The organism is Streptomyces sp. NEAU-174 (genome assembly GCF_052665095.1).
This window is the reverse complement of sequence record NZ_JBQTCE010000005.1, coordinates 172265-401461: the sequence shown is the minus strand read 5'-3', so window position 1 is coordinate 401461 and position 229197 is coordinate 172265. Positions and strand designations below refer to the sequence as shown.

Genomic DNA, 229197 nt, shown 5'->3' with positions numbered 1-229197 from the left:
CGCCGCGCGCGCCGCCTCGGCCACGACGGCGTGCCGGTCGGCCTCGGTCAGCTCGCCCAGCACATAGCTGACGGTCACCAGGTCGGTCCCGTCCGGCAGTGCGAGGCCGTCGCCGATGGCCCGGCGCTGCCAGTGGGCGGTGCGCAGCGACTCGGAGGGCGCCTGCCGGGCCAGTTCGCGGCCGAGGGCCAGAGCGGGCTCGGCCCAGTCCAGGACCGTGGTGGTGTGCCCGGCCCGCGGCCAGGTGGCGGCCACCGCCCAACTGGCCGCGCCCGTACCGCCGCCGATGTCGATGTGCGTGGCCGGGGCCCACTCGGGCGTACGGGCGCGGAAGGCGTCGAGGGCGGCGCGCACGGCCTCGAAGGTCGCGGGCATCCGGTACGCGGCGTACGCGGCGACGTCGGAGCGGTCGCGCAACACGGGCGCGTCGGTCGGGGTGCGCCCCCGGTAGTGGCCGATCAGCCGGTCGACCGCCTGGGCCGCCTGCCGGGGCGGCAGACCGTCGAGGAGCCCGGCGAGCGCGGTGTGGGGCGTCTCGTCGGTGGGTGCGGCGTCGGGGGCGTGCATTCGGCGAATTCTACCGGCGGGAGGGGGCCCCTTCGGCGCCTGGGCAGGGGGCCACCGCCTGGGCCCGGACCGGGGCCGGGGGCCTCCCGCGGGGTCCGCTGCTCACGGGGGCCCGCCGTCTGGGCTGGGGGCCTCTCGCGGGGTCCGCTGCCCTCGGGGGCTGCACTCGCCGTCTGGGCCGGGCCTCTCGCTGGGTCCGCTGTGCCCTAGGTCGGCCACGCCACCTCAGGCGGGAACCTCCCGCGCGGTCCGCATCCCCCCAGGGCCACCCCCCGCCCGGGCGGGGACGCGTGGTCCGGCCTCGCTCACCCCCCGCTGAGCGCCCGCGGCATGCGTACGGGTGTGGAGATCAGCCGTCCCGGCGCGTCCGTGATGATGCCGTCGCAACCCAGCCGCAGCATTCGGTCCCGCTCGGCCGGGGTGTCCACGGTGTGCGCCCACACTCGCGGTATCCCGGAGGCGACGGCCCGCCGTACGTCCTTGTCGCGCGCCCGGTAGTCGACGTCCAGCAGATCGACGACCCCGCGCCAGTCGTGCGGGGTGTCGGTGCGCATCTGCCGGGCGGACCGCCACAGCTGGGTGAGCAGCCCCTTGCGGTGGGCCTCGCGGGCCACCTCGGGGCGGTTGCTGTTGACGTAGACGGAGTGGACCAGCCCCCGGTCGCGGATCATCCTCGCCAGCCGCGGCAGGCTCTCCGGGTCCTTGGCCTCGACCATCAAGGTGATCCGGCCGCCGAACCGGTCCAGCACCTCGGCGACGGTCGGTGGCCGCTCGGGCCGCCAGGTGCCGCGCAGGGCGGGATCGGGGCGCAGCCGGACGTCCCGCCACTGGGCGGTGGTCAGGGCCCGTACGGGCCCGGTCCGGTCGGTGGTGCGGTCCAGCGTCGCGTCGTGCATCACCACGAGCGTGCCGTCCGCCAGCATGCGGCTGTCGAAGTCCAGGACCTGGACGTCATGTCTGCTGAAGGCGGCGGCCAGCCCGGACATGCTGTTCTCGGGCACTTCCAGGGCGCCACCGCGGTGCGCGGTGTAGACGACGGCGGGCTTACGGGACGACGGCGTCGTGAGCGCGGGCCGGAGGCCGAGGCGCGCCGACGCCGGTTCGGCGGCCGACGGGGGTATGAGGCGTCGTACGGACGGACGAGCGGTGGGATGGGCCGCGACGGCCGCCGGTATGGAGAGGCCGAGCACCAGGACGGCGGTCAGAAAATGCCTGCTGATCATATAGGGAACGCTAGGTGCGTGACATCCGTTATGTCCTGATATCGACACCCGGTCGGGGTGCTCTCACCCACCCCGGATGCGGACACCGGCCACTTCCGGAGCAGGATGGTGGCAGCATTGATCGGGTACCGGCGGCACCGTCGGCACCGGCGGTGAAGCGAGGCGGTAGATGGAACGCAAAGGCAGGTTCTCCCAGTGGCTGCGCCGGCCGAGGAGCGGAGCGGGCGGCGACCAGGGGACGGGAGCGGGCGCCGGAGGCGTCCGCGAGGACCTGCTCATGGCCGCCGCGGCGGCGGGATTCCCGCTCGCGCCGGCCGCGCACCCCTCCGGCTACGGCTGCTCCTGCGACCGCATCGGCTGCCCCACCCCGGCCCGGCACCCCGTCTCGTTCGCCTGGCAGACCCAGGCGACGACGGACCCGGACAAGGTCGCGCAGTGGCTGCGCGCCGATCCCCAGGCCAACTTCATCACCGCCACCGGAATCGTCCACGATGTGCTCGACGTGCCCGCGGACGCGGGGCGGCTGGCCCTGGAGCGGCTGGGGGCGGCCGAGGTCGAGGTCGGGCCCGTGGCCACGAGCAGTGGCGATCTCCAGCAGGGCCGGATGCTGTTCTTCACGGCCACGCGGGGTACGCCCGACGACGAGGACGAGTGGTGGCCGTGTGAGCTGGACTGTCATCCGGAGACGATGGATGAGCATCCGGGGCTGCGGTGGCATTGCCGGGGGAGCTATGTGCTGGTGCCGCCCGCGCGGTTGCCCGGGGACGGGCGTGTGGGGTGGGTGCTCGGGCCGGAGCGGGCGCTGCCGGATCCCTTGACGCTGCTTGAGGCGCTCACCGATGCGTGTGCCCGCTTCGCGGGCGAAGATCAGGATCAGGCTGCTGCTTGGCCCATGGGGCGGTAGGGCCCTGGGGTCTCGTTGTCGGGTGCGGCTCGGTGGGTGGGTTGTGCCCACCCGTTCCGCCAGGGGGCACCTCCCAGCGGTAGCTGGGGGAGGAACGATTGCCCACAACTGTCCTCATTCGCCCTTCGCGGCGGTTACGCCCTCCAGGCGGTTCAGGAAGACCACCTTCGGGTCTGCCGCGTCCTTCGCCGGGACCCGTACCGCCGACTCCGCGATCCTCGTCAGCGTCACCGCCCGTTTCGCCTCCCCCGTCATCAGCGCCTTGATCTGCGGATCCGGGTTGGGCCGGAACCCCTTCGCCATGGTCTGCTTCTGCCGGTGGTGCGAGGTGAAGAAGACGATCGCCCCGCCGTCCGAGGTGCGCAGCCCCACCGGGGCGTCCTGCGCGCCCTGCGCCGGGCTGTCGATGTACTCGGTCCAGAACTTCGGCGTGCGCAGGTACTTCTTCCGGGTGTCCCGCAGCCCCGACGTGGACTGGCCGTCGGCGAAGACCGAGCCCTTGCCCGTCATCAGGTAGTCGGCGTACTCCGCGCTCAGCTTGTCCGGCCGGGTGGCCAGCTTCGGGGCCGGCCCCGCGGCCCGGACCGGTTTGGCCCAGCCGTCCTTGTCGGTCGCGAAGTCCGGCACCTCGTCCTGGCTGAGGATCGACAGATACGCGGCCTTCCACGGCTCGTCCGCCCCGCCACGGGTGAAGACGAACAGCCAGCGGTTGTCGTCGCGGTTGCTGTCGGTGTCCGCGACGAAGAACTTTGGCCAGCCCACCTGCTTGGGGATGCGGTAGGTGACGTCGGACAGCTCAAGCGACGGGTACTTGGGGTTGCCCTGGGGCGAACTCGCGTGCTGGGCCTTGAGGTCGGCCGTGGTGATGGCCTCCAGCGGGCCCGTCTCCACCTGGCTCGCCAGCGCCGGATCCAGCTCCCGGTACGCCTTGTTGTACGTGTCGGTGAACTGCTTGAGCGCCTTGGGCGCCTCAGCCTTGTCCACCGACGGAATGTTCTCCCGCTCGCCGTGCACCGTCATGCACCCCGTGAGTGTCATCCCCAGCGTCAGTACCACCGCTGCGGTCGGAACTGCCAGCTGCCGACGGGGCGACCTGCGTGTCATGGGGCTCCGGCTCCCGATTCGTGGGGGCTGCTGTGGACGGCGACACCCTACCGGGGCGGAGGAACAGCGCGAGCGTGGGGACCAGGTAGAGCGCCCACATCCACACCTGGAGCCAGGTCGGGTCCGGCTGGAAGTTGAAGACGCCCTTGAGCACCGTGCCGTACCAGGAGTCCGGTGCGATGGTGGAGCTGATGTCGAAGGCCAGCGAGTGCAGCCCGGGCAGCCAGTCGGCCTCCTGGAGGTCGTGGAAGCCGTACGCGAGCACCCCCGCCGCCACCACGACCAGCATCGCACCGGTCCAGGTGAAGAACTTCGCCAGGTTGATCCGCAGCGCGCCCCGGTAGAACAGCCAGCCCAGCACCACCGCGGTGACCAGGCCCAGGACCACGCCGATCAGCGGGTCCGCCGTACCGTCGTTGCTCGCCCGCACCGCCGTCCACACGAACAGCGCGGTCTCCAGGCCCTCCCGGCCGACCGCGAGGAAGGCCGTGGCCACCAGCGCCCCGGTGCCCATCGCGAGCGCCGCGTCCAGCTTGCTGTGCAGCTCGGACTTCAGATGGCGGGCGGTGCGCCGCATCCAGAACACCATCCAGGTCACCAGGCCCACCGACAGGATCGACAGCGAGCCGCCCAGCGCCTCCTGCGCCTCGAAGGTCAGCTCCTGCGAGCCGAACTCCAGCGCCGCGCCGAAGGACATGCTCAGGATCACCGCGACGGCGATCCCGAGCCACACCGGGCGCAGCGCCTCCCGGCGCCCGGTCTTGACCAGATAGGCGACCAGGATGCAGACCACCAGACTGGCTTCGAGCCCTTCGCGCAGACCGATCAGGTAATTGCCGAACACGGGGTTCGCCTTCCTTGTCGAGGGTTCCTGGAGGAGGTCGAGGGGGCCTGGAGGAGTCCGTCAGGAGAGCAGCTCCTGGAGGAGTCCGTCACGAGAGCAGCTCCTGGCGGAGTCCGTCAGGAGAACAGCGCTCTGCCCCACCAGTCGTCCGCGTCCCGGACGCCCGGCGGGACGGCGAAGAGCGCCGAACCCACGTGCTGGATGTACTCGTTGAGCGCGTCGGTCCGCGCCAGCCGCCGCTGTACGGGCACGAATCCGTCCCGTACGTCGTGCTGGTAGGCGAGGAAGAACAGCCCCGCGTCCAGCCGCCCCAGACCGTCCGTGCCATCGGTGAAGGAGTAGCCGCGGCGCAGGATCCGGGCCCCGCCGTTGGAGTCCGGATGCGCCAGCCGGACATGGGCGTCCGGCAGCATCGCCTTCAGATTGGGCTCGTCGTGCTCGCGCTGTCTGCCCTGCGGCGCGCCCTCGCCCTTGTCCCGGCCGAAGACGTCCTCCTGCTCCTTGAGCGAGGTGCGGTCCCAGGTCTCGATGTGCATCCGGATGCGGCGCGCCACCAGGTACGAGCCGCCGGCCAGCCACGCCGGGCCCGCCTTCCCGCTCACCCACACATGCTTGTCCAGGGCGGCGGTGTCGGTGCCCGCGATGTTCCGGGTGCCGTCCTTGAAACCCATCATGTTGCGCGGGGTCTGCGCGTCCGGCGTGGTCGAGGACGTCTTGCCGAAGCCCAGCTGCGACCAGCGGATGGCCACCTTGCCCATGCCGATCCGGGCCAGGTTGCGGATGGCGTGCACGGCCACCTGCGGGTCGTCGGCGCACGCCTGCACACACAGATCGCCGTCGCTGCGCGCCGGATCGAGGTTGTCGCCGGGGAAGGCGGGCAGGTCGATCAGCGCCTCGGGGCGGCGGTCGGCGATGCCGAAGCGGTCCTTGCCCTTCTTGTCCTTGAACAGCGTGGGCCCGAAGCCGATGGTGAGGGTGAGCCGGGACGCCTTGAGCCCCAGCGCCTCACCGGTGTCGTCCGGCGGGGCCTCCGCCAGGTCGCTCACCGCGCCGCCGCCCACCGCGTGCCCCTGGGTCATCCGGGCCGCCGCCTTCGTCCACTCCTTCAGCAGCGCGATCAGCTCGGCGCGGTCGTCGGTGGTGACGTCGAACGCCGCGAAGTGCAGCCGGTCCTGCACCGGGGTGGCGATCCCCGCCTGGTGCGCCCCGTAGAAGGGCACCGCGGCGCCGCTGTCGGCGACCGTCCGGGTGTCGTCCGCGTCGCCGCTCAGCGCGGCCACGGTGCCCCCGGCGGCCGCGGCGCCGAGCGCGAGCCCGGCGCCGCCCCAGCCGATCAGCGCCCGGCGGGAGGGAGCGGTGTTGGCCTCGTCGGTCATGCCCGGCCCCCTCACTTGGTGACGACGACGGCGGCGGCGAGCCGGGAGAGCGGCTCGGCGAGCGCGTTGACCGCGTCGGACAGCTTCTTGCGCTCGGACTCCGAGACGGTGTCGTACGACACGAAGCCGTCGCCCTCGCGGTACTTGTCCAGCAGTTTCCCGACGGCCGCGAACTGCTTGTCCAGGTCCTTGGCCAACTGCGGGTCGTGTCCGGCGGCCACCGGCTTGAGCAGCTTGTACGAGGTCTCGGCGCCCTCGACGTTGGCCTTGAAGTCCACCAGGTCGGTGTGGCTGTAGCGCTCCTCCTCGCCGGTGACCTTGCCGGTCTGCACCTCGTCCAGCAGCTCCTTGGCGCCGTTGGCCATGCCGGTGGGGGTGATGTCGGCCGTGCCGACGCGCTTCTGCCAGTCCTTCAGGTCCTTGACGAGCTGGTCGGCGAGGTCATGGTCGGCCGCGGTGATCTTCTTGGTCTGCCACAGCGACTTCTCCAGCCGGTGCCAGCCGGTCCACTTCTGGCCCTTCTCCAGGCCGTCCTCGCGCACATCCACCTTGGGGTCGATATCGCCGAAGGACTCGGCCACCGGCTCGGTGCGCTCCCAGCCGATGCGCGAGGGGGCGTAGAGCTTCTTGGCGCCCTCGAGGTCGTCCTTCTTGACCGCGTCGGCGAACTTCTGGACCGCGGGCAGCGTGTCATCGGCCTGCTTCTGGGCGTACGTCCGGTACGCGGCCACCGCCTTGTCCAGCTTCGGATCGCGCTTGGCGGGCTTGCCCTCGCCGGTGGCGGACACCTTCTGGCGGATGCCGTGGCCCTTCATCCCGGGCTTGCAGGCGATCTCGTACGAACCGGTCTTGACCTCGGCGTTGATCGAGGCGCGGGTGCCGGGGCCGATGTTCTCGCGCTCGGTGACGATCCGGTCGCCCGGGGCGTAGACATAGACCTCGGTGACCTTGGAGCCCTTGTTCTCCACCGCGAACTTCACATGCCCGGCGGGGAAGGAGGTCTTGGAGACCTCGCACGCGCTGTCGGAGGCGGTGACCTGGATGGCGTCCGAGTCCTCGGCGTCGGACTTCTGGGCGCATCCGGCGACGGCGGTGATCGTCGTCAGTGCCGATATCGCGGCGACAACAGGGGTGCGAGCGGCTCGCATACAGGCTCCAGACGGAATCAGGACAGGCAGGACAGGACGGACGTTCGGCGGGCGGATAAGGCTGCCCTAACTTAACTGAGCCTTGCCTGTGTCGATCCTGTGTAAGGTCAAGGAGTGCTCTGTGAATGGCAAAGGTTTGGCCAAGGTGGCTGATTTGATGCGGTTCGCAGTCCGGGAAGAGTGACGCAGGCCTCTTAAGGGCGCGGCTCGTCGGATGCCGACTTCGACGTCGGCTTCGACGTCGGCATCGGTGTCGCCTTTGACGTCGCCTTTGACACTGTCGCCCGGTCGCGCAGCGGCAGCACGATCCGCTCCCCGGTGCGCGGATGGGGGATCACCTCCACCGGCTGCCGGTAGACCCGGGACAGCAGCGCGGCGTCGAAGACCTCCGACGGCGGCCCCTCCGCCGCGATCCGGCCCTCGTGCAGCACGGCGGCCCGGTCCGCGTACGCGGCGGCCAGCGACAGGTCGTGCAGGACGGCCACCACCGCGTCCCCCGCGGCGGCCCGCTCCCGGCACACCCTCAGCACCAGCTCCTGGTGGCGCAGATCGAGGGCCGCGGTCGGCTCGTCGAGCAGCAGCAGCGCGGTGCGCTGGGCGAGGACGCGGGCGAGCGCCACCCGGGCCCGCTCCCCGCCGGAGAGCGCGGAGAACGGCCGCGCGGCGAACTCGGCGACCTCGGTCCGGGCCATCGCGTCCGCCACGGCCGCCTCGTCCTCGTCCTCGGCGGCCGTGCCCGCCCAGGGCGCCCGGCCCATCCGTACGACATCCTCGACCGTGAACGGGAAGGAGAGGGTGGCGGTCTGGGGCAGCACGGCCCGGCGCAGCGCCAGCTCGCCCGGTGTCCACGCGGCCACCGGCCGCCCGTCGAGGCGGACCGTGCCGGACGCGGCGGGCAGATCGGCGGCGAGGGCCGCCAGCAGCGTGGACTTGCCCGCGCCGTTCGGGCCCACGAGCGCGAGCACCTCCCCGGCGCGGACCGTCAGCTCGGCCTCGGCCAGTACGGTACGGGCCCCCAGCCGCACCGCGAGCCCCTCGGCTTCCGCGACCACGGCGCCGAGGGGGACGGGGCCGGGGAGCCGCCGGGCGCGGGCGGCGAACAGCCGCCGTGCGCTCCTTACGGTGCTCATGCCCAGCCCCCCTGCCCGCGCCGGGTCCGGCGCAGCAGCCAGAAGAAGAACGGGCTGCCCACCAGCGCCGTCAGCACCCCGAGCGGCAACTCGGCGGGCTGGGCCGCCGTACGCGCCGCGAGGTCGGCCGCGAGCAGCACCAGCGCACCGGTGAGCGCGCTGCCGGGGACGAGGAAGCGGTGGCCCGGACCGGCCGCCATCCGCAGCAGATGCGGCACCAGCAGCCCGACGAAGGTGATGACCCCCGCGACGGCGACCGCGGCGGCCGTGAGCAGCGCGACGACCAGGATCAGCGCCCCGCGCAGCCGCTCGACGTCCACGCCGAGATGGCGCGCCGGTCGCTCGCCCAGCGCGAGCAGGTCCAGTTTGCGGGCGTACAGCGGCGCGACGGCCAGACCCGCGAGCGCGCACGGCAGCACGGCCAGCACCTTGGGCCAGGTGGCCTGGGCCAGCGAACCGAGCTGCCAGAAGGTGATCTCGGTGATCCGGGCGTTGTCGGCGTGGAAGACGGCGAGCCCGATGAGCGCGCCCGCGAAGGCGTTGACCGCGATCCCGGTGAGGATGAGCGTGACGACTTCCGTACGGCCGCCGGACCGTGACAGCGCGTAGACCACGAACGCGGTGAGCAGCCCGCCGAGGAAGGCGCACGCGGTCACCGTCCAGTTGCCGAAGACGTCCAGACCCAGGGCGATCGAGCCGACCGCGCCGACGGCGGCGCCCGAGGAGATCCCCACGACCCCCGGCTCGGCGAGCGGATTGCCGAACACCCCCTGCGTCAGCGCGCCCGCGCACCCCAGCGACGCCCCCACGAGAAGGGCGAGAACGACGCGCGGCAGCCGCACGTTCCACAGCACGCTCTCCCCGACCCGATCCAACTCGGCGCCACCCAGACCGATGCGGTGGAGGAGCGAGCCCAGCAGTGGCCGCAGCGGTATCTCATACGCACCGATGGACGCCGCGAGCAGGGCGAGCCCGACGAGGGCGACGGCGAGGACGGTCATGAGGAGCGTGGCCCGCCCACGCGGCGTCCACCGCGCGCCAGGGCCTTCGCTCGTGGATCCCGGGGCCTGGCCCCTGGCCTCCGGGGTCTCGCTCCCGGACTCCGGGGGTCCGGGGCGAAGCCCCGCCTTCAGCCCCTCCGGCGTTTGGCCTTCCAGCCCCTCCAGGGGGCACCTCCCAGCGGTAGCTGGGGGAGTTTGAGGAGCGGGGTCTGGGGCGGAGCCCCAGTTGTGGGAAGGGGCGGGGAGGGGGAAGCATCGATCTGCGGCTCCGCCGCGTGGCCCGCCGCAGGCGCCCCGATCCACCGGACACTCCCCAGACGCCACCGGCCGCTCCACCGTCATCGGCCCGTACCGTGAAGCTGCCGAACCAGGGACGCCAACACCCGATCGGTCCGCGGCCCATAGCTGAGCAGCACCCCGTCGTCCACCGTGACGACCCGCCGGTCCATACCGGCCGGCGTCTCGGCGACCCCCGGCACCTTCAGCAACCCGTCCACGCCCCCGACCGACTCAAGCCCCTTGGTCATCACGAGGATCGCGTCCGGCGCCGCCTTGGCGAGGGCCTCGCTGGTGATGGGGGTGAAGTCCTTCGCCAGCCCGGACTCCTCGCCCGCGTCCACCGCCCCAGCCGCCTCCAGCAGCGAACTCGCCCCGGAGTCCCGGCCGCCGAGGAGATAGACCGAGGCGCTGCCGCGGAGGTAGAGGAAGGCCACGCGCGGCCGGTGGTCGGCGGCGGGGACGCCCTCGCGCACGGGGATGTCCTTGCGCACGGCCTCGATACGGCGGTCGGTGCGCTCCCGCAGCTCCGCCCCGGCCGCGCGGACGCCGAGGGCGGTGGCCACCGCGTCGATACGGGTGCCGATGTCGGACAGCCGCTTCGGCGGGTCCAGGACCACCAGCGGAATCCCGGCGTCCCGTATCTGGCCGATGGCCTCGGCCGGGCCCGTGGTGGTCTCCGCGAGCACCACGCTGGGCTTCAGCGAGAGCACGCTCTCGGCGGAGACGTCATGGGCGCGGGTGACCACGGGCAGCTCGGCGGCCTGCGCGAAGGTGGCGGTGATGTCGCGGGCGACGACGTTCCGGCCCAGCCCCAGGGTGAAGACGATCTCGGAGAGCGAGCCGGTGAGGGGCACGATCCGGTCCGCGTCCCGCACGGTCACCCGGTGGCCGTCGGCGGACCGGACGGTGGCGGGGAGGCGGGGCGTCGGCGTGGCGCGCAGGGGCTCCACTCGGTCCGCGGCCGCCGCGGCCGTACGCCTCGAACCGGCGTCCTTACCGCTCTCACCGCCCCCGGCGCCTCCGCCGCAGCCGGTGACCGCGAGGACGGCGAGCACCGGGAGCAGAACGACAAGGGACCTGGCGCGGCGCGGCCCGGCGAGGCGCGGCCCGATGCGGCGCGGCCCGGCACGGCGCGCCCCAGTGCGGCGCGATCTGTGGGGCAACGCCCCAGCCACCGACTGCGGTTGATCCACTTTCAGCCCTTCCGCCTTGGTCGCGCTGTTCCGACCTGACGGCGCATAGCTTAGGTTAGCCTTGCCTTGCTTCACTAGAGGGGGAAGGGGCCTCTGATGCTGCCGTGGAGACCAGGAGCGCCATCGCGGCCGGTCCGTACGTCCGCCGTGCTCATCGCGACTGCCACCACCGTGCTCACGCTCTGCGCCACCCTGCTGACCGGCCCCGCCGCGCGGGCGGCGGACCGTACGGTCGCGGGCGGGCGCCTGGACTGGGGCATCAAGTCCTCGTTCCAGAGCTATGTCACCGGGCCCATCGCGAAGGGGAGTTGGAGCCTGCGGGACGGGGCGGCCACGGTCGGCAGCGACCAGTTCCGCTTCCACTCCGCCACCGGCTCCTACGACCCGGCCGACGGCGCCTTCGAGGCGGGTTTCTCCGGCGGGGTGCGCTTCCTCGGCCACCGGAAGCCGGACGGCTCGTACCAACTGGACCTCACCATTGGCCACCCCACCGTCCGGATCCCCGCCGGAGGCCGCGGCGGCACCCTTTACGCCGACATGACCGGCAAGGCCAAGGGCACCGGCAAGGTCACCAGCGCCCGGCAGGTGCCGCTGGCCACCCTCGACCTCGGCGGGGTGACCATGCGCGGCGGCGGATCGCCGGTGGTGCTCGACCACCTTCCGGCGAAGCTCACTCCGGAGGGGGCCAAGGCGTTCGCGGGGTACTGCATGGCGGGCACGGAGCTGGATCCGGTGAGCCTGTCCGTGGACGCGCCCGCGCGGAAGCCGAGCGCCGAGCCGACCCATGGCCCCGGCCCCGGCGACAGCGACAGCGACAGCGACAGCGCTGAGCGCGACAAGGACCTGCCGCGGGGCGCCTTCACCACGGCGGCCGTCGACTGGGGGGTCCGCCGCACCTTCCGCGAGTACGTCACCGGCCCGGTGGCCAAGGGGGAGTGGCGGCTGTCGGACGGGGCGCAGGACGGCGGCGCGCTCTTCCGCTTCCCCGGCGGCAAGGGGACGTACGACGAGCGGCGGAACACCCTCCGGGCCACCTTCCAGGGCCGTATCGGCTTCCGGGGCAAGGATCTCGACCTCGCGCTGAGCGGGGTGTCCGTAGGCCTCGCGGACGGGCGCGGCACGCTGGCGGCGGATGTGACCCGCGACGGCTCCACGGCCGAGGCCGTGCCCCTGGCCACCTTCGAGGCGCCCCGACTGCGCCCCGAGAAGGGCCTGATCGCCCTGACCGAGGTCCCGGCCACGCTCACCGCCCGGGGCGCCGAGGTGTTCGGCGGGCTCTACAGGGCGGGCACGGCCATGGACCCGGTCTCGCTCGCGGTCGCACTCGACGCGAAGGCATCCCTTCCGCCCCTGCCCGACCTGGGCGACGCCCCGACCGCAGCCCCGCAGCGGTCCGCCAAGGCGAGAACCCGGCACACCGCCTCGTCCGCGGCGGCCTCCTCGTCGTCGGACTCCTCCGCCGCGCCATGGGTGGCGGCCGGGGCAGGGGGCGTGCTGCTGATCGCCGCGGCCGTCCTCGTACCGCTGTGGCGCCGGCGCCGGGCGGCGGCCGCGCCACGGGACTGACTCACTCCGCCCAACTGCTGATTCGCCGCTCCTCATTCCTCCTCATTCCTCGTTTGGACTCCGACCGGGAGGCACCCGACCATGACCGTCCCGTCCACCACCTCCGCACCCCGCCCCCGCAGACCCGCCGCGCGCGGCGCCCTGGCGCTCGCCACGGCCGTCGCCGCCGTGGCCGCCCTCGGGGCCGCCGGCACCGTCCTGCCCGCCCACGCCGCGGCGGCGGCGCCCGGCCTTGAGCTCAAGGACGGCACCCTGGAGTGGGGTGTGAAGGAGGGGTTCCGGAAGTACGTCACCGGCCCGATAGCCCACGGCGCGATCGAGGTCGCGGACGGCGCCCGGCAGGCCCCCGACAACGGCCCGTTCACCTTCACCGACGGCACGGGCACGTACGACACCTCGACCCACGCCGTGGACACCACCTTCAAGGGCAAGGTGCGCTTCACCGGCCACGCCGGGGCGCTCGACCTCACCCTCGCCGACCTCAAAGTGCGCACGGCGGGCACCTCGGGCGAGATCACCGCCGATGTCACCTCGTCCGGCACCACCAGCGACGACGTCTCCCTCGTCACCCTCGATCTGTCCGGGGTGACACCGGGCACCGGCGAGGGCGGCCGGATGACCTTCGCGGACATCCCGACGAAGCTCACCGCCGAGGGCGCCAAGGCGTTCAACGACATGTACCAGGAGGGGCAGCAGCTGGACCCGGCGACGCTCGCGGTGACGCCGGGCACCGCGACCCCGCCGACGCCCACCGCCACGCCCACGCCCACGCGCTCGCCATCGGCCACTCCGACTCCGACCACCCCTACCCCTACCCGCACCACGGCCGGGCCCCCGGCCGGGCCCCCGGCCGGGCCCACGGACGCGCCCGGCGAGTCCTCCGGCACCGCGCCCGGGGTCGTGGACGGCAACCTCGACTGGGGCGTGAAGAAGTCCTTCCGGGACTACGTCACCGGCCCGATCGCCAAGGGGAAGATCACCCTCAGCGGCGGCGCGGCCGAGCACGGGGACGGCTATCGCTTCCCGCACGGCGAGGGCGCGTACGACGCGGGCGGGGGCTCGCTCGACGCGGCGTTCGACGGCGCGGTCCGCTTCACCGGCCACGAGGGCTCCCTGGACCTGAAGTTCAGCGATCTGAACGTCGAGGTCAAGGGCGCCAAGGGCGCGTTGGTGGCCGATGTGTCCTCGAAGGACCGGGAGACGGGCAAGGTCACCGAGAGCGACGACGTCACGGTGGCCGATCTCGCGACGGGCTCCGGCCTCCCCGAGCCCGAGGACGGGGTCATCACCCTCACCGATGTCCCGGCCGCGCTGACGGCCGACGGCGCCAAGGCGTTCGGCGGCTTCTACGCGGCGGGGGACGCCCTCGACCCGGTCACCGTGGCCGTCTCTCTCGACGAGGACGCTGACCTGCCCGGCGGCAGCGGTGGCAGCACCGGTGGCAGCACCGGCGGAGGCGGCGACACGGGCGGTGCGGACGGTACGGACACCGGAGGCTCCATCACCGGCGGCGGGGCCGTCACCGGCGGGTCCACCACGGGCGGCACCGGCTCCCTCGCCACCACCGGCGCGGACGTCCCCACAGGGGCGCTGCTGAGCGGGGCCGGGGCCATGGCCGTGGTCGGCACGGCGGCCGTCCTCGCCGCCGCCCGCCGGCGCGCCGACGCGTCGGCACCCGGCGGGTCCTGACCGACCCGCCGCACCGGTCGCCCGCGCTCACCGATCCCTCCTGCCCGGTGGGCGCGGGCTTTGGCACGAGCTTGGGCGCCGGCTTTGGCGCGGGCTTCCGCGGAGGCTCAGGCGCTGAGCCGGAACTCCTCGGCCAGCTCCCGGAAGATCCCCGCGTTCAGCGCGTAGGCGCGCTTGCACTCCTCCACGACGCGCTGCTTCTCCAGATCGTCCACCGGCAGCGCGTCCAGCAGCGCGCGGTACTCCCGCTTGAAGGCGGCGGGGTTGGCTATCGACTCGAAGACGTAGAACCGCACCCCGTCGCCCTTACGGTCGAAGCCCCAGGTCTTCTCCGCCGTGTCCCGGACGATCTGGCCGCCGGACAGATCGCCCATGTAGCGGGTGTAGTGGTGGGCCACATAGCCCGCCGGCCAGTCGCGGGCGCACTCCGCCACCCGCGCCGCGTACGCCGCCGTGGCGGGCAGCGCGGTGAGGCCGCCGTGCCAGTCCGGGCCGCCGAGGTGGGCCAGATCGCGCTCCAGCTCGGCCAGCCGGGCCAGCTCCGGCCGGAGGAACGGGCCCGCCACGGGGTCCGCCGCGAGCGCGTCGGCCGGGGACTCCAGGGCGCGGTAGACGAACCACAGCTGCTCGGAATAGCGGCGGTACGCCGCCACCCCCAGCCGCCCACCGAGCAGATCGCTCATGAACGACGAGCTCCCGACGTCCGAGTGCGCTTCCCGTGAGGCGTTGCGGATCAGGGCGGAGAACTCCACGGTGGACCTCCGGGGGCCGAGGTGGGTAGGTTAGGCTTACCTAAGTAGAGACCGGCGCCTACGTCAATGCTTTCCCGACAGCCTGTCGGTAAAACAGCCGCCGAAGAATCGGGCCCCGGCACAAGACGTCTTCGAACCGCTGCGACCGCTACGGCAGGGTGAGGATCTCCGCCCCGGTCTCGGTCACCACCAGTGTGTGCTCGAACTGCGCCGTCCGCTTGCGGTCCTTGGTGACCACGGTCCAGCCGTCCTCCCACATGTCGTACTCATGGGTGCCGAGCGTCAGCATCGGCTCGATGGTGAAGGTCATCCCCGGCTTGATCTCGGTGGTGTGGTGCGGGCTGTCGTAGTGCGGCACGATCAGGCCGGAGTGGAACGAGGTGTTGATCCCGTGGCCGGTGAAGTCGCGGACCACGCCGTAGCCGAAGCGCTTGGCGTACGACTCGATGACCCGCCCGATGATGTTGATCCGGCGGCCCGGCTTGACGGCCTTGATCGCGCGGTTGAGCGACTCACGGGTGCGCTCGACGAGCAGCCGCGACTCCTCGTCCACCTCGCCGCACAGATAGGTGGCGTTGTTGTCCCCGTGCACCCCGCCGATGTAGGCGGTGACGTCGAGGTTCACGATGTCGCCGTCCTTGAGGACGGTGGTGTCGGGGATGCCGTGGCAGATGACCTCGTTGACCGAGCTGCACAGCGACTTGGGGAACCCGCGGTAGCCCAGCGTCGAGGGGTACGCGCCGTGGTCGCACATGTACTCATGGGCCACCCGGTCCAGCTCGTCCGTGGTGACCCCCGGTGCGATCAGCTTGGCGGCCTCCTCCATCGCCCGCGCGGCGATCCGCCCGGCGATCCGCATGCGCTCGATCGTCTCGGCGTCCTGGACCTCGGGCCCGTCGTAACGAGTGGGGCCCTCCTTCCCGACGTACTCCGGACGCGGGATCGAGGCGGGGACGGTGCGGGTGGGGGAGAGCTTCCCCGGGACTAGAAGCGACTGGCCAGACATATCAGCGAGTGTATCGGCGGCGCATGGGGCAGCATGGCCGCAAGGGAGTACGAGCGGAAGGTCGGGGCCGGGATGGCGCTGTTCAGGAGAGGAACCGCCGGCAAGCCCGGCGAGTGGTACTACTGCATCAAGCACCAGAAGGTCGAGGAGGGCCCGGAGTGCCGCGCCGCCGATCGCCTCGGCCCGTACGCCTCCCCGGAGGAGGCCGCCCGGGCGATCGAGACCTCGCGCGAACGCAACGAGCAGTGGCGGAACGACCCGCGCTGGCGCGACGAGGAGCCTCCGGCGACGGGCTGAGCCGCCCTGGGGACGGGGGCGCCCCGGGGGTCGGGAGCGGGCGCCGTCGGCTTTCCCGGGATGCCGGGAGCCTTGCCGGGCGCCGTGAGCGGGCGCGGGCTTTCCCCGGGCGCGGAGGGCTCCCCCAGTGCGGGGCGCCGGGGGCAGCAGCCCGGCCCGGAGTGCCGGGTCGCCGGCCGTCTCGGTCCCTACGGTTCCCCGGAGGGGGCCGCTCGCGCGATGGGGACGGCGCGCGAGCGCGATGAGGAGTGGCGGGGGCGCCGGGAATCGGCGCGGCGCCCGGGGATCAGCCGGTGGCGGGGCGGAGTTCGCGCGCCTCGCGCGCTTGGCGGGCGTGTTCGTCCGTTCGGGCGTCGTAGGCCATCAGCCGGGGCAGTGTCAGGGCCAGCAGGCCGACCGAGGCCACACAGGCCAGGCCGCCGGACCACACCGAGGCCCGTACACCCACCCAGCCCGCCATCGACCCGGCCCGGACCTGGCCCAGTTGGGGGCCGGTCGCGTAGGAGAGCAGCTCGATACCGGCCAGTCGGCCGCGCAGCCGCTCCGGGATCGTCTGGTTCCACAGCGTGGCGCGGAACAGCCCGCTGACCATGTCCCCGCCGCCCGCCACCGCCAGGCACAGCAGCACCAGCCAGACGTTGGACAGCCAACCGGCCGCGGCCATGGCCAGGCCCCAGACGGCCGCGCCCGCGACCACCATCCGGCCGTGGCGGTGCACCCGGGACGTCCAGCCGCTGGTCGCGCTGACCGCCACCGAGCCGATCGAACCCGCCGCGTACATCAGGCCCAGCGCCCAGGGCGCGTCCAGATCGTCGGCGAGGAAGGGGAAGATCGCGTTCGGGAAGGCGAAGAACATGGCGGCCATGTCCACGGCGTACGTACCCAGCAACTCCTTGCGCCGCCAGGCGTAGCGCGCGCCCTCGCCAATCGCGCGCAGCGACGGCGGCTCGGCGTCGTGCGCGGGCGGCGCGGAGGCCAGCCGGAGGGCGAGCAGCCCGGAGACGGCGAAGGTCAGCAGATCGAGGCCGTAGGCGAGCGGCAGCCCGGCGTACGCCACGACGACCCCGGCGAGCGAGGGCCCCGCGATCGCGGACAGCTGCCAGCGCAGCGAGTTGAGCGCGGCGGCCGCGGTCAGCTGGGCGTGCGGGACGATCCGGGCCACCACCGCGTCGATGGCGGGGCGCTGGAGCCCGGTCAGCGCACTGGTCAGCGCGGCCACCACATACAGGGGCCACAGCATGGGATCCGGCAGCACGCTGTTGACCAGCAGCAGCGCGGAGAGCAGCCCGAGCCCGGCCTCGGTGAGCAGGATCAGCCGCCGCCGGTCGACGGCGTCGGCCAGCGCACCGCCGTACAGCCCGAAGACGATCAGCGGCACCAGCTCGACCGCCCCGATCGCACCGACCGCGGCGGCGGAGCCCGTCAACTCCTTGATCTGGAGCGGCAGCGCCACCATCGTCAGGAAGCTGCCGAAGGCGGTCACCAGCCCCGCGGTCCACAGCAGCCGGAAGTCGCGGGAGGAGTGCCAGGGGGCGAGATCGGGCAGCAGCGCGCGGGCCCGCCGCGGTGCGCGGCGCGGCGCGCGGGGCGCCGGAGGCTCGTCCTGGTCGGTCAGCGTCACGAGGCGACATCGTCCGGCCGGGTCCTCGTGCCGGGCAACCGAATTACGGCCCGTGGGACGCCGACTGGCCGTGGCCGCCTCACGGCCGAGCGGTGCCGAACGCCGTCGAGCGCTGTCGAGCGGTGCCGGGCGGTGTGAGCCCTACGGGTCGCGCGGGCCCTCATGGGCCGGAGGCCGCCTTACGACCCGAGCGGTGCCTTACAGGCGGCGTGTACGCCTTACGGCCCGCATCGCGCCGTCACCAGCCCGCACCGCAAGGCGCGCTCGCCAGCCCGCCGCAGGGCCCGCTCACCAGCCGGTGCCCCCAAGCCCCCTCACCAATGCGTCGGCGGCGCCGCCAAGTGTTCGGCCAGGCGGGCCAGCCGGTCCTGGAAGCGGCGGCGGCCGGGGCGCGGCAGGCTGTTTTCGCCGGCGGCCGCGCTGACCAGGTGCTGGAGGGTGTCGAGGTCGAGTTCGCCGCCCTCGGGGGCGGAGAGCGCGTCATGGGCCAGGGCGTGCAGCTCCGCGTCGCCGCCGTCGAGGGCGAGCACGGTGGCCCCGCCCCGGCGGGCGTCGTTCACCCGCTCCAGCAGCCCGGACCCGGGGTCGCCCGGCGCGACCACCAGCAGGGTCTCCCCGCGGCCCGCCCGCTCCAGCCGCCCGAGCCCGACCGCCAGGTGCGCGGGGACGGCGCCGCCCTCCGGCACCCGGTGGCGGACGAGGGTGGGGGACAGCTCGGGCAGCCCGGACCAGGCCGCCTCGTCGTCGAGGTGCGCGGCCAGGTGCCACGGTTCGTAAGCCTCGCTGCCGACCAGCAGCAGTCCGCCCGCGCGCGGCCCGACCGAGGCTCGTAGCGAGCCCGCGAAGCGGCGGGTGGCCTGGAGCCATTCCGTTCCGGCGAGGACTTCGCGCAGCAGCGCGACCCTTACGGCGTCCATGGCATCCGGATCCTGCCCCGACCCGCGCCTCGGCGGGCGCGATTCGGGCCCGGCTCACCCGTTCGGGGCATATGCGGCAGGCATGCCATAGACCCGTGCCGCGCCCGGCGCCCACACGCCCCCACCCCCGTCTCCAACTGTTCATGCGCCGTCTCTTGACGCTCTGTAAGGCAAACCCTAAGGTCGCCGCACACAAGGGACGTCCTACGTCCCATTTATCTGACTCGGCACTCGATTGCGACGGGGCATCGGGAGGTCTGATGGCAGTCGACACGGGGGCGGCGCGCTCGTACGAGGTGTCCGTTCCGTTCCGGGCGGGGACCGAGGGCTATGCGAGCTACCGGATCCCGGCCGTCGTGCTGACCCACGACGGCACCGTCCTCGCCTTCGCCGAAGGCAGGGTGAACTCCTCCGCCGACGACGGCCATATCGACCTCGTGCTCAAGCGGTCGGCCGACGGCGGACGGACCTGGGGCCCCTTACAGGTCGTCGCCCGCAACGGCGACGGAACGGCGGGCAACCCCGCCCCCGTCGTCCTCGACGGCGGCCCGTACGACGGCCGCGTCCTGCTGGTGCACGTCCGCAGCGCCGCCTCCGCCACCGAGGACCGGATCCGGCGCGGCGAGGTGAGCGCGGCCGACGGGCGGCGGGTGTGGCTGACGTACAGCGATGACGACGGCGTGAGCTGGAGCGAGGCCCGCGAGATCACCGCGAGCACCAAGCGGCCCGAATGGCGCTGGTACGCCACCACCCCGGGCCACGCCCTCCAGCTGCGGTACGGCCCCCACGCGGGCCGGATCGTCATCCCCGGCAACCACTCCCTGCCCCCGAGCGTCCCCGGCGACAACGGCACCGAGGGGCGGTACAACGGCGGCCACGACCTGCTCAGCGACGACGACGGCGCCACCTGGCGGATCGGGTACGTGGACGACAACCCCGACGGCTACGTCAACGTCAACGAGACCACCGCCGCCCAACTCCCCGACGGCCGGGTCTACTTCAACACCCGCACCGACGCCACCGCGCCCGGCACCCGCGCCGACGCCCACTCCGGCGACGGCGGCGCCACCCTGGACCTCCCCTTCCGGCCGCAGGCCGGACTGGTCGCCCCGGTGGTGGAGTGCAGCGTGCTGCACCTCGGGGAGCCGGACGCGCTGCTCTTCTCCGGCCCCGCCGACCCCGCGTACCGGGCGCTGATGACCGTCCGCACCAGCTTTGACGGCGGGGTCACCTGGCGGCCGAGCCACACCGTGAACGGCCTGCCCGCCGCCTACTCCGATCTGGTCCGGCTCGACGACGCCACGGTCGGACTGCTCTACGAGACCGGCGACTTCAGCGCCTACTCGACCATCACATTCCGGCGCATTCCAATGGAGGAGCTGGTATGAGCGACACCGCACGAAACCGGAACACCTGGACGCACGGCACGCCGCGCCGCGCGGTCCTCGGCGGCGCTGCCGCCGCGGCCGCCGGGTTCGCCCTCGCGGGCTGCGGCTCGGACGACGACGGGGGTGATGAGCCCAAGGGCCGCAAGAAGGGCGAGAAGATCACCCTGACCTTCTGGTCCTGGGTGCCGGGCATCGACAAGCCCGTCGCCCTGTGGAACAGCAAGAACCCGGAGGTGCGGGTCAAGGTCGAGAAGGTCTCGGCCGTCGACGGCGCCCAGTACGCCAAGATGCACGCCGCCATCAAGGCGGGCAATCCGCCGGACCTCGGCCAGATCGAGTACCCGGTCGTGCCCAGCTTCCTCATCGACAACGGGCTGCTCGACCTGACCAAGTACGGGGTCGCCGACCACAAGGACAAGTTCATCGGCTGGCAGTGGCAGCAGTCCGTCGTCGGCAAGGCCGTCTACGCCGTACCGCAGGCGTCCGGTCCGATGGGCCTGTTCATCCGTCAGGACCTCTTCGAGAAGTGGGGCATAGAGCCGCCCGCCACCTGGGACGAGTACGAGGCGGCGGCCACCGCGATCCGTAAGAAGGGCGCCTGGATCGAGACCTTCTCGGCCACCAACGGCAACCGCTTCGCGGGGCTCGCCTGGCAGGCCGGGGCGCGCTGGTTCGGCACCGAGGGCGACACCTGGACCGTCTCCATCGACGACGAGCCCACCCGTAAGGTCGCCGACTACTGGTACGGGCTGGTGCGCCGGAAGCTCATCAAGACCATCCCGGACCGGCAGAACGCCTGGTACAAGGATGTCCAGACCGGCGACATGGCCTCCTGGCTCGGCGCCAGCTGGGGCGACGCCCTGCTGGTCGGCAACGCCCCCAAGACCGCGGGCAAATGGCGCGTGGTGCCCATGCCGCAGTGGAAGAAGGGCGACGCCGCCTACGCCAACTGGGGCGGCTCCACCACCGCGGTCTTCGCCAAGAGCAAGTACCCCAAGGACGCGCTGGCCTTCGCGATCTGGCTCAACACCGACCCCGAGTCGATCAAGCTCCTGATCGAGAACGGCTATGGCACCCCGGGCGCCAAGCAGGGCTACACCACCTCCCAGCTCGATGTGCACAAGGACTTCTTCGGCGGCCAGGAGTACAGCAAGGTCTTCGACGAGGCGAGCAAGGGCGTGGACACCAGCTGGAAGTGGGGCCCCGCCACCGACACCCTCTACCAGCGGCTCGGCGACGCCTTCACGGCGGCCATCGGGGACGGGTCCGACTTCCGCTCCGTGCTGAAGAAGGTGCAGAGCCAGACGATCACCGATCTGAAGGAAAAGGGCCTCCAGGTGAAGGCCGGGTGAGGCGGATGAGAGGAGCCCCCCGCCGCCTCACCAGGACCGAAGCACGCAGCGCCCGGGCGGCGTCCGGGTTCCTGCTGCCCTTCCTCGCGCTCTTCCTGCTGTGCTTCATCGCCCCGATCGGCTACGCCCTCTACGAGAGCCTGCTGAAGGTCGAGCGCACCGGGCCGCTCGGCCTCGGCGGGGAGACCAAGCAGGTGTGGGCGGGGCTGTCCAACTACGCCCACGCGCTGGAGGACGACCGGTTCACGGCCGGATTCGGGCGGGTGCTGCTCTTCGGCGCCGTCCAGATCCCGGTGATGATCGCCCTCGCCACCGGGCTGGCGCTGTTGCTGGACGCGGCGTCCGCGCGCTGGGTGGGCTTCTTCCGGACCGCCTTCTTCCTGCCGTACGGGGTGCCCGGTGTGATCGCCTCGATCCTGTGGGGCTTCCTCTACGTGCCCGGGATCAGCCCGCTGGTGGAGATGGCCCACTCGGCGGGCTGGGACGTGGACTTCCTGGGCCGCGGGGCGGTCCTGTGGTCCATCGCCAACATCGTCACCTGGCAGTTCACCGGCTACAACATGCTGGTGCTGATCGCCCAGCTCAAGGCCGTCCCCGGCGAGCTGTACGAGGCGGCGCGGATCGACGGGGCCAGTGCCTGGCAGGTGGCCCGGCACATCAAGCTCCCGCTGATCCGGCCCGCGCTGGTGCTCACCACCGTCTTCAGCCTCATCGGCACCCTCCAGCTCTTCGCCGAGCCGAAGGTGCTCAAACCGCTGAGCAACTCCATCGACTCCGGCTACACCCCCAATCTGGCCGCCTACAACGAGGCGTTCACCAGCAACAACCAGCACATCGCGGCGGCCGAGGCGGTGCTGCTCGCCCTCGTCGCCTGCGTGCTGTCCTTCGGCTTCCTGAGGCTCGTGGGACAGCGGGGGAAGGACGGCGAGAGCGGATGACCGAGGCGAACGACCTGACCGGCGGCGTGGTCGCCGGCGAGCCCGGCGGGCCGGGCGGGCCGGGCGGGCCCGGCGGGCGCACGGACGGGGCCGCGCGCGGGGGGCCCGAGGCCGCCCCGCCCGGCGACCGGCCCGGTGCGGGCCGCCGCCGCGCGGCGAAGGGACGGGAGGGTCTTGAACCCCCCTTGCGGCACCGGATCATCACCGCCTCGCTGCTCACCGTCGCCGCCCTCTACTTCCTGACCCCCGTCTACTGGCTCGTGGTCTCCTCCACCAAGTCCAGCAGCGACCTCTTCGGCACCTTCGGCTTCTGGTTCCACGACCCGCACCCGTTGGACTATCTGCACCGGGTGCTCACCTACGACGACGGCATCTACGCCCGCTGGTTCGCCAACAGCCTGATGTACGCGGGCGTCGGCGCGCTCGCCGCCACCCTGCTGTCGGCCGCGGCCGGTTACGCCCTGGCCAAGTACCGCTTCCCCGGCCGGGAGGGCATCTTCAACGTCATCCTGGCCGGAGTGCTGATCCCGGGCACGGCGCTCGCCCTCCCGCTGTATCTGCTCTTCAGCGAGATCGGCCTGGCCAACACCTACTGGGCCGTGCTGATCCCCAGCGTGGTCAGCCCGTTCGGGGTCTATCTGTGCCGGATCTACGCGGCCGCCGCCGTACCGGACTCCCTCCTGGAGGCGGCGCGGATCGACGGCGCGGGGGAGGCCCGGATCTTCTCCACGCTGGGGCTGCGGCTGATGACCCCGGCGCTGGTGACCGTCTTCCTGTTCCAGTTCGTGCACATCTGGAACAACTTCTTTCTGCCGCTGGTCATGCTCTCCGACTCCGACCTCTATCCGATCCAGCTCGGTCTGACGTCCTGGCAGGGGTACGCGGACCGGCAGCCGGAGCTGTACCAGTACACGGTCGGCGGGGCGTTCCTGTCCGTGCTGCCGCTGATGGTGCTGATGGGCGTACTCCAGCGGTACTGGCGCACGGGGCTGACGGAGGGGAGTGTCAAAGCGTAAGAGACGTCACCATGAAGGTGGCCGCGGTGCGTGACAGGATCACTGTCATGACTACTCCTGATGCCCCGAACTCCGCGTCCGACGCCCCCGCGAAGAAGGCCCCCGCCAAGGACCCCTGGGACCTCCCCGATGTGTCCGGCCTGACCGTCGGTGTCCTCGGTGGCACCGGCGACCAGGGCCGTGGCCTCGCCTACCGGCTGGCCAGGGCCGGCCAGAAGGTGATCATCGGCTCGCGCGCCGCCGAGCGCGCGCAGACCGCGGCGCGGGAGCTGGGCGGCGCGGAACTCGGCATCGAGGGCGCGGACAATGCGGAGTGCTCGCGCCGCAGCGACATCGTCATCGTCGCGGTCCCGTGGGACGGCCACGCCAAGACGCTGGAGGGGTTGCGCGAGGAGCTCGACGGCAAGCTGGTCATCGACTGCGTCAACCCGCTGGGCTTCGACAAGAAGGGCGCGTACGCGCTGCGGCCGGAGGAGGGCAGCGCCGCCGAGCAGGCCGCCGCGCTGCTGCCGGACTCCCGGGTCACCGCGGCCTTCCACCATCTCTCGGCCGTGCTGCTCCAGGACCCCGAGGTCGAGCAGATCGACACCGATGTGATGGTCCTGGGCGAGTCGCGCGCCGACACCGACCTGGTCCAGGCGCTCGCGGCGCGTATCCCGGGTATGCGCGGGGTCTTCGCGGGCCGGCTGCGCAACGCCCACCAGGTGGAATCCCTGGTAGCCAACCTGATCTCGGTCAACCGCCGCTACAAGGCCCACGCGGGCCTGCGCGTCACGGACGTCTGAGGGCGGCCCGGCGGGCTTGTCCGGATCCGGGGGGCGGGGCCGCCCCGGGTTCGCCCGGGGTGGCCGGGGTCGCCCGGGGTGCCCACACCCCGGGGTGCCCACACCCGGGGCGCCCGGCCCGTGCGGCGGCGCATGGGGGACAATGGCGGGGAGTGACACACCCCCCGACAGGAGCCGACCCCATGCCCCGCCTCGCCCTCTACACCCTGGCCGTCTGCGTGCTCGCGATCGCCGCGGCCGTCGTGTCCTTCGCGCGGGGGAGCTGGCTCGGCGTCGTCTGGATCCTGATCGCCGGTATCTCGTCCAACATGGCCTGGTACTACCTCCGCAAGGCCCGCGCCGACCGCGAGAGCAGCACGGGCGCGGCGGGCTGAGGCCACGGGGGCGCCTGCGGCGAGCTGTTCCCCTCCCCGCCCCTTCCCGCAACTGGGGCTCCGCCCCAGACCCCGCTCCTCAATCGCCGGAGAGGCTGATTTCAGCCCGTCCGGCGATTGAGGACACGCCCGAAGGGCGTCCGGGATCTAGGGGCGGAGCCCCTGGTTACGGGAAGGGGCGGGGAGGGGAACAAGCCCGCCGCAGGCGCCCCCTAGGCGCGGAATCCGGCCATATCGGGCTCGCCCTGCCAGAAGCGGAAGAACTCCTGCCCCCAGTACGTGTCCCACTCCGATACCCCCAGCGCCCGCATCACCGCATCGATCGCATCGAAGAACGCCTGATTGACCTCCGGTATCCACAGGATCCCGAAGACCGCGAGCAGCCCGAACGGCGCGTACGGCTCGACCTGGCGCCGGATGCGGTAGGACAGCCACGGCTCGATCACCCCGTACCCGTCCAGCCCCGGCACCGGCAGGAAGTTCAGGATCGCCGCCGTGACCTGGAGCAGCGCCAGGAAGGCGAGCGCGAAGCGGAAGAGCTCCGGCACCCGGTCCGTGGCGCCGAGCCAGAACGGCGCGGTCAGCGCGGCCGCGAACAGCACATTCGTCAGCGGCCCCGCGGCCGAGATCAGGCTGTGCTTCCAGCGCCCCCGGATCCGGTGCCGCTCGATGAACACCGCCCCGCCCGGCAGCCCGATCCCGCCCATGATCACGAAGATCACGGGCAGCACGATGCTCAGCGCCACATGGGTGTACTTCAGCGGGTTGAGGGTCAGATAGCCCTTCGCGCCGATCGTCAGATCCCCGCCGTGCAGCGCGGTGCGCGCATGGGCGTACTCATGCAGACAGAGGGAGACGATCCAGCCCGAGACGACGAACAGGAACACGGCGAAGCCGGGGCTCGCGGAGTACTCCGTCCACACGGCCCACGCGGAGACCACCATGATCGCGAACAGACCGAGGAAGACGGGGCTGATACGCCGGTCACGGCGGCTGATGGCGGTGGTCATCGGGTGGGGTCTCCATAAGGGCTGGTGAGCGCTGAGGCTGAGGGGGAAACGACGGACAGTGTGCGCGGAGTTCCGGGCCGGGAGGGCCGGATGTGAGCAGCGCCACGCCCGCGCCCACGCCCGCCCGCGACGCCTCACCGTTCCCGTGACGCGTCACCGTCCCCGCGACGCTTCACCGTCCCCGCGACCGACCCGTCACCGTTCCCGCGCGTCCGAGTTCGCGTTCCCGCGACTCGTCACGTTCCCACGCGTCCGAGGCCGACGCCCCGCCCGGCGGGCCATCCATCAGAATGGGCCCGTGCGCTACGGCATCCTCGGCACCACCCAGGCCCGCCATGACGACGGCACCCCCGTGGACGTCGGCGGCGCGCGGCTGCGTGCGCTGCTGGCGGCGCTCGCGCTGGCGCCCGGGCGGGCGCGGACCACCGGGGCGCTCATCGGGGAGATCTGGGACACCGATCCGCCCGCCGATGAGCACGGCGCCCTTCAGGCGCTGGTCGGGCGGTTGCGGCGGGCGCTCGGCAAGGACGCCGTGGAGTCCGTTCCCGGCGGCTACCGGCTGAGCGCCGACCCCGACGACGTCGATCTGCACCGCTTCGAACGGCTCGCGGAGGAGGGCGCCCGCGCCCTCGCCGACGGCGATCCGGCCAAGGCCGTCGATCTGCTCGACGCCGCCCTCGCGCTGTGGCGCGGGCCCGCGCTCAGCGATCTGCCCGACGCCACCGCGCCCGCCGCCCGCGCCGAGGCGCGACGGCTGGCCGCGCGGCGCGCCCGGTTCGCCGCCGACCTCGCCCTCGGCCGCGCCGACCACGCCCTCCCCGCGCTCAGCGGACTCTGCGACGCCCACCCGCTGGACGAGCCGCTGCACGCGCTGCGCATCCGCGCCCTGCGGGACGTGGGGCGGGTGGCGGAGGCGCTGGCCGCGTACGAGGCGATCCGTACGGAGATCGCCGACCGGCTGGGCGCCGATCCGGGGCCGGAGCTGCGGGCGCTCCACGCCGAGCTGCTGGCGGCGACCGGTGAGGGGGCGCCCGGGCCGCCGGGCCCCGGTTCGCCGGAGCCCGTACCGGCCGCCACCGCCGCCCGCGGCGGTGGCGGCAACCTGCGGGCCCGGCTGACCAGCTTCGTCGGGCGCGAGGCCGATCTGGCGGCGCTGCGTGGCGATCTGGCCGAGCACCGGCTGGTCACGCTCCTCGGGCCCGGCGGGGCCGGGAAGACACGGCTGTCCCAGGAGGCCGCCGAGGCGGTCGCGCCCGGTTGGCCGGACGGGGTGTGGCTGGCCGAGCTCGCGCCCGTGGACGACCCCGAGACCGTTCCGGAGACGGTCCTCAGCGCGCTCGGGGCGCGCGAGACGGTCATCCTCGGCACGGCGGCCGAGGGGCTGCGCGCCGCCGCCGACCCGACCCTGCACGATCCGCGCGCCCGGCTCATCGAGCACTGCGCCCCGCGCCGGATGCTGATCGTGCTCGACAACTGCGAACACCTCGTGGCGGCCGCGGCCCACCTCGCCGAGTCCCTGCTCGCCCAGTGCCCCGGGGTCACCATCCTGGCCACCAGCCGCGAACCCCTCGCCGTCCCGGGCGAGTTGGTGCGTCCGGTGGAGCCGCTGCCCGACCCCGTCGCGCTGCGGCTGCTCCAGGACCGGGGCGCGGCGGCCCGGCCCGGGTTCCGTACCGAGGACGACCCGGCCGCGTGCGCCGAGATCTGCCACCGCCTCGACGGGCTGCCGCTGGCGATCGAGCTGGCCGCCGCGCGGCTGCGGCTGCTCACCCCGCGTCAGCTCGCGGACCGGCTGGACGACCGCTTCCGCCTGCTGACCAGCGGCAGCCGTACGGCGCTGCCCCGCCAGCAGACCCTGCGCGCGGTGGTCGACTGGTCCTGGGGACTGCTCGACGCCCCCGAGCGCACCGTGCTCGCCCGGCTGTCCGTCTTCGCGGGCGGCTGCGGGCTGGCCGAGGCGGAGGCGGTGTGCGGGGACAGCCACGAGCACGTCGAAGAGCGCACCGAAGCGCAGGCCGAAGGGCATGCCGAAGCCGTGGACCCCCGCGATGTGGCCGCCCTGCTCGGTTCCCTTATCGATAAATCGCTCGTCGTCACCGCGCCCGGAACGGCGGCCGGAGCAGAGCCCGGAGCAGAACCCGGAGCGGACGGGGAGATGCGCTACCGGCTGCTGGAGACCGTCGCCGAGTACGCGGCGGAGCGGCTGGACGAGTCCGGTGAGCGGGCCGCGGTCGAACGCCGCCATCTGGTCGCCTACCGGGAGCTGGCCCGTACCGCCGATCCGCTGCTGCGCGGCCCGGCTCAGCGCCACTGGCTCCTCCGGCTGGAGACCGAGCACGAGAATCTGCGCACCGCGCTGCGCCGGGCCGTGGCCGCCCGCGACGAGCAGGAGGCGCTGTGCCTGGTGCTCTCGCTCGGCTGGTTCTGGCATCTGCGCGGCCACCGCGTCGAGGCCCACCACTGGGCGACCGCCGCCGCCGAGCTCGGGCCGAGCCCCTTCGAGTCGCCGGTGACCCCCGCCCCGCCGCTGTACGTCAGCTGTATCGCCGCCCCGCCGCCGATGGAGCCGGAGCTGCTGGAAGAGGCGCGGCGCGGGGCGCGGCTGTACGCGCTCTCCAACATCGAGGGCGACCTCCAGGCCATGGTGGGCGACGACACCCAGCGCGAGCTGGAGGGCATCGTCTCCGCCTACCGGCCGGGGCTGCCCCAGACCTGCGGCCTCCCGGGCGTGCTGTGGTTCTTCGCGGTGATCCTCAAGGGTGACTTCGCCCTGCTGCGAGGGATGGCCGACGAGGCGGTGCGCACCTGCCGGGAGCTGGGCTACGCGTGGGAGCTGGCGTTCAACCTCCAGCTGCGCGCCAGGGTCCACAACGAGCGGAGCGACGATCACGAGGGCGCGATCCGCGACGCCGACGAGGCCCTGGAGATCTTCCGCCGGCTCGGTGACGTATGGGGCACGGCGGAGGCGCTGGCCGGCCGCGCCGAGACCCGGGAGCAGCGCGGCGAGGGCGCGGCCGCGGCCGCGGACTACCGCGCGGCGATCCGCTGCGCCCAGGAGCTCGGCGCCCATGAGCAGGTGCTGTTCCTCCGCTCCCGGCTGGCCGGGATCTTCGTGGAGCTGGGCGACGAGGACGAGGCCGCGGAGGGCGAGCGGATCCTGCGCGAGGTGGTCGAGCAGCGGCAGCACGTGGGCGCCGAGGCGCTGTCGTACGCCCGGATCCATCTGGCGCTGCGCTACGGGTCCACGGGCCGACTCGCCGAGGCACGGACCCTTCTGGCCACACTGCACGGGGAGTTCGAGGGCCGGGCGCTGCGACTGTTCGCGGGCATGGTGGAGGGGATGCTGGCCTGGCTCGACCTGCTGGAGGGGCGGCCGGGCGACGCCCTGGAGAAGGTGCGCGGAGCGCTGGCGAAGATGCCCGGCCGGATGACGGACCTCATCGCGCCGCACCTCCCGGTGACCCAGCTGCTCACCGGGGCCGAGGCGCTGACCGGCCTCGGCGGCGCCGAGCGGGCCGGGACCGCGGCGCGGCTGGTGGGGGCGTACGACGCGCTGCGCGAGCCGCAGCACCACCGGAAGTCCGCCGTCGAGCGGACGGGCCGGGAGCGCACCGAGGCCGCGGTGCTGGCCGAGCTCGGGGACGCCGGGTACGAGCGGGCCTACGCCGAGGGCGCCGGCCTCACGCTGGAGGAGGCCACCGCACTGCTCTGAGCGGGGCCCACCCGGGGGCCGAGGGCGCCCCCCGGGCCCGGCGGCGAACCCCGGGGTCCGGCGGCGAAAGAACCACCCGGGGCCCGGCGGTGACATGGCAACCGGCCGGGCGCGTCCCCCCCGTGGGACGTGCCCGGCCGGTGGCCCGGATCCGCGGACCGTCAGGACCGCCGCGGACCGTCAGGTGGTCTTGTCGCGGAACCTGCGCACCGCGAGCGGCGCGATGAGCACCGTGAGGGCCACCGCCCAGCCCAGGGTCACCAGCACCGGTTCGGCCACCGCGCCATGGCCGCTGGTCAGCGCCCGTGCGGCGTCCGCGAGCCGGGACAGCGGGTTGTACTCGGTGAAGGACCGCAGCCACCCCGGCATGGTGGCGGTCGGGGCGAAGATGGACGAGCCGAACTGCAACGGCATCATCACCAGGAAGCCCATACCGCTGACCGCCTGCGGGGTGCTCAGCGACATCCCCAGCAGCATGAAGATCCAGGTCAGTGACGATCCGAAGACCACGGACAGGGCCACCGCGGCCACCAGTTCCACGGGCCCGGTCTCGAGCTCGAAGCCCATGATGAAGCCCATGATCAGCAGGATGAGGGTGGACACCAGCATCCGGCCGGCCTCCACGATCAGCTTGGCGATCAGCACCGAGGAGCGGGCGATCGGCATCGTGCGGAAGCGGTCCATGACGCCCTTGCTGAAGTCGTCATTGACGCCGATACCGATCGACATCGCGATGTTGAGCCCGCCCATCGCCATCAGACCGGGGATGAAGTAGTTGACGTACTCGGAGCGGTTGCCGCCGGTCATCGCGCCGCCGAAGACATAGGTGAACAGCAGCGCGAAGACGATCGGCATCGCCAGGGCGTCGAACATCGCGAACGGTTCGTACCTGATCTGCATGACGTTGCGCCGCACCAGCGCGCCGATGTGGCGCAGATTGGCGCGCGGGCCGATCCGGCCGTCGCTCTTCCCCCGTACGGGCGCGGTCATCGTGGCCGTACTCACGCGGCGACCTCTTCCAGCTTCTTGTCGTCCTGCGGTGCGGACGCCTTCCGGCCGGTGATGGCCAGGAAGACCTCGTCCAGGCTGGGCAGTTGGGTGTGGATCCCGGAGATCGCGAAGCCGCGCTCACCGAGCAGACCGATCAGGGCGGTCAGTTGCTCATCGCTGGCGATGGGCACATTGACCTGGCCCTCCTCCACATCGGCGATCGCACCGCCGATGCCGTCGAGCCCCGCCTGGCTGATGGCGCCGACCATGCGGTGCAGCTCACCGGGGTCGGACGGGCGGATCTGGAGGGTGCGGCCGCCGATCTTGGCCTTGAGCTCGTGCACCTGGCCGTTGGCGATGACCCTGCCCCGGTCGATCACCGTCAGGTTGTCGGCGAGCTGCTCGGCCTCCTCCATGTACTGGGTGGTCAGCAGCACGGTGGCGCCGTCGGCGACCATCCGCCGGACCTCGTCCCACACCTCGTTGCGCGAGTGCGGGTCCAGACCGGTCGTGGGCTCGTCCAGATAGAGCACCGACGGCCGGCCGATCATGGACGCGGCCAGGTCGAGCCGGCGGCGCATACCGCCGGAGTAGGTGCGCACCCGCCGCTTGCCCGCCTCGGTGAGCGAGAACCGCTCGAGCATGGCGTCCGCCCGGGCGCGCGCCTCCTTGCGGGAGAGATCGAGCAGCCGCCCGATCATGTAGAGGTTCTCCCAGCCGGGGAGCTTCTCGTCGACCGAGGCGTACTGCCCGGTCAGCCCGATGGTGCGGCGCAGCTGCCGGGGCTGGCGCATCACGTCGTACCCGGCCACCATCGCGGTACCGGCGTCCGGCACCAGCAGCGTGGACAGACACCGGACGACGGTCGTCTTACCGGCGCCGTTGGGTCCCAGCACTCCCAGGACGGTGCCCTCCGGCACGTCCAGATCCACTCCGTCGACGGCCTTGGTGTCACCGAAGTGCTTGACCAGCCCCCGAACTTCGACGGCGTTGCCGTCTCTGATCCTGTGTTCCCGTCGCGTCATGCCGCCCACGATGTCAGCCGTCACCGACAGACCACCGACAAGCGGCAGACAGCCCGCCGACGGGGGAAGATCGGCGGGCTGTCGTTGTACCGCGGTGGCTCGTGGTGCCCGGTGGATTTTCCCCTCCCCGCCCCTTCCCGAAGCATCGATATGCGGCTCCGCCGCGTGGCAGGGGCTCCGCCCCTGGACCCCGGGGTCTGGGGCGGAGCCCCAGTTGTGGGAAGGGGCGGGGAGGGGAGCGGCCCGTCGCAGGCGGCAAGGCGCGTCGGACACCTCCTAGTGGAAAGAGTGTTCCTCGGCCGGGTAGGACCCGCCGACGACGTCCTCCGCGAAGGCCCGCGCCGCGTCGCCCAGGCCCTGGCGGAGCTGGGCGTACTGCTTGACGAAGCGCGGCACCCGGCCGTCGGTCATGCCCGCCATGTCCGTCCACACCAGCACCTGGGCGTCGCAGTCCGGACCGGCGCCGATGCCGACGGTGGCGATGTGCAGCGACCGGGTCACCTCGGCGGCCAGCTCGGCCGGGACCAGCTCCAGGACGACCGCGAAGGCGCCCGCGTCCTGGACCGCCTTGGCGTCCCGCAGCAGCTGCTGGGCCGCCTCCTCGCCGCGCCCCTGGACGGGGTAGCCGCCGTAGGCGTTGACGGACTGCGGGGTCAGGCCGATGTGCGCCATGACCGGGATGCCGGACTGGACCAGCAGCTCGATCTGGTGGGCGGAGCGCTCCCCGCCCTCCAGCTTCACCGCGCCCACGCCCGCCTCCTTGACCAGGCGGGTGGCGTTGCGCAGCGCCTGGACCGGGCCCTCCTGGTACGAGCCGAAGGGCAGGTCGCCGATGACGAGGGCGCGCCGGGTGCCGCGGACCACGGCGGCGGACAGCAGCGTCATCTCGTCCATGGTGACGGGCACGGTGGACTCGTAGCCCAGATGGCAGTTGCCCATCGAGTCGCCGACCAGCAGCACCGGGATGCCCGCCTGGTCGAGGACGGACGCGGTCATCGCGTCGTAGGCGGTGAGCATCGGCCACTTCTCGGCGCGCTCCTTGGCGGCCGCGATGTCACGGACGGTGATGCGGCGGGAGCCCGTGCCCCCGTAGAGCGCCTTCTCGGACTGCTTTCGCGCAGGACTGACGTGCGTCATCGCTACGGCTCCTGTTCATCATCTCGAGGCGCCCTGACGGCGTCCCCGGACCAATCCCATGCTGGCACGGCTCCTGCCGGGGCGAAAGTGGGCCCGGATCGCAAAGATTTTCCAATACGAGACGGTCTCGTATCGTAAGTCGCCTAGCCTGGGCGGCATGGCAACCCCACCCAGCACCCAGGGCGCACCGGCCGGATCCGGCGCCCCCGAGGCGATCCACCGCAGGCGCTGGGCGATCCTCGTCGTCCTGATGTTCAGCGTGCTGGTCGTCGTCCTCGACAACTCGATACTCAACGTGGCGATGAAGACCATCGCCTCGCCGAAGCCCACCGGGCTCGGCGCCACCCAGAGCCAGCTCGAGTGGGCGATCAACTCCTACACGCTGGTCTTCGCCGGGCTGCTGTTCACCGCCGGGATCCTCGGCGACCGGATCGGCCGTAAGAAGGTCCTGCTCGGCGGGATGGCGGTGTTCGGCATCGGCTCGGTGCTCGCCGCCTTCTCCGGATCGCCCGGTGAGCTCGTCGGCTTCCGGGCGCTCATGGGTCTCGGCGCCGCCTTCGTGATGCCCGCGACCCTCGCCATCCTGGTCAATGTCTTCGAACGCGAGGAGCAGGCCAAGGCGATCGGCATCTGGGTCGCCGCGGTGGGGCTGGCCATCGCCATCGGACCGATCACCGGTGGACTGCTGCTCGAACACTTCTGGTGGGGTTCGGTCTTCTTCGTCAATGTGCCGATCGTGATCGCCGGGCTGATCGCGATGGTGGTGCTCGTCCCCGACTCCAGGGACCCGGCGCCCGGCCGGGTGGACCCGCTGGGCGTGCTGCTGTCCGTGGTCGGGCTCGTCCTGCTGGTCTACGGCATCATCAAGGGCGGCCAGCTCGCCGACTTCACCGACGCCCAGGTGCTGGGCTCGATCGCCGCCGGGCTCGCCGTGCTGGCGCTGTTCGTGGTGCACGAGAAGCGCAGCGACCACCCGGCCATCGACGTCGGCTACTTCCGCAACCCCGCCTTCTCCGCCGCCATCGCCGCCATCGCCCTGGTCTTCTTCGCCCTCATGGGCGTGACCTTCTTCATGGTCTTCTACACCCAGAGCGTGCGCGGCTACAGCGCCCTCGAATCCGGGCTGCTGATCCTGCCGCTGGCCGTGGCGCAGCTGATCTTCGCCCCGCGCGCCCGGCTGGTCGTCGAGCGGTTCGGCGCCCGCGCGGTGTGCACCTGCGGGATGCTGCTGGTGGCCGCCGCCATGTCGGGGTTCCTGCTGCTCGGCGTGGACACCCCGATCGTCGTGCTCGAGGTGCTGTTCTTCGCCCAGGGCGCCGGAATGGCGCACATCATGCCGCCGGTGACCACCGGGATCATGCAGGCGCTGCCGCGTCAGAAGGCCGGTTCCGGCTCGGCGCTCAACAACACCTTCCGGCAGGTCGGCGGCGCGCTCGGGGTCGCGGTGCTGGGCTCGGTGCTCTCCACCGCCTACCGCGACCGGATCGGGGACACCCTGGCCGCCGTGCCCGGACTGCCCGACTCCGTACAGCGCTCGGCGGGCGAGTCCGTCGAGGCCACCATGGGGGTCGCCGAGAAGCTCGGGCCCAGGGGGCAGGCGCTGGTGGGCCCGGCGCAGGACGCCTTCGTGCACGCCATGCACATCACCGCCCTCGGCTCGGCGGGTGTCGCCGTCCTCGGCGCGCTGGTCGTCCTCGCCTTCCTGCCCGGCAAGGAAGGCTCCGGCCCGGCCCCCGACGACGGGCGGCCGCGGTCGCGGGAGGAGGCGTCGGCCGACCGATGACCGCACCGGAGAGCTCCGCGCCCAGGCTCCGCGGCCGCCCCCGCAGCCCCGCCACCGACGCCGCGATCATCGAGGCCGCGCTGCGGCTGCTGGAGGAGGGCGCCTCGGTCGGCGGTCTGTCGATCGAGGGGATCGCCCGCGAGGCGGGGGTCGGCAAGGCCACGGTCTACCGCCGCTGGCCCGGCAAGGACGCGCTGATGCTCGATGTGCTGCGCTCCCTGGAGGAGCCCAGCCCCGAGCCGGCCGGGGTCTCGGTGCGCGACGACCTCGTCACCATCCTGGAGTTCATGCGCCGCCGCGGGCTCGCCAAGCGCAACTCCGCCCTGCTGCGCAGCGTCATCACCCAGATGCACGCGCACAAGGAGCTGTGGCGGGCGTACGACGAGAACGTCATAGCGGCCCGCCGCGCGAGCCTGCGCGCCGTGCTGCGGCGGGGCCGGGAGAGCGGTGAGATCCGCGCCGATGTGGATCTGGAGCTGCTCGCCGACCTCTTCACCGGTCCGATGCTCGCCCGCGCCATGCTCCACGAGTGGAAGGAGCTGCCCGAGGGGCTGGCCGAACGGATCGTCGACACGGTCCTCGAAGGGGTCTCCCCACGCCGCTGAACTCCGCCGCTGAACTCCGCCGCTGAGCTCTGCCGCTGAACTCTGCTGAGCTCCGTTGGGCTCCGCTGAACTCCGTTGAGCTCCGCTGAGCGGTTTGTGCCTGTTGTGTCACAACACCCCCTCCCGGGCCGGGATGTGGAACTCGGGGCCGTCCTCCCGTCGTCCTCGGACGGGGACCACCCCCACCGGGGGCGTCGGGAAAAGCCCTGGTCATCACCTAGGGTCGTAGTCCAAGGCGCGGCAGTTGAGGCAGTGAGGGACAGCGAATGACGCAGGCGTACACGCAGGAGACGGGACAGCTCGGGGACGCCCCCCGGCAATCGGGCTCCCGGACCGGCCGCCTGTTCGACCGGCTGCGGAACGACCGCGGCATCTGGCGGCGCGGACTGGTACTGGCGGCGATCGCGATCCTGCTCGCCCTGGTCATGGTCTTCCACGCCGACATCCCCAACCGGGTGGGCAACCTCGGCTCGCTGCTGGAGACCTTCCTGCCGTGGCTGGGCCTGTTCCTTCCGGTGCTGCTGGTGCTCGGTCTGGTGCGGCGGTCGGCGAGCGCCGTGCTGGCGCTGGTGCTGCCCGTCGCCGTCTGGCTGAACCTCTTCGGCGGGCTGATGTTCTCCGACAAGTCCGGCAGCGGCGGTGAGCTGACCGTCGTCACCCACAACGTCAACGCGGAGAACGCCGATCCGACCGGCACCGCGAAGGACGTGGCCGCTTCGGGCGCCGATGTGGTGGCCCTGGAGGAGCTGACGGACTCGGCCGTGCCGACGTACGAGCGGGCCCTGGCGGGCACCTACCGCTACCACACCGTGCAGGGCACGGTGGGGCTGTGGAGCAAGTATCCGCTGTCCGGCACCAAGCCGGTGAACATCAAGCTGGGCTGGACGCGGGCGCTGCGCACCGCCGTCGCGACCCCGCGCGGTGAGGTCGGCGTCTATGTGGCCCATCTGCCCTCGGTACGGGTGAAGTTCAACGCGGGCTTCACCGCCGGGCAGCGCGACGACAGCGCCGAGGCGCTGGGCCAGGCCATCGCCCGGGAGCCGCTGAAGAAGGTGATCCTGCTGGGCGATCTGAACGGCACCATGAACGACCGCGCGCTCGCCCCCGTCACCGCGCAGATGCGGTCCGCCCAGGGCGCGGCGGGCGACGGCTTCGGCTTCAGCTGGCCCGCCTCGTTCCCGATGGCGCGGATCGACCAGATCATGGTGCGGGGGCTGGATCCGGTCTCGGCGTGGGCGCTGCCCAGGACCGGCAGCGATCACCTTCCGCTGGCGGCGTCGGTCGACTACTGAGGCGTGGCCCGGGAGGTCGGTGGCCCGGGAAGTCGTCGGGTGACATAGCTCACGGGGCACCCGGCGAGATCTTACGTGCCGTTCATCTTGGGGATCACCTCGGGAACATTCTGCGTGAGAGACTTTGTTCAGCTAGAGAACATATGCATCCCCTGCACGTTTCTCCTTCGTTTGAAAGGTCTCTCATGCCCCTGGCCCTGCTCGCCCTTGCTGTGAGCGCCTTCGGCATTGGTACTACCGAATTCGTGATGATGGGCCTGCTGCCCAATGTCGCGAATGATCTGGACACCTCGGTGCCCACGGCCGGATACCTCGTCTCCGCCTACGCCATCGGAGTCGTGGTGGGCGCTCCGCTGCTGACCGCCCTCGGTTCCCGTATCCCGCGCAAGCGGATGCTCGTGTTGCTCATGGCGCTCTTCACGGTGGGCAACCTCGCCTCCGCCCTCGCCCCCAACTTCGGGCTGCTGATCGCGGGCCGGGTGCTCGCCGGGCTGCCCCACGGCGCGTTCTTCGGCGTCGGCGCGGTGGTCGCCGCGCGGCTGGTGACCGAGGACCGGCGGGCCCGCGCGGTCGCCACCATGTTCCTCGGGCTGACCATCGCCAACATCGTCGGTGTGCCCGTGGCCACCCTGCTCGGCCAGAACCTCGGCTGGCGTGCGACCTTCCTGGTCGTCGCCGCGATCGGCGTGGTCGCGATGGCCGCGCTCGCCCGGCTCGTTCCGCAGATCTCCCACGAGCAGCACGGCGGGCTGCGCCAGGAGCTCGGCGCGCTGCGCGACCGCCAGGTGCTGCTGGGGCTGCTCACCGCCGTCTTCGGCTTCGCCGGCGTCTTCGCCGTCTACAGCTACCTCGCCTCGATGATGACCGAGGTCACCGGGTTCGGTGAGTCGACGGTCACGCTGGTGCTGGCGCTGTTCGGCATCGGCATGACGCTGGGCGCCCTGGTCGCCGGCCCGCTCACCGACCGGGCGCTGCGGCCCACGCTCTACGGCTCGCTGGCCGCGCTGGCCGCCGTGCTCGTGGCCTTCGACTTCACGGTGCATGTGAAGTGGGCGGCGCTGCTGTCGGTCGTGGTGCTGGGCGCGGTCGGCTTCATGACCACCACCCCGCTCCAGATGCTGGTGATGAACAAGGCCCAGCACGCCCCTACGCTGGCCTCCGCCTCCAACCACTCCGCCTTCAACCTGGCCAACGCGGGCGGTGCGTGGCTCGGCGGCGTCGCCATCGCGGCGGGCTGGGGCTGGACCTCCCCGACGCTGGTCGGCGCGGTGCTCGCGGTGATCGGCCTCGCGATCGCGCTGATCGCGGGGCTGACGGATCGGGCTCCGGGGGGTGGCTCGCGGGTCGTGGCGAGCAGTGAGGCGCTGCCGCAGATGTCCGAGGTGGGCTGAGCCCAGCGGGGCCGCCTACGGCGGGCTGCCCCCTCCCCGCCCCTCCCCGAAACCGGGGCTCCGCCCCAGCCCCCAATCCGGGGCTCCGCCCCGGGCCCCGAAGCCGGGGCTCTGCCCCAGGCCCTGAGCTGAGGCTCTGCCCCAGCCCCCGAGCCGGGCTTCGTCCGAGGCTCCGTGCCGGGCTTCGTCCCTGGCCCTGAGTTGGGGCTCTGCCCCTGGCCCCGTGCCGGGCTCTGTCCCGGGCCGCGTGCCGGGGCTTCGTCCGAGGTCCCGAGCCGAGCCTCGCCCCGGGTCCGTGCCGGGGATCTGTCCCAGGCTCCGCTTCGAGGCTTCGTCCGAGGTCCCGAGCCAGGGCTCTGACCCAGGCTCCGAGCGGGGCTTCGTCCCGGGTACGAGCCGGGCTTCGTCCCAGGTCCCGGGCCGGAGCTCTGCCCCAGGCCCCGAGCCGGGGCTTCGCTCCTTCTCGCGGCATCGATGGCGGATCCGCACCGAGCCCCGGGCGCCAGGGGCGGAGCCCGGGGTCCGGGGTTTGGGGCGGAGCCCCGGTTCTGGGGTCTGGGGCGGAGCCCCGGCTCGGGGCCTGGGGGCGGAGCCCCAGTTTCGGGAAGGGGCGGGGAGGGGAAAGATCCGGCGCCCACGCGGCCCCGGCGGGCTTGACTTTGACATCGATGTGAGGCTTTAGCGTCCCCGTCACAGCCATAAGACGTGACGTAAGGACGCACCTGATGACCAGCACCTCACCCCTCGCCCGCATCGTCCGCGGCACCGGCCCCGGGCTGCTGCTCGCCCACGGCGGGACCGGCTCCATCGAGGGGAACTACGGTCCGATCCTGGACGGTCTCGCCGCGCGACACCGCGTGGTCGGCCCCGACTACCCCGGCTCCGGCCGCACCCCGCGCGCGAGCGGGCCGCTGGACCTCGACACCCTGGCCGACCAGCTGGTGGGCACGGCCGTCGAGGAGGGCCTGGACACCTTCGCCATCGCCGGATACTCCCTCGGCGGGCCGGTCGCCCTGCGCGCTGCCACCCGCCACCCCGAGCGGGTCACCGCTCTGGTCCTGACCGCGACCTTCGCCCACCCCAGCGCCCGGATGCGGCTCCTGGTGGACGACTGGCTGCGCCAGCTCCGCTCGGGCGACGAGGAGGCGACCGCCCGCTGGACCGCGCTCATCGGCGCGGGCGCGCCCTATCTGGACCGGATGACGCCCGAGGAGCTCGCCACGGTGATCGAGGGCGCCCGCGCCTCGGTGCCGCCCGGCGCGATCGACCAGGTGGAACTGGTCGGCCGGATCGACGTCCGCGAGGACCTGGGCCGGATCCGGGTGCCCACCCTGGTGATCTCCACGACGCTGGACGCGATGGCCACGCCGTACCACCACCGCCAGGTGGCGGACGCGATCCCCGGGGCGCGCCTCGCCGAGCTGGAGTCCGGCCATCTGCCGTTCGCGGAGGCGCCCGATGCGTGGCTGGGCCTGATCAGGACGTTCCTGGACGCCCAGGTTCGGTCAGACGCCCAGGCATCGTCATAGGGCGCGCCACCGCGCGCCGCGCCTCACGCCGCCCCAGAGCCTCAGGCGTGCTCCCGCCAGCGATTGGTAATGGGCAGCCGGCGATCCTTGCCGAACCCCTTCGCGGAGATCTTCGTGCCCGGCGGGTACTGCCGGCGCTTGTACTCGGCGGTGTCCACCAGCCGCAGGATCCGCGTCACCAGCGCGTCGTCGTACCCCGCCGCCACGATCTCGGTACGCCCCTGGTCGCGGTCGACATACAGCTCCAGGATCCGGTCGAGGACGTCGTAGTCGGGCAGCGAGTCGGTGTCGACCTGGCCGGGGCGCAGCTCGGCGCTCGGCGGCTTGGTGATCGAGTTCTCGGGGATGGGCGGGGTCTGGCCCCGCTCTTCCGCCGCACGGTTACGCCATTTCGACAGCCGGAAGACGGAGGTCTTGTAGACGTCCTTGATCGGGCCGTACGCGCCGACCGAGTCCCCGTAGAGCGTGGAGTAGCCGCAAGCCAGCTCGGACTTGTTGCCCGGGGCGAGGACGATGTGGCCCTCCTGGTTGGAGATCGCCATCAGCATCGTGCCGCGCAGCCGCGACTGGAGGTTCTCCTCGGCCAGCCCGGTGAGCCCCAGGGAGCCCATATAGGCGTCGAACATCGGGGCGATCGGGACCGTGCGGAAGTTCAGCCCGGTGCGCCGCGCCAGCTCGGCCGCGTCGTCGATCGAGTGCTCGGAGGAGTAGCGCGAGGGCATCGCGACGCCGTACACGTTCTGCGCGCCGACCGCGTCACACGCGATGGCGGCGACGAGCGAGGAGTCGATCCCGCCGGAGAGCCCGATCAGCACACTGCGGAAACCGTTCTTCGCCACATAGGCCCGCAGCCCCACGACCAGCGCCGTGTAGATCTCCTCGTCGTCCCCGAGCCGCTCGGCCTCGCCGCCCGCGAGCTCCGGCTCATAGCGGGGCAGCGGGTCGTCCGAGAGGGTGACGTGGTCGACGCGGAGCCCGTCGTCCACGACCCCCTCGGGGACCGAGCCCGGGTCGGCGGCGGGCAGCTCGAGGTCGAGCAGCACACAGCCCTCGGCGAATTGCGGCGCCCGCGCGATGACTTCGCCGTCCCGGTCGACCACGATCGAGTCGCCGTCGAAGACCAGCTCGTCCTGGCCGCCGATCATGGCCAGGTACGCGGTGGTGCAGCCCGCCTCCTGGGCCCGCTTGCGCACCAGGTCCAGCCGGGTGTCGTCCTTCTCCCGCTCGTACGGCGAGGCGTTGATCGACAGCAGCAGCCCGGCCCCCGCCGAGCAGCTGGCCGGCACCCGGCCGCCGTCCTGCCACAGGTCCTCGCAGATGGCGAGCGCCACGTCGATGCCGTGGACGCGGACCATGGGCAGGGTGTCGCCGGGCACGAAGTAGCGGAACTCGTCGAAGACGCCGTAATTCGGCAGATGGTGCTTGGCGAAGGTCAGGACGACCGCGCCCCGGTGCAGCACCGCGCCCGCGTTCTGCGGCGACCCGGCCGGCTGGCCGTAGCGCCGGGCGCGCTCGCTGCGGTCGAGGTAGCCGACGACCACCGGCACCTCGCCCAGCCCCTCGGCGTCCAGCCGCTCGGCGAGCGAGCGCAGCGCGGCGCGCGACGCCTCGACGAAGGACGAGCGCAGCGCCAGGTCCTCGACGGGGTAGCCGGTCAGCACCATCTCGGGGAACGCCACCAGATGGGCGCCCTGCTCGGCGGAGTGCCGGGTCCAGTGGAGTATCGATTCGGTGTTGCCGTCGAGGTCGCCGACGGTCGAGTCGATCTGGTTCAGAGCGAGGCGAAGTTGAGGCACGGGCCCAGTGTAATCGTCTGTCTGACGCGATAGCCGGGGGTGTCTCCCTTCTCACGCCGGTCACGCCTGGCTTCTCTCACACCGGTCACGCCGGGCTTCACTTCTGGTAGCCGAGGATGGTCATCATCCCGGACTCCGAGTGGTAGACGTTGTGGCAGTGGACCATCCACAGCCCCGGGTTGTCGGCGTCGAGGTCCATGCTCACCTTGTGGTGCGGCAGCAGGACCGTGGTGTCCTTACGGGGGCCGCCGTCCGGCAGCGCGAAGGTGTGGCCGTGCAGATGGACCGGATGCCACATGTCGGTGCCGTTGATGAACGTGATCCGCACCCGCTCACCCTCCCGGACCGGATAGCGCTGCGAGGGGTCGTACGGCCGGCCGTTGATCGCCCAGTCCCAGCGCCGCATCGAGCCGGTGAGCCGCATCCGGATGATGCGGTCGGGCTCCTTGGGCGTCAGCCGGACGTCCTCGGCCGCCTTCAGCCGGTCCGCGGTGAGCAGCTCGCCGTCCAGCTCCTTGGGGCGCGGGAACCTCACCGGGCTCTTGCCGCGGGTGCGCAGCACCGCCATCGCGGACCGCCCCTTGCCCTCGGCGATCACGGCGAGCGGGAAGACTCCGTCCTTGACGGTGACCAGCACGTCGTAGCGCTCGCCCATGCCCAGCAGCAGCGCGTCCGTCTTGGCCGGTACGACGGGGTAGCCGTCGGTGTGGGTGACGGTCATCCGGTGGCCGCCGAGGGCGACGCGGAAGGCGGTGTCGCCGCCCGCGTTGATGATGCGGATGCGCACCCGGTCGCCGCGCTTGGCGCGGAAGACCTGCGGGGACTCGGGGCTGCGGCCGTTGACCAGGTAGTAGGGGTAGGTGACATCGCCCGCGTGGCCGCCCAGCAGCCGGCTCTCCATGGGCGCGGCCTTCTTCCGCGCGGTGGTCCGGGGCCGGTCGCGCTTGGCTGTCGCTTTGGCCGTGGCCGTCGCTTTGGCCGTGGGCGTGGCTTTGGCTGTGACCGTGGCGCCGCGCTTGCCGTCGCCGTCCGTCGGGCCGTCGCCCATCGAGCCGTCGTCCATCGCATGGCCGACCGCGCCGCCCTTGCCCGCGTTGAGCCGCTCGAACTCCTGGTCCGGGGTGCGGCCGCCCACCCCGTCGAGCCAGTCGTCCAGGACGACGACCCACTCCTTGTCGTACGCCAGCGGTTCCTTCGGATCCTCCACGATCAGCGGTGCGTACAGCCCCCGGTCCAGCTGGACGCCCGAGTGCGGATGGATCCAGTACGTGCCCGGGTAGAACGCGGTGAGGCGGTAGTCGAAGGCGGCGCCGGTCTTGATCGCCCGCTGGGTCACCCCGGGGACGCCGTCCATGTCGTTGCGCAGCCGGATGCCGTGCCAGTGCAGCGTGGTGGGCTGCGGCAGGTTGTTGGCGAGCGTGAGCGCGATCGTGTCGCCCGCCGTCACCCGGATCTCCCGGCCCGGCACCTGGTCCTCGTACGCCCAGGACGTCACCTTGCGGGCGCCGATGTCCAGGGTGGTCGCGGTGGCGGTGAGCCGGAAGGTGCGCACCGGGCCGGGGCCCCGCCGCCGCTCGGCCGCGGCGACCTCCGGGCCATGGGGGGAGACGTACTGCGCCGGAGTGTCGTCCGCGGGCGCGCCGGGCCTGGCGGGGGCGCCCATCGCGTTGCCGTCCACGCCGTGGGGGCCTCCGGCGCGGGGGCGGGGGCCGGAGGAGCCGCAGGCGGCGAGCAGACCGCTGCCCGCGGCGGCGATGCCCGTGCCGAGCACGGCACGGCGAGTCTTTTCGTGCATGAGTCAGTACCCCAATGCTGATGTGTGCCGGATGCGTGCGGGTCGGCGCGTCCACCGCCCCGCCGGGAGGGCGGGCGGCCGACGCGCCGCTCTATGCGCCGCATCAGCGATCGGCTCTGGGGTGAGGGGCTTCGCCGCATCGCGCCCTCCATCTGACCGTTCTGATCTTCAGATCATCATCCGACCGTTTGATCATCTTGATATTCGGCACCCTACCCCCAAGGGGTATGGAGCCCCGGCAGGCGCCACGGAGGGGGCAGAACGGTCGGGTCCGGGACCGGCCGGGTGAAAGTACGATGCACCCATCGTGGTGAGGTGAAGGGAGGCCGGGGCGACCGGACGAAACCTCTGTGAAATCCCGCCGCGTGATACTGGGGAGGCGAAAGGTGCCCCGCGCCCGCACAAAGAGCCGTTTGACCTGCAAGGATTGGGGACCATGGATAAGCAGCAGGAGTTCGTGCTCCGTACACTCGAAGAGCGCGACATCCGGTTTGTGCGGCTCTGGTTCACCGATGTGCTCGGCTTCCTGAAGTCCGTGGCCGTCGCGCCGGCCGAGCTCGAGGGCGCCTTCGACGAGGGCATCGGATTCGATGGTTCCGCGATCGAGGGCTTCGCCCGGGTCTACGAGTCCGACATGATCGCCAAGCCGGACCCCGGTACGTTCCAGATCCTGCCCTGGCGTGCCGAGGCCCCCGGGACCGCGCGGATGTTCTGCGACATCCTGATGCCGGACGGCTCACCGTCCTTCGCCGACCCCCGCTTCGTCCTCAAGCGCATCCTCGCCAAGACCTCCGACCTCGGGTTCACCTTCTACACCCACCCCGAGATCGAGTTCTTCCTGCTCAACCAGAAGCCGGTGGACGGCAGCCGCCCGGTGCCCGCCGACTCCTCGGGCTACTTCGACCACACCCCGCAGAACATCGGCATGGACTTCCGCCGCCAGGCGATCACCATGCTCGAGTCGATGGGCATCTCGGTCGAGTTCTCCCACCACGAGGGCGCCCCCGGCCAGCAGGAGATCGATCTGCGCTACGCCGACGCGCTCTCCACCGCCGACAACATCATGACGTTCCGCCTGGTCATGAAGCAGGTCGCACTGGAGCAGGGGGTCCAGGCCACCTTCATGCCCAAGCCGTTCTCGGAGTTCCCCGGCTCGGGCATGCACACCCACCTCTCCCTCTTCGAGGGCGACCGCAACGCCTTCTACGAGTCCGGCGCCGAGTTCCAGCTCTCCAAGGTGGGCCGCTCCTTCATCGCGGGCCTGCTGCGCCACGCCGGGGAGATCTCCGCCGTCACCAACCAGTGGGTCAACTCCTACAAGCGCATCTGGGGCGGCTCCAAGCGCACCGCCGGCGCGGGCGGAGAGGCCCCCTCCTACATCTGCTGGGGCCACAACAACCGCTCCGCCCTCGTCCGCGTCCCCCTCTACAAGCCCGGCAAGACCGGCTCCACCCGCGTCGAGGTCCGCTCCCTGGACTCCGGCGCCAACCCCTACCTGGCCTACGCGGCCCTCCTCGCCGCCGGCCTCAAGGGCATCGAGGGCGGCTACGAACTCCCGGCCGGCGCCGACGACGACGTCTGGGCCCTCTCCGACGCCGAACGCCGCTCCCTCGGCATCGAGCCCCTCCCGCAGAACCTGGGCGAGGCGATCGACCTGATGGAGCGCAGCGAACTGGTCGCCGAGACGCTCGGGGAGCATGTCTTCGACTTCTTCCTGCGCAACAAGAAGCAGGAGTGGGAGGAGTACCGCTCCGAGGTCACCCCGTTCGAGCTCCGGAAGAACCTCCCGGTGCTGTAGCCGCAGGTCAGAGTGGCAGTCCCGCCGCAGCGGCCACCTGGGCCGACGGTTGCGTACCGTCGGCCCGGAGCCGTCTCACCGGACCTGGGCCGTCCGTGGGCGGTCAGACGCTGAACGAGTGGCTGTGACCAGCACCGGCGCAACGGCCTCAGACGACGTCGAATTCGTTGCCCTCGGGGTCCTGCATGGCGGTGGCGTAGAGCCCCATGTCCGGCTCATCCTTGATCCGCAGCACGGTGGCACCAGCTTTGACCAGCCGTTCCACCGTAGCCTTGACCCGCTGTGTGCGGACGTCCAGTGGGACGTCACGGCTCCCACCGACCTTCAGGTCGAAGTGCCACCGGTTCTTGGCGACCTTCCGCTCCGGAACCTCCTGGAACCACACCCTCGGTCCACGTCCCGCGGGATCGATGATCGACTCTGGAATATCCCCGGCACCGGCCGGCAACTCTGCCTCGGGCACCCCCGCTGCCGCCCAGTAACCACGCCACGTAGCGTGCCCGCCCGGCGGAGGCTCAGGCACGTAGCCCAGGGCCTCGGCCCAGAAAGTCACCATTCTCTGCGGATCGGAGCAGTCGATCGTCAGCTGCACTGTCATCTCCATGCTCGGAGCATCCCAGGCAGGTCTGACAGGCGATCCTCTTTCGTTGACATTCGCAGATGCGCGCCGGCAATGGCCATATCTCCAACCTGGGGTATGGGATGCAGGTGATCCCGGGCCGCCTGTCGCTGGCCGTTGTGCCGGTCGCGTTCGCGGCTCGGTTCCTCGTCGTGAACCTGCTCTCCCGCCGTGCCATAACCGTCGCTTCTGGCTGTGAGAAGCATGAGCTCTTGGACTTACGGCGAGGCTGCCGAAACCCTTGAGCTCATGGACCTCGTGGACATCAGAAGAGCGATCGCGGCCGAACGCCGGGAGCTGGCGGGGGTGTTGGACGGGCTGGCGGAGGAGCAGTGGGGGGCGCCCAGTCTGTGTGCGGGGTGGCGGGTGCGGGAGGTGGCGGCGCATATGTCGATGGGGTTTCGGTATCCGCTGCCGGCGGTGGTGTGGGAGCTGGTCAAGGCACGCGGCGGCCTTCACCGGATGACCGATCGGCTCGCCCGTAAGGACGCGGTTGCCGCCTCGACCGGGGAACTCGCCGCGTACCTCCGGGACCACGCCGAGCACCCTTGGAAGCCGCCGGTGGGCGGGGTCGAGGCGGCGCTGGGCCACGATGTGATCCACGGTCTGGACATCACCGTCGCGCTCGGGCTCGACCGCCGGGTGCCCGAGGACCGGCTGCGCGTTCTGCTGGGGACGGTCAATCCCAGGGGGCTGAAGTTCTTCGGGCCGACCTCGAAGGGGTCCGGCTGCGCGCCGACGATCTGGACTGGTCGTACGGCAGCGGGGCCGAGCTGACCGGGGCCGCTCAGGACCTGCTTCTGGTCGCCTACGGCCGCCGGCTGCCGCCGGGGCATCTTCGCGGCGAGCCGCGGGACCGTTTCGTCAGCGCCTGACGCCGCCCGGACCTGCCGCTTCGCCCGTGGGGTCGCTTAGGCTCGTCAGCGGCGCCTTTGATCACGGGTGTGCGCGTGGTCGAGTGGCGCGGAGTCGACCAGGGACGGGAGGCGGCGGGATGGCCGTACCGCAGGGACGCAGGAGCAGCAATATCACCCGGCTGCTGCGGCACGGTTTCACCGACGCCTCGGCCGCGCAGCGGCTGCTGGACGCGCCCGAGCTGGCCGCGGTGCGGAGCGATTCGGTGCTGCTGGAGGCGCTCGGCGCGACCGCCGACCCCGATCTGGCGCTGCTCGGGCTCGTACGGCTCGTCGAGGCGCTGCCCGAGGAGGACGCGGAGGAGAAGGAGGACGGCGGGCAGCGGGCCGGTTCGCGGCAGGCGCTGCTGGACACCCTCGTCACCGCGAAACCGCTGCGCGACCGGCTGCTCGGGGTGCTCGGCGCGTCCGAGGCGCTGGGCGACCACCTCGCCCGCCACCCGGGCGACTGGCACGCCCTGGTGACCTACGAGTCGGCCGATCTGCACCCCACCACCCCCGAGTTCGAGCGGGCCCTGGCCGAGGGGGTCTGGGGCGCGCCCGGGGCGGGGATGCCCCGGCCCGACGCGCTGCGCGTCGCCTACCGACGGGCGCTGCTGGCCATCGCCGCCCGCGATGTGTGCGGTACCACCGACATCACCCAGACGGCCGCCGAGCTCGCCGACCTCGCGACCGCCACGGTGCGGGCCGCGCTGGAGATCGCGGCCGAGGAGCAGCCGCAGGACGCCGCCGCCTGCCGGCTGGCCGTGATCGGCATGGGCAAATGCGGCGGTCGCGAGCTCAATTACGTCTCCGACGTGGACGTGATCTTCGTGGCGGAGGCCGTCGAGGGCGTCGAGGAGGGCGAGGCGGTACGGGCCGCCACCCGGCTCGCCTCCCGGCTGATGCGCGTCTGCTCCGACGTCACCGTCGAGGGCACCATCTGGCCCGTCGACGCCAACCTCCGCCCCGAGGGGCGCAACGGCCCGCTGGTGCGCACTCTCTCCAGCCATCTGGCGTACTACCAGCGCTGGGCCAAGACCTGGGAGTTCCAGGCGCTGCTGAAGGCACGTCCGGTGGCGGGCGACGCCGCGCTCGGCCAGGCGTACGTGGACGCCCTCGCGCCCATGGTCTGGCAGGCCGTCGAGCGCGAGAACTTCATCCCCGACGTGCAGCAGATGCGCCGCCGCGTGGTCGAGAACATCCCCGTGTCCGAGGTCGACCGCGAGCTCAAGCTGGGCCCCGGCGGTCTGCGCGACGTCGAGTTCGCCGTCCAGCTGCTCCAGTTGGTGCACGGGCGGTCCGACGAGTCGCTGCGCAGCGGTACGACGCTGGACGCGCTCGCTGCCCTCGCCGCCGGCGGCTATGTGGGCCGCACCGACGCCGCCGCGCTGGACGACGCGTACCGCTTTCTGCGCACCATGGAGCACCGGCTCCAGCTCTACCGGCTGCGCCGCACCCATCTGATGCCCGAGGCCGAGGCCGACCAGCGCCGCCTCGGCCGGTCGCTGGGGTTCCGCACCGAGCCGGTGACCGAGCTGGGCACCGCCTGGCGGCGGCACGCCCGCGAAGTGCGGCGGCTGCACGAGAAGCTCTTCTACCGGCCGCTGCTGGACGCCGTCGCCCAGCTCCAGCCCGGTGAGATCCGGCTCAGCTCCCAGGCGGCCGGCCAGCGGCTCACCGCCCTGGGGTACGCGGACCCGGCCGGTGCGCTGCGCCACCTGGAGGCCCTGGCGTCCGGGGTGACCCGCAAGGCGGCGATCCAGCGCACCTTGCTGCCCGTGCTGCTGGGCTGGTTCGCCGACTCCGCCGACCCGGACGCCGGGCTGCTGGGCTTCCGCAAGGTCTCGGACGCGCTGGGCAAGACGCCCTGGTACCTGCGGCTGCTGCGCGACGAGGGCGCCGCCGCCGAGAACCTGGCCCGGGTGCTCTCCGCCGGGCGGCTCGCCCCCGATCTGCTGCTGCGCGCCCCCGAGGCGGTCGCCCTGCTCGGCGACCCGGAGGGGCTGCGCCCGCGCGGCCGGGCCCATCTGGAGCAGGAGGTGCTGGCCGCGGTCGGCCGCGCGGACGGCGCCGAGCAGGCGGTCGCGGCGGCGCGCGGGGTGCGGCGGCGCGAGATGTTCCGTACGGCGGCCGCGGACATCATCGAGAGCGCCCGGCTGGCCAACGGCGAGGTGCGCCCGACCGTGAGCTGGCCGCCGTCGGGCGATCGGACGCCGGGCCGGGCCACCGGGCCCGCCGCCACCGGGCCCGCCGCCACCGGGCCGGCCGCCCCCGTACCGGCCAAGGCGCCCGAGGTCCCCAGCGCCCTGCGGGCCTCCGAACCCCATGTGCCGGCCCGGCCCGCCGCCCCCGCCGCCGAACCGCCCGTGGACGACGCGATGCTGATCGACATGGTCGGCGACGCCCTCTCCGATCTGAACGCCGCGACCCTCGCCGGGGCCCTGCGCGCCGCCGTCCGCGACACCTGGGGCGATGAACTGCCCACCCGCTTCGCCGTCATCGGCGTTGGCCGCTTCGGCGGCCATGAGCTCAGCTACGGCTCGGACGCCGATGTGCTCTTCGTCCACGAGCCGCGCGAGGGCGCCGACGATCAGGAGGCCGCCCGCGCCGCCTTCACCGTGGCCAACGAGATGCGGCGGCTGCTCCAGCTCCCCACCGTGGACCCGCCCCTGCTCATCGACGCCGATCTGCGCCCCGAGGGCAAGTCCGGGCCGCTGGTGCGCACCCTGGCCTCGTACGCCGCCTACTACCGCCGCTGGTCGCTGGTCTGGGAGAGCCAGGCGCTGCTGCGCGCCGAGCCGGTGGCGGGCGACCCCGGGCTCGGCGAGCGGTTCATCGAGCTGATCGATCCGCTGCGGTATCCGGCCGAGGGGCTGGGCGAGGACGCGATCCGCGAGATCCGGCGGCTCAAGGCCCGGATGGAGTCCGAGCGGCTGCCGCGCGGTGCCGACCCCACCACCCACGCCAAACTGGGCCGCGGCGGCCTCAGCGACGTCGAGTGGACCGTCCAGCTGCTCCAGATGCGCCACGGCTGGGCCGAGCCCGGGCTGCGCACCACCCGTACCCGTGAGGCCCTGGCCGCCGCCCACGCCGCCGAGCTGATCTCCACCGAGGACGCCCAGACCCTCGACGAGGCGTGGATCCTCGCCAGCCGCGTCCGCAACGCCGTCATGCTCGTCCGCGGCCGACCCGGCGACACGTTCCCGTCGGACGTCCGCGAACTGGCCGCCGTGGGCCGCTACTTGGGCTACGGCCCCGGCCACGTCGGGGAGATGCTGGAGGACTACCGCCGCACCACCCGCCGGGCGCGGGCGGTGGTGGAGCGGCTCTTCTACGACTACGAGAGCTGAACGCCCGCGCCGCGCCGGTGAGGTCGCCGCGTCGGCGGGGTCAGTCGGCCGCGGGCAGCCTGACGCGCAGCGGGCCGCAGCCGATCCGGTCGGCCTCCGCGGCCACATAGCGGGGGAGGATCGTACGGATGTCGTCGGGGTGCTCGCCGTTCTCGGCCCGGACCAGGAAGGTGACCTGGCCGGTCTGGCACTCGGCCTGGAACAGCCCCATGTCGTCGCGGACGAAGCCGCGTCCGTCCTGCTCACCGGCCTTGACCTGGTCCTTGGCGCCGTCCCGGGACAGCCCGTCGTAGAGCATCGCGAGCCGGGGGTCCTCGATCGTCATCAGCCGCAGCTGGGGGTGGCCGAAGAGCACATCGCGGTCGCAGGTGCGCACCGGGCCGTCGCCCGGAGTCACTACGGCGCCGCCCCTGCCCTCGTGCCTGAACGCGGCCGGGAGCCGCAGTCCCTTGACGCCGCACATCGCGTCGTTCTCCTCGAGCAGGGACCCCGGCGGCTCCGGCATCCGGCCGACCGGGTCGGCGATCTCGCCCGTGCACCCCTGGTCGGCCATGTAGTGGTTGACCAGTTTGACCACGGCGCGGGCGAGTTGATCGCGGGCCTCGATGTCCACCTCGTCGTCGTAGACGGTCCAGCCGGTCTCCATGTCGATCACGGTGGGGCCGCTGTTGACGTCCAGCCCGCTCGGCCGGCCGATGCAGCCGTCGGGCACCGCGAGCCAGGCCCGGGTGTCCGAGGCCATGCCCAGCAGCCCATCGCCCAGCGGGGTGAGCCGCGCGGACAGGAACTCATCGGCCCATCGGTCGCCCGCGCCGCCGAACCCGGTGTTCAGCTGGTGCGTCTCGACCGTGATCCGCCGCCCGCGCGGCGACGTCAGACGGCATTCGCCCGACGGGCCCTCGCTGCCGATCCGATCGGTGGTGATGTCCACCTCGGAGGTCTTGATGTCCCGCTTGCCGTCGAACAGCGCCGCGACGTCGTCCCGGCTGAGCGCTCCCCAGCAGGCCCGGTCGTCCGCGAACGGACCCGCCTCGGCCCGCCAGGCCACGCCCGCGCCGCCGAGCAATGCTCCTACGACGGCTCCGACCACGGCCATGATCACGCCCAGTCGGGGGCGGGAGCGGGCCACGCGCTGCCAGTGCCACCAGGGGCGGCGCCGTTCGTGCAGCGGCACGCGGGTGCCGCCGTTCTCGTCGGCTGCGTCGCTCTCGCTGCTCTCGCTGCTCTCGCTGCTCTCGCTGCTCTCGCTGCTCCCGCTGGTCTCGCTGCTCTCGTTGTTCTCGTTGTTCTCGTTGTTCTCGGAGTCGTTCATCGGCTGGAACCCCCAGGTGCGACGGGCGCGCAACCGACGCGTCGCGCCACGGCGTCGGCGAAGGCGGCGAAGTACGGAGTCGTCTCGTGCAGGGAGGGGGCGAGCATCAGCACGGTGAGCGGGCGCTGCCCCGCGCAGTCGGCCCGTACGACCTTGTAGTCGTCGGCGAAGACCCCCGTACCGCGCCAGCCGCGCGCCGGTGCCTTGCTGCCCGTGGCCCCGTCGAACAGCGCGGAGAGCCGTGGCTGGGCCACCATCAGGGCGTCGAAGTACCGGCCCGCACCGTGTTGCGTCCGTACCGAACAGGACTGGAGATCCCGGGTGACCGCGCCGACCTGGTACTCCAGGTCGCGGGCCTCCTCCTTGTCGAACTCCAGGCCCCTGATCCGGCAGGCCCGGGTGAAGAAGTCCTCGTCGTCCTCGGGCAGTGTGGGCATCGGCGAGACGGCCTCGAGTGGCTTCGCCGGGGCGCAACCCGCCTTCTCCATCGCGTGGTTGGCCGCCGCGACGAGCAACCGGGCCACGGACTGGGAGCCGCCGAGCCCCGCGTCGCCCGGCATGGTGGAGTCGCTGTAGACCGACCGCGCCATCGAGTCGAGCGTCACCGCGGTCGGCCGCCCGTCCTCGGCGTCGCATCCCTTGGGCAGTACCAGCAGCGCGTGCCGGCCGTCGGTGGCGCCCGGCAGCCCGTCGGGCAGTGGCATCGCCCGGTCGCCGAGGTAGCCGCCGATCCACTCCATGCGCTTCGCGGCGCCCTCGGGCGCGGGGCCGTAGGTGACCGTGATCTCGGTCTCCTCCACGACCTTGCCGCCGTCGCTGCTTACGCGCTCGGAGTGGAGCGCCACGGTGCACCGCCCGCGCTGCCGCCCCGGCGTCGGCACGGTCTCCTTTGACGTACGGCTGGCGTTGTCCTCGTCCAGCGCGTCGCCGCTCAGGAAGTCCGGCCCGCTGTCCTCTTTCCACGCACCCCAGCAGTAGGTGTCTGTCCCGTCGAACGGCCAGGTGTCCGTGGCCCAGGTACCGACCCCGGCCGCCACCAGCACCGCGACGGCGCCACCGACCAGAACGGCACGGCGGCGCGCGCCGCCCATCAACTGTTTCATTTATGACCTTCCCCCGTGTGGCCGACGATCCTACTCAGCGGTTCAGCGCACGAAGTGAAGGGGTCATGGCAATTCCGTAGGCGTCAGCGGCCGTCAGCCGCGGTCAGCGGCCGTCAGCGGCTGTTCGCGGCGGGCGGGTGGTCGAGCCGCACGCTGATGGTGACGCGCCCCTTGCCGTCCACCCGGGCCACCGCGTGCCCGGTCCGCTCGCTCCCGTCCAGTTCCAGCGATATCGGCCAGCCCTCACCGGTGAAGTTCCGCCACCACAGCTTGCGTTCGGGCAGGGCGACGGCGATCGTGACGCCGTCGGCGACGCGCCGATAGCCGACCGGCGTACTGAAGGTGCGCCCAGAGCGCCGTCCCGTGTACGTGACGACCGTGAGCCGCCCGCTCACCCACCGCCCCCACCGGGGAGAGGCGCGCAGCCCGACCATCCAGGCATTGAACCGGCCGGTGACTCGCTTCGGAAGCGGCCCTTTGTACCGCACACCATCCTCCAGGCGCCGAGGGACAGGGAGTTGTGGCGTCACGGTAGCTCCGCGGGTGGCACCCACTGGTCCTGCGGCCCCGAAGTGAGAGAGAAGGACCCCGAGCTCTCTCGTGTACGTGGCGCTTGAGCGTATTGACCGCTCATGAACTGGCCCCGCTGACCTGAAACCACACCGCCTTCCCGGGGCCCGGTCCGTGGTGGCAGACACCCCAGTCGGTGGCCGAGCTGCCGATGATGAGCAGCCCTCGGCCGCTCTCGGCGTCGGCGGTGTCAAGGCGGCCCTCTCCCCGGCGACGCCGGCGGCGGCGTTCATCCTCTTCGAGGCCGAGGTGCCCGAGCTGAACACGGTCTACGTGGAGCACCCCCGTGTCCTCGGCGTTTCTCGGGGGGCGGGGGATGGGGGCGCGGGCCTCGCCGCCGGGTGACGGGCCGGTGGGGGTGGGCCCCGGTGGCGGCTCCTGCGGTCCTGGGCCGGGACCCGGCCGGACTGACGGCCCCTCCGGGTACCCCTCTCAAAAACGCTTGATCTGAAGCAACTAATTTGTCAAAGGTTTTCCGGGGGGTACCCCACCCCCGGCGGTCCGGCATCGGCACAAGCCCCTGAGTACGGGAGCCGCCACCGGCCCCGCCACCCACGGCCCGCCGCGCCCGGCGACGAAAGCGCGAGCCCGGCACCCCCCGACCCCATGCTCAAAGGCGCCGAAGGCCATGTCTCCGATTCTCCTGGAATTGAGGACAGAAGTTGTCCGCAGTGACTCCTACTGTCGTTCTTGACCGAGGAACACGGGACCAACCGAAGGCGGAGATCATGACCGAGACCCCGAGCCTGAGCGAGTCGGCGACCCTCACCGGCGAGCGCGCCGACCTGCTGCGGACGCTGAACAAGCACCGGCACTTCCTGCGCTTCACCACCCGCGATCTCACCGACGAGCAGGCCGGGCTGCGCACCACCGTCAGCGCACTGTGTCTGGGCGGCCTGGTCAAGCACGTCGCCGCGGTGGAGCGGGGCTGGGTGGACTTCATCCTGGACGGCCCGTCGGCCATGCCCGACTTCACCGCCATGACCGAGGCCGACTTCGCCAAGCGGGCTGACGAGTTCCGGCTGCTGCCCGGCGAGACGCTGGCCGGCGTACTGGCCGAGTACGCGGCGGTGGCCCACCGGACCGACGAGCTGATCGCCGCCCTGCCCGACCTGGACGCGACCCAGCCGCTGCCGGAGGCGCCGTGGTTCGAGTCCGGCGCACGCTGGTCGGCCCGTCAGGTGCTGCTGCACATCATCGCCGAGACCGCGCAGCACGCCGGGCACGCCGACATCATTCGCGAGTCCCTGGACGGCGCCAAGACCATGGGGTGAACGGGAAGTTGGGACGAGAGTGTCAGCCGTCCGACGGCTCCCAGACCGCGCAGTCGTGGGCGAAGAGGACGCGGCGGGGGTCGAAGTCGGCAAGGCGGTCCAGCCAGGGCCGGTACGGCGGAAGGGGCTGCGCCACGCCATCGAGGGCCGCCCTGCGGGCCAAGTGGTCGGAGGCGAATTCGGAGCCGAAGTCATGCGCCTGACCAGCGAGGATCACCGTGCCATCGGGCTGGCGGACGACCAGTGACTGATGGCCGTCGGTGTGGCCGGGGGTCGGGATGATGTGGACGCCCGGCCAGATCTCGGCCTCCCCGGCGAGTTCCTCGTACGTGGCGCCGGGGAAGTCCAGCAGCTCGTCGAACGTATAGCCGCCTCCGCGCGCGGTGGCCAGCTCCACGTCCTGGACCAGGATCGGCCTGCCGCCCAGCAGCGGGTTGCCGCCGCAGTGGTCGAAGTGGAGGTGGCAGTTCACGACGAGTGAGACGTCCGCGAGGCCGACCCCGGCCGCCGCCAGCGCCTCCGGCAGGGCGCGGCGGCGGGGGCGGTAGTGCGCCTCGGTCTCGGGGTCGGCGGCGCCGATGCCGGTGTCGAAGAGGATCAGCCCACAGTCGTGTCGGACCAGATAAGCGAGTACGGGTTCGACCCGTGGCTCCGGGCCGCCGGTTTCGGGGGCGGGGCGGACGAAGTAGCCGAGGTCGAGGCGGCGCACGGGGATGTCGTTGGCCATCCCGGCATGGTCGCGTGATGCAAGGCTCGCCCGCATGGGGGTTTGCCGAGGGCAGAGTGGCAAGCGGCTAACGATGGGCCAGCAGGGCCGTGGCGATGGTGACCTGGGCCGGTTCCAGGGTGGCCTTGCCGTCTTCGATGTCCCAGAGGGCGTTCTGGAGGACGCGGCCGAGGGTCCAGCCGGTGGCCCGGCGCCGGTCCAGGCCGAGGGCCTCGGTCAGCAGGTCGAAGCGGCGGAGCACCGCGCGGGTGGGGTCGCCGGTGGCCAGGACCTCGTCCCAGCGGTTGTCCAGCGCCGGGAGGAGCTCGAAGCCGGGGTCGCCGCTGAGCGGTTCGGGGTCGATGGCCAGCCAGGGCTCGCGTTCACCGGCGAGGATGTTGTCGTAGTGCAGATCCCAGTGCAGCAGCCGGTCTCCGGGCTCGTCGAGGAGTTCGGCCACGGCGGAGGCGCAGACGCGGACCAGCCGCCGTTCGGCCGGGTCGCGCAGGGCCGGTACGGCGCCGGGCGTCTGCTCGAGCATGGTGGCGGCGATGTCGGACAGCCGGCGCAGGCCGCCGGGGGCGGGTACCGAGGTCAGCCGGGCCAGAAGGTCGGCCAGGACGCGCATCGCGGCGGTGTCGACGGGCAGCGAGGAGAGCGGACGGGACGCGTCCAGGCGCTCCAGCAGCATGGTGCCCGTGTCCGGGTCGTGGTCGAGCAGGAGCACCACGCCGTTGCCGTTCCAGGTCCGCAGGCCCAGCGGGGCGCCCTCGGTCTCCTCCCTGACCTGCTGGAGCTTCAGGACCGCGGGAGTTCCGTCCGCGCCGGTCACCGGGAGGACGAGCGAGGCCATGCCATGGGCGGCGGCACCGGCCGGGCGCAGCTGCCAGCGGTCGAGGAATTCCGCGGCCAGCCGGGGCAGCGCGGCGAGCCAGGCGCGGCCGGTGGCGTCGTGCTCGGCGAACGACGCGGCGAAGGCTTCGGGGACGTCGATGCGGATCGGTTGGGTCATGGGAAGTGGCTCCCGGGGTCAGGGCGAGCGCAGGTAGTTGTAGACCGTGGCGCGGGAGACGCCCAGGAGTTCGGTGACCACCTGGACCGAGTGCTTCACCTGGAGGTAGCCGCTGGTCTTGAGGGTGCGGACGAGTTCCTTCTTGGCGGGGGTGCCCAGGCTGCGCGGGGTCTGGCCGCGGGCGGCGGCGAATTCCTCGATGACGGTGCGCAGCTCCGCGGCGGTGCGGGCGCGGAGGGTTTCGGTGAGCGGCTGCTCCTGCTCATCGGTCCGGACGAGGTTGGTCAGGCTGCGGGCGACGCTCGCGAAGAGGGAGACGTCCAGGTTGAGGCAGATGGCGGCCACGTACTGGTCCGCGCTGTTCTTGATGCCGATCGAGGTGCTCTTCGCCGGGCGGCCGTCCGGGAAGCGGTTGGCGTAGTTCTGGACGATGTCGGGGAAGCCGGGGTCCCGCATCCGGGCCAGGCCCAGCTCGGTGGCGGGCTGGCCCACCTCGCGGCCGGAGAGATTGCTCTCGATGGCGCGGATGGACTGGTCGGGGTTGCGCAGATCGTGGAGGACCACCTCGCACAGCCCGGGGAACATCCGGCCGATGGCGACCACGATCTTCTCGGCCTCGCGGAGCAGCAGCTCGTCCTCGGCGGTTCCCGGCGTCTCCTGACGGCTCTCCTCGGTCATCGCTCATCGCCCTCCGGTGCGAAGAGCTCCGTCATCGTGGGCGTGGCCTTCAGGCCCGAGCCGGTCAGCAGCACCACCGTGGTCTCGCCGGGGCGGATCGCGCCCCGGGCGCGGAAGACCTCGATCGCCGCGGCCGCGGTCGCGCTGGTCGGCTCCGCGTACAGCCCTATCGCGGCCAGCCGGCGGACCGCCGTGGCGATCGCGTCCTCGGGGATGGCCGCCATGTCGCCGTCCGAGCGGCGGATGGCGCGCAGCACCTCTGGGAAGCGGACGGGCTCGCGGATGGCCGTGCCCTCGGCGATGGTCGGGGCGTGGAGAGACGGTACCGGGGTCTCGCCGCCCGCGCGGAACGCGGCGTGCAGCGGGGCGCAGTGGGCGGGCTGGGCCACCAGCAGCCGGGGGCGGCGGGCGATCTGGCCCGCGGCGAGCAGCTCGGAGAAGCCGAGGTCGCAGCCGAGCACGGTGCTGCCCGCGCCCGCCACGGTCACCACGGCGTCCGGTGCGGTGAAGCCCAGGTCCTCCCACAGCTCGTACGCCAGGGTCTTGGTGCCCTGGAGGAAGAAGGGGTGCCAGTTGTGGCTGGCGTAGTACGTATGGGCTGACTGGCGCAGCGCCTCCGCCGCCGTGGCGCCCCGGTCACCTGGCACCAGCTGGACCTCGGCGCCGTAGGCCCGGCTCTGGAGGACCTTCGCGGGGGAGGTGGTGGCCGGGGTGAGGATCCGGGCCCGGATGCCGGCGGCGGCGCAGTACGCGGAGACGGAGGCCCCGCCGTTGCCGGAGCTGTCCTCGATGACCTCGCGTACGCCCCGCTGGGCGAGGAGCGAGATCATCACGCTGGTGCCGCGGTCCTTGAAGCTGCCGGTGGGGCTGAACCACTCCAGCTTGAAGAGAATCCGATCCTCCCCCCAGCTCTTCTCGACCAGCGGGGTGCACCCTTCTCCCAGTGACACCGGGGCGTCGATGCGCACCGGGAGGGCCGCTCGGTAGCGCCACAGTGACCGGGCCCCGGTGTCCACCTGCTCGCGGGTGATGCCGGGCAGTGCGGAGACGGTGAGGGGAGCCCCGTCATCGCCGCACCAGCGAGGGTCGTCGATCGGGTACGTGGCGCCGGAGCGCTCGTCGACGTAGTGGGGTTCGGATCCTGATTCAGCTCGCACCTTAGATATTTTGTTTAGTTGTGTATATCCAGTCAAGGGAGTAACGGGCTGCTCGAGCCCACCGCGAGTGCGGTGCGAGGGCCGCTCAAGAGTGGGCGAACAGCCGTTCCAGCACCACCGCGACCCCGTCGTCCTCGTTGGCCGGCGCCACCTCGTCGGCCATCGCCTTCAGATCCGGGTGGGCGTTGCCCATCGCGACCCCGTACCCGGCCCAGCCCAGCAGCGGGAGGTCATTGGGCATATCGCCGAACGCGATGGTCTCGGCGGGGGTGAACCCCATGCGGTCGGCGGCCAGTTGGAGCCCCACCGACTTGTCCGTCCCGGCCGGGAGCACCTCGATCATGCCCTTCTCGGAGTGGGTCACCGCCACCTCGCCCGCGCCCACCCGCTCGGCGGCCGCCGCCACCAGCCCGTCCGCCACCGTCCGGTGGCGCATCAGCACCTTCTCGATCGGCGCCGCCCACAGCTCGGCCCGCTCGGCCAACCCCCACTCCGGACGCCTCCGGTCGGTGAAGCCGGCGGTCACGACGAAGCGGTTCTCGGGCGCCGCGGTCACCACGGCGAGCTCCAGCGGCCCCGCGCCCAGCGCCTCCTCGGTGCGCTCCACCACCGCCCGGGCCAGCTCCCGGTCCAGCGACGCCGAGACCAGCAGCCGGTCCGCGGAGGCGTCGTACAGCTGCGCGCCCTGCCCGCACACCGCGAGCCCCCGATAGCCGATCGCCACCAGGAACTCCCGGCAGGACGCGGCCGGGCGCCCGGTGACCACCAGATGCCGCGCCCCGGCGGCCCGGACCAGGGCGAGCGCGGCACGGTTGCGCGGTGAGACCGTCAGATCCCCGCGCAGCAGGGTGCCGTCGAGGTCGGTGGCGACCAGCGGGAAGCGGGGCCGCCCGGCGGTACGGGGCCGGGGGAGCAGCACGCCCGGGGCGGGCGGGGCCCCCGGGGCTCCGGAGGCGGGCCCGGACGGAGATACGGAAGCGGACCCGGACGTGGATACGGAAGTGGGTACGGGAGTGGGTACGGAAGAAGCGGCAGCGGTAGCGGCGTCGGCGGTGTGCACGGTGGCCGGTGGTCCCTTTCGTCACGCTCATCGTGCTCATTCCGCGTCGATCAGCGCGACACATGGAGCCCCTGAACCATGTCGACATGTGAACTCATGTCGACCTTGCGGAACAGAGAATGGCGGCTGCGCCGGGGACGATCAAACCGTGCAGATCACGGCCACCTGCTTCGGCAGCCGGTACGGCAGCGAGCCGTACCACGCGGACGACAGCGCGAAGCCGAAGGAGAGACAGACGACCCCGCCGACCGCGTCCATCCAGAAGTGGTTGGCGGTGGCGACGATCACCAGCAGCGTGGCCGAGGGGTAGAGCAGCCCCAGCGCCTTCAGCCACACCGGACGGGCCAGCGTCGCGATGGTCAGACCGCACCACAGCGACCAGCCGATGTGCATCGAGGGCATCGCCGCGTACTGGTTCGACATATCGGCGAGGTTTCCCGAGGCCATCGAGCCCCAGGTGTTGTGCACCACCACGGTGTCGATGAAGTGGCCGCCGCTCATCAGCCGGGGCGGGGCCAGCGGGAAGAAGTAGTAGCCGAGCAGGGCCACACCCGTGGTCGCGAAGAGCGCAAGGCGGGTGGCGGCGTAACGGCCCGGATGCCAGTGGTACAGCCACACCAGCACGCCGAGCGTCACGATGAAGTGGAGCGTGGCGTAGTAGTAGTTCATGCCCACGATCAGCCAGCTGACCGAGTCGATCGCATGGTTGACGCCCCGTTCGAAGGCCAATCCGAGCCGGTGCTCCCACTCCCAGATCGAGCTCGCGTTGCGCAGCGCCTCCGGGCGCTGCTCCGGGACGGCGTTGCGGATCAGCGAATACGTCCAGTAACTGACCGCGATGAGGACGATCTCGAACCAGAGCCGGGGCCTTCTGGGGGTACGCAACCGGTCCATCAGGGTGAGGCCCGGCGCCCGCTCCGCGTCGGTGTCCGCGATGGGTGCCGGGGTGGCTGTACGGCCTGCCGTGGTCCTGATCGTCGCTCCACCCATAGGGCAACAGTCTGCCAGACGACGTCCACCCGCAGATCATCCACGGCATCGGGTCTTCGTTGCTTATGTCCTGGTCCGGGGGGTCCTCCAAGGGGCGTATGCCCCATACGTCCACCGGGTGCCGGGCCACTGGACGAGGACCCCGGACGGGGGCTTTCCCCTACCCGCCCCTTCCCACAACTGGGGCTCCGCCCCAGACCCCGCTCCTCAAGCGCCGGAGGGGCTGATTTCAGCCCGTCAGGGGGCACCTCCCAGCGGTAGCTGGGGGAGATTGAGGACACGCCCGAAGGGCGTCCGGGGTCCAGGGGGCGGAGCCCCATGGTTCGGGAAGGGGCGGGTAGGGGAGCAGCCCGCCGCAGGCGACGTGGCCTCAGCCGCCCCGGACGCCCCCTAGGCCGCACCCCCGGCCGCCCGCCGCCCCCGCGCCTCCACCCCATGCGCCGACGCCGTAGAACCCCGCACCACCAGCTCCGGCAGGAAGACGAACTCGCTGGGCGGGGCCGGCGTACCGCCGATCTCCTCCAGCAGCGCCCGCACCGCCGCCTGCCCCATCGACTGCACCGGCTTACGAATCGTCGTCAGCGGCGGATCCGTGAAGGCGATCAGCGGAGAGTCGTCGAAGCCGACCACCGAGACGTCCTGAGGGACCGCAAGACCCTTCTGCCGGGCCGCCCGGATGGCACCCAGGGCCATCATGTCGCTCGCGCACACCACCGCCGTACAGCCCCGCTCGATCAGCGCGGTCGCCGCCGCCTGGCCGCCCTCCAGGGTGTACAGCGAATGCTGGATCAGCTCCTCGGACTCGGCCGGGGAGAGCCCCAGCCGGTCCCGCATCGCCTGCTGAAATCCTTCGATCTTGCGCAGTACGGGTACGAATCGCTTCGGCCCGAGCGCGAGACCGATCCGGGTGTGCCCGAGCGAGACCAGATGGGTGACCGCCAGCCCCATCGCCGCCCGGTCGTCGGGGGAGATGAACGGCGCCCGCACCTGCGGCGCGTAGCCGTCCACCAGCACGAACGGCACACCCTGGCCGCGCAGCTGGTCATAGCGCTGCATATCGGCCGAGGTGTCCGCGTGCAGTCCGGAGACGAAGATGATCCCGGCCACCCCCCGGTCCACCAGCATCTCGGTCAGCTCGTCCTCGGTCGAGCCGCCGGGGGTCTGGGTGGCCAGCACCGGGGTGTAGCCCTGCCGGGTGAGCGCCTGCCCGATGACCTGGGCGAGCGCGGGAAAGATCGGGTTCTCCAGCTCGGGCGTGATCAGCCCCACCAGTCCGGCGCTGCGCTGCCGCAGCCGCACCGGCCGCTCATAGCCGAGGACGTCCAGAGCGGCGAGGACGGACTCGCGGGTGGCCGCGGCCACCCCCGGCCTGCCATTGAGGACGCGGCTGACGGTGGCTTCGCTGACCCCCGCCTGGGCTGCGATGTCAGCAAGCCGTGCGGTCATGGAGTGGGACTGTACCGGTCGCGTGTCAGATTGCCCACCACGCGCACGAATCAGGCGGAATGCGCACGGTTCCGGCCTTGTACGCCAGCGGCGCCGACGACAGCAGCGCACGCCCCGGAACCGGCAGTTCGACCTCCTCCCCGAGCGTGTTGAGCGTGCACACCAGGCCGGGCCGGGACAGCGCGAGCACCCCCGCCGGGGCCTCCAGCCAGCTCATCGGGCCGTCCCCGAGCCCCGGCAGCTCACGGCGGAGCGCCAGCGCGTCGCGGTACAGCTCCAGCGTGGAGCCGGGGTCGCCGGTCTGCGCCTCGACGGACAGCTCGGACCAGGCGTCCGGCTGCGGCAGCCAGCTGCCGCCGGGGCCGAAGCCGTAGGAGTCACCGGAGCGGGTCCATGGCAGGGGCACCCGGCAGCCGTCGCGGAAGCCGTCCTGACCGTCCTGGCCCTCCTGCCCGTCGGCGGAGGTACGGAAGAAGGCCGGGTCCTGGCGCAGCTCGTCCGGCAGCTCGGTCACCTCGGGCAGGCCCAGCTCCTCGCCCTGGTAGAGATAGGCCGAGCCGGGCAGCGCCAGGATGAGCAGGGCCGCGGCACGGGCGCGGGCGAGCCCCCGCGCCGGGCCGCCACCGGGTCCGTCGGCGTAGCGGGTGGTGTGCCGGACCACGTCGTGGTTGGAGAGCACCCAGGTGGTGGGGGCGCCGACGGAGCCGGTGGCCGCCAGCGACTCGTCGATCACCTCGCGCATCGCGGCCGCGTCCCACGGGCACTTCAGGAACTGGAAGTTGAACGCCTGGTGCAGCTCGTCCGGGCGTACATAGAGGGCCAGCCGCTCGGCGGTGGGCGCCCATGCCTCGGCGACGCCGATCCGGTCGCCGGGGTAGGAGTCCAGCAGCCGCCGCCAGGAGCGGTGGATCTCGTGCACCCCGTCCTGGTCGAAGAACGGCAGCACCTGGGAGCCGATCAGCTTGGCCTGTTCGGTGTGGCCGATGTCGGGCAGCCCGGCGGCCTTGACCATGCCGTGGGCGACATCGACGCGGAAGCCGTCCACGCCCAGATCCAGCCAGAAGCGCAGCACCGAGTCGAACTCCGCGCGCACCTCGGCGGAGTCCCAGTTGAGGTCCGGCTGCTGCGGGGCGAACAGATGCAGATACCACTCGCCGGGGGTGCCGTCCGGGTCGGTGGTACGGGTCCAGGCGGGCCCGCCGAAGACCGACTCCCAGTCGTTCGGCGGCAGTTCGCCGTGGGCGCCCCGGCCGGGGCGGAAGTGGTAGCGGGCGCGGGCCGCGCCGCCGGGCCGGTCGGCCAGCGCCTCGCGGAACCACGGGTGCTGGTCCGAGCTGTGGTTCGGGACGACGTCCACGATCACCTTCAGCCCCAGCTCATGGGCGGTGCGCACCAGGTCGTCGGCGTCGCCGAGGGTGCCGAAGAGCGGGTCCACGGCGCGGTAGTCCGCCACGTCGTAGCCGCCGTCGGCCTGCGGGGAGGCGTAGAAGGGGGTCAGCCAGACGGCGTCCACACCCAGCCCGGCGAGGTGCGGCAGCCGCTCCCGCGCCCCGCGCAGATCGCCGATCCCGTCGCCGTCGCTGTCGGCGAAGGACCGTACGTACACCTGGTAGATGACGGCGTCGCGCCACCATCCGTGGCCTTCGGACGGCCGCGCCGGCTCGGTGGCAGGGGAGGTCGTGAGCTCCTGGGTCATGGCGCGAACGTAACAGCTCTGCAATGCCTTGCGGAAGAGCTTGCAGGGCGCGCTGGTGCCCTTCGGGGGTGCTCCGGTCGTGCTGTGAGCGTATGTCAAGCGCCGGAACGGGAGCGGAGCGGCTACCGCGGGGACACGCGGACGTAACGATGCCGGGCGCCTTGCAGAAATTTGCCGCAAGGTCTTTCGGCGGGCTTGCGGCCCTGTTACGTTCCTCCGCAACTTGGGGCCGCGAGGGAGCGGCCGGCTTTGGAGGAGTTCAGATGCGACGTGGCATAGCGGCCACCGCACTCGTCGCGGCCATGGCGCTCGCGGCGACGGCGTGCGGCGGTGACGACGGCGGCAGCGGCGACAAGAAGTCCGGCGGTCATCTCTCCGGCACCGTGACGTACTGGGACACGTCGAACGACGCGGAGAAGGGCACGTACAAGGAGCTCGCCCTGGGCTTCGAGAAGAAGCACCCCGACGTCAAGGTCAACTACGTCAATGTGCCGTTCGGCGAGGCGCTGGCCAAGTTCAAGAACGCCGCGGGCTCCGGCGGCTCCGGCGCGCCCGACGTACTGCGCACCGAGGTGGCCTGGACCCAGGACCTGGCCAACATCGGCTACCTCGCCCCGCTGGACGGCACCCCCGCGCTCGCCGACCAGTCCGACTATCTGCCCAAGGCGCTCGCAGGCGCCAAGTTCAAGGGCAAGACCTACGCCGTACCGCAGGTCATCGACACCCTCGGCCTCTTCTACAACAAGAAGATGCTGAAGGACGCCGGGGTCCAGCCGCCCAAGGACTGGACCGAGCTCAAGGCCGCCGCCAAGAAGATCAAGGAGAAGACCGGCAAGACCGGCCTCTATCTGCGCGGCGACGACGCCTACTGGTACCTGCCCTTCATTTACGGCGAGGGCGGCGACCTCCTCGACACCGGCGCCAAGAAGGTCACCGTCGACGACGAGCCCGGCATCAAGGCGTTCGCGGCCGCCCGCGACCTGGTCACCTCCAAGGCGGCGGAGACCGACGCGACCGACGGCTGGGACAACATGCAGAACGCCATCAAGAACGGCGACGTCGCGATGACGATCAACGGGCCGTGGGCGATCGAGGACACCCTGGCGGGCAAGGCGTTCAAGGACAAGTCCAACCTCGGAGTGGTCCCGGTCCCGGCCGGCAGCAAGGGCCAGGGCGCCCCGCAGGGCGGCCAGAACCTCACCGTCTACGCCGGGTCGAAGAACCTGGACGCCTCCTACGCCTTCGCGCAGTACATGAGCTCGCCCGAGGTGCAGGCCAAGACCACCGAGAAGCTTTCCCTGCTGCCCACCCGCACCTCCGTCTACTCCGACAAGACGGTCGCCGCGAACCCCAATGTGAAGTTCTTCAAGGCCGCCGTCGACAAGGCCGTCGAGCGCCCCTGGATCCCCGAGGGCAACAGCCTCTTCCAGGCGATCCTGGTGCAGTTCCCGGGCGTCCTCACCGGCAAGACCTCGCCCGAGAAGGCCGCCAATGCGGTTGGTGACGCGTACCGCAAGCTCCTCAAGGGCGACTGGAAGTAGGGCCGGCGACGATGGCTGTCGACACCAGCCCGGCCATGGACCCGGCCGCGGGCGCGAAGGGCGCCCGCGGCCGGGGCGGCCGGGTCCACAAGCCGGGCACCCCACCGCCGCGCCGGATCCGCAACGCGCTCGCCCGCCACTGGTACGCCTGGGCCATGGTCGCGCCCGTCGTGCTCGTCATCGGGCTGATCATCGGCTATCCGCTGGTCCGCGGCGTCTACCTGTCGCTCACCGACGCCAACGAGGCCAATGTCGAGCGCACCATCGGGATGAACCACATCCCCGCCACCTACCAGACGGTCGGCCTCGACAACTTCCGGGCGATCCTTCAGGACCAGGTCTTCTGGGACCGGCTGAGCTGGACCGTCACCTGGACCGTCAGCTGTGTGGCACTCACCTTCGCGATCGGCCTGGGTCTCGCCGTGCTGCTCAACCGGCGGTTCGCCGGGCGCACCCTCTACCGGTCGCTGCTGATCCTGCCGTGGGCCGTCCCCGCCTTCGTCTCCGTCTTCGCCTGGCGGCTGCTCTACAACGAGAAGAACGGCATCCTCAACAAGGTGCTGCACGGCGGCGGGATCGACGCGGTGCCCTGGCTGAACGACCCCACCATGGCCAAGGTCTCGGTGATCGCCGTGAACATCTGGCTCGGGGTGCCGTTCATGCTGGTCGCGCTGCTCGGCGGGCTCCAGTCCATCCCCGGTGAGCTGTACGAGGCCGCCGAGATGGACGGGGCGAGCCCCTGGCAGCGGTTCCGCCACATCACCCTGCCCGGGCTGCGCTCGGTCAGCTCCACCGTGATCCTGCTGTCGACCATCTGGACGTTCAACATGTTCCCGGTGATCTTCCTGCTGACCCGCGGCGGACCCGGCGACGCCACCGAGATCCTGGTGACGTACGCCTACCGGCTCTCCTTCGTCAACAGCCCGCGCGACTTCGCCGGCGCCTCGGCCTGGGGTGTGCTGATCCTGCTCATCCTCATGCTCTTCGCGGTGATCTACCGCCGTTCGCTCCGCAAGCAGGGAGAGGTCTGGTAGCCATGCGCGACCAACGACGCGGCCCGCTCGCCTCCGTAGGGCTGCACACCACGCTCGTCATCGCCTCCGCGGTCGCGGTCTTCCCGCCGCTGTGGCTGGTGGTGACCTCGTTCAAGCCCAAGAGCGAGGCGTTCAGCACCGATGTGGTGAAGGACCCGACGCTGCGGAACTACCAACACGTCCTGGGCGACACCGAGTTCCTGACCTGGTTCGGCAACTCGCTGTTCATCGTGGTCATCACCACGCTCCTGGGCGTCTTCGTCGCGGCCACCACCGGCTACGCGGTCAGCCGCTTCCGGTTCCCCGGGATGCGCCCGCTGATGTGGCTGCTGCTGATCACCCAGATGTTCCCGGTGGCGATCCTCATCGTGCCGCTGTACAACATCATGTCGACGCTGGGCTGGCTCAACCAGCCGATCTCGCTCATCGTCACGTATCTCACCGTGGCCGTGCCGTTCTGCGCCTGGATGATGAAGGGCTTCTTCGACACCATCCCGGTGGAGATCGACGAATCGGGCCGGGTCGACGGGCTCAACCCCTTCGGGACCTTCTGGCGGCTGGTCGTCCCGCTGGCCAAGCCGGGGCTCGCGGTGACCGCGTTCTACACCTTCATCACCGCCTGGGCCGAGGTGGCCTACGCCTCCGCGTTCATGACGGGGGAGGAGAACCTCACGCTCGCGGCGGGGCTCCAGACCTTCGTCAACCAGTACACCTCCGACTGGGGTTCCATGACGGCCGCGGCCGTCATGATCGCCATCCCGGCGGCGCTGGTGTTCTCCTGGGCGCAGCGCCATCTGGTGGCGGGGCTCACGGCTGGGGCGACCAAGTCGTGACGGGGTCGTTGGGGGCGGGTTGGTTGGGGGCGGGCGTACGGGAGGCGGGTCCGTCCGCGGTGGGCCTGCCGGGGGGAGGCTCACCTGGGGCAGGCCCGTCCGCGGTGGGCTCACCGGGGGCGGGCTCATCTGGGGCGCCGCCGCGGCTCGCCGATATCGCCGCCCAGGCCAAGGTCAGCGAGGCCACCGTCAGCCGGGTGCTCAACGGCAAGGCGGGCGTGGCGGCCACCACCCGGCAGCGGGTGCTCGCCGCCCTCGACGTCCTCGGCTACGAACGGCCGGTACGGCTGCGGCGGCGCAGCGCCGGGCTGGTCGGCCTGGTGATCCCGGAGCTGACCAACCCGGTCTTCCCCGCCTTCGCGCAGATCATCGAGCAGGTGCTGGCCGGTCATGGCTACACCCCGATCCTGTGCACCCAGATGCCGGGTGGCGCCACCGAGGACGAGCTGGTGGAGCAGCTGGAGGAGCGCGATGTGGCGGGCATCGTCTTCATGTCCGGACTGCACGCCGACACCACGGCGGATCCCGCCCGCTATGCCCGGCTGGCCGGGCGCAAGGTGCCGTTCGTGCTGATCAACGGCTACCACGAGGACATCCAGGCCACGTTCGTCTCGCCCGACGACCGGGCGGCGGCGCGGATGGCCGTCCGCCACCTGTCCGCGCTCGGCCACCACCGGATCGGCCTCGCGGTGGGGCCCGCCCGCTACGTCCCCGCGCTGCGCAAGGTCGAGGGTTTCCTCGCGGCGAGCGCGGAGCTGCTGGGCCGATCGGCGGACGAGGCGCGAGAGTTGGTGCGGCATACGCTCTTCAGCGTCGAGGGCGGGCAGGTGGCGGCGGCCACGCTGCTGGACCAGGGCTGTACGGGCATCGTGTGCGGCAGCGACCTGATGGCGCTCGGGGTGATCCGGGAGGCGGCCCGGCGCGGGCTGCGGGTGCCGCACGATGTGTCGGTGGTCGGCTTCGACGACTCCCCGCTGATCGCCTTCACCGATCCTCCGCTGACCACCGTCCGCCAGCCGGTGCAGTCGATGGCGACGGCGGCGGTGGGGGCGCTGCTGGAGGAGATGGCCGGAAACCCGGTCCAGCACACGGAGTTCGTCTTCCAGCCGGACTTGGTGGTCCGCGGCTCGACGGCGAGGCTCTACTAGGAGCGTCCCGCCTGCGGCGGGCTGTTCCCCTCCCCGCCCCTCCCCTCAACTGGAGCTCCGCCCCAGCCCCCGCCCGCCGAGCCGACCGCGGCGACGGCCGACTCCTCGCCCTCCGGGGGCAGGGACGGGGCGAACCCGGGGGCTCCGCCCCGGACCGCGGCCAGACGTCCGGATGCGTGCGGACCCGCGCCCGGTCCCCCGCCGCGTCGGCGCGCCGACCGCGTGCGGGGTGTTCACGGCGGCGACGGTCGGCTCGTTGCCCCCGGGGGGCAGGGGCGGGGCGAACCCGGGGCTCCGCCCCGGAGTCCGACCGGACGACCCGGACGCGCACGGTCATCCGCCACCAACAGCGCCCGCCCCGCGCCCGCCCAGTGGGCCCTGCTCACCTGCTGGCTGCTCGACCACCGCACCACAGACGGCGCGGTCGGCGCCCTGGCGACGGTCGACTCGTCGACGCCTGGGGCCAAGGGGCGGAGCGGAACCGGGGCTCCGGGCCCGCCGGTCCAGGTGCTCACGCGCCGCCCGCCGCGAACAGCGCCCGCCCCGCGGGCCCCTGCTCATCGGTCGGCTCGTCGCCCCCGGATGACCCGGATGTGCGCGGGTGTCCGCCCGGTCATTCGCTGCGCCAGGTGACGGCCCGGGGTCCAGGGGCGGAGCCCCTGGCAGCGGGAAGGGGCGGGGAGGGGAAAGATCCGCACGGCGGGCACCCCCTAGCGGGCACCCCATAGAAAAACCGATCCGACCGGCCGGGCGCGTGGGGCCCGTTGGCTGGGCCCCCGGCCGGCCGGACCGGAGAACGTGGTTGAACGTAACACCGCCGCAATTGCTTGCGAAAGGTCTTGCAACAACAAAAACTCGCGAGTACGGTCCCGTCACCACCCCACCACTGACGTCTTGCAGCAAGAACCTTCAACTGGCCTTACGGGCATGGCGCGTTGCCGTACAAGGCTCAATCGGCACCCCCGAACTCCCCCCACGGAGGAACGATGGCCAGCAGCCGCATCCCCCTCGCCACCGCGCTCGCCCTTGCGGCGAGCGCGGTGACGCTCGTCGCCCTGCCCCAGACCGCGCGGGCGACACCGCCCGGCACCAAGGACGTCACCGCCGAACTCTTCGAGTGGAAGTACGACTCCGTCGCCAAGGAGTGCACCAGCACCCTCGGCCCCGCCGGATACGGCTATGTCGAGGTGTCCCCGGCCACCGAGCACATCCAGGGCGGCCAGTGGTGGACCTCCTACCAGCCCGTCAGCTACAAGATCGCGGGGCGGCTCGGCGACCGCGCCGCCTTCAAGAACATGGTCGACACCTGCCACGCCGCGGGCGTGAAGGTGGTGGCCGACGCCGTCATCAACCACATGTCCGCCGGATCCGGCACCGGCACCGGCGGCTCCTCGTACACCAAGTACGACTACCCCGGGACCTACCAGCCTCAGGACATGGACGACTGCACCGCGCAGATCAGCAACTACCAGGACCGCTGGAACGTACAGCACTGCGAGCTGGTGGGCCTCGCCGACCTGGACACCGGTGAGGAGTACGTCCGCACCCGGCTCGCGCAGTACCTCAACGACCTGCTCTCGCTCGGCGTGGACGGCTTCCGCGTCGACGGCGCCAAGCACATCCCGGCGGACGATCTCGCCGCCATCAAGAGCAAGTTGAGCGACCCGGGCGTCTACTGGAAGCAGGAGGTCATCTACGGCGAGGGCGAGGCGGTCTCCCCGACGGAGTATCTGCGCAACGGCGATGTGCAGGAGTTCCGCTACGGCCGTGACCTCAAGCGGGTGTTCCAGAGCGAGAAGCTCGCGTATCTGAAGAACTTCGGCGAGGGCTGGAGCTATATGGCGAGCGGCCAGTCCGGTGTCTTCGTCGACAACTGGGACACCGAGCGCAACGGCTCGACCCTCACCTACAGAGACGGCGCCGACTACACCCTGGCCAACGTCATCATGCTGGCCTGGCCGTACGGCTCCCCGGACGTCCACTCCGGCTACGAGTTCAGCGACAACGACGCGGGCCCGCCGAACGGCGGCGCGGTGGGCGCGTGCTACCAGGACGGCTGGAAGTGCCAGCACAAATGGCCCGAGATCATGAGCATGGTCGCCTTCCGCAACACGGCCCGGGGCGCCTCGGTGACCAACTGGTGGGACAACGGCGGCAACGCCATCGCGTTCGGACGCGGCGACAAGGCGTACGTGGCCATCAACCACGAGAGCGGCTCCCTGACCCGCACCTTCCAGACCTCGCTCCCGGCGGGCGGCTACTGCGACGTCCAGAGCGGCAAGTCCGTCACGGTCGATTCCTCGGGCCAGTTCACGGCCACGCTGGGCGCGAACACGGCGGTGGCGCTGCACACGGGCGCGCGTAGCTGCGGCTGACCCCCACTCCGCCCCTGACCCCTTCAAGGAGCCACCAGCCCCGTGAAACCCCCGAGAGCCTCCCTCTTCCGCACCGCCGCCGCGCTCGCCACCCTGGCGCTGGGCGCGGCGGCCGTGCCCGCCGTCTCGCAGACCGCCCGGGCCGCCACCAAGACTCAGGCCGCCGCCGAGGCGCAGTGGATCGACCGTGCCACCGTCGTATGGAAGGTCGAGCACACCGCCGCGACCGCCGAGGAGTTGCGCGCCGCGGACGGCGGCGGCACGCTGCGGCTGGCTCCGGCCGCCCTGACCGACGCGCAGAAGGCCGCCTACCCGCACCTGGCCGACCGCCCCGCCTACCGCCTTGACCCCCGCGACCGCGACAAGGCCGCAACGGCGCTGCGCGGACCGCTCACCGCCGTCCAGCGCGCGGCCGACGACCGCGACCACGTACTGCACCGCACCGGGGTGCAGATCCCCGGCGTTCTCGACGACCTTTACGCCGAGCGGGCGCGCCGGGCCCGCCTCGGCCCGGTCTTCCACGGCGGCCGCCCCACCCTCTCCGTATGGGCGCCGACCGCCCAAAACGTCTCGCTCGATCTCGACGGGCGCACCGTCGCCATGCGGCGGGACCCCGGCAGCGGGGTGTGGAGCGTGACCGGGAGCCCCGACTGGCGGGACAAGCCGTACCGCTACCGGGTCCGGGTCTGGGCGCCGAGCGTCGGGAAGACGGTCACCAACGAGGTCACCGACCCCTACTCCACCGCCCTGACCGCCGACTCCGCCCGCAGCCTGGTCACCGATCTGGCCGATCCCCGGCTCGCCCCCGCCGGCTGGGCGTCGCTGAAGAAGCCCAAGGCCGTTCCGCTGCGCGACGCCCGCATCCAGGAGCTCCAGATCCGCGACTTCTCCATCGCGGACCGCACCAGCGCCCACCCCGGCCAGTACCTCGCCTTCACCGACCGCGGCTCGGACGGGATGCGGCACCTCACGCGGCTGGCCCGCTCCGGCACCTCGTACGTCCACCTCCTGCCCGCCTTCGACTTCGGCACCGTCCCGGAGCGGCGGTCGGACCAGGCCCGGCCCGGCTGCGAGCTGGCCGCCCTGCCCGCCGACTCCGACCAGCAGCAGAAGTGCGTGGCCGGGACGGCCGGCCGGGACGGCTACAACTGGGGCTACGACCCGCTGCACTACACCGTGCCGGAGGGGTCTTACGCGAGCGACCCGGACGGCCCGGCCCGCACCCGCGAGTTCCGGCAGATGGTGCGGGGGCTGGCGCACGCCGGGCTGCGCACCGTCATGGACGTGGTCTACAACCACACCGTGGCTGCGGGACAGGACGACAAGTCGGTGCTCGACCGCATCGTGCCCGGCTACTACCAGCGGCTGCTGGACGACGGCAGCGTGGCCACCTCCACCTGCTGCCCCGGGACCGCGCCCGAGCACGCGATGATGGGCAAGCTGGTGGCGGACTCGATCGTCACCTGGGCCCGTGAGTACAAGGTCGACGGCTTCCGCTTCGACCTCATGGGCCACCACCCCAAGGCCAACATCCTGGCCGTGCGCAAGGCCCTCGACGCCCTGACCCCCGCCAAGGACGGGGTGGACGGCAAGTCGATCATCCTCTACGGCGAGGGCTGGAACTTCGGCGAGGCGGCCGACGACGCCCGCTTCGTCCAGGCCACCCAGCGCAACATGGCCGGTACCGGCATCGCCACCTTCAGCGACCGGGCGCGGGACGCGGTGCGCGGCGGCGGGCCGTTCGACGAGGACCCCCGCGTCCAGGGCTTCGCCTCCGGGCTCTTCACCGACCCCAACGGCTCACCGGCCAACGGCGGCCGGGACGAGCAGCGGGCCCGGCTGCTGCACGCCCAGGACCTGATCAAGGTCGGGCTCTCCGGCAACCTCGCCGAGTACACCTTCACCGACACCGGCGGACGCCGGGTCAAGGGGTCCGAGGTCGACTACAACGGCTCCCCGGCCGGTTACGCCGCGGCTCCCGGCGACGCGCTCGCCTACGCCGACGCCCATGACAACGAGACCCTCTACGACGCGCTCGCCTACAAGCTCCCCGCCGCCACCTCGGCCGCCGACCGGGCCAGGGCGCAGGTGGTGGCCCTGGCCACCGCCACCCTCTCGCAGGGGCCCGCGCTCAGCCAGGCGGGAACCGATCTGCTGCGCTCGAAGTCGCTGGACCGCAACTCCTTCGACAGCGGGGACTGGTTCAACGCGATTCACTGGGCGTGTGAGGATGGCAACGGCTTCGGCCGGGGGCTGCCACCGGCGGCGGACAACGAGTCCAAGTGGCCGTACGCCAAGCCCCTGTTGACGAACCCGGCGGTACGCCCCGGCTGCGCCGAGATCACGGGTGCTTCGGCGGCTTACCGGGATCTGCTGCGGATCCGTACCACCGAGAAGGCGTTCAGCCAGACGACGGCGGAGGGGGTACAGCGGGCGCTCTCCTTCCCGCTGTCCGGGACCGGGGAGACGCCGGGCGTCATCACCATGCGGCTCGGCGCGCTCGTCGTGGTCTTCAACGCGACCCCGTCCCGGCAGTCGCAGACCGTCCCCGCTCTGGCCGGGACCCCGTACGCCCTCCACCCGGTCCAGGCGCACGGCGCCGACGCCACGGTGCGGACGTCCGGCTACGACCGCGCGACCGGCACCTTCACCGTGCCCGGCCGCACGGCCGCCGTCTTCACGGCGTCCGGGGCCGTCGGGCGCTGAACAACTCGACGACAGGTCGGGGCCCGCCCGTCGGATCGCGCCACCTGCGGCGGGGCTGCTCCCCTCCCCGCCCCTCCCCGAACCTGGGACTCCGCCCCAGCCCCCGGCTCGGGGCTCTGCCCCAGGCCCCGGTCCGGGCTCTGCCTCAGGCTCCGGGTTGGGGCTCTGCCTCAGGCTCCGGGTCGGGGCTCATGCCCCACCCCGGATCGGGGCTCCGACCGGGGCTCCGCTCCAGCCCCCGGTCCGGGGCTCTGCCCCAGACCATTGACCGGGGCTCCGCCCCCAGACCCCGGGGGTCCAGGGGCGGAGCCCCTGGTTACGGGAAGGGGCGGGGAGGGGAAAGCCCCCGGCCCCGCCGCCCCGGCGCGGGTCAGCCATTGGCCCCAGTCGCCAGGCCCCGCCGTTCTCGCGTGCCAGTGCGCCAGGGGGCGTCCGGGGTTCCGCCACGGATCTCGGGGTCCGGGGGCGGAGCCCCTGGTTACGGGAAGGGGCGGGGAGGGGAAAGACCCGCCGTACCCCCTAGCGCAGGGAGCCCATCCGGTCACCGTTCGCCAGGCGGGCCCTCAGGTCGGCGCGGGCGCCTGCCTTCGCGGGGAGGGTCAGGCCGCGGCCGTAGGAGCGGCCCCGGACGCCGCCGGTGGCGACGATCCCGGTCACCTGGCGGCTTCCGGCGGCCAGCAGATACCAGTGGCCGGACCGCGCCTTCCACAGCACCCCCGCCAGCACCCGCGGCTCACGCGGGCCACAGGCGGGGGAGTTGTCGGCGCTGGCCGCGATCGCGCCCGCCTTGCCCCGGCGGGTGTCCCAGGGCTGGAACTGGGCCAGGACCTTGCTGCCCGTGCCCCGCCAGGTGTCGGCCCGGGTGCACAGCCAGGCCGCGTGGCCGCCCGCCTCCGGCAGGGCCTGGGCGGCAAACCGCCAGGCGTTGACCGAGCGCACCCCGCGCGCCCGCATCATCGCCAGCCGACAGCCGGTCCTGGCCCAGCTCACCCGGGCCGCCCGCCCCGCCACATCGCGCACCCCGGCGCCCGGGGTGCCGTAGGTGAGCCGGGCCGGGGCCAGTTCGCCGAGGTCGGCCACCAGCCGCGAGCCGAACTGGAGCGCGGGCCAGCCACGGCAGGGGCGCAGCCGCGGAACGGTGCGCACCGGGTCGGTCACCCCGTCCCCGGTGCGGCGCAGCGCGCGCGGCGCCATGGCCGGGTGCAGCAGATCCCGCACCCAGGCGTGCCGCACCCAAGGGGCGGTCAGATAGCGGACGTTGCCGTCCGTGCGGCTGAGGACCAGGGCCGTCGAGGTGCCCGCGTCGGCGGCGTCCAGCCGGGCGAAGTCCAGCGCGACCGCGCGACCCGCACGCGCCTCCGCGTACCGCGCCACCCGCAGCCCGTCGTACAGCAGCACCACCGTGAGCTGGTCCACCTCGCCCGCGAACAGCAGCTGCGGCGGCCCCGACGGCGGCCCGGACTGCGTGCCCATGGTGGCCGAGACCCGCACCGAACCGCCCGGCCGCGCCCATACGGCCAGCGCGCGGCGCAGCAGCGCGGTGTCCCGGACCCGGTCGCCGCGCGCGGGCCAGGAGGAGAAGTCGGCGCGGGAGGCGGTGCGCCAGGCGTCGGGCGCGGCGCGGGTCAACCTGTCCGGGTCCAGGGCCCGTTCGGAGGCGGGATTGCGGGCGTACGAGGGCGCGGCGGCGCCGCTCGGCCCCCAGCCGCGGCCCGGCATCCCCAGCAGCGTCCCGCACACCACCAGCGCCACCACGGCCACCAGCACCGCTCGCAGATGCTGACGGCGGCGCATCAGATCGGTGGGCCGCGCCTGGAGCGAACACGGGTCGAACTCGGCGGACTCCAGCAGCGATTCGTCCCGGCTGCCCGCCGGATCCGGCACCGACTCCGCCTCGTCCACCGCGTCCCGCGCGTCGGCGACCCCGGCGGCGCGCAGCAGGGCGCGCGTCTCGTGCTCGTCGAGCTGTTCCAGCTCCAGCAGGACGTAGGCGGCGCGGCCGGGTCCTGACAGCTCCGACAGCGCCTTCTCCAAGGCGAGTTCATCGGCGCCGCCGGAGCGCGGGAACAGCCGCAGCCCGAACACCTGCGGCAGCGCCGGGGGCCGCTGCCACCAGGGCCGCTGCCGGGCGGCGCGCAGCGCCAGGCGGAGCACCCGCAGCCGCACATAGGCGTAGCCGGTGTCGGCTCCCGGGCCCTTCGTCCCGCGCTGCCAGGGCAGTTCGACATCGGGGTGCGGGTCCGGGTGGCCGGTGCCGTAGCCCCGGTTGCGGGGCAGCGCGCGCTGGGCCAGGGCGTGTGCCGCGAGCACCCGGCGGGTGCGCCCGATGCCCGGCGGCAGGATGAGATACGCGAGCCGCACCAGCCGCGGGTAGTGCTCGACGATGGCGGCCTCGGCCTGCTCGACGTCGATCAGGCCGGTGGTTTCGTCGTCGGTGGCGACTGTCGCCTGGTGCTGGTCCACGGTTCGTGAACGAGTGGCGGGGCGGGTTGGTCACCTACGGGGGTTTCCGGCGGGACTTGGCGCCTGCGGCGGGCTGTTCCCTACCCGCCCCTTCCCGCAGCACCGATATGCGGCTCCGCCGCGTGGTGGGGCTCCGCCCCAGACTCCGCTCCTCAATCGCCGGAGGGGCTGGATGGTGATGCTCCGTCCCAGACTCCGCTCCTCAATCGCCGGAGGGGCTGGATGGTGGTGCTCCGCCCCAGACCCCGGGGGTCAGGGGCGGTGCCCCTTGTCGGGCGGTTCTTCGCCCCTGGACCCCGGGCGTCGACGAGCCACACCCGCGCCGGCGGGCTGATCGCGGTCGGCGCGCCGGCGTGGCAGCAGACCGGCCGGGTGCCCGCGCACCTCCGGGCCGTCCGGCCGGGGTCTGGGGCGGAGCCCCAGTTGAGGGAAGGGGCGGGGAGGGGGAAGCATCGATATGCGGCTCCGCCGCGTGGCCCGCCGCAGGCGGCACGACCGCCAGCCCCTAAGCCCCGCCCCCGACGCCGACCCGCTACGGCGTACTCGTCCTCCAGCCGCTGAACTCGACCGTCCCCCGGGCCCCCGTCCCCCCGTTCGCCGCGCTCATGAAGATCCCGGCGTCCTGCGCGGCCGCCCCGCCCGGGGCCGTCACCGTGGCGACCTTCCGCCAGCTCGCGCCGTCGTCGGTGGACAGTTCGCCGGTGTAGGAGGTGGCGGCGGTGCGGGTCAGCCGCAGTAGTACGGGCGCCTTGACGCCGGTGATCCGCTGGTAGGTGTCCAGCGTGCCGTCGCCGCCCGAGTCGTACGACAGGACGACCCCGTTGGCCGGGGTGACGGAGAGGTTCACAAAGCCGGGGGAGCCCGCCGTGGCGAGGTCGTCGCGGACGATGATCCCGGCCCGCGCCCAGGGCCCGGTGACCGCCTGGGCGTCCACCTTCACGGTGATGGCCGTGCCCACCGTAAGGACGCCATCGCGGTAGACGGAGCCGAATTCGGCGGTGCCCTTCCACAGGTCCTGGCCCGCGCCGTCGATCGCGAACCGCTCGTCCAACTGCCCGAAGACCGCACCGCTGTTGGTGACCGTCCGCAAGCCGTCCGCCAGCGGTCCGGCGATCCACAGCGTCCCGGTGCGCACGGCCCGCACTCGCTCCTCGCCGCGCGGCCCGTACGTCACTCCCAGCTCGTACGGCAGCGGTTTGAGCGGGTGCTCCAGCGGCTCGTCGGGCGCGGTCGCCCGCCAGCGGGCCTCGCCGGTGCCGCCCGCCGGGACGCCCGGCAGCCGGGTCGGCCCGTCCGGGGACGGGTCGAGACCGGTCACGGTGAGGTCGAAGTCGACGCGGCCGGTGGGGCGCAGCCCGTTGACGTTGCGCAGGGCGGCGGTGAGGGACGCGGAGCCGCCGGGCGGCAGGGTGGCGGGCTCGGCGGTGACGGTCAGCGTGCCCTGGTACGGGGCCTTGGCCAGCGCCTCGTACACCCGCTGGGCGGTGCGGTAGGCGTCCGCCGTCGGCCGCACCGGGTAGCTCTTGCGCTCGCGCGTCCACGGCTCCTCGACGGCGAACCAGTCGAAGGCGCGTGGCGCCCGGTTCTCCGCCAGCGCGTCCTCCAGCTCGTCCAGATAGGCCTGCCACTGGGGGAGGTGGAAGTCGGCGATGAGGCCGCTCCAGTCGCGGTTGGCGTAGTTGGCCAGCTTGCCGCCGTCGGCCGTGGCGCGGTCCGCCCAGGTGGTGATGAGGGTGCGCGCGGCCCGCTCCAGCTGGGCCGACTCCGTATCGTCCGACGCCATCCGCTTGGCGTCCTCGAGCCATGGCCCCAGCAGGAACCGCCGGTGGGCGCCGGTCATGTCGTCGCTGAGCCGCATCAGCTTGAGCCACAGCCGGGACAGCGTCCGGAAGGCGTCGCGGTCCTTACGGGCGTAGGCGTCCTGGAGCTGCGGGATCAGCTGCCAGGAGCGGTTGGCGAGCGCCTGCCGGGCGATGTCGGTGAGGTCGTGGCGGTAGGCGTCGCTGTCGCGCAGCTCGGCGCGCACACCCAGCAGCGCCGCGAAGGCCACGTCGAACCCGGCCGGGTCGAAGGCGGGGGTGTGGGTGGCGTAGTTGGTGCCGGAACGCGCGGTCAGGGAGGGCCGGGCGGCGAACACCGAGTCATGCGGGCGGCCGTCCTTGCTGCTGATCTCGTACGCGGTGTCGCGCAGCGCGGCGAACGCCTCCCGGGCCCTGGCGTCCCGTCCGCCGTAGCGCACATCGGCGTAGGAGCGGAACCACTCGGCCCGGTCCACCGCCTCATCCCGCCACGCCAACTCGCTGAACAGCTCGAGCGCGGCCGGATCCCGCTCGACCGCCTCCGGCATATAGGCCGTGCCGACCAGCTTGCTGCCCGGTTTGTCGCGCCATACGGTGAACCGCTTGGTCCACATATGGGTCTTGGCGCCGATCGTGGTGCGGCCGCCGAAGTTGGGGATGGTGCCGAACGCGTACGGCACCGCGCCCCAGTCCTTCTCCCGGTCGGTGACGGTGTCCAGGTCCGACAGGCCGTCCACGATGAGCATCCGGTCGTGGTCGACGGCGTCCAGCAGATCGCGGCGCGGGTTCTCCTGCCAGCCGAGGATCACCCAGGTGGCGCCGGGGCGGGCGGTCCGGAGCGAGGTCTCCACGGCGCGGGCGGCCTCCGGCACGGGCACGTCACCGGGGTCGCCGCCCTCGTGCAGCAGATCCATCTTGAACAGCTCGGCCTCGCCGAACAGTTCGGCCTGATGGCGGTAGAAGGCGGCGGCCACCTTCCGGAACACCTCGGTGCGCGGATCGAGCCAGTCGGGCCGCCGGAGCCCGTTCCAGTCGCCCTGCGGAACCGTACGGCCACCCGGGTTGCGGTCCGCGAAGCCGTCCGGGACGGTGCCGAAGTAGCCGGGGAACACCGGCCGCATGCCCAGCTCCCGCAGCCGGTCGGCGATCCGCCGCCCCAGCTCGGTGCGCTTGGCCAGGAGCGCGGTGGACACCGGGCCGCCGTAACCGCTCATGTTCTGGAGCAGCCACCACGGCTGGTGGGAGGGGGCGGGGAGCCAGGCCCGCGCCTCGTCCTCCGTATAGCCGAAGTCCTGGAGCAGCCGGTGGTAGACGGCCTCCTGACCGGCGGTGACCAGCAGTTCGTTGCAGCCGTGCAGGGCCGCGATGTCGATCAGGTGCTCCCAGCGGTCCCAGTCGGCGAACGGCGCGGTGTAGCCGTCGTGGGTGTCGTTGAACGCGAAGCGGTGCGGGAGCGCGGTCGAGCGGGTGAGGCGTTTTGCGGGCGCGGGCAGCTTCCCGGGCAGGTTCAGCTGATCGCCGGACCAGGTGATCTGGGCGTGGCAGGTGTACTTGAGGTACCAGTGCACCCCGGTGAGCAGCACCGCCGGGCTGGTCCCGGAGACCGTCAGCCGCCCCGCGGACCCGCCGACCTCGAACCGCTCCTCATCGCCGCGCTTCTCCAGCGCCACCAGCCGGAACTGATCGGCGTGCGCCGGCAGCAGCCGTCGCAGGGCGGCGCGGGCGGGAGCGGTGTCGAATGCGGTCACTGCGGTGTCCTGTGTATCGTGCGGTTCGTCGGCCATCGCCGGTAACCGGCTCCCCAGCGTGGCCCCGGCCCCCAGTGCTCCGGCGGTTCCGATCAGCGTGCGTCTGCTCAGGTCGCTCATGCGCCCCCCAACGGACAACGGCCAATGGGTCATACGGCCAATGGGTCGTACGGACAAGGCACTTAACCAGCGTTGTGGGGTGGGAGCAATGGGGCGCACGGGAGGCCCCGGACCCAGCCGACCCGCCACGGCCGACCGGCTCCGCGCGGCTCAGCCCCGGTCGAGGTAGGCCAGCACCGCGAGCACCCGCCGGTTGTTGTCGTCCGACGGCGGCAGACCGAGCTTGCCGAAGATATTGGAGGTGTGCTTGGCGACCGCCCGCTCGGTGACGAACAGCTGCGCCGCGATCGCCGTGTTCGACCGCCCCTCCGCCATCAGCTCCATCACCTCCAGCTCCCGTGGCGTCAGCCGCCCCAGCGGCCGGTCCTGGGCGCGCCGGTCCAGCAGCTGCGAGATCACCTGCGGATCCATCGCGGTGCCACCGGCGGCGACCCGCCGCACCGCGTCGATGAACTGATCGGCGTCGAAGACCCGGTCCTTGAGCAGATAGCCGATGCCCCCGCTGCCGTCCGCGAGCAGCTCCCGCGCGTACAACTGCTCCACATGCTGCGACAGCACCAGCACCGGCAGCCCCGGCCGCGCCCGCCGCGCCGCCAGCGCGCACTGGAGCCCCTCGTCGCTGAACGACGGCGGAAGCCGCACATCCACCACCGCCACATCCGGCTCCAGCTCGGCCAGCGCCTTGCTCAGCTCGGGCCCGCTCTCCACGGCGGCCACGACCTCGAAGTCGTACGCCTCCAGCATCCGCACCAGCCCGTCCCGCAACAGGAACAGATCCTCGGCGACCACAACACGCACGGCTGCTCCAAGACTTCGTCGGGCCCCTGGGGCGGGGGACGTGACCGAATCCGACGAATGTACCGCTGTGCGGTGAGCGGGAGGGGATCAGCGGCCCGGCGGGGTGCCGACGAACGCTCTGCGCAACACCGCCGTGGGTTGGGCGCCCCGCGCGGGGAACCGTTCGCTCGGATTCGGCGTAATGTCCTCTTGACTTGCCGCCGGCCGGTGGCGGGCGCACGAAGGGGGAGCCGGTGCTGGGTCGGATGCGGGTGATGGTGGGCGTGGCGGTGTCGCTTTCGGTGGCGCTGGTGGCGTGCGGGCCGGAGAAGGAGAAGGAGTGGACGGGAGCGGAGCCTTCGAAGGGGTCCGCGGCCGAGGCCGCGCGGTTCGCGCCGTTGGTGCGGCTGGCCAAGGGGGAGTCGCTGTTGCCGATGGACGCGACGCGGTTCATCGGGCGGTCCGCGCTGCGCTTCGACCACGAGGGCTTCTGCCGTGACGAGGGGCCGGTGGCCGATCCGCCCGACCCGCGGCGGTTGGGGAGCAAGGACAATTCCTACCAGCACGCGGACGTGCAGCCGGGGAAGTCCTCGTCCAAGCCGGTGTCCTGCCCCGGACACGGGGACAAGTGGCATACCTCGACCGAGGCCGACGGCGGTTTCTATCTCGACCCGCCGAAGGAGGTGCGGAAGGGTGAGGGCACTGACGCGCCGGTCTACTGGGAGTACCACCACCACAAGACCGACCCGAAGCGCGCGGCGTACGTCTACTGGTTCTTCTACGCCTACAACAACCTGACCCCGGGCAACCGGCACGAGGGCGACTGGGAGCGCGTCGCGGTCCAATTGCGCGACGGCAAGCCGGAGGCGGTGACGTTCGCGAAGCACGGCAAGGACACGTGCGGCGTGAAGTGGTCGGAACTGGATCCGCGGGACGGGCATCCGACGGTGTACTCGGCGCGTGGTTCACACGGCTCCTATCCGACCGATAAGAACCAGTGGGTGAACGGCACGCTCGATCGGCCCTCGAAGGGCGGCGCCGAGTGGCGCACTTGGGAGCACGCCCGCCCTGTCGACCGCGAGCCCTGGTGGGGGTACGCCGGGTGGTGGGGGTCGCAGCAGCATGTGAGCGGATTCAACGGGCCGATGGGCCCGCGCCCGGGGCGTCTGCTGTCGGGCATCTTCACCAACGACAGCTGCGGGCCCGCCGACAAGCCGCCGACGGATCCGCCCAAGGACCAGCCCACAGAACAGCCCCCGGCCCAGCCCACGGATCAGCGCACAGAACAGCCCACGGGCCAGGCCGCGCCCAGGACGAAGGAAGGGGCGATCCGGCGGTACGAGGAGTATCTGCACGCCGTGGGCCGGGAGGACATCAAGACGGTCTGCGAGGTGGCCGGGCCCGCGGCGAAGCAGGCGGAGGACCAGGGGTTCGGTCCGTGCACGTCCACGTTCCTCGTCACGTTCCAGATGATCTCGCCTACGCAGAAGAAGGCTCTACAGACCGCGACGGTCGATCCGCGGAAGGTCATCGTACGAAGCCCTGACAAGTTCGACATACCGGCCGACGCCGTCAAGGCCTCCGTCACCTTCTCCGAAAACGAGATCGGGACCAGCACCCTGGAGTACCTGAAGGACGACTGGTACATCACTGACTGAGCGCGCGCGGCGCGGGTGCGTCATCTGGCGGCGCCCTGCGCCGAGAGCGTGCAGGGGATCTCCATCGTCACCATGGTGGGCCCGCCGGGAGGGCTGCTGACCGCGAGCACCCCGTCGAACGTGCCCAGCCGCCGCTCGACGCCGCTCAGCCCGCCGTCCGGGGTGATCTCCGCGCCGCCGCGGCCGTCGTCGGTCACGGTGATGCGCAGCATGCCGTCCTGGTGGTGGATGTCCAGCCACATCCGCGAGGCGCCCGCGTGCTTGGCCGCGTTGGTCAGCACCTCGCTGACCGCGAAGTACGCCGCCGACTCGACCGGTTCGTCGGGGCGGCCCGTGAGGTCCACGTCCACCTCCACCGGCACCGCCATCCGCAGCGCCAGCGCGCGCACCGCGTCCCCCAGGCCGCGCTCGGCCAGTACGGGCGGATGGATGCCGCGGACCAGGTCGCGCAGCTCGGCCAGGGCCTCGGCGGAGTTCGTACGGGCCGCGGCGAGCAGTTCCCTGGCCTTCGCCGGGTCCTTCTCGATCAGCGCCTCCACGGTGCCCAGGCTCATGCCCATCGCCACCAGCCGGGCCTGGGCGCCGTCGTGCAGATCGCGCTCGATGCGGCGCAGTTCGGCGGCGGAGGTGTCCACGGCGTCGTGCCGGGTCTCGGTGAGCCGCCGCACCCGCTGCTCGAGCGCCATATGCGGGGTCGGGTCCAGGAAGGAGCGCGCCAGCAGGAAGTGGCCGCGCAGCAGGACGGGGGAGAGGACCGAGCCGAGGGCGATGAAGCCGACGCCGACCGGGACGGCCAGCAGGGCGGTGCCCAGCGAGTCGATGGGCAGGAACGCGTACCAGTAGGTGCCGCCCGCGTCCACGATCGGCTGCCACACCCCGGCGGCCAGTACGAACCCCTCGAGCCCGTACGGCATGAAGACGAAGGCCAGCAGCGCGATGGTGTACCCGGCCGTCATATCGACCTGGAGCCACAGCAGATCGCGCCAGGTGGCCGGGTCCTTCAGCAGGAAGGTGCACAGCTCCACCTGCCCGGTGACCCCGGAGCGCCGATCGGCCGGCAGCGGGCGGTACGGCAGCTGGATCCGCACACCGGACCAGGCGGCGGCCAGCAGTCGGCGGTGATTGGCGTGCGCCCGCACCGCGCGGATCAGCGGAGGGGTGGTGAACACCCCGATGCCCAGCGGGATGAAGCTGATCGACAGGATCGTCAGCACGGACAGGGTGATCGACACCAGCGCGAGCCAGGAGACGGCGAACCCCCGTGCGCAGGCCGTCAGCGCTCCACGTGCCCTCATCCGGCTTCCCCCTCGCTGGTCGGAATGTCGTGCCCGCACCGGCGGGCCACTTCAGTGTGTCAGCGGCCTGCCGCCCGGACACGGGGGCCGGACCCCGTCCCGGGGTGTACCTGGCACCACCTCCCCGCCTCGCCCTATGGCTCGGCGATCGGGTGGCTGCCCGGCTGGGGCGCGGACCTGCGGATTTCTAGCGTCGTGGCATGACCTGTTCCGTCCGTACCTCACGGGGAGAGACGCCATGAGCGCAACGAGGAAGGGCCTGGCCGTGCGGCTGGGCGGGTGGTCCACCCGCCACCGCAAGACCGCGATCATCGGATGGCTGCTGTTCGTCGTGGTCGTCGCCGTGGTCGGGGGAGCGTCGGGGTCCCGGCAGATGACCAACTCCGAGAACAGTTCGGGCGATTCCGCGCGCGCCGAGAAGATCCTGGAGGACGCGGGCCTCCAGACCCCGGCCGGAGAGATGGTGATGCTGCGCAGCGACCGCCCGGACGGCTGGCGGGCCGCGGCCCGCGACCTCTCGGCGCGGCTGGAGCGGACCGGCGAGACGGTGCGCGTGCAGCCCCCGGTGCGCTCGGAGAACGGGCGGGAGGCACTGATCAGCTTTGAGATGAAGGGCGACCCGGACACGGCAGGGAAGCGGGTCGGGCCCGTCGTCGAGGCGGTGGAGAAGACCTCAGCGGTCCATCGGGGCGTGGTGGCCTACGAGTTCGGCGACGCCACCGCCCAGCATCGGCTCGACGACATGCTGACCGACGACTTCAAGAAGGCCGAGCTGACGGCCGTACCGCTGGCGCTGGGCATTCTGCTGGTGGTCTTCGGGGCGCTGGTGGCCGCGCTGCTGCCGGTGCTGCTCGCGGTGACCGCCTGCGTCGGCACCTTCGGACTGCTCGCCCTCGTCAGCCACCAGTTGCCCCTGTTCGACTCCACCAACTCGGTGATGTTCCTGGTGGGCCTGGCCGTCGGCGTCGACTACTCGCTGTTCTACCTGCGGCGGGAGCGCGATGAGCGGGCCGCGGGCCGGGACGCCGGGACCGCGCTGCGGATCGCGGCCGCCACCAGCGGCCGGGCGGTGCTGATCTCCGGGGTCACGGTCATGCTGGCGATGGCCGGGATGTTCCTGTCCGGGCTGATGCTGTTCCACGGCTTCGCGGTCGCCACCATCCTGGTCGTGCTGATGGCGATGCTCGGCTCGGTGACGGTGCTGCCCGCGATGCTGTCCTGGCTGGGCGACCGGGTCGACGCCGGGCGGGTGCCGCTGTTGAACCGACGCCGGAAGAAGGGCGTGCACGCCAGTGGTGGCCTCTCCGGCCGGCTGATGCGGCCCGTCCTGGCCAGGCCGAAGCTGTTCGCCGCCGTATCGGGCGCGCTGCTGCTGGTGCTGTGCGCCCCCGCCGTCGGGATGAAGACCGAACAGCTCGGCCTGGAGAAGCAGTTCGGCTCCGACGCCGCCATCACCGTGGCGTACCGGGAGATCACCGGCTCCTTCCCCGGCGGCCCCGCCCCGGCCGAGGTGGTGCTGCGCTCCGACGAGGTCGGCTCCGCCCGCTTCGACGCGGCCGTGGCGGACTTCAGGAAGGAGCTCGCCGCGTCCGGGCGGTTCGGGAAGACGGTCGACGTCGAGGCGCACCGTACGAAGGGGGTGGCCCGGATCGAGGTGCCGCTGGCCGGGGACGGTCAGGACGCCACCTCCCGGCGTGCCCTGGACACCCTCAAGGAGGACCTGGTGCCGACGATCCTCGGACCGGTCTCCGACCAGGTGTACGTCACCGGTGAGCTCGCCTCCAGCCGCGACTTCAACGACCAGCTGAAGACCGACATCGCACCGGTCTTCCTCTTCATCGCCGCCGTGACCTTCGTACTGATGCTGCTCTGCTTCCGGTCGCTGCCGATCGCGATCGTCTCGATCCTGCTCAACCTGCTGTCGGTGGGCGCCGCGTACGGCACGATGACCGCCGTCTTCCAGCACGGCTGGGGCGCGGAGTGGCTGGGGATGGAGCCGGCCGGGGCGATCGAGGGGTGGATGCCGCTGTTCGTCCTCGTCATCCTCTTCGGGCTGTCGATGGACTACCACGTGTTCGTGGTCTCGCGGATCCGGGAGGCCCATGAGCGGGGGCTCGCCACCCGGGACGCGATCCGCGAGGGCATCCGGACGACGGCGGGCTCGGTCACCGGGGCGGCCGCCATCATGGTCGCCGTGTTCGCGGTCTTCGCGCTGCTGCGGATGCAGGACATGCAGCAGATGGGCGTCGGGCTCGCGGTCGCGGTGCTGGTGGACGCCACGCTGGTGCGGATGGTGCTGCTGCCCTCGGTGATGGCGCTGCTCGGGGAGCGCAACTGGTATCTGCCGCGCGCCCTGCGCCGGCTGCCGAGCGTCGGCCACGGCGAGGAGCCGGTGGAGCGGCCGCGGCCGCCGCTGGTGGGGGCGGGCCGCTGAGGTCGCGGGTCCGCTGGGGTCCCCGGATCCGCACCGGACAACGCCCGCCGTGGCGGACAGGCTCCTGGCCTGCCCGGCACGGCGGGCGTTCGTTGGGTTGACGAGCGGGTCAGACGGTGGGCACGTACTTGTACCCCACCCGCCGCACCGTCACGATCGTCCCCCGGTGCTCGGGGCCCATCTTGCGGCGCAGCCGGGCCACATGGACATCGACGGTCCGGCCGTCGCCGACATGGCCGTACCCCCACACCGTGGTCACCAGCTGATCGCGGGTGTGCACCCGGTGCGGATGGGCGACGAGATGGCTCAGCAGCTCGAACTCGAGATACGTCAGGTCCAGCGGCCGCCCGGCGATCTCGGCGGTCCGCTGGTCGGGGTCTATCCGGATCAGCTCGTCCCCCGTCACCGCCGGAACCCCCTCCGGCGGCGGCCCCGCCGTCTCGGGTCCCTGCCGGTCGGCCGGGACCAGCACCAGATAGCCGACCATCGGCGGATGGCCGGGGAGCGCGGGCACGGTGTGCGGGGGAGCGGGCAGCCAGGTGGCGCCGGGGTGCAGCAGATCGGCCACCGGTGGCACCTCGTCCGGTGCGACGGCTCGCAACCGCTGGCGGCCGGGCGGGGCGGACGGGCTGGTCGGGGCCGCGGGAGCGGAGGCGGAGGCGGATGACAGGCCACGGAGGTTCGTCATGAGGTCAGCTCTTTCGCGCGAGAGGGCGTCAGTGGACGTCGTGCGCGCGGGCTGGGCGGCCGGACGGAGAGATCAGCGGCCGAGCGAGCGGGCCCGCGCATCGGATGCGCGGCAACACTCGCGGTCGAAGTGGTGGGCCTGCCGGGACGGCCAGAACGGCTCGAGGTCGTAACGACCCGTCGCGATGTCATGGAGGCTGGCCATGGCCCTATTGAAGCAGATACCGGGCCCGGGGGGCTCGGTCGTTGACCGGGAAGAGGTGCGACGATTCCCCGGTAAGAGGCCCCGCGCGGAGAGCTCCGCAGGCCGCCGCGTACCCCTTGAGGAGCGCAAGCCCATGCCGCACATCGTCGTCGAATACTCCGACACCCTGACCGACGCGTTCGACCGCCCCGGCTTCGGTGCCGCCCTGCACCCGGTGGTCGCCAAGACCGTCGACACGGCGGTGGCGGGCTGCAAGACCCGGTTCCGGCGGATAGAGGAGGCCCATCTCGCGGACGGCGCCGAGGACCTCGCCATGATCCATATCGAGGTGTCGATCCTGTCCGGGCGCGACGCGGAGACCAAGCGGGAGCTGTCCGCCGCGGTGGTGGAGGTGGCCCGCGCCCATGTGGCGCCGGTGCCGGGGCTGACCGTGCAGACCACTGTCGACGTGCGGGATCTGGACCGGGACTGCTACCAGAAGCACGAGGCGGTCCATCCCGCCTGACGGAGGCTTCATGGTGGCCGGGGGCGCACGATACACCTTCGAGGTCAAATCCGGCATCTACCTATATACCAAGGCGAGGCGCACAATGGGGGTGCGGTGTTTTTACCGCACTGTGCGGTCAGACTTGCATGGATCGAAGGAGGCGAGTCGAAATGGCCGACGTCTCACGTGCGAGAGGCGATATCACGGGCCACCCCGACGTATCCGAGATGCGGGAGCGCTACGCCCGCATGATGGATGCGCGGGACGTTGTCTTCCTCGACGGGCCGGTGCTTCTCGCCGGTCTGTACTTCGCCATCTCTCCCTGGGTGGTGCACTTCTCGGGCACCAGCCCCAACCTCATGGTCAACAACCTCATCCTCGGTATCACCATCGCCCTGCTGGGGCTCGGCCTCACCACGGCGCCGAGGAGGATGTACAGCCTGTGCTGGGCCATGTCCGCGATCGGTGTATGGATGATCATTTCCCCCTGGGTGGTCGCCCGGGGCGCCGATGCCGGGATGATCGCGAACAATGTCGTCGTGGGTGCCATCACCTGCCTGTTCGGCCTGATCGCAGCCGGCATGGTGATGCGGAAGGGCAGGGAGACAACCTGACCGGACGCTGAATCACCGAACCGTCTGGACAACGGCGAAGGCCGTCCACCGCATACCCTCCGGGGCCGTGCGGCGGACGGCCTTCGCACGTTGCCCGTGCGCCGGGTCTCAGCCGATCGGCTCGGGCAGCGGGACCACGTCGTAGGAGCATTCGATGGTCCGGCCGGTGGCCGGGTCGCCCAGCTCCACCCGCCAGTGCCCGGCGAACTGGTCCACGCCCTCGGCCATCGGGATGGTGCCGGAGATCAGCACGGTGCCGGGCACCAGGTCACCGCGTTCGCGCAGCACCTCGACCCAGTAGTCGGGCGGCAGCAGCTCGGCCAGGGTGCCGCTCTGCACCTCGGTCTCCTCACCGTCGTGAGTGACCCAGGCACGGAGCGTCAGATCGTCGAGGCGGGGCGCCACATCGGACAGCCGCCAGGCGCGGGTGGCCAGCACATCGGGGGCCGCGTTCTTGCTCCAGGCCACGCCGTGGACCTCCAGCTCCCGGTCGGTGTGGTCGCAGGCCGCCGTCAGCAGCAGCTCTCCGTCCGCGGCCACGACCAGCGCCCACTCGGCCTCGCCCGAGGTGCGGGCGTGCTGGACGCTGACGCGGCCGGTCTGCTGGGCCAGGTAGGGGGCGACCGGGTAGAGGGCGGGTGTCACGGAGGGCGCGGGCACGCCCAGCTCGGCGAGCTCGGCGACGTGGGCGGCCACGTCCTCCTGGCTGCGTCCCGCGTAGCCCGCGTTGAGCACCTGGACGACCTCCACGTGGTGCAGGGAGCCATCGGGGAGCTCGAAGGTGAGCGAGGACGGGGCGGACTGTGCTGCGGGCTGCGACGGCTTCGTTGTCATGGGTGCTGTGCTCTCCAGGGCGCGGTGGGGCTTGTGTGTGGGGGGCGGTGGGGCTTGTGGGGGCTTGGTGGGGCGATCTGCGCGGGTGACCGCGCTTTTCGCGGTTTCGAAGCGGTTAACTTCCTCCGGAGGGGTTGCGCATACGCTCGGTATACAAGAAGTATGCCGGAAGGTCGATCCGCGCAACCCCCACCCCTCGGATCACTGAGAAAACGCCACGTACCATCCCGTAAGCCTCATGCACCACCTCGAGGACGGAATATGCAGCCCACCGCATCGAGCGCACCGCCACCCCGGGCCGACCGGTCCGGGGTCCGCCGCGCCTTCGTCGCCAGCCTCACCGGCACCGCCCTGGAGTGGTACGACTTCGCCGTCTACTCCGCCGCCGCGGCCTTGGTCTTCGGCGATCTCTTCTTCCCCTCCAAGGACCCCACCACCGGCACCCTGCTGGCGTTCTCCACCTACGCCGTCGGCTATGTCTCCCGGCCGCTGGGCGGCTTCGTCTTCGGCCGGCTCGGCGATGTCATCGGCCGCAAGAAGGTGCTCATCGCGACGCTCGTGCTCATCGGCGGCGCCACACTGCTGATCGGGTTGCTGCCCACCTACGCCACGGTCGGCGTCGCGGCCCCGATCGCGCTGGTGCTGCTGCGCTTCGCGCAGGGTGTCGGCGTCGGCGGGGAGTGGGGCGGTGCGGTGCTGCTGTCCAGCGAGTTCGGCGATCCACGGCGGCGCGGCTTCTACGCCTCCGCCGCGCAGGTCGGCCCGCCGGCGGGCAATCTGCTGGCCAACGGCGTCCTGGCCGCGCTGGGCGCGGCGCTGACGGAGGACCAGTTCAACAGCTGGGGCTGGCGGGTGGCGTTCCTGCTCTCCGGGCTCCTGGTGGTGTTCGGTCTGTGGATCCGCGCCAAGCTGGAGGAGACCCCGGTCTTCAAGGCGATGGAGGCCGCGCAGGACCGCCCGGAGGCGCCGCTGCGCGAGGTGTTCACCACCCAGCCGAGGGCGCTGACCGCCGCGATCCTCAGCCGGGTCGCCCCCGATGTGCTGTACGCGATGTTCACCGTCTTCGTGCTCACCTACGCCACCGAGGAACTCGACATGTCACGCGGCTCGGCGCTCACCGCCGTGCTGATCGGCTCCTCGCTCCAGATCGTGCTCATTCCGCTGGCCGGGGCGCTCTCGGACCGGGTCAATCGGCGGCTGCTGTACGGGGGCGCCGCCGTGGCCGCCGGGGTCTGGCCGTTCCTGTTCTTCTCGCTGGTCGCGGACGGCAGTTGGGCGCTGCTCACCCTCGGGGTGGTCGGCGCGCTGGTGATCCACTCGCTGATGTACGGGCCGCAGGCGGCCTTCATCGCCGAGCAGTTCTCCCCGCGGCTGCGCTACACCGGCTCCTCGCTCGCCTACACCCTCGCCGGGATCATCGGTGGCGCGATCGCGCCGCTGCTCTTCACCACGCTGCTCGGGGCCTATCACGCCTGGGTGCCGCTGGCCGTCTACATCGCGATCACCGCGGTGGTCACGGTGGCAGGCCTCTGGCTGGGCCGGAACCCGTCCGCCGCCGAGGAGGAGGAGCCGGAGCCGCTTCCCGTCGGCCCCACCGCCTCCACGACCGTGTCCTGACCGCGGTCCCGCCCCGTTCCGTTCCGCCCTGTCCCGCCCCGTCCCGTCTTCCTCGCCTCGCCTCGCGGAGCTGTAAAGCGGGCCGTACCGGGGAAGGGGCGGGACGGGGCCGCGTACGCTGCCGGGATCACGAACCCCGGCCGCACTCCGCCCCTCCCGACCTGGACATACCGCACTCCGACCGTCCGACCCCCCAACGCTCCGACCCTCCGACCCTCCGACCAGGAAATGAGGCAGCACCCGCCATGCCCCTCCGCATCGCACTGAGCCAGATCACCACCGGTCCGGACCCGGCGTCGAACCTCGCCCTGCTGCGTGAGGAGACCCAGCGGGCGGCGGCCGCCGGGGCGCGTCTGGTCGCCTTCCCGGAGGCGGCCATGGCCTGCTTCGGCACCCGGCTCGGCCCCATCGCCGAACCGCTGGACGGCCCCTGGGCCACCGAGGTCCGGAAGATCGCGAAGGACGCCGGGCTGGTGGTGGTGGCCGGGATGTTCACCCCGGCGCCCGACGGCCGGGTGACCAACACCCTGCTGGCCACCGGCCCGGGAGTGGAGACCTCCTACGACAAGATCCATCTGTATGACGCCTTCGGCTTCGCCGAGTCCAAGACCGTGGCCCCGGGCTCCGAGGTGGTGACCTTCGACCTGGACGGCGTCCGGGTCGGCCTGGCCACCTGCTACGACGTACGGTTCCCCGAGCTCTTCCGGGCCCACGCCGACGCGGGCGCGGTGCTCTCCCTGCTGCCCGCCTCCTGGGGCGCGGGGCCCGGTAAGCGCGAGCAGTGGGAGCTGCTGACCCGGGCGCGGGCGCTGGACGCCACCGTATGGCTGGCGGCCGTGGGCCAGGCCGACCCGGAGGCGTCGGGCCTGACCGCCGCGGCCTCCGCCCCCACCGGTATCGGCCACAGCGCCCTGATCGGCCCCGACGGCACCGTGCGGGAGCGGCTGGACGCGGGGCCCGGGCTGTTGGTGGGGGAGGTGGACACCGAGGAGGTCACCGCGGTGCGCCGCACGGTCTCCGTCCTGGCCAACCGCAAGCTGGGCGTACGGCCATGAGCGAGGTCGGGCGTGAGGCCGGGCGTACGGCCATGAGCGAGGCCGGGCGTACGGCCATGAGCGGCACCGCCGGGGCCAAGCCGGAGCATGAGTTCCATCTGCCCGCCGGGCCCTGGCGGCGGCCGCCGGGCGCGGCCGCGGGGGTCAGCGAACAGATCCTGGCCGCGGACGGGAGCGGCACCCACACCACCGCCCTGGTGCGCTGGGAACCGGGGACGGACACCTCCCCGTCCGGCGTGGTCCGCCATGACGGCTGGGAGGAGGTCTATCTCCTCGAGGGCAGCATGCGCGATCTGACCCTGGGGGAGACCTTCTCGCGCGGCTTCTACGCCTGTCGGCCGCCGGGGATGCCACATGGCCCCTGGGTCTCCGAGGAGGGCGTCACCATGCTGGTGATCACCTACCCGGAGGCGACGACCGGACGGTGACTCACCCCGGGCGGTGGTTCACACCCGGATGGCGGCTCACTCCGGGCGGTGGCTGCGCTCCCGGGTGGTGGTTCACCCGGCGAGCAGCACCTTCAGCGTCGATCCCAGATGGGCGCTGATCGCCGTGCGGGCCGCCTCCGGGTCCCCGGAGGCCACCGCGTCCAGGATCGCCCGGTGCTCGCCGAGCACCTCCTCCTGGCGGCCGGTCTGGGTGTACAGGGCCACCACCCCGGCCCGGATCTGGCGGCTGCGCAGCCCGTCGTAGTGCCGGTTGAGGAGTTCATTGCCCACCGCGGCGACCATGGTCGCGTGGAAGAGATGGTCGACGGCGATGAACTCCTTGGCCTGCTCCGGCCCCATCAGCTCGCGCTGCCGCTCCAGCAGCTCCGTCAGCTTCCCGACCGGCACCGTGCCCGCCTCGATGGTCCGCTCGGCGGCATGGCGCTCGACGATCCCGCGCAGCTCCATCAGCTCGGTGATCTCCCGGCCGGAGAGCGGGGCGATATGCGCACCCCGTTTGGGGACCAGCTGGACCAGATCCTCGGCCGCCAGCAGGAGAAGGGCCTCACGGATCGGGGTCCGGGAGATGCCGATCCGGTCGGCGATCTCCTGCTCGGTGAGGAACCTGCCCTGCATGTCGGGATCGGTCAGCACGGTCTCCTTGAGGAACGCGTACGCCTTTTCTCGTCCGGACTGCGCTGGCACTGGGCCCCCATGCTGCTTCGCATACAACTCGTATACGAAAATTATCACGGACCGGTGGCGGCGTAGGGGAGGCCGGGTGTCCAGGAGCCGTGGATGCCCCGGCTTCGCTCATCGCGCGCCCTCCTCGCCGCTCCGGCGGGCGTCCTCGTCCGGGACCAGGACCACCTTTCCGGCGACGGTGCCGGACTCGGCCAGCCGCATCGCCTTCGCTGCGTCGGAAAGCGGAATCCTCGCCGCCACCAGCGCGGTGAACTCGCCCTTCGCCATCAGCGCCAGCACCTCTCCCAGATCGGCGCGGACCCGCCCCTGGAAGGCGGCAAGGCGCCGCCGCCCGGCCCAGAGGTTGAAGAAGTGCGCCCGCCGTCCGTTCGGCAGCAGGTTCCACAGGGCCAGCCGGGCGAACAGCTTGAGCACCGGGGCCCGGGACGAGCCGGGGACGTCCCGGGTGGCCGCCGTGCCGTAGGAGACCAGCGTGCCGCCGCGGGCGAGCAGCCGGAAGGAGTCCACGATGCCCTCGCCGCCGATGTGGTCGAAAACCGCGTCGACCCCGCCGGGCGCCAACTCCCGCACCCGGGCGGGCAGATCCGGGTCGCGGTAGTCGAGCGGGATGGCGCCGAGGGTGTGCACCGCGTCGTGATGGCGGGGTGAGGCGGTGCCGATGACCTTGATGCCCGAGTGGCGGGCGAGCTGGACCAGGGTGGTGCCCACCCCGCCGTTGGCCCCATGGACCAGCACGGTCATCCCGGGGCGCACCTTGGCCACGCGGTGGAGCATCTGCCAGGCCGTGATCCCGTTGACCACCACCGTCTCGGCCTCCGCCGCGTCCACCCCCTCGGGGACCTCCACCAGGTCGCCCGCGTCGACGAGGGCGTGGCTGGCCCAGCCGCCGATCTTCGTGAGCGCCGCGAACCGCCGCCCCCGCAGGGCCGGATCCACCCCGGGGCCGGTCGAGACCACCGTGCCCACCAGGTCATAGCCGGGGACGAAGGGGAACGGCGGCTGGTCGTAGTACTTCCCGCGGCGCATCTGCTGCTCCGCGAAGGAGACCCCCGACGCCTCGACGGCCACCAGCGCCTGCCCGGGACCGGGCTCGGGCCGCGGACGGGTGCGCAGCTCGAGCCCTTCGGGCTCCACCTGACCTGGCAGAACGACTTCGGTGAGCATGGCTGACCTCGTTTCGGGATGAGAAGTCCTCGCGGTTGTGAGAACTTCTAACCAAACAATGAACCTGTTACTCTCGAAGTGTCAAGCCCGAATTTCGAAGACCCGCACAGGAGGCGCGTCCATGGCGACAGCACGGCGAGAGCGCTACCGCAAACAGACCCGGGAGGAGGCCAAGGCCGTGGCCCTGGCCCAGCTGGCCGAGTCGGGCACGGCGGGCATCTCGGTGAACGCGATCGCGAAGGCGATGGGAATGACCGGCCCCGCGCTCTACCGCTATTTCGCCAGCCGGGACGAGCTGCTGACCGAGCTGATCACCGACACCTACCGCGATCTGGCCGAAACCCTCGCCCAGGCCGTCGCCGTCGCCGCCCCCGCCGACCGCTTCCGTGCCATGGCCCGCGCCATGCGCGACTGGGCGAAGCGTCAGCCGGACCGCTATCTGCTCATCTACGGCACCCCGGTGCCCGGTTACCACGCGCCGCCGGAGACCGCCGAGATCGCGGCCGGGATGATGCGGACCATCTTCGACGCCTGCTCCACCGTCGGCGATGCCGATTCCGGCACCGCGCGCGGCGCCACCGCGAGCCACGGGCAGCAGCCCCTCACCGAGCTCGAGGCCGCGCTGGCGCGCCATCTCGAGGGCGTGGGCTCCTGGGTGCCCGGCGAGGAGCCCGACGGTGAGCTGAAGGGCCGTGCGCTGCGCACCTGGACCCGGCTCCACGGCGTGATCAGCCTTGATGTGCAAGGCCAGTTCACGGGCATGGGCTTCGATCCCTCGGTGCTCTTCGAGGCCGAGATCGACGCCCTGGTGCGGGGCGGCTGAGGCCCCCGGGTCCGGGCTGCCCGCCCGGCGGCTCCGGCGGCCCCGGCGCACACTGGAAGGACACCGGAGTGCGACGGGGAGCGGAGGCGGCGATGGAGCAGGGCGAGTTCGATGTGGTCGTGGAGATACCCGAGGGGTCCCGCAACAAGTACGAGATGGATCACGAGACCGGCCGGATCCGGCTGGACCGGATGCTGTTCACCTCGACGAAGTACCCGGCCGACTACGGCTATGTCGACCACACCCTCGGCCGGGACGGCGATCCGCTGGACGCCCTGGTCACCGTCGCCGAGCCGACCTTCCCCGGCTGTGTGATCCTCTGCCGGGCCATCGGCATGTACTGCATGCGCGACGAGCAGGGCCCGGACGAGAAGATCCTCTGCGTCCCGGCCCATGACCCGCGCTACGTCGGCGTGCAGGACATCGACGACGTCCCCGAATTCGACCGCATGGAGATCACCCATTTCTTCGAGGTCTACAAGGACCTCGAGCCCGGCAAGTCCGTCGAGGGCTCCCACTGGGAGGGCCGCGACCGGGCCTACGCCGAGATAGCCGCCTCCCGCGCCCGCGCGGCCGAAACCGGCCGGCCCCTGAGCCCCTGAGCGGGGCCGACGCTCAGGGCGACGCCTCGCGCGGCGCCGGCACCGCACGGTCGTTCTCCGGCACCCCGCGGTCGTTCCCCGAGACTCCACGGTCGTTCTCCGGCACCCCGCGGTCGTTCTGTAGCTCCCACAGCTCCCGGAACAGCCCGGGCGACCCCGTCAGCTCGGTGAAGGTGCCCTGCTGGATCACCCGCCCCCGCTCCAGCACCACGATCCGGTCCGCCACCGCCACGTTCGCCAGCCGGTGCGTCACCAGGACCACCGCGCGGTCCTCCGCCATCCGCCGCAGCCCCGCGAAGATCCGGTGCTCGGCGCGGGCGTCCAGCGCGCTGGTGGGCTCGTCCATCACCAGCAGCCCCGCGGGCCGGTGGAACGCGCGGGCCAGCGCGATGCGCTGCCACTGCCCGCCGGACAGCTCCACCCCGCCCCACCACTGCCGGGCCAGCAGGGTGTCAAGACCGCTGCGCAGCCCGTCCACCACCTCATGCGCCCCGGAGTGCACCGCCGCCTCCCGGACCCGCTCGTCCCCGCCGTGCGGCTGGCCCAGGGTGATGTTGTCGCGTGCGGACAGCGGCCAGTGCGCGTAGTCCTGCGGAACGACCGCCGTATGCCGCCACATCGCCTGCGGATCCAGCTCCGCCACGCCCACGCCGTCCCAGGTCACCATGCCCTTGGTGGGCAGATAGAGCCCGGTCAGCAGCTTGCTCAGGGTGGTCTTGCCCGAGCCGTTCTCCCCGACCAGCGCGAGCACCTCGCCCCGCCGCACCTCCAGCGTGACCTCGTCCAGGGCCGGGGCGTCGGACTCCGGATAGGCGTACGTCAGCCCCTCGGCCCTGATGACCCGCGGCGCCGCCGGGGCCAGGGCGCCGCGCCGCATCCGGTGCCCGCCCGCCTCCTCGATGAACTCCGCCCAGTCGTCCAGATACAGCCCCGTACGGAACAGCCGCGTCCCGTAGCCGACCATCCCCTGGAGCGAGGCGCCGACCGTCCGCAGCGCGAACACCGCCGTGCCCGCCGACGCCACCGACATCTGCCCCGCGCCCAGCAGCAGCGCCAGCGACGCCCAGACCAGCCCGGACGCCAGCCCTCCGGCCAGCGCCCCCAGCACCGCGTACCGCGCGCCCCGGTGCACCGCCTTGTCGGTGGCCGTGTCCACCCGCGCCCCGATGGCCCGGTACCGCTTCAGCAGAAACTCCGCCATGGTGCCGGAACGGAGCTGATCGGCGATGTCCTTGTCCACCATGTACCAGCGCAGGAGCCCCAGCGTGCGCCGGTCCGCGCTGATCGCACGGCTGGTCTCGTAGTGCACCCGGGCCGCCTTCATCCCCGCGATCCCCTGCGGCAGCGCGGCCAGCAGCAACAGCGGCAGCAGCGCCGGATGCAGCACGGTGACCACGCCCGCCGCCGCGATCAGCGAGGAGAGACACGCCATGAGCTGCTGCGACTCGGTGATCAGATCCCGCGCCACCTCGGCGCCCCGGTCCGCCGCGTCCCACTTGTCGTTGAACCCGGGGTTGTCGTACGCCGCCAGTTCGGCGTTGATCGCCGCGTCCAGCATCTGGGTCTCGGCCTCCCGGGAGATCCGCGGGGAGAGCCGGCTGGAGATGTTGTTGACCGCGATCCCCAGCAGCGCCCGCAGCCCGGCCGCCCCCGCCAGCACCGCGATCGAGGGCAGCGCGTCCCGGAGCCGGTCGGTGATGTGGCCGGACGAGATGAGCGCCGTGATCGTGCCGGTGGTGGCCAGCAGCCCGAAGGCCTCGAAGAACCCCGACAGCGCCTGGCACACCAGCAGCGCCACCACCGCCTTGCGGTCCACCTTCCAGGCCAACCCCAGGGAGCGGCGCACCAGTTGGGGCAGTCGGCGGGCCATGGCCCGGGTGGTGACGGGACGCTTCTCCAAGGCCATCAGCGTGGGCGACCGGAACCGTAACTCCTCGCCGGGCCGCTCGACCGCCGGTTCCGGTGGCTGTTCCGCCTGCTTCGTGGTTCGAGACGTCACAAATCCCCCCTGAGGGTGCGTTTTCCCTTCGGTATGCCTCAGACTGCCGCAGACCGGGACCCGGGCGCCCGGGGTTTACGGCGAGGTCCACCGATCGGGGAGCGCGTCCGGTGGGTCACGCGACCGGGAAAAGCGCTGGAGCCGCGCGCCGCTCGCGTGCTTCGATGCGCTTCATGGTGTCCATCGACCGCCTTCTCGCCTTCGCGGCCATGTCCTTCCTGCTGATCGTGATCCCCGGTCCGAGCGTGCTCTTCGTGGTCGGCCGGGCGCTGGCCCAGGGCCGCCGCGCCGCGCTGACCACGGTCGTCGGCAATACGCTCGGGGCGTACGCACTGGTCGTGGCCGTGGCGCTGGGCGTCGGGTCGGTGGTGGAGCGCTCGGTGCTCGTCTTCACCGCGCTGAAGCTGGTGGGCGCCGCGTATCTGGTGTACCTGGGGGTCAAGGCGGTGCGGCAGCGCCGCTCGCTACAGGCCGCCTTCACCGGCGACGGCCCCGCCCACGGGGGTCTGCGCACGCTGTGGGAGGGGTTCGCGGTCGGTGTGGCCAACCCCAAGACGATCGTGTTCTTCGCGGCCGTACTGCCCCAGTTCGTCGACCGCGAGCAGGGGCATGTCGTACCGCAGATGCTGCTGCTCGGGCTGGTCTTCAACGCCATCGCGGTGATCTCCGACAGCGTCTGGGGCCTGGCCGCGGCCACCGCCCGCACCTGGTTCGCCCGCTCCCCGCGGCGGCTCGCCATGGTCGGCGGCGTCGGCGGACTCTCGATGATCGGCCTCGGCGTCACCGTCGCCGCGACCGGCCGCGCGGACTAAGCGGATCGGTGGAAGTCGGCCGCGGTTCGGTGGCGCCCCGAAGGGGCGCGGGGCCGTGCCGATGTGCGGCTCCGCCGCGCGGGCGCGATCAGCCACGACGGCGCCGCAGACGATCGACGGCAGGTCGGGGCACTTCCAGCGAAGCGCTTAGTCCCGTATGGACTCCGTCCGCGCCCTGCCACCCCCGGCGCTCTGCCCGGCCGGCGATCACTTCCTCTGACGACACACCCACCATGCGCCCCGCGTGCGCGGGCAGTTGACGGCCGGGCACACGCGCCGTGCATGGGGCGGGAGGTGCGCTGGGGGAGGGGGTGGGCGCTGCGCCGTATGGGGTAATTCGGGTGCGTATCCATGGTGTTGGCGGCGTGTCGCGTGCCTACTGGTGCTACAGACCGGTGGGTTTCCCAGCTGCCGGGGGACGGCGAGACGCGCATCCCGCGTCGAAACGCCGTAAGCGCGCACCCCCCAACTCCTGATGCGCCACCACGCGCCGCGGTCACAGCCCCGCGTGGCGAGCAACGGCCCACCACCCCACCCCACTTGGAGGGCCATCATGGCTTCACCCACGATCACCCTGGTCACGGCGGCACCGAACCCCGCCGTGAACGGGCAGTCCGTCACGCTCACCGCCACCGTGATACCGGTCGGCGTCGGAACGCCCACGGGCACCGTCACCTTCGTGGTCAGCGGCGGTCCCACCCTGACCGGGACGCTGTCCGGCGGGACCGCCTCGGTCACCGCGAGCGGTCTGACAGTCGGCACCCACATCGTCACCGCCACCTACAACGGCGACGCCAACTTCACCCCGTCCACCGGCACCACGGCCGTCGTCGTGATCCAGGCGTCCACGACCACATCGGTGACGTCGGCGCCTGACCCCTCGACGCTGGGGCAGCCGGTCACGTTCACCGCCACGGTCACCCCGGTCGCGCCCGGCGCGGGCGTCCCGACCGGCACGGTCACCTTCATCATCAGCGGCAGCGGGGGCGGCACGTTCACCCAGTCGCTGTCGGGCGGCATGGCCACGATCACCCTCAGCACCCTCGGCGTCGGCGCCCACACCGTGGTCGCCGTCTACAGCGGCGACGCCACCTTCCTGCCGTCCACCGGCACCGACACCCACACCGTGAACCCCGGGCCCGCGGCCACGACCACGACGCTGATGTCCTCGGTGAACCCGTCCGTGTTCGGGCAGCCGGTGACCTTCACCGCCACGGTCACGCCGAACGCGCCCGCCACCGGCGTCCCGACCGGCACGGTCACCTTCGTGATCAGCGGCAGCGGGGGCGGTTCGTTCACCCAGCCCCTCTCGGGTGGCACGGCGACGTTCACCACCAGCGGCCTGGGCACGGGGTCGCACACCGTGACGGCCAACTACAGCGGTGACGCCAACTTCGCCGCGTCGTCGTCGGCGACCCTGACGCAGCTGGTGAACCTGGCGGTGTCGAGGACCTCGATCAGCTCCAACCCCAACCCGGCCCAGGCGGGCACGGAGATCGACTTCGTCGCCTTCGTGGAGGCGCTCCCGCCCGGCGACGGCACCCCGACGGGCACGGTCACCTTCACCCTGACCGATGGTGCCGTCATCGAGATCGAGGCGCCCGTGGACGCCTTCGGATTCGCCTTCGTCACCGTGGGACTGACGGCGGGCGAGTGGGACGTCAGCGCGGTCTACTCGGGCGACGCCAATTTCGGAGCCTCGGGCGTCTCCGAGTACACGCAGACCGTCACCGAAGCCCAGGTCACGACCACGGCCTGAGCACACAGCGCTGAGCCCCGCCACTGCCCGAGAGGGGCGGTGGCGGGGCCCGGCCATGCCGCGCCGAGGGACATACCGGCGCATATCTGCCCCTTATGCGGGTAAATGCGAAGTGTGTCCAGCAAGACGCCACGATGGGGCACGCTCCTGCTGGCCGTCCTCGTCGCCCTGACGGCGGTGCTGCTCACCGCCGGGGGCGCGCATGCCGAAACGGATGTGAACAAGATCGGCAAGGCGCTGCGCAGCAGCCCCGTCTACGTCGATCCCGGCGCCTCCGACGCCCTGAGCGCCGGGCAGGCCCGCGCCCTGGTGGCACACATCCGCACCGCTGATGTGCCGGTCTACGTGGCCGTTCTGCCGGACAACCCCGCGTACGGCGGAGAGCGCGTCTTCGGGCGGCTGCGTGCCGCCGTCGACCGCCCCGGCGTCTACGCGGTGGCGCTCGGCTCCTCCTTCGGGGCGGCCTCCGACACCTCGGTGCTGCCCGGAAGCACCTCGCGGGCGCTGGCGGAGCGGAACCTGCGGCAGCATCCGCACGACCTCGCCGCCGTTCTGAACGGCTTCGTGACCGACACGGCCACCGCGATCCACGATCGGACCGGCCAGGGGTCCGGCGGCGACCAGGGGTCCGGCGGCGACCAGGGCGCGCGGGGCTCCACCCTGTCGACGGGGGACGCGGTGGCGGTGCTGATCGTCCTGGCCGCCGTCGGCGCAAGCGGCCTGTACCTGGTGCGGCGCACCCGCAAGCAGCGCCGCGAGCGCGAACGGGCCGCGCTGGAGCAGGTGCGCGGCGCGGTCGAGGAGGACATCACCGCGTACGGCGAGAAGCTCGGCGGGACCCGCTTCGACCCCGCCGACCCGGCGTCCACCCCCGAGATGGCGGACGACTACGGCCGCGCCCTGGACGCCTACGAGGAGGCGAAGGCCAGGTCCGCCGCCGCCCGGCGGCCCGAGGACGTACGGCCGGTGACCGAGGCGCTGGAGGAGGGCCGCTTCGCGCTGGCGGTGCTCGAAGCCCGCCGCGAGGGCGGCCCGCTGCCCCAGCGGCGCCCTCCGTGCTTCTTCGACCCGCGCCACGGCCCCTCGGTCCGTGACGTCCCGTGGGCGCCCCCGGGCGGCACCCAGCGCTCCGTCCCCGCCTGCGCCGCGGACGCCACCCGCGTCGACGACGGCCGCTACCCGGACGCCCGCACCGTCCCGGTCGGCGGCGACCGGCGCCGCCCGTACTGGGACGCCGGTCCGGCCTACGGGCCCTGGGCGAGCGGCTACTTCGGCGGCTACGGCTCGATGCTGCTGCCCGGGCTGCTGGTCGGCACGCTGCTCGGCGGGTCCCTCGGCCCGGACTACGGGAACGGAGCGTTCGACGGCGGCTTCGGCGACGGCGGGAACGGCGGCGACTCCGGCGGTGGCTTCGACGACGGCGGTTTCGGCGGCGGCTTCGGCGACGGCGGTGGCTTCGACGGCGGCTTCGGGGGAGGCTTCGGCGACGGCTGACCCCCGCGCCGGCACACCGCACCGGGGCGACCCGGCACCCGCCCCGTGCTGCTCCGGCACACCGCGCAGGGACACCCCGGCACCCGCCCCATGCTGCGCGGTGCGTACGCGGTGCCCCGACCACGGAGAACGTGCGCCGCACCGGGCGGATGGTGTGCGCGGGGAAGGCCGCCGAGCGCTGCGCTATCCGGGGTAATTCGGCGGCACAACTCTGGCGGCCGACGGCGAGTCGCGCGCCTACTGGTGCTACAGACCGGTGGGTTCCACATCTGCCGGGGGACGGCGGCGCGGGATGCCCCCGCGTGGATCGCCGTATGCGCGCACCCCCTGACCGCCGATGCGCCGCCGCGCCTCGTTCCCGCATGCGTGGCGAGTAACGGCCCACCACCCCACACCACTTGGAGGGCCACCCCATGGCTACACCCACGATCACCCTGGTCACGGTCTCACCCAACCCCGCCACCTTCGGACAGTCGGTCACGCTCACCGCCACCGTGATCCCGCTCGGCACCGGAACCCCCACCGGCACCGTCACCTTCGTCGTCACCGGTGGCCCCACCCTGACCGGGACCCTGTCGGGCGGGACGACCTCGGTCACCGTCCCCAACCTGAGCGTCGGCGCCCACGCCGTCCTCGGCAACTACAACGGGGATGCCAACTTCTCCCCGTCCACCGGCGCCAACGTCATCCTCGTCGTCCAGTCGGCCACCACCACATCGGTGTCCTCGTCGCCGGATCCGTCCACACAAGGGCAGTCGGTGACGTTCACCGCCAACGTCACCCCGATCGCACCCGGCGCGGGCGTCCCTACGGGGACGGTCACCTTCATCGTCGGCGGCCTCGGTGGCGGCGCCTTCGTCCAGCCGCTGTCGGGGGGCACCGCGACGCTGTCCCTCAACACCCTGGGCGTCGGCACCGTCCCCGTGATCGCCCTCTACAACGGCGACACCAGTTTCCTGCCGTCCTCCGGCACCGACACCCAGACCGTCAACCCGGCCGCATGACCCTCCCGCACACCACCGAGCCCCCGCCCCCGCCCATCGGGGCGGTGGCGGGGGCTCGGACGGAGCCGGAACGGCTCACAGAGCGCGCACGGCTCACACGTCGAAGTAGAGCTCGAACTCGTGCGGGTGCGGACGCAGCTGGAGCGGGGCGATCTCGTTGGTGCGCTTGTAGTCGATCCAGGTCTCGATCAGGTCGGAGGTGAAGACACCGCCCTGGAGGAGGAACTCGTGGTCGGACTCGAGCGAGTCGAGGACGGCCGGGAGGGAGGTCGGGACCTGCGGGACGCCCGCGTGCTCCTCGGGGGCGAGCTCGTAGAGGTCCTTGTCGATCGGCTCGGCCGGCTCGATCTTGTTCTTGATGCCGTCCAGACCCGCGAGGAGCAGGGCGGAGAAGGCCAGGTACGGGTTGCCGGAGGAGTCCGGGGCGCGGAACTCGACGCGCTTGGCCTTCGGGTTGGAGCCGGTGATCGGGATACGCATCGCGGCGGAGCGGTTGCGCTGCGAGTACACCAGGTTGACCGGCGCCTCGAAGCCCGGGACCAGACGGTGGTAGGAGTTCACCGTCGGGTTGGTGAAGGCCAGCAGCGACGGGGCGTGCTTGAGGATGCCGCCGATGTAGTAGCGGGCGGTGTCCGACAGGCCCGCGTAGCCCTGCTCGTCGTAGAAGAGCGGGGAGCCGCCCTGCCACAGCGACTGGTGGACGTGCATGCCCGAGCCGTTGTCACCGAAGATCGGCTTCGGCATGAAGGTCGCGGTCTTGCCGTTCTTCCACGCCACGTTCTTGACGATGTACTTGAACAGCATCAGGTCGTCGGCCGCGGCCAGCAGCGTGTTGAACTTGTAGTTGATCTCGGCCTGGCCGGCGGTGCCCACCTCGTGGTGCTGGCGCTCGACCTGGAGACCGGCCTTGTTCAGCTCGAGGGTGATCTCGGCGCGCAGGTCGGCGAAGTGGTCGACCGGCGGGGTCGGGAAGTAGCCGCCCTTGTAGCGGACCTTGTAGCCACGGTTGTCCTGGAGCGCACCGGTGTTCCAGGCGCCGGCCTCGGAGTCGATGTGGTAGAAGGACTCGTTCGCCTTGGTGTCGAAGCGCACGCTGTCGAAGACGTAGAACTCCGCCTCCGGGCCGAAGTACGCGGTGTCCGCGATGCCGGTGGAGGCGAGGTACGCCTCGGCCTTCTTGGCGATGTTCCGCGGGTCGCGGCTGTACTGCTCGCCCGTGATCGGGTCGTGGATGAAGAAGTTGATGTTGAGGGTCTTGTCCCGGCGGAACGGGTCGACACGCGCCGTGGAGAGGTCGGCACGCAGGGCCATGTCCGACTCGTGGATCGCCTGGAAGCCGCGGATCGACGAGCCGTCGAAGGCCAGCTCCTCGTGCGGGTCGAACGCCTCCGCCGGTACGGTGAAGTGCTGCATGACGCCGGGAAGGTCACAGAAACGGACGTCGACGAACTTCACGTCCTCGTCCGAAATGAACTTCCGAGCGTCGTCGGCGTTCTGGAACATCCAACTCCTCCTAGCCCGGCCGCGGTGGGACGGGGATATGTCCGGTGGCGCGATTCCATGTGCGGTGGCGCGCTCTCGCCGACCATAGGCAGACGGGATTTCCCGGGCATGACCCATTTGTTTCACCCAGGTTAACCGGCTCGAGGGCCCCTGCGGGCCCCTTGTGGCCTCGGAAAAGGCGCCGTAGAGGGGTCGCGGAAACCACTCGGAAGGGGTCCGGCCGGGGGAACGTATGCGGTCGCAGTAACGTAGACGGGTGGACAAGAGGCAAGCAATCGGATCGTGGCTTTCCGGGCCCCGCGCGGCGGCCGAGGAGATGGGCGTCGACTTCGGCTACCGGGGCCAGGGCCTCGGTCTTCCCGAGAGCGGACCGGGCTCCATCGCGCCGCTGGGACGCCGTTTCGGGGCGCTCTTCATCGACTGGGGCCTGTGCCTGCTCGTCTCCTACGCGCTGCTGTCCGGCCGCAACGCCCAGGTCGCGGGGAACTGGGCGCTGCTGGTCTTCCTGGTGCTGAGCCTGGTCACCGTGGGCACCGTCGGCGCCACCCCCGGCAAGCTGCTGCTGAGGCTGCGGGTCGTCGGCGAGGGCGGGGTGCGGCTGAGCCTGCCGCGGGCCGTACTGCGCAGTGTGCTGCTGGTGGTGGTCATCCCGGCGGTGGTCTGGGACCGCGACACCCGGGGGCTGCACGACCGGCTCTCCCGCGCGGTGCAGATCAGGGTCTGAACCCGCCGTACGGATCAGGGCTGAACCCGCCGTATGGATCAGGGCTGAGCCCCCTGGACCGCCCGCGGATTGCGTACAACCGCGTTACACACGTAACGGCGGCCCGGACTCTCCGTCCGGGCCGCCGTTACGTATTCGTTTCGGTGAGGGAGGCGCTCAGCGCCCCTTCGGCATCCGCATCCCCTTGGGCATCGGGCCCTTCGGAATCGGCATGTTGCTCATCAGGTCGCCCAGCGCGCGCAGCCGGTCGTTCACCACCGTGACCTGTGCGCCCGGCAGCACCCGGGGAAGCTTCAGCAGCGTGGTGCGGAGCTTCTTGATCTCGACCTGGCCCTCGCCGGAGCCGACGATCACATCGTGGACCGGGACGTCCGAGACGATGCGCGCCATCTTCTTCTTCTCGGCGGCCAGCATGCCCTTGAGCCGGTTCGGGTTGCCCTCGGCGACCAGCACGACGCCCGCCTTGCCCACCGCGCGGTGGATGACGTCCTGGTTGCGGTTCATCGCCACCGCGGGGGTCACCGACCAGCCGCGGCCCACGTTCTCCAGCACCGCCGCCGCCGCGCCCGGCTGGCCCTCCATCTGTCCGAAGGCGGCCCGCTCGGCACGGCGGCCGAAAATGATCGCCATCGCGAGGAAGGCCAGGACGAAGCCCAGGATGCCCAGGAAGATCGGGTGGCCGATCCAGAAGCCGATCGCGAGAAGGACACCGAAGGTGACAATCCCCACGCCGGCGACGACAAGTGTGACCTTCGGGTCGACCCGTTTGGTCATCTTGTAGGTCAGGGCGATCTGCTTCAGCCGCCCGGGGTTCTCGGATGTTTCCTTCCTCGCCATACAGCGAAGTTTACGTGGCCTGGGAAGCCCCGGTGGACACGGCCTCCAGCACGTGTTCCGCCTCGTCCCGGTCCTTGGCCCGGCGCCGGTCCTCGAGGACGGCCGTCCAGGCGTTGCGGCGGGCGGTGCGCTGCCCGCCGCGGAGCAGCAGACCTTCCAGGACGAGGAGTGCGTCGGTGACGGACGGGCGTACGGGCGCAGCCGGCATGGGTACCCCTCGGAAGCGGCGGATGATCACTACGCACAACGTATAAGCAGTGCGTGGCTCAATCGTTACCCAATGGTGTTACCAGTGCGTGACTGGCCGGTCAAACACCGATGAAGCCCTGCTGCGGCCCGTATTCCGTCCTTGACCTGCGGCGTTCTCAAAGCCCTCGAATCTGTGTGTGCTCGCAATCACACAGCGTGTTGCTCACACGGTCGACCGCCGACGGAACGTGACGGCGGAGCGACGACGGAGAGTCAGACGGCCGGAGAAGCCACCGCGACATTGCGCCGCTCGATGGCCTGCTGGTAGAGACGGCCGGCGCGGTACGAGGAGCGGACCAGCGGGCCGGACATGACACCGGCGTAACCGATCTCGTCCGCCTCCTCCTTGAGCTCCACGAACTCCTGGGGCTTGACCCAGCGCTCGACGGGGTGGTGCCGGGGGGACGGCCGCAGGTACTGGGTGATGGTGATCAGCTCGCAGCCCGCGTCATGGAGGTCCTGGAGCGCCTGGCTGATCTCCTCGCGCTCCTCGCCCATGCCCAGGATCAGGTTGGACTTGGTGACCAGACCCGCCTCGCGCGCCTTGGTGATCACCTCGAGCGAGCGCTCGTAACGGAAGCCGGGGCGGATGCGCTTGAAGATCCGCGGCACCGTCTCGACGTTGTGCGCGAGCACCTCGGGACGGGCCGAGAAGACCTCGGCGAGCTGCTCGGGGACCGCGTTGAAGTCCGGGATCAGCAGCTCCACACCGGTGTCCGGCATCAGGGAGTGGATCTGGCGCACGGTCTCCGCGTAGAGCCAGGCGCCGCCGTCCTCCAGGTCGTCACGGGCGACGCCGGTGATGGTCGCGTACTTCAGCTCCATGGTGCGTACGGATTCGGCCACTCGGCGCGGCTCGTCGCGGTCCAGCGCCTGCGGCTTGCCGGTGTCGATCTGGCAGAAGTCGCAGCGCCGGGTGCACTGGTCGCCGCCGATGAGGAAGGTCGCCTCGCGGTCCTCCCAGCACTCATAGATGTTCGGACAGCCCGCCTCCTGGCACACGGTGTGCAGGCCCTCCCGCTTCACCAGGCCGTGCAGCTCGGTGTACTCGGGGCCCATCTTCGCCCGGGTCTTGATCCACTCGGGCTTGCGCTCGATGGGGGTCTGGCTGTTCCGGACCTCCAGGCGCAGCATCTTGCGTCCGTCGGGTGCGACTGCGGACACGTCCGGCACTCCTCTTTGCTTGACTCTGCTTGGCGGCTCGGCGTGGCGAGTTTGCCGGCGGGCTTTGGAATCGTCGGCGGTCACCAGGGTACGCCCGTGGTTCGTACGGATTTACGTCAAGGGCAACCGAACGCCGCGAGGACGCATTCCCGCACGGGGTGGAGCGGGCCCGGGGGGTCAGACCGCGCGCGGCAGCGGGACGGACGCCTCCAGGACCTCCCGCAGATGCCGCTCGACCACCGGCAGCACCTCGGCGATCGGCACATCCCGGCCCAGCTCCTCCGAGAGCGAGGTCACACCGGCGTCCCGGATGCCGCACGGCACGATCCGGTCGAACCAGGTGTTGTCCGGATTGCAGTTGAGCGAGAAGCCGTGCATCGTCACGCCCTTGGCGATCCGCACCCCGATGGCGGCCAGCTTGCGGTCCTCGCGGCGCTGCCCGGCGTTGGACGGGGCGTACTCCGGCCCGTTCAGCCGTGCGTCGAACTCCTCGTCCTCCAGCCGCGGGTCGAAGTCCAGCTTCAGCCCGCCGAGTGCGGGGCGCTGGTCCACCGGGTCGCCCAGCACCCACACCCCGCTGCGGCCCTCGATCCGGGTGGTCTCCAGACCGAACTCCGCACAGGTGCGCAGCAGCGCCTCCTCCAGGCGGCGGACATGCGCGATGACGTCCACCGGGCGCGGCAGCTTGAGGATCGGGTAGCCGACCAGCTGGCCCGGGCCATGCCAGGTGATCTTGCCGCCGCGGTCCACGTCCACCACCGGGGTGCCGTCCAGGGGGCGCTCGCTGTCCGCCGTGCGCCGCCCCGCCGTGTAGACCGGGGGGTGCTCAAGCAGCAGACAGGTGTCGGGGATCTCGTCCGCGAAGCGGGCGGCGTGCACCCGGCGCTGCTCCTGCCACGCCTCCTCGTAGTCCACGGCGTCCGCGCCGAAGCCCAGGTGGACGTAGGCCAGTGCCGGTGAACCGGGGGCCGACCCCGGGGAAGACGTGGTCACGGCGGTCACGGCAAGCTCCTTCTCGACCCGCGTCGGATGGGGTGGCGGAGCCTCGCGGCGGCGCCTCCGCCACTGTACGACCGTGTCCCCTTACGTCCGCACCCGGCTCGTTCTCACACGATCGGATGAATGCCGCCGGACGGCCGCGATCAGCCCTCGAGCGGCGGTTACATTCGCGCCGTTCCACAGAGCGATCAGGGAGACCGGCAGGCTGATGACGGAACGACCCCCGCAGCGCATTCCCAATCGTCAGCTCGCCGCGCTCATCGCCGAGGCGGGCTTCTCCAACGCCGGGCTCGCCCGGCGGGTGGACCAGCTCGGACTGGAGCACGGCCTGGACCTGCGGTACGACAAGACATCGGTGACGCGGTGGCTGCGCGGACAGCAGCCGCGCGGCACCACCCCGGCGCTGATCGCCGAGGTGTTCACCCGGCGGCTGGGACGCCGGCTGACCGCCCAGGACCTGGGCCTGGACGCGTGTGCGCCCGTCTACGCGGGGCTGGAGTTCGCCGCCACCCCGCAGGAGGCGGTGGACATCGTCAGCGGGCTGTGGCGCAAGGACTCCGGGAGCCATGCGGAGCTGCGGAAGATCGCGTTCACCCCGGCGGGTCTCGTCGTCCCCAGCCGCGACTGGCTGATCGGACGGCCCGACGACCGGGTGGCGCGCGGTGAGCCACCGGCGGGGGCCGCTCCGGCGGGGGCGGCGGTGGGAGCCGGGAGCGGGCCGGGGGCCGGTGCCGCCGGGGCGGCCGGGGCCGGGCGGCTGCCCGCGCAGGGCGGCCGGGCGGGCGGCCCGGTGGGCGGCCCCGCGGGGGCGGCGGCGGGGCGCGCGGTGGGTCAGGGGGCCCATGGCACCCATGGCCCGCAGGGTGCCCATGGCGCTCACGGTGCCCATGGCCCGCACGGCCGGGCGCCGCTGCCCCGCCAGCGGCGCCACGACCGCGACCGGCGCGGCCCGGGCTACCGGGTGACCTCCGGCGACATCGCGGCCCTGCGCTCGGTCGGGGAGCTGTTCGCGGCGCTGGACCAGACGTACGGCGGCGGCCACGCCCGGCAGGCCCTGGTGCGCTATCTCGAGCACGAGGGCGAGCCGATGCTGCGCGGCTCGTACAACGAGGCGACCGGGCGGCGGCTGTTCGGCGCGATCGCCGATCTGACCCGGCTGGCCGGATGGACCTCGTTCGACATCGCCGCCCACGGTCTGGCGCAGCGCTACTTCGTCCAGGCGCTGCGGCTGGCGCAGGCGGCCGGGGACCGCACGTACGGCAGCTACGTACTGGTCACGATGAGCCGCCAGGCCGTCTACCTCGGCCATGGGCGGGAGGCCGTACAGCTGGCCCGGGTGGCCCAGCAGGGGGTGGGCGGCGGCGCCCCGCCGGTGCTCCAGTCGCTGCTGCACGCGATCGAGGCGCGCGGCCATGGCGTGCTGGGCGAGGTGCGCGCGTGCACCGCCTCGCTCGCCCGCGCCGAGCGGTCGCTGGAGGCGGCCCGGCCGGGGGACGAGGTGCCGTACTGGGCGCGGCTGTTCGACGAGGCGCAGCTGGCGGACGAATTCGGCCACTGCCACCGCGACCTTCAGCAGTACCGCGCCGCCGCCCAGCACGCGGAGCGCTCCCTCCAGCTCCACGGCGCCGGGTTCGCGCGCAGCCGGCTGTTCTGCCGGGTGGTGCTGGCGACGGCGCGGCTGGGCCTCGGCGAGCTGGAGCAGGCGTGCCAGCTGGGCGCGGAGGCGGCGCAGCAGGCGTCGGAGATGCGGTCGGTGCGGGCGGCGGAGTACGTACGGGACTTCGAGCGCCGCCTGGAGCCGTACCGGGACGCGGCACCGGTACGGGGTTACCGGGAGCGGGTGGCGGCGCTGGGGTAGGTGGCCGCCGCCGCTCGGGCGTCGGGGCCTGCCGCTGCTCGGGCGTCGCTCAGGCGTCCAGTACGACGCCGAAGGTGCGCTCCAGACCGGTGCGACCGGCATCGGTCAGGTTGATCACGCGGCGGCGGTTGCCACGGCGGATCCAGTCCAGCGCGAAGAGCCGGTCCGTCAGGGCGGCCCCCAGCGCTCCGGCGAGATGGTGGCGCTGCTCGGTCCAGTCCACGCAGTAGCGGATCAGCTGGCGGCGCCCGGCGAGTTCGTCCGCGTCCACGCCGAAGGCCGCCAGCTCCGCGCGCCCCGGGGCCGTCAGCCGGTACGTGGTGTCCTTGCCTGGGGCCGAGAGCCGGTCGCCCTCCGCCGTCTCGGGGTGGAAGCGCCCGTCGCCGCCCTCCAGGACCCCGCGCTCGAGCAGCGCCGCCATCAGGGTCACCCCGAGGGCGCCCGCGACATGGTCGTAGCAGGTGCGGGCCCGGCGCAGGGCGTGTGCGTGGGTGCTCTGCCGCAGCGAGGTGACGGGCAGCGGCGGGGCGATCCTGGCCAGCGCCTCGAGCGCCTCGCCGACGGCGGGACCGGCCAGCCGGTAGTACCGATGCCGCCCATGCCGCTCGACCCGCACCACCCCGGCCTCCAGCAACTTGGCCAGATGCCCGCTCACCGTGGAAGCGCTGACCCCGGCCTCACCGGCCAGCACGCTGGCGGGCAGCGCACGCCCCTCCAGCAGCGCCCGGAGAACGCGAGCGCGGGACGGATCGGCGATCGCCGCGGCGGCGCGGGCGATGTCGGCGTCACGGGCATCCGTGGTGGTGGCCATGGTTCCAGCGTAGGGCGGGGTCGCTTCGGCGCGGGCCGAAGTGTGGCGGGCGGGCCGGGGCAGGGAGCGCGTCCTGGGCGCAGCACGATTCGGCCGGTACCGAAGCGATCAGGAGTGAGGGTGGAGGCATGAGGACGTACCGCTCCACACACCGGCCTCCGCGATCCTCGGACCCGCCCGTGGCGGGTGCCGTGCGGAAGGGCCCGCTGCTCGCCATCTGCCTTGGCTACTTCCTGGTCATCCTCGACGTCACCGTCGTCAATGTGGCCGTGCCCCGCATCGGCGCCGGGCTGGGGGCCGGGCAGGGGGCACTGCAATGGGTTGTGGACGGGTACACGCTTGTCTTCGCCGGGCTGTTGCTGCTCTGCGGTGGGCTGGGGGACCGGCTGGGCCATCGGCGGGTGTTCCTCGCCGGGCTCGGGCTGTTCACGGTGGCCTCCGCCGCGTGCGCGCTCGCGCCGAACGCCGGCTTTCTGGTCGGCGCCCGGCTGGCGCAGGGGGCCGGGGCGGCGACCATGGTGCCCGCCTCGCTCGCGCTGCTCGGGGCGCTGCATCCCGAACCCGGCGCGCGGGCACGGGCGTTCGGGGTGTGGGGCGGGATCGCGGGGGTGGCCGCCGCGGCCGGTCCGGTGCTCGGCGGGGTGCTGGTGTGGGGCGTGGGCTGGCGGACCGTGTTCCTCGTCAACATCCCGCTGGGCGCGCTCGCCATCTGGCTCACCGTCCGCCATGTGCCCGCCACGCGCCCGCGCGGCGAGCGTCCGTCGCTGGACCTCGTCGCCCAGCTCACCGGCGTCGGCGCGGTGGCCGCCCTGACGGCCGGGCTGAACGAGGCGGGCGGGCGCGGCTGGACCGATCCGCTGGTGCTCGGCGCGCTGGCGGCGGCGCCGGTCGCGGGGGCGCTGTTTCTGTGGCTGGAGCGGCGCGCGGCGGCGCCCGCGCTGCCGCCCCGCCTGCTGACCGGTTTCCGGTTCCCGGCCGCGCTGGCCGTGGGGGTGCTGCTCAACCTCGGCTTCTACGGGCTGCTCTTCCTCACCACGCTCTACTTCCAGCGCCACCGGGGCTGGGACCCGCTCGCCACGGGTCTGGCGCTGCTGCCGATGGGCGCGCTGGTGGCGGTCGCCTCGCCGCTGTCCGGGCGGGTCGCGGCGCGCGTCGGCACCCACATCCCGGCCGTGGCCGGGCTGCTGACCGGGGCCGTGGGGCTGCTCGGCTGGGCGGCCGTTGGACCGCACACGCCGTACGCGCTGCTGGTCGTGCCGCTGCTGCTGACCGGGTTCGGTACGTCGTTCACCATGCCGTCGGCGACGATCGCGGCGATGGAGGCCGCGCCGCATGGGGTGCGGGGTGCGGCGTCGGGCGCGTTCAACGCGGCGCGGCAGATGGGCAGTGCCATCGGGGTGGCCCTGTTCGGAACGCTCGCGGCGGCGTCCGCGAGCTCCGCCTTCTACGCTGGGATGCGGCTGGCCGCTGTGATCGCGGCCGGGTGCTTCGTATGCGGCGCGATCCTGGCGGGGCTGGCGGGGCCTGCCGCCCGCACCATGCCCGACGTCGGATCGTGACGCCTGCGGCGGGCTGCTCCCCTACCCGCCCCTTCCCGAAACTGGGACTCCGCCCCAGACCCCGCTCCTCAAGCGCCGGAGGGGCTGGATGGTGGGTTCCGTCCCGGACCCTGCTCCTCAAGCGCCGGAGGGGCTGGATGGTGGGTTCCGTCCCGGACCCTGCTCCTCAAGCGCCGGAGGGGCTGGATGGTGGGTTCCGTCCCGGACCCTGCTCCTCAAGCGCCGGAGGGGCTGGAATATGGCGAAGCCCCTGCCACGCGGCGGCCACCCCGTAAGCCCGGCCCGGGCTCCGCGCCGACTCCGCTCATGGCCTCGCGTCAGGCCGCCGCCGCGGGCAATGTGCTCGGGTCCGTGTCGGAGCCCGAGTCCGGTGGGGCGCCGAAGTCGCTGAGGACGGCTCGGGCGGCTCGGCGGCCGGAGGCCAGGGCGCCCTGGACCGTGCTGGAGTCGCGGTGGTCGCCGCAGACGTACAAGCCGGACAGCAGTCGCACCGGGCGGCGCGGGTCGTGGGGGGCGGGCATGGCCGGGACGGCGTATGGGTCGTGGTGGGCGGCCAGCAGGTCCCAGGTCGCCGTCGACGTCCCGTACACCGCCGCCAGTTGGGCCCGGACGGCCCGGTCGAGCTCGGCGGTCGGCAGCGCGGCGGAGGTGCCCAGCACCGTGGAGGTGATCAGCACCCGGCCGGGCGGGGTGCGCGAGGGGTCCACCTCGCTGGCCACCATCGTGTGGGCCACCGGGCCCTGCCCGCCCGCGGCGAGTATCAGCGCGGGCTCGCGCAGCGGCGGCTGGTCGGCGGTGTGGTGCACCACCGTGATGGGGTGGAAGGCCGGCACCCGCAGCCCGGGCAGCAGCCCGGCCGCGTCGTGCGCCCCGGTGGCCACCAGCACCGCACGGCAGCCGAACTCGCCGTGTTCGGCGGTGGCCACGGCGGTGGTGGAGGCGGATACGGCCCGGACGCCCGTACGGACCGTCCCCGGCGGCAGCGCGGCCGCGAGCAGTTCGGGGACGGTGGACGCGCCGCCCGCCGGGAGGCAGAGGCGGCCGCGTGCGTAGCCGCGCAGCGCCAGGTCGGCGCAGCGGCTGGAAGTGGTGAGGTCCGGGTCGCTCAGCAGTGAGACGAGCAGCGGACGCAGCACCCCCTCGACCGTACGAGCAGGTAGGCCCCGCCCCCCCAGGGTCTCGGAGACCGGCCGGTCGGGGCGGGCGAGCAGGCGGTCCGCGGGCAGGGCGGCGAGCCTGCCGAGCGCGGCACCGAGTCGGGCCTGATCGAGCCCGCTGCCGAGCGGCGCGCGGGCGGCGTTCGCGAGGGCGCGTGCCGTGGTGAATGCGCCCCTCATGCTCCGGGGGGTGTCCACCCGGTGCGTACGGCCCTCGCTGTGGACCAGCACCCCCTGGGCGAAGGGGCGCAGGGCGAGGGCGCCGAGTCCCGGAGTGCGCCGCAACTCCGGGAACGAGGTGTTCATCAGATGGCCGGTGCGGTCCAGCCGGAAGCCGTCCACGGTCTCGGTGGTCATCCGTCCGCCCACGTGGGGCGCGGCCTCGAGCACCGTGACCGCGACTCCCGCGCCGGTCAGCCGATGGGCCGCGGCCAGCCCCGCGAGCCCGGCGCCGACGATGACGACGTCCGTGCGGTGCGCGCGCTTGAGCACGTGTCCTCCCCGAGGTCGGTGCGTCCGTCATGGGGGCTGCTGCCCCGACCGGCGGTCCGGATGCGTGGGTCCCGCGAGACGGCTCGGCGAGACGGTCTTGACAGTACGGACAAAAACGGTCGATGCCAGACGCGCATCGACCGGGCACGGGCGCACACCGGTCGCACACCAGTCGCACACCGCCATCGAACGGTCCGCGACCGGGGGAGGGGAGAGCGTGGGGGAGAGTGGGAGGGGGCGAGGAGCGCCCAACTCCCTTACGTGAGCGCCGCCTTGATCGCCTCTTCCACGTGCGGGCAGGCGAAGGTGAAGCCGGAGTCCAGGAGGCGGCGGGGGACGGCCCGGACGCTGCCGAGGACGTCCCCCGACATCTCGCCCAGGGCGATCCGCAGCGCGGGCGCGGGCACCGAGAAGAGCGTGGGGCGGCCCAGCACCCGGCCCATGGCGGCCGTGATCTCGCGGTTGGTCACCGGCGTCGGCGCGGTGAGGTTGACCGGCCCGGTGAGCTCGGGCGTGTCGAGGATGTGGCGCAGCGCGGCGACATGGTCTCGCAGCGCGATAAAGCTCCAGTACTGCCGGCCGCTGCCCATCCGCCCGCCGAGCCCCAGCTTGAACAGGGGGAAGAGCTTCCCCCACGCCCCGCCCTCGGCGGAGACCACCAGACCGGTCCGGGCGAAGACCGTACGGACGCCCGCCTCCTGCGCCGCGGTCGCCGCCTCCTCCCAGTCCTGGCAGAGATCCGGCAGGAAACCGTGGCCAGGGGGCGCACTCTCATCGACCGCGCGCTCCCCGGTGTCACCGTAGAACCCCACCGCGCTCCCGCTCACCAGCACCCGCGGCGGGGTGTCCAGCGAGGCGATCGCCTCGGCGATGGCGGCGGTGCCCAGCACCCGGCTGTCCCGGATCTCCTTCTTGTACGCGTCGGTCCAGCGCCGGTCGCCGACGCCCGCGCCCGCGAGGTGGACCACGGCTTCACAGCCCATCAGCCCGGAGGTCTCCACCCACTGCCGCCGCGGGTCCCACTCCACCTCGTCCTCCGCTCGCGAGGGACGCCGCACCAGACGCACCACCTGGTGGCCGTCCTCGCGCAGCGAGTGGACGAGTGCCGTGCCGATGAGCCCGGAGGAACCGGTGACCGCGATACGCATGGCCCCATCCTGCCCCCGATCACGGGAGGGATGTCGGACAACGGGCGGGCGTGGCACAGTGATCCGCATGCCCCAGCCCTACGACCTGCCCCGACCCTCCCAACCGGCCCACCCCTCCCAGCGGTCCCGACCGCCCCAGCGGTCCGAGCTGATCATCCGGCCCGCCGTGCTCGACGACGACACGGCGCTGGCCGAGCTCGACCGCCGTACCTGGTCGCCCCTGCATGCCGTACAGCCGAAGCCGCAGCCGCCGTACGACCCCTTCTTCACCCTCCACAACCGCGTCGAGCAGATCCTCGTGGCCGAGCTCGCCGGGTCTCCCGTCGGCTACATACGGCTGGTGCCGCCGACCCCGCTGGCCTGCAACGCCCATGTCCGCCAGATCCAGGGGCTCGCGGTGGACGAGCGGGTGCGGGGGCAGGGCGTGGCGCGGGCGCTGCTCGGCGCCGCGTACCAGGAGGCGCGGCGGCAGGGCGCGACCCGTATGACCCTGCGGGTGCTGGGCCACAACACCCCCGCACGGCGGCTGTACGCGTCGGAGGGGTTCGCGGTGGAGGGCGTGCTGCCGGGGGAGTTCCTGCTGGAGGGGGAGTACGTGGACGATGTGATGATGGGGCGCCCGCTGGACCGCTGAGGCGCTGCCGAGCGCCGGGCGACCAGGCAACCAGGCGGTCAGGCCCTGAAACGCTCCCACAGCCGCGGATACCGCTCCGCCAGCACCGCCTCGCTCTCGAAGTCGAGGGGCTCCCCGATCGGTTCCCGGGGCGTGGGCGGAAGCCCCAGCTCCGGCAGGGGCGCGCCGGTCAGCCGCTCGTACGCCTCGTCCGCCGCGTACCCCAGGTCCTCGCAGTCGCCGTCCACCTGCTCGTCGAAGTCCTCGAGCAGCTCGGCGAGCGCGTCCGGATCGTGCAGCGCGCCCTCGAAGATCTCCCGGCCCTGGCCGATCAGCCAGTAGCGGAACGCCTCGAAGGCGTCGTCGCTGACCCCGCCGAGCAGCACCCAGGCGGCGCCCCACACATCCCAGCGGTACGCCCGGTCGGAGCGGGCCTCGAAGTGCCGGGCGAAGTCCAGCACCGCGTCGGGGTCGAGCTGTGACAGCTGCTCGACGAGCAGGTCGGACTGTTCCTCGGGGTCGCCGTCCGCGGCCTCCCGAGCGCTGTCGACCAGCCCCCAGAACTCCGTCTCGTCCATCATCACGGGACCAGGATCGGCCCTCCCGCGCACCCCCGCACGCGGAACGTGCCGGATGCGACCGCCTCGTAATACCGGACAGCGGATGTCGGATTTCCCTGCGAAGGTCGACCCGTCACGGCATCCACACCGAGAGGACGTATCGGACGTGAGCACACAGGGCGCACTGGCGGGCCGGATCGCGCTCGTCGCGGGGGCGACGCGCGGCGCGGGCCGGGCGATGGCCGTCGAGCTGGGGGCGGCCGGGGCCACCGTCTACGCGACGGGGCGCACCACCCGGGATCGAGTCAGCGAGGTGGGGCGGGCCACCGAGACCATCGAGGAGACGGCAGAGCTGATCACGGCCGCGGGCGGCACGGGTATCGCGGTGCCGACCGACCACCTCGAGCCCGAGCAGGTCCGGGCGCTGGTCGAGCGGATCGACCGGGAGCAGGGCCGGCTGGACGTCCTGGTCAATGACGTATGGGGCGGTGAGGCGCTGATCGAGTTCGGCAAGAAGAGCTGGGAGACGAATCTGGCGGGCGGGCTGCGGATGCTCCGGCTCGGCGTCGAGACCCACCTGATCACCAGCTACTACGCGCTGCCGCTGCTGATCCGGCAGCCGGGCGGGCTGGTGGTCGAGGTGACCGACGGAAGCGAGGAGTTCAACAGGACGTACCGGCTGAACCTCTTCTACGACCTCGCCAAGAACGCCCCGATCCGCACCGCCTTCGGGCTCGCGGAGGAGCTGAAGGAGTTCGACGGCACGGCGGTCAGCGTCTCGCCGGGCTTTCTGCGCTCCGAGCAGATGCTGGACCACTTCGGGGTGACGGAGGAGACCTGGCGGGACGCGGTGGAGAAGGAACCGCACTTCGCCATCGCCGAGTCACCGCACTACGTCGGGCGCGCGGTCGCCGCGCTCGCCGCCGACCCGGACCGGGCGCGGTGGAGCGGCAAGTCCGTCTTCAGCGGGGAGCTGGCCAAGGTCTACGGCTTCACCGATCTGGATGGCTCGCGGCCGGACGCCTTCGGCTACTTCCGGGACGTGGTCTTCGGCGGTAAGGAGGGCACGGCGGCCGACTACCGGTAACCGCGCGGTCACTGAACCGTGGACCGCACGGTCACCGGTACAGCTCCGCCGTACGGCGAGCCGCCTCCGCGAAGAGCTCGCGCAGCTCCGGCGGCCCCAGCACCTCCGCGTCCGGGCCGAGCCCGAGCAGCTGGGCGAGTGCGACCTCGTACGACTCGACGGGCAGGGTGACGGTGAGCCGCCCCTGCCCGTCGGGCTCCCCGGCCTCGCGTGCCTCGCGTACGGCCTCCTCGGCCGCCACCCGGTCCGTGACATGCGGCAGCCGCCGGGCCCCGGCCGGGGTCAGCCGTACGACGACCCGCTCCCGCAGGATCGAGCGGGCGAACTGCTCGGCCCGCTCCTCCCAGAAGGCGGGCAGGTCGAACTCCTCGTCCCGGACGAAGCGGGCCCCGGTCGGTTCCACGGCGGCGAAACGATCCACCCGGTACACCCGGAAGCCGCCCTCCGCACGGGCCGCCAGATACCAGACGCCCGCCTTGAGCACGAGCCCGTACGGCTCCAGCTCCCGCCGGACCTCCGCGTCCCGGCGCCGGTAGCGGACGGCGATCCGCAGATCGTCCCAGACCGCGTCGGCGATGCCCGGCAGCAGCTCCGGCGCCTCCGGCTCCCGCCACCAGCCCGGGGCGTCCAGGTGGAACCGCTGGGCCACCGTGTGGGAGGCGTCCCGCAGCTCGGGGAGCAGCGCGGCGGACACCTTGAGCCGGGCGGCGGAGGCGGCGTCCGCGAGCCCCATCTCGCGCAGCGCGGAGGGCACACCGGACAGGAACAGCGCCTCGGCCTCGGTCCGCCCGAGGCCGGTCAGCCGGGTGCGGTAGCCGCCGATGAGCCGGTAGCCCCCGGCTCGGCCCCGGTCCGCGTAGACCGGGATCCCCGCCTCGGACAGCGCGGCGGCGTCCCGTGTCACGGTGCGCTCGGAGACCTCGAGCTCCCGCGCCAGCTCGGCCCCTGTGATCGAGGGGCGAGCCTGGAGCAGAAGCACCATCTTGATGAGGCGGGCAGCGCGCACGGGCCCATGATGCCGTGCTCTCGGGCGAGCGGCGGACCGTGGCGGGTTCGCGGCTGTAGCGCGCCCGACCGCGCAGGGGGCCGGGCCCCGGCCTTACGCCCGGCCCGGCGGCTCTTTCCCCTACCCGCCCCTTCCCGTAACCAGGGGCTCCGCCCCTGGACCCCGTACGCCCTTCGGGCGTGTCCTCAATCTCCCCCAGCTACCGCTGGGAGGTGCCCCCTGACGGGCTGAAATCAGCCCCTCCGGCGCTTGAGGAGCGGGGTCTGGGGCGGAGCCCCAGTTGTGGGAAGGGGCGGGGAGGGGAACAGCCCGCCGCAGGCGATCCCCGGCAACCGCGGCGTCAGATGCCGTACCGCTCCGCGGCCTCCTTGGGGGCCGTGGCGCGGACCGCGCCTTGGCGGGCGAGGCGGGACAGCCCGGCCACCACGATGGCCGGAGCGTCCACGCCGAAGTGGCGGCGCGCGGCCTCGCGGGTGTCGGAGAGGCCGAAGCCGTCCGTCCCCAGCGAGTACCAGTCCTGCTCGACCCACTGGCTGATCTGGTCGGGGACGGCACGCATCCAGTCGCTGACGGCGAGGACCGGGCCCGGTGCGCCTGCCAGGGCACGGGTGACGTACGGGACCCGGTCTTCGCCCTTGAGCTGCGCCGCGTCACAGGACAGGGCGTCGCGGCGCAGCTCGCTCCAGGAGGTGGCGGACCACACGTCGGCGGCCACGCCCCAGTCGTCGGCGAGGAGTTTCTGGGCCTCCAGCGCCCAGTGGACGGCGGTGCCGGAGGCGAGGAGCTGGATGCGGGGGGAGTCCGCGGCCGGGGCCGTGGCCTCCTGGTAGCGGTACAGGCCCTTGAGGATGCCCTCCTCGACGCCTTCGCCCTCAGGCATGGCCGGCTGGACCTTGGGCTCGTTGTAGACCGTCAGGTAGTAGAAGACGTCCTCGGCCTCGGGGCCGTACATCCGCCGCAGACCCTCCCGCACGATCGCGCCCACCTCGTAGGCGAACGCCGGGTCGTAGGCGAGCGCCGCCGGGTTGGTGGAGGCGATCAGCGGGGAGTGGCCGTCGGCGTGCTGGAGGCCCTCGCCGGTCATCGTCGTACGGCCCGCCGTGGCGCCGATGAGGAAGCCGCGGCCGAGCTGGTCGGCCAGCGCCCACATCTGGTCGGCGGTGCGCTGCCAGCCGAACATCGAGTAGAAGATGTAGAAGGGGATCATCGGCTCGCCGTGGGTCGCGTACGACGTCGCGGCGGCGGTGAAGTCGGCCATCGAACCGGCCTCGGTGATCCCCTCGTTGAGGATCTGACCGTTCGCGGCCTCCTTGTAGTACAGGAGCTGATCGCGGTCGACCGGGTCGTAGGTCTGGCCGAGCGGGGAGTAGATCCCGGCGGTGGGGAAGAGCGACTCCATGCCGAAGGTCCGCGCCTCGTCCGGCACGATCGGCACCCAGCGCTTCCCTGTCTCCTTCTCCCGCATCAGGTCCTTGACCAGCCGGACGAAGGCCATGGTGGTGGCGATCTCCTGGCTGCCGGAGCCCTTGGCGAGCGCCTGGAACGGCTTCGCGGACGGCTCGGGCAGGGCCACCGGGTGCACCCGGCGGGCCGGGGCCGGGCCGCCGAGGGCCGCGCGGCGCTCCTGGAGGTAGCGGACCTCGGGGGAGTCGGGGCCGGGGTGGACGTACGGCACGAGGGCGTCGTCCAGCTTGCTGTCAGGGATGGGGAGTTCGAGGAGGTCCCGCATGGCGCGGAACTCCTTGCCCGTCAGCTTCTTCATCTGGTGGTTGGCGTTGCGCGACTCGAAGCCGGGGCCCAGCGTCCAGCCCTTGACGGTCTGGGCGAGCACGACGGTCGGGGCGCCCTTGTGTGCCACGGCCGCGCGGTACGCCGCGTACACCTTGCGGGGCTCATGGCCCGCGCGCGAGGTGTGGAAGCACTCGGTGAGCTTGGCGTCGGTGAGCCCCTGCGCGAGCCGGGCCAGCTCCGGCTCGGCGCCGAAGAAGTGCTCACGGATGTAGGCCGCGTCGCGGGTCGCGTACGTCTGGAACTGGCCGTCCGGGACCTCGCGCAGCCGGCGGGCCAGCGCGCCCGAGGTGTCCAGCGCGAACAGCTCGTCCCAGGCGGAGCCCCACAGCGACTTGACCACGTTCCAGCCCGCCGCGCGGAACTGGGCCTCCAGCTCCTGCACGATCTTGAAGTTGGCCCGCACCGGGCCGTCGAGCCGCTGGAGGTTGCAGTTGATGACGAAGGTGAGGTTGTCCAGGCCCTCGCGCCCGGCCAGGGCGAGCGCGGCCGTCGACTCCGGCTCGTCCATCTCGCCGTCGCCGAGGAAGGCCCATACGTGGGAGTTCGCGGTGTCCTTGATGCCGCGCGCCGCCAGATAGCGGTTGAAGCGGGCCTGGTAGATCGCGGAGATCGGGCCGAGCCCCATCGAGACGGTGGGGAACTCCCACAGCCACGGCAGCCGGCGCGGATGCGGATAGGACGGCAGGCCGTCGCCGCCCGCCTCGCGGCGGAAGTGGTCCAGGTGGTGCTCGGTCAGCCGCCCGTCGAGGAACGCGCGGGCGTAGATGCCGGGGGAGGCGTGGCCCTGGATGTAGAGCTGGTCGCCGCTGCCGTCCGCCTCCTTGCCCCGGAAGAAGTGCTGGAAGCCCGTCTCGTAGAGCCAGGCGGCGGAGGCGAAGGTGGCGATGTGACCGCCGAGGCCGTCACGGCTGCCGCGGGTGACCATCGCCGCCGCGTTCCACCGGTTCCAGGCGGTGATGCGGCGCTCCATGGCCTCGTCGCCCGGGAACGCGGGCTCGGCGGCAGTCGGAATGGTGTTGAGGTAGTCCGACTCCAGCAGGGGCGGCAGCCCGAGCCCGGCGCTCTCGGCGCGCTCCAGGGTGCGGCGCATGAGGTACGAGGCGCGGTGCGATCCGGCGGCCCGGGTGACGGCGTCCAGGGAGGCGCCCCATTCGGCGGTCTCCTCGGGGTCACGGTCGGGAAGCTGGTCGAGCGCACTCGGCTGCGTGCGTGCGAGATCGGTCATGGAAGTAACGGTAAGACTGATCGATGATCGATCAAAGTGTTGCCAAGGAAAAAGTGCTCCGTAAGCCGAAATTGGCATTCCGTGCCGCGAAACTAGGCACGCGGTGCACAGCCGAGGACATGCTCCTTGACCAGTTCGCCGACCCGCGGATCCCGCCGCTTGAAGGCGTCCACCACCGCCTGGTGCTCCTCGGCGTACGACTGCTGGACGGTGCCCAGCCAGCGGATCGACAGCGTCGTCCAGATCTCGATGCCCAGCGACTCCCAGGTGTGCAGCAGCACGCTGTTGCCCGACGCCCGCACCAGCTCCCGGTGGAACGCCACGGTGTGCCGGACCTGCGCCTCCCCGTCGGCCGCGCGGTCCGCCTCGTACAGCGCCCGCACCTCGGGCTCCAGGGCGGAGGTGTCCTCGGCCAGCACGGGCGCGGCCAGCTCCGCCGCCATCTGCTCGAGACCGGCCCGCACCGGATAGATCTCCTCCAGGTCGGCGGCGGTCAGATTCCGCACCCGGACGCCCTTGTTCGGCGCCGACTCGATCAGCCGCAGCGACTCCAGCTCCCGCAGCGCCTCCCGTACGGGCGTCTGGCTGACCTCCAGCTCCGTGGCGATCCGGCGCTCCACGATCCGCTCACCCGGCTTCCAGCGGCCGCTGACGATGCCCTCCACGATGTGCTCGCGGATCTGCTCGCGCAGCGAGTGGACGACGGGCGCGGCCATGGGGGACTCCTTAGAAACAGCGGTGAACAGCTGCCATTATCCCGGCACCGCGGTAAGGAAAGCCGCGCCCCGCACGGGAAGCCCGTGCGGGGCGCGGCAGGGAAACCGAGGTGAGGGTCAGAGCCCGAGGTCCACCTCGAACTCGCCGGCCTCCAGGATCTCCTTGACGGCCGTCAGGTAGCGGGCCGCGTCGGCACCGTCCACCAGGCGGTGGTCGTAGGAGAGCGCCACGTAGGTCATGTCGCGCACCGCGATGGTCTCGCCCAGCTCCGGGTGGTCGATGACCACCGGGCGCTTGACGGTCGCGCCGATGCCCAGGATGGCGACCTGGTTCGGGGGCACGATGATCGTGTCGAACAGCGCACCGCGCGAGCCGGTGTTGCTGATCGTGAAGGTGGCGCCGGACACCTCGTCCGGGGTGATCTTGTTGGAGCGGACCTTGCCCGCCAGCTCCGCCGTCTTCTTGGACAGACCGGCGATGTTGAGGTCGCCGGCGTTCTTGATGACCGGGGTCATCAGGCCCTTCTCGGCGTCCACCGCGATACCGACGTTCTCCACGTCGAAGTACGTGATGGTGTTGTCGTCCTCGTTGATCCGGGCGTTGATGGCCGGGTGGGCCTTCAGCGCCTGGACGGCGGCCTTCACGAAGAACGGCATCGGCGAGAGCTTGACGCCCTCGCGCTGGGCGAACGCCTCCTTGGCGCGGGCGCGCAGCCGCATGACCTTGGTGACGTCCACCTCGACCACGCTGGTCAGCTGGGCCTGGCTGTGCAGGGCCTTCATCATGTTGTCGCCGATGACCTTGCGCATCCGCGGCATCTTGATGGTCTGGCCGCGCAGCGGGGACACCTCCTGCGCGGCGGCCTTCGGCGCGGCGGCGGCCGGCGCCTGGGCCTGGGCGGCGGCCTTGGCGGCCTCCGCGGCGGCGATGACGTCCTGCTTGCGGATGCGGCCGCCGACGCCGGTGCCCTTGACCGTGGACAGGTCCACGTTGTTCTCGGCGGCGAGCTTGCGCACCAGCGGGGTGACGTAGGCGCCCTCGGCCTCGGGGGCCGCGGGAGCCGGGATGGTGGCGGCCGGAGCCGGGGCGGGCGCCGGAGCGGCCGGGGCCGGCTCGGGGGCGACCGGCTCCGGGGTGACGGCCTGCGGCGCCGGGGCGCTCGGGGCCTGCGGGGCCGGGGCGGGCGCCGGGGCCTCCTGGACCGGCTCGGGAGCCGGGGCGGGGGCGGCCGGGGCCTCGGCGGGCGCGGCGGCCGGAGCGGCACCGGCGGCGCCGATCACGGCCAGCTTGGCGCCGACCTCGGCGGTCTCGTCCTCGCCGACCAGGATCTCCAGCAGGGTGCCCGCGGCCGGAGCCGGGATCTCGGTGTCGACCTTGTCGGTGGAGACCTCGAGCAGCGGCTCATCGGCCTCGACGGACTCGCCGACCTCCTTGAGCCACCGGGTCACGGTGCCCTCGGTCACGCTCTCGCCGAGCGCGGGAAGGACCACATCGGTGCCCTCGGCGCCACCGGCCGGAGCGGCGGCGGCAGGGGCGGGGGCAGGGGCAGGGGCCTCGGCGGCGGGCGCCGGGGCGGGCTCGGGCTGAGCCGCCGGAGCGGGCTCGGCCGCGGGGGCGGGGGCCTCGGCCGGAGCCGCGCCACCGTCGTCGATGACGGCCAGCTCTGCGCCGACCTCCACCGTCTCGTCCTCAGCCACCTTGATGGACGTCAGCACACCGGCCGAGGGGGCCGGGATCTCGGTGTCGACCTTGTCGGTCGACACCTCGAGCAGGGGCTCGTCGGCCTCGACGCGCTCACCTTCGGCCTTGAGCCAGCGGGTGACGGTGCCCTCGGTCACGCTCTCGCCGAGCGCCGGCAGGGTTACGGAAACCGCCATGGTGTTCGGTTGCTCCTTAACGATCTTTGGATGGTTCGCGCTCGGGATGAGTCAGTCGTGGGAGTGCAGCGGCTTGCCGGCCAGGGCCAGGTGGGCCTCGCCGAGCGCCTCGTTCTGGGTCGGGTGGGCGTGGACGAGCTGCGCGACCTCGGCCGGCAGCGCCTCCCAGTTGTAGATCAGCTGAGCCTCGCCCACCTGCTCGCCCATCCGGTCACCGACCATGTGGACGCCGACGACGGCACCGTCCCGTACCTGCACGAGCTTGATCTCGCCCGCGGTCTTCAGGATCTTGCTCTTGCCGTTGCCCGCGAGGTTGTACTTCAGGGCGACGACCTTGTCTGCACCGTACAGCTCCTTGGCCTTGGCCTCGGTGATGCCGACGGAGGCGACCTCGGGGTGGCAGTAGGTCACCCGCGGCACGCCGTCGTAGTCGACCGGCACCGGGCTCAGACCGGCCAGCCGCTCGGCCACCAGCATGCCCTCGGCGAAGCCGACGTGGGCCAGCTGGAGGGTGGGGACCAGGTCGCCGACGGCGGAGATCGTCGGCACGTTGGTCCGCATGTACTCGTCGACGAGCACATAGCCGCGGTCCATGGCGACCCCGGCTTCCTCGTAGCCGAGCCCCTGCGAGACCGGGCCGCGGCCGACGGCCACCAGCAGCAGCTCGGCCTCGAAGGTCTTGCCGTTCTCCAGCGAGACCTTGACGCCGTCTGCGGTGTACTCCACGCCCGAGAAGCGCGAGCCGAGGGAGAAGTTGATACCGCGCTTGCGGAAGGCGCGCTCCAGCAGCTTGGAGCTGTTCTCGTCCTCGACCGGGACGAGGTGGGGAAGCGCCTCGACGATGGTGATGTCGGCCCCGAAGGACTTCCACGCGGAGGCGAACTCGACGCCGATGACGCCGCCGCCCAGCACGATCGCGGACTTCGGCACGCGGTCGAGCACCAGCGCGTGGTCGGAGGAGATGACGCGGTTGCCGTCGATCTCCAGGCCGGGCAGGGACTTCGGCACCGAACCGGTGGCCAGCAGGATGTGGCGGCCCGTGTAGCGCTCGCCGTTCACATCGACAGAGGTCGGGGAGGACAGCCGGCCCTCGCCCGTCACATAGGTGACCTTGCGGGAGGCGATCAGGCCCTGGAGACCCTTGTACAGGCCCGAGACCACGCCGTCCTTGTACTTGTGCACACCCTCGATGTCGATGCCCTCGAAGGTGGTCTTCACACCGAATTCCGAGCCCTCGCGAGCCTGGTCGGCGAGCTCACCGGCGTGCAGCAGCGCCTTGGTGGGGATGCAGCCACGGTGCAGACAGGTGCCGCCCAGCTTGTCCTTCTCGATCAGGGCGACGTCCAGACCCAGCTGCGCGGCGCGCAGGGCAGCGGCGTAACCGCCGCTACCGCCTCCGAGGATCACTAGGTCGAAAACGGTGCTGGCGTCGTTCGCCACGTCACGTCCTCCATGCATGGTGCGCCGGGGCCGGCCGGTGGTCGGCCGGGCGGCGGCGTGTGTTCGGCCGCTTCTTGCGTCGGCCCTGGTGTCGGGGGCCCTGTCCTGCCGGGACAACATCTTCGCACTTGTTGGGAGGAGGCGGGACGCGGGGCCGCTGTGTGAGAAATCTCCACACCCCAGTTCAGGGGTTACTCCTGCGTATCCGGAACGCGAAGCCCCGTCGATTTCGTTGAGGGCGAAATCGACGGGACTTTCGGCCTATGGCGGCGGCCGTTTCGTACGGTGCGGGCCCGGCTCAGCCGAGGTCGCCGTCGGCGGTGCGCTCGGCCAGCCGCACCAGGGTGCGGACCGCGGCGCCCGTGCCGCCCTTGGGGGTGTAGCCGAACGGACCGGACTCGTTGAAGGCCGGACCCGCGATGTCCAGGTGGCCCCAGGTGATCCCGTCCGCCACGAACTCCTTCAGGAAGATGCCGGCCACCAGACCGCCACCCATGCGCTCGCCCATGTTCGCCAGATCGGCGACCGGCGAGTCGATGCCCTTACGGAGGTGGTCCGGCAGCGGCATCGGCCAGGACGGCTCGCCGACCTCGCCCGCGATCTCGTGCAGCGTGGTGCGGAACGCCTCGTCGTTCGTCATGATCCCGAACGTGCGGTTGCCCAGCGCGAGGACCATCGCACCGGTCAGCGTCGCCACGTCCACGATCGCGTCCGGCTTCTCCTCACCGGCGCGGGTGATCGCGTCGGCGAGCACCAGCCGGCCCTCGGCGTCGGTGTTCAGCACCTCGACGGTCTTGCCGCCGTACATCGACAGCACGTCGCCGGGGCGGGTGGCCGAACCCGACGGCATGTTCTCGGCGAGCGCCAGCCAGCCCGTCAGATTGACCCGCAGGCCCAGCTTCGCGGCGGTGACGACCGTGGCGAACACGGCGGCGGCACCGCTCATGTCGCACTTCATCGTCTCGTTGTGACCGGCCGGCTTGAGGGAGATGCCGCCCGAGTCATAGGTGATGCCCTTGCCCACCAGGGCGAGCGTCTTCTCGGCCTTGGGGTGGGTGTACGCGATCCGGACCAGCCGCGGCGGGGCGTCCGAGCCCTGGCCGACGCCGAGGATGCCGCCGTACCCGCCCTTCTTGAGCGCCTTCTCGTCCAGCACCTCGGTCTTGAGGCCGTGCTCCTTGGCGGCCGCGACGGCCTCGGCCGCGAAGGAGGCCGGGTTGAGGAGGTTGGACGGGGTGTTGATCAGGTCGCGGGCGCGGTTGACCTCCGCGACGAGGGCGGTGGCGCGCTCGACGGCCGCCTTGTACGCCTTGTCGCGCGGCTTGCCGCCGACGAGGGCGACCTCGGCGAGCGGCCCGTTGTTCTTCTTGTCCTTGTCCTTGTCCTTGCCCTTGGCGCTGCCGCCGTTGCCGTTGCCGTTGCTCTTGTCGTACGTGTACGCCCCGAGCAGCGCGCCCTCGGCCACGGCGGTGGCACCGGCCGGGTCCTCGATCGGCAGCGCGAACGCGCCCTTCTTCGAACCGGACAGCGCGCGGGCGGCCGCGCCCGCGGCCCGGCGCAGCGTCTCGGCGTCATAGCCGTCGCCCTTGGCCGGGACCTCGCCCAGCCCAACTGCCAGCACGACCGGGGCCTTGAGGCCGGACGCGGCGGGCAGTTTGGTCACCTCGCCCTCGGCGCCGGTCGCGCCGAGCGTCTCCAGGACGGCGGCCAGTTTCCCGCCGAACGCCTTGTCCACGGCCTCGGCGCCGACGGCGACGACGGGGCCCTTGGCCCCCTTCGCCACACCGACGACGACGGCGTCCGCGCGCAGTGCCGCGGCGGACGAGGTGCTGAGAGTCAGAGCAGTCACAGTTGTCGGGTCCCTCTTCCGGTAGTTCGTCGGCCGTCATGGATTGGCAGGCCGCGCCCCTCCGCATCGTATGCCTAGGCCCGATTTGGGGCCGCCTAGGCCCGTTTCAGGGCTCGACGGGGGCGTGCCCTGGGGCTTACCCGCTGCGGGTGGCCGGGATAGCCTGCCGCGCGATGGACACCACGCCGGAGTCGCCGCAGCCGCAGTCGCAGTCGCAGCCGTCCGCACGCCCGCCGGAGACCGGGCCCGAGCCCGAGCCCGGGCCCGGGCCCGACGGGCCGGAGAGCTCCGGGCCCTCCGCGCCCGCCGAGCCCTCCGAGTCCTCCGAGCCGTCAGAGGGCGCGGGGCGGGGGCGAGCTGACCGGCCGGAGCATCCGCCGCGGCCCGACTACGACCCGCCTCCCGCGCACGCCCCGCGTGCCCCCTGGAGTGACGGGGTCCGCTTCGCGTTCGGCACGCTCACGGTGTTGCCCGTACGGGGCACGCGCTGGGACCGGGAGGCGGCGCACACGGGGATGCTGTGCGCTCCGCTGGCCGGGCTGGCCGTGGGGCTGTGCGCGGCCGCGGTGGGCGGGGTGTCGCTGTTCCTGGGCGGTGGCGCGCTGCTCGCGGCCGTGGCCACCGCCGCGATACCCGCCGTACTGACCCGCGGCCTCCACCTCGACGGGCTCGCCGACACCGCGGACGGGCTCGGCAGCGGGAAGCCCGCCGAGGACGCGCTGCGCATCATGAAGCGGTCGGACATCGGGCCCTTCGGCGTGATCACGCTGCTGTTCGTCCTGCTCGGGCAGGTGGCGGCCCTGGCCGAGCTCTACGGTCAGGGCTGGGCGCACGGCGCGGTCGGGGCGGCCGTGGCCGCTGTCGCCGCGCGCTGCGCCCTGACCCTCGCGGCCCGCGTGGGGGTTCCGGCGGCGCGTCCGGAGGGGCTGGGCGCGGCGGTCGCGGGCAGTGTGCCGTGGCGTTCCGCCGGTGTTGTGGCGGCGGTGACGGTGGTGGGGTGCGCGGTAGTGGCCGTCCCGTTCGGCCCGTACGACGTCGTCCGTAACGCGTTCGCTGCCTTGGCCGCCCTGGCTGCCGCCGAGCTGCTCCTGCACCACTGTCACCGCCGTCTGGGTGGGGTGACCGGCGATGTCTTTGGCGCGCTGGTGGAGGCGGCCGCCACGACTGCGCTGGTGGTTTTGACCTTCGGCTGAGAGGTGGCCGGCGGGTCTTGGGGGCGCCTGCGGCGGGCTGCCCCTCCCCGCCCCTTCCCGTAACTGGGGCTCCGCCCCAGACCCCGCTCCTCAATCGCCGGAGGGGCTGGAAGGCCGAACGCCGGAGGGGCTGAAAGGTGGGGCTCCGCCCCGGGCCCCGCTCCTCAATCTCCCCCAGCTACCGCTGGGAGGTGCCCCCTGGAGGCGGAGCCCTTGTCACGTGGCGGGCACCCCTTAGGGCCGGGCCCTAAGCAGGTCGGAGGAAGTCCGCAGACGCAAGACGGCATTTCGCGGCACTTCCCGCGGAGCGCTTAGTCGTCGCGCTCCGGGAGCTCCGCGTGCAAGGCCGCGGCCGCCTGTACGAGTGGCAGGGCGAGCAGCGCGCCCGTGCCCTCGCCGACCGTGACGCCGTGGTCGAGCAGCGGGGTGAGGGCGATGCGGTCGAGGGCCTTCTCCTGACCCGGTTCGCCGCTGGCCTGACCGGCCAGCCACCAGTCCGGGGCGCGGAACGCCACCCGCTGGGCGACCAGCGCGCAGGCCGCCGAGACGACGCCGTCGAGGATCACGGGGGTGCGCCGCACGGCGCTCTGGAGCAGGAAGCCGGTGATCGCGGCGAGATCGGCGCCGCCGACGGTGGCCAGCAGCTGGAGCTGATCGCCGAGCACCGGGCGGGCGCGGCGCAGCCCGTCACGGATGGCGGCGCACTTGCGCATCCAGGCGAGGTCGTCGATGGCGGCCCCGCCGCGGCCGGTGACCACGGACGCGTCCGTACCGCACAGCGCGGCGATCAGCGTGGCCGCGGCGGTGGTGCCGCCGACGCTGAGGTCGCCGAGGACGAGGAGGTCCGTGCCGGAGTCCGCCTCCTCGTCGGCGATGGCCATCCCGGCGCGGAAGGCCCGCTCGGCCTCGTCCAGGGTGAGCGCGTCCTCGAGGTCGATCCGGCCGGACGCCCGGCGTACGCGGTGGCGGGTGACGTCTTCGGGGAGGTCCTCGGGGTCGCAGTCCAGGGCCATGTCGATGACGCGGACGCGCGCGCCGAGACGGGCGGCGAGGATGGCGGCCGGGCTCTCGCCGTCGAGCACGGCGCGGACCAGACGGTGGGCGCTCCTGGCGGGGCGGGCGGAGACACCCAGGTCGGAGACGCCGTGGTCGCCCGCGAACAGGACCACGCGGGGCTGCTCGATGGGCTTGACCGGCACCCGCTGCTGAGCGGCGGCCAGCCACTCGCCCAGTTCGTCCAGCCGCCCGAGCGCGCCCGGCGGCAACGCGAGCCGCTCGCGGCGCTCCTCGGCGTCACGCCGGATGCCCCCGTCGGGGCGCTCGATCAGGTCGACGAAGTCATCGAGATTGAGAGCACTCACCTGGCGAACCCTACCGGGCGCCCCGGGAACCGGTACGGCGTCCGCCCGTTGAGCCCCCGGGCGGCCCCCGGGCGGCCCCTGGGCGGGTGCGGGTGTGGGTGCGGCGGGCACGGCCGTATGGCGTGGACCGGGGTGGGGCCCCTGGGCGGGTGCGGGTGTGGGTGCGGCGGGCACGGCCGTATGGCGTGGACCGGGGTGGGGCCCCTGGGCGGGTGCGGGCGTGGGTGCGGCGGGCACGCCCGTACGGCGCGGACCGAGGCGGGCCCCGGGCGGGCGCGGGCCGGGTGCGGGCCGGGGACGGGCGCTGGCCCGGTACGGGCCGGGGCCTGCGTTGGCCTACTCGGCTCGGTTGACTGCGGCGCCGTCTCGCGCCTTCGGCGCAATTGAGCAGCGGGGCAGGGGGGTGGGGGGCGCGGGCCGCGTCGCCGGGCGCCGGGCCGGTGGGGGCGAGGCCTGGTGGCGGCTCCGGTGCCGGAGGCTGGGAGCGTTGCCGGACTGCGGGGTCGCCGGGGGTCGGGGTACCCCCTTCCAAAACGTTTGACAAATTAGTTGCGCCAGATCAAGTGTTTTCGAGAGGGGTACCCGGAGGGGCCGCGCCGGGACCACCGGCCCGCAGTCCGGAGGGGCCTCGGCCCCAGGGCCACGGAAGCCGCCACCGGCGACCACCCCCGCCGGCCCGGCGCCCGGCGGCGGCGCCGCGCCCCCCACCCCCCTGCCCCGCTGCTCAAATGCGCCGAAGGCGCGAGACGAAAGCCGCACCCAACCGAGCCGAGTAGCCCCGCACGCCTAGGCCCAGGACCCCGGCCCAGGCCCAGCACCCGGGCCCAGCACCCAGGCCTCGCGGTCAGCCGCGCAGCGGCAAGGGCTGGCCCGCCACCACCAACAGCACCTGCTCGCACTCCTCGGCGAACGCCGCGTTCAGGCGGCCCAGTTCGTCGCGGAAGCGGCGGCCGGAAGCGGTCGCGGGGACGACGCCCGAACCGACCTCATTGCTCACCGCGACGACCGTACGGGTCGTGGCGCGGACCGCCGCGACGAGGGCGGAGACGCGTTCGCGGAGGGCGCGTTCGCCGCCGTGTGCCCACTTCTCGTCGTCCCAGGCGCTCACGGAGTCCATCGCGTCGGTGAGCCACAGCGCCAGGCAGTCGATGAGCAGCGGTGGCCCGTCCTCGGCGAGCAGCGGGGGCAGGTCGCAGGTCTCGGTGGTGCGCCAGGAGCCGGGACGGCGGTCGCGGTGAGCGGCGACGCGGGCCGCCCACTCGGGGTCGCCCTCGCGGGTGCCGCTCGTCGCGACGTACAGGACGTCGGGGAACGCGGCCAGCCGCCGTTCCGCCTCGAGGGACTTGCCGGACCGGGCGCCGCCCAGCACCAGCGTGCGGCGCGGCAGGTCGGGCACCGCGTGGTACTCGCCGACGATCAGCGTCTGCCCGTCCGGCACCGCCCGCGCGCCCGCCGTGGCGAGGCGGCGGTGCAGCTCCTGGCCGGGCGGAGTGGTGTGGTCGAGATGGACGGCCAGCACGTCGGTGGTGGCGCCCACGGCGCCCGAGGCGCGGAGGCCGGCCAGCGCGTCGGGGCGGCCCAGCACGTCGAGCAGCACCATGTCGTACGGCTCGGCCGGATTCGGCAGCCCGGCGGCGGCCGCGCCCGGCGGGAGGTACAGCAGCCGGGTGCCGTCGGGCCCGGTGACCTCGTAGCCGGTGCCGGGGGAGTCCAGCGCGACCGCCCGCACCCGGTGGCCGCTGATCAGGGACAGCGTGCGGCCGTCCGGCACCCGGCCCGGCGCCGGCAGCCCGGCCGGGAACTCGACGGCCGGACCCGCGTGCGGATGGGAGAGCAGCACCTGCCGGACGCCCACCAGCGAGTGCCCGGCCCGCGCGGCGGCGAAAGCGGCGCCCGGGGTGAGATCGATCAGCAGCACGCCGTCGATCAGCAGCGAGGTGGCGGCCCGCGCCTCCTCCCCGACGGCGGCGGCACAGGCGGCGCAGGGGCAGCCGTGGCGCGGCAGCCCGTCGGGGGCCCCGGTGCCCAGAAGAGTGAGTTCCACGCCCCGATCGTCTCGCGTCCGTTCTCGCGGGTCGCGCGGGGCCACCCCGTACGGAGTGATCAGTCACCTAGGCTGCGGGCAGACATCAGCTGTGGACCGGCGGGTATCACCCGTGGGTCGGCGGGATGGAGGAGGCTGGAATGGCGTGGACATGGCGGTTCGAGAAGTCCGACGGGGCGGAGACGAAGCCCGCGGTGCAGCCGGAGGAGTTCCCGACCCAGGGGGACGCGGAGTCGTGGATCGGCGAGGAGTGGCGGGAGCTCCTCGAGGGAGGCGCTGAGCAGGTGACCCTCTTCGAGGACGGGAAGAAGATCTACGGCCCGATGAGCCTGCGCGCCGAGTAGGCGAAAGCGCGGGGTGGCGGCCCTGACCGCCACCCCACCACACACCGGCCCCGGATCGGGGCGTCCGGGCTCCGGATCGGTGTCCGAGTCCCGGTTCGGCATCCCGGCCCCGGTTCAGCCGCGCACCCCGCACAGATGCAACAGCGCCGCCACCGCCCGGTAGGGATCCGTACGGCCGGCCCGCTCCTCGGCCGCCAGCAGCCGCTCCCACTCCGGGGAGCCCGGCGGCTCCGCGTCGTCCGGGGCGAGGTCGGTGAAGACCCGCACGCCGTACCAGGCGCGCAACGGCGCGCCGATCGCGGTGAGGGTCTCGGCCAGCTCCTCGCGCCGGTCGGCGCGCACCGGCAGCCCGATCCGGTTGGTGTACGAGGGGGAGTCGAAGGCGGTCAGCGCGGTGTCGAAGTCCCCGGCAAGGCCGGGCCGCATCGCCAGCGCGTCACCGTTGCGCACCAGCAGCGAGAGCAGACCGCCGGGGGCCAGCACCCGGGCCAGCCCGGCGAGCAGCGGATCGGGTTCGGACACGTACATCAGCACGCCGTGGCACAGCACCACATCGAAGGTGCCCGGCAGGAAGTGTGCCCCGGTCTCCCGGCCGTCGCCCTCCATCAGCCGCACCCGTCCCCGGATGCCCTCGGGCTCGTCGGCGAGCGCGGCGCGGGCCGCCTCGAGCATGGCGGCGTCGGACTCCAGCCCGGTCACCTCATGGCCCGCGCGGGCCAGCCGCAGGGCCTGGGTGCCCTGGCCGACGCCCACGTCGAGGATCCGCAGCCGCTGCCCCACCGGGAACCGCGCGGTGATCTGCTCATCGAGCTGGTGGGCGACCAGCGCCTGCCGGACGGTGTTCCGCAGGCCCCCGAGGTGGCTCAGCCAGCCGGCCGCTCCGCCGGTGAAGCCGGAGGGTGGGCCGCCGGAGGGGGAGGGTGGGCCGCTCAGGGCCGCTCTCCGCGCTTGACCTGCGGCTTGGGGAGCCGCAGCCGGCGCATCTGGAGGGTGCGCATCAGGGCGTACGCCACCGCGCCGCGCAGATTCTCGTCGGGGAAGCGCTTGCGCAGCTGCCGCTTGAGCTGGACGCCGAGGACGAGGGAGTTGACCACGATGAGGACGATCACCACCATCCACACCAGCAGCACATAGCTCTGCATGGCCCCGGCCCGGATCATGCTCAGGACCAGGATGACCACCGCGAGCGGCAGGAAGTACTCGGCGACGGAGAACCGCGAGTCCACGAAGTCGCGGGCGAAACGCCGCACCGGACCCTTGTCGCGGACCGGCAGATACCGCTCGTCGCCCCCGGCCAGCGCCTGGCGCTGCTTGGCCAGATCGGCGCGGCGGGCCTCGCGCGCACGCTTGGAGGCGTCCTTACGGTTGGCCGGCGTCTTCGCCAGGCTGCGGCGCTGCGTCTGGGCCTCGCTCCGCTTGGGAGTGGGGCGGCCCTTGGGCGCCTGCGGGTCACGGGTCTGCTGCGGCTGGTCCGCGGTCACCTTGGTGGTAGCGGCCTGCTCATCCTTGGAACGGCTTCGGAACACAAGGCCCAAGGGTACGGGTTGCGGAGTGTGCGCCCCAGCCTCTGGGGGAACGATCAGGCAACGGAGTCCCGATCTCATCGGGACACAGGGGGCGCACTCCTCCTTGCGCCGGAGGCTCCCACCGTCTGTTCGTCCTGTAGGAGGAGCGCGAGCAGGCTCGAACAGTGCGGTAATGGAAGCAGGGCCCGTAGGCTGGGTCTGTTGGAGTGCCGGAGTCACACGTCCGTCAGAAGGGGGCGCGCGAGGCCCATGAGCGGTGTCATGAAGCGTATGGGGATGATCTTCCGCGCGAAGGCCAATAAGGCCCTGGACCGGGCCGAGGACCCGCGCGAAACCCTTGACTACTCGTACCAGAAGCAGCTGGAGCTGCTCCAGAAGGTGCGCCGCGGTGTCGCCGACGTGGCGACCTCGCGCAAGCGCCTGGAGCTTCAGCTCAACCAGTTGCAGGGCCAGTCCACCAAGCTGGAGGACCAGGGCCGCAAGGCGCTCGCGCTCGGCCGGGAGGACCTGGCCCGCGAGGCGCTGTCCCGCCGCGCCGCGTTGCAGCAGCAGGTCACCGACCTGGAGACCCAGCACCAGACCCTCCAGGGCGAGGAGGAGAAGCTGACCCTGGCCGCCCAGCGGCTCCAGGCCAAGGTCGACGCCTTCCGTACACGCAAGGAGACCATCAAGGCCACCTACACCGCGGCCCAGGCCCAGACCCGCATCGGCGAGGCGTTCTCCGGCATCTCCGAGGAGATGGGTGACGTCGGCATGGCGATCCAGCGTGCCGAGGACAAGACGGCGCAGCTCCAGGCGCGCGCCGGCGCGATCGACGAGCTGCTGGCCTCCGGCGCCCTGGACGACCAGTCCGGTATGGCCAAGGACGACATCGCGGCCGAGCTGGACCGGATCTCCGGCGGTACGGACGTGGAGCTGGAGCTTCAGCGGATGAAGGCCGAGCTGGCCGGCGGCAGCCCGCAGCAGGCGATCGAGGGCGGCACGACGGACGAGTCCCAGCAGTCCCGGACCCAGCACAAGTTCGACAAGCAGTAGCCCGCGCCCCCGCCTGGGCGAGGTCTCCAAGGAGGTCGTCATGATCGTACGGATCATGGGGGAGGGCCAGGTGCTGGTGGCCGAGAGCCATCTGCCCGGACTGAACAGGCTGGACGACGAGCTGCTCGCGGAGATCGAGGGCGGCGACCACGAGGGTTTCCGGAGGACCCTGGGCGCGCTGCTGGACGCGGTGCGCTCGGCCGGTGAGCCCCTGCCCGACGACGCGCTCCAGCCGTCCGAACTGATCCTCCCCGCCGCCGACGCGACCCTCGAGGAAGTCAAGGCGATGCTCAAGGACGACGGCCTCATTCCGGGCTAGTGCGGCGCGCTCCCGGATCCACACTCCAGCACAGGTCGTACCTCCCCGCACCGGCCGGGTACGGGCCGCCCACGAAGCCGGGCGGCCCCCCGCGGCCCTTACCGTTGGATCCCGTGACTCCCCTCGCCGTCGGGCCGGGCCTGGCCCGTCCGCACCGCTGGCTGTGCGCCCACCCCCGTGCCCTGGACACCCTGGTGGCGCTGGTGGTCCTCGCGCTGATCCTGATCGGCGCGGTGGCCGGTCCGCGCATGCGCCACCAGTCGCTGGGCCCCTTCTTCGTACTGCTGGCCGTGCTCGCCGCCGCCTCGCTGGTGCTCCGCCGCGAGCTGCCCCGCGGGGTGCTCGCCTTCAACGTCGGCCTCACCCTCACCGAGCTCGTCACCAATGACGTGGGCCCGCCGCGCACCTCGATCGTGTTCGGGGTGGTGGTGGCGCTCTACACCGTGGCGGCCCGCACCGACCGCCCCACCACCTGGCGGGTCGGCGCCGCCACGGCCGTACTGCTCACCGGCGCCGGGATGCTCTTCGCGCTCAACCCCTGGTACTCACAGGAGAACTGGGGGCTGTTCGCCTGGACCGGGCTGGCCGCGGCCGCCGGTGACGCGGTGCGCAGCCGGCGCGCCTACATCGCCGCCATCGAGGAGCGGGCGGTACGCGCCGAGCGCACCCGCGAGGAGGAGGCGCGCCGCCGGGTCGCCGAGGAGCGGCTGCGGATCGCCCGGGAGCTGCACGATGTCGTGGCGCATCACATCGCGCTGGTCAACGTCCAGGCCGGGGTCGCCTCCCATGTCATGGACAACCGCCCGGACCAGGCCAAGGAGGCGCTCGCGCACGTACGGCAGGCGAGCCGCTCGGCGCTGGAGGAGCTGCGGGCGACGGTCGGCCTGCTGCGGCAGTACGGCGATCCCGCCGCCCCCACCGAACCGGCCCCCGGCATCGCCGTGCTGGACCAGCTCGTGGACGGCTTCGTACGAGCCGGGATGCGGGTCCGGGTGCGGGCGGAGCCGCCGGAGAAGCTGGGCCCGCTGCCGGGCTCGGTGGACCTCACGGCCTACCGGGTCGTCCAGGAGGCGCTGACCAATGTGCACAAGCACGCCGGGCCCGGGGCCACGGCCGAGATCCGTATCGACCGGGTCGCGGACGTCCTGGAGGTCACGGTCGAGGACGACGGGGCCGGGACGCGGACCGAGGGCCCCGAGGAGGCGCCGGAGGGCGCGGACGGCTCCGGGACACCCCGGGCGGACGGGACGGAGCCCGGCGGCGGACACGGCCTGCTGGGGATGCGCGAGCGGGTGACCGCACTGCGCGGCAGCTGCGAGGCGGGACCCCTGCCCGAGGGCGGTTTCCGGGTGCGGGTGAGACTTCCTCTACAGCCGCGCAGGGGAGGGGAGTCATGACGATCAAGGTGCTGCTGGCGGACGATCAAGCGCTGCTGCGCAGCGCGTTCCGCGTCCTGGTGGCCTCCGAGCCGGACATGGAGGTGGTGGGCGAGGCGTCCGACGGCGCGGAGGCGGTGGAGATCGCCCGCGCCCGGGGCGCGGACGTCGTCCTGATGGACATCCGGATGCCCGGTACGGACGGGCTGGCCGCCACTCGCATGATCACCGAAGACCCGCAGCTCAAGGACGTACGGGTGGTCATGCTGACGACCTTCGAGGTCGATGAGTACGTGGTGGACTCGCTGCGGGCGGGGGCCAGCGGCTTCCTCGGCAAGGGCGCCGAACCCGATGAGCTGCTCGCGGCGATCCGTATCGCGGCGGCGGGCGAGGCGCTGCTGTCCCCGGCCGCGACCAAGGGGCTGATCGCCCGCTTCCTGGCCCAGGGCGACGGAAGCGGCGGCGAGGACGCCTATGACTCCTCACGGCTGGACGCCCTGACCGTGCGCGAGCGGGAGGTCCTGGTCCAGGTGGGCGGCGGGCTCTCCAACGACGAGATCGCCGCCCGGCTGGAGGTCAGCCCGCTCACGGTCAAGACGCATGTCAACCGCGCGATGGCCAAACTGAGCGCCCGCGACCGCGCCCAGCTAGTGGTGATCGCCTACGAAACGGGCCTGGTCCGCGCAGGATCGTAGGGCTGCTTCCCCTCCCCGCCCCTCCCCGAACCTGGGGCTCCGCCCCTGCCCCCGAACCTGGGGCTCCGCCCCTGCCCCCGAACCTGGGGCTCCGCCCCTGCTCCCGGCCCGGGGCTCCGCCCCAGACCGGATCGGGGCTCCGCTTCAGGCCTCGGGCCGGGGCTCCGCCCTTGACCCCGGGGCTCTGCCCCAGGTCCCGGGTCGGGGTTCTGCCTCAGCCCCCGGCCCGGGGCTCTGCCCCAGCCCCCGGCTCGGGACTCTGCCCCAGCCCCCGGCCCGGGGCTCTGCCCCTGCTCCCGGCCCGGGGCTCCGCCCCAGACCGGATCGGGGCTCCGCTTCAGGCCTCGGGCCGGGGCTCCGCCCTTGACCCCGGGGCTCTGCCCCAGGTCCCGGGTCGGAGTTCTGCCCCAGACCCCGGGTCGGGGTTCTGCCTCAGGTCCCGGGTCGGGCTCTGTCCCAGCCCCCGGACCGGGGTTCCGCCCCAGACCCCGGACCGGGGCTCTGCCCCTGGCCCCGGATCGGGGGCTCTGCCCCAGACCGGACTGGGGCTCTGCCTCAGCCTTCGGACCGGGGTTCTGCGCCAGGCTCCGAAACCGGGGCCCTGCTCCTGACGCCGGATCGGGGCTCCGCCTCAGGCCCCGGGCCGGGGCTCCGCCCTTGACCCCGGGGCTCTGCCCCAGGTCCCGGATCGGGGCTCCGTCTCAGACCCTGGATCGGGGCTCTGCCTCAGGCCCCGAACCGGGGTTCTGCCCCAGACCCTGGGTCGGGGCTCTGCCTTAGACCCCGGAATCGGGGCTCCGCCCCTGGCCCTGGACCGGGGTTCTGCCCCGGACACCGGGGGCTGGGGCGGAGCCCCAGTTGTGGGGAGGGGCGGGGAGGGGAGCAGCTCGCCGCAGGCGCCACGGCCCTGCGTCCCGCCCCCCGCCGCCAGACACCGCCTACGGCAGCGCCAGCATCCGCTCCAGCGCCAGCTTGGCGAAGTGCTCGGTCTCCTTGTCGACCTGGATGCGGTTGACCACCTTGCCGGCCACCAGCGACTCCAGCGCCCACACCAGATGCGGCAGATCGATCCGGTTCATGGTCGAGCAGAAGCAGACCGTCTTGTCCAGGAAGACAATCTCCTTCCCCTGGTCGGCGAAACGATTGGCCAGGCGCCGTACGAGGTTCAGCTCGGTGCCGATCGCCCACTTCGACCCGGCGGGGGCGGCCTCCAGGGCCTTGATGATGTACTCGGTCGAGCCCACGTAGTCCGCCGCCGCCACGACCTCGTGCTTGCACTCGGGGTGCACCAGCACATTCACATCCGGTATGCGCTCGCGCACATCGTTGACCGAGTCCAGCGAGAAGCGGCCGTGCACCGAGCAGTGGCCGCGCCACAGAATCATCGTGGCGGCGCGCAGCTCCTCGGGGGTGAGCCCGCCGTTCGGCTTGTGCGGGTTGTAGACGACGCAGTCCTCCAGCGACATGCCCATGTCGCGGACCGCCGTATTGCGCCCCAGATGCTGATCGGGCAGGAACAGCACCTTCTGGCCCTGCTGGAACGCCCACTCCAGCGCCCGCCGGGCATTGGAGGAGGTGCAGATCGTGCCGCCGTGGCGACCGGTGAACGCCTTGATGTCGGCGGAGGAGTTCATGTACGAGACGGGCACCGTCACATCCGCCACACCGGCCTCGGTGAGCACCTCCCAGCACTCGGCGACCTGCTCGGCCGTGGCCATGTCGGCCATCGAGCAGCCGGCCGCCAGATCGGGGAGGACGACCTGCTGGGCGTCGGTGGTGAGGATGTCGGCGGACTCGGCCATGAAGTGCACACCGCAGAAGACGATGTACTCGGCGTCCGGCCGCGCGGCCGCGTCCCGGGCGAGCTTGAACGAGTCTCCGGTGACATCAGCGAACTCGATGACCTCGTCGCGCTGGTAGTGGTGGCCGAGCACGAAGACCTTGTCCCCGAGCTTCTCCTTGGCCGCGCGGGCGCGTGCCACCAGATCCGGGTCGGAGGGCGCCGGGAGGTCTCCCGGGCACTCCACACCGCGCTCGCTCCGGGGGTCGGCCTCTCGGCCGAGAAGCAGCAGAGCGAGCGGGGTCGGCTGCACGTCGAGGGGTTGGGCGGTGGTCACGTCACGCACCCTTCTTTCTTCGCTGGGAACCCTAATCGTCAGAATGACGCTATCTATCATAGCTGCTTCACGTCACGTTGACGAGAGGCATTGTGTCGATGTGACGCATTCCGGTGTGTCCGCCCGTATGCGAGCATGAAGGGCAACAGGAGATAGGCGCTTGGACCCGGAATGAATCCGGGACGCCGTTGGTTTGCGCCAACGGCAAGCAGTCCGTACGACCCGGGAGAGAAGCAGATGACCGTTCAGGACGAGACCACCGCGAGCGAGGGCATCATCCTGTCCGACGCCGCCGCGTCGAAGGTCAAGAGCCTGCTGGAGCAGGAGGGCCGCGACGACCTCGCGCTGCGCGTCGCCGTCCAGCCCGGCGGCTGCTCCGGCCTGCGCTACCAGCTCTTCTTCGACGAGCGCTCGCTCGACGGCGACGTCGTCAAGGACTTCGGCGGTGTGAAGGTCGTGACCGACCGCATGAGCGCCCCGTACCTGGGCGGTGCCTCGATCGACTTCGTCGACACCATCGAGAAGCAGGGCTTCACCATCGACAACCCGAACGCCACGGGCTCCTGCGCCTGCGGCGACTCCTTCAGCTGAGCCCCCGGGCGCGGCGGAGTAAACAGCACGACGGAAGGGGGCGGGCCCGATGGGCCCGCCCCCTTCCGGCTGTCCTGAGCCGTTCGCTCACTTCCGCAGCGGCACCGTCTCACCCGTGGACCCGTCCACGACCTTCCGGCCGTCCAGCGGCTCCTTCAGCGTCACCTTCCGCTCCAGCTGCTTGGCGATGAGGATGCAGGCCCGCCCCGGATGCTTCGGCTCGCTCTTGAGGTCCAGCGTCACCTTGTCGGAGGTCTCCTTCGCGGAGACCGAGTAGGTGTTGCAGACCCCGCCCCAGAAGCGCAGCGTCAGGGTCTTGCCGTCCACGGTGTACGAGGTGAGGTGATCCGGCTTGGAGGTGCCGTCCCCCTTGCCCGGCGAGGGGGAGTGGCCCGGCTCCTTCGCCTTCTTGATGAACTCCGGCTTCACCGCGGGGTAGGGCAGGGTGACCGCCACCCGGTTGGTCCCGGTCGGCTTCGTCTCGAAGATCCACGACGGCACCAGCGCCCGCCGGCCGTCCACCATGTGCGAGGCGAGGCCGAACGTCACCTTGCGCACGGTCACCTTGCCCGAGGGGCCGTCGCTCCCGCCCGACGTCGCGTTCAGCCGCTGGAGCGCCTGCTCCGCGCTGAGCACCGGATAGCTGTCGTCCTCCTTGGGCTTCGACAGCGTTCCGCTGCCGCCGACCAGCTGGCCGTCGGCGCCGACCTGGAGATTGGTGCCCCAGCCGTACGTGGGCAGATCGCCCACCTTCGGGTCCGCGTTCACCATCCGCACGGCGCCGTAGAGGCCGCTCGCGTCCAGCTTGGCGTCCGACAGCCCGAGCGCCTTGAACACCGGCTCGGCGGCGCTCTGGGCCTTCTCCTCGGAGACGGCCTTGTCGCGGCCCTCGGCGGCGCCGTTGTCACCGCGCTTGTCGCCGTCGCGGTAGGTGGGGCAGCTCTTGTCGGCCTTGTCCGCCCCGTCGCCCTTGTCGGTCCGGGTGCTCTGGGGCGCCTTCTTGCCGTCCGGGTGGACGCAGGAGGTGTCGCCCGGCGCCCCGTAGCGGGAGTACGACCAGCTGCCCGGCCCGGTCCGGCTCACCCGCAGCGTCGGGCCGCTCGCGTCCGGGGTGCCGCCCACCTTCCAGTACCCGTGGTCGGCACGGGGGCTGCCGGAGACGTCCAGGGCCTTCGCCAGCCGCGCCACATCGGCCTTGGCGACCTTCGGGTCGGTCAGATACACCGGGGCCTTGTCGGGCCCGTCCGGCAGCTTGCCCGTCACCACATAGCGGCCGCCGTGCGGATCGGGCTCACCGGGCGCGATGCCCTCGTTCCCGCCCGGCTCCCCGCCCGGGGAGGCGTAGGCGTCCAGTGCGAGGGGTTTCGGCGATCCGTTCTCGCCCGACGCGCCCGGCCCCCGGGTGCCGCCGTCCGCCGCGGTGGACGCCCAGTAGGCGCCGCCACCACCGGCGACCAGCACCGCTGCCGCCACCGAAACGACGGCCAGCGGCGAGCGCCGGCGCGGACGGGAAGTGTCGTCGTCGGGGGTCTGCGGGGTGTCGGTGTCCTCGGTGCTCACCGTTTCGCTCCTTCGGCTCCGCTCACGTTCTACGGTCCCATCCCTCGCGAGGAGATGCCGATGAGACGGCGCCGGGGCGCGGCCGGTTCCTTCAATCGCCGTAGTCGGACATGCCGGCCAGCAGATCGGCCGATGTGGTGGGCACCGTGATCCCCCGGATGCGGGAGGCGGCGACCGGGGAAACGGGCCTGGTGGGAGCGGCCGCTACGGTGACCGTCCAGTGCGGCGCCATCCGCGCGCCGTCGCCGCGCAACTGATCCAGATATTCGGGCTCGATGGCCCCGGTGGCGGGAAACGCGGGGGTGAGGTGCTGGGGCATGATGCCTCCCGGTCCTTGGGTGTCGCCGACGCGTCCCCCGTCTCCACGCACCGTATTCAGCGGGTGTCGGTGAAAAAAGACCTACTATTGGGTAGTTTCTTCCGTTCGTATGGACCGGGCTGAGCAGATAGCGTGAAGCGTCCGCCCTCTCCGCCCCGCAGGAGCGACTCAGTGCGTATCGCCGTAACCGGCTCCATCGCCACCGACCATCTGATGTCCTTCCCCGGCCGTTTCGCCGATCAGCTGGTCGCCGATCAGCTGCATACGGTCTCCCTCTCCTTCCTGGTCGACACCCTCGATGTCCGCCGCGGCGGAGTCGGCCCCAACATCTGTTTCGGCATGGGCGTGCTCGGCCTGCGCCCGATCCTGGTCGGCGCGGCCGGCGAGGACTTCGCCGACTACCGCGCCTGGCTGGACCGGCACGGTGTGGACACCGCGTCCGTCCATATCTCCGAGGTCCAGCACACCGCGCGCTTCGTGTGCACCACCGACGCGGACCACAACCAGATCGCGTCCTTCTACACCGGCGCCATGAGCGAGGCCCGCCAGATCGAGCTCCAGCCGGTCGCGGAGCGCGTCGGCGGTCTCGACCTGGTGCTGATCAGCGCGGACGACCCGGAGGCCATGGTCCGCCACACCGAGGAGTGCCGCTCGCGCGGCATCCCCTTCGCCGCCGACCCCTCCCAGCAGCTCGCCCGCATGGAAGGGGAGGACATCCGGCTGCTGATCGGCGGCGCGGAGTACCTCTTCACCAATGAGTACGAGGCCGCGCTGATCGAGACCAAGACCGGCTGGACCGCGGACCAGATCCTCGCCAAGGTGGGCACCCGCGTCACCACGCTCGGCGCGCAGGGCGTGCGGATCGACCGCGAGGGCGAGGAGCCCGTGGTCGTCGGCTGCCCGGAGGAGGAGCAGAAGGCCGACCCGACCGGCGTCGGCGACGCCTTCCGCGCAGGCTTCCTCTCCGGTCTGTCCTGGAACCTCTCGCTGGAGCGGGCCGCCCAGGTGGGCTGCATGCTGGCGACGCTGGTCATCGAGACGGTCGGCACCCAGGAGTACGAGCTGCGCCGCGGCCACTTCATGGAGCGCCTCGCCAAGGCGTACGGCCATGACGCGGCGGGCGAGATCGCGGCCCACCTCCCCTGAACCCGTGGGTGAGCCCAGGGGGCCGTCGCCCCCTGGGCCCCGCCGGTCTCCTGGCGGAGCGGCGGAAGACGGCCGCGGTCCGGTGGCGCCCCGAAGGGGCGCGGGGAACTGCGCGACCAGCCACGATGGCGCCGCAGACGATCGACGGCAGGTCAGGGCACGTCCAGCGGAGTTATGCGGCTCCGCCGCGTGGCAAGGGCCTTCGCCCCCAGGCCCCGGGGGTCTGGGGCGGAGCCCCAGTTGAGGGAAGGGGCGGGGAGGGGACAGCCCGCCGCAGGCGTCATGATCCGCCGGACACCCCTAGACGCGGCGGCGCACCCGGTACGCCACGCCCCGCTCGGCCGGGCGCTCGCCCTCATAGGTCTGGCCGCGCATCTCGCACCAGGCCGGGATGTCCAGCCGGGCCGCCTCGTCGTCGGACAGGACCGTCACCACCCCGCCCACCGGCACCTCGCCGATCACCTTGGCCAGCTCGATCACCGGGATCGGGCACCGCTTGCCGAGCGAGTCGACCACCAGCTCGGGCTCGGGGTCCGGATCGGCCGCGGCCTCGGCTTCCGCTCCGGCTCCGGCTTCGGCTTCGGCCGGTTTCGGGGCGCCCAGACGCTCCCGTACCCCCGCCACCACCCCCGGCAGCGCCTCCAGGAACCGGTCCACGTCCGCCTCGGCCGTACCGCGCGGGAGCGAGACCCGGACATTGCCCTCGGACAGCACCCCCATGGCCCGCAGCACATGGCTCGGGGTCAGCGTGGAGGAGGTGCAGGAGGAGCCGGACGAGACCGAGAACTCCGCCCGGTCCAGCTCATGGAGGAGCGCCTCTCCGTCGACATAGAGACAGGAGAAGGTCACCAGATGCGGCAGCCGCCGCTCCGGGTCGCCGACCACCTCGACATCCGGTACCAGCGCCGGCACCCGCGCCCGGATCCGCTCCACCAGCCCTCGCAGCCGCTCCGCCTCGGCGGCGGCCTCCGCCCGGACGGCCCGCAGCGAGGCGGCCGCGGCGACGATGGCGGGGAGGTTCTCGAACCCGGGGGAGCGGCCCGACTCCCGTTCATCGGCGGGCTGAACCGTACGGAAGCGCACGCCCTTGCGCACCGCGAGCAGTCCCACCCCGGCAGGGCCGCCCCATTTATGGGCACTTGCGGTCAGAAGCGACCAATTGCCCTCCACGGGGCCCCAGCCGAGCGACTGCGCCGCGTCCACCAGCAGCGGTACGTCCGCCGCCGCGCACTCCTCGGCCGCCTCGGCCACCGGCTGCACCGTGCCGACCTCATGGTTGGCGGACTGTAGACAGGCCAGTGCCACCCCGCCCGGGGCCTCCCGCAGGGCCGCCGCGTACGCGCCCGGCGCGATCCGTCCCGTACGGTCCACCGGTACCTCGGTGACCGTGCCGCCGTCCGCCTCGTGCGCGGCGGCCGCGTGCAGCACCGAGGAGTGCTCCACGGCGGAGACGATCAGATGGCGACCGGCGCGCCGCCGTCCCGCGAGCGCCCCCGCGATGCCGTTGTGCACCGCGCGGGTCCCCGAAGGGGTGAAGACGAGCTCGTCCGGGCGGCACCCCACGACCTCGGCGGCCGCCTCCCGCGCGGCGTCCAGCAGCAGCCGGGCCCGCCGCCCCTCCCGGTACAGGCGCGAGGGGTCGGCCCACCCCTCGTCGAGTGCGGCGAGGAGCGCCTGCCGGGCGACGGGGTGCAGGGGGGCGGATGAGGCCACGTCGAAGTAGGGCACATAAGGAACGCTAAGCGTTCCGGGGGGAGTGGCGCGAACGATGGGTCGTCGGCCGACCGCGGCGCCGTCGTGGCTGGTCGCGCCCACGCGGCGGAGCCGCACATCGGCACAGCCCCGCGCCCCTTCGGGACGCGACCGAACCGCATCGCCCCGGAACCAGGGTCGCACCTGCCCGGTGCCGGGCCCGGACCGGGGCCGGAACCCGGGCCGTGCCCCGCGCGAAAAGGCCGTCGGGCCCCGGGCCGCGCCCGGGCGGAAAAGGGCGCCGGAGCCCGGGATTCCATCCCTTCGTGGAGCGCCCCGGCGCGTTGGGCACCCTCCCCGCGCGACCCCAAATGGCGTCCAGTAGGGTTTGGTCCGCATAAACATCCAAACCCCTGCCCGCACCGGGCCGGCGACCGACCAGACAGACGGCCGCGGCCGACCGCGCGGGCGAGACTCTCGGGAAGGCGCTACGTGAGTCCCAACGGCTCCGACCGCTCGTCGCGGCGCCCGGTGCGGCGGAAGCTGCTGCAGGCGCTGGCCGCGGGCTTGGTCCTGGCGACCGCCACCGGTTGCACATCCAAGGACTTCCCCCGCCTCGGAATGCCTACCCCCGTCACGGAGGAGGCGCCGCGGATCCTCTCCCTGTGGCAGGGCTCGTGGGCGGCGGCGCTCGCCACGGGCGTCCTGGTCTGGGGCCTGATCATCTGGGCGGTCATCTTCCACCGTCGCAGCAGGACCAAGATCGAGGTTCCCGCGCAGACCCGGTACAACATGCCGATCGAGGCGCTGTACACCGTGGTCCCGATCATCATCGTCTCGGTGTTGTTCTACTTCACCGCGCGCGATGAGAACGCGCTCCTCAAGACCTCCAAGAAGCCCGACCACGTGGTCAACGTGGTGGGCTACCAGTGGAGCTGGGGCTTCAACTACATGGAGAACGTGGACGGTTCCACCGCCACGCCCAAGCAGGAAGCCAAGGAGATCTCCGCGATCCCGGGGCGCATGCTGAACGCGGTCCCCAAGGGCGCCGAGGGCGTCTACGAGGCGGGTACCCCCGGTGAGCGGAACCCGCAGACCGGCAACCCGGGCCCGACCCTGTGGCTGCCGAAGGGCGAGTCGGTCCAGTTCATCCTGACGTCCCGCGATGTCATCCACTCGTTCTGGGTGGTCCCCTTCCTGATGAAGATGGACGTCATCCCGGGGCACACCAACCGCTTCGAGGTCACTCCGAACCGCGAGGGCACCTTCAAGGGCAAGTGCGCCGAGCTGTGCGGCGTCGACCACTCCCGGATGCTCTTCAACGTCAAGGTGGTGTCGCCGGAGCGTTACCAGCAGCACCTCAAGGAGCTGGCGAAGAAGGGCCAGACCGGCTACATCCCGGCGGGCATTGAGCAGACGGACGCCGCCAAGAACGCGGAGACCAGGACATCGTGAGCATCCTCAACGAACCCCAGGGTGCCGGCACCGCCGCCTCGCAAGAGCGGCAAGCGCCGGTACGTCGGAAGCAGCCGGGCAATGTCGTCGTCAAGTGGCTGACCACCACGGACCACAAGACGATCGGCACGCTCTACCTCGTCACGTCGTTCGCGTTCTTCTGCATCGGCGGCCTGATGGCGCTCTTCATGCGCGCCGAGCTGGCCCGTCCGGGTACGCAGATCATGTCGAACGAGCAGTTCAACCAGGCGTTCACCATGCATGGCACGATCATGCTGCTGATGTTCGCCACCCCGCTGTTCGCGGGCTTCACGAACTGGATCATGCCGCTCCAGATCGGTGCGCCCGATGTGGCGTTCCCGCGGCTGAACATGTTCGCGTACTGGCTGTACCTCTTCGGCTCGCTGATCGCGGTGGGCGGGTTCCTGACCCCGCAGGGCGCGGCCGACTTCGGCTGGTTCGCCTACTCCCCGCTGTCGGACGCGGTCCGTTCGCCGGGTATCGGCGCGGACATGTGGATCATGGGTCTGGCCCTCTCCGGCTTCGGCACGATCCTCGGTGCGGTCAACTTCATCACCACGATCATCTGCATGCGCGCTCCGGGCATGACGATGTTCCGCATGCCCATCTTCACCTGGAACGTGCTGCTGACCGCGGTGCTGGTCCTGCTCGCCTTCCCGGTGCTGGCCGCCGCACTGTTCGCCCTGGAGGCGGACCGTAAATTCGGGGCGCATGTCTTCGACGCGGCCAATGGCGGAGCGCTGCTCTGGCAACACCTCTTCTGGTTCTTCGGCCATCCAGAGGTGTACATCATCGCGCTGCCGTTCTTCGGCATCATTTCCGAGGTCATTCCGGTCTTCTCCCGGAAGCCGATGTTCGGTTACATCTCCCTGATCGCCGCGACCATTTCGATCGCCGGTCTCTCGGTGACGGTGTGGGCCCACCACATGTATGTCACCGGCGGAGTGCTACTGCCGTTCTTCTCGTTCATGACGTTCCTCATCGCGGTGCCGACCGGTATCAAGTTCTTCAACTGGATCGGCACGATGTGGAAGGGGTCGCTGAGCTTCGAGACCCCGATGCTCTGGGCGATCGGCTTCCTGATCACCTTCACCTTCGGTGGTCTGACCGGTGTGATCCTGGCGTCGCCGCCGATGGACTTCCACGTCTCCGACTCGTACTTCGTGGTGGCCCACTTCCACTACGTGGTCTTCGGCACCGTGGTCTTCGCGATGTTCGCCGGCTTCCACTTCTGGTGGCCGAAGATGACCGGCAAGATGCTGGACGAGCGGCTCGGCAAGATCACCTTCTGGACGCTGTTCGTGGGCTTCCACGGCACGTTCCTGGTGCAGCACTGGCTGGGCGCCGAGGGCATGCCCCGCCGGTACGCCGACTACCTGGCGGCCGACGGCATCACCACGCTGAACACCATCTCGACCATCAGCTCCTTCCTGCTGGGCCTGTCGATCCTGCCGTTCCTCTACAACGTCTGGAAGACCGCCAAGTACGGCAAGAAGGTCGAGGTCGACGACCCCTGGGGCTACGGCCGTTCGCTGGAGTGGGCGACCTCCTGCCCGCCCCCGCGGCACAACTTCCTCACCCTGCCGCGGATCCGCTCCGAATCCCCGGCGTTCGACCTGCACCACCCGGAGATCGCGGCGCTCGACCAGCTCGAGAACCACGGTGCGCCGGACGATGACAAGGCCCTCGCGGGTGGTAAGGAGGCCGGCAAGTGAAGGTCCAAGGCCGTCTGTTCATCTGGCTGGCCGTCTTCATCCTCGCCACGGCGGTCGTCTATGGCGTGTGGTCGAAGGAGCCGGCCGGCACCACGGCGCTCTTCCTGGCCTTCGGGCTGAGCATCATGATCGGCTACTACCTGGCCTTCACGGCCCGCCGGGTGGATGTCGGTGCGCAGGACAACAAGGACGCGGATGTCGCGGACGACGCCGGTGAGCTGGGATTCTTCTCCCCGCACAGCTGGCAGCCGCTCTCCCTCGGCGTCGGCGGCGCCATGGCGTTCCTGGGCGTGATCTTCGGCTGGTGGCTGCTCTTCTTCTCGGCCCCGATCATCATGGTCGGTCTCTTCGGCTGGGTCTTCGAGTACTACCGCGGCGAGAACGCCAACCAGTAGCCCTGACCGGCTGATACGAGCGGGGCCCGGACACCTCCCCAGGTGTCCGGGCCCCGCTCGGCGTTACGGGCCCGGACGGCCCCGCCGATCCGCTCGGTTCACTCCGGTGCCTCACTCCGCGCGCCGTTCCCGGACGGCGTTTCTACGTTGGCTCCATGAGCCACACACCTCGATCACTCAGAAGCCGGGCGGTGCTGACCTGCGCCCTGCTGGTGGCGCCGCTGATAGCGGGTCTGAGCGGATGCGGGGGATCCCCCGACCCCCTGTCCGCCAAGCCGTACGACGCCGCCGATCAGATCTCGTTCAGCGGTGACGGCGACGGCCGTAAGGCCGATCCGGACAAGCCGCTCGAAGTGACGGCCAAGGACGACGACAGCCGGATCACGGATGTCACGGCCACCGACGCCGCGGGCCGCTACGTCCGGGGTGAGCTGACCGACGACGGCAGGCACTGGCGCAGCACCGTGCCGCTGGCCGCGGGCGCCCACTACACGCTGAAGGTGTCCACGGAGGACTCCAATGGCGCTCCGGGCCGCCGTACGGTCGACTTCACCACCAGCTCCGCCCACCGGCTGCTGAAGGTCACCTTCGGCCCCAAGGCGGGGGAGTACGGGGTGGGGCAGCCCATCACGGCCAAGCTGAGCCGGCCCGTCAAGGACCCCTCGGCGCGCGCCGTGATCGAGCGCGCCCTGAAGGTGGACGCACGGCCCGCGGTGGAGGGCGTCTGGCACTGGGTGGACAGCCGGAACCTGCACTACCGCCCGCAGGAGTACTGGCCCGCCCACGCCACCATCACGGTGCACTCCAACCTCAAGGGCATCCGGATCGGCGGCGGGCTCTACGGCGGCGAGGCCAAGTCGCTGCGGCTGACCACCGGCGACCGCCTCGAGGCCCTCACCGACTCCGGCACCCACCAGATGACGGTGAAGCGCAATGGAGTGCCGATCCGGACCATCCCGATCACCACCGGTATGCCCGGATTCGACACCCGGAACGGCATCAAGGTCATCCTGGCCAAGGAATCCGCCGTACGGATGACGGGCGCCAGCATCGGGCTCGGCGCGGGCTCCTACGACCTGATGGTCTACTGGGCCGCCCGGGTCACCAAGAGCGGTGAATACGTCCATGCCGCGCCCTGGTCCACCGGCTCGCAGGGCTACGCCAACGTCAGCCACGGCTGCACGGGCATGAGCACGGCGAACGCCCAGTGGTTCTTCAACACCGTGCGCCTCGGGGACATCGTCCAGGTGGTGCACAGCAACGGAGAGGACATGGCCACATTCGACAACGGCTACGGCGACTGGAACATGGCCTGGGCGGACTGGCGCAAGGGCAGCGCCGTCGCCTCCGGCCAGTCCGACGCCACCCCCGCCGACTCCGCCCGGCTCCGGCCCCAGGTCTGAGCGGACGGTGCGGACGGTGCGGTCAGGCGCCCACGGCGGGACGGTGCGGTCAGGCGCCCACGGCGAGCCGCTTGCGGAGCAGCCCGGCCAGCGCGTCCGCCAGGGCCACCGGGTCCACCGGATGCGTGACCGCGGCCTCCGCGCGGCTCCAGGTGGCCAGCCAGGCGTCCTGCGGGCGGCCGATGAGCAGCAGCACCGGCGGGCACTGGAAGATCTCGTCTTTGATCTGCCGGCAGACGCCCATCCCGCCCGCGGGCGCCGACTCACCGTCCAGCACACAGGCGTCGATGCCGCCCTCCTCCAGCGCCGAGAGAACGGCCGGGAGGGTGGCGCACTCCAGGAACTCCACCGGGGGCAGATCGGCGGCGGGCCGGCGCCCGGCCGCCAGGCGCACCTGCTCGCGGGTGCTCACGTCATCGCTGTAGACCAGCACCGTTGCGGTGGGCCGCATCATGACCTCCGGGCGAAGTAAGTGATCTGCCGGGCTCCTGAGGCGGATGCTACTCCCGTACAGCCGTCCGGAGGAGGGGGTGTACGGATCTCTCCCTCCTTCGGGGGACTGTCCGGAACAGCCCCGACGAGCAGGGTCGATGTCCTTGACGCGGCCCTTGACACTCCGAACGGGACCCCCGGGAGTGAGCGCTGGATAAGCGACCGACATAATGTCGGTCGTGGCGACAGCAACAGCAGTAGAAACCGGGCACGCGCACCCGTCGGTCAACCGGCCGAACCTCACCAGCGTCGGAACCATCATCTGGCTGAGTTCCGAGCTGATGTTCTTCGCGGCCCTCTTCGCGATGTACTTCACCCTGCGATCGGTGACCGGAGCCGAGCACTGGAAGGAAATGGCGTCCTCGCTGAACTTCCCGTTCTCGGCGACGAACACCACGATCCTGGTGCTCTCCTCCCTCACCTGCCAGCTCGGCGTCTTCGCCGCCGAGCGCGGCGACGTGAAGAAGCTGCGCTCCTGGTTCGTGATCACCTTCATCATGGGCGCGATCTTCATCGGCGGTCAGATCTTCGAATACACCGAGCTGGTCAAGAAGGACGGGCTTTCGCTCTCCTCCGACCCCTACGGCTCGGTGTTCTACCTGACCACCGGCTTCCACGGCATGCATGTGACGGGCGGCCTGATCGCCTTCCTGCTTGTCCTGGGCAGGACGTACGCGGCCAAGAGGTTCACCCACCAGCAGGCGACGGCGGCCATCGTCGTGTCCTATTACTGGCACTTCGTCGATGTCGTCTGGATCGGCCTCTTCGCCACGATCTACATGATCAAGTAAGCCGGTCACCGCACCGGAACCACGTCCTTAACAGCATCGACGCAGAAGATCCTGACACCGGGGTAATCCGTGAAAAAGCTCTCCGCACGACGGCGCCATCCGCTGGCTGCGCTCGTCGTCCTACTCTTCGCGCTGGCGGTCACTGGGGGGCTGTACGCCGCGTTTTCGCCGAGCGAGGCGAAGGCCGACGACAGCTCCGCCCAGTCCCTCGCCATCGAGGAGGGCAAGAAGCTCTATGCCGTCGGCTGCGCCAGCTGCCATGGCACGGGCGGTCAGGGGACCTCTGACGGCCCGAGCCTGGTCGGCGTCGGCTCCGCCGCCGTGGACTTCCAGGTCGGCACCGGCCGCATGCCGGCGCAGCAGCCGGGCGCCCAGGTGCCGAAGAAGAAGAAGATCTACTCGGACGCCGAGATCGAGCAGCTCGCGGCCTACATCGCGTCGCTCGGCGCGGGTCCGGTGACGCCCACCAAGGGCGAGTACAGCCCGGACGGCGCGGACGTCGCGAAGGGCGGGGAGCTCTTCCGTACGAACTGCGCGCAGTGCCACAACTTCGCCGGTAAGGGTGGTGCCCTCACCAACGGCAAGTTCGCGCCGGCTCTCGACGGGGTCAGCCCCAAGCATCTCTACGAGGCCATGCAGACCGGCCCGCAGAACATGCCCTCCTTCCCCGACACCGTGATGCCGGAGAAGAACAAGCAGGACATCATCGCCTACCTCGACACGGTCAACAGCGACAAGAGCAAGACCCCCGGTGGTCTTGAGCTCGGCGGGCTCGGCCCGGTGAGCGAGGGCCTGTTCGGCTGGGTCTTCGGCATGGGCGCGATGATCGTCCTCACCATCTGGGTCGCCGCCCGGACCGCAAAGGCCAAGAAGTCATGAGTAGCCACGAGATTTCAGAAGCAGAAGACAAGCTGCCGGAAGCGCGGGGGGCCGAGAGCGCCGTAAGGCCGGCCGAGGACCCGTTCGCCGACCCGGGGCTGCCGCCGCACGAGCACCGTAAGCAGGACATCGACGAGCGGGCCGCGAGGCGCTCCGAGCGCACCGTCGCCCTGCTCTTCACGGTCTCGATGCTGGCCACGATCGCCTTCATCGCCGCGTATGTGGCACTCCCGGTCGACAAGTACATCTACGTCTTCCCGATCGGGCACATCAGCGCGCTGAACTTCGCGCTGGGGGTGACGCTCGGCATCGCGCTGTTCACCATCGGCGCGGGCGCGGTCCACTGGGCCCGCACCCTGATGTCCGATGTGGAGATCGCCGACGAGCGCCACCCCATCGAGGCCAGCCCCGAGGTCAAGTCGAAGGTCCTCGAGGACTTCGCCGCCGGCGCCAAGGAGTCCGGCTTCGGCCGGCGCAAGCTGGCCCGCAACACCCTCTTCGGCGCGCTCGCGCTGGTGCCGCTCTCCGGCATCGTGCTGCTGCGGGACCTCGGTCCGATGCCGGGCACCAAGCTCCGGCACACCAAGTGGGCCAAGGGCAAGCGGCTGATGAACTACAACACCATGCAGCCGCTGCGCCCCGAGGACATCGCCGTCGGCTCGCTCACCTTCGCCATGCCCGAGGGCATGAGCGAGGAGCAGCACGACTTCCAGACGGAGATCGCCAAGGCCGCCCTGATGCTGGTCCGGCTCCAGCCGGAGAACATCAAGGACAAGCGCGAACTGGACTGGTCGCACGAGGGCATCGTCGCGTTCTCCAAGATCTGCACCCACGTCGGCTGCCCGATCAACCTCTATGAGCAGCAGACCCACCACGTCCTGTGCCCCTGCCACCAGTCGACCTTCGACCTCTCCGACGGTGGCCGAGTGATCTTCGGTCCGGCCGGTCACGCGCTGCCGCAGCTGCGGATCAGGGCCAACGACCAGGGGTACCTCGAAGCCATGGGCGACTTCTCGGAGCCCGTCGGTCCTGCTTACTGGGAGCGCGGATGAGTACTACAAGCGACAGCGCCGCGCAGCGCCGGGGCAAAGCGCCCGCGGGCGAGCGCGTCGCGGACTGGGCCGATGGCCGGCTGGGCATCTACAGCCTGGCCAAGGCCAATATGCGCAAGATCTTCCCGGACCACTGGTCCTTCATGCTGGGCGAGGTCTGCCTCTACAGCTTCATCGTCATCATCCTCACGGGTGTGTACCTGACGCTGTTCTTCCACCCCAGCATGTCGGAGGTGGTCTACGAGGGCCCGTACGTCCCGATGCAGGGCGTGCGGATGTCCGAGGCGTTCCAGTCGACCCTCGACATCAGCTTCGAGGTGCGCGGCGGTCTGCTGATCCGGCAGATCCACCACTGGGCCGCGCTGGTCTTCCTCGCCGGCATGTTCACGCACATGATGCGCGTGTTCTTCACCGGTGCGTTCCGCAAGCCGCGTGAGATCAACTGGCTGTTCGGCTTCCTGCTGTTCTTCCTCGGCATGCTGACCGGCTTCACCGGCTACTCGCTCCCCGACGACCTGCTCTCCGGCACCGGTCTGCGGTTCATCGAGGGTGTGTTCCTGTCGATCCCGGTGGTCGGCACCTACATCTCGATGTTCGTCTTCGGCGGCGAGTTCCCGGGGACGGACCTCATCGCGAGGCTCTACCCGGTCCACGTCCTGCTGCTGCCGGGCATCATGCTCGGCCTGCTGGTGGCGCACCTGATCCTGGTCTTCTACCACAAGCACACGCAGTACCCCGGGGCCGGAAAGACCGAGAAGAACGTCGTCGGCATGCCTCTGCTGCCGGTCTACATGGCCAAGGCGGGCGGCTTCTTCTTCCTGGTCTTCGGTGTGATCGCGGTCCTCTCCGCGGTCGCGACCATCAACCCGATCTGGACCATCGGCCCCTACCGGCCCGACCAGGTGTCCACCGGCGCCCAGCCCGACTGGTACATGGGCTTCGCCGAGGGTCTGGTCCGTGTGATGCCGGGCTGGGAGATCACCGCCTGGGGCCACACGCTCGTCCTGGGCGTGTTCATCCCGATCGTGCTCTTCCCGCTGGTCCTGTTCGCGATCGGGCTCTACCCGTTCATCGAGTCCTGGATCACCGGCGACAAGCGTGAGCACCACATCCTGGACCGCCCGCGCAACGCCCCGACGCGTACCGCGTTCGGTGTCGCCTGGATCACCGCGTACTTCGTGATGCTGGTCGGTGGCGGTAACGACCTGTGGGCCACCCACTTCCACCTGTCGATCAACTCGATCACGTGGTTCGTGCGGATCGCCTTCTTCGTCGGCCCGGTCCTGGCGTTCATCGCCACCAAGCGGATCTGCCTCGGCCTCCAGCGGCGGGACAAGGACAAGGTGCTGCACGGCCGCGAGACCGGCATCATCAAGCGGCTGCCGCACGGTGAGTTCATCGAGGTCCACGAGCCGCTCGCGCAGGAGCAGCTGCACATCCTCACCCAGCATGAGCAGCCCGAGCCCTACGAGATCGGCCCGGAGGTCGACGAGAACGGGGTCAAGCGGAAGATAAAGCGTTCCCAGAAGCTCCGTTCGAAGCTCTCCAAGGGCTACTACGGCGGGGACAACGTCATTCCGAAGCCGACCCGCGAGGAGTACCACGAGATCACCAGCGGCCACGGCCACCACTGATCTCCCGGTAACCCCTCAGCGACCGGTTTCTCCATACAGCTACGCCACAGACCAGGGCCCCGGCCCGGACCGCACGGTCCGGCCGGGGCCCCGGCCGTGCGGCCGATAGGCTTGCGGCGGGCCGCTGAAGTGCGCGGACCCCTTCCCTGCCCACCCCCACGGATCCAGGAGCGGACCATGGACGTTGTGACCCCCGCCGGAGGCGACAGCACCGCGACGGCCCGCACCTGGCCGGACGTACTGAGCTCGCTGATCGCCGGCCGGGACCTCGATGCCGAGGACACCGCCTGGGCCATGGACCGGATCATGCGGGGCGAGGCCACCGACGCCCAGATCGCCGGGTTCGCGATCGCGCTGCGCGCCAAGGGCGAGACGGTCTCCGAGGTGGCCGGTCTGGTGCGGGCCATGTACGAGCACGCCCGGGTGATCGAGGTGCCGGGGGCGACCGTGGACATCGTGGGCACCGGCGGCGATCGCGCCAGGACCGTCAACATCTCCACCATGTCCGCGCTGGTCGTCGCCGGTACCGGCGCGCGGGTGGTCAAGCACGGCAACCGCGCCGCGTCCTCCGCCAGCGGCGCCTCCGACGTGCTGGAGAAGCTCGGCGTCAATCTGGACATCACCCCCGAGCGGGTGGTCGAGGTCGCCGAGGAGGCGGGGATCACCTTCTGCTTCGCGGTGAAGTTCCACCCGTCGCTGCGGCATGTCGCCTCGGCCCGCCGCGAGCTGGGCGTCGCCACCCCGTTCAACCTGCTCGGCCCGCTGACCAACCCGGCGAAGGTCACCTCCCAGGCGACCGGGGTCGCCGACGCCCGTATGGCGCCCATCATCGCCGGGGTGCTGGCCGAGCGCGGCTCCTCCGCGCTGGTCGTCCGGGGCGACGACGGGCTGGACGAGCTCACGGTGACCACGACCTCCCAGGTGTGGGAGGTCCGGGACGGCGCCGTGCGCCAGGAGACCTTCGACCCCCGGGACGTGGGCGTCGAGCGGGCCCCCGTGGAGGCCCTGCGGGGCGCGGACGCCTCGTACAACGCCGATGTGGCCCGCCGGCTGCTGGCGGGCGAGCGGGGCCCGGTCCGGGACGCGGTGCTGCTGAACTCGGCGGCGGCGCTGGTGGCGCTCGAGCGGGAGCCGGGGGACAAGCCGCTGACGGACCGGATCGGGGCGGGTGTGGCGCGGGCCGCCGAGTCGATCGACTCGGGGGCGGCGCGTGACGTCCTGGAGCGGTGGGTCCGGGCCACCCACGCGTAGGGGGTCCGGCGGGCCTTGGCGCCTGCGGCGGGCTGCTCTCTTACGGCGCCCATGTTCTGTCCGGGATGTGGACAGGGCATGGGCGCCGGCGTCCGACATGGCATACTCCTGCCCAGGTCACGAGCGACAGCGACTACGGCCCCGGCCCGCTGTCCGGCAACCCTCCGTCCGTGGCGGGGTGCCCCGGGTGATGACCAGGCCGCCAGGCAGCGAGGCCGGCGGCAAGCGCGGACCCCTCGCACTAGGGGTCCTGGTGGTCGAGGGAGTTCTTCCGTGATGCAGCGAATGCGTTAGGGCCGAGCGGCCCCGTCTCTCCTCAGTGCGCTCCGCGCGGTACGGCCGTGCGTCGAGCGATTTTCCGCGCCCTTACGGCCGGCTCGTCGCCGCCGCCGTTTCCGGCGCGTCACGCATTCATCCGACCCCTTCGGGAGACTTCGCCATGTCCGCGCGCCCTGCTGCCACCACCACCGCCACCGCTACTGCCACCACCTCCGCTGTCGCCGCCTGTGAGCCGCTGCCCGTGCTGGGCAGCGATGTCCTGGTGCCCCTGGTCACCGGCGGTGAGGTGACCTACGCGGCGCTCGACTACGCCGCCAGCGCCCCCGCGCTGCGGCGGGTCTGGGACGACATCGCCGCCTACGCGCCGTACTACGGCAGCGTGCACCGCGGGGCGGGCTACCTCTCGCAGTTGTCCACCGACCTCTTCGAGAACAGCCGTAAGGACGTCGCCGCCTTCCTGGGCTGCCGCGAGGACGACCAGGTCGTCTTCACCCGCTCCACCACCGATTCGCTCAACCTCCTGGCCGCCGTGGCGCCCCGGGGCACCGAGGTCTTCGTCTTCGAGACCGAGCACCACGCCTCGCTGCTGCCGTGGGAGCAGCGGGAGGACGTCACCGTCCGCTACCTGAGCGCCCCGCGCTCCCCGCGGCAGGCGGTGGAGACGCTGGAGAAGGCGCTCGCGGGGCGTGCCGGGGGCCCGGCGCTGGTGTGCGTGACCGGCGCGTCCAATGTGACCGGTGAGCTGTGGCCGGTGCGGGAGCTGGCCGCGGCCGCGCACGCCCACGGCGCCCGTATCGTCCTGGACGCCGCGCAGCTGGCCCCGCACCACCCCGTGGACATCGCGGAGGCGGACGTGGACTGGGTGGCCTTCTCCGGGCACAAGCTGTACGCGCCCTTCGGGGCCGGGGTGCTGGCCGGGCGGGCGGACTGGCTGCGGGAGGCCCGGCCGTATCTGGCGGGCGGCGGCGCCAGCCGTAAGGTCACGCGCAGGGAGGACGGCGGCGTCGACGTCGAGTGGCACACCACCGCCGCCCGGCACGAGGCGGGCTCGCCGAACGTCATCGGGGTCTACGCGATCGCGTCGGCGTGCAAGGCGCTGACCGAGGCCGGTTTCGAGGGCCTGGTCGCCCGTGAGCGGCAGCTGATCGAGAAGGTGCGGGCGGGGCTGGCCGAGGTGCCCGAGGTGCGGGTGCTCTCGCTGTTCGGCGACGACGCGCCCCGGGTCGGTGTGCTGTCGTTCGTGGTGGAGGGCTGGAACAGCTCCCACTTCGCGGCGGCGCTCTCCGCGGAGTACGGCATCGGCGTACGCGACGGTCTGTTCTGCGCCCATCCGCTGGTCCGCACCCTGCTGGACAGTGAGCCCGACGAGCCGGGCGAGTGCGGCGCGCCGGAGGCCGCGCCGGGGGAGCGGTCGCTGAACGCGATCCGGGTCAGCTTCGGGGCGGGCACGCCGGATGAGCATGTGGAGCGGTTCGTGGGTGCCGTGAAGGAGCTGGTGCGCGACGGCGCCCGGTGGAGCTACCGCACGGAGGAGGGCCGCTGCGTCCCGGACCGCGGCTGAGGCCCAACGGGCCTCGTGGGCCCCTGGGCCAAGAGTTCGGGAGCGCCGGGCCCAGCGGGGTGCCCGGCGGATCTTTCCCCTCCCCGCCCCTTCCCACAACCAGGGGCTCCGCCCCTGGACCCCACGATCAGCTGACCGCCCTGTGAGGGCAGGGCACCAGGGTGCCCGCGGGCGGGAGGCGAGGGCGCGATTGCCCGCCCCGGCGGGCCGACCGCGTCTGCGCGCCTACGTGGCGGGCATCCGCGTCGCCCGGCCGGGTCCTGTGGCGGAGCCCTGGTTTCCCCGGGGGTGAGGGGGCGGTCGTCGCTGTCGTGGGTGTCGGCGGCGGTGGGCTGACCGTGGTCGGTTCCTCGGCGCGGGCGCCTGCGCGCTTCCGCGTCGCCCGGCCGGGGCCCCGGTTTCCGCGGTGGGTGAGGGGGCGCCGTCACTGTCGTGGATGCCCGCACCGGCGGGCTGATCGCGGTCGGTTCGTCGGCGCGGGTGTCCGCGCTTGCGGGCTGTCCGGCCGGGGGCTGGGGCGGAGCCCCAGTTGTGGGAAGGGGCGGGGAGGGGAGCAGCCCGCCGCAGGCGTTACGCGCCGCCGGACGCCACCCTCAGCCGTCCAACCCGATCGCGAACGCCGCCTCCAAGTCGTGCTGCGAGTACGTCCGGAAGGCGATGTGGGTCTCGGTCGAGGCGACCCCCGGGAGCTTGCTGATCTGGCCCGTGATGATGTCCGCGAGGTCGTCGTGCCGCGCCACCCGCACCATCGCGATCAGATCGTGCGCGCCGGTGACCGAGTAGACCTCGCTCACACCCTCCAGCGCGGCGATCTTCTCGGCGGTCTCCGGGATCTGGTCCACGTTGGTCTTGATGAGCACGATCGAAGTGATCACGGCTGGCTTTCTCCCTCACTGGGCCTGGCTGCCTCACTGGGCCTGGCTGCGCCGCCCACTCTAGCCGTCCGCCCGAACCGGGCCCACGCGTAGAGAAACCCGAGCGTGAAGCCCACGAGATGGGCGAGATAGGCCACGCCGGGGCGGTCGTCGGCCTGCCGGGCGGCCAGCCACTGGAGGGCCACCCAGAAGATCAGCACCGCCCAGGCGGGAAACCGCAGCGGGAGGAAGAGCAGGAAGGGGAAGAGGCTGGTCACCCGGGCCCGGGGGAACAGCCACAGAAAGGCGCCGAGCACTCCGGAGATGGCCCCGGAGGCGCCCACCAGGGACTGGGCGGAGTCGGCGTGCGCGGCGGCGTAGCCGAGCAGCGCCAGATAGCCGGTGGCGAGGTAGAAGACGGCGAACTGGAAACGGCCCATCCGCTCCTCGGTCATCGCCCCGAAGACATAGAGGAACAGCATGTTGCCGAGCAGATGCAGCCAGTTGCCGTGCACGAACAGCGCGGTCAGCGGGGCGAGCGGCTGATCGGGGTCGCCGCTCCACAGCGCGGTGGGCACCACCCCCCAGCGCTCGAAGTACGTGGACTGGGCCTCCATCAGCCGCCCGCCCGAGCCATAGCCGGGGTTGAGCCCCGAGGCCGGTCCGAGGACGAAGATCAGGCAGCAGCTGACGATCAGGCCGTACGTCATCCAGGGGCGGCCGGGCCCCGCCATCCAGGGGCGGCGGCGCCCCGACGACGTCTCGATCATGGGCAGATCATTCCGTACCGGGCACAACCTCCACAGAGCGCCTCGCCGCGCTCCGCCGGGTCATGGGGGGCCGGACGGGCCCGGCACGGGCCAGGGCTCAGGCCGTAGGGTTACAGGACGCCGCCGACGAGCCGACAAGCGAGGAACCGCAACCATGGCCGTGCCCCTGCCGACCGCCCAGACCCGCTGGCGTTGCACACTGTGCGGCAATCTCACCCGGTTCGATGTGACCCGCTCGACCAGGGCCGTGGAGTATGTGCATCTCGACTTGGCGGGGGAACCCAGAGTCGAGGAACGCGAGGTGCTCGGTGAGACCATTGAGTCAGTGCGTTGTCGCTGGTGCAACGCGGTCGACCAGGTCGAACTCGTGGATCGTCCGAGCACCGGCCAGAGCGCCTGAGAACGGAGCGGTGACAGGTGGTGGAGCGGACCGGTGACCCCGGGGCGGCCGGTGACGCCGAGGGCGTCCCCGAGGCGCTGGACCGCCCCCTGCCGGAAGGGGTGCGACGGCGCGTGGTGGCGCTGGTCGCGGATGCCTTCGGCGGGCTGACGGTCACCGAGCTGCCCACCCAGCTGCGGCAGTACGCCCGTTTCACCCCGACCCGCCGCGCCAAGTTCGCGGGCAACGCGATGGCCGCCGCGGTGGAGAGCGACCCCGTCTTCCGGCAGCGGATCGCGGGACGGCTGCGGGAGACCCAGCGGGAGCTGGCCGAGGCGATCGAGGGCGGTTCGCCGCCCGCCGCCGCCGATCCGGTGGATGTCGCGGCGGTGGCGTATGTGCTGCGCCCGGTGGGCTGGGTCAAGCTGGTCGAGGCGGCGGGCGAGGAGGCCCAGCGAGCCTCCGCCGAACGGGCCGGTGAGGAGGCGGCGCGCGAGCTCCAGCGGCTGCGCGAGGAGCTCGCCGAGGCCAAGGCGGCCACCCGGCACGAGACGGAGCGGACGCGCACCGAGCTGGAGTCGGCCCGCAAGGAGAACGACGTGCTCCAGCGCAAGCTGCGCAGCGCGCAGAGCGATGTGAAGCGGGGCGCCGCCGCGCTGCGCAAGGTCGAGGCGGAGCTGGAGTCCGTACGGTCGGAGGCGGCGGCCCGTCAGGCCACCGCGGACAGCGAGGCACGGCGGCTGCGGGCCCGGCTCGCGGAGGCGGAGTCGGCGCTGGAGGCCAGCCGGCGGGCGGTGCGTGAGGGCCGCAGCGTGGAGGACATGCGGCTGCGGCTGCTGCTGGACACGGTGCTGGACGCGGCGCAGGGGCTGCGGCGCGAACTGGCCCTGCCGCCCGCGTCGATGCGCCCGGCGGACACGGTGGACGCCGTGGAGCCGGGGAAGATGACGCCGAAGGATATAGCGACCAGGGCGCTGTCGGAGATGGATCCGGCGCTGCTGGACCAGCTGCTCGCGCTGCCGCAGGCGCATCTGGTGGTGGACGGCTACAACGTCACCAAGACCGGCTATCCCACCATGCCGTTGGAGAAGCAGCGGCTGCGGCTGCTGGGCGGTCTCGCGGTGCTCGCGGCCCAGACGGGCGCGGAGATGACCTGTGTCTTCGACGGGGCGGAGCTGGCCGCTCCGGTGCTGCTCGCGCCGCCGCGCGGGGTGCGGGTGCTGTTCAGCAAGCCGGGTGTGACGGCCGACGAGTTGATCCGGCAGCTGGTGCGGGCCGAGCCGCCGGGCCGTCCGGTGGTGGTGGTGTCCACCGACCGCGAGGTGGCCGACGGGGTGGCACGCGCCGGAGCGCGCCCCGTGGCATCGGCGTTGCTGCTGAAGCGACTCGCCCGTTCCTGAGCCGTCGTGGGCCGAATCATCCGTCCCCGTGCCCCGGTTGCCCCGTTTCTCCATTCCAAGGCCGAGCTGCCCGAATCACTGCGAATGGCTTCACAAGTCTGACTCGGGGCACTTGTGATGTCAGCGGAGCGTCATCGGCCATCACTGCCCGTGCGATATTTGTAAAATATGCCCCCGCGGACCGACTTTTTTGCCGTCGGGATTTGAACGGATCACGGCGGGGTCACTATGGTCAGCTCGAACCTTCGCGCGGTCGATCACTCATCCGGGGTGACAGCGGAGGTACCGCCGAGTCCGCGCCCTGTCGCGGAGCCGGGGCCTTACAACCCCCCAACTCCCGGTAGGCGGCTGGAGGAAGAAGGAGCTCGCCTTCGTGGCGTCCCACCGTCGACCCAAGCAGCCGAGCCGCACTCGGGTAACCGTCCTCACCGCGACCGCGGCCGCGGCCGTCGCTCTCACGTCCCAGGCCGCCCAGGCCGCTCCGAAGCAGGACAAGAAGGACGTCAAGGAGCAGGTCGACAAGCTCTACGAAGAGGCGGAGCAGGCGACCGAGAAGTACAACGGCGCCAAGGAGAAGCAGCAGAAGCTGGAGAAGCAGGTCGGCGATCTCCAGGACAAGGTGGCGCGCGGCCAGGAGGACCTGAACAAGCTGCGCAACGGCCTGGGTTCGATGGCCACCGCGCAGTACCGCTCCGGCGGGATCGACCCCTCGGTGCAGCTGCTCCTCTCCTCCGACCCGGACACCTACCTCGAGAAGGCGTCCACCCTCAGCCAGCTGAGCGGCAAGCAGGCCGAGTCCCTGCGGAAGATCGCCGACAAGCAGCGCACCCTCAAGCAGCAGCGCGAGGAGGCGTCCACCAAGCTCCAGGACCTCGCCGACACCCGTAAGGCGCTCGGCAAGAAGAAGGACGAGATCCAGGGCAAGCTGTCCAAGGCCCGGAACCTCCTCAACACCCTGACCGCCAAGGAGCGCGCCAAGCTGGCGGCCCAGGATGCCGAGCGCGCCAACCGCTCCAGCGAGCGCGTCGACCTCGGCAATGAGGTGCCCGAGTCGGGGCGTGCCGCCGCCGCGCTCGCCGCCGCCAAGACGAAGATCGGCTCCCCGTACGTCTGGGGCGCGACCGGTCCGTCCTCCTTCGACTGCTCCGGACTCACCGGCTGGGCCTACCAGCAGGCCGGGGTGCAGCTGCCGCGCATCTCCCAGGACCAGGCGAACGCCGGCACCCGCATCAGCCGCGGTGAGCTCAAGCCGGGCGACCTGGTGCTCTTCTACGGCGACCTGCACCACATAGGCCTCTACGCGGGCGGCGGCCAGGTGCTGCACGCGCCCAAGCCCGGTGCCGGTGTGCGCTACGAGTCGATGGACAACATGCCGTTCCAGTTCGGCGTCCGGGTCTGATCCGGAAGTCCTGCGAACCAGGTTTCAAACCGCCTCAACCGCAATCCTTTCGGGCGAATCTCCAGCGCCCTCGCTGATCCCCCGCCCCGCCGGTGACCTGCGTCAGTCGGCGGGGCGTCAGTGTGCCCGCACTACACGGCCGTTGGACCGTGGGTGGCGCCACGGCTACTGTCTGCCCGCAGTTCTCAGCCCGACACTGCGGAAGGGAGTGCGGCTTCCCATGGCGTCCTGTCGCCGCGTCGCGAAACCCCGGTCCGGCCGGGCCACCGTATGGAGCGCCGCCTCGGCGGCCGCGGTGGCCTCCGCCGCCGCGCTGTCCGCCGTGCCGGCCGGTGCCGAGCCGCACGACCCGGCGGGCCGTCCGTCCGCCCGGTCCGCCGGCGACCGGATCGCCACGCTCTACGCCCAGGCCGAGCGGGCCACCGAGCGCTACAACGCGGCGGAGACGCGCGCCCGGGCCCTGCGCCGCCAGGTCGGCCGGATCCAGGACCGGGTCGCCCGCGGCCAGGGGCGGGTCAACCGGATGCGGACGGCGCTCGGCGCACTCGCGGGCGGGCAGTACCGCACCGGAGGGATCGACCCGGGTCTCGCCCTGCTGCTGTCCGGGGACCCGGCCCAGTACCTCGACCGGGCCGCCACCCTGGACCGGATCACCAGCCGTCAGACCGCGCGGCTGCGGGTGCTCCAGAGCGCCCAGCGGACGCTGCGGCAGGAGCGCGCGGAGGCCGCGGCCAAGCTGGTGAAGCTGGAGCACAGCCGTAAGGAGGTGGCCCGCCACAAGCGGACGGTCCAGCGCCGGCTGGCCACGGCGCGGCGGCTGGTGAACGCGCTGCCGCCGGGGGAGTGGGAGAGCTACGCGCGCCGCGCCTCGCGGGCGGGCGGACGGGAGCCAGGCGCCCTCGCCGGGCTGGTGCCGGGCGCCCTTCCCGGCGGTCGCTCCCCTTCCGGTTCCGATTCCGGTTACGGCTCAGGGGAGCTCCCGGGCGGCCTCGCGGGCGTACCGTCCTCGGGGCGTGCCGCCGCCGCGTTCGGCGCGGCACGGGCGGCCCTGGGGCTGCCGTACGCATGGGGCCAGGCCGGTCCCACCGCCTTCGACTGCTCCGGGCTCATGCAATGGGCCTACGCGCACGCCGGGGTGGCCATTCCGCGCACCTCACAGGCCCAGGCGCACGCCGGGCAGCCGGTGCCGCTGTCCCAGGCCCGCCCCGGCGATCTGGTGGTCTACCGCTCCGACGCCAGCCATGTGGCCATGTACGCGGGCAACGGGCAGGTGATCCACGCCCCTTACCCCGGGGCGCGGGTCCGCTACGACCCCGTGGGCATGTTGCCGATCTCTTCCATCACACGCGTCTGAAGCCGGCGCGCGGGCTCGTACGATCTAAGCGTGGCGGGTCGGTGGAGAACGGGCGGATGGCGGGCGCTGCTGTGCCTGCCCCTGGTGGGCGCGTTCTCCCTGACCGCGCTGTGCGGCTGCGGGCCCGTCCCCGCGCCCGACGACCCCGAGGGGCGCGACGGCCGGGCCGTGCAGCGCATGCTGGACCAGCGGGCGGCCGCGGTCCGGGAGCGGGACGCGGACGCCTTCCTCGCCACCGTCGACCGCGGCTCGGCCGGCTATCTGGCCGAGCAGCGGCGGGTGTTCCGGCAGATGTCCGCCGTACCGCTGCGCTCCTGGACCTACCGCCTGGTGCGCACCGGCGGCTTCACCCCCGCGCGGGTCGGCGGCCGCAGCCTCGCCGCCCAGGTCGAACTCCGGTACCGGCTGAAGGGGTACGACACCGCGCCGGTCGTCTCCGCCCAGTACCTCACCCTCGCCCGGCGCGGCGGGCAGTGGTACGTGGCCTCCGACGACGGTGTGGTCGACGGCAAGCGCGGTATGGAGCAGCTGTGGGACCAGGGCACGGTCGACGTCGTGCGCGGCGCCCACAGCCTCGTCCTCGGCGTCGGGCAGGACCGGCGGGTGCTGCGCGCGGTCGCCGACACCGCGGACCGGGCGGTGCCCGTCCTGGGCCAGGTCTGGCCGCATGCGTGGGCCGGGCGCGTCGTGGTCGAGGTCCCCGCCTCCCTGGGCCGGATGGCCGCCCTGCTCGGCGCCTCGGCGGACGGCTACCGGGGGATCGCCGCCGTCACCACGGGCGAGGTCGGCGGGGCCGGTGACGAGACGCCCGCCGACCGCGTGATCGTCAACCCCGAGGCGTACCAGGTCCTCGGCGACTTCGGCCGGCGCGTCGTGATCACCCATGAGACGGCCCATGTGGCCACCCGCACCGCCACCAGCGCCGCCACCCCGCTCTGGCTCTCCGAGGGCTTCGCCGACTGGGTGGGCTACCGCACCCCGGGCCGCACCCCCCGCCAGATCGCCCCCGAACTCACCGACGCCGTCACCGCCGGGCACCTGCCCAGCGCGCTCCCGCGCGACGACGACTTCCGCTTCGGCAGCGACCCCGACCGCCTCTCCCGCGCCTATGAACAGGGCTGGCTGGCCTGCCGCCTGATCGCCGACACATGGGGCGAGAGGAAGCTGGTCGACTTCTACCGCGCGGTGGGCCGGGCGCACGAGCGCTCGGGGGCGGTGGAGTCGGCGCTGCGGAAGGTGCTCGGGGTGAGCATGGGGGAGTTCACGGCGCGGTGGCGGAAGTACGTGGCGGGCGAGCTGAGCTGAACGCGGTGCCCGGTGCGTGGCGACCGGGCTGAGCCCGGCTCCGGGCCTGTACGGGGCGTGACCCAGATACGCCAGAAACCCGCCACGGGATGATCTTGAAGGGTTGAGCGCGGCGGACCTGCCGGAGGGCACGATGCCGAGGGCCGCGAACCGGCACTTCTCCATCCCGACGCTGAACGAGGCCATCGCCGACCTGGTCAACGCGCATGCCCGCCTGGACATCTCCCAGGCATGGGGCGACGTGCTCCACGGCCGCCGCGGACGGCACCCACATGGACACCTACCTCAACAAACTCGCCGAGCGCGGCCGTCGTTTTGCCGGTAACCCGGGGGACGGACAGGGCCATCCCCTGGGCGCGGGCTTCCCAGGAGGTGGCACGGACAGTCAGCGGAACAGGCGGAAGAACCCGCGCACCTGCTCGACCAGCGACTCCGGCTGCTCCAGCGCGGCGAAGTGGCCACCATGCGGCAGCTCCTCGAACCAGCGCAGGTCGGTGAACCGCAGCTCGGCCTCCCGCCTCGACGGGCGGGTTATGTCGCGCGGGTAGACCGACAGCCCGGATGGCGCGGTCACCTTGTCCCGGAAGTTGGCGAAGCTCTCCCAGTACAGGCGCGCCGACGACGTGGCCGACGCGGTGAACCAATAGACCGAGATCTCGTTGAGGATCGTCTGCCGCGACAACGCGTCCTCGGGATGGCCGTCGTTGTCCGTCCACGCCCAGAACTTCTCGGCGATCCAGGCGGCCTGCCCCGCCGGGGAGTCGGTGAGGCCGTAGCCGAGCGTCTGCGGTCGGGTCGCCTGGATCGCCGAGTACCCCCGGCCGGTGCGCTGCATCTCCTTCTCGGCCTCGAGATTCGCCAGCTCCGCGGGCGTCGGGTCGTCGAACGTGCCCGCCGCCACGGATCCCAGGTTCAGGTGCACGCCGGCGACCCGCTCGGGCGCCACCTCGCCCAGCGCCGCGGACACCGCCGAACCCCAGTCACCGCCCTGCGCGCCGTACCGTTCGTAACCCAGCGAGACCATCAACGTGTCCCAGGCGCGCGCGGTGCGAGTGATGCCCCACCCGGTCGTCGACGGCTTGTCACTCCAGCCGTACCCGGGCAACGACGGCGCGACCACGTGGAACGCGTCCGCCGGGTCACCGCCGTGCGCGCGCGGGTCGGTCAGCGGGCCGAGGACCTCCAGGAACTCGAGCACCGAACCCGGCCACCCGTGCGTGAGCACGAGCGGGAACGCGTCCGGCTCCGGCGAGCGGACGTGCAGGAAGTGGATGCCCAGCCCGTCGATCGTGTCGCGGTACTGCGGGAACACGTTCAGCCGCTCGGCGAACCCGAAGTCGTAGTCCTCGGCCCAGCTGCGGCACAGCTCCTGCGCATACGCCAGCGGCAAACCCTGTGACCAGTCGTCCACCGGCTCGCGCTCGGGCCACCGTGTCCGTCGCAATCGTGTCCGCAGGTCCGCGATCTCGGCTTCGGTGATGCGGACCTCGAATGGCTCGGCGGACATGGCAAGGCTCCTTCCTGGTCAAGGCGTTATCGGATCAGATGCAGGTGGACCGTCATCGCGGGCTCCCACGCGTGGCGTCGGGTTCGGGGCGGCGGTCGGCGGTAGGGCGCCGGATCAGGCTGAGGACGAGTCCGGCCAGGGGGAGTGCCGCGAGCACGGCGAGGGCCACCGGCACCGGCACGATGCCGGACAGACCCGCGACAGCGGCCGGACCGATCCCGCCACCTAGGACGTTCATGAAGTTGAGCAGGCCCTGTGCGGTGTCGCGGTCGTCCGCGGCGACCAGGTCCGGCGCGAGGCTCACCAGTACGGCTTGGGCGCCGGCGAACCCGCACACGGTCAACGCCGTGCCGACGACAATCGGGATCGGCCCGGTGGAGATCGCGACCACGAGCACGCCGACGACGGTGAGTGCCGCAAGCCCGGCCGACACCTGCCGGCCGGTGAACCGGTCGGTCAAGGTGCCGACCAGCCGCCCGGCCAGCACCGAGCAGGCGGCGGCCGGGACCAAGAGCACGCCGGCTTCCAGGGGGCCACCGCCCGTGGCCTGCTCGATCAGGGACGGGGCGCAGAACAGCACCCCGTAGTAGCCGGCGAAGACGGTCCCGCCGATGAGCCCGGCCGCCAGGAAGCCGCGGGATGCGATCACCCGCCGAGGAACGAACCCGTCGGGCGTGCTTCGCACGCGCCACCACAGTCCCACGGCGGCGAGCGTCCCGGCGGCAGCCAGGACGAGCGTGACCGGAGCGGGCAGGCCGACCGAGTGTGCCTGTAGCAACGTGATCAAGGAGCCGGCAAGTACCGACAGCACGGCCGCGCCGACGATGTCGAGTCGCCCGGTCGAGCCGTTTCGCTCGCCGCTACCGCTCCGCGTCAGCGCGCGCCTACTCGGCAATGCGGCCAGCAGGAGGGGCAGCGCGAGGACCGGGATCGCGAGCACGGCACGCCACCCGAGCCATGCGGTCACCGCCCCGCCCAACAGTGTCCCGCACCCCGACGCCGTCGCGCTGGCGGCCGCGATGATTCCCAGGGCGCGGATCCGTTGCCGCCGGGGAAGGGCGGTGGCCGCGGCAAAGACGGCGATCACGGTCGCGCCCGCCCCGGCGCCGCCGATCAGTCGGCCGACGATCACGACGGGCAGTGTCGGCCCGGCCCCGGCGAGCGCGGAGCCCGCGGCGAGCGCCACGACCCCGGCGACGAGGACCTGGAAGGGGCTCCAGCGGACCAGCAGCCGACCCGCGACCGGCATCGCGAGCGCGGAGGTCAGCGACCACGCGGCGAGAATCCATGCGGTGGCCCCGAACGGCACCGCGAGTGCGCGGCCGATGGCCGGCAGGGCCACCGACGGCGCTCCCAGTGCCACGTACATCGGCAGCACCAGCATCCCCAAAGTCAGCCCCAGCCGACGCCCGTCCGGGGCGTCGGTTCGCTCCGGTGCCGGGGCCCCTCCAGACGGGACCGTCTGCGGCGTCGTCCCCTGCCGAGTATGCTGTGACACGCTAAAGCTCCTTTGCGTGTAACATTACGGAGCAGTGAGGAGACACGTCAAATGCGGGATGCGTATCACATCCCATGGGTGGTCCAGACGGCCGTCGACCTGGCCAACACCTTGAGGCCGATCAAGGGAGAGGACGCGCTCGAGACCGTGGAGCAGCTCCGGGACTTCCTTGACGACCATCCCGTAGCGGTGCCTCCGAGTTCGGCCGCGAACCAAGGGACCGGTCCGCGGCATCTCACCCGCGCCGACCTGGCGGAAGTCCGCGCGTTGCGCGAGACGGTGCGTAAGGTGCTCGAACGGGCGAACGCGGACGCGGTCGGAGCTGCGGCTCTGATCAACGACGGTCTGCGTCGCAGCCGCGCCACCCCGGTACTGCGCCACGAGGACGACCGCTGGTGGACCGAGGTGACCTCCGACACCGACCGCTGCTCGGCGCACCTTGCCGCGACTACGCTCAGCGCACTGGCCTCCGTGATCGCCACGCTCGGCCCCGCTCGTCTCGGCGTATGTGCCGGGCCGACCTGCCGGGCCACTTTCGTGGACCTCTCGCGCAACGGCTCGAAGCAGTACTGCACCCGAACCTGCGCACACCGGGCCAGCGTCGCGGCCTACCGGAGCCGGCGCAGCCCGCGTTGAGCGCCGGCACCTGACCCTGCCAGGCCGGCTCCGGGGTTTCGTCCGAGCGGCCCTGGGCACCCATGCAACACAGCAGGACTTGACACGGAATCCGGGTGGCCCAAGCCTCGGGGCCGCGCCGTTCTTCGCGCCGGTCAGCTTGACCTTCTCGGCGACACGTCGCCGAACGCGACCCCGCCGCACGCCGCCGCACGTAAATCCGAGCAGATCAGGGCTTCAAGATCATCCCGTTGCCCCTTTGGCGCGTATCTCGGTCACACCCCGGTCATGCCAGGCCGGCCGCGATGGCGCGGCGGACGGCGTCGGCGCGGTCCCGGATGCCGGCTTTGGCGAACAGGTTGTTGATGTGGGTCTTGACCGTGGCCTCGCTGATGAAGAGTTTCTCGGCGATGGCCCGGTTGGGCAGGCCCTGGCCGATAAGGGTGAGCACCTCGCGTTCGCGGCGGGTGAGGCCCGGGGGGAGCGACTGCGCGTCGGCCGGCGGGCGCGTGCGGACGGTGGCCAGGAGGCGGTTCTGCACCTCGTGGTTGAGTACGGACTGTCCCGCGGCGGCGGCCCGGATCGCACGGACGATGTCCTGGCGCCCCGCGTTCTTCGTCAGATAGCCGCGGGCGCCGGCGCTCAGGGCGGCCAGGATCGAGTCGTCGTCGGCGAAGGTGGTCAGCACGACCACGGCCGTTCCCGGGTGTTCCTCGCTCAGCCGGCGGGTGGCCTCGGTGCCGTCCATGACAGGCATGCGCAGGTCCATCAGGACGACGTCGACCGGTGTGGCGGCCACGGCGGCGAGCACCTCGGTACCGTCCGCGGCGGCGGCCACGACGTCGATGTCCTCGGTCATGTCGAGCACCGCGGCCAAGGGCTCGCGGACGGTGGCCTGGTCGTCGGCGACGATCACCTTCAACGAGCGCTCGGTCAGCGGGTCCTGCGGGTTCCGTGGCTCCTGGGCCGGTTCGTTCGTCGTCATCCTCGGATCACTGCCTCCACCTGCCAGCCGCCCCGGTCCGGTCCCTCGGTGAGCGGACCCGCGGTGAGGGTGCCGCCCAGCAGGGCGACGCGTTCGCGCATTCCTATCAGTCCCATGCCACTGCCGACACTCGCGGTCGCCTCACCGGTCGCGGGCCCGTTGCGGACGGCAAGGCTGGTCGAGGCGGCGTCGAACGTCAGCTCCACCGCGATCTCGGCCCCGGGAGCGTGCCGGGCCGCGTTGGTCAGCGCTTCCTGCGCGATGCGCAGCACGTTCTGGGTGACCTGTGCCGGCAGCTCTCGGACGGCCCCGGTGACGGTGAGCACCTCGCGGTGGCCGGACGACTCGATCATGGCGGTCAGGCTCTCGAGCAGCGGAAGGGAGTCCTCGCGCAGCGCGTGCACGGTCCACTGGGCCTGCTTCAGGCTCTCCCTGACAAGGCTCTGCGCCTTGTTGTGCGCCGCGCGGACCTTCTCCAGGTCGCCGGTGTCCATCAAGGCGTCCGCCAGCTCCAGGTGCATGTTGATCCCGGCCAGCGAGTGCGCCAGCACATCGTGGACGTCGCGGGCGATGCGGCCGCGTTCGGTGAGCACGGCCGTTCGCGCCTCGGCCCGCGCGGCCCGCTCGGCGGACTCGGCGGCCTGGAGCCTCGCCTCCACTGCCTGTTGCCTGCCGCGGCCCAGGATTCCGGCCACCACCGGGATGCCGGTGCTGAGGCCGAAGGTCCAGGTGAGCAACCGGTGATCGGGGCCGACGTAGAAATACGGCCTCAAATAGAAGACAGCGCCGCACAGCAGACTGGACAGGGCCGCGACCGCCAGGGCCGGCTTGAGGGCGAGGCGGTAGCCGGCGTGGCCGACGAGGAAGTAGGCGAAGAGGTAGCCGGAGCCGCTGCTGCTCACCTCCAGCAGGCCGGCGGACGCCACGACACCGGCGGTCAGCCAGACCAGCGCGGCCCGGTGTGGGAAGGCGGGCGGCAGGTGTCTGGCCAGCAGGGCGACCGAGTTGACCACCAGCAGGGCGACCACGGCCAGGCCGCGGCCGCTGACGCCCACCGGCCGGACGGTGATGACCGCGACGACGATGACCAGCAGGGTGACGGCCCACTGGAGAGAGGCGTCGTGCCGGAGCACGACCCGAGGGCCGGGCTCCCGTTCGGAAGCCGGCCCGGGGGCTGGGGGATTGTCGGAAGCGGACACGGCGCGACGATAACCCGTACTCAGACCGTCCGGTCCGCGGCGACCGCCGCGACCCGTCCGTCCACGGCCGGCTGCCGCAGCTCCCGGGTGGCCATGCGGCCGCGGAGAAATATGGTGCCCAGCCGCGTGACCACCTCGGTGAGTGCCATCAGCACGAACGCGGCCACCCACGCGTCCCCCGTGGTGATCTGGTGGGCCAGGCTGAAGCGGGCCACGTCGTCGGCGCCGCCGTGGTCGACCCACAGCTGGAAGCCCATCCGCGCCCCCATGCCCAGCACCCACACGGCCGCGGAGACCGCGCCCGCCTTGATGAACAGATGCGCGCCGACCTTGCGTATACGGGTGTAGACGCCGCCCACGACGCCGAGGGCCGCGCCGACGGCGACGAGCGCGCCGATCAGCACCAGGTCGTTGCCGGCCGTGGGCACGGTGGTCAGGTAGCTGTGCGCGACGAAGGCCACGATCCCCAGGGGGATCACGTACGACTTGGCGTCGAGGCGGCCCTCCCGCAGCTGCCGGAAGACGACGAGGAGGAGGGCGATGTCGGTGATCCAGTCAGTCGTTGACATGCCTCAAGCCTGCTGGCACGGGCCCATACGCGCCTGGACCCACGGGTGGAACTACGGGTGGAGTCCGGTCAGCCGGTGATCTCCCGGGCTCACGGGAGCAGCAGTCGTTCCAGCAGGACGACGAGAACAACAGATCGCCCCCTTTCGCCACCAGGTCGATCTGCTGATCACGATCCCCCGGGATCAGCACCACGGTGGCCCACGTGATGATCGCGGAGATGGGTGCGGACATCAGCCGGTTCCCGAGCGCCGGGCACCTGGCCGCCTGGGCGGGGCTCGCCCCCGGCAACCGCGAGTCCGCAGGGAAACGCAAACGGGCACCGACCCGGCACGGCAACGTGTGGCTCAAGGGCGGACTCGGCGTCGCCGCCCTGGCCATCGGCCGCACCAAGGGCACGTATCTCGCCGCCCAGTACCACCGGCTGCGACCGCGGCGCGGCGAGAAACGCACCATCGTCGCCGTCGCGCACAGCATGCTCGTCTCCGCCTACCACATGCTCACCACCGACGTGCCATACCAGGACCTCGGCCCCGACCACTTCACCCGCCGCCTCGGGGTGAAGAACGCCACCGCCGACGTCACCTCGCCCAACTCGACGCCCTCGGCTACGACGTCACTTTGGAACGACGACCGACCGCCTGAAGGGGATTTTCAAGAGAGCCTTCCGGGGCCAAGATCATCCCGTGGCGGGTTTCTGGCGTATCTGGGTCACACCCCTGTACGTGGCGACCGGGCTGGGCCCGGCTCCGGGCCCGTACGTGGCGGGCGTCTGAGCCCGGCCCCGGCCCGTACGTGGCCATCGAGCCGGTACTGTCGGCCACGATGGACAAGACCCTGCTCGTGACCAACGACTTTCCGCCCCGCCCCGGCGGCATCCAGGCGTTTCTGCACAACATCGCGCTGCGCCTGGACCCGGACCGGATCGTCGTCTACGCCTCCACCTGGAAGCGCGGCCGGGAGGGCGCCGAGGCCACCGCCCGCTTCGACGCCGAGCAGCCGTACCCGGTCGTCCGGGACCGTACGACCATGCTGCTGCCCATCCCGCGCGTCACACGCCGCGCGACCGCGCTGCTGCGTGAGCACGGCTGCACCTCGGTGTGGTTCGGCGCCGCCGCGCCGCTGGGGCTGATGGCCCCCGCGCTGCGCGCGGCCGGGGCGCGGCGGCTGGTGGCCACGACGCATGGCCACGAGGCCGCCTGGGCGCAGTTGCCGGCCTCACGGCAGCTGCTGCGGCGGATCGGCGGGGCCACGGACACCCTCACCTATCTCGGTGAGTACACCCGTTCCCGCATCGCCGCCGCGCTCGACCCCCGGGACGCCGCCCGGATGGTCCAACTCCCGCCCGGTGTGGACGAGAAGACCTTCCACCCCGGCTCGGGCGGCGACGAGATCCGGGCCCGGCTGGGCCTGGCCGAGCGGCCCGTCGTGGTCTGTGTCTCCCGGCTGGTGCCGCGCAAGGGGCAGGACACGCTGATCCGGGCCATGCCGAGGATCCTGCGGCGAGTGCCGGACGCGGTGCTGCTGATCGTCGGCGGCGGGCCGTATGCGAAGGATCTGCGCCGCCTCGCGGAGACCACGGGCGTGGCCGAGTCGGTGCGCTTCACCGGCCCCGTGCCCTGGGAGGAACTGCCCGCCCACTACGGCGCGGGCGACGTCTTCGCCATGCCCTGCCGCACCCGTCGTGGCGGGCTGGACGTCGAGGGCCTCGGCATCGTCTATCTGGAGGCGTCCGCGACCGGTCTGCCGGTTGTCGCCGGGGACTCGGGCGGGGCGCCGGACGCGGTGCTGGACGGCGAGACGGGGTGGGTCGTGCGGGGGGACTCCGCCGAGCAGAGCGCGGAGCGTGTTGTGGCTCTGCTGGAGGACGCGGAGTTGCGCCGCCGCATGGGTGAGCGGGGGCGTGCCTGGGTGGAGGAGCGTTGGCGCTGGGATCTGCTGGCGGACCGCCTCAAGTCGCTGCTGTGACGGCTTGGGCGGTGTCCGGCGGTACGCGTACGCCTGCGGCAGGCTATTCCCCTACCCGCCCCTTCCCACAACTGGGGCTCCGCCCCAGACCCCGCTCCTCAAGCGCCGGAGGGGCTGGAGTTCGTGGCTCCGCCCCGGACCCGGCTCCTCAAGCGCCGGAGGGCGGGGCTCCGCCGCCCGGGGCGCGCGGCCCGGGTGCTGCGGCCTGGTGGCCGTCAGTTGCGGTAGATGGCCTCGATCTCCGAGGCGAAGTCCTTCGCCACCACGTTCCGCTTCAGCTTCAGCGAGGGCGTCACATGCCCGGAATCCTCGGTGAACTGCGTCGCCAGGATCCGGAACTTCCGGATCGACTCCGCCTTGGACACCGCCGCGTTGCCGTCGTCCACCGCCTGCTGGATCTCCGCCAGCAGGTCCGGGTCCTCCCGCAGCTCGGCCACCGTCGCGCCCTCGGGCTTGCCGTGCTCGGCCGCCCAGCGCGGCAGGAACTCCTCGTCCACCGTGACCAGCGCGCCCACGAAGGGCCGGCCGTCGCCGACGACCATGCACTCGGCCACCAGGGCATGGGCCCGGATCCGGTCCTCTATCACCGCCGGGGCGACGTTCTTGCCGCCCGCGGTGATGATGATCTCCTTCTTCCGGCCGGTGATGGTGAGGTAGCCGTCCTCGTCGAGCGTGCCCACGTCCCCGGTGTGGAACCAGCCGTCCGACAGCGCCTCCGCCGTGGCCGACTCGTTGTTCCAGTACTCGGTGAAGAGGTGCTCACCGTGCAGCAGCACCTCGCCGTCGTCGGCGATGCGCACCACCGTGCCCGGCATCGGCTGCCCGACCGAGCCGATCTTCTGCCGGTCCCAGGGGTTGAAGGTGGTCGCCGCGCAGGACTCCGTCAGGCCGTACCCCTCCAGCACCGTGAAGCCGATGCCCCGGTAGAAGTGGCCCAGCCGCTCGCCCAGCGGCGCCCCGCCGGAGATGGCGTGGGTGGCCCGGCCGCCCAGCACCGCCCGCAGCTTGCTGTAGACCAGCCGGTCGAAGACCTTGTGCTTGAAGCGGAGCCCGAAGGACGGTCCGCCCGGGGCGTCCAGCGCCTTGCTGTACTCGATGGCGGTGTCGGCCGCCTTGTCGAAGATCTTGCCCTTGCCCTCGGACTGGGCCTTCGCCCGCGCCGAGTTGTAGACCTTCTCGAAGACACGCGGCACGCCCAGCACCAACGTGGGCCGGAACGCGGCGAGTTCATCGGTCAGGGACTTCACATCCGGCACATGGCCCAGCTTGATCGGCGCCAGTACCGCCGCGACCTCCACCAGCCGCCCGAAGACATGGGCCTCGGGGAGGAACAGCAGCACCGACGACTCACCGGTGTCGAAGATCGGCTTGAGCCGGGCCACCGCGTTGCCGCACTCGGCGAAGAAGCTGCGGTGGGAGAGCACACAGCCCTTGGGGCGGCCGGTGGTGCCCGAGGTGTAGACGATGGTGGCGGGGGAGTCGGCGTTGGCGATCGAGGAGCGCTCGTCCACCTTCTCCTCGGGCACGTGCTCGCCCAGCTTGCGCAGCGTCCCGATGGCGTCGCCCTCGATCCGCCACACGTGCTTCAGGGCGGGCAGGGTGTCCCGGACGGCCTCGACGGCGGCCTCGTGGACCCCGGTCTCGACCAGGGCGGCCACCGCGCCCGAATCGCTGAGGATCCACTGGACCTGCTCCGGTGAACTCGTCTCGTACACCGGCACGGTGACCCCGCCCGCGCTCCAGATGGCGAAGTCGAGCAGCGTCCACTCGTAGCGGGTTCTGGACATCAGGCCGACCCGGTCGCCCGGCTCCACACCGGCCGCGATCAGTCCCTTGGCGGCGGCGCGCACCTCCGCCAGGAACGCGGTCGCGGTCACGTCCTCCCATCGGTCGTCGACCTTGCGGCCGACCACGGCGACATCGGGATGCTGTGCGGCATTGCGGCGGATGAGATCCGTCAGATTGCCGTCGGCCGGAACCTCGTACAGGGCCGGAAGGCTGAACTCGCGCAAGACTGCTGCTCCTCGTGGGGCGCCGGCGCCGCTACAGGGCATGGGGGGTGGTGGACGGCCCGGACGTTACCCATCGGTACGCTTCCGGGATAGGGGTTCCTGCCCAGATGTTTGATGCGTCACACACCGCCTTCGTGCTGCCCGCAGACTAGTCGACGGGCGCCGCGTCCGCTAAGGAACCGCAGGTAGACGCGGGGCGGTGCGGCCAGAACACCTTACGGGCGCGGGCCCTTACGTCTTAGGGTGACACGCATGCGAGTCCACGTGGTGAGTGACGTGCATGGCAACAGTGAGGACCTCGAGAAGGCCGGTGCCGGGGCGGACGCCCTGATCTGCCTCGGTGACCTCGTTCTCTTCCTCGACTACGCCGATCACTCACGTGGCATCTTCCCCGATCTCTTCGGGGTCGAGAACGCCGACCGGCTGGTCGAACTGCGCACCGCCCGCCGCTTCGAGGAGGCCAGGGCGCTCGGCAACCGGCTGTGGGAGGGGCTCGATCGCAACGCGGCCATAGAGGCCGGGGTCCGCCGCCAATACGCCGAACTCTTCGCCGCGTTCCCCACCCCGACGTACGCCACCTACGGAAATGTCGACATACCGTCACTGTGGCCGGAGTACGCCCAGCCCGGCACCACCGTCCTGGACGGTGAGCGCGTCGAGATCGGCGGGCTGGTCTTCGGTTTCGTGGGCGGCGGGCTGCGCACGCCGATGCGCACCCCCTACGAGATCGACGACGAGACCTACGCCGCGAAGATCGCGGCGCTCGGCGAGGTGGACGTGATCTGCACCCATATCCCGCCGGAGGTGCCCGACCTCTGCTACGACACCGTCGCCCGCCGCTTCGAGCGCGGCAGCGCCGCCCTGCTGGAGGCGATCCACACCGTCCGTCCCAAGTACTCCCTCTTCGGCCATGTCCATCAGCCGCTCGCCCGCCGTATGCGGATCGGGGCCACCGAGTGCGTCAACGTCGGACACTTCGCCTCCTCCGGCACCCCCTGGACCCTGGAGTGGTGACCCGCGCGCGGTAGCCTTCAGCGGCAGAGGACCCATGCGGCGGACCGGTACGGAGGAGCCACGGCGATGGCGGAACACACCAGCTCGAGCATCACGATCGAGGCGGCCCCGGCCGACGTGATGGAGGTGATCGCCGACTTCGACCGTTACCCGGAGTGGTCCGGTGAGGTGAAGGAGGCCGACATCCTCACCAAGGACGCCCGGGGGCGCGCCGAGCAGGTGCGGATGCTGCTCGACGCCGGCGCGATCAAGGACGACTACACCCTCCAGTACAGCTGGACCGGGGACGACCAGGTCAACTGGTCCCTGGTCAAGTCGCAGATGCTGCGCACCCTTGACGGCTCCTACCGGCTCTCGGCGCGCGACGGCGGCAAGAGCACCGAGGTGACGTACCAGCTCACGGTCGACGTCAAGATCCCCATGCTGGGCATGATCAAGCGCAAGGCCGAGAAGGTCATCATCGACCGCGCGCTCGCGGGGCTGAAGAAGCGCGTCGAGGGCGTCTGACCCGCCCGGACCACCCCGGGCCCGACGGTGCCCGGGGTGGTCCACGGTGCGGGGTACGCTCCGGCGGGTGCGGATCACCGGACCCGCGCCGCGCACACCGACGTAACCCCCTGCCGGAGGCTCTCTTCATGCGTACGGTCCTCGTCACCGGTACCGGCGGCGCGGGCCGCACCACCGTGGCCGCCGCGACCGCCCTCGCCGCCGCCCGTGAGGGTCAGCGGACCCTGCTGCTCACCGCCGACTCCGACGGCACCCCCGAGGCGCTGCTCGGCATCGGCAGGCCGCGGGCCGTACCGGGGCGCTCGGCGGACCGGCTGCCGTGGTCCGTACCCGCCGAGCTCGCGCCGGGGCTGTGGGCCGCGCGGGTCGTCCCCGACGAGTGGTTCCGCGGTGAGCTGACCGCCCTCCAGGACCGCGGCCACGGTCTGCTCGACCTGCTCGGCGCCACCCCGCTGGACGGCGAGGAGCTGACCGCCCTGCCCGGGGTGGAGGCCATCGCGCTGCTGCGCGCCCTGCGCGCCGCCCAGACCGCCCCGCCCGGCACCGGCTGGGACGTCCTCGTCGTCGACATGCCGCCCGCGCCGGACACCGTCGCGCTGCTCGCGCTGCCCGAGCAGCTGCGGCGCTATCTGCGCCGACTCATGCCCGCCGAGCGGCAGGCGGCCCGCGCGCTGCGGCCGATGCTCGCCCAGCTGGCGGGGGTGCCGATGCCCGCGCAGAAGCTGTACGAGACGGCCGAGCGCTGGGAGCGGGAGCTGGCCGCCGTCCAGGGCGTGATCGAGTCCGAGGCGACTACGGTACGGCTGGTCGTGGAGCCCGGACCGCTCGCCGACCGGGCGCTGCGCACCGCCCGCGCCGGTCTGGCGCTGCACGGCTGCCGGGTGGAGGCGGTGGTCGCCAACCGGCTGCTGCCCACCGGCACCTCCGACCCGTGGCTCGCCGCGCTGTCGGGCCAGCAGCAGGACGCGCTCAAGGAGCTGTACGAGCAGTGGGCCCCGGCCGTCCCGGTCCATGAGCTGCCGCATCTGGGCCGCGATCCGCACGGCCTCGGCGACCCGCACCCCGGTGAGCCGCACCCCGGTGAGCCGCACCCCGCCGACTCGCACGCCGGCGACCGGCGGCCCGCCGACTCGCGCTCCGCCGAGCCGCACTCCGGCGACGGTGTCCGGCGTGCTCCGGCCGACCTCGCCGATCTCGCCCGGGTCGTCGGGGCCCCCGCGGCGCGGCCCGACCGGCCCGCCCCCGACCCCTGGACCGTCGAGGACCGGCTGGCCGAGGACGGGGTGCTGCTGTGGCGGCTGCCGCTGCCCGGCGCCGACCGCGACGGGCTCTCCCTGGTGCGCCGGGGCGATGAACTGATCGTCACCGTCGCGCCGTTCCACCGGGTGCTGCCGCTGCCGTCCGCGCTGCGCCGCTGCACCGTCTCCGGCGCCGGGCTGCGCGACGGATGGCTCCAGGTGCGCTTCACCCCCGACCCGGACCTGTGGCCGAAGCGGCTCTGACGCCCGCGTCCACGACGGCCGGTCTCCGGCTCTGACCCCACCCCCCTCCTTCGGGTAACGTCGGTCACAAGCCCGGATGAACGTCACCGGGCAGCCAGCATCCCCGCCGCAGGAGTTCGCCATGAGCGATGCCACCGAGCGCCCCCCGGAGCCCCCGGTCACCGATGTGCCGGTCACCGAGATCGACCCCGACGCCTGGGAGCGGGCCTGTGAGGAGGACCTCGCCGCCGAGCGGGCCAGGCAGCGGGCCCGGCAGACCACCGAGGAGCCGGGCAGCGTGGCCGAGGAGTTCCTCAAGCTGGCCGACGCGCTCGCCGAGAAGGTCGCCCAGACACCGATCGCCGGGACGGCGGTTCAGGGGGCCGTACAACAATTGATCGCACAGGCGAAGGCCGGCGTAGAACCGGTCATAGAGCGCAATCCAGAGGTTTTCGAACACCTCGCCAGCGCCGGGTCCGAGCTACTCGCCGCCTATCGCGCCGCCGTGACCGGCCAGGAGCGACGCTGGACCCAGGGTGCGGAGGGTGATTCCAAGGGCAGCGGCGAGAAATCCGAGAGTTCGAGTAGTGAACACATCGACCTCGACTGAGCGCCACCTCCGGTACCGTTAGCCTCGGCGGGGTTCGACCAAATAACTGAGGGACTCATGGGACTCACCATCGGCGTCGACATCGGCGGCACGAAGATCGCGGCCGGCGTGGTCGACGAAGAGGGCTCGATTCTCGAGACGAGCCAGGTTTCGACCCCGCACACTCCCGAGGGAGTCGTCGACGCCATCGCGGACGCGGTGCGCATCGTCAGCGAGGGGCATGAGATCGAGGCCGTCGGCATCGGCGCGGCCGGCTATGTGGACGACAAGCGCGCCACCGTGCTCTTCGCGCCCAATATCAACTGGCGGCACGAGGCGCTCAAGGACAAGGTCGAGCAGCGCGTCGGCCTGCCCGTCGTGGTGGAGAACGACGCGAACGCCGCGGCCTGGGGCGAGTACCGCTTCGGCGCCGGGGTCGGCCATGACGACGTCGTGTGCATCACCCTCGGCACCGGCCTCGGCGGCGGCATCATCATCGGCGGCAAGCTGCACCGCGGCCGGTTCGGCGTCGCGGCCGAGTTCGGCCACATAAGGGTCGTCCCGGACGGGCTGCTGTGCGGCTGCGGCAGCCAGGGCTGCTGGGAGCAGTACGCCTCCGGCCGCGCCCTGGTCCGCTACGCCAGGCAGCGCGCCGCCGCCACCCCGGAGAACGCCACGGTCCTGCTCGGCCTCGGCGACGGCACCTCCGAGGGCATCGAGGGCAAGCACATCAGCGACGCCGCCCGCCAGGGCGACCCGGTGGCCATCGACTCCTTCCGCGAGCTGGCCCGCTGGGCCGGGGCCGGGCTCGCCGACCTCGCCTCGCTCTTCGACCCCTCGGCGTTCATCGTCGGCGGCGGGGTCTCCGACGAGGGCGATCTCGTCCTGGAGCCGATCCGCAAGTCCTTCCGGCGCTGGCTGGTGGGCAATCAGTGGCGGCCGCACGCGCAGGTGCTCGCCGCCCAGCTCGGCGGCAAGGCCGGGCTCGTCGGCGCCGCCGATCTGGCCCGCCAGGGCTGAGACGCGAGGGGGGAAGGTGCCGCTCGCGGACCTGCCCGCATCCACCACCGGCCCGGACGCCGCGGTGGTGCGGGTGCTCAGCTACAACATCCGCTCGATGCGGGACGACCGCGAGGCGCTGGCCCGGGTGATCCGGGCCTGTGCCCCCGATGTCGTCTGCGTCCAGGAGGCGCCGCGCTTCTTCCGCTGGCGCAAGGCCGCCGCCTGGCTGGCCCGGGAGACCGGCCTCGTCTACACCACGGGCGGGGCCACCGCCGCCGGCCCGATGATCCTCACCTCGCTGCGCGCCCATGTGGAGCGCGCCGAGGACACCCTGCTGCCGCGCGTCCCCGGGCTGCACCGGCGCGGTTTCGCCACCGCCGTGCTGCGCTTCGGCGGCGGCCACCGCGACACCCCCCTCCGCGACCCCGGCCGCCCGGACAGCGGCCTCCGCGACACCGGCCGCCCGGAGAACGGCGGCGGCAACGGCGTCCGGCTCGGCGTGGTCAGCTGCCATCTGAGCCTCGCCGCGGCCGAGCGTTACGAACAGGCCGGGATGCTGCTGGACCACCTGACCGCGCTGGACGTCCCGTACGCCATCGCGGCCGGTGACATCAACGACCGGCCGGACGGCCGCGCCTTCCGCCGGATCGCGGGGAAGCTGCGGGACGGCTGGGCCACCGAGCCCTGGGGGAGCGAGGCCACCTTCTCCCCCAAGGACCCGCATCAGCGCATCGACGGGATCTTCGCCTCGGAGGGCATCGAGATCATCGGCTGTGGGGTCCCGGCCGGGCTGCCGGGCGTCACCGACGCGGACCTCCGCGCGGCCACGGACCACCTTCCGGTGCTGGCCGCCCTCAGACTGCCCAGGGTGTCCCCGGCCTGACGGGTGTCCCCGGCCTGAGCGGCCGGGCAGGAGCCGGAGCCGGGGCGCGCCCGGCTCCGGAGCGGTCAGCGGTAGCGGTAGCGGTCAGACGACGGCGCCGCGCCCCGGGTCGTCGTCCTCATCCTCGTCGTCGTCCTTCATCCGCAGCACCAGCGTGACGAAGCCGCCGAGGAAGCCGCCGACGCCCAGCGTGGCGATCCACCAGACCATCTCCACCTGGAACAGCACCACTCCGAGCAGCAGCAGCGGCCCGCCCAGCACACCGAGCCAGGCGAACCGGGAGGTGGTGTCGGACTCGGGCAGCGGGGGCGGCTCGGGCGGGACGAAATGGCCCTCGTCGGTCTCGTCGAAGTCGTCCTCGGACGGCTCCTCGGGCTCCCAGTCGCGGGGGCCCACACCCGGGGCGTAGACGATGAAGCCGCCCGGCTTCCCGGTCTTGTCGGGCTTGGTCAGCCCGCCCGTGGCCGCCTCGCCGCCACCGGAATCGTCGGTGTCCGTGTCGGTGTCGCCGTCCGCGGCGGACCGGCGGTCCCGGTCCCCGTCCCGCTCCTCGCCGAGGTTCTCCTCGAGGTTCTCGGCGGCGGGCCATCGCTCGGCGCCCGGCGGGTCCTGCGGTTCCTCCCCGTACGCGGCGACGATCGCGGCGAAGGCGGCGTCGTCGTCCCGCCGCGCGTCCGCCTCGTTCTCATTCGAGTCGCGCTCAGCCACTGGCCGCCGCCCCCTCCTTTCCACTGCCCTTCCCGAGGCCGGCCCGGGTGGTGTCCTCACCCATACCCGCCGTCAGCCGGGTGATGAACGTGTCCGTTTCCTCGAAGATGAACTCGGCGTCGTGGTCCAGCGTCGCCACGTGGTAGCTGCGCTCCAGCAGCCGCTCGGTGACGTCCCGCGAGGACACCTGACTCAGGATGCGCTCGGAGTCGGCCGGCGGCACCACATGGTCCTGGGGGCTGTGCATCACCAGCAGCGGCTGGGTCACCTGCGGCAGTTCGGCGTCGACCACCCGGTAGAAGCGGCGCATCGAGTGCACCGCGTGCAGCGGCATCCGCTCGTAGCCGGACTCCCGCGCCCCCGGCTTGGCGATGTCGCTCACGATGCCCTTCACCGACGGCACCAGATGACGCAGCACCGGAAGGGCCACGGCCAGCGGGTCGTGGATGCGGTTGGCCGGGTTCACGAGGGCCACGCCGCTGATCGCCGCGCCGTGCTGGGCGGCCAGCCGCAGCGCGAGCGCCCCGCCCATCGAAAGACCGCAGACGAACACCCGCTCACAGGTGCGGGAGAGCCTGCCCAGCTCGCGGTCCACCTCCGCGTACCAGTCCTGCCAGCCGGTGACGGCGAGATCCTGCCAGCGCGTGCCATGGCCGGGAAGCAGCGGCAGCGAGACGGTCAGACCACGGGCCGCGAGATGGTCGGCCCAGGGCCGAACGGACTGTGGGGAGCCGGTGAATCCGTGACAGACGAGGACGCCGATCTCTCCGCCGTCACGGCGGAACGGCTCGGCTCCGGGCAGGAGCGGCACCACGGATCTCCGTTCGCTGGGGAAGCGGGCTCGAGGTCCTCAGCGTACGCGGCGCGCCGCATACGGGGTAGGCAGGTTAAGGTCTCCTCGTCGGATACAGGAGGTCCCGGTTGTTCTACAGCGCAATGAAGCTGTCGGTGGGTGGCGCCTTGAAGCTCACCTTCCGGCCCTGGGTGGAGGGGCTGGAGCACATCCCCGCCGAGGGTCCGGCCATCCTCGCGAGCAACCACCTCTCCTTCTCCGACTCCTTCTTCCTGCCCGCGGTGCTCGACCGCAAGGTCACCTTCATCGCCAAGCAGGAGTACTTCACCACCCCCGGGCTCAAGGGGCGGCTCACGGCGGCCTTCTTCAAGGGTGTCGGGCAACTCCCGGTGGACCGCTCGGGCTCGCGCGGCGCCGGCGAGGCCGCCATCAAGGCGGGCATCGAGGTGATCAAGCGCGGTGAGCTCTTCGGCATCTACCCCGAGGGCACCCGCTCGCCCGACGGGCGGCTCTACCGGGGCAAGCCGGGCGGCCTGGCCAGGGTCGCGCTCGCGACCGGCGCCCCGGTGATCCCGGTGGCGATGATCGACACCGAGAAGATCCAGCCCCCCGGCAAGGTCATGCCGAAGCTGATGCGGCCCGGCATCCGGATCGGCAAGCCGCTGGACTTCAGCCGCTACCACGGCATGGACGGCGACCGCTTCATCCTGCGCTCGGTGACCGACGAGGTCATGTACGAGATCATGAAGCTCTCCGGCCAGGAGTACGTGGACGTCTACGCCACCGCCGCCAAGCGGCAGATCGCGGAGGCGGAGGCGGCCCGGAAGCAGGCGGAGAAGAAGCAGGCCGAGAAGGAGAAGGACAAACACAAGTCCGGCGCCTAGCCGCGCCGGCACCGGGGGTGGGGGACGTTGACGGAGCGGTCCAGGGAACGGTCCGGACGGGAGCGCGCCGGGGGCGGGCGCGTGGTGCGGATGTCCGTCGAGCAGCCGCTGTGGCAGGCGCTGACCGCCTACCGGGTGCTCACCCTGCTCTACGCGCTCGGCCTGTGCGTCTACTCCTTCGACGACTACGACCATCCGGTCGGCGCCGTCGTCTACATGGCGGTGCTGACGCTGTGGACGGCGCTCACCTTCCGGATGGTCGCCTCGGCCGAGCGCTGCACCCGGCGGTTCCTCGTCGGTGACCTCGGCATCGCGGTGACCGGCATTCTGCTCACCCCGCTCGTGGACAGCCACGACCGGATCGCCGAGGGCACGCCCACGCTGCCGTCCATATGGACGATGGGCGCGGTCCTCGGCTTCGCCATCAAGGGCGGCTGGCGCTGGGGCGCCTCGGCGTCCACCGTGGTCTGCGCCGCCAATGTGATCGAGCGCGGCGGATTCGCCCAGGACACCGTCCACATGCTGTCGTTGGTGTGGGTGGCGAGCGTGGGCATCGGCTACGTGGTCGAGGTGGCCCGCGCCAGTGAGCGCACCCTCGCCCGCGCGCTGCGCATCGAGGCGGCCACCCGGGAGCGGGAGCGGCTGGCCCGTGACATCCACGACAGCGTGCTCCAGGTGCTCGCCATGGTGCAGCGGCGCGGCGCCGCGATCGGCGGCGAGGCGGCCGAACTCGGCCGGATGGCGGGGGAGCAGGAGATCGCGCTGCGCACCCTGGTCTCCACCGGTCTGGTGACCCGGCCGCGTACGGGCGACGGGACGGAGGCCGTAGCCGACCCGGGCGGCCTCCCGGGCGCCCTTCCGGACGCCGACGACCCGCCGGGCCCGCCCCGCCCGCCCGGCCCCGAGCGCTCCGACGACGGCCCCTGCGATCTGCGGGCCCTGCTGGCCCCGCACGCGGGCTCCCGGGTCACCTTCTCCGAGCCGGGCGCCCCGGTGCTCCTCCCGGCGGGCATCGCCGGGGAGTTGGCCGCCGCCGTCGGCGCCTCCCTGGACAACGTGCGGGTCCACGCCGGGGAGGACGCCCACGCCTGGATCCTGCTGGAGGACGAGCCGGACGCGGTGATGGTGACCGTACGGGACGACGGCCCCGGCATTGCCGAGGGGCGGCTTGCGGACGCCGAGGCGGAGGGCCGCCTGGGGGTGGCCCTGTCCATCCGGGGACGGCTGCGCGACCTCGGCGGCACCGCCGAGTGGATCTCGGCGACGGGGCAGGGCACCGAGGTGGAGTTGACGGTTCCGAAGGCGTCGGCGAAAAAGGCGCGACAGAAGGGGGAAGCGGCACGATGACCGCTCAGCACGACGGCCGCCCGGTGACGGTGATGGTGGTCGACGACCATCCGATGTGGCGCGACGCGGTGGCCCGGGACCTGTCCGAGGCCGGGTTCGACGTGGTGGCCACGGCGGGGGACGGACCGCAGGCGGTCCGCCGGGCCAAGGCCGCGGGGCCGGACGTCCTGGTGCTCGACCTCAACCTGCCCGGGCTGCCGGGGGTCGAGGTGTGCAAGGAGGTCCTCGCCGACCGCCCCGAGCTGCGGGTGCTGGTGCTCTCCGCGAGCGGTGAGCACGCGGACGTCCTGGAGGCGGTCAAGTCCGGGGCCACCGGCTATCTGCTGAAGTCGGCCAGCACCGAGGAACTGCTGGACGCGGTGGGCCGCACGGCGGTCGGCGACCCGGTGTTCACCCCCGGCCTCGCGGGCCTGGTGCTCGGTGAGTACCGACGGCTCGCGGGCGAGCCCGCCCCCACCGCCGACCAGCCCGCCGCCCCGCAGCTCACCGAGCGTGAGACGGAGGTGCTGCGGCTGGTGGCCAAGGGGCTTTCGTACAAGCAGATCGCCGAGCGGCTGGTCATCTCGCACCGCACGGTGCAGAACCACGTCCAGAACACCCTCGGCAAGCTCCAGCTGCACAATCGCGTGGAGCTGGTCCGCTACGCCATCGAGCGCGGACTGGACGACGCCTGACCCCGTCCGGCCGGGGCCGGTGACATTGCGTCACCCCCTCGTACGGGTGAAGTTCAAAACCAACTCCCTTGATCCGCGCGGGAATCGTCCGACGCCCCATCCCGTGTGACCTGGATCACCGTTAGCGTGGCTCTCCGTACCGGGCCCAATCACGGGATTCCACGGGAGAAGGGAAGAAACGATGCGGGTCGGAGTGCTGACCGGCGGCGGTGACTGCCCCGGGCTCAACGCGGTCATCCGCGCCGTCGTGCGCAAGGGCGTACAGGAATACGGCTATGACTTCATCGGCTTCCGGGACGGCTGGCGCGGCCCTCTCGAGAACGACACCGTCCCCCTCGACATCCGCGCGGTGCGCGGCATTCTGCCACGCGGCGGCACCATCCTCGGCTCCTCCCGCACCAACCCCCTCAAGAGCGAGGACGGCATCCGCCGGGTCAAGGAGACCCTGGTCAAGCAGGAGGTCGACGCGCTGATCGCGATCGGCGGCGAGGACACCCTCGGTGTCGCCGCCCGGCTCTCCGGCGACTACGGCATCCGCTGTGTCGGCGTCCCCAAGACCATCGACAACGATCTGTCCGCCACCGACTACACCTTCGGCTTCGACACCGCCGTCAACATCGCCACCGAGGCCATCGACCGGCTCCACACCACCGCCGAATCGCATATGCGGGTGCTCGTCGTCGAGGTGATGGGCCGTCATGCCGGGTGGATCGCCCTGCACTCGGGGCTCGCCGGCGGCGCCAACGTCATCCTCCTCCCCGAACAGCGCTTCGACGTCGACCAGGTCTGCGCCTGGGTCGAATCCCGTTTCAAGATCCGCTACGCCCCGATCGTGGTCATCGCCGAGGGCGCGATGCCCCAGGACGGCGACGTCGTCCTCAAGGACGACACGCTGGACTCCTTCGGCCATGTCCGGCTCTCCGGGGTCGGCGAGTGGCTGGCCAAGGAGATCGAGAAGCGCACCGGCAAGGAGGCCCGCACCACCGTCCTCGGCCATGTCCAGCGCGGGGGCACGCCCAGCGCCTTCGACCGCTGGCTCGCCACCCGCTTCGGGCTGCACGCCATCGACGCGGTCCGGGACGAGGACTTCGGAAAGATGGTCGCGCTGCGCGGCACCGACATCATCCGGGTACCGCTTGCCGAGGCGACCGCACGGCTCAAGACGGTCGATCCCTCGCTCTACGCCGAGGCCGAGGTCTTCTTCGGCTGAGGCCGTCTGGGTGCAGTACGGCGATGGGCCGGGCGCGGACGTCGCGCCCGGCCCATCGTCACGCCACCCTGCGGGCCTGTTCTTCAGACCAGTACGGCCGCCAGCAGCTCCGCCACCAGCGCCGCCCCGTCCCGCGAGAGCACCGACTCCGGGTGGAACTGCACCCCGGCGAAGCCCGGCCCGCGCAGCGCGTGCACATCGCCGGTCGCCCGGTCCCGGCTCAGCTCCACGCGGTGCATCGCCAGCTCCGTCTCCGCCGCCTCGTCGCAGCGCGCCGTGAAGGTGTTGTAGAAGCCGACGGTCTCCTCACGCCCGAAGAAGTCGATCCGCTCCTGGGCGCCCTGGAACGGCACGTCCTTGCGCACGATCTCCAGCCCCAGCTCGGCCGCGATCAGCTCGTTCCCCAGGCACACCCCCAGCAGCCCGTGCCGGTGCCCGGCCACCAGCTCGGCGGTCAGCGCCCGCAGGAACCGCATCTTCGGGTCGGCCTTGTCGCCCGGGTCGCCGGGGCCGGGGCCGAGCACCACGGGCCCCTGGTGTGCCAGCGCCGCCTCCCGCACCCCCGGCTCGTCGTATTGCCGCACGGTCACGGTCAGCCCCGAGGTGCGCAGCAGATGCGCGAGCATCGCGGTGAAGGTGTCCTCGGCGTCGATCACCAGGGCATGCCCGGACAACCCCCCGGTCTGGGGCTCCTCGGGAGCCTGCATCCGCAGCCAGAACGGCGCCAGGTCCGCCCGCCGCGCGTCCAGCGCCGCCCGTACCCGCGGATCGTCCGTGAGCCGCGGCCGCGGGCCCTCCTCCTCGGGCCGTACGGGCGCGGGCCGCACGCCCAGCGCGGTCAGCACCCCGGCCGCCTTCGCATGCGTCTCGGCCACTTCGCCGCGCGGATCCGAGTGGCGGACCAGCGTGGCGCCGACGGCCACCTTCAGCGATCCCCCGGCGTCGATGTCGGCGGTGCGGATCAGGATCGGCGAGTCCAGGGTCTGGGCGCCGCCGCCGTCCCGTCCGATCAGCGCGAGCGCCCCCGCGTAGTAGCCGCGGCCGCCGGGCTCGTAGCGCTCGATCACCCGGCACGCGTTCTGCACCGGGGAGCCGGTGACGGTCGCCGCGAACATCGTCTCGCGGAGCACCTCCCGGACGTCGAGCGAGGAGCGGCCGCGCAGCTCGTACTCGGTGTGCGCGAGGTGCGCCATCTCCTTGAGCCGGGGCCCGATCACCGTCCCGCCCATGTCGCCGACGGTGCACATCATCTTCAGCTCCTCGTCCACGACCATGGACAGCTCCTCCACCTCCTTGCGGTCGTGCAGGAACTCCAGCAGCCCCTCGGCGCTTGGCCCGCCCTCGGGGTAGCGGTACGTCCCGCTGATCGGGTTCATCACGACCGTTCCCCCGGACATCCGCACATGGACCTCGGGGCTGGCCCCCACCAGCGTCCGCCCGTCCGCCAGCCGTACGACATAGGTCCAGTAGGCGCCCCGCTCCCCGGCCAGCAGCCGCCGGAAGAGCGCGAGCGCGTCGGTACTCGCGAACCCCGGGATCTCGCCCCGGAAGGTCCTTCGGATGACGAAGTTGGCACCTTCCCCGGTGCCGATCTCGTCCTCGATGACCCGGCTCACGATCTCCGCGTACGCGTCGTCGTCCACGTCGAACGCCCCGTCCTCGACCCGCACCGGATGCCCGGGCAGCGCCTCCAGGGCCTCGGCGAGCGGCAGCTCGTAGCTCTCCTCCGGGCGCAGCACGGCCAGCGGCGTGCCGTCGTCGCGCACCTCGAACCCGCGCTCACGGATCTGCCGGAACGGCACCAGCGCGAGGGCGTCCGCCACCGGGGCGCCGTCCCGCGGGGTCCCGGTGGGCAGCGGGATGTCGGTCAGCCGCGCCACCTCGCCGACCGGGCCGAGCAGCACCTCGACGGTGTCGGGCGCCCGGCCGGGGGTGCGGCGGTGCAGCAGGGCGAAGGGCGGCGCGTCGTCGGAGAGCAGCCGTGCGACGACGTCCTGAGCATGGGGGTTCTGCATGGCGGGTGATTCCTTCCGGACTGAGGAACGACCCGCGGAAACGCCGAAGGCCGCCCCTCGGGCGGCCTTCGCGAGATCTTGGGAGTGCGCGATTCAGCGGGCCGCCGGATGAGCGGTCCACCACCAGGTCATGGTCAGTCGCGCGTGCATGTCCAGGACCTTACCTCAGTTCCAAGGGTTGGCGAGCTGGTCGTTGATCGCGACCCAGAAACGGGTGCCTCTGGGCAGTTTGTCGGCGTTGTTCTCGTTGGCCCAGAAGGACCAGCCGCTCGCGCTGCCCAGATCGGCGCCGTAGCGGCCGTCATGGAACTCGGCCATCCGCCAGCCCGCGTAGAAGACGTCCTCACAGAGCCGGTCGGCGGTGAGACGGCTGGTCAGCCGAGTGCCCGGCGTGGGCAGAGTCGCCCCGACGGTGCCGCGTGCCCAGCCCGCGTTGGCGTCCGGGGTGATCCCCGGCGGCACGGGAGACCCGTCGACCTTGACACACAGCACCGGCAGGGAGGCGGTGGCCGGAGTGTCCCCGACATACGCATGCGTCTGGGCGTCGGAGCCCATATGGACGGTGCCACCGGGCCCGTCCTCCCGGATGACCCAGGTCATCCCGGCATGGTTGGCGGCCGGGCCCGCGTGGGCCGGTGCGGCGGCGAAGGGCACCAGGGTCAGCGACGCCGCCGCCGCGAGGGTGGCGGTGATCCGGCGGAGAGGACTCATGGCGCGGCCCCTCAGTTCCAGGGGTTCGCCGGCTGATCGTTGATCGCGGTCCAGAAGCGGGTGCCGTCCGGGACATAGCCGTACGCCCAGAAGGACCAGCCACCGCTCGCCTCCAGATTGGCGCCGTACCGGCCGTCGTGGAACTCGGCCTCCCGCCAGTCCGCGCCGTAGTACTGCGCACAGATCGCGTCCGCCGCGGCCCGGCTGGTCAGCGACTTGCCCAGCACGGGCGGCGTCGCGGCCACGGTGCCGCGTGCCCAGCCCGCGTAGAAGTCCGGGGTGATCCCACCGGGCACGGCGCTGCTGTTGACTCTCAGGCACAGCATGGGGAGTGTCGCCGTGGCGGCGGTGTCACCGTTGTACGCGTCGGTCGCGGAGTCCGCGCCCACCCTGATCGTGCCGTTGGTCCCCTTCGCGAGCACGGTCCAGGTCATCCCGGACGCGATGGCGGAGGAGTCCGCCTGGGCCGGTGTGGCGTTGAGCGACATCAGTACGAGCGAGGCGGCGGCCGCGAAGGCCGCGGCACCGCGGCGGAGCAACTTCCTCATGGGGCACTCCTTCGGATGGGGACCGGCCGCGAGGGTGGGCCGATCGCCCGAACAGCGTCCGAGGAATGCACGGTTCCATCACGGGGTCTTCACGACATGACCGTAAACGGCCGGAGGATGCCCGAACGCCAGTTCTTGCGCGACGCGTCCCGTGTGTGCTTGGTACGGACCTTGGTCCGTACCCCGGGTGGTTCGGGCTCAAGGCGTGAGGGGCGGTGTCTCACCTTGTGGGCAGCGGGCTGGACGGCCGTGGAGACCCCGTAACCTTGTGCGGGTGACCGTGAACGCTGAAACCCACGCCGGTGGCCACACCTGGCAGTCTCTTCCCGCGGCGCAGCAGCCCGACTGGCCGGACCGAGCGGCTCTGCGCGATGTGATCGCTGAGCTCGAGTCCTATCCGCCGCTCGTCTTCGCGGGCGAGTGCGACGCGCTGCGGCACCGCCTGGGGGCCGTGGCGCGGGGCGAGGCGTTTCTGCTCCAGGGCGGTGACTGCGCCGAGGCATTCGACGGCGTGGGCGCCGACCAGATCCGCAACAAGCTCAAGACGCTCCTCCAGATGGGCGCCGTGCTGACCTACGCCGGGTCCGTCCCGGTGGTGAAGGTGGGCCGGATCGCCGGGCAGTACAGCAAGCCGCGCTCCAAGCCGACCGAGACCCGGGACGGGGTGACCCTGCCCACCTACCGCGGCGACTCCGTCAACGGGTTCGAGTTCACCCCCGAGGCGCGGATCCCGGACCCGCAGCGGCTGAAGCGGATGTACCAGGCGTCGGCCTCGACGCTGAACCTGGTGCGCGCCTTCACCACCGGCGGCTACGCGGACCTGCGGCAGGTGCACGCCTGGAACCAGGACTTCGTGAAGTCCTCGCCCTCGGGTCAGCGCTACGAGGCGCTGGCGCGCGAGATCGACCGGGCGCTGGCCTTCATGAACGCCTGCGGGGTGGACCCGGAGGAGTTCAAGACGGTCGAGTTCTTCTCCTCGCACGAGGCGCTGATCCTGGACTACGAGACGGCGATGACCCGCACCGACTCGCGCACCGGCGAGCTGTACGACGTCTCCGGCCACATGGTCTGGATCGGCGAGCGCACCCGGCAGCTGGACGGGGCGCATATCGAGTTCGCCTCCAAGGTCCGCAACCCGGTGGGCGTGAAGCTGGGCCCGACGACCACGCCGGAAGAGGCGCTGTCGCTGATCGAGCGGATCGACCCGGACCGCGAGCCGGGCCGGCTGACCTTCATTACCCGGATGGGCGCGGACAAGATCCGCGACAAGCTGCCCAACCTGGTGGAGAAGGTGACCGCCTCGGGTGCGCAGGTCGCCTGGGTCTGCGACCCGATGCACGGCAACACCTTCGAGGCGGCGTCCGGGCACAAGACCCGCCGCTTCGACGATGTGCTGGACGAGGTCAAGGGCTTCTTCGAGGTCCACAAGGAGCTCGGCACCCATCCGGGCGGCATCCATGTGGAGCTGACCGGCGACGATGTCACGGAGTGCGTGGGCGGCGGCGACGAGATCTTCGTCGACGATCTGCACCAGCGCTACGAGACGGCGTGCGACCCGCGGCTCAACCGCAGCCAGTCGCTGGACCTGGCGTTCCTGGTGGCGGAGATGTACCGGGACCAGTAGGGGTCGGCCAGAGGGACCGGCCAGTAGAGCCTGGCCAGCAGAGATCATAAAGACGCAGGTGGGGCGCGGATCACATGGATCCGCGCCCGCCGTGCGTTGTGGGGGTCCGGCGCGGCAGGTAAGGTAAGGGTTACCTCACCGATCAAGGCCATCGTCGACGCCCCCGCTGGAGAGTCCGTGTACGTCTGCTCATGCTTCGGGATCACCGAGCAGCAGGTGCGTCAGCACGCGGAATCGGGCGCGTGCACCCCGCGCCAGATCGCCGGTGCCTGCAAGGCGGGCACGGACTGCGGATCGTGCGTGCGGAAGATCCAGGCGCTGCTGGGCCGCGGTGCGTGCCCCCGGCGCGAGGCGCTGGACCCGGTCGTCCTGACCACGGCCGTGACGGCGGCGTCCGCTGCTGCCGCTTCGCTCCCGGAGCCGACGGCCGCCGAGGCGGCCTGACCGGCGGACCGGTGCGGTCGCCGCGAGTACTGCCGCCGCGGGCTCAGTGGCCCTTGCCGCTCCCGGAGTAGTTGTCGCCGTTGTCGCTGGGCTGCTCGATCTGCTGGGCGATGTAGAGGGGCTCACCGAGCTTCTCGATCAGCTCCAGCTGGGTGTCGAGATAGTCGATGTGGAGTTCCTCGTCGGCGAGGATGTACTCGAAGAGATTCGCCGAGGTGATGTCCGCCTTGGACCGCATCAGCTCGATGCCCCGCTTGAGGCGGTCGATCGCCTCGATCTCCACCTGCCGGTCGGCCTGGAACATCTCGGTCAGCGTCTGGCCCACCCGGACATGGAAGAGCCGCTGGTAATTGGGCAGCCCATCCAGAAGAAGGATGCGGTCGGTGAGGATCTCCGCATGCTTCATCTCGTCGAAAGACTCCGACCGGGTGTATTTGGCAAGCCGAGTCCAGCCAAAGTGGTCCTGCATCTTTGAGTGCAGAAAGTACTGATTGATCGCGGTCAGCTCGCCGGTCAGCTGCTCGTTGAGGAACTCGAGGACCTCGGGGTCACCCTGCATCGGAGGGGCTCCTTCCAATCCGATCGGGAACGGCAGGTTCCGCGCATCGTCGCACCGCGCCTGTTGGGGCGTCCAGTAAGTGCACGCTTAGTACGAGTTGTGCCCGTCCTCGATGCCCTGGTCACGACCACCCCCGGCGGTCTGAGACCATGGAGCCCATGGGTCAGTCGGAAAGCCGCGAGGGGGAGCTCGCGAAGCTGCCTCCTGGGCAGCGACTCCAGCGCGGTTGGCCGGTTACGCACTATGGGCCGGTCCCCAAGTTCAAGCCGGACCGATGGGAGTTCCGGGTCTTCGGCGCCACGGCGGACGGCGAAAAACACTGCTGGACGCATGAGGAGTTCTCGGCCCTGCCGTACTCGACGGTCGTGGCCGATCTGCACTGCGTCACCAAATTCAGCATGCTCGACGCCGAATGGGGCGGGGTTTCCTCGCTGGAGATCGTGAAGCTCGCACCGCCGGCGCCCGATGTCACCCATGTGATGGTGTGGGCCGAATACGGGTTCAGCTCGAATCTGCGGCTGTCCGACTTCATGGCGGCGACCACGATTTTCGCCACCCACAAGGACGGCGAGCTGCTCACCGCCGAGCACGGCTTTCCGGTGCGGCTGGTGGTGCCCCATCTGTACGCCTGGAAGGGCCCGAAATGGGTGCGCGGGGTGGAGTACATGACCGCCGACCGCCGCGGCTTCTGGGAGGAGCGCGGCTACCACAACATCGGCGACCCCTGGACGGAGAAGCGCTACTCCTACCAGGAGGAGCCGGGCGACGGCCCGGAGCTCTAGCCGGCCCCGGGCCGCCATGGCCTGGTCAGTGGTGGTCAGTGGTACTGGTGGACCACCGCATGTCCCTTGCCCCGACTGATCATCCACTTGTTGACCGGCGTGGTGACCAGGAACGCCACCACGAACGACAGGGCCAGGCTGAGCCAGAAGAGAACGTCCGACAGCGTCGCGTCCATCGCGCCCGGGAAGACGACGATCGTCGCGTTGTCGGCCAGCTCCATGATCGTGATCGATACGGTGTCGGCCGCCAGCGCCACCCGCAGCGCGTTGCGCATATCGAGCCCCGCCCGCAGCACGCCCCGCATCGTCAGGGAGTAGCCGAAGACGAAGGCGAGCACGATCGCCAGGATCATCGTCGGGACGTTGTGCCAGGCCAGGGCCGTGCCGATGGCCATGCCCACGACCTCGCCGATGGCGCAGCCGGTGAGGCAGTGCAGGGTGGCCTGCGCGGCCATCGACCAGTTGGTCGCGCCCGCGTGCTCCTCGTGGCCATGGTGCTCATGAGGTCCGCTCCGCGTGTGCTCATGCTGTCGCATGTCCGTCGTACCCCCAGCGTTGATCGCGGATTCGTCAACCGCTCTCAACGCTATACCCCCTAGGGGTATTCCTCAATGCACCGGGCGCGTTCTCAGGCCACCCCGGCGCGCAGCTCCTTGAGCCGGGCCACATCCGCCGCATGCCCCTCCGTACCGCCCGGCGTCTCGATCACCAGCGGCACCCCGTCGGTCGCGGGGTGGGCGAACAGCTCGCGGAACGGCTCCGCCCCGATATGCCCGGCGCCGATGTTCGCGTGCCGGTCCTTGTGGGCGCCGACCACGTCCTTGGAGTCATTGGCGTGGATCAGCCTGAGCCGCCCCTCACCGGCGACGGCCACCAGCTCGTCCAGCGTCTGCTTCACACCGCCCGGGGCGGCGAGGTCATGCCCCGCCGCGAACACATGGCAGGTGTCCAGGCAGACCCCGAGCCGGGGATGCCGGTCCAGCGCCTCGAAGTACGGCCCCAGGTCCTCCACCAGCGCGCACAGCGAGGTGCCCTGCCCGGCGGTCGGCTCCAGCAGCAGCCAGGGGTCGTCGTCCCCGGTCAGCTCGTCCAGCAGCGGCAGCACCCGCTCCCGTACCTGCGCGATCGCGGTGGCGCGCGGACGTCCCCCGGTCGCCGAGCCGGTGTGGACGACCACGCCGAGCGCGCCGATCTCCCGGCCGCGACGGAGCGAATGGCGCAGGGACGCGACGGAGCGTTCGGCCGTGGCCTCGGTGTGCGAACCGAAGTTGATCAAGTAGGGGGCGTGGACGTACACCGGTATCGACCGCTCGGCGCAGCCGGCGCGGAACGCCTCGTCCTGGGCGGGCATACCGACCGGGGTGGCCCAGCCGCGCGGATTGGCGACGAAGACCTGGACGGTCTCGGCGCCGATGTCGGCGGCGTGCGCCAGGCCGACGGTGGCCAGGCCGCCGGCCACCCGGATATGACCGCCGATGGGGTTGCGGATGCGATGCGTACTCACGTCATCAAGGGTCCCAGGTGCGAGGGGCCCGCGGTGTCGCCCCTCGGCGGGCTCATGGCTCCCGGGCCGGGGTCCGCTGTCGGTGGGCGCCCGTACTGTGACGTACATGACTCTGCTGAGCTTTGACCGTCGCTGCTCCGAGATCGTCGCGCAGACCCAGCTGCTGCGGGGCGCGATCGAGGGCGCGGATCTGACCCGTCCCGTGCCCACCTGCCCCGGCTGGAACGTCGGGCAGCTGCTGCGTCATCTCGGCGGAACCCATCGGTGGGCCGAGGAGCTGGTGCGCACCCGGGCCACGGAAGCGCTGCCCGATGAGCACTTCCGCGATCTGTCGCCGTACGCGGAGGAGGACGCGGCCGAGCTCGCCCCCTGGCTGGTCGAGGGCGCCCAGCTGCTGGCCGACACGCTGCGCGAGGCGGGGCCCGAGGCGCGGCTGTGGACCCCGGTGCCGGACTTCGGGCAGGTCGCCGGGGGGCGCGCCGACTTCTACGCCCGCCGCTTCACCCATGAGACGGCGGTCCACCGGGCCGACGCGGTCCTGGCCCTCGGCGGTGAGTACACCCTCGACCAGGAGGTGGCCCTGGACGGGTTCGACGAGTGGCTGGCGCTCGGCTCGCTGCCGATGCACTTCGAGGTCCACCCCTGGATGCGCGAGCTGCTCGGCCCCGGCCGCACCCTGCACTTCCACGCGACCGACACCGCGCCGGAGGTGGCGGCGGAGTGGGTGGTCGACCTCACCGGCGACGCGATCACCTGGCGGCGGGCGCATGAGAAGGCCGCGGTCGCGGTGCGCGGGCCGCTCACCGACCTGCTGCTGATCATCTACAAGCGGCGCCCGGCCCGCGGCGCGGGCGTGGAGATCCTGGGCGATGAGAAGCTGCTGGACTTCTGGCTGGAGCGGGTCAGCTTCGGATGAGCGGCCGGGGCGGGTCAGCTTCGGGTGAACGACCTGGGCGGGTGAGCTTCGGATGAGCGGCTGGACGGATGGCGTGGGCCGTCCGGCCGCCGCCATCCGTCCCCGAGCCCTCAGAACACGCCGCCCTTGGTCCTGATCGTGATCGTGCTGCCCTTGGGCGCCTCGTCGCCGCCCTCCACCGACTGGTCCTGCACCTTGTCCCCGGGGAACAGCAGCGCCTTCTCGACGTCCACCTCGAACCCGGCGTCCTCCAGCTCCGCCTTGGCGTCGTCCACGTTCATCCCCGTGACGTCCGGCACCTCGACCATCTGCACGCCCTTGGAGATGGTCAGCGTCACCGTGTCGCCCTTGGCGGCCTCGTCGTCCGTCGACGGGGACTGCTCGGCGACCGAGCCCTTGTCCTCCTCCGAGAACACCTGCCGCTCGGCGATCTTCACCTTGAAGCCCTCGTCCTCCAGCGTGGACCGGGCGTCGTCGACCGCATCGCCCACCACATCCGGGACGTCGACCGGCTGGCCCTTGCTGACCACGATCGACACCGGCGTCTCGGGGCGGCGCACCGAGTCGGGGCCCGGGCTGGTGGAGAGGACCGAGCCCTGGGCCGTCTCACTGCTGAAGCGGCCGGTGACCTTGCCGACCGTGAGCCCCTGGTCCGCGATCTTCCGTTTGGCCTCGGCGAGCGGCATGCCCACCACATTGGGCACCTCGGCCCGCGGGCGGCCCTGGGAGACCCGGATGGTCACGGTGCCGGTGTCGCGGACGCGCTCGCCCGGGCCGGGCTTGGAGCCGATGACCTTCCCCTTGGGGATGACATCGCTGAACTCGTTGACGACCTTCACATCGAGACCCGCGCCGTGCAGCTTCTTCTCGGCCTCCGCCTGGGTCTTCCGCAGCACCGGCGGGACCTCGGTGAACTGGCCGACGCTGATGTACCAGACCCCGATGCCGAGGGCGATCGCCAGCACCACCGCGGCGGCGATCGTCACGATCCCGCGGCGCGGCAACCGGCCCCGGCCGCCGCCGCCTCGGCGGTGCCCCTCCTGCCGGGGCGGTTCCGGCGGCAGCTCCAGACGGCTGGTGTGGTTGAGCTGGTCCTGGTCGTCGACGGCCGCAGCCGGGCGCGGAATCACCGTCGTACGGTTCTCGGACCCGGCCGAGTGGTCCTCCTTGGCCTGCGGCGGCACCGCGTCCAGCTGGTCGTCGGTCAGCGCGGCCCGCACCGCCCGAGCCGTGCTCAGCAGCGCGACGGCGTCGGCGGGGCGCGCCTCGACGGCGCGCGCGGTGGCCGAGGCCACCAGCGCGTCCAGCTCCGGGGCAACCCCGGGCGCGAGGGCGGAGGGCGGCGGGACGTCCTCGTTCAGATGCTGGTAGAGGACCTGCGCCGGGGTGCTGCCGCCGTGCGGCTTGGCGCCGGTCAGCATCTCGTACAGCACCACACCACAGGCGTAGACATCGGCGCGGGTGTCGGCCGTGCCGTGCTCGATCTGCTCGGGCGCGAGATACGAGACGGTGCCGAGGACGCTGCCCGTGGAGGCGCTGGTGTTGGTGTCCACCGCCCGGACCAGGCCGAAGTCGGCGACCTTGACCCGGCCGTCGTCCCCGATCAGCACGTTCTCGGGCTTCATGTCCCGGTGGACGAAACCGGCGCGATGGGCCGCCCCGAGCGCGGCCAGCACCGGCTCCAGGATGTCCAGCGCGGCGCGCGGATGCAGCGCCCCGCGCCCGCGGAGCACATCGCGCAGGGTGCAGCCGGAGACGTACTCCATGGCCAGATAGACATGGCCGCCGTCCGCTCCCTGGTCGTAGACGGCGACCACATTGGCGTGCGCGAGTCTCGCGACGGACTTCGCCTCCCGGATGAAGCGCTCGACGAAGGCGGCGTCCGAGGCGAGGCTCTGATGCATCACCTTCAGCGCGAGCACGCGGTCCAGCCGGGTGTCGACGGCCCGGTAGACCGTCGCCATCCCGCCAACGGCGATCCGCGCGTCGATGCGGTAGCGGCCGTCGAGCTCCTGCCCGACGAGGGGGTCCTGGAGGGTCGTATCCACGGGGGAAGTCTACGAGGCGCCGATATCGGCCAGGACCGGCCGCCCCAGGTGGGGCGCGTACTTGCAGCGGAACGGTGACACCGGCGGGTCAGTTGTGCGACGCGGCGGCGATCGCGGCCAGCTCCTCCAGCGCGGAGGTCCAGGACAGCGTGGCGTACTCGGCGTGCTTGGCCTTGGCGTCGTCGGGGACGGCCAGGGCGCGGATACCGCTCTCCGCGAACCGCAGCCGGGTGCCCGGCCCCTCGGGCGAGAGCGCGAACTCCACGAGCGTGGCTTCGCCGGGGTCCGAGGGGGCGTGATCGGGCTCCAGGGCCAGCCGGAAGCGGAAGAGGGCGTCCGGAACCGCCCGCTCGACCATGCCGTGGAACTCTCCGTGCTCGTCCCAGCGGAACCGGAGCCGCCCGCCGGGGTGCGGATCGATCTCGCAGCCGCCGGGGGCGTACCAGGCGCGGATGTGCTCGGGCGTGGTCAGCACCCGCCACACCCGGTCGATCGGCGCCGGTACGTACACCTCGCGCTCGATCCGGTCGTCCACGGTCACGGTCACGGCGACCACCTCCGGCTGTGGGCTGCTCCCTCCCTCCACGGTAGGGCCCCACGGGGGCCCGGACATGGGCGGCCGAGGGCCACGGTTCGGGCAGCGCCCCGAAGGGGCGCGGGGCTGTGTCGATGTGCGGCTCCGCCGCGCGGGGGCGCGACCAGCCACGACGGCGCCGCGGTCGGCCGGCGACGCATCGTGACACTTCCAGCGGAGCGCTCAGCCGAAGGCCGGGCGCTCGGGATCCAGGGCGGCCAAGCCCTCGGCCGGGCTCGACGCCTCGGCGAAGTGGCGGCGCGGGATCCGGCCCGCCCGATGGGCCAGCCGGCCCGCCTCGACCGCGTACCGCATCGCCCCCGCCATCAGCTCCGGCTCCTGGGCCCGGGTGACGGCCGAGGCCAGCATCACCGCCGCGCACCCCAGCTCCATGGCCAGCGCGGCGTCCGACGCCGTGCCCGCGCCCGCGTCCAGGATCACCGGCACGGTGGCGCGCTCGGTGATCAGCTGGAAGTTGTGCGGATTGCGGATGCCGAGCCCGGAGCCGATCGGGGAGCCGAGCGGCATGATCGCGGCGCAGCCGACGTCCTCCAGCTTCCGGGCCAGGATCGGATCGTCGTTGGTGTACGGCAGGACCGTGAACCCGTCGTCCACCAGGGTCTCGGCGGCGTCCAGCAGCTCGATCGGATCGGGGAGCAGGGTGCGCTCATCGGCGACCACCTCCAGCTTCACCCAGTCCGTGCCCAGCGCCTCCCGGGCGAGGCGGGCGGTGAGCACGGCCTCACCGGCGGTGAAACACCCGGCGGTGTTGGGCAGCGGGCGGATCCCGTGCCGGTTGAGCACGGAGAGCACGGACCCCTGCACCGTCGGGTCGAGCCGCCGCATCGCGACGGTCGTCAGCTCGGTGCCCGAGGCCAGCAGCGAGCGCTCCAGGATCTCCAGGCTGGGCGCGCCGCCAGTGCCCATGATCAGCCGGGAGCCGAAGTCGGTCCCGGCGATGGTGAGCGGATCCGACGCGGTGAGCGAGGCGCGGTCGGCGGCGCCGTGGGCCGTCGTGGCGTCGGGGGTGGCAGTGACGGCTGTGGTGGCCGTGGTGGTCGTCGTGGTGGTCGTAGTGGGAGCCATAGGTGGGATCAGCCTCCTTGGACCGCGGTGAGGACCTCGACGCGATCACCGTCGCCGAGCGAGGTCGCGGACCACTGGGTGCGCGGGACAACCGTCTCGTTGACGGCGGCGGCGACACCCGAGGGCGCCTGGGTGAGGGTCGCGACGAGCCGGTCGAGCGTGGTGCCCTCGGGCACCTCGCGAGGCTCGCCGTTGACGGAGACGGTCATGTGTGCTGCTCCTGTGCTGGGGAGTGCGCGGCGCCGGGGGCGCCGGGAGAGGACGCCGCCGGGGGAGCCGCGAAGCGCCGCGGGCTGAACGGCCGGGCCTCCGGGGGGAGTTCTCCGCTGGTGAGGGCCTCGGCCATGACATCGCCGGTGATCGGGGTGAGGAGCACACCGTTGCGGAAGTGGCCGGTGGCCAGCAACAGCCCGGGCAGCGCGGTCGGGCCGAGCATCGGGGCGTTGTCGGGGGAGCCGGGGCGCAGTCCGGCGGACGTCTCCACCAGCGGCAGTTCGGTGATGCCGGGCACCACCTCATGGGCGTCCCGCAGCAGTTCGTACACCCCGCCCGCGGTGACCGTGGTGTCCCAGCCCAGCTCCTCGCTGGTCGCGCCGATGACCAGCTCGCCGTTCTCGCGCGGCACCAGGTAGACCGGCCCGCCGCGCACCACGGCCCGTACGGTCCGGGAGAGGAACGGCGCGTACCGCTCGGGCACCGACAGCCGCACCACCTGCCCCTTGACGGGCCGTACGGGCGGCAGGACGTCCTCAGGAACGCCCGCGAGCCGTCCGCTGAGGCTGCCCGCGGCCAGTACGGTCCGCTCGGCGGCCAGGCGCGTACCCCCAGTGAGCTCGACCCCGGTGGCGCGGTCGCCGTCCAGCAGCAGCCGCTCCGCGCGGTGGCGGTGGAAGGCGACCCCGGCCCGCTCGCACGCGGTGAGCAGGGCCGCCGTCAGCCGCCGCGGATCCACCTGGTGGTCACCGGCGACACGCAGCCCGCCGTGTACGCCCGGCGAGAGCATCGGTTCCAGACGGCGGCATTCACGCCCCGTCAGCCACTCGGACTCCAGCCCGAGCCCCTGCTGGAAGGTGTGGAGTTCGCGCAGATGGGCGCGGTCGTCGGCGTCGAACGCGACGGCGAGCGTGCCGCTCACCCGGTGGCCCACGTCATGGCCGCCGGCCTCCTCCAGCTCCGCCACGAAGTCCGGATAGCGGCGCGCGGAGGCCATGTTGAGGCCGAGCAGGGTCTGCTCGCCGTAGTGCAGCTCGGTGACGGCCGCCAGCATCCCGGCCGCGACCCAGGCGGCTCCGCCGCCGGGCGCCGGGTCGACGAGCGCGGTACGCAGCCCGCGCTGAGCCGCCCGCCAGGCGGTGACCAGCCCGATGATGCCGCCCCCGATGACGAGGGCGTCGTAACGTCCGCCGGTTGGCGGCCCGCCCGAGGTATGAGGTCCGTCGTCGAGACCTGGTGCGTGCGTGGACACGCTGCCCCTCCCTTCGCCGGCATGACCCGGATCAGGTTCGTACGGTCGGAGGCCGTTCCAGCCTCCCTCTCAGCCCGGTCCGCCCGGGCTCCCGCGAGTGCTCTGCCCCGCCACCCTAGTACGCGCCCCGAACCCCCCGAAAGACCAGCCGCCCCCACCCCCTCCAGCGGGCACCCCCAGCGCCAGCTGGGGGACCTTGAGGACCGTGCCCGGGCGGCGGAGCCCCCACAGCCCCAGCGCCCCGCACCCGCAGCCCCTCCGGCGCTTGAGGAGCGGGTTCGGGGGGAGCCCCCGCACTCCCAGCCCCTCCGGCGTTTGAGGAGCGGGGTCCGGGGCGGAGCCCCGGTGGGGGGCGAGGGGGCGGAGCCCCGTCGTTTCGGGGAGGGGCGGGGTGGGGGCTCACCGCCGGAGGCGCCCACAACCCGCACCCCGCCCAGCCCCGCGCCCCCACCCACCCCCCTCCGCCCCCCACTCTGTGTCCGACCTCTCGCAAGCCGCTCTCCAGTCCGCCCCACCAGCCGCAATACAGTGATCGTGTGAGCGATGAGACGACGACGAAGCCGTCCTCGAACGGCCCCGGACAGCGCGTGGTGATCGTCGGCGCGGGCATGGCGGGCGTACAAACCGCCGTCGCGCTGCGCGAACACGGCTGGACCGGGGAGATCGTCCTGCTGGGCGCGGAGCCCCACCAGCCCTACGACCGCCCCCCGCTGTCCAAGGCCGTACTGCTCGGAAAGGCCGAGGGCTCGACGCTCGACGTGGACTTCGTCGGGCTCGGCATCGGCCTGCGGCTCGGCGTCGAGGTCACCGGCCTGCGCCCGGACAAGCGGCTCGTCGAGACCGCGACCGGCCAGCTCCCGTACGACATCCTGGTGATCGCCACCGGCGCCGAGCCGATCCCGCTGCCGGGCAGCGAAGGAGAGCCCGGCGTCCATCTGCTGCGCACGCTGGACGACGCCGAGCGGCTGCGCCCGGTGCTCGCCCGGCAGCGCGAGATCGCGGTCGTGGGGGCGGGCTGGATCGGCGCGGAGTTCGCCACCGCGGCACGCGAGGCGGGCTGCGCCGTGACTGTCGTCGAGGCCGCCGACCGGCCGCTGGCGGGCGCGCTCCCGGCCGAGGTCGCGGCCCCCATGGCGGCCTGGTACGAGGACTACGGCGCCCGGCTGGTCACCGGCGCCCGAGTGGCCTCGGTCGACGAGAGCGGGCTGCTGCTCGGCGACGGCACCCGGCTGCGCGCGGGCGCGGTGGTCGTCGGGATCGGGGCCAGGCCCACCACGGTCTGGCTCGCGGGCTCGGGCGTGGAGCTGGCCGAGGACCGCTCCGTCGCCGCCGACGACCGGCTGCGCACCTCCGCGCCGGACGTCTACGCGGTCGGCGACTGCGCCTCCTTCCCGTCCGCCCGCTACGGAACGCGACTGCTGGTGCACCACTGGGACAACGCGCTCCAGGGCCCGCGCACCGTCGCCGCCAACGTGGTGGGGAGCCGGACGGCGGCCCACTTCCCCGGTGTGGTCTACGACCCGGTGCCGTACTTCTGGTCCGAGCAGTTCGGGCGCTTCGTGCAGTACGCCGGGCACCACTCGGAGGCCGACGAGCTGGTCTGGCGCGGCGATCCGGCGGGCGCTGCCTGGTCGGTGTGCTGGCTGCGCGAGGGCGCCCTGGTCGCCCTGCTGGCCGTCGGCCGTCCGCGCGATCTGGCCCAGGGGCGCAAGCTGATCGAGCGCGGCGCCCGGCTGGACCGGACGCGGGCCGAGGATCCCTCGGTGCCGCTGAAGTCGGCCGTCCTCTGACCGGCGGGCCGACCGCCGGTCGGCCACCGGCCGACGCGCCCGGGGGCGTGGCGGGCGGCCCGCGCGGCGGACGCCCGGCTACCCACTGTCAGTCCCAGATGGCAGGCTTGTTCCGTGACCGAGATTGACGCAAAGATCGATGCTCTCGTCCCCGCCTGGCTCACCCTCCCCGATGTCGCCGAGCGACTGGGGGTCGAGGTGACGCGCGTCCGGCAGCTGGTCAAGGAGGGCCAGCTGATCGCCGTGCGCCGTGGCGAGAACAGGGTCCTTCAGGTCCCCGAGGAGTTCATCGGTGACGGAAAGGTCGTCAAGGGCCTCGTGGGGACCTTGACGCTGCTGAAGGACGACGGCTTCAGTGACGAAGAGATGCTGGAGTGGCTCTTCACCCCCGACCCGAGCCTGCCCGGCACCCCGGCACGGGCGCTGAGCGAGAATCGCGGCACGGAAGTGAAGCGGCGCGCTCAGGCCCTCGCCGTCTGACGGCGTCACCCTGACGCCGCCACCGCCCAGCCTCCGCGGCCTTCCGCGGCCTTCCACAGCCTTCCGTACGGGCTCGTACCCAGCCCGTACGGGGCCTGTACAGGGCTGGTCGTTTTCGCGCGGGCCGCGCGCTTCCGCTATCGCCATCGCCCCTGATCACACCTGATCGCCCCTGATCACATCTGGCGTACGGGCCGGGCTCCACGCTCGGCCCGTACGCCGTCCGACCCTCCGGGGGGAACCCATGCCCACCACCGCTCGCGAGCGGCTGGCCGATGCCCGTCTCTACCTGTGCACCGACGCGCGGAAGGGCCAGGGCGATCTGCCGGAGTTCCTGGACGCCGTCCTGGGGGCGGGGGTGGACATCGTCCAGCTGCGGGAGAAGCAGATGGAGGCGGCCGAGGAGCTGGAGCACCTCCAGGTCTTCGCGGACGCCTGCCGCCGGCACGGCAAGCTGCTGGCCGTCAACGACCGGGCCGATGTCGCGCATGCCATCGGCTCGGACGTGCTCCATCTGGGCCAGGGCGATCTGCCGGTGCCCGCGGCCCGCGCGATCCTCGGCCAGGACGTACTGATCGGGCGCTCCACCCATGCGGAGGCGGAGGTGGACGCGGCTGCCGTCCAGCCCGGTGTGGACTATTTCTGCACGGGCCCCTGCTGGCCCACCCCCACCAAGCCGGGCCGCCCCGCCCCGGGGCTGTCCCTGGTGCGCTACGCCGCCGCGCTGGGCACGGAGCGGCCGTGGTTCGCCATCGGCGGAATCGACGCCTCCAACCTGGATCAGGTCCTGGAGGCGGGCGCCCGCCGCATCGTCGTGGTCCGGGCCATCACGGCCGCCGACGACCCGGCGGGGGCCACGGCGGAGCTGGCGAAGCGGGTCCGCGCGGCGGCCTGACCAAGCGCTCCGCCGGAAGTGTCGCGATGCGTCGTCGGTCGACCGCGGCGCCGTCGTGGCAACCGCCCCACGACCCGGCCCGGCTCTTCACCTGGGATTCACCCACCTTTCATCCGGCCCGGCCCGTCCGCCGGTCGAAGGCGTACGGATCTGTCCGCACTGCGGACAGGAAGCTGGCAAAACCCCCATATCTCCGAGGTCGGGTGGGCGTAGCCGGGCCGGGTGGATAGCCTGCACATATGGCCCTAGGCACCGCTTCCACCAGGACCGATCGCGCCCAGACCGTGCGCGATCTTCTCGCGTCGGGCGAGCAGTCGTATTCCTTCGAATTCTTCGCCCCCAAAACGGCGAAGGGCGAGCAGACGCTGTGGAACGCCATCCGCAGGCTGGAAGCCGTCTCGCCCACCTTCGTCTCCGTGACCTACGGAGCCGGCGGTTCCTCCCGCGAGGGCACCGTGCGTGCCACCGAGCGCATCGCGACGGACACCACGCTCACCCCCGTCGCCCATCTGACCGCCGTCAACCACTCCCGGGCCGAACTGCGCAACATCATCGGGCAGTACGCCGGCGCCGGGATCCGGAACATGCTCGCCCTGCGCGGCGACCCGCCGGGCGATCCCCTGGGGGAGTGGGTCCAGCACCCCGACGGTCTCGCCTACGCCGCCGATCTGGTCCAGTTGATCAAGGAGTCCGGAGACTTCTGCGTCGGCGTGGCCGCGTTCCCCGAGATGCACCCGCGCTCGACGGACTGGGACACCGACATCCGTCACTTCATCGACAAGTGCCGCGCGGGTGCCGACTTCGCCATCACGCAGATGTTCTTCTACCCCGAGGACTATCTGCGGCTGCGCGACCGGGTCGCGGCAGCGGGCTGTACGACACCCATCATCCCTGAGATCATGCCGGTCACGAACGTCAAGCAGATCGAGCGGTTCGCGCAGCTCAGCAACGCGGCGTTCCCGCCCGAACTGGCTGAGCGGATCCTGGCGGTGAAGGACGACCCGGCGGCTGTACGCTCGATCGGGATCGACTACGCCACGAAGCTGTGCGCGCGGTTGATGGCCGAGGAGATCCCCGGGCTGCACTTCATTACCCTGAACCACTCCACGGCGACGCTGGAAATCTACGAGAATCTGGGACTGCATCAGCGGTCCTGATGACGGCAGCCGACGGGCGGCCGCATTGAGAGGGGCGGGCATGGGCTGGACGGTCCTCTACATCGCTTTCGGCGTCGTCGCGCTGTGGCTGCTCGGAGAGGTCCTCTTGCAGTACAAGGCGCGGCTCCGCTGGCGGCTGCTGGCCTTCGTCGGCTTCCTGGGCGTGGTCGTCGGTGTGCTGATCCCGTCCGTTCCGGTGATCGGGGTGGGCGCGATCGCCTTCGCCATCGGCCAGACGTATGTGACGCTCTCCTTCCGGCGCGGTTTCGCGGCGGGCTGGGCGCTGCGCGGCGGGCTGCCGGGGCTGCTGGGGCGCGAGGGGAAGAGCATCCGGCCGGACGACGCGGACAAGGAGCCGATCCTGGAGGTCTCCGACCTGGAGGCGGTCCCGGCGGCGCAGCCGGAGCCGCCCACCTACCAGCCGCAGCCGATGCCCGACGACACCGGTGAGTACGGCGTCTACGAGGAGCCGTCGCCCTTCACCCCGGCCTCGGGCGCGTACAGCGAGGCGGCGGCGGACGGCTACAGCGCGTACGAGACGTACGGCGGCTACGGGGCGCAGCAGGACCACAGCCAGGGGCAGGGCCACGGCTACGGCCAGGACGTCTACGCGGACCAGATGGGCCAGGCCGGGCAGTACGGCTATGGGAACGAGGCGTACGCGGCCTACGGGCAGGACCCGTACGGCGGCGCCCAGCCCCAGGCCCAGCCCTACGACCAGCAGGGTTACGACCAGCAGGCGTACGGCCAGCAGCAGTACGCCGACCAGTACGCGGCCTACGGCCAGCAGGATCCGTACGCCGCGACCTACGGCGGCGGCGACCACTGGGCGGCCGAGGCTGGCTACGCCTCGCCGGACCCGGCGTACGACGTGATGCAGTCCGGCGGGCCCTGGGTGCCGCAGCAGCGCGAGGGCGACGAGGCGCCCCCGGCGGACCAGCAGGCGTACCCGTACCAGCAGCAGCACCAGGGCCAGAACCAGGGTCAGCACCAGGGCTATCCCCAGGGCTTCGACGAGCAGTACCGCTACTGAGCTTCGCCGACGGGTGGGTGCCGCTCCCGGGAGCGGCACCCACCCGCGCGTTTCGGGGCCCGCGCTACTGGGAGCCGCTACTGAGAGCCGCGCCAGTCCCCGCCCTCGACGATCAGCCCGGCCACCAGCGCGCCCGACATCCCGGCGTGGGCGAGCCCGCCGCCCGGATGGGCCCAGCCGCCCGCCAGATAAAGGCCCGGCATCCGGGTGGCATTGGCGGGCCGCAAAAACGCGCCGTCCGCCCCGGCGAGCACCGGGGCCGGAACGCCGCCGCCCCGGGCGCCCGTCTCCGCCGCGGTGTCGGCGGGTGTGCGGACCTCATGCCACAGCAGCCGCCCCCGCAGCTCCGGTATCGCCGCCTCGGCGGCCGTGATCAGCCGCTGGGCGTCCTGCTCCGCCGCCGCGCCGTCCGTCCAGTCCACCGGGCCGTGCGGGGCGACCACGGCGGTAAGGGTGACGGCCTCGTGCTCCGCGTCCGGGCGCACCGCGGGGTCGTCCGGGCGCAGCACGGTCACGGTGGGGTGGGAACAGGGCTCGCGGAGCCCCTGGCCGTCGCCGAAGACGGCGGTCAACTCCGCGTCGCGGTCCGGGGCGTGGACCACGGTGCGGTGCGCGGTGCCCTCGGGGCGGGCGCCGCGCAGCGCCAGAAAGACGGTCAGCCGCCCCGGTGTGCCGCCGCCGGCGCCGGACTCCGGCCGCACATCCCCCTCCCGCCAGGGCCGCTGCCCGCCGAGCAGCGGGGGCAGCAGCGCGGGGTCGATGCCCGAGACCACCGCGTCGGCCTCCGTGACGCTGCCGTCGGCCAGCTCCACTCCCGCCGCACGGCCGTCCTTCTCCACGATGCCGGTGACCTCGGCCTCGAAGTGGAACTCCACCTTCCGCTGACGGCAGCGCTCATGGAGGGCATCGGCGAGCGCCCGCATCCCCCCGCGCACATACCAGGTGCCGAACGTCTGCTCGATGTAAGGCAGCACGGTGGCCGCGGCGGGGGCGGAGCGCGGGTCCAGGCCGTGCGCCAGCACATGGCTCTCCAGGAGGGCCGCGACGCGCGGATCCCCCAGCTCACGGCTGGCCACCTCGGCGAGCGTGGGCGGCCCGGCGGGGCCGCCCCGGCGGAACAGGCCGCCGAGCCGGCCGCGCCGCGCGGGGGCGGCCGGATAGGGGTCGCGGCCCAGGACCCGCCAGTCGGCGCGCAGCGGCTCCTCCAGGAGCGGCCTGCGGGTGGCGTCCCACACCTCGCGCGCCCGGTTGACCAGATCGCTCCAGCGCTCGCCCGCCCCCGCGCCGAAGGCGCCGTCCAGCGCCTGGAGCACCCCGGCCCGGGAGGCGTTGGGCAGCCGGACGTCCGTGCCGTCGGCGAAGAGGTGCCGGCTCGCCGGGTCGACCTGGACGAGCTCGACGCTCTGCTCCAGGGTCCGCTTGCCGGTCTTCACGAACAGATCCCGGTGGACGGCGGGCAGATGCAGCAGCCCCGGGCCGGTGTCGAAGCGGAAGCCGTCCCGCTCGAAGCGGCCGACCCCGCCGCCATGGGTGCGCCCGCGCTCGTACACCACCACCCGGTGGCCCGCCACGGCCAGCCGGGCGGCCGCCGCCATGGCGCCCATCCCGGAGCCGATCACCACAATCCGTGCCATGACCGTGACTTTATCCGCCCCCACCGACAGCCGGGTCACCGTGCCTGGGGACGAGCGCGCACGGCTGAGTACGCGTACTCAGCCGGGGAGATGAGTAGCCGCGCGGATGGGCCGCCACCTGCGCGGACGAGAGAGTGGAGCACACGGAAGGGCACGCGTCGCACCGCCGGCACGGGGCGGCGGAACGGCGCGGGCCCGGACGAAAGGTGGGAGTCACCGGGAGTCTCCGGACCAGGAGTCTCCAACGGGGGAAGTACGGGGGAGCTACGGGGGGAGGCGCTGTTCCGGTCAGGTCGACGAAAGTCGGTCTGCCGGAACAGCGCCTTCTGCTTTCACCCCGAGGCCACGGTCCCGCCGACGCGGCCCTGGAGCAGCCGTGACAGCGCCGCGTGCACATCCTCCAGCGACCGCTCCGGCTGATAGGACTGCCAGTCCAGCGCCGCCACCAGCACCATCCCGAACAGCGCAGAGGCCGTCAGCGGGATGTCGATGTCCTCGCTGAGCTCGTGCGCGGCCACCCCGGCCCGCAGCTCGGCCTCGATCACCGCTATGGCCTGCTGCCGGACCATCATCAAGGTGGACTGCCAGGCGCGGTTGGTGCGCCACAGCTCGGCCACGTACAGCTGGGTCAGCGACGGATAGCGGGAGATGAAGTCGAGCCCGGCCCTGACCATGGCGTCCAGCGCGTCCACATGGCTGCCGCCGCGCTCGGCGTTCTCGTCGGCGGCGGTCTGGAGCGAGGCGGTCAGCAGCTCGATGCCGTGCCGCAGCAGCTCCTCGAAAAGCACGGTCTTGCTGGCGAAGTTGTAGTAGACCGTGCCTTTGGCCACCCCGGCCCGCTCGGCGATCTCGTCCACCGTGGTGGAGGAGAAGCCCTGTTCGGCGATGAGGGTGACCGCTGCCTCGAAGAGTTTCTGCCGGGTGGCCTGGCGGCGCGTGCTGCTGCTGTCCATGGCGCCGATTCTGCCCGTTGTCGATGTTATCCCGCTCACAGGCTCAGTTCCGGGTGCAGCCGGTCCACCGTCCACACCTGTCGGCGCCGCGCCGACCACGCGGTGAGCGCCAGGGCGGCCGCGGTGAATCCGAGGAGCACTCCGCAGGCCAGCCACACCGGGCCGAGCCCGCCGCCGGTGATCAGCCGGCGCAACCCGTCCACCACGTAGGTCATCGGCAGGAAGGGGTGGATGGCGTTGAAGAAGCGCGGACTGGTCTGCACCGGATAGGTGCCGCCCGCCGAGGTCAGCTGGAGCATCAGCAGGGCCAGCACCAGGATCCGGCCGGCCGGTCCGAAGCGGGCGTTCAGCCACTGCACGATCGCCGCGAAACAGGCCGTCACCAGCATCAGGAAGCCGAGCGTGCCCGCGGCCCGCACCATCTCGAGGCCGATCGCCCAGTGCAACACCGCCATCAGCGCCAGCGTCTGGAGCACACCGATCGCGGCGACCGGCAGCCAGCCCGCGAACGCGATCCGCCAGGAGGACGCGCCCGCCGCCAGCGCGCGCCCGTTGAGCGGCTGGATCAGCATGTAGGCCACCATCGCGCCGACCCACAGGGAGAGCGGGATGAAGTACGGGGCGAAGCCCGTGCCGTAGTTGGGCGCCTTGTGCAGCGCCTGGTTGACCAGCCGCACCGGATCCGACATCACCTCCGTACGGGCGTCCCGGTCCTGCTTGCCGTAGTCGGGGATCTTGCCCGCGCCGTCGTGCAGACCGCCGGAGAGCTTCCCGGAGCCGTCCACGAGCCGGTACATCCCGCCGCCCAGGGTGTCCGCGCCGCCGCGCGCCTTACCGACGCCACTGTCGAGGTCGGAGGCGCCGGTCTTGGCGGTGCTCAGCCCGGTGTGCAGGGTTCCGGCGCCCTTGGCGACCTTCTGCGCCCCGGAGTTGAGGGTGTTGATCTTCCGTACGGCGGAGTCGAGGTCGGTGTCCAGATGCGGGGCCTTCCGCGCGAGCCAGAGCGCCTGGTCGTGCAGATCGTCCAGATGGCCGCCGAGGGTGTCGAGTTGGCCGGTGTGGTCCTGGACCAGCTTGTTGACGTCCTCTGCCACATCGGCGGCGGTGCCGGCCGCCGCCACCGACTTCTTCAGCGCGGGGCAGTCCGGGTCGGTGGGCACCGCACCCTCGCAGCGGGTCCGGTAGTCGGCGGCGAGGTCGTCGGACGCCTTACGGGCCTTGGTGGCCGCCGTGGAGGTCTTCTCGGGCAGGGTGTCGAGGTTGTCGGACGCCTTCTGGGAGGCGTCGGCCACCAGTTGGGAGATGTCCCCGATCTCCTTGCCGTGCTCCTTGAGGAACGGGCGGACCTTGGCCGCCACGTCGTTGACCTTGTCGGACAGGGACTGGGTGCCGTCGGCGACCCCTCCCGCGCCGGTCTCGAGCGTCCCGGAGCCCTTGTAGAGCGTGCCGAGCCCGGACTTCAGATCGCGGCTGCCCTCCTTGGCCTTGGCCAGGCCCTTGGCGAGGTCGTCCGCGCCCTTCTTGGCCTTGCCGATGCCCTTACCGAGCTTGTCGGCGCTCTTGGCGGCCTTCTCCGTCTCGCCGTGGATGTCGGCGAAGGAGATGAAGATGTTGTCGTAGAAGCCGCGGGACGCCTTGGTGGAGGCCGCGGCGCGCACCTCGGAGAAGACCGAGCGGGAGATCTGGCCGACGATGTAGTTGTTGGCGTCGTTGGTGCGCACCTTGAGGGCGCCGGTCTCCGGGGACTTCCCCGAGCTGGAGGCGATCTGCCGGCTGAAGTCCGAGGGGACGGTCAGCGAGAGGTAGTACGTGCCGTTCGCGACGCCCTTACGGGCCTCGGCGGCGCTCGTGGGGTGCCAGTCGAAGGTCTCGCTGTGGAGCAGCTTGTCGGTGATGTCGTCGCCCGCGGTGAGGTGCTTGCCCTTCACGGTGGCGCCGGTGTCCGAGTTGACGAGGGCGACTGGGATCTTGTTCAGCTTGCCGTACGGATCCCAGAAGGACCACAGGTACAGCGCGCCGTAGAGCAGCGGCAGCAGGAGCAGGGCGGCGAGCGCCGCGCGCGGCAGCTTGCCCCTTCCGAACCGCTTCAGCTCAAGCGCGGCGAGTTTCGGCGAGCGCATCCGCCGACCCCTCCTCGTTCTCGTCGTGTTCGTGTCGGTCGGCGGCGGGCGCGTCGGCCTTCCGGGTCTCCCGGGCCTTCTCGCCGCTCTCGGCGGCGCCGGTGCGCGCGGTGCGGACCACGACCGCGCCGGGCGGGGCCTGGCTGCACACCGCGAGGACCGTGGTGCCGTCCGCCGCGATCTCCCGCAACAGCGCCCAGGCGCGGTCACGGTCGGCGTCCGAGAGCTTCAGGTCGGCGTCGTCGACGGCCAGCAGCCGCGGCCGGGCGATGAGCGCGAGCGCGATCGACAGCCGCAGCGCCTCCAGCCGCTCCAGGTCCCGTACGGCCGTACGCGGCCCCTTGGGCAGCGTGTCGAGGTCCAGCCCGGCGGCCGTGAGGGCGGCGTCGATCGCGGCCCGGGACGCGGCGGCCCGATCCCGGCGCGGGCGCAGCAGCCCGCGCGGGGAGTCGGCGAACCGGCGTCGCAGCAGGGCCCGCTCGCGCAGATGCTCGGCGACCGTGAGCACCGGGTCGAGCTCGGTGACGCCCGGCACATGCGCGAGCGCGCTGATCCGGCGTATGCGCGCCATCTGTTGGGGAACCCGGAAGCCACCGACGCGGCCGTGTCCCTCGGTGGGGCGCATCCGGCCGGTGAGCGTGAGCAGCAGGGAGGTGCGGCCCGAGCCGGACGGGCCCTCGACGGCGATCAGCGCACCCGGATCGGCGGCGATGCCGGCACCGCGGAACGCCCAGCCGTGCGATCCCCTGACGCCGAGCCCCTCGGCCGTCACCGCTGCTCCGGTCCCCGCTTCTGGGGTGCCCCCCACACAGATCACTTCCTTGATTTTTGAACTGACTGGTCAGTGCAAAAACCAGTATGGGGCATGGTCGAGGGAGGTGTGGCACCGGGGGCGTTCGCGCTGGTCAGGGCCGATTGTCAGTGGTGTGCCCCACGATGGCCCCATACGGCGATCGCTTTACCACATGAGCGGCCGCCACGCGACGACAGGAGGTTCGTCATGGCCAGTACCGCCGCAGCGCGCCGGCACCGTGCCGCCGCCCCTGCCCCCTCGTTGACCGGCCCCGCGAGCGATGTCCACCCCGTGCTGCGCCGCGCGTCCGCCCCGCCCGCCGCCGCGGCCCTGCTCACCCAGGCCCATGAGGGCCTGGAGGAGGCCGCCGAGCTCGAGACCCCCAACGAGCGCTTTGCGACCGCGCATCTGGCCGCACTGCGCACGGCCGCCGCCGTGCTCGCCGTGCGCGGCCGCCCCGAGCCCACCGCGCGCCGCCGCGCCCGGATCCGCAGCGCCTGGGAGGTGCTGCCCGAGGTCGCTCCCGAACTGACCGAGTGGAGCGCCCTGTTCGCCTCCGGCGCCGAGCGCCGGGCCCGCGCCGAGGCGGGGATACAGGGCGCCGCGAGCCCACGGGACGCGGACGATCTGCTGCGCGCCACCGCGATGTTCCTGCGCCTGGTGGAGCGCATGCTGATGTTGCAGCCCGCCCTGCCCCACCAGAGGCCGGACGACGAGCCGGGCCCGCCGGGGGCCTGAGGGACGGCCCGGTATCGGCGCGGGGCTGCCCCTGTATCCGTGCGGGGGTCGTCCGGCGTCCGCCGGGAGCGGCCCGGTGTCCGCGTGGCGCCGGTCCGGTAGCGCGTGGCGCCGGTGCGCCGGCCGCCTCGGCGCGGCCCGCCCCACGGAGGCAATAGGCTGGGAGCACCGACGTTCAGCAAGCCGTCGTCACCACCTCCGGGCGGTGGCGGCACCGCGCCGAGGAGCCACCCGCCGTGTCAGACCCGCAGCGCCCCCGTGCGTCCCTCCGTACCGCCGTGGTCTGGGAGGTCCTGAAGGACGCCCTGGAACGGCGGGCCAAGGCCACGGGCCGGGAGCCCGCCGGGGGCGAGGCCGTGCACGGCGCGCTGGACGTCCTGGACACCGGCGGCGGCAGCGGCAATTTCGCCGTTCCCGTGGCCCGCCTCGGCCACCGCGTCACCGTGGTCGACCCGAGTCCGAACGCGCTGTTCGCGCTGGAGCGGCGGGCCGCCGAGGCCGGGGTCGCCGACCGGGTGCGCGGGGTCCAGGGAGACGCCCACGGACTGTTCGACGTGGTCGAGCGCGGCGGCTACGACGTGGTGCTCTGCCATGGCGTCCTGGAGTACGTCGACGACCCCGCCGAGGGCCTGCGGAACGCGGCGGCGGCCCTGCGCCCGGCCGGGACCCTCAGCGTGCTCGCCGCGGCCCTGGGCGGCGCCGTACTGGCCCGTGCCCTGGCCGGTCATTTCACCGAGGCCCGGCAAGCGCTTACTGATCCGGAGGGCCGCTGGGGCTCCGGGGATGCGATGCCGCGCCGCTTCACCGAGGACCAGCTGTCCGGGCTGGTGCGCGCGGCCGGTCTGGAGATCGCCGCGGTGCACGGGGTACGGGTCTTCGCCGATCTTGTCCCCGGGGTGCTCGTGGACACCGAGCCCGGGGCGCTGGACGCCCTGTTGCAGCTGGAGGAGGCCGCCGCCGAGCTGCCCGCCTTCCGCTCCGTCGCCACTCAGCTGCACGTCCTCGCCGAGCGGGACTAAGCAGGTCGCAGGAAGTCCGCTACGGCTCGGGCAGCGCCCCGAAGGGGCGCGGGGAACTGCGCGACCAGCCCCGATGCGGCCGCAGACGCACGACGGCATTTCGCGGCACTTCCCGCGGAGCGCTTAGCGCACTCCTCCCGCCCCATCCGACGACGGGCGGCGCAGGTGGAGTCGGCCACAGGAGGCCCGATCGGACGCCCGGCGCCGTATGATCGGGGTACACCGTCCGGCATGGCCAATCGGCGGGAGGGGAATGGACGTCTCAGCGTCAACTTTCGCCACACCCGAAGGGGTGGGCGAATTGGCGTTGAGGGGCGGGTTTCACGGGGGCGATTCCCTGCCTATCCTGAAAGGGTCGCACCCGGTCGCCCCCCGCGACCGACGAGTAGGAGGACTCCGTGCCGCTCTCGGAGCACGAGCAGCGCATGCTCGAGCAAATGGAGCGAGCGCTGTACGCCGAAGATCCCAAGTTCGCGACAGCGCTTGAGGGAAGCGGCCTGCGAACGTACACCCGGCGACGGGTCTACCAGGCGGTCGCGGGTTTTCTGGTGGGCATCGCACTCCTCATGGTCGGGGTGATCGTTCCCCAGATCTGGATCAGCGTGGTGGGCTTCCTGATCATGCTGGGATGCGCGGTGCTCGCGGTGACCGGGTGGCGCAAGGCTCCCAAACCCGGCGAGGCGCAGCGTGGCGGTGGGGCGGCTCCCCGCCGTCAGGGCCGTCAGCGCCGCTCGATGATGACACGCATCGAGGAGCGGTGGCAGCGGCGCCGTGATGAGCAGGGCCACTGAGAATTCACGGATGAGCTGTTGAGGGGCGGTCGCCGACGGGCGACCGCCCCTCAACCGTGCGATGTGCTTCTTGCGATGTGCCTCCTCGGGCCCCCGCGCCATGCGCGGGGGCCCGGCCCCAGGCGCTCAGCGCCGCCCGGGGGTCAGTTCTCCTGCTGGCCGCGCGGGGTCCGGAGCTGGGAGGCCCAGCGGGCCCAGCGGGGCGCCCCCCACCGGTCGACCAGCGCGGACCAGCGCTGCCCCGCCGCCCACGCCAGCTGGGCCGCGGACCGCGGGGCCAGCAGCGCCCGCAGCCGCTCCCGCCGGCCCGCCTTGGCCCGGAATCCTGCCAGCACCAGCCGGACGTCGTCCGCGACGCCCGTGACCGGCCGCGGCCGCGGTGCGTACAGCACCTGCTCGACCGTCTCGGCCACCCGCTGTGCCGCCCGGGCCGGTTCGTCGTCGAGTCCGGCGATCCGCACCATGCGGGCCACCGCTCTGCGCGAGGTCAGCGAGTCGTCCGGCAGTACGCCGAAGTCCCAGGCGGAGTCGGTGAGTTCACGCCATGCGGCGAGCACCCGGTCGGCGGCGTCCTGCTCGGCGCGCCCGCCCGAGCCGTTCAGTCTGCGGGTCCGTATCCGCCGCCGCCACAGCATGGGCAGCAGGGGCACCACGGCCAGCAGCGCCGCCAGCGAACTCCAGCTGGTGACCTTGGTGGCCGACCAGCCCCCGCCCGAGGCGCCGTTGTCCGGCTGCTGGGCCGCGCCACCGCCACAGGTGCCCAGCTTCTTCATGTCCGTGGAGCAGCTGTCGGACGCGGTCGGCGCGGCAGTCGGCTCCGAGGTCTCGGTGGGCTCGGTCGTCGGATCGTCGGTCGGGGTGCCCGAGGGCGTCTGCTCCATCGTGTAGTCGGGCTGGGTGCCACGGCTCGGGGTGGGCTCGAAACGGGTCCAGCCCACGCCCTCGAAGTACAGCTCCGGCCAGGCGTGCGCGTCCTTCAGCCCCACCGAAACCGAGCCGTCCGCCTGGGCGGTGCCGGGGGTGAACCCGACCGCCACCCGCGCCGGAATGCCCAGTGTCCGGGCCATCGCCGCCATAGAGAAGGAGAAGTGGACGCAGAAGCCCTCCTTCTGCTTCAGGAACCGGACGATGGCGGCCGAGCCGCTGCCGGACTGCACCTGGGTGTCGTAACGGAATCCTCCGTTCACCGCGAACCAGTCCTGGAGCTTGACCGCCTTCTCGTACGCGTTCGACGCACCGGCGGTCACCTCCCGCGCCGTACGGCCCACCACGGACGGCAGCGAGTCCGGCACCTCGGTGTACTCGTTCCGCAGCCGGGAGGGCGGTGCCGGGGCGGCCGCCAGCTGGTCGGCCGTCGGCTCCACCAGCAGGCTGGTGACCCGGTAGCGGGCGCCCCGGGTGGTCTGGCCGCGGTCGCCGACCAGCGTGCGGCCCTCGGGCTCATAGCGCCAGCGGCCGTCGATCTCGACCCTGGACGCGGGGTAGGGGAGGGGCAGCCAGTTCTGCGCGTACCAGTCGGCGGCCGAGATCGAGGTGTCGATCGAGGAGACCCGGACCGAGGGGCCGAGCCCGGCGGGCGAGGGAAGCTGACCGGGCACATCGGTGACATGCCGCTCGGACGACTTCCACGAGGTGCCGTCGAACCGGTCCAGCGCCACGATCCGCAGATAGAGGTCCTGGGTGGTCTGAGAGGAGGTGCGATAGCGCAGCACCTCCTTGTTCTCCGGCTGGTTCAGGCTGTCCTGGAGCGACACCAGCGGATTGACCGCCGAGATGGTGCCGCCGCCGCTGCCCGCCCCGCCGCTGCCGCCCTGCCGGTCCAGCAGCCCGCCGTCCAGGGACGGCAGCACCGCGGGCACCGCGAGCGCGATGCCGAGCGCCAGCACGCCGATCCGGCGGCCGGTGCGCACCGGGGCGAGCGCCGGGCTGCCACCGGCCCCGGCCAGGCCCGAGGGCGGCATACCCGACGGATGCGGGGCGCCGCCGCTGAACACCCGGCCCCACTGGGACAGCCGGTCCCGGCCCTCGGCCAGGAGCAGCACCAGATAGCCGGCCGCCGCCAGCAGGAACCACAGCCAGTCGCTGCCGTCGTCGGACAGACCGGCCGCCACCGAGTAGAGCGCGAGCAGCGGAAGCCCGGCCGGGGCCGCGCTGCGGTACGTCACCGCGAGCGCGTCGACCACCAGGCCGATCGTCAGCACCCCGCCCACCAGCATCAGCCGGATGCCATCGGTGAGCGGCGCGGGGATCGCGTACTGCCCCACGTCGTCGGCGCCGTCGCGCAGCAGCAGCGCGAACTCGTGGAGCGCCTGCGGGCTCGGCAGCAGCCCGCCCAGCGCCTGGTCGTGCGCGAAGGCCAGGGTGAGCAGCAGCAGCGTCACCACGGCCTGCGCGGCCACCGTGAGCGGGCGGGCCAGCGGCACCCGGCGGGCCGCCACGCCCGCGGCGCTCTGCACCGTCAGCAACAGGACGGCCTGCAACAGCCAGCTCGCCGGATCCACCAGCGGCAGCAGCGCACAGGCCGCCGCCACCGTGGCCAGCGCCGCACATATCGCGAGCCGAACGCTTCCACTCATGTCCAGCTCCCTGTCATACCGCCGACCGCGCGGCTTCCGGCGTCCGCCCGGGTGGCGCCCTGGGCGTCGGCCTGCCGCCACAGCTGCGCCAGCGAGGCGCCGGGGCCGACCGGCAGCGCCGTCCACCCCGCCTCGCGCAGCCGCCGCAGCCGGTCCTCCAGCTCCTGTGTGCTCCCGGACTCCGCCCCGCGCGACCAGGCGGCCCCGTCCAGCACAAAGGCCACGGCGGCCGTGGTGCGGTGGCGCATCCGGGCGGCCATCGCCGCCTGCTCCTCGTCCAGCTCGCCCAGGAAGGCCACCAGCAGCCCCTCACCGCCGCCGCGCAACACCTCATAGGCGGGCGAGAGCCCTCCGCCGTCGGAGTGGTCCACCACGGCGAGGGTGTCCAGCATCAGCCCGGCCGTCTCCGCCGAGTCATGGGTGGAACCGGCGAAGCCGCCTCCGCCGTCCGGGCCCGGCACCGAGCTTCCGGTGTCGGTCAGCAGCCGGACCGCATAGCCCCGCTCCAGCAGGTGGACCGCGGCCGAGGCCGCCCCGGAGACCGCCCATTCGAAGGCCGAATCCGGCCCGGAGCCGTAGTGGGCGGTGCGCCGGGTGTCCAGCAGCACCGTGCAGTGGGCGCGCTGCGGCTGCTCCTCCCGGCGGACCATGAGCTCTCCGTAGCGCGCGGTGGAGCGCCAGTGCACCCGGCGCAGATCGTCGCCTATGCGGTAGCCGCGCGGGATGACATCGTCCTCACCGGCCAGGGCCAGCGAGCGGTGCCGCCCGTCCCCGTACCCCGCGGCCTCGCCGGTCAGGCGCACCGGGGGCAGCGGCTCGACCCGGGGCACCACCGTGAGCGTGTCGTAGGCGCTGAAGGCGCGGGTGAGCTCGCACATCCCGAACGGATCGCTCAGCCGCAGCTGGAGCGGGCCCAGCGGATAGCGGCCGCGCAGATCGGAGCGGACCCGGTAGGACACCTCGCGGCGGCCGCCCGGCTCCACCCGGTCCAGGACGAACCTCGGACGCGGCCCCAGCACATAGGGCACCCGGTCCTGGAGCATCAGCAGCCCGGTGGGCAGCCGCGAGACATTGTCCATCCGCAGGTGCACCCGGGCCTCGGAGCCCGCGGGCACCCGCGCGGGCGCGAGCCGTCTGCTGCCCGCCACCCGGTACCGGGTGCGGTAGACCACGGCCACGCAGACCAGCGGCAGCGCGGCCAGCAGCAGCCCGACCCGCAGCAGATCCGCCTGGCCCAGGACATAGCTGCACACCGCGGCGGCCACCCCGGCGGCCAGGAAGGAACGGCCGCGGGTGGTCAGACCGGCGAGGGCGGCCCGCAGCCCGCTCGGCTGCTCGCCGGCGCCCGGCCCCTCGGGACCCATGTCCGTCCCCCCTGCGGCCATCACAGCCTCCGCGCGCCCGGCTGCTGCCGCCCGAAGTCGGCCGGGGGCATGGGCGGCATGGGCGGCATCCCGCCCGCGCCGCGCTGGGCGGAGGTGGGCACCGGAATGCGCTGCACGATGTCCGCGACGACCTGCTCGGAGGTGCGGCGGTTCAGCTGGGCCTGCGCGGTGGGCAGCAGCCGGTGGGCCAGCACCGCGACGGCGAGGGCCTGCACATCGTCCGGCAGCGCGAAGTCCCGCCCGGCCAGCGCGGCCGACGCCTTGGCGGCCCGCAGCAGATGCAGCGTGGCGCGCGGCGAGGCGCCCAGCCGCAGATCGGGGTGGCTGCGGGTGGCGGCCACCAGGTCCACCGCGTAACGCCGGACGGCCTCGGCGACGTGCACCGAGCGCACCGCTTCGATCAGCTTGGCGATCTCATGGGCGTGCGCGACGGGTTGCAGGTCGTCCAGCGGGGAGACCCCGCCGTGGACGTCCAGCATCTGGAGCTCGGCCTGCGGGCTGGGGTATCCGATGGAGACACGGGCCATGAAGCGGTCCCGCTGCGCCTCGGGCAGCGGATAGGTGCCCTCCATCTCGACCGGGTTCTGCGTGGCCACCACCATGAAGGGGTTGGGCAGCTCATAGCTCTCGCCGTCGATGGTGACCTGGCGCTCCTCCATCGACTCCAGCAGTGCGGATTGGGTCTTGGGCGAGGCGCGGTTGATCTCGTCGCCGATCACGATCTGGGCGAAGATGGCGCCCGGCTTGAACTCGAACTCCTTGCGCTGCTGGTCGAAGATGCTCACGCCGGTGATGTCGGACGGCAGCAGGTCCGGGGTGAACTGGATCCGCCGCACGGAGCAGTCGATGGACCGGGCGAGCGCCTTGGCCAGCATCGTCTTGCCCACGCCCGGGACGTCCTCGATCAGCAGATGCCCCTCGGCGAGCAGCACGGTCAGCGAAAGCCGTACGACCTCGGGCTTGCCCTCGATCACACCCTCCACCGACCTGCGGATCCGCTCCGCTGTGGTGGTCAGATCGCTGAGGCTCGCTCGCTCGTCATAGGTCGTCACCCGGCCCTCCTCGGCCCGTTCTCAGGGCCGCTGCCCTCGGAACGGACCGGCCCACCGCAAACGCTGACATCGGACCCCCGCGTGGTTGCGGGGGACGATGTCACCTATGCATTCTTGCGGTCTCCGCGGCCTCGCGTCACTCGGCTGTGGATAACCCGGGGTTATTTGTCACGCTTGTACGAGTTCGAGTGCTGAATCCCTTCCGTATCTCCAGCATCTCTCACGTCCGCGGCGTGACCTCCCGCAGCAGACCCGTCGTCACATCGAAGACGAAGCCGCGGACGTCGTCGGTGTGCAACAGGAACGGCGAGGTGCGCACCCGCTGCATCGACTGGCGGACGTCGGCGTCGAGGTCCTTGAACGCCTCGACCGCCCACGCCGGCCGCTGTCCCACCTCCGCCTCCAGCTCGTGCCGGAAGTCCTCGGTGAGGTTCAGCAGACCGCAGCCGGTGTGGTGGATGAGCACGACGCTGCGGGTCCCGAGGGCCCGCTGGCTGATGGTCAGGGACCGGATGATGTCGTCGGTGACCACACCGCCCGCGTTGCGGATGGTGTGGCAGTCGCCCAGTTCCAGACCGAGCGCCTCGTGCAGGTCCAGACGGGCGTCCATGCACGCGACGATGGCGACGCGCCGCACCGGCCGCGCGTCCATCCCCGGGTCGGTGAACTTCTCGGCGTAAACGCGGTTGGCCTCCACGAGGCTGTCGGTGACCGTGTTTCCCGTGCGGGCGTCGCGGTCGGTGGACGGGTTCGGCTGCGGCGCTGATATCGACATGATGACGACGCTACCTCTCACCAGGGAATTTTGTCTTCTCTTTAGGTAGGGCAAACGAGGGCAACGGGGTGGGCCGAAGGGGTGATGTGAGGCAATCCACAGCTCCTCGTGCGCCCTGGTCCGGTGCCCCGGAGAGGGGATACCACCCCTGGGGCGGGACGCGCAGGCCGGTTGGTTGACCGAAGGGACGAGTGGACTAAAGTGGCGCGAAGTGGGAGGCGTGACGCTCCCCTCGGATCCCGGAATTTCGCGTGAGCGCGGTGCGTACGTACCCCTCGGCCTCCTCCCGCTCCGGCCGCCTGACGTCACTTCCCCGGCGCCAGTAGGCCTCTTCCCCTTCAGAGCGGGCGGGGACCCGGCGGTGCGTATCATCCTCGCCCGATCCTCAGAAGGGCGCACGAGCAGCGCAATGAGCAGCAACGCTCTCCACGTTCCCGTCATGCTCCAGCGCTGCCTGGACATGCTGGCCCCCGCTCTCGCCCAGCCCGGCGCGGTCGTGGTCGACTGCACCCTGGGCCTCGGCGGCCACAGCGAGGCGCTGCTGCGCGACTTCCCCGAGGCCCGGCTGATCGCCCTCGACCGCGACCCGTCCGCGCTGCGGCTCGCCGGGGAGCGGCTCGCCCCTTACGGCGACCGGGCGACGCTGGTCCACGCGGTCTACGACGAGCTGCCCGAGGTCCTCGACCGGCTCGGCGTCCCGCGCGTCCAGGGGATCCTCTTCGACCTCGGCGTGTCGTCCATGCAGCTGGACGAGGCCGGGCGCGGCTTCGCCTACGCCCAGGACGCCCCGCTGGACATGCGGATGGACCAGACCACCGGAGTCAGCGCGGCGGAGGTGCTCAACACCTATCCGCCGGGCGACCTGGTGCGCATCCTGCGGACGTACGGCGAGGAGAAGTTCGCCAAGAAGATCGTGGACGCGGTGGTGCGCGAGCGCGCCAAGGAGCCGTTCACCACCAGCGCCCGGCTCGTCGAGCTGATCCGGGAGGCGCTGCCGCAGGCCGCCAAGCGCACCGGCGGCAATCCGGCCAAGCGCACCTTCCAGGCGCTGCGGATCGAGGTCAACGGCGAGCTCGCGGTCCTGGAGCGGGCCATCCCGGCGGCCGTAAGGGCGCTCGCGGTCGGCGGGCGGATCGCCGTGCTGTCGTATCACTCGCTGGAGGACCGCCTGGTCAAGCAGGTGCTCGCGGCCGGTGCCAGCAATACGGCGCCCCCGGGGCTGCCGGTCGTCCCCGAGCAGTACCAGCCCCGGCTGAAGCTGCTCACCCGTGGCGCGGAGCTGCCCACCGAGGAGGAGATCGCCGAGAACCGCCGGGCCACCCCGGCGCGGTTCCGGGGGGCGGAGCGCATCCGGGAAGAGGTCACCCCATGAGCGCGCGGGGGACGGGCCCGAAAGCGCGGCCGGCGCCGGGCGCCACCACCGCCAGGCGCACCCCCTTCGTACTGCTCGTGGTGGTCCTGCTCGGCTCCGGCCTGATCGCGCTGCTGCTGCTGAACTCCTCCCTCAACCAGGGGTCGTTCGAGCTCACCAAGCTGGAGAAGCAGACCAAGGAGCTCACCGACGAGCGCCAGGCCCTCCAGCAGGACGTGGACAAGCTCTCCGCGCCCGCCGAGCTCGAGCGGCGCGCCCGGGAGCTGGGGATGGTGCCCGGCGGCGCCCCCGCCTTCCTCAACCCGGACGGCTCGGTCAGCGGGGTGCCCGCCCCCGCCACGGGTCAGCCCTCGGTGCTCGGCGGCCCCGGCCGGGTGCTGTCGCCCTCGCTCGGCACCACGCCGTCCGCCCTCGGCACCACGCCGTCCGGGGCGTCGCCCGTCCTGTCCGGGGCGTCGCCCACTCCGTCCGCCCTGGCTCCGTCGGCGCCGCCGTCCGCCACGTCCTCGGTGACCCCGTGGGCGCCGCCCGGCGGCCACTCCGCATCCAGCTCCCCCTCCGCCTCCGCGAACTCCACCCCGGCCCCTCAGTAGGTGACACGGTGACGCGACCCCCAGCCTGCGCCCAGCCCACCCCGCCCGCGCGGACCCCCGCCCGCGCGCGGTGGACGGCCACCGAGCCGAGGGCGGCCACCGAGCCGAGGGCGGCGGCCGAGCCGAAGGACGCCACCGAGCCGAGGGCGGTCGTCGCGTGAGCGCGCCCCAGGACCCCCGCCGCCGCGGAGTGCCCGGCCCGGCCGGGCCCCGCGGCGACCGCCGCCCGCGCCAGGACCCGGCGCGGCGCCCCGGTGACCGCCCCGGAAAATCTTCCGGCCGTCCGGCCCCGCGCCCCCGCCCCGGCGCCCCCCAGCAGCTGCGGCTGGGCAGCCCCCGCCCCCGGCTCCGGCTGATCAGCCTCGGCCTCACCCTCGTCATGCTGGTCTTCGTCGTACGGCTGCTCCAGGTGCAGGCCGTCGACGCCAGCGCCTACGCGGCCAAGGCCAACCTCAACCGCTACATCCCGGTGAAGCTGTCCGCCGAGCGCGGCTCCATCACCGACCGCAACGGCGTCGACCTGGCGACCACGGTGGACGCCTACGACATCACCGCCGCCCCCGACCTCCTCACGCCCAAGACGGCCAAGACCCGTGACGCGCCCCGCCAGGCCGCGGCCCTGCTCGCGCCGATCCTCGGCAAGGACCAGGCGGACCTGGAGCAGAAGCTCACCGACAACCCCAGGTCGCAGTACGTCGTGCTGGCCCGGCAGCAGTCCCCGCAGGTCTGGAACCAGATCAAGGACCTGAAGAGCGCCCTGGACGACGCGGCGGCCAAGGGCAAGGGCACCAACGTCCTGGCCGGGGTCAACCGCGAGGCGCACAGCAAGCGGGTCTATCCGAACGGGGACCTCGCCGCCGGGCTGCTGGGATTCGTGGACGCCGACGGACGCGGCTCCGCCGGGCTCGAGCAGCAGCTCAACAAGAAGCTCGCGGGCAAGGACGGCAAGCGCGTCTACGCCCAGTCCGGCGGCCACCAGGTGCCCACCGGCGACGTCAGGGAGCAGCCCGCGGTCCCCGGCAGCGACTACGAGCTGACCATCGACCGGGACATCCAGTGGGCCGCCCAGAGCGCCATCGCCGACCAGGTGCGCAAGTCCGGGGCCGACCGCGGCTACGTCATCGTCCAGGACACCCGCACCGGTCAGCTCCTGGCCATGGCCAACGCCCCCGGCTTCGACCCCAACGACATCACCACCACGGACGCCGACGCCCTGGGCAACGCCGCGGTCTCCGACGCGTACGAGCCCGGCAGCGTCAGCAAGCTGATGTCCATGGCCGCCGTCCTCCAGGAGGGCGTGGCGCGCTGGGACACCCATGTGGTGGTCCCCAACCGGCTGCCGCGCGCGGACCGGGCCTTCGCCGACGACATCGACCATCCGACCTGGTACCTCACGCTCAACGGCGTGCTCGCCAAGTCCAGCAACATCGGCACGATCCTCGCCACCGAGCAGCTGGCCAAGACCAAGCGGCAGCGGAACCAGATCCTCTACTCCTACCTGCGCAAGTTCGGGATCGGCCGGCCCAGCGGGCTCGGCTTCCCCGGCGAGACCCCGGGCATCCTGGCCAAGCCGCAGGACTGGAGCGCCTCGCAGCAGTACACCATCCCCTTCGGCCAGGGGCTGTCGCTCAACGCCATCCAGGCGACCTCGGTGTACTCCACCATCGCCAACGGGGGCGAGCGCGTCGCGCCCACCCTCATCCGCGGCGCCAGGGGGCCCGGCGGCGACTTCACCGCCGCGCCCGCCCCCAAGAAGACCCGTGTCGTCAGCAAGGAGACCGCGAAGACGCTCGCCGAGATGCTGGAGTCGGTCGTCGACGACCAGCAGGGCACCGGCGCCAAGGCGAAGATCCCGGGCTATCGTGTCGCGGGCAAGACCGGCACCTCCAACCGGGTGGACCCCAAGACCGGCCGCTACCGCGGCTACACCGCGTCCTTCGCCGGCTTCGCCCCGGCCGACAAACCTCGGCTGACCGTCTACTGTGCCGTACAGAACCCGACCAAGGGCAGCTACTTCGGCGGTCAGGTCTGCGGGCCGGTCTACAAGAAGGTCATGGAGTTCGGTCTCAAGGCCCTCCAGGTCCCGCCGTCCGGGAAGCAGTCCAAACGGCTCCCGGTGAGCTACAACCCGGGCCAGTGAGCGGACCCAGCAGTGATGACGATCACGCCGGACCCCGGGAACCACGGTCCGGTACGGCCCCGCACCGCCGCCTCATTTCGCGGGGGAGCGGGTGTCCCGGGTACGCTCACCGCCGTGCCCCACGCTGATCAGTCCCAAACCCCTCAGAAGGACGTTTCTGTGGAATACCCGGGAGCGCCCCGTCCCCTCCAGGTCCGCCCGATCCCGCTGGCGGAGCTGGCGGATCAGCTGGGCGTCGAAACCCCCGAAGCCTCGGAAGGGGCCGCGGTCACCGGGATCACCCATGACTCGCGGGCCGTACGTCCCGGCGATGTGTACGCCGCGCTGGCCGGTGCCCGCCTCCACGGCGCGGACTTCGCCGCCCAGGCCGCCGACCTCGGCGCGGTCGCGGTGCTGACCGACCCGGCCGGTGTCGAGCGCGCCGCCGCCACCGGCCTGCCGGTCCTCGCGGTGGACAACCCGCGCGGCCGGATGGGCGCGCTGGCCGCCACGATCTACGGCGAGCCGGGTCACGACCTGCTCCAGATCGGCATCACCGGCACCTCGGGCAAGACCACGACCGCGTATCTCATCGAGGGCGGCCTCAAGGCCGCCGCGAAGCACGACGGCGGCCTTACGGGTCTCATCGGCACCGTGGAGACGCGGATCGGCGACGAGCGCATCAAGTCCGAGCGCACCACCCCCGAGGCCACCGACCTTCAGGCGCTGTTCGCGGTGATGCGGGAGCGCGACGTCCGCTCGGTCGTCATGGAGGTCTCCAGCCACGCCCTGGTCCTCGGCCGTGTCGACGGCTGCGTCTTCGACGTCGCGGTCTTCAACAACCTCAGCCCGGAGCACATGGAGTTCCACTCCGGCATGGAGGACTACTTCCAGGCCAAGGCTCAGCTGTTCACCAAGGCCCGCAGCCGCCTCGGAGTGATCAACTACGACGACGAGTACGGCCGCCGCCTGATCGAGCAGTCCGAGGTGCCCGTCACCACCTTCTCCGCCGAGGGCCACCCCGACGCCCACTGGCGCGCCGCGGACGTCGAGGTCGGCCCGCTCGGCTCGACCTTCACCGCCGTCGGCCCGAACGGCGAGTCCGTACGGGCCGCCGCGCCCCTCCCGGGCCCCTTCAACGTGGCCAACGCGCTCGCCGCCGTCGTCGCGCTCGCCGTCGCCGGGATCGACCCGCAGACGGCCGCCGACGGCGTCGCCGCCGTCCCCGGCGTACCGGGCCGGCTGGAGCGGGTCGACGTGGGCCAGCCCTACCTCGCGGTCGTCGACTACGCCCACAAGACCGACGCCGTCGAGTCGGTGCTGCGTGCCCTCCGTAAGGTGACCGACGGCAAGCTGCACGCCGTCCTCGGCTGCGGCGGGGACCGCGACCGGCTCAAGCGCGGCCCCATGGGCGCCGCCGTGGCCCGGTACGCCGACACGGCCGTCCTCACCTCCGACAACCCCCGCTCCGAGGACCCGCTCGCGATCCTCGCCGCCATGCTCGCGGGCGCCGCCGAGGTGCCCGCCCATGAGCGCGGTGATGTGCTGGTCGAGGAGGACCGGGCCAACGCCATCGCGGCCGCCGTCGCCCGCGCCGAGCCGGGTGACACCGTCATCGTGGCGGGCAAGGGCCATGAGCTGGGCCAGGACATCGCGGGCGTGATCCGGGCCTTCGACGACCGGCAGGTACTCCGCGAAGCCATCGAGCTCAGTGAGCGAGCCCACGGGCGCGATGCCACGCGCCCCGAGGCGAGCCCACAGCACCGGGACAAACACCTACACGACCAGGGATGACAGACCGCCATGCGCGCACCAGCCCCCTCCAGGCAGCTCTCCCGCACGGCCGGAGGTGATCAGTGATCGCACTGTCCCTCACCGAGATCGCCGGCCTAGTCGGTGGACAGCAGCACGACATACCGGACCCGGACCTGAAGGTCACGGGCCCTGTCGTGATCGACTCCCGTGAGGTGCGGCCCGGCAGCCTCTTCGCCGCGCTCCCCGGGGAGCGCGTGGACGGCCACGACTTCGCCAGGGGCGCGGTCGAGGCGGGCGCCGTGGCGGTCCTGGCCGCCCGCCCCGTCGGCACCCCGGACGCCCCCGTACCGGCGATCGTCGTCCCCGACGTCATCGCCGCCATGGGAGCGCTCGCGCGCGCCGTCGTGGAGCGCCTGGGCACCACCGTGGTCGCCCTCACCGGTTCCGCCGGCAAGACGAGCACCAAGGACCTCATCGCCCAGCTGCTCCAGCGCCGCGGCCCCACCGTATGGACACCGGGCAACTTCAACAACGAAATCGGGCTGCCTGTGGCCGCGCTCAGCGCCGACGAGGCCACCCAGCACCTGGTGCTGGAGATGGGCGCCCGCGGTAAGGGCCACATCCGGTATCTGGCCACTCTCACCCCGCCCCGTATCGGACTCGTGCTCAACGTCGGCACCGCCCATATCGGGGAGTTCGGCGGCCGGGAGCAGATCGCCGAGGCCAAGGGCGAGCTCGTGGAGTCCCTGCCGTCCGCCGTGGAGGGCGGGGTGGCGGTGCTCAACGCCGACGACCCCTTCGTGCGCGCCATGGCGTCGCGCACCAAGGCCCGTACCGTCCTGTTCGGCGAGGCCGAGGACGCCGATGTGCGCGCCGGGAATGTCCGGCTCGCCGACGGCGGCCGGCCCGCCTTCACGCTTCACACCCCTACCGGGTGCAGCGAAGTGACCATGCGCCTGTACGGTGAGCACCACGTGTCGAACGCGCTCGCCGCGGCCGCCGTCGCCCATGAGTTGGGCATGTCCGTCGACGAGATCGCCGTGGCGCTCTCCGAGGCGGGGCAGCTCTCCCGCTGGCGGATGGAGGTCACCGAGCGCTCGGACGGCGTGACGGTCGTCAACGACGCCTACAACGCGAACCCCGAGTCCATGCGAGCAGCGCTGCGCGCGCTGGTCGCCATGGGCGCTGCCACACCGGGGCGTCGCACGTGGGCGGTGCTCGGCCCGATGGCCGAGCTGGGCGAGGAGTCACTGGCCGAGCACGACGCGGTCGGGCGGCTGGCCGTCCGGCTCAACGTCAGCAAGCTCGTGGCGGTCGGCGGCCAGGAGGCCGCCTGGCTGGACATGGGCGCCAAGAACGAGGGTTCGTGGGGTGAGGAGTCGGTGCACGTGTCCGACGTGCGGGCAGCGGTCGATCTGCTGCGCAGCGAGCTGCGACCGGGGGACGTCGTGTTGGTGAAGGCATCCAGGTCGGTCGGCCTGGAGCGGCTTGCTCAGGCATTGCTCGACGGTGAGGGTGAGGTCGCCGGCCGATGGGCATGAGGCAGATCCTCTTCTCGGGAGCCATCGGGCTCTTTCTGACCCTGATCGGCACACCGCTGCTGATCAAGCTGCTGGCCCGCAAGGGCTATGGCCAGTACATCCGCGACGACGGTCCGCGGACGCACGGCAGCAAGAAGGGCACGCCCACGATGGGCGGTATCTCCTTCATCCTGGCCACGCTGATCGCCTACGCCCTGACGAAGGTGATCACGGGCAGCCAGCCGACCTTCTCGGGCGTGCTGGTGCTCTTCCTGTTCGCGGGCATGGGCCTGGTCGGCTTCCTCGACGACTACATCAAGATCGTCAAGCAGCGCAGCCTGGGTCTGCGGGCCAAGGCCAAGATGGCCGGTCAGCTGATCGTCGGTATCGCCTTCGCGATCCTCGCACTGAACTTCGCCGACGCGCGCCAGCAGACCCCCGCCTCCGACCGGCTCTCCTTCGTCCAGGACTTCGGCTGGTCCTTCGGCCCGGTGATCTTCGCGATCTGGGCGCTGTTCATGATCCTGGCGATGTCGAACGGTGTGAACCTCACCGACGGTCTCGACGGTCTGGCCACCGGCGCCTCCGTGATGGTCTTCGGCGCCTACACCTTCATCGGCGTCTGGCAGTACCAGGAGTCCTGCGCCAACGCGCAGACCCTCACCAACCCGGCGTCCTGTTTCGAGGTCCGCGACCCGCTCGATCTGGCCGTCGTCGCCTCCGCCCTGATGGGCGCGTGCTTCGGCTTCCTGTGGTGGAACACCTCGCCCGCCAAGATCTTCATGGGTGACACCGGTTCGCTCGCGCTCGGCGGCGCGCTCGCCGGCCTCGCCATCTGCTCCCGTACGGAGCTGCTGCTGGCCCTCCTCGGCGGTCTGTTCGTCCTGATCACCATGTCCGTGGTCATCCAGGTCGGCTCCTTCCGGACGACCGGGCGACGGGTCTTCCGGATGGCACCGCTCCAGCACCACTTCGAACTCAAGGGGTGGAGCGAAGTCCTTGTGGTGGTCCGGTTCTGGATCATCCAGGGCATGTGCGTGATCGTCGGTCTCGGCCTCTTCTACGCGGGGTGGCGGGCCTCGTGACGTCCGGCGCCGCCTCCCTCGACGTGTCCGACCTCGCCGGACGGCAGGTCACCGTCGCCGGACTCGGCGTCTCCGGGGTCCCCGCAGCGCGTGCGCTGCGGGGCCTCGGGGCCTCGGTGACCGTGGTCAACGGCAGCGACGGCGAACCGCAGCGCGCCCAGGCGGCCGAGCTCGAGCCGCTGGGCATCACGGTCCGCCTCGGCGACGGGGAGACTCTCCCCGAGGGCACCGAGCTGATCGTGACCACCCCCGGCTGGAAGCCCACCAGCCCGCTCTTCCTGGCCGCCGCCGAGGCGGGCGTGCCCGTCTGGGGCGATGTGGAGCTGGCATGGCGGCTGCGCGGGAAGGACGCCCCGCCCTGGCTCGCGGTCACCGGCACCAACGGCAAGACGACCACCGTAAGGATGCTGGCGGCCATCCTGGAGGCGGCCGGGCTGCGCACCGCCGCCGTCGGCAACATCGGCGTCTCGCTCCTGGACATCGTGCTGGGCGATACGCCGTACGACGTGCTGGCCGTCGAGCTCTCCAGCTACCAGCTGCACTGGGCGCCCTCGCTGCGCGCCCACTCCGGGGCGGTGCTCAACCTCGCCCCCGACCACCTCGACTGGCACGGCTCCATGGCGGCCTACGCGGCCGACAAGGGCCGGATCTACGAGGGCAACCAGGTGGCCTGCGTCTACAACGTGGCCGACCCCGCCACCGAGGACCTGGTGCGCGCGGCCGACGTCGAGGAGGGCTGCCGGGCGATCGGCTTCACCCTCGGCACCCCCGGCCCCTCCCAGCTCGGCGTCGTGGAGGGCATTCTCGTCGACCGGGCCTTCGTGGCGGACCGCCGGAGGCAGGCGCAGGAGCTCGCCGAGGTCTCCGACGTGAACCCGCCGGCCCCGCACAACATCGCCAACGCCCTCGCGGCGGCCGCCCTCGCCCGCGCCTACGGCGTCCCGCCGACGGCCGTACGGGACGGCCTGCGCGCCTTCCGGCCCGACCCGCACCGGGTGGAGCACGTGGCGGACGTCGACGGCGTGGCCTACGTGGACGACTCCAAGGCGACCAACACCCATGCCGCGGAGGCGTCGTTGGGCGCCTATGAGCACATCGTGTGGATCGCGGGCGGCCTCGCCAAGGGGGCCACCTTCGACGAGCTCGTCCTCACGGCGGCCAAGCGGCTGCGCGGCGTGGTGCTGATCGGCGCCGACCGCGCCCTGATCCGGGAAGCGCTCGCGCGACACGCAGCAGATGTCCCGGTCGTGGACCTCGACCGGACCGACACTGGGGCGATGGCTGAGGCTGTGCGCGAATCGGCGCGGCTCGCCCGGCCGGGCGATACCGTCCTGATGGCCCCGGCCTGTGCCTCGATGGACATGTTCACCAACTACAACAAGCGGGGCGACGCCTTCGCCGCGGCCGTTCATGACCTGGCCTCCGGCCGGGTCCCGGACGATCAGTAGCCCGCCGGTCCCCCGCGAGGACCGCTCGCGCGGGGAAACCGGAGGGGATACGACATGACGCCTGACCAGCCCGCCGCCCCGCGCTCCCGGACGGCCCGCCCCGGCACCGGCCGCCCGGTGCCGCGCTCGGGCGGCACCCCGCGGCTGCGCGAGGCCGTACGGGGCAGGGGCCGGGCGGCGTCACCGGCCCGCCCGCGCGGCACGGCGGCCGCCTCCCGGCCTCCACGCCGCCCGCCGAGGGTGAATGTCCTGGATGCCCTGCGCGGGCTCCAGCAGCGCGTCAGGCGGGCCTGGGACCGGCCGCTGACCGCGTACTACCTGCTGCTCGGCGGCTCGCTGCTGATCCTGGTGCTCGGGCTGGTCATGGTCTACTCCGCCTCCCAGATCAAGGCGCTCCAGTCCGGGCTCGCACCGTCGTACTTCTTCCGCAAACAGCTCTTCGCCGCCGCGCTCGGCGGCGCGCTGATGCTGCTCGCCGTGCGGATGCCCATCAAACTGCACCGCGCCTTCGCCTATCCGCTGCTCGCGGTCTCGCTCTTCCTGATGTGCCTGGTGCAGGTCCCGGGCATGGGCATCGCGGTCAACGGCAACCAGAACTGGATCTCCTTCGGCGGTCCCTTCCTGCTCCAGCCCAGTGAGTTCGGCAAGCTGGCGCTGGTCCTGTGGGGTGCCGATCTTCTCGCCCGCAAACAGGACAAGCGGCTGCTGGCCCAGTGGAAGCATCTGCTGGTCCCGCTGGTGCCCGCGACCGGCATGCTGCTCGGCCTGATCATGCTGGGCGGGGACATGGGCACCGCGATCATTCTCACTGCGATCCTTTTCGGCCTGCTGTGGCTGGCCGGCGCCCCCACCCGGCTCTTCGCGGGCGTCCTCGCCTTCGCCGGGCTCATCGGCATGGTGCTCATCAAGACCAGCGCCAACCGGATGTCCCGGCTCGCCTGTATCGGCGCCACCGAGCCCGGTGCCAACGATCAGTGCTGGCAGGCGGTGCACGGGATCTACGCGCTCGCCAACGGCGGTTGGTTCGGCTCGGGACTCGGGGCAAGTATGGAGAAATGGGGCGAACTACCCGAACCGCATACCGACTTCATCTTCGCCATTACCGGGGAGGAACTCGGCTTGGCGGGGACGCTGTCCGTTCTCGTTCTCTTCGCGGCTCTAGGCTATGCGGGTATCCGCGTGGCCGGACGCACGGAGGACCCCTTCGTGAGGTACGCCGCGGGAGGTGTGACCACCTGGATCACGGCGCAGGCCGTGGTCAACATCGGCGCGGTGCTCGGTCTGCTGCCGATCGCGGGTGTTCCGCTCCCGCTGTTCTCCTACGGAGGGTCCGCCCTGCTGCCGACCATGTTCGCCGTCGGCCTGCTGATCGCCTTCGCCCGGGCTGAGCCCGGTGCGCGGGCGGCGCTGGCCATGCGGCAGCCTGCTTTGCGGAAGAAGCTGGCTCGGGTGAGACGGAAGACGATGAGACGGCCCGTCAAGAGGCGGCCGTCCGGAGAGCGGTGAATTTCGGTGCATGTCGTACTCGCCGGTGGGGGGACCGCCGGCCACATCGAGCCCGCGCTCGCCCTCGCGGACGCCCTGCGCAGGCAGGACCCGA

General features: G+C 72.1%; 195 protein-coding genes, 2 pseudogenes and 2 riboswitches (2 of these 199 only partly in view). Of the genes and pseudogenes, 103 read left to right on the top strand and 94 right to left on the bottom strand.

What is annotated here, in order from left to right:
- Together ACT2CW_RS17425 and ACT2CW_RS17420 are read right to left on the bottom strand one after the other, a co-directional pair.
- Positions 1–567, bottom strand: the 5' portion of a protein-coding gene (locus ACT2CW_RS17425; protein ID WP_445517206.1) for a small ribosomal subunit Rsm22 family protein. The gene continues 450 nt to the left of window position 1, outside the view; the window shows 567 of its 1017 coding nt (coding positions 1–567); it begins with the start codon at positions 565–567; its stop codon lies off the left edge, out of view.
- A 305-nt stretch (positions 568–872) separates the two neighbouring features.
- A complete protein-coding gene (locus ACT2CW_RS17420; protein ID WP_445517205.1) occupies positions 873–1790 on the bottom strand; it encodes a glycerophosphodiester phosphodiesterase in 918 nt (305 codons plus the stop codon).
- A gap of 169 nt (positions 1791–1959) precedes the next feature.
- Between ACT2CW_RS17420 and ACT2CW_RS17415 the strand changes: the two genes are divergently transcribed.
- A complete protein-coding gene (locus ACT2CW_RS17415; protein WP_138910970.1) occupies positions 1960–2694 on the top strand; it encodes a bifunctional DNA primase/polymerase in 735 nt (244 codons plus the stop codon).
- A 114-nt stretch (positions 2695–2808) separates the two neighbouring features.
- Here ACT2CW_RS17415 and ACT2CW_RS17410 read toward each other — a convergent pair whose 3' ends face one another.
- From ACT2CW_RS17410 to ACT2CW_RS17380, 7 genes are all read right to left on the bottom strand, one after another.
- Complete coding sequence (locus tag ACT2CW_RS17410; protein WP_164436319.1) at positions 2809–3714, bottom strand: hypothetical protein; 906 nt, start codon at positions 3712–3714, stop codon at positions 2809–2811.
- The gene (gene efeU / locus ACT2CW_RS17405; protein ID WP_445517204.1) at positions 3665–4642 is read right to left on the bottom strand and encodes an iron uptake transporter permease EfeU; all 978 of its coding nucleotides are present in this window, start codon (positions 4640–4642) and stop codon (positions 3665–3667) included. The genes ACT2CW_RS17410 and efeU overlap by 50 nt, the downstream gene beginning before the upstream one ends.
- 116 nt (positions 4643–4758) lie before the next feature.
- Positions 4759–6018: an iron uptake transporter deferrochelatase/peroxidase subunit gene (gene efeB, locus ACT2CW_RS17400; RefSeq protein WP_164436323.1), complete on the bottom strand. Its 1260-nt coding sequence runs from the start codon at positions 6016–6018 to the stop codon at positions 4759–4761.
- A gap of 11 nt (positions 6019–6029) precedes the next feature.
- The gene (gene efeO / locus ACT2CW_RS17395; protein WP_445517203.1) at positions 6030–7166 is read right to left on the bottom strand and encodes an iron uptake system protein EfeO; all 1137 of its coding nucleotides are present in this window, start codon (positions 7164–7166) and stop codon (positions 6030–6032) included.
- Positions 7167–7360: 194 nt separating this feature from the next.
- Positions 7361–8296, bottom strand: a complete 936-nt coding sequence (locus ACT2CW_RS17390; RefSeq protein WP_445517202.1) for a heme ABC transporter ATP-binding protein — start codon at positions 8294–8296, stop codon at positions 7361–7363.
- Positions 8293–9639: an iron chelate uptake ABC transporter family permease subunit gene (locus ACT2CW_RS17385; protein ID WP_445517201.1), complete on the bottom strand. Its 1347-nt coding sequence runs from the start codon at positions 9637–9639 to the stop codon at positions 8293–8295. Before ACT2CW_RS17385 ends, ACT2CW_RS17390 begins: the two co-directional genes overlap by 4 nt.
- A complete protein-coding gene (locus ACT2CW_RS17380) occupies positions 9636–10739 on the bottom strand; it encodes a heme/hemin ABC transporter substrate-binding protein (protein ID WP_445517200.1) in 1104 nt (367 codons plus the stop codon). Before ACT2CW_RS17380 ends, ACT2CW_RS17385 begins: the two co-directional genes overlap by 4 nt.
- Before the next feature lie 126 nt (positions 10740–10865).
- Between ACT2CW_RS17380 and ACT2CW_RS17375 the strand changes: the two genes are divergently transcribed.
- On the top strand, positions 10866–12335 hold the full coding sequence (locus ACT2CW_RS17375) for an HtaA domain-containing protein (protein ID WP_445517199.1): 1470 nt from the start codon (positions 10866–10868) through the stop codon (positions 12333–12335).
- 81 nt (positions 12336–12416) lie between these two features.
- Positions 12417–14024: an HtaA domain-containing protein gene (locus tag ACT2CW_RS17370; RefSeq protein ID WP_445517198.1), complete on the top strand. Its 1608-nt coding sequence runs from the start codon at positions 12417–12419 to the stop codon at positions 14022–14024.
- A 107-nt stretch (positions 14025–14131) separates the two neighbouring features.
- On the opposite strand, the gene ACT2CW_RS17365 is transcribed toward ACT2CW_RS17370, so the two are convergent.
- Together ACT2CW_RS17365 and map are read right to left on the bottom strand one after the other, a co-directional pair.
- The gene (locus tag ACT2CW_RS17365; RefSeq protein WP_445517197.1) at positions 14132–14776 is read right to left on the bottom strand and encodes a biliverdin-producing heme oxygenase; all 645 of its coding nucleotides are present in this window, start codon (positions 14774–14776) and stop codon (positions 14132–14134) included.
- Between the two features lie 148 nt (positions 14777–14924).
- Complete coding sequence (gene map / locus ACT2CW_RS17360) at positions 14925–15782, bottom strand: type I methionyl aminopeptidase (RefSeq protein ID WP_086883424.1); 858 nt, start codon at positions 15780–15782, stop codon at positions 14925–14927.
- A gap of 72 nt (positions 15783–15854) precedes the next feature.
- Here map and ACT2CW_RS17355 point away from each other — a divergent pair, with 72 nt between their 5' ends.
- The gene (locus ACT2CW_RS17355) at positions 15855–16079 is read left to right on the top strand and encodes a hypothetical protein (RefSeq protein WP_445517376.1); all 225 of its coding nucleotides are present in this window, start codon (positions 15855–15857) and stop codon (positions 16077–16079) included.
- Positions 16080–16365: 286 nt separating this feature from the next.
- Here the strand turns inward: ACT2CW_RS17355 and ACT2CW_RS17350 are convergent, their stop codons facing one another.
- A complete protein-coding gene (locus ACT2CW_RS17350) occupies positions 16366–17694 on the bottom strand; it encodes an MFS transporter (RefSeq protein WP_445517375.1) in 1329 nt (442 codons plus the stop codon).
- A 320-nt stretch (positions 17695–18014) separates the two neighbouring features.
- A complete protein-coding gene (locus ACT2CW_RS17345) occupies positions 18015–18617 on the bottom strand; it encodes a hypothetical protein (protein WP_445517196.1) in 603 nt (200 codons plus the stop codon).
- A 260-nt stretch (positions 18618–18877) separates the two neighbouring features.
- On the opposite strand from ACT2CW_RS17345, the gene ACT2CW_RS17340 reads away from it, so the two are divergent.
- The 6 genes from ACT2CW_RS17340 (at position 18878) to ACT2CW_RS17315 (ending at position 24470) form a co-directional block, all read left to right on the top strand.
- On the top strand, positions 18878–20005 hold the full coding sequence (locus ACT2CW_RS17340; RefSeq protein WP_445517195.1) for a sialidase family protein: 1128 nt from the start codon (positions 18878–18880) through the stop codon (positions 20003–20005).
- Entirely contained in the window at positions 20002–21357 is a 1356-nt protein-coding gene (locus ACT2CW_RS17335) for an ABC transporter substrate-binding protein (RefSeq protein WP_445517194.1), read from the top strand. The genes ACT2CW_RS17340 and ACT2CW_RS17335 overlap by 4 nt, the downstream gene beginning before the upstream one ends.
- A 5-nt stretch (positions 21358–21362) precedes the next feature.
- The gene (locus ACT2CW_RS17330) at positions 21363–22295 is read left to right on the top strand and encodes a carbohydrate ABC transporter permease (protein ID WP_445517193.1); all 933 of its coding nucleotides are present in this window, start codon (positions 21363–21365) and stop codon (positions 22293–22295) included.
- Entirely contained in the window at positions 22292–23311 is a 1020-nt protein-coding gene (locus ACT2CW_RS17325) for a carbohydrate ABC transporter permease (RefSeq protein WP_445517192.1), read from the top strand. The genes ACT2CW_RS17330 and ACT2CW_RS17325 overlap by 4 nt, the downstream gene beginning before the upstream one ends.
- A gap of 47 nt (positions 23312–23358) precedes the next feature.
- On the top strand, positions 23359–24096 hold the full coding sequence (gene npdG / locus ACT2CW_RS17320; protein ID WP_445517191.1) for an NADPH-dependent F420 reductase: 738 nt from the start codon (positions 23359–23361) through the stop codon (positions 24094–24096).
- Between the two features lie 182 nt (positions 24097–24278).
- A complete protein-coding gene (locus tag ACT2CW_RS17315; protein WP_164432743.1) occupies positions 24279–24470 on the top strand; it encodes a hypothetical protein in 192 nt (63 codons plus the stop codon).
- A gap of 212 nt (positions 24471–24682) precedes the next feature.
- Here ACT2CW_RS17315 and ACT2CW_RS17310 read toward each other — a convergent pair whose 3' ends face one another.
- Complete coding sequence (locus ACT2CW_RS17310) at positions 24683–25480, bottom strand: site-2 protease family protein (RefSeq protein WP_138910983.1); 798 nt, start codon at positions 25478–25480, stop codon at positions 24683–24685.
- A 298-nt stretch (positions 25481–25778) separates the two neighbouring features.
- Here ACT2CW_RS17310 and ACT2CW_RS17305 point away from each other — a divergent pair, with 298 nt between their 5' ends.
- Entirely contained in the window at positions 25779–29192 is a 3414-nt protein-coding gene (locus ACT2CW_RS17305; protein WP_445517190.1) for an ATP-binding protein, read from the top strand.
- A 180-nt stretch (positions 29193–29372) separates the two neighbouring features.
- Here the strand turns inward: ACT2CW_RS17305 and ACT2CW_RS17300 are convergent, their stop codons facing one another.
- The 3 genes from ACT2CW_RS17300 to panB all read right to left on the bottom strand — a co-directional run bounded on the left by ACT2CW_RS17300 (position 29373) and on the right by panB (position 32344).
- Positions 29373–30197 (bottom strand): ABC transporter permease, encoded by an 825-nt coding sequence (locus tag ACT2CW_RS17300; RefSeq protein WP_198279072.1) that lies wholly within the window; start codon positions 30195–30197, stop codon positions 29373–29375.
- Positions 30194–31207, bottom strand: coding sequence for an ATP-binding cassette domain-containing protein (locus tag ACT2CW_RS17295; RefSeq protein ID WP_164432737.1), 1014 nt, complete (start codon positions 31205–31207; stop codon positions 30194–30196). The genes ACT2CW_RS17300 and ACT2CW_RS17295 overlap by 4 nt, the downstream gene beginning before the upstream one ends.
- Before the next feature lie 276 nt (positions 31208–31483).
- Complete coding sequence (gene panB / locus ACT2CW_RS17290; protein WP_445517189.1) at positions 31484–32344, bottom strand: 3-methyl-2-oxobutanoate hydroxymethyltransferase; 861 nt, start codon at positions 32342–32344, stop codon at positions 31484–31486.
- A gap of 157 nt (positions 32345–32501) precedes the next feature.
- Here panB and ACT2CW_RS17285 point away from each other — a divergent pair, with 157 nt between their 5' ends.
- The 5 genes from ACT2CW_RS17285 (at position 32502) to ACT2CW_RS17265 (ending at position 38944) form a co-directional block, all read left to right on the top strand.
- Positions 32502–34127 carry an MFS transporter gene (locus ACT2CW_RS17285; RefSeq protein WP_445517188.1) on the top strand — a complete coding sequence of 542 codons (1626 nt, stop codon included), beginning with the start codon at positions 32502–32504 and terminating at the stop codon, positions 34125–34127.
- Positions 34124–34732 (top strand): TetR/AcrR family transcriptional regulator, encoded by a 609-nt coding sequence (locus ACT2CW_RS17280; RefSeq protein WP_164432731.1) that lies wholly within the window; start codon positions 34124–34126, stop codon positions 34730–34732. Before ACT2CW_RS17285 ends, ACT2CW_RS17280 begins: the two co-directional genes overlap by 4 nt.
- 266 nt (positions 34733–34998) lie before the next feature.
- A complete protein-coding gene (locus ACT2CW_RS17275) occupies positions 34999–36024 on the top strand; it encodes an endonuclease/exonuclease/phosphatase family protein (protein WP_164432729.1) in 1026 nt (341 codons plus the stop codon).
- Between the two features lie 185 nt (positions 36025–36209).
- The gene (locus ACT2CW_RS17270; protein WP_445517187.1) at positions 36210–37415 is read left to right on the top strand and encodes an MFS transporter; all 1206 of its coding nucleotides are present in this window, start codon (positions 36210–36212) and stop codon (positions 37413–37415) included.
- 725 nt (positions 37416–38140) lie between these two features.
- Positions 38141–38944: an alpha/beta fold hydrolase gene (locus tag ACT2CW_RS17265; RefSeq protein WP_445517186.1), complete on the top strand. Its 804-nt coding sequence runs from the start codon at positions 38141–38143 to the stop codon at positions 38942–38944.
- Between the two features lie 41 nt (positions 38945–38985).
- Here the strand turns inward: ACT2CW_RS17265 and ACT2CW_RS17260 are convergent, their stop codons facing one another.
- Together ACT2CW_RS17260 and ACT2CW_RS17255 are read right to left on the bottom strand one after the other, a co-directional pair.
- Positions 38986–40740 (bottom strand): NAD+ synthase, encoded by a 1755-nt coding sequence (locus ACT2CW_RS17260; protein WP_445517185.1) that lies wholly within the window; start codon positions 40738–40740, stop codon positions 38986–38988.
- A 97-nt stretch (positions 40741–40837) separates the two neighbouring features.
- A complete protein-coding gene (locus ACT2CW_RS17255) occupies positions 40838–42535 on the bottom strand; it encodes a multicopper oxidase family protein (RefSeq protein WP_445517184.1) in 1698 nt (565 codons plus the stop codon).
- Between the two features lie 436 nt (positions 42536–42971).
- Between ACT2CW_RS17255 and glnA (ACT2CW_RS17250) the strand changes: the two genes are divergently transcribed.
- The gene (gene glnA, locus ACT2CW_RS17250; RefSeq protein ID WP_037959645.1) at positions 42972–44333 is read left to right on the top strand and encodes a type I glutamate--ammonia ligase; all 1362 of its coding nucleotides are present in this window, start codon (positions 42972–42974) and stop codon (positions 44331–44333) included.
- Positions 44334–44481: 148 nt separating this feature from the next.
- Here the strand turns inward: glnA (ACT2CW_RS17250) and ACT2CW_RS17245 are convergent, their stop codons facing one another.
- Positions 44482–44937 (bottom strand): VOC family protein, encoded by a 456-nt coding sequence (locus tag ACT2CW_RS17245; RefSeq protein ID WP_445517183.1) that lies wholly within the window; start codon positions 44935–44937, stop codon positions 44482–44484.
- A gap of 264 nt (positions 44938–45201) precedes the next feature.
- Between ACT2CW_RS17245 and ACT2CW_RS17240 the strand changes: the two are divergent.
- A pseudogene (locus ACT2CW_RS17240) lies at positions 45202–45827 on the top strand (maleylpyruvate isomerase family mycothiol-dependent enzyme).
- Positions 45828–45946: 119 nt separating this feature from the next.
- Complete coding sequence (locus tag ACT2CW_RS17235) at positions 45947–49198, top strand: bifunctional [glutamine synthetase] adenylyltransferase/[glutamine synthetase]-adenylyl-L-tyrosine phosphorylase (RefSeq protein ID WP_445517182.1); 3252 nt, start codon at positions 45947–45949, stop codon at positions 49196–49198.
- Between the two features lie 40 nt (positions 49199–49238).
- Here ACT2CW_RS17235 and ACT2CW_RS17230 read toward each other — a convergent pair whose 3' ends face one another.
- From ACT2CW_RS17230 to ACT2CW_RS17220, 3 genes are all read right to left on the bottom strand, one after another.
- Positions 49239–50510 carry a hypothetical protein gene (locus tag ACT2CW_RS17230; RefSeq protein WP_445517181.1) on the bottom strand — a complete coding sequence of 424 codons (1272 nt, stop codon included), beginning with the start codon at positions 50508–50510 and terminating at the stop codon, positions 49239–49241.
- On the bottom strand, positions 50507–51613 hold the full coding sequence (locus ACT2CW_RS17225) for a hypothetical protein (protein WP_445517180.1): 1107 nt from the start codon (positions 51611–51613) through the stop codon (positions 50507–50509). Before ACT2CW_RS17225 ends, ACT2CW_RS17230 begins: the two co-directional genes overlap by 4 nt.
- Before the next feature lie 113 nt (positions 51614–51726).
- Positions 51727–52047 (bottom strand): hypothetical protein, encoded by a 321-nt coding sequence (locus ACT2CW_RS17220; protein WP_445517179.1) that lies wholly within the window; start codon positions 52045–52047, stop codon positions 51727–51729.
- 253 nt (positions 52048–52300) lie between these two features.
- Here ACT2CW_RS17220 and ACT2CW_RS17215 point away from each other — a divergent pair, with 253 nt between their 5' ends.
- A complete protein-coding gene (locus ACT2CW_RS17215; RefSeq protein ID WP_445517178.1) occupies positions 52301–52528 on the top strand; it encodes a hypothetical protein in 228 nt (75 codons plus the stop codon).
- Between the two features lie 383 nt (positions 52529–52911).
- Positions 52912–53457: a DinB family protein gene (locus ACT2CW_RS17210; protein ID WP_445517177.1), complete on the top strand. Its 546-nt coding sequence runs from the start codon at positions 52912–52914 to the stop codon at positions 53455–53457.
- Between the two features lie 22 nt (positions 53458–53479).
- Here the strand turns inward: ACT2CW_RS17210 and ACT2CW_RS17205 are convergent, their stop codons facing one another.
- The 8 genes from ACT2CW_RS17205 to ACT2CW_RS17170 all read right to left on the bottom strand — a co-directional run bounded on the left by ACT2CW_RS17205 (position 53480) and on the right by ACT2CW_RS17170 (position 62202).
- Positions 53480–54184, bottom strand: coding sequence for an MBL fold metallo-hydrolase (locus ACT2CW_RS17205; RefSeq protein WP_445517176.1), 705 nt, complete (start codon positions 54182–54184; stop codon positions 53480–53482).
- Positions 54185–54251: 67 nt separating this feature from the next.
- On the bottom strand, positions 54252–55175 hold the full coding sequence (locus tag ACT2CW_RS17200) for an aminoglycoside phosphotransferase family protein (protein WP_445517175.1): 924 nt from the start codon (positions 55173–55175) through the stop codon (positions 54252–54254).
- An 18-nt stretch (positions 55176–55193) separates the two neighbouring features.
- Positions 55194–55853, bottom strand: coding sequence for a helix-turn-helix transcriptional regulator (locus tag ACT2CW_RS17195; RefSeq protein WP_164432687.1), 660 nt, complete (start codon positions 55851–55853; stop codon positions 55194–55196).
- A complete protein-coding gene (locus ACT2CW_RS17190) occupies positions 55850–57010 on the bottom strand; it encodes a threonine synthase (protein ID WP_445517174.1) in 1161 nt (386 codons plus the stop codon). Before ACT2CW_RS17190 ends, ACT2CW_RS17195 begins: the two co-directional genes overlap by 4 nt.
- A gap of 85 nt (positions 57011–57095) precedes the next feature.
- On the bottom strand, positions 57096–57929 hold the full coding sequence (locus tag ACT2CW_RS17185) for an HAD family hydrolase (protein ID WP_445517173.1): 834 nt from the start codon (positions 57927–57929) through the stop codon (positions 57096–57098).
- A 282-nt stretch (positions 57930–58211) separates the two neighbouring features.
- Positions 58212–59060 carry a phosphatase PAP2 family protein gene (locus ACT2CW_RS17180; protein WP_414083184.1) on the bottom strand — a complete coding sequence of 283 codons (849 nt, stop codon included), beginning with the start codon at positions 59058–59060 and terminating at the stop codon, positions 58212–58214.
- A 390-nt stretch (positions 59061–59450) separates the two neighbouring features.
- A complete protein-coding gene (locus tag ACT2CW_RS17175) occupies positions 59451–60506 on the bottom strand; it encodes a LacI family DNA-binding transcriptional regulator (RefSeq protein ID WP_037959678.1) in 1056 nt (351 codons plus the stop codon).
- 25 nt (positions 60507–60531) lie between these two features.
- Positions 60532–62202 carry a glycoside hydrolase family 13 protein gene (locus tag ACT2CW_RS17170; RefSeq protein ID WP_445517172.1) on the bottom strand — a complete coding sequence of 557 codons (1671 nt, stop codon included), beginning with the start codon at positions 62200–62202 and terminating at the stop codon, positions 60532–60534.
- 263 nt (positions 62203–62465) lie between these two features.
- Between ACT2CW_RS17170 and ACT2CW_RS17165 the strand changes: the two genes are divergently transcribed.
- From ACT2CW_RS17165 to pulA, 6 genes are all read left to right on the top strand, one after another.
- Positions 62466–63743 (top strand): extracellular solute-binding protein, encoded by a 1278-nt coding sequence (locus ACT2CW_RS17165; protein ID WP_445517171.1) that lies wholly within the window; start codon positions 62466–62468, stop codon positions 63741–63743.
- Positions 63744–63754: 11 nt separating this feature from the next.
- On the top strand, positions 63755–64777 hold the full coding sequence (locus ACT2CW_RS17160; RefSeq protein ID WP_182468864.1) for a carbohydrate ABC transporter permease: 1023 nt from the start codon (positions 63755–63757) through the stop codon (positions 64775–64777).
- 2 nt (positions 64778–64779) lie between these two features.
- Entirely contained in the window at positions 64780–65610 is an 831-nt protein-coding gene (locus ACT2CW_RS17155; RefSeq protein ID WP_037959686.1) for a sugar ABC transporter permease, read from the top strand.
- A 104-nt stretch (positions 65611–65714) separates the two neighbouring features.
- Positions 65715–66758, top strand: a complete 1044-nt coding sequence (locus ACT2CW_RS17150) for a LacI family DNA-binding transcriptional regulator (protein WP_445517170.1) — start codon at positions 65715–65717, stop codon at positions 66756–66758.
- Between the two features lie 986 nt (positions 66759–67744).
- Positions 67745–69133: an alpha-amylase gene (locus tag ACT2CW_RS17145; protein ID WP_445517169.1), complete on the top strand. Its 1389-nt coding sequence runs from the start codon at positions 67745–67747 to the stop codon at positions 69131–69133.
- A 42-nt stretch (positions 69134–69175) separates the two neighbouring features.
- The gene (gene pulA / locus ACT2CW_RS17140; protein WP_445517168.1) at positions 69176–71839 is read left to right on the top strand and encodes a pullulanase-type alpha-1,6-glucosidase; all 2664 of its coding nucleotides are present in this window, start codon (positions 69176–69178) and stop codon (positions 71837–71839) included.
- A 519-nt stretch (positions 71840–72358) separates the two neighbouring features.
- Here the strand turns inward: pulA and ACT2CW_RS17135 are convergent.
- The 3 genes from ACT2CW_RS17135 to ACT2CW_RS17125 form a co-directional block, all read right to left on the bottom strand.
- Positions 72359–74302, bottom strand: coding sequence for a hypothetical protein (locus ACT2CW_RS17135; protein ID WP_445517167.1), 1944 nt, complete (start codon positions 74300–74302; stop codon positions 72359–72361).
- 532 nt (positions 74303–74834) lie between these two features.
- The gene (locus tag ACT2CW_RS17130; RefSeq protein WP_445517166.1) at positions 74835–77969 is read right to left on the bottom strand and encodes an alpha-N-acetylglucosaminidase; all 3135 of its coding nucleotides are present in this window, start codon (positions 77967–77969) and stop codon (positions 74835–74837) included.
- Between the two features lie 150 nt (positions 77970–78119).
- Positions 78120–78767 (bottom strand): LuxR C-terminal-related transcriptional regulator, encoded by a 648-nt coding sequence (locus tag ACT2CW_RS17125; protein WP_086880440.1) that lies wholly within the window; start codon positions 78765–78767, stop codon positions 78120–78122.
- A 233-nt stretch (positions 78768–79000) separates the two neighbouring features.
- Here ACT2CW_RS17125 and ACT2CW_RS17120 point away from each other — a divergent pair, with 233 nt between their 5' ends.
- Entirely contained in the window at positions 79001–80404 is a 1404-nt protein-coding gene (locus ACT2CW_RS17120) for a PT domain-containing protein (RefSeq protein ID WP_445517165.1), read from the top strand.
- A 20-nt stretch (positions 80405–80424) separates the two neighbouring features.
- On the opposite strand, the gene ACT2CW_RS17115 is transcribed toward ACT2CW_RS17120, so the two are convergent.
- Complete coding sequence (locus tag ACT2CW_RS17115) at positions 80425–81699, bottom strand: sensor histidine kinase (RefSeq protein WP_445517164.1); 1275 nt, start codon at positions 81697–81699, stop codon at positions 80425–80427.
- A 238-nt stretch (positions 81700–81937) separates the two neighbouring features.
- Between ACT2CW_RS17115 and ACT2CW_RS17110 the strand changes: the two genes are divergently transcribed.
- Positions 81938–84133 carry an MMPL family transporter gene (locus ACT2CW_RS17110; RefSeq protein ID WP_445517163.1) on the top strand — a complete coding sequence of 732 codons (2196 nt, stop codon included), beginning with the start codon at positions 81938–81940 and terminating at the stop codon, positions 84131–84133.
- Between the two features lie 109 nt (positions 84134–84242).
- Here the strand turns inward: ACT2CW_RS17110 and ACT2CW_RS17105 are convergent, their stop codons facing one another.
- Together ACT2CW_RS17105 and ACT2CW_RS17100 are read right to left on the bottom strand one after the other, a co-directional pair.
- A complete protein-coding gene (locus tag ACT2CW_RS17105; protein WP_445517162.1) occupies positions 84243–84821 on the bottom strand; it encodes a winged helix-turn-helix domain-containing protein in 579 nt (192 codons plus the stop codon).
- A 72-nt stretch (positions 84822–84893) separates the two neighbouring features.
- Positions 84894–85025: a hypothetical protein gene (locus ACT2CW_RS17100; RefSeq protein WP_256649896.1), complete on the bottom strand. Its 132-nt coding sequence runs from the start codon at positions 85023–85025 to the stop codon at positions 84894–84896.
- Between the two features lie 133 nt (positions 85026–85158).
- On the opposite strand from ACT2CW_RS17100, the gene ACT2CW_RS17095 reads away from it, so the two are divergent.
- Both ACT2CW_RS17095 and ACT2CW_RS17090 read left to right on the top strand, forming a co-directional pair.
- On the top strand, positions 85159–85530 hold the full coding sequence (locus ACT2CW_RS17095) for a 5-carboxymethyl-2-hydroxymuconate Delta-isomerase (protein ID WP_182468872.1): 372 nt from the start codon (positions 85159–85161) through the stop codon (positions 85528–85530).
- A gap of 152 nt (positions 85531–85682) precedes the next feature.
- A complete protein-coding gene (locus ACT2CW_RS17090; RefSeq protein ID WP_138911020.1) occupies positions 85683–86126 on the top strand; it encodes an SPW repeat protein in 444 nt (147 codons plus the stop codon).
- A gap of 108 nt (positions 86127–86234) precedes the next feature.
- Here ACT2CW_RS17090 and ACT2CW_RS17085 read toward each other — a convergent pair whose 3' ends face one another.
- Entirely contained in the window at positions 86235–86960 is a 726-nt protein-coding gene (locus ACT2CW_RS17085; protein ID WP_414083197.1) for a DUF2848 domain-containing protein, read from the bottom strand.
- A gap of 261 nt (positions 86961–87221) precedes the next feature.
- On the opposite strand from ACT2CW_RS17085, the gene ACT2CW_RS17080 reads away from it, so the two are divergent.
- The 3 genes from ACT2CW_RS17080 to ACT2CW_RS17070 all read left to right on the top strand — a co-directional run bounded on the left by ACT2CW_RS17080 (position 87222) and on the right by ACT2CW_RS17070 (position 90060).
- The gene (locus tag ACT2CW_RS17080; protein ID WP_445517161.1) at positions 87222–88577 is read left to right on the top strand and encodes an MFS transporter; all 1356 of its coding nucleotides are present in this window, start codon (positions 87222–87224) and stop codon (positions 88575–88577) included.
- Between the two features lie 245 nt (positions 88578–88822).
- Positions 88823–89632: a carbon-nitrogen hydrolase family protein gene (locus tag ACT2CW_RS17075; RefSeq protein ID WP_445517160.1), complete on the top strand. Its 810-nt coding sequence runs from the start codon at positions 88823–88825 to the stop codon at positions 89630–89632.
- Positions 89633–89688: 56 nt separating this feature from the next.
- Positions 89689–90060 carry a cupin domain-containing protein gene (locus ACT2CW_RS17070; protein ID WP_445517374.1) on the top strand — a complete coding sequence of 124 codons (372 nt, stop codon included), beginning with the start codon at positions 89689–89691 and terminating at the stop codon, positions 90058–90060.
- A gap of 72 nt (positions 90061–90132) precedes the next feature.
- On the opposite strand, the gene ACT2CW_RS17065 is transcribed toward ACT2CW_RS17070, so the two are convergent.
- On the bottom strand, positions 90133–90765 hold the full coding sequence (locus ACT2CW_RS17065) for a GntR family transcriptional regulator (RefSeq protein ID WP_086886036.1): 633 nt from the start codon (positions 90763–90765) through the stop codon (positions 90133–90135).
- Positions 90766–90873: 108 nt separating this feature from the next.
- The gene (locus tag ACT2CW_RS17060) at positions 90874–91929 is read right to left on the bottom strand and encodes a medium chain dehydrogenase/reductase family protein (RefSeq protein ID WP_445517159.1); all 1056 of its coding nucleotides are present in this window, start codon (positions 91927–91929) and stop codon (positions 90874–90876) included.
- 121 nt (positions 91930–92050) lie between these two features.
- Between ACT2CW_RS17060 and ACT2CW_RS17055 the strand changes: the two genes are divergently transcribed.
- Complete coding sequence (locus ACT2CW_RS17055; RefSeq protein WP_445517158.1) at positions 92051–92752, top strand: TetR/AcrR family transcriptional regulator; 702 nt, start codon at positions 92051–92053, stop codon at positions 92750–92752.
- A gap of 92 nt (positions 92753–92844) precedes the next feature.
- Complete coding sequence (locus ACT2CW_RS17050; RefSeq protein WP_445517373.1) at positions 92845–93354, top strand: inorganic diphosphatase; 510 nt, start codon at positions 92845–92847, stop codon at positions 93352–93354.
- A gap of 13 nt (positions 93355–93367) precedes the next feature.
- Here the strand turns inward: ACT2CW_RS17050 and ACT2CW_RS17045 are convergent, their stop codons facing one another.
- Positions 93368–95260: an ABC transporter ATP-binding protein gene (locus tag ACT2CW_RS17045; protein WP_445517372.1), complete on the bottom strand. Its 1893-nt coding sequence runs from the start codon at positions 95258–95260 to the stop codon at positions 93368–93370.
- Between the two features lie 266 nt (positions 95261–95526).
- Here ACT2CW_RS17045 and ACT2CW_RS17040 point away from each other — a divergent pair, with 266 nt between their 5' ends.
- The 4 genes from ACT2CW_RS17040 to ACT2CW_RS17025 all read left to right on the top strand — a co-directional run bounded on the left by ACT2CW_RS17040 (position 95527) and on the right by ACT2CW_RS17025 (position 100422).
- Positions 95527–96165: a LysE family translocator gene (locus tag ACT2CW_RS17040; protein ID WP_020871966.1), complete on the top strand. Its 639-nt coding sequence runs from the start codon at positions 95527–95529 to the stop codon at positions 96163–96165.
- 553 nt (positions 96166–96718) lie between these two features.
- Positions 96719–97924 carry an Ig-like domain-containing protein gene (locus tag ACT2CW_RS17035; protein WP_164432651.1) on the top strand — a complete coding sequence of 402 codons (1206 nt, stop codon included), beginning with the start codon at positions 96719–96721 and terminating at the stop codon, positions 97922–97924.
- Positions 97925–98029: 105 nt separating this feature from the next.
- Positions 98030–99418, top strand: a complete 1389-nt coding sequence (locus ACT2CW_RS17030; RefSeq protein ID WP_445517157.1) for a hypothetical protein — start codon at positions 98030–98032, stop codon at positions 99416–99418.
- Between the two features lie 413 nt (positions 99419–99831).
- Complete coding sequence (locus tag ACT2CW_RS17025) at positions 99832–100422, top strand: Ig-like domain-containing protein (protein ID WP_164432647.1); 591 nt, start codon at positions 99832–99834, stop codon at positions 100420–100422.
- Between the two features lie 93 nt (positions 100423–100515).
- On the opposite strand, the gene glnA (ACT2CW_RS17020) is transcribed toward ACT2CW_RS17025, so the two are convergent.
- Positions 100516–101925 carry a type I glutamate--ammonia ligase gene (gene glnA / locus ACT2CW_RS17020; RefSeq protein ID WP_182468881.1) on the bottom strand — a complete coding sequence of 470 codons (1410 nt, stop codon included), beginning with the start codon at positions 101923–101925 and terminating at the stop codon, positions 100516–100518.
- Positions 101926–102181: 256 nt separating this feature from the next.
- Between glnA (ACT2CW_RS17020) and ACT2CW_RS17015 the strand changes: the two genes are divergently transcribed.
- Positions 102182–102649, top strand: a complete 468-nt coding sequence (locus ACT2CW_RS17015; protein WP_086885879.1) for an RDD family protein — start codon at positions 102182–102184, stop codon at positions 102647–102649.
- 156 nt (positions 102650–102805) lie between these two features.
- Here ACT2CW_RS17015 and ACT2CW_RS17010 read toward each other — a convergent pair whose 3' ends face one another.
- The 4 genes from ACT2CW_RS17010 to lipB form a co-directional block, all read right to left on the bottom strand.
- A complete protein-coding gene (locus tag ACT2CW_RS17010) occupies positions 102806–103486 on the bottom strand; it encodes a DUF4191 domain-containing protein (protein WP_138911032.1) in 681 nt (226 codons plus the stop codon).
- 10 nt (positions 103487–103496) lie between these two features.
- On the bottom strand, positions 103497–103694 hold the full coding sequence (locus ACT2CW_RS17005; RefSeq protein WP_020871972.1) for an SCO2195 family GlnR-regulated protein: 198 nt from the start codon (positions 103692–103694) through the stop codon (positions 103497–103499).
- A gap of 254 nt (positions 103695–103948) precedes the next feature.
- Positions 103949–104899 carry a lipoyl synthase gene (lipA, locus tag ACT2CW_RS17000; RefSeq protein WP_086885878.1) on the bottom strand — a complete coding sequence of 317 codons (951 nt, stop codon included), beginning with the start codon at positions 104897–104899 and terminating at the stop codon, positions 103949–103951.
- 177 nt (positions 104900–105076) lie between these two features.
- The gene (lipB, locus tag ACT2CW_RS16995; RefSeq protein ID WP_445517156.1) at positions 105077–105901 is read right to left on the bottom strand and encodes a lipoyl(octanoyl) transferase LipB; all 825 of its coding nucleotides are present in this window, start codon (positions 105899–105901) and stop codon (positions 105077–105079) included.
- A 205-nt stretch (positions 105902–106106) separates the two neighbouring features.
- Between lipB and ACT2CW_RS16990 the strand changes: the two genes are divergently transcribed.
- Positions 106107–107756, top strand: a complete 1650-nt coding sequence (locus tag ACT2CW_RS16990) for a regulator (protein ID WP_445517155.1) — start codon at positions 106107–106109, stop codon at positions 107754–107756.
- Between the two features lie 49 nt (positions 107757–107805).
- Here the strand turns inward: ACT2CW_RS16990 and ACT2CW_RS16985 are convergent, their stop codons facing one another.
- The gene (locus ACT2CW_RS16985; RefSeq protein WP_445517154.1) at positions 107806–108567 is read right to left on the bottom strand and encodes an ArsR/SmtB family transcription factor; all 762 of its coding nucleotides are present in this window, start codon (positions 108565–108567) and stop codon (positions 107806–107808) included.
- Positions 108568–108746: 179 nt separating this feature from the next.
- On the opposite strand from ACT2CW_RS16985, the gene ACT2CW_RS16980 reads away from it, so the two are divergent.
- Entirely contained in the window at positions 108747–110126 is a 1380-nt protein-coding gene (locus ACT2CW_RS16980; RefSeq protein ID WP_445517153.1) for an MFS transporter, read from the top strand.
- 317 nt (positions 110127–110443) lie between these two features.
- On the opposite strand, the gene ACT2CW_RS16975 is transcribed toward ACT2CW_RS16980, so the two are convergent.
- Together ACT2CW_RS16975 and ACT2CW_RS16970 are read right to left on the bottom strand one after the other, a co-directional pair.
- Entirely contained in the window at positions 110444–111775 is a 1332-nt protein-coding gene (locus tag ACT2CW_RS16975) for an NAD(P)/FAD-dependent oxidoreductase (RefSeq protein ID WP_445517152.1), read from the bottom strand.
- A 257-nt stretch (positions 111776–112032) separates the two neighbouring features.
- Positions 112033–112923 carry a TIGR01777 family oxidoreductase gene (locus ACT2CW_RS16970; RefSeq protein ID WP_445517151.1) on the bottom strand — a complete coding sequence of 297 codons (891 nt, stop codon included), beginning with the start codon at positions 112921–112923 and terminating at the stop codon, positions 112033–112035.
- A 67-nt stretch (positions 112924–112990) separates the two neighbouring features.
- On the opposite strand from ACT2CW_RS16970, the gene ACT2CW_RS16965 reads away from it, so the two are divergent.
- Positions 112991–113557, top strand: coding sequence for a GNAT family N-acetyltransferase (locus ACT2CW_RS16965; RefSeq protein WP_445517150.1), 567 nt, complete (start codon positions 112991–112993; stop codon positions 113555–113557).
- A gap of 38 nt (positions 113558–113595) precedes the next feature.
- Here the strand turns inward: ACT2CW_RS16965 and ACT2CW_RS16960 are convergent, their stop codons facing one another.
- Complete coding sequence (locus ACT2CW_RS16960; protein ID WP_445517371.1) at positions 113596–114114, bottom strand: DUF4240 domain-containing protein; 519 nt, start codon at positions 114112–114114, stop codon at positions 113596–113598.
- A 148-nt stretch (positions 114115–114262) separates the two neighbouring features.
- Between ACT2CW_RS16960 and ACT2CW_RS16955 the strand changes: the two genes are divergently transcribed.
- On the top strand, positions 114263–115183 hold the full coding sequence (locus tag ACT2CW_RS16955) for an SDR family oxidoreductase (RefSeq protein ID WP_445517149.1): 921 nt from the start codon (positions 114263–114265) through the stop codon (positions 115181–115183).
- A 31-nt stretch (positions 115184–115214) separates the two neighbouring features.
- Here ACT2CW_RS16955 and ACT2CW_RS16950 read toward each other — a convergent pair whose 3' ends face one another.
- The 6 genes from ACT2CW_RS16950 to ACT2CW_RS16925 all read right to left on the bottom strand — a co-directional run bounded on the left by ACT2CW_RS16950 (position 115215) and on the right by ACT2CW_RS16925 (position 125088).
- Entirely contained in the window at positions 115215–116189 is a 975-nt protein-coding gene (locus ACT2CW_RS16950) for a helix-turn-helix transcriptional regulator (RefSeq protein WP_445517148.1), read from the bottom strand.
- A 340-nt stretch (positions 116190–116529) separates the two neighbouring features.
- A complete protein-coding gene (gene aceE / locus ACT2CW_RS16945) occupies positions 116530–119205 on the bottom strand; it encodes a pyruvate dehydrogenase (acetyl-transferring), homodimeric type (protein WP_432049161.1) in 2676 nt (891 codons plus the stop codon).
- 92 nt (positions 119206–119297) lie between these two features.
- The gene (locus ACT2CW_RS16940; RefSeq protein WP_037965055.1) at positions 119298–119921 is read right to left on the bottom strand and encodes a GntR family transcriptional regulator; all 624 of its coding nucleotides are present in this window, start codon (positions 119919–119921) and stop codon (positions 119298–119300) included.
- A 117-nt stretch (positions 119922–120038) separates the two neighbouring features.
- Positions 120039–121799 carry a 2-oxoglutarate dehydrogenase, E2 component, dihydrolipoamide succinyltransferase gene (gene sucB, locus ACT2CW_RS16935; protein WP_432049162.1) on the bottom strand — a complete coding sequence of 587 codons (1761 nt, stop codon included), beginning with the start codon at positions 121797–121799 and terminating at the stop codon, positions 120039–120041.
- Positions 121800–121850: 51 nt separating this feature from the next.
- Complete coding sequence (gene lpdA, locus ACT2CW_RS16930) at positions 121851–123239, bottom strand: dihydrolipoyl dehydrogenase (protein WP_020871985.1); 1389 nt, start codon at positions 123237–123239, stop codon at positions 121851–121853.
- Positions 123240–123537: 298 nt separating this feature from the next.
- Positions 123538–125088, bottom strand: a complete 1551-nt coding sequence (locus ACT2CW_RS16925) for a leucyl aminopeptidase (protein ID WP_182468893.1) — start codon at positions 125086–125088, stop codon at positions 123538–123540.
- A 416-nt stretch (positions 125089–125504) separates the two neighbouring features.
- Between ACT2CW_RS16925 and ACT2CW_RS16920 the strand changes: the two are divergent.
- Positions 125505–126281: pseudogene (locus ACT2CW_RS16920) on the top strand (adenosylcobinamide-GDP ribazoletransferase); the annotation flags it as partial.
- A 311-nt stretch (positions 126282–126592) separates the two neighbouring features.
- On the opposite strand, the gene cobT reads toward ACT2CW_RS16920, so the two are convergent.
- Positions 126593–127642 carry a nicotinate-nucleotide--dimethylbenzimidazole phosphoribosyltransferase gene (gene cobT / locus ACT2CW_RS16915; protein ID WP_164437337.1) on the bottom strand — a complete coding sequence of 350 codons (1050 nt, stop codon included), beginning with the start codon at positions 127640–127642 and terminating at the stop codon, positions 126593–126595.
- Positions 127643–128486: 844 nt separating this feature from the next.
- The gene (locus ACT2CW_RS16910; RefSeq protein WP_445517147.1) at positions 128487–129686 is read right to left on the bottom strand and encodes a bifunctional adenosylcobinamide kinase/adenosylcobinamide-phosphate guanylyltransferase; all 1200 of its coding nucleotides are present in this window, start codon (positions 129684–129686) and stop codon (positions 128487–128489) included.
- A 140-nt stretch (positions 129687–129826) separates the two neighbouring features.
- On the opposite strand from ACT2CW_RS16910, the gene ACT2CW_RS16905 reads away from it, so the two are divergent.
- Positions 129827–130030, top strand: a complete 204-nt coding sequence (locus ACT2CW_RS16905) for a hypothetical protein (protein ID WP_020871990.1) — start codon at positions 129827–129829, stop codon at positions 130028–130030.
- A 114-nt stretch (positions 130031–130144) separates the two neighbouring features.
- On the opposite strand, the gene ACT2CW_RS16900 is transcribed toward ACT2CW_RS16905, so the two are convergent.
- Both ACT2CW_RS16900 and ACT2CW_RS16895 read right to left on the bottom strand, forming a co-directional pair.
- The gene (locus ACT2CW_RS16900) at positions 130145–130879 is read right to left on the bottom strand and encodes a methyltransferase domain-containing protein (protein ID WP_445517370.1); all 735 of its coding nucleotides are present in this window, start codon (positions 130877–130879) and stop codon (positions 130145–130147) included.
- 80 nt (positions 130880–130959) lie between these two features.
- Positions 130960–131556 carry a DUF3043 domain-containing protein gene (locus ACT2CW_RS16895; RefSeq protein ID WP_330812787.1) on the bottom strand — a complete coding sequence of 199 codons (597 nt, stop codon included), beginning with the start codon at positions 131554–131556 and terminating at the stop codon, positions 130960–130962.
- A gap of 249 nt (positions 131557–131805) precedes the next feature.
- Here ACT2CW_RS16895 and ACT2CW_RS16890 point away from each other — a divergent pair, with 249 nt between their 5' ends.
- The 4 genes from ACT2CW_RS16890 to ACT2CW_RS16875 all read left to right on the top strand — a co-directional run bounded on the left by ACT2CW_RS16890 (position 131806) and on the right by ACT2CW_RS16875 (position 134981).
- On the top strand, positions 131806–132591 hold the full coding sequence (locus tag ACT2CW_RS16890) for a PspA/IM30 family protein (protein ID WP_171072328.1): 786 nt from the start codon (positions 131806–131808) through the stop codon (positions 132589–132591).
- Between the two features lie 40 nt (positions 132592–132631).
- Complete coding sequence (gene pspAA, locus ACT2CW_RS16885) at positions 132632–132910, top strand: PspA-associated protein PspAA (protein ID WP_020871994.1); 279 nt, start codon at positions 132632–132634, stop codon at positions 132908–132910.
- Between the two features lie 104 nt (positions 132911–133014).
- Entirely contained in the window at positions 133015–134307 is a 1293-nt protein-coding gene (locus ACT2CW_RS16880) for a sensor histidine kinase (protein WP_445517146.1), read from the top strand.
- Positions 134304–134981: a response regulator transcription factor gene (locus tag ACT2CW_RS16875; RefSeq protein ID WP_086886346.1), complete on the top strand. Its 678-nt coding sequence runs from the start codon at positions 134304–134306 to the stop codon at positions 134979–134981. The genes ACT2CW_RS16880 and ACT2CW_RS16875 overlap by 4 nt, the downstream gene beginning before the upstream one ends.
- A gap of 938 nt (positions 134982–135919) precedes the next feature.
- Here the strand turns inward: ACT2CW_RS16875 and nadA are convergent.
- Entirely contained in the window at positions 135920–137107 is a 1188-nt protein-coding gene (nadA, locus tag ACT2CW_RS16870; protein ID WP_445517145.1) for a quinolinate synthase NadA, read from the bottom strand.
- Between the two features lie 228 nt (positions 137108–137335).
- Between nadA and ACT2CW_RS16865 the strand changes: the two genes are divergently transcribed.
- Positions 137336–137689: a HesB/IscA family protein gene (locus ACT2CW_RS16865; protein WP_020871998.1), complete on the top strand. Its 354-nt coding sequence runs from the start codon at positions 137336–137338 to the stop codon at positions 137687–137689.
- 87 nt (positions 137690–137776) lie between these two features.
- On the opposite strand, the gene ACT2CW_RS16860 is transcribed toward ACT2CW_RS16865, so the two are convergent.
- On the bottom strand, positions 137777–139249 hold the full coding sequence (locus tag ACT2CW_RS16860) for a hypothetical protein (RefSeq protein WP_445517144.1): 1473 nt from the start codon (positions 139247–139249) through the stop codon (positions 137777–137779).
- A 91-nt stretch (positions 139250–139340) separates the two neighbouring features.
- Positions 139341–139568, bottom strand: coding sequence for a hypothetical protein (locus ACT2CW_RS16855; RefSeq protein WP_445517143.1), 228 nt, complete (start codon positions 139566–139568; stop codon positions 139341–139343).
- A 171-nt stretch (positions 139569–139739) separates the two neighbouring features.
- Between ACT2CW_RS16855 and ACT2CW_RS16850 the strand changes: the two genes are divergently transcribed.
- Complete coding sequence (locus ACT2CW_RS16850) at positions 139740–140714, top strand: carbohydrate kinase family protein (RefSeq protein ID WP_445517142.1); 975 nt, start codon at positions 139740–139742, stop codon at positions 140712–140714.
- 300 nt (positions 140715–141014) lie between these two features.
- Here ACT2CW_RS16850 and ACT2CW_RS16845 read toward each other — a convergent pair whose 3' ends face one another.
- Positions 141015–142442: a cysteine desulfurase/sulfurtransferase TusA family protein gene (locus ACT2CW_RS16845; RefSeq protein ID WP_445517141.1), complete on the bottom strand. Its 1428-nt coding sequence runs from the start codon at positions 142440–142442 to the stop codon at positions 141015–141017.
- Between the two features lie 456 nt (positions 142443–142898).
- On the opposite strand from ACT2CW_RS16845, the gene ctaC reads away from it, so the two are divergent.
- From ctaC to ACT2CW_RS16825, 4 genes are all read left to right on the top strand, one after another.
- A complete protein-coding gene (gene ctaC / locus ACT2CW_RS16840) occupies positions 142899–143861 on the top strand; it encodes an aa3-type cytochrome oxidase subunit II (RefSeq protein WP_044576759.1) in 963 nt (320 codons plus the stop codon).
- The gene (gene ctaD / locus ACT2CW_RS16835; protein ID WP_138911054.1) at positions 143858–145597 is read left to right on the top strand and encodes an aa3-type cytochrome oxidase subunit I; all 1740 of its coding nucleotides are present in this window, start codon (positions 143858–143860) and stop codon (positions 145595–145597) included. The genes ctaC and ctaD overlap by 4 nt, the downstream gene beginning before the upstream one ends.
- Positions 145594–145992: a cytochrome c oxidase subunit 4 gene (locus tag ACT2CW_RS16830; RefSeq protein ID WP_164432007.1), complete on the top strand. Its 399-nt coding sequence runs from the start codon at positions 145594–145596 to the stop codon at positions 145990–145992. Before ctaD ends, ACT2CW_RS16830 begins: the two co-directional genes overlap by 4 nt.
- 155 nt (positions 145993–146147) lie before the next feature.
- Positions 146148–147395 (top strand): L,D-transpeptidase, encoded by a 1248-nt coding sequence (locus ACT2CW_RS16825; protein ID WP_164432005.1) that lies wholly within the window; start codon positions 146148–146150, stop codon positions 147393–147395.
- Between the two features lie 49 nt (positions 147396–147444).
- Here ACT2CW_RS16825 and ACT2CW_RS16820 read toward each other — a convergent pair whose 3' ends face one another.
- Positions 147445–147846 (bottom strand): hypothetical protein, encoded by a 402-nt coding sequence (locus ACT2CW_RS16820; RefSeq protein ID WP_164432003.1) that lies wholly within the window; start codon positions 147844–147846, stop codon positions 147445–147447.
- Between the two features lie 211 nt (positions 147847–148057).
- On the opposite strand from ACT2CW_RS16820, the gene ctaE reads away from it, so the two are divergent.
- The 6 genes from ctaE (at position 148058) to ACT2CW_RS16790 (ending at position 155334) form a co-directional block, all read left to right on the top strand.
- The gene (ctaE, locus tag ACT2CW_RS16815) at positions 148058–148678 is read left to right on the top strand and encodes an aa3-type cytochrome oxidase subunit III (protein ID WP_020872008.1); all 621 of its coding nucleotides are present in this window, start codon (positions 148058–148060) and stop codon (positions 148676–148678) included.
- 69 nt (positions 148679–148747) lie between these two features.
- Entirely contained in the window at positions 148748–149557 is an 810-nt protein-coding gene (qcrC, locus tag ACT2CW_RS16810) for a cytochrome bc1 complex diheme cytochrome c subunit (protein WP_138911056.1), read from the top strand.
- Positions 149554–150609: a cytochrome bc1 complex Rieske iron-sulfur subunit gene (gene qcrA / locus ACT2CW_RS16805; protein WP_164432001.1), complete on the top strand. Its 1056-nt coding sequence runs from the start codon at positions 149554–149556 to the stop codon at positions 150607–150609. The genes qcrC and qcrA overlap by 4 nt, the downstream gene beginning before the upstream one ends.
- A complete protein-coding gene (gene qcrB / locus ACT2CW_RS16800) occupies positions 150606–152243 on the top strand; it encodes a cytochrome bc1 complex cytochrome b subunit (protein WP_138911058.1) in 1638 nt (545 codons plus the stop codon). The genes qcrA and qcrB overlap by 4 nt, the downstream gene beginning before the upstream one ends.
- Positions 152244–152420: 177 nt before the next feature.
- Positions 152421–153494, top strand: coding sequence for an anthranilate phosphoribosyltransferase (trpD, locus tag ACT2CW_RS16795; protein WP_164431999.1), 1074 nt, complete (start codon positions 152421–152423; stop codon positions 153492–153494).
- 115 nt (positions 153495–153609) lie between these two features.
- A riboswitch (SAM riboswitch) is annotated at positions 153610–153728 on the top strand.
- 205 nt (positions 153729–153933) lie between these two features.
- Positions 153934–155334, top strand: coding sequence for an aminotransferase class V-fold PLP-dependent enzyme (locus ACT2CW_RS16790; protein WP_445517140.1), 1401 nt, complete (start codon positions 153934–153936; stop codon positions 155332–155334).
- A gap of 593 nt (positions 155335–155927) precedes the next feature.
- On the opposite strand, the gene ACT2CW_RS16785 is transcribed toward ACT2CW_RS16790, so the two are convergent.
- Positions 155928–156209, bottom strand: a complete 282-nt coding sequence (locus tag ACT2CW_RS16785) for an Lrp/AsnC ligand binding domain-containing protein (protein WP_020872014.1) — start codon at positions 156207–156209, stop codon at positions 155928–155930.
- Entirely contained in the window at positions 156206–156958 is a 753-nt protein-coding gene (locus ACT2CW_RS16780; protein WP_164431995.1) for a rhomboid family intramembrane serine protease, read from the bottom strand. Before ACT2CW_RS16780 ends, ACT2CW_RS16785 begins: the two co-directional genes overlap by 4 nt.
- Before the next feature lie 154 nt (positions 156959–157112).
- Here ACT2CW_RS16780 and ACT2CW_RS16775 point away from each other — a divergent pair, with 154 nt between their 5' ends.
- The 5 genes from ACT2CW_RS16775 (at position 157113) to ACT2CW_RS16755 (ending at position 162795) form a co-directional block, all read left to right on the top strand.
- A complete protein-coding gene (locus ACT2CW_RS16775) occupies positions 157113–157358 on the top strand; it encodes a hypothetical protein (RefSeq protein ID WP_037949112.1) in 246 nt (81 codons plus the stop codon).
- A 17-nt stretch (positions 157359–157375) separates the two neighbouring features.
- Complete coding sequence (locus tag ACT2CW_RS16770) at positions 157376–158737, top strand: NYN domain-containing protein (protein WP_164431993.1); 1362 nt, start codon at positions 157376–157378, stop codon at positions 158735–158737.
- Positions 158738–159110: 373 nt separating this feature from the next.
- On the top strand, positions 159111–160136 hold the full coding sequence (locus ACT2CW_RS16765; protein ID WP_164431991.1) for a C40 family peptidase: 1026 nt from the start codon (positions 159111–159113) through the stop codon (positions 160134–160136).
- Positions 160137–160356: 220 nt separating this feature from the next.
- Complete coding sequence (locus tag ACT2CW_RS16760; protein WP_445517139.1) at positions 160357–161490, top strand: NlpC/P60 family protein; 1134 nt, start codon at positions 160357–160359, stop codon at positions 161488–161490.
- 69 nt (positions 161491–161559) lie between these two features.
- Entirely contained in the window at positions 161560–162795 is a 1236-nt protein-coding gene (locus tag ACT2CW_RS16755) for a hypothetical protein (RefSeq protein ID WP_445517369.1), read from the top strand.
- Between the two features lie 385 nt (positions 162796–163180).
- Here ACT2CW_RS16755 and ACT2CW_RS16750 read toward each other — a convergent pair whose 3' ends face one another.
- Both ACT2CW_RS16750 and ACT2CW_RS16745 read right to left on the bottom strand, forming a co-directional pair.
- Positions 163181–164302: an epoxide hydrolase family protein gene (locus ACT2CW_RS16750; RefSeq protein ID WP_445517138.1), complete on the bottom strand. Its 1122-nt coding sequence runs from the start codon at positions 164300–164302 to the stop codon at positions 163181–163183.
- A gap of 52 nt (positions 164303–164354) precedes the next feature.
- The gene (locus ACT2CW_RS16745; protein ID WP_445517137.1) at positions 164355–165800 is read right to left on the bottom strand and encodes an MFS transporter; all 1446 of its coding nucleotides are present in this window, start codon (positions 165798–165800) and stop codon (positions 164355–164357) included.
- 51 nt (positions 165801–165851) lie between these two features.
- On the opposite strand from ACT2CW_RS16745, the gene ACT2CW_RS16740 reads away from it, so the two are divergent.
- A complete protein-coding gene (locus ACT2CW_RS16740; RefSeq protein WP_445517136.1) occupies positions 165852–166436 on the top strand; it encodes a CGNR zinc finger domain-containing protein in 585 nt (194 codons plus the stop codon).
- A gap of 265 nt (positions 166437–166701) precedes the next feature.
- Here ACT2CW_RS16740 and ACT2CW_RS16735 read toward each other — a convergent pair whose 3' ends face one another.
- From ACT2CW_RS16735 to ACT2CW_RS16725, 3 genes are all read right to left on the bottom strand, one after another.
- Positions 166702–167400: a response regulator gene (locus tag ACT2CW_RS16735; protein ID WP_445517135.1), complete on the bottom strand. Its 699-nt coding sequence runs from the start codon at positions 167398–167400 to the stop codon at positions 166702–166704.
- On the bottom strand, positions 167397–168533 hold the full coding sequence (locus ACT2CW_RS16730) for a sensor histidine kinase (protein WP_445517134.1): 1137 nt from the start codon (positions 168531–168533) through the stop codon (positions 167397–167399). The genes ACT2CW_RS16735 and ACT2CW_RS16730 overlap by 4 nt, the downstream gene beginning before the upstream one ends.
- An 86-nt stretch (positions 168534–168619) precedes the next feature.
- Entirely contained in the window at positions 168620–169168 is a 549-nt protein-coding gene (locus ACT2CW_RS16725) for a hypothetical protein (RefSeq protein ID WP_445517133.1), read from the bottom strand.
- 206 nt (positions 169169–169374) lie between these two features.
- Between ACT2CW_RS16725 and ACT2CW_RS16720 the strand changes: the two genes are divergently transcribed.
- Positions 169375–170013 carry a transposase gene (locus tag ACT2CW_RS16720; RefSeq protein ID WP_445517368.1) on the top strand — a complete coding sequence of 213 codons (639 nt, stop codon included), beginning with the start codon at positions 169375–169377 and terminating at the stop codon, positions 170011–170013.
- Positions 169992–171134 carry a glycosyltransferase family 4 protein gene (locus tag ACT2CW_RS16715; RefSeq protein WP_445517132.1) on the top strand — a complete coding sequence of 381 codons (1143 nt, stop codon included), beginning with the start codon at positions 169992–169994 and terminating at the stop codon, positions 171132–171134. The genes ACT2CW_RS16720 and ACT2CW_RS16715 overlap by 22 nt, the downstream gene beginning before the upstream one ends.
- 215 nt (positions 171135–171349) lie before the next feature.
- Here the strand turns inward: ACT2CW_RS16715 and ACT2CW_RS16710 are convergent, their stop codons facing one another.
- A complete protein-coding gene (locus tag ACT2CW_RS16710) occupies positions 171350–173146 on the bottom strand; it encodes an AMP-dependent synthetase/ligase (protein ID WP_445517131.1) in 1797 nt (598 codons plus the stop codon).
- Between the two features lie 252 nt (positions 173147–173398).
- Between ACT2CW_RS16710 and ACT2CW_RS16705 the strand changes: the two genes are divergently transcribed.
- From ACT2CW_RS16705 to ACT2CW_RS16680, 6 genes are all read left to right on the top strand, one after another.
- On the top strand, positions 173399–174160 hold the full coding sequence (locus ACT2CW_RS16705) for a metallophosphoesterase family protein (protein ID WP_164431971.1): 762 nt from the start codon (positions 173399–173401) through the stop codon (positions 174158–174160).
- Positions 174161–174226: 66 nt separating this feature from the next.
- A complete protein-coding gene (locus ACT2CW_RS16700; protein ID WP_086884914.1) occupies positions 174227–174667 on the top strand; it encodes an SRPBCC family protein in 441 nt (146 codons plus the stop codon).
- 128 nt (positions 174668–174795) lie between these two features.
- Positions 174796–176169, top strand: a complete 1374-nt coding sequence (locus ACT2CW_RS16695) for an ArsA family ATPase (RefSeq protein ID WP_445517130.1) — start codon at positions 174796–174798, stop codon at positions 176167–176169.
- A gap of 121 nt (positions 176170–176290) precedes the next feature.
- Positions 176291–176758 carry a DUF5304 family protein gene (locus tag ACT2CW_RS16690; protein ID WP_086884916.1) on the top strand — a complete coding sequence of 156 codons (468 nt, stop codon included), beginning with the start codon at positions 176291–176293 and terminating at the stop codon, positions 176756–176758.
- A 57-nt stretch (positions 176759–176815) separates the two neighbouring features.
- On the top strand, positions 176816–177757 hold the full coding sequence (locus ACT2CW_RS16685; RefSeq protein WP_164431965.1) for an ROK family glucokinase: 942 nt from the start codon (positions 176816–176818) through the stop codon (positions 177755–177757).
- 16 nt (positions 177758–177773) lie between these two features.
- The gene (locus tag ACT2CW_RS16680) at positions 177774–178622 is read left to right on the top strand and encodes an endonuclease/exonuclease/phosphatase family protein (RefSeq protein WP_445517129.1); all 849 of its coding nucleotides are present in this window, start codon (positions 177774–177776) and stop codon (positions 178620–178622) included.
- 84 nt (positions 178623–178706) lie between these two features.
- Here the strand turns inward: ACT2CW_RS16680 and ACT2CW_RS16675 are convergent, their stop codons facing one another.
- Together ACT2CW_RS16675 and ACT2CW_RS16670 are read right to left on the bottom strand one after the other, a co-directional pair.
- Complete coding sequence (locus tag ACT2CW_RS16675) at positions 178707–179330, bottom strand: hypothetical protein (RefSeq protein ID WP_445517128.1); 624 nt, start codon at positions 179328–179330, stop codon at positions 178707–178709.
- A complete protein-coding gene (locus ACT2CW_RS16670) occupies positions 179323–180141 on the bottom strand; it encodes an alpha/beta hydrolase (protein WP_445517127.1) in 819 nt (272 codons plus the stop codon). The genes ACT2CW_RS16675 and ACT2CW_RS16670 overlap by 8 nt, the downstream gene beginning before the upstream one ends.
- Before the next feature lie 110 nt (positions 180142–180251).
- Here ACT2CW_RS16670 and ACT2CW_RS16665 point away from each other — a divergent pair, with 110 nt between their 5' ends.
- From ACT2CW_RS16665 to ACT2CW_RS16650, 4 genes are all read left to right on the top strand, one after another.
- Complete coding sequence (locus tag ACT2CW_RS16665) at positions 180252–181007, top strand: lysophospholipid acyltransferase family protein (protein ID WP_445517126.1); 756 nt, start codon at positions 180252–180254, stop codon at positions 181005–181007.
- A 90-nt stretch (positions 181008–181097) separates the two neighbouring features.
- On the top strand, positions 181098–182354 hold the full coding sequence (macS, locus tag ACT2CW_RS16660) for a MacS family sensor histidine kinase (protein ID WP_445517367.1): 1257 nt from the start codon (positions 181098–181100) through the stop codon (positions 182352–182354).
- Positions 182351–183028, top strand: coding sequence for a response regulator (locus ACT2CW_RS16655; protein WP_414083854.1), 678 nt, complete (start codon positions 182351–182353; stop codon positions 183026–183028). The genes macS and ACT2CW_RS16655 overlap by 4 nt, the downstream gene beginning before the upstream one ends.
- Before the next feature lie 181 nt (positions 183029–183209).
- Positions 183210–184238, top strand: coding sequence for a 6-phosphofructokinase (locus ACT2CW_RS16650; RefSeq protein WP_164431947.1), 1029 nt, complete (start codon positions 183210–183212; stop codon positions 184236–184238).
- A gap of 83 nt (positions 184239–184321) precedes the next feature.
- On the opposite strand, the gene ACT2CW_RS16645 is transcribed toward ACT2CW_RS16650, so the two are convergent.
- From ACT2CW_RS16645 to ACT2CW_RS16635, 3 genes are all read right to left on the bottom strand, one after another.
- Positions 184322–186253, bottom strand: coding sequence for an anthranilate synthase family protein (locus tag ACT2CW_RS16645; RefSeq protein ID WP_445517125.1), 1932 nt, complete (start codon positions 186251–186253; stop codon positions 184322–184324).
- A 165-nt stretch (positions 186254–186418) separates the two neighbouring features.
- On the bottom strand, positions 186419–186964 hold the full coding sequence (locus ACT2CW_RS16640) for a hypothetical protein (RefSeq protein ID WP_445517124.1): 546 nt from the start codon (positions 186962–186964) through the stop codon (positions 186419–186421).
- An 11-nt stretch (positions 186965–186975) separates the two neighbouring features.
- Complete coding sequence (locus ACT2CW_RS16635) at positions 186976–187512, bottom strand: hypothetical protein (protein ID WP_445517123.1); 537 nt, start codon at positions 187510–187512, stop codon at positions 186976–186978.
- A 274-nt stretch (positions 187513–187786) separates the two neighbouring features.
- On the opposite strand from ACT2CW_RS16635, the gene ACT2CW_RS16630 reads away from it, so the two are divergent.
- Both ACT2CW_RS16630 and ACT2CW_RS16625 read left to right on the top strand, forming a co-directional pair.
- A complete protein-coding gene (locus tag ACT2CW_RS16630) occupies positions 187787–189136 on the top strand; it encodes a class II 3-deoxy-7-phosphoheptulonate synthase (protein ID WP_086880966.1) in 1350 nt (449 codons plus the stop codon).
- 177 nt (positions 189137–189313) lie between these two features.
- Complete coding sequence (locus tag ACT2CW_RS16625; protein WP_445517122.1) at positions 189314–189580, top strand: (2Fe-2S)-binding protein; 267 nt, start codon at positions 189314–189316, stop codon at positions 189578–189580.
- 43 nt (positions 189581–189623) lie between these two features.
- On the opposite strand, the gene bfr is transcribed toward ACT2CW_RS16625, so the two are convergent.
- Positions 189624–190139 (bottom strand): bacterioferritin, encoded by a 516-nt coding sequence (bfr, locus tag ACT2CW_RS16620; protein WP_138911075.1) that lies wholly within the window; start codon positions 190137–190139, stop codon positions 189624–189626.
- 158 nt (positions 190140–190297) lie between these two features.
- Here bfr and ACT2CW_RS16615 point away from each other — a divergent pair, with 158 nt between their 5' ends.
- Positions 190298–190921, top strand: coding sequence for a sulfite oxidase-like oxidoreductase (locus ACT2CW_RS16615; RefSeq protein WP_445517121.1), 624 nt, complete (start codon positions 190298–190300; stop codon positions 190919–190921).
- A 35-nt stretch (positions 190922–190956) separates the two neighbouring features.
- Here ACT2CW_RS16615 and ACT2CW_RS16610 read toward each other — a convergent pair whose 3' ends face one another.
- Together ACT2CW_RS16610 and ACT2CW_RS16605 are read right to left on the bottom strand one after the other, a co-directional pair.
- Positions 190957–191457 carry a DUF4396 domain-containing protein gene (locus ACT2CW_RS16610; protein ID WP_445517120.1) on the bottom strand — a complete coding sequence of 167 codons (501 nt, stop codon included), beginning with the start codon at positions 191455–191457 and terminating at the stop codon, positions 190957–190959.
- A gap of 92 nt (positions 191458–191549) precedes the next feature.
- Positions 191550–192425, bottom strand: a complete 876-nt coding sequence (locus ACT2CW_RS16605; RefSeq protein ID WP_445517119.1) for a deoxyribonuclease IV — start codon at positions 192423–192425, stop codon at positions 191550–191552.
- 106 nt (positions 192426–192531) lie between these two features.
- Here ACT2CW_RS16605 and ACT2CW_RS16600 point away from each other — a divergent pair, with 106 nt between their 5' ends.
- Positions 192532–193341: a maleylpyruvate isomerase family mycothiol-dependent enzyme gene (locus tag ACT2CW_RS16600; protein WP_445517118.1), complete on the top strand. Its 810-nt coding sequence runs from the start codon at positions 192532–192534 to the stop codon at positions 193339–193341.
- A 110-nt stretch (positions 193342–193451) separates the two neighbouring features.
- Here ACT2CW_RS16600 and pknB read toward each other — a convergent pair whose 3' ends face one another.
- The 5 genes from pknB to thiO form a co-directional block, all read right to left on the bottom strand.
- The gene (gene pknB, locus ACT2CW_RS16595) at positions 193452–195389 is read right to left on the bottom strand and encodes a Stk1 family PASTA domain-containing Ser/Thr kinase (protein WP_445517117.1); all 1938 of its coding nucleotides are present in this window, start codon (positions 195387–195389) and stop codon (positions 193452–193454) included.
- An 88-nt stretch (positions 195390–195477) separates the two neighbouring features.
- Positions 195478–195936, bottom strand: a complete 459-nt coding sequence (locus ACT2CW_RS16590; protein WP_086880965.1) for an SRPBCC domain-containing protein — start codon at positions 195934–195936, stop codon at positions 195478–195480.
- A 210-nt stretch (positions 195937–196146) separates the two neighbouring features.
- Positions 196147–197049 carry a thiazole synthase gene (locus ACT2CW_RS16585; RefSeq protein WP_445517116.1) on the bottom strand — a complete coding sequence of 301 codons (903 nt, stop codon included), beginning with the start codon at positions 197047–197049 and terminating at the stop codon, positions 196147–196149.
- Between the two features lie 8 nt (positions 197050–197057).
- Positions 197058–197258 (bottom strand): sulfur carrier protein ThiS, encoded by a 201-nt coding sequence (thiS, locus tag ACT2CW_RS16580; protein ID WP_020872049.1) that lies wholly within the window; start codon positions 197256–197258, stop codon positions 197058–197060.
- Complete coding sequence (thiO, locus tag ACT2CW_RS16575) at positions 197255–198430, bottom strand: glycine oxidase ThiO (protein WP_445517366.1); 1176 nt, start codon at positions 198428–198430, stop codon at positions 197255–197257. Before thiO ends, thiS begins: the two co-directional genes overlap by 4 nt.
- A gap of 75 nt (positions 198431–198505) precedes the next feature.
- Positions 198506–198619, bottom strand: a riboswitch (TPP riboswitch).
- A 503-nt stretch (positions 198620–199122) separates the two neighbouring features.
- Here thiO and ACT2CW_RS16570 point away from each other — a divergent pair.
- From ACT2CW_RS16570 to ACT2CW_RS16550, 5 genes are all read left to right on the top strand, one after another.
- Positions 199123–200304: an NAD(P)/FAD-dependent oxidoreductase gene (locus tag ACT2CW_RS16570; RefSeq protein ID WP_445517365.1), complete on the top strand. Its 1182-nt coding sequence runs from the start codon at positions 199123–199125 to the stop codon at positions 200302–200304.
- Between the two features lie 114 nt (positions 200305–200418).
- Positions 200419–200784, top strand: a complete 366-nt coding sequence (locus ACT2CW_RS16565) for an Rv2175c family DNA-binding protein (RefSeq protein ID WP_037949046.1) — start codon at positions 200419–200421, stop codon at positions 200782–200784.
- A 244-nt stretch (positions 200785–201028) separates the two neighbouring features.
- Complete coding sequence (thiE, locus tag ACT2CW_RS16560; protein WP_445517115.1) at positions 201029–201679, top strand: thiamine phosphate synthase; 651 nt, start codon at positions 201029–201031, stop codon at positions 201677–201679.
- A 239-nt stretch (positions 201680–201918) separates the two neighbouring features.
- A complete protein-coding gene (metF, locus tag ACT2CW_RS16555) occupies positions 201919–202836 on the top strand; it encodes a methylenetetrahydrofolate reductase [NAD(P)H] (RefSeq protein ID WP_445517114.1) in 918 nt (305 codons plus the stop codon).
- Positions 202837–202876: 40 nt separating this feature from the next.
- Positions 202877–203869, top strand: a complete 993-nt coding sequence (locus ACT2CW_RS16550; protein ID WP_445517113.1) for a hypothetical protein — start codon at positions 202877–202879, stop codon at positions 203867–203869.
- A gap of 77 nt (positions 203870–203946) precedes the next feature.
- On the opposite strand, the gene ACT2CW_RS16545 is transcribed toward ACT2CW_RS16550, so the two are convergent.
- The 4 genes from ACT2CW_RS16545 to ACT2CW_RS16530 all read right to left on the bottom strand — a co-directional run bounded on the left by ACT2CW_RS16545 (position 203947) and on the right by ACT2CW_RS16530 (position 209384).
- Positions 203947–205503: a phytoene desaturase family protein gene (locus ACT2CW_RS16545; RefSeq protein ID WP_445517112.1), complete on the bottom strand. Its 1557-nt coding sequence runs from the start codon at positions 205501–205503 to the stop codon at positions 203947–203949.
- A 332-nt stretch (positions 205504–205835) separates the two neighbouring features.
- Positions 205836–206456, bottom strand: a complete 621-nt coding sequence (locus ACT2CW_RS16540) for a TetR/AcrR family transcriptional regulator (protein WP_037949028.1) — start codon at positions 206454–206456, stop codon at positions 205836–205838.
- A 35-nt stretch (positions 206457–206491) separates the two neighbouring features.
- Positions 206492–208576, bottom strand: a complete 2085-nt coding sequence (locus ACT2CW_RS16535) for a YhgE/Pip family protein (protein ID WP_445517111.1) — start codon at positions 208574–208576, stop codon at positions 206492–206494.
- Positions 208548–209384: an ATP-binding cassette domain-containing protein gene (locus tag ACT2CW_RS16530; protein ID WP_445517110.1), complete on the bottom strand. Its 837-nt coding sequence runs from the start codon at positions 209382–209384 to the stop codon at positions 208548–208550. Before ACT2CW_RS16530 ends, ACT2CW_RS16535 begins: the two co-directional genes overlap by 29 nt.
- A gap of 192 nt (positions 209385–209576) precedes the next feature.
- Between ACT2CW_RS16530 and ACT2CW_RS16525 the strand changes: the two genes are divergently transcribed.
- The 3 genes from ACT2CW_RS16525 to ACT2CW_RS16515 all read left to right on the top strand — a co-directional run bounded on the left by ACT2CW_RS16525 (position 209577) and on the right by ACT2CW_RS16515 (position 211917).
- Positions 209577–210107 (top strand): SAV_6107 family HEPN domain-containing protein, encoded by a 531-nt coding sequence (locus ACT2CW_RS16525; RefSeq protein WP_445517109.1) that lies wholly within the window; start codon positions 209577–209579, stop codon positions 210105–210107.
- Positions 210108–210343: 236 nt separating this feature from the next.
- Positions 210344–211126 carry a methyltransferase gene (locus tag ACT2CW_RS16520; RefSeq protein WP_164431910.1) on the top strand — a complete coding sequence of 261 codons (783 nt, stop codon included), beginning with the start codon at positions 210344–210346 and terminating at the stop codon, positions 211124–211126.
- A gap of 398 nt (positions 211127–211524) precedes the next feature.
- Positions 211525–211917 (top strand): DUF3040 domain-containing protein, encoded by a 393-nt coding sequence (locus tag ACT2CW_RS16515; RefSeq protein ID WP_030831620.1) that lies wholly within the window; start codon positions 211525–211527, stop codon positions 211915–211917.
- Positions 211918–212060: 143 nt separating this feature from the next.
- Here ACT2CW_RS16515 and ACT2CW_RS16510 read toward each other — a convergent pair whose 3' ends face one another.
- From ACT2CW_RS16510 to ACT2CW_RS16495, 4 genes are all read right to left on the bottom strand, one after another.
- Positions 212061–214493: a transglutaminaseTgpA domain-containing protein gene (locus ACT2CW_RS16510; RefSeq protein WP_445517108.1), complete on the bottom strand. Its 2433-nt coding sequence runs from the start codon at positions 214491–214493 to the stop codon at positions 212061–212063.
- Positions 214490–215878 carry a DUF58 domain-containing protein gene (locus ACT2CW_RS16505; protein WP_206282384.1) on the bottom strand — a complete coding sequence of 463 codons (1389 nt, stop codon included), beginning with the start codon at positions 215876–215878 and terminating at the stop codon, positions 214490–214492. The genes ACT2CW_RS16510 and ACT2CW_RS16505 overlap by 4 nt, the downstream gene beginning before the upstream one ends.
- Positions 215878–216930: an AAA family ATPase gene (locus ACT2CW_RS16500; protein WP_037949012.1), complete on the bottom strand. Its 1053-nt coding sequence runs from the start codon at positions 216928–216930 to the stop codon at positions 215878–215880. The genes ACT2CW_RS16505 and ACT2CW_RS16500 overlap by 1 nt, the downstream gene beginning before the upstream one ends.
- A 220-nt stretch (positions 216931–217150) precedes the next feature.
- The gene (locus tag ACT2CW_RS16495) at positions 217151–217705 is read right to left on the bottom strand and encodes a beta-class carbonic anhydrase (RefSeq protein ID WP_445517107.1); all 555 of its coding nucleotides are present in this window, start codon (positions 217703–217705) and stop codon (positions 217151–217153) included.
- 409 nt (positions 217706–218114) lie between these two features.
- Here ACT2CW_RS16495 and rsmH point away from each other — a divergent pair, with 409 nt between their 5' ends.
- The 10 genes from rsmH to murG form a co-directional block, all read left to right on the top strand.
- Complete coding sequence (rsmH, locus tag ACT2CW_RS16490) at positions 218115–219077, top strand: 16S rRNA (cytosine(1402)-N(4))-methyltransferase RsmH (RefSeq protein WP_164431904.1); 963 nt, start codon at positions 218115–218117, stop codon at positions 219075–219077.
- The gene (locus tag ACT2CW_RS16485; protein WP_445517106.1) at positions 219074–219670 is read left to right on the top strand and encodes a septum formation initiator family protein; all 597 of its coding nucleotides are present in this window, start codon (positions 219074–219076) and stop codon (positions 219668–219670) included. The genes rsmH and ACT2CW_RS16485 overlap by 4 nt, the downstream gene beginning before the upstream one ends.
- An 8-nt stretch (positions 219671–219678) precedes the next feature.
- Entirely contained in the window at positions 219679–219831 is a 153-nt protein-coding gene (locus tag ACT2CW_RS16480) for a hypothetical protein (RefSeq protein WP_445517105.1), read from the top strand.
- Positions 219828–221810, top strand: coding sequence for a peptidoglycan D,D-transpeptidase FtsI family protein (locus ACT2CW_RS16475; RefSeq protein ID WP_445517104.1), 1983 nt, complete (start codon positions 219828–219830; stop codon positions 221808–221810). The genes ACT2CW_RS16480 and ACT2CW_RS16475 overlap by 4 nt, the downstream gene beginning before the upstream one ends.
- Before the next feature lie 12 nt (positions 221811–221822).
- Positions 221823–223583 (top strand): UDP-N-acetylmuramoyl-L-alanyl-D-glutamate--2,6-diaminopimelate ligase, encoded by a 1761-nt coding sequence (locus ACT2CW_RS16470; RefSeq protein ID WP_445517103.1) that lies wholly within the window; start codon positions 221823–221825, stop codon positions 223581–223583.
- A gap of 62 nt (positions 223584–223645) precedes the next feature.
- Positions 223646–225085, top strand: a complete 1440-nt coding sequence (locus ACT2CW_RS16465) for a UDP-N-acetylmuramoyl-tripeptide--D-alanyl-D-alanine ligase (RefSeq protein ID WP_445517102.1) — start codon at positions 223646–223648, stop codon at positions 225083–225085.
- Positions 225082–226149: a phospho-N-acetylmuramoyl-pentapeptide-transferase gene (gene mraY / locus ACT2CW_RS16460; protein ID WP_086884991.1), complete on the top strand. Its 1068-nt coding sequence runs from the start codon at positions 225082–225084 to the stop codon at positions 226147–226149. Before ACT2CW_RS16465 ends, mraY begins: the two co-directional genes overlap by 4 nt.
- Positions 226146–227597 (top strand): UDP-N-acetylmuramoyl-L-alanine--D-glutamate ligase, encoded by a 1452-nt coding sequence (gene murD / locus ACT2CW_RS16455; protein ID WP_445517101.1) that lies wholly within the window; start codon positions 226146–226148, stop codon positions 227595–227597. The genes mraY and murD overlap by 4 nt, the downstream gene beginning before the upstream one ends.
- 54 nt (positions 227598–227651) lie before the next feature.
- On the top strand, positions 227652–229103 hold the full coding sequence (ftsW, locus tag ACT2CW_RS16450; protein ID WP_414084498.1) for a putative lipid II flippase FtsW: 1452 nt from the start codon (positions 227652–227654) through the stop codon (positions 229101–229103).
- A gap of 6 nt (positions 229104–229109) precedes the next feature.
- Positions 229110–229197, top strand: partial view of an undecaprenyldiphospho-muramoylpentapeptide beta-N-acetylglucosaminyltransferase gene (gene murG, locus ACT2CW_RS16445; protein ID WP_037948994.1) — the 5' portion only. It continues 1007 nt past the right edge of the window; 88 of the gene's 1095 nt are visible here — the first part of the coding sequence; it begins with the start codon at positions 229110–229112; the stop codon falls past the right edge of the window.

Coding starts and splice junctions, on each gene's coding strand:
- ACT2CW_RS17420 (WP_445517205.1), bottom strand. CDS start 1,790: ATGATCAGCAGGCATTTTCTGACCGCCGTCCTGGTGCTCGGCCTCTCC.
- ACT2CW_RS17415 (WP_138910970.1), top strand. CDS start 1,960: ATGGAACGCAAAGGCAGGTTCTCCCAGTGGCTGCGCCGGCCGAGGAGC.
- ACT2CW_RS17410 (WP_164436319.1), bottom strand. CDS start 3,714: ATGACGGTGCACGGCGAGCGGGAGAACATTCCGTCGGTGGACAAGGCT.
- efeB (WP_164436323.1), bottom strand. CDS start 6,018: ATGACCGACGAGGCCAACACCGCTCCCTCCCGCCGGGCGCTGATCGGC.
- efeO (WP_445517203.1), bottom strand. CDS start 7,166: ATGCGAGCCGCTCGCACCCCTGTTGTCGCCGCGATATCGGCACTGACG.
- ACT2CW_RS17390 (WP_445517202.1), bottom strand. CDS start 8,296: ATGAGCACCGTAAGGAGCGCACGGCGGCTGTTCGCCGCCCGCGCCCGG.
- ACT2CW_RS17385 (WP_445517201.1), bottom strand. CDS start 9,639: ATGACGGTGGAGCGGCCGGTGGCGTCTGGGGAGTGTCCGGTGGATCGG.
- ACT2CW_RS17375 (WP_445517199.1), top strand. CDS start 10,866: ATGCTGCCGTGGAGACCAGGAGCGCCATCGCGGCCGGTCCGTACGTCC.
- ACT2CW_RS17370 (WP_445517198.1), top strand. CDS start 12,417: ATGACCGTCCCGTCCACCACCTCCGCACCCCGCCCCCGCAGACCCGCC.
- map (WP_086883424.1), bottom strand. CDS start 15,782: ATGTCTGGCCAGTCGCTTCTAGTCCCGGGGAAGCTCTCCCCCACCCGC.
- ACT2CW_RS17355 (WP_445517376.1), top strand. CDS start 15,855: ATGGCGCTGTTCAGGAGAGGAACCGCCGGCAAGCCCGGCGAGTGGTAC.
- ACT2CW_RS17345 (WP_445517196.1), bottom strand. CDS start 18,617: ATGGACGCCGTAAGGGTCGCGCTGCTGCGCGAAGTCCTCGCCGGAACG.
- ACT2CW_RS17340 (WP_445517195.1), top strand. CDS start 18,878: ATGGCAGTCGACACGGGGGCGGCGCGCTCGTACGAGGTGTCCGTTCCG.
- ACT2CW_RS17335 (WP_445517194.1), top strand. CDS start 20,002: ATGAGCGACACCGCACGAAACCGGAACACCTGGACGCACGGCACGCCG.
- ACT2CW_RS17330 (WP_445517193.1), top strand. CDS start 21,363: ATGAGAGGAGCCCCCCGCCGCCTCACCAGGACCGAAGCACGCAGCGCC.
- ACT2CW_RS17325 (WP_445517192.1), top strand. CDS start 22,292: ATGACCGAGGCGAACGACCTGACCGGCGGCGTGGTCGCCGGCGAGCCC.
- npdG (WP_445517191.1), top strand. CDS start 23,359: ATGACTACTCCTGATGCCCCGAACTCCGCGTCCGACGCCCCCGCGAAG.
- ACT2CW_RS17315 (WP_164432743.1), top strand. CDS start 24,279: ATGCCCCGCCTCGCCCTCTACACCCTGGCCGTCTGCGTGCTCGCGATC.
- ACT2CW_RS17310 (WP_138910983.1), bottom strand. CDS start 25,480: ATGACCACCGCCATCAGCCGCCGTGACCGGCGTATCAGCCCCGTCTTC.
- ACT2CW_RS17295 (WP_164432737.1), bottom strand. CDS start 31,207: ATGACGCGACGGGAACACAGGATCAGAGACGGCAACGCCGTCGAAGTT.
- panB (WP_445517189.1), bottom strand. CDS start 32,344: ATGACGCACGTCAGTCCTGCGCGAAAGCAGTCCGAGAAGGCGCTCTAC.
- ACT2CW_RS17285 (WP_445517188.1), top strand. CDS start 32,502: ATGGCAACCCCACCCAGCACCCAGGGCGCACCGGCCGGATCCGGCGCC.
- ACT2CW_RS17280 (WP_164432731.1), top strand. CDS start 34,124: ATGACCGCACCGGAGAGCTCCGCGCCCAGGCTCCGCGGCCGCCCCCGC.
- ACT2CW_RS17275 (WP_164432729.1), top strand. CDS start 34,999: ATGACGCAGGCGTACACGCAGGAGACGGGACAGCTCGGGGACGCCCCC.
- ACT2CW_RS17270 (WP_445517187.1), top strand. CDS start 36,210: ATGCCCCTGGCCCTGCTCGCCCTTGCTGTGAGCGCCTTCGGCATTGGT.
- ACT2CW_RS17265 (WP_445517186.1), top strand. CDS start 38,141: ATGACCAGCACCTCACCCCTCGCCCGCATCGTCCGCGGCACCGGCCCC.
- ACT2CW_RS17255 (WP_445517184.1), bottom strand. CDS start 42,535: ATGCACGAAAAGACTCGCCGTGCCGTGCTCGGCACGGGCATCGCCGCC.
- glnA (WP_037959645.1), top strand. CDS start 42,972: ATGGATAAGCAGCAGGAGTTCGTGCTCCGTACACTCGAAGAGCGCGAC.
- ACT2CW_RS17245 (WP_445517183.1), bottom strand. CDS start 44,937: ATGGAGATGACAGTGCAGCTGACGATCGACTGCTCCGATCCGCAGAGA.
- ACT2CW_RS17235 (WP_445517182.1), top strand. CDS start 45,947: ATGGCCGTACCGCAGGGACGCAGGAGCAGCAATATCACCCGGCTGCTG.
- ACT2CW_RS17230 (WP_445517181.1), bottom strand. CDS start 50,510: ATGAACGACTCCGAGAACAACGAGAACAACGAGAACAACGAGAGCAGC.
- ACT2CW_RS17225 (WP_445517180.1), bottom strand. CDS start 51,613: ATGAAACAGTTGATGGGCGGCGCGCGCCGCCGTGCCGTTCTGGTCGGT.
- ACT2CW_RS17220 (WP_445517179.1), bottom strand. CDS start 52,047: ATGGTCGGGCTGCGCGCCTCTCCCCGGTGGGGGCGGTGGGTGAGCGGG.
- ACT2CW_RS17210 (WP_445517177.1), top strand. CDS start 52,912: ATGACCGAGACCCCGAGCCTGAGCGAGTCGGCGACCCTCACCGGCGAG.
- ACT2CW_RS17205 (WP_445517176.1), bottom strand. CDS start 54,184: ATGGCCAACGACATCCCCGTGCGCCGCCTCGACCTCGGCTACTTCGTC.
- ACT2CW_RS17200 (WP_445517175.1), bottom strand. CDS start 55,175: ATGACCCAACCGATCCGCATCGACGTCCCCGAAGCCTTCGCCGCGTCG.
- ACT2CW_RS17195 (WP_164432687.1), bottom strand. CDS start 55,853: ATGACCGAGGAGAGCCGTCAGGAGACGCCGGGAACCGCCGAGGACGAG.
- ACT2CW_RS17180 (WP_414083184.1), bottom strand. CDS start 59,060: ATGGGTGGAGCGACGATCAGGACCACGGCAGGCCGTACAGCCACCCCG.
- ACT2CW_RS17175 (WP_037959678.1), bottom strand. CDS start 60,506: ATGACCGCACGGCTTGCTGACATCGCAGCCCAGGCGGGGGTCAGCGAA.
- ACT2CW_RS17170 (WP_445517172.1), bottom strand. CDS start 62,202: ATGACCCAGGAGCTCACGACCTCCCCTGCCACCGAGCCGGCGCGGCCG.
- ACT2CW_RS17165 (WP_445517171.1), top strand. CDS start 62,466: ATGCGACGTGGCATAGCGGCCACCGCACTCGTCGCGGCCATGGCGCTC.
- ACT2CW_RS17160 (WP_182468864.1), top strand. CDS start 63,755: ATGGCTGTCGACACCAGCCCGGCCATGGACCCGGCCGCGGGCGCGAAG.
- ACT2CW_RS17155 (WP_037959686.1), top strand. CDS start 64,780: ATGCGCGACCAACGACGCGGCCCGCTCGCCTCCGTAGGGCTGCACACC.
- ACT2CW_RS17145 (WP_445517169.1), top strand. CDS start 67,745: ATGGCCAGCAGCCGCATCCCCCTCGCCACCGCGCTCGCCCTTGCGGCG.
- ACT2CW_RS17130 (WP_445517166.1), bottom strand. CDS start 77,969: ATGAGCGACCTGAGCAGACGCACGCTGATCGGAACCGCCGGAGCACTG.
- ACT2CW_RS17115 (WP_445517164.1), bottom strand. CDS start 81,699: ATGAGGGCACGTGGAGCGCTGACGGCCTGCGCACGGGGGTTCGCCGTC.
- ACT2CW_RS17110 (WP_445517163.1), top strand. CDS start 81,938: ATGAGCGCAACGAGGAAGGGCCTGGCCGTGCGGCTGGGCGGGTGGTCC.
- ACT2CW_RS17105 (WP_445517162.1), bottom strand. CDS start 84,821: ATGACGAACCTCCGTGGCCTGTCATCCGCCTCCGCCTCCGCTCCCGCG.
- ACT2CW_RS17100 (WP_256649896.1), bottom strand. CDS start 85,025: ATGGCCAGCCTCCATGACATCGCGACGGGTCGTTACGACCTCGAGCCG.
- ACT2CW_RS17095 (WP_182468872.1), top strand. CDS start 85,159: ATGCCGCACATCGTCGTCGAATACTCCGACACCCTGACCGACGCGTTC.
- ACT2CW_RS17090 (WP_138911020.1), top strand. CDS start 85,683: ATGGCCGACGTCTCACGTGCGAGAGGCGATATCACGGGCCACCCCGAC.
- ACT2CW_RS17085 (WP_414083197.1), bottom strand. CDS start 86,960: ATGACAACGAAGCCGTCGCAGCCCGCAGCACAGTCCGCCCCGTCCTCG.
- ACT2CW_RS17080 (WP_445517161.1), top strand. CDS start 87,222: ATGCAGCCCACCGCATCGAGCGCACCGCCACCCCGGGCCGACCGGTCC.
- ACT2CW_RS17075 (WP_445517160.1), top strand. CDS start 88,823: ATGCCCCTCCGCATCGCACTGAGCCAGATCACCACCGGTCCGGACCCG.
- ACT2CW_RS17070 (WP_445517374.1), top strand. CDS start 89,689: ATGAGCGGCACCGCCGGGGCCAAGCCGGAGCATGAGTTCCATCTGCCC.
- ACT2CW_RS17060 (WP_445517159.1), bottom strand. CDS start 91,929: ATGCTCACCGAAGTCGTTCTGCCAGGTCAGGTGGAGCCCGAAGGGCTC.
- ACT2CW_RS17055 (WP_445517158.1), top strand. CDS start 92,051: ATGGCGACAGCACGGCGAGAGCGCTACCGCAAACAGACCCGGGAGGAG.
- ACT2CW_RS17050 (WP_445517373.1), top strand. CDS start 92,845: ATGGAGCAGGGCGAGTTCGATGTGGTCGTGGAGATACCCGAGGGGTCC.
- ACT2CW_RS17045 (WP_445517372.1), bottom strand. CDS start 95,260: ATGGCCTTGGAGAAGCGTCCCGTCACCACCCGGGCCATGGCCCGCCGA.
- ACT2CW_RS17040 (WP_020871966.1), top strand. CDS start 95,527: ATGGTGTCCATCGACCGCCTTCTCGCCTTCGCGGCCATGTCCTTCCTG.
- ACT2CW_RS17035 (WP_164432651.1), top strand. CDS start 96,719: ATGGCTTCACCCACGATCACCCTGGTCACGGCGGCACCGAACCCCGCC.
- ACT2CW_RS17030 (WP_445517157.1), top strand. CDS start 98,030: ATGCGAAGTGTGTCCAGCAAGACGCCACGATGGGGCACGCTCCTGCTG.
- ACT2CW_RS17025 (WP_164432647.1), top strand. CDS start 99,832: ATGGCTACACCCACGATCACCCTGGTCACGGTCTCACCCAACCCCGCC.
- glnA (WP_182468881.1), bottom strand. CDS start 101,925: ATGTTCCAGAACGCCGACGACGCTCGGAAGTTCATTTCGGACGAGGAC.
- ACT2CW_RS17010 (WP_138911032.1), bottom strand. CDS start 103,486: ATGGCGAGGAAGGAAACATCCGAGAACCCCGGGCGGCTGAAGCAGATC.
- ACT2CW_RS17005 (WP_020871972.1), bottom strand. CDS start 103,694: ATGCCGGCTGCGCCCGTACGCCCGTCCGTCACCGACGCACTCCTCGTC.
- ACT2CW_RS16990 (WP_445517155.1), top strand. CDS start 106,107: ATGACGGAACGACCCCCGCAGCGCATTCCCAATCGTCAGCTCGCCGCG.
- ACT2CW_RS16985 (WP_445517154.1), bottom strand. CDS start 108,567: ATGGCCACCACCACGGATGCCCGTGACGCCGACATCGCCCGCGCCGCC.
- ACT2CW_RS16970 (WP_445517151.1), bottom strand. CDS start 112,923: ATGCGTATCGCGGTCACCGGTTCCTCCGGGCTCATCGGCACGGCACTC.
- ACT2CW_RS16965 (WP_445517150.1), top strand. CDS start 112,991: ATGCCCCAGCCCTACGACCTGCCCCGACCCTCCCAACCGGCCCACCCC.
- ACT2CW_RS16960 (WP_445517371.1), bottom strand. CDS start 114,114: ATGGACGAGACGGAGTTCTGGGGGCTGGTCGACAGCGCTCGGGAGGCC.
- aceE (WP_432049161.1), bottom strand. CDS start 119,205: ATGACCGATCTCGCACGCACGCAGCCGAGTGCGCTCGACCAGCTTCCC.
- ACT2CW_RS16940 (WP_037965055.1), bottom strand. CDS start 119,921: ATGGCCGCGCCCGTCGTCCACTCGCTGCGCGAGCAGATCCGCGAGCAC.
- sucB (WP_432049162.1), bottom strand. CDS start 121,799: ATGGCGGTTTCCGTAACCCTGCCGGCGCTCGGCGAGAGCGTGACCGAG.
- ACT2CW_RS16905 (WP_020871990.1), top strand. CDS start 129,827: ATGGCGTGGACATGGCGGTTCGAGAAGTCCGACGGGGCGGAGACGAAG.
- ACT2CW_RS16890 (WP_171072328.1), top strand. CDS start 131,806: ATGAGCGGTGTCATGAAGCGTATGGGGATGATCTTCCGCGCGAAGGCC.
- pspAA (WP_020871994.1), top strand. CDS start 132,632: ATGATCGTACGGATCATGGGGGAGGGCCAGGTGCTGGTGGCCGAGAGC.
- ACT2CW_RS16875 (WP_086886346.1), top strand. CDS start 134,304: ATGACGATCAAGGTGCTGCTGGCGGACGATCAAGCGCTGCTGCGCAGC.
- ACT2CW_RS16865 (WP_020871998.1), top strand. CDS start 137,336: ATGACCGTTCAGGACGAGACCACCGCGAGCGAGGGCATCATCCTGTCC.
- ACT2CW_RS16855 (WP_445517143.1), bottom strand. CDS start 139,568: ATGCCCCAGCACCTCACCCCCGCGTTTCCCGCCACCGGGGCCATCGAG.
- ACT2CW_RS16825 (WP_164432005.1), top strand. CDS start 146,148: ATGAGCCACACACCTCGATCACTCAGAAGCCGGGCGGTGCTGACCTGC.
- ACT2CW_RS16820 (WP_164432003.1), bottom strand. CDS start 147,846: ATGCGGCCCACCGCAACGGTGCTGGTCTACAGCGATGACGTGAGCACC.
- ctaE (WP_020872008.1), top strand. CDS start 148,058: ATGTCGGTCGTGGCGACAGCAACAGCAGTAGAAACCGGGCACGCGCAC.
- qcrA (WP_164432001.1), top strand. CDS start 149,554: ATGAGTAGCCACGAGATTTCAGAAGCAGAAGACAAGCTGCCGGAAGCG.
- qcrB (WP_138911058.1), top strand. CDS start 150,606: ATGAGTACTACAAGCGACAGCGCCGCGCAGCGCCGGGGCAAAGCGCCC.
- trpD (WP_164431999.1), top strand. CDS start 152,421: ATGGACGTTGTGACCCCCGCCGGAGGCGACAGCACCGCGACGGCCCGC.
- ACT2CW_RS16790 (WP_445517140.1), top strand. CDS start 153,934: ATGTCCGCGCGCCCTGCTGCCACCACCACCGCCACCGCTACTGCCACC.
- ACT2CW_RS16780 (WP_164431995.1), bottom strand. CDS start 156,958: ATGATCGAGACGTCGTCGGGGCGCCGCCGCCCCTGGATGGCGGGGCCC.
- ACT2CW_RS16775 (WP_037949112.1), top strand. CDS start 157,113: ATGGCCGTGCCCCTGCCGACCGCCCAGACCCGCTGGCGTTGCACACTG.
- ACT2CW_RS16760 (WP_445517139.1), top strand. CDS start 160,357: ATGGCGTCCTGTCGCCGCGTCGCGAAACCCCGGTCCGGCCGGGCCACC.
- ACT2CW_RS16750 (WP_445517138.1), bottom strand. CDS start 164,302: ATGTCCGCCGAGCCATTCGAGGTCCGCATCACCGAAGCCGAGATCGCG.
- ACT2CW_RS16740 (WP_445517136.1), top strand. CDS start 165,852: ATGCGGGATGCGTATCACATCCCATGGGTGGTCCAGACGGCCGTCGAC.
- ACT2CW_RS16735 (WP_445517135.1), bottom strand. CDS start 167,400: ATGACGACGAACGAACCGGCCCAGGAGCCACGGAACCCGCAGGACCCG.
- ACT2CW_RS16725 (WP_445517133.1), bottom strand. CDS start 169,168: ATGTCAACGACTGACTGGATCACCGACATCGCCCTCCTCCTCGTCGTC.
- ACT2CW_RS16720 (WP_445517368.1), top strand. CDS start 169,375: ATGATCGCGGAGATGGGTGCGGACATCAGCCGGTTCCCGAGCGCCGGG.
- ACT2CW_RS16715 (WP_445517132.1), top strand. CDS start 169,992: ATGGACAAGACCCTGCTCGTGACCAACGACTTTCCGCCCCGCCCCGGC.
- ACT2CW_RS16705 (WP_164431971.1), top strand. CDS start 173,399: ATGCGAGTCCACGTGGTGAGTGACGTGCATGGCAACAGTGAGGACCTC.
- ACT2CW_RS16700 (WP_086884914.1), top strand. CDS start 174,227: ATGGCGGAACACACCAGCTCGAGCATCACGATCGAGGCGGCCCCGGCC.
- ACT2CW_RS16695 (WP_445517130.1), top strand. CDS start 174,796: ATGCGTACGGTCCTCGTCACCGGTACCGGCGGCGCGGGCCGCACCACC.
- ACT2CW_RS16690 (WP_086884916.1), top strand. CDS start 176,291: ATGAGCGATGCCACCGAGCGCCCCCCGGAGCCCCCGGTCACCGATGTG.
- ACT2CW_RS16685 (WP_164431965.1), top strand. CDS start 176,816: ATGGGACTCACCATCGGCGTCGACATCGGCGGCACGAAGATCGCGGCC.
- macS (WP_445517367.1), top strand. CDS start 181,098: ATGTCCGTCGAGCAGCCGCTGTGGCAGGCGCTGACCGCCTACCGGGTG.
- ACT2CW_RS16655 (WP_414083854.1), top strand. CDS start 182,351: ATGACCGCTCAGCACGACGGCCGCCCGGTGACGGTGATGGTGGTCGAC.
- ACT2CW_RS16650 (WP_164431947.1), top strand. CDS start 183,210: ATGCGGGTCGGAGTGCTGACCGGCGGCGGTGACTGCCCCGGGCTCAAC.
- ACT2CW_RS16645 (WP_445517125.1), bottom strand. CDS start 186,253: ATGCAGAACCCCCATGCTCAGGACGTCGTCGCACGGCTGCTCTCCGAC.
- ACT2CW_RS16640 (WP_445517124.1), bottom strand. CDS start 186,964: ATGAGTCCTCTCCGCCGGATCACCGCCACCCTCGCGGCGGCGGCGTCG.
- ACT2CW_RS16635 (WP_445517123.1), bottom strand. CDS start 187,512: ATGAGGAAGTTGCTCCGCCGCGGTGCCGCGGCCTTCGCGGCCGCCGCC.
- bfr (WP_138911075.1), bottom strand. CDS start 190,139: ATGCAGGGTGACCCCGAGGTCCTCGAGTTCCTCAACGAGCAGCTGACC.
- ACT2CW_RS16615 (WP_445517121.1), top strand. CDS start 190,298: ATGGGTCAGTCGGAAAGCCGCGAGGGGGAGCTCGCGAAGCTGCCTCCT.
- ACT2CW_RS16610 (WP_445517120.1), bottom strand. CDS start 191,457: ATGCGACAGCATGAGCACACGCGGAGCGGACCTCATGAGCACCATGGC.
- ACT2CW_RS16600 (WP_445517118.1), top strand. CDS start 192,532: ATGACTCTGCTGAGCTTTGACCGTCGCTGCTCCGAGATCGTCGCGCAG.
- ACT2CW_RS16585 (WP_445517116.1), bottom strand. CDS start 197,049: ATGGCTCCCACTACGACCACCACGACGACCACCACGGCCACCACAGCC.
- thiS (WP_020872049.1), bottom strand. CDS start 197,258: ATGACCGTCTCCGTCAACGGCGAGCCTCGCGAGGTGCCCGAGGGCACC.
- ACT2CW_RS16570 (WP_445517365.1), top strand. CDS start 199,123: ATGGCGGGCGTACAAACCGCCGTCGCGCTGCGCGAACACGGCTGGACC.
- thiE (WP_445517115.1), top strand. CDS start 201,029: ATGCCCACCACCGCTCGCGAGCGGCTGGCCGATGCCCGTCTCTACCTG.
- metF (WP_445517114.1), top strand. CDS start 201,919: ATGGCCCTAGGCACCGCTTCCACCAGGACCGATCGCGCCCAGACCGTG.
- ACT2CW_RS16550 (WP_445517113.1), top strand. CDS start 202,877: ATGGGCTGGACGGTCCTCTACATCGCTTTCGGCGTCGTCGCGCTGTGG.
- ACT2CW_RS16545 (WP_445517112.1), bottom strand. CDS start 205,503: ATGGCACGGATTGTGGTGATCGGCTCCGGGATGGGCGCCATGGCGGCG.
- ACT2CW_RS16540 (WP_037949028.1), bottom strand. CDS start 206,456: ATGGACAGCAGCAGCACGCGCCGCCAGGCCACCCGGCAGAAACTCTTC.
- ACT2CW_RS16535 (WP_445517111.1), bottom strand. CDS start 208,576: ATGCGCTCGCCGAAACTCGCCGCGCTTGAGCTGAAGCGGTTCGGAAGG.
- ACT2CW_RS16525 (WP_445517109.1), top strand. CDS start 209,577: ATGGCCAGTACCGCCGCAGCGCGCCGGCACCGTGCCGCCGCCCCTGCC.
- ACT2CW_RS16510 (WP_445517108.1), bottom strand. CDS start 214,493: ATGAGTGGAAGCGTTCGGCTCGCGATATGTGCGGCGCTGGCCACGGTG.
- ACT2CW_RS16505 (WP_206282384.1), bottom strand. CDS start 215,878: ATGGCCGCAGGGGGGACGGACATGGGTCCCGAGGGGCCGGGCGCCGGC.
- ACT2CW_RS16495 (WP_445517107.1), bottom strand. CDS start 217,705: ATGTCGATATCAGCGCCGCAGCCGAACCCGTCCACCGACCGCGACGCC.
- rsmH (WP_164431904.1), top strand. CDS start 218,115: ATGAGCAGCAACGCTCTCCACGTTCCCGTCATGCTCCAGCGCTGCCTG.
- ACT2CW_RS16485 (WP_445517106.1), top strand. CDS start 219,074: ATGAGCGCGCGGGGGACGGGCCCGAAAGCGCGGCCGGCGCCGGGCGCC.
- mraY (WP_086884991.1), top strand. CDS start 225,082: ATGAGGCAGATCCTCTTCTCGGGAGCCATCGGGCTCTTTCTGACCCTG.
- ftsW (WP_414084498.1), top strand. CDS start 227,652: ATGACGCCTGACCAGCCCGCCGCCCCGCGCTCCCGGACGGCCCGCCCC.